Origin of the sequence: Silvimonas amylolytica (assembly GCF_014645555.1) — a bacterium.
In the GTDB taxonomy this organism is placed as follows: domain Bacteria; phylum Pseudomonadota; class Gammaproteobacteria; order Burkholderiales; family Chitinibacteraceae; genus Silvimonas; species Silvimonas amylolytica.
In genome coordinates this window covers 114572-339089 of sequence record NZ_BMLY01000002.1, presented here as the reverse complement: position 1 = coordinate 339089, position 224518 = coordinate 114572, and the positions used below count along the sequence as shown (strand labels likewise).

Here is a 224518-nt window from a genome sequence, read left to right as displayed (position 1 = left end):
TCATGCCAAACAGAAGTGTGCGGGAAAGTCCCGAGGGGCATAAAACAACACCGCACCTGGCCAAAACGGCGACAGGTGCGGTGTAAACGGCGCGCCGGAGCGCGTCGTCGGCCAGCCGTAGCAACGGGCTGGCATCGCTAACGGGCGGATCAGTCTGCGAACTGCTTCTTCAGACGCTCGCGGCGTTCTTGCGCCTCAAGCGACAGCGATGCAGTCGGACGGGCTACCAGACGAGCAAGGCCGATCGGCTCGCCCGTGTCTTCGCAGTAACCATAAGAGCCGTCATCGAGCTTGCGCAACGTGGAGTCGATCTTCAGCAAAAGCTTGCGTTCGCGATCACGGGTGCGCAGTTCGAGTGCGTATTCTTCTTCCAGCGTGGCGCGATCAGCCGGATCAGGCGTGGCTTCCTGCTCTTGCAGGTGCTGGCTGGTCTGGTTCGCGTTGGCGAGCAGTTCTTGCTTCATCTTCAGCAACAGCTCACGGAAGAACTGCAGATGATCTGCGTTCATGTACTCGTCTTCCGGACCATTCCAGCTGAGGATGTCTTGTTCGGTGAGTTTGGCCATTGTGATACTCGCTTTTCAGAACCGGGCGGGGCCGGCAGTTTTAATAATGGCAGCTTACAAAACCCGGTCCGCCAAATGGGCATGGAGCTTAATCAACTCGTGCGCCCAATGCAATATCAGCCGGATGACATCTTCCGTTGCCTTGCGGCCACGCGCGACAAACGGCATACAACTGGCTGAGTCCGCTCAACAAATTACGGTTTGATGGCAACACTGACCATCAAGCGTAATCCTATTTCTGTGACAGAACCCACTTGATGATGACTTTCAGATCGTCATCACCGATCTGTTGCGCAGGCATGGCAATGGTGCCCCATGTGCCGCCGCCCCCTTCTTTCACTTTCTTCATCAGCCTGGCTTCAACGCCGGGCTGGCCACGATATTTGTTTGCCACGTCGTGGTAAGAGGGCCCCACGATTTTGTGATCGACCGCATGGCAAGCCAGGCAGTTGTATTTAGCGGCAACCTTGGCACCGTCATCGGCATGGGCCGAGGCTGCAGCCAGCAAGACACAGGAAACCAGTAGCGTACTCAAGCGCATTTTCTGATCACATCCATATAAGGGCGAGTGGGCATATTAACAATGCCGGTCAGGCTTGCAAACGATGCGCCGGGCGGCTCGGGTTGGCGGCCTTGACTGCTATGCTACACTCGCGCGATGACTTCAATCACAGGCGATTTTGCAATGTTGCGCAACGGCCGTTCCATGACGACCGGGTTCGCGGTGTCCGCACTGGCACACGCAGCGGTTATCCTCGGGATCGGCATCACACATCCGGAGATCCTGCCCGCTTCCGCACAGGAATTCATGCAGGTAGAGCTGGTCAACAAAGCCACAGATACCGCGCCTTCCAAGGCCAAGGTGCGGGCGCAGGTGAACCAGGATGCCGGGGGCAATACGGATGCCGACAAGCAGGTGTCCAGCCCCTTGCCGGCCCAGACCGACAAATTCAATACCGAACTGCAACAAGTGTTGCGTCAGGAACAACAACTCGAGCAAGACTCGGCCAGGTTGATGACGCAGCTGAAGGCGCAGGTTCCGGCCACGATCAAACAATTGCAGGATAACCAGGGCAAAAACCAGCAAAGCCAGTCCAATGGTTCTGACGACCAGAAGCGTGAGCAGCAGGTCAAGGAATTGTCTGGTGCCATGGGCAAGATCGATCAAAATTACAACGAATACCAACAGCGTCCACGCAAGGTGCGCATTGGTCTGGCAGCCAACAAGAGCCTGACGGCATTGTGGGAGTCAGACTGGAAAGAAAAAATCGAGCGCATGGGGGCCAATATTTACCCCAAGGACGCCACCGGCAAGCAACTGTACGGGCAATTGACGCTGACGGCCGAGATCAACCAGGACGGCTCATTGCGTTCTGCGGTGGTGGATCGCAGTTCGGGCGACGCCCGTCTGGATAAAGCCGCGCTGGGCATTTTGCAGCGCTCGGCCCCGTTCAGCCGCCTGCCCAAGGGCCTGGTGGATGACAATGGTAATCACGCCTCCGTGCTGGTGGTGACCCGGCGCTGGTCGTTCACGCAAGAACATCTGCAAACCCTGGGTACCCAGTAATGCGCGTACTGGGCATCGACCCCGGTTCCCGTGTCACCGGGTTTGGTGTGCTGGATATCTCGGGGCAACAACGCGTATATGTGGCGTCTGGGTGTATCCGCACACCGCAGGGCGCTACGTTGCCGGCGCGGGTGGCCAGTTTGCTGGAGGGTATTGCTGAAGTCTGCAAGCACTACCAGCCTGATGTGGCCGCGGTCGAACTGGTGTTTGTGAACGTCAATCCACAATCGACCTTGATGCTGGGCCAGGCACGTGGCGCGGTGCTGGCCGGGCTTGTGATTGCTGGTCTGCCTATTTCTGAATACACCGCGCTCCAGGTCAAACAGGCCGTGGTGGGTAATGGCCATGCCGACAAAACCCAGGTGCAGCATATGGTGCAACGCCTGTTGCGGCTTGATGGCCTGCCACAGGCCGATGCGGCCGACGCCCTGGCCGTGGCCCTCACTCACGCTCAGAACGCGGGCAGTGTGCTCAAGCAATTGGGCAGCGGCCTGAAAATGCGGCGTGGCCGGCTGACCTGAACCACGCTTGCCTTCTTTTTCGCGGTTTTAACGCCCTCGCCCGATATACTGGCGCATCTTTCGTTCAAATCCCCCGCATTCAGGAAACCAGCATGATAGGAAGGCTGAGCGGTACGCTCATTGAAAAACAACCGCCGCAATTGATCATCGACGTGGGTGGCGTGGGTTATGAAGTTGATGTGCCCATGAGCACCATCTACGTGCTGCCGCATCTGGGTGAGAAAGTCTCGCTGTTCACCCACATGGTGGTGCGGGAAGACGCACAGCTTTTATACGCATTTGCCACGCGTGATGAGCGCGACCTCTTCCGCGCGCTGATCAAGATCACCGGTATCGGGGCGAAAATCGCGCTGGCTATCTTGTCAGGCTTGTCGGCTGATGAACTGGCGCTGGCGATTGCGACCGAGAATACGGTCCGGCTTTCCAAAGTGCCTGGCATCGGCAAGAAAACAGCCGAGCGACTGGTGCTGGAACTCAAAGGCAAACTGGGCAGCGTGGCGGCCTCGACCGTCATGCCAGGCAGCGCCGCGGCAGCCCCGCAAGAACAAGGCGGCCGCGCCGACATTCTGCATGCCTTGCTGGCGCTGGGTTACAACGATCGCGAAGCAACCCAGGCCATGAAGGAACTGCCAGCAGATGTCGATGTTGCTCAGGGCATCAAGCTGGCTCTGCGACAGCTGGTACGCGGTTAAGCGGCATCTGCACTGCCAGGTAGCGTGCCAGCGCGGCAATGGTCAGCACTGGCATGCTGTGCTTGCGCGCGAATCCGGTGATCTGTTGGCCAACCGCCATGGTGCCATCCGGGTTCATCAACTCACATAACACTGCCGCTGGTTTGAACCCTGCGAGACGCGCCAGATCAACCGATCCTTCGGTATGGCCGCGCCGCGCCAGTACGCCACCATTGCGGGCACGTAGCGGGAAAACATGGCCAGGCCGGGTCAGATGTTCTGGCCTGGCGCCATCGCTCACCGCGGCCAGAATAGTGGTGACCCGATCTGCCGCAGATACACCGGTGGTGGTACCTGCCGCCGCTTCAATCGTTACCGTGAACGCGGTCTGATAGCGGCTCTGGTTGGCCGGTACCATGGGCGGTAAATCCAGCGCATCGGCCATCTCCTCTGACAGGCACAGGCAGACGATGCCGCTGCACTCGCGAATCATCAATGCCATATCGGGGATGGTAACGGTCTCGGCCGCCATGACGATATCAGCCTCGTTTTCACGATCATCATCGTCCAGCAGCAAAACGGGTTTGCCGGCGGCAATGGCAGTGACGGCGGCCTCAACGGCGGAGGTATCGGCGGGGCTGAGGGAAACTGGGGAAAACTGCATGGGAAACGTCCTCGCAAAAGCTGGTACAACCGCGAAAAACGTTTCAGGGCGAACAACATAAAGTTTGACGGATACACACCCATAACCCGTCGGACATGCGAAAAAGCGCAAGCCGCGTGCGGGTTACGGGTGAGCACGTGCTTCTTTCATCCGGACTGTGACCGTCGGCTCCGGCATTGGACCGGATCTGCTGACCTTCCCCATCACCGTTGATCTGGCTGCTGAAGAAGCGCTCGCGGGCTTGACGAATGGTGAGCCGCTGACACACGGTCCTTCCATCGCCCTACCGCCGGTGGGGAATTTCGCCCCGCCCTGAAGACGTACCTATCCGGCTACAATAGCCGGATTACCAGTCTAGCATGGGGCTCAAGGTGCCTCCTTGGTGCTTTCCCCATGCCGGCTGTTTGCCTTGCCTGTGGAAAAACACACCGATGATCGAAACCGATTCGCTCTCTGCCGCACCCCCAGAACGGCTGATTACCGCCAAAACCATATCCCAGCAGGAGGAACAGCTGGAACGTGCCCTGCGCCCGAAAATGCTGGACGAATATGTCGGGCAGAAAAAGGCACGCGGTCAGCTGGAGATCTTTATCGAAGCCGCCAAAAAGCGCGGCGAAGCGCTCGATCATGTTTTGTTGTTTGGTCCGCCAGGACTGGGCAAAACCACGCTCGCGCACATTATCTCGCGCGAACTGGGTGTGAACCTGCGCCAGACCAGCGGCCCGGTGCTGGAGCGCGCGGGCGATCTGGCGGCGCTCTTGACCAACCTTGAACCGCACGACGTGCTGTTCATTGATGAAATTCACCGGCTCAGCCCGGTAGTGGAGGAAATCCTCTATCCGGCGCTGGAAGACTTCCAGCTGGACATCATGATTGGTGAGGGGCCCGCTGCGCGCTCGGTCAAACTTGATCTACCGCCATTCACGCTTGTCGGCGCCACGACCCGCGCCGGCATGCTGACTAACCCGTTGCGTGATCGTTTCGGCATTGTGGCGCGGCTGGAGTTTTACAGCGCAGAAGAACTGACGCGGATTGTCGAACGCTCGGCTAGCCTGATGGATGTCAACATGGAAGACGGTGGCGCGTTTGAAGTAGCGCGCCGCTCTCGGGGCACGCCGCGGATTGCCAACCGGCTGCTACGCCGTGTGCGTGATTACGCCGAGGTCAAAGCCGATGGCGTGGTCACGCGTGAAGTCGCCGACGCTGCGCTCTTGATGCTGGATGTCGATCATGCCGGGCTGGATGTGATGGACCGCAAGCTGCTTGACGCAGTCATCAACAAGTTCGGTGGCGGCCCGGTAGGCCTGGATAATGTGGCGGCGGCTATAGGAGAAGCCTCAGACACCATCGAAGATGTGCTGGAACCTTATCTGATTCAGCAAGGTCTGTTGCAGCGCACGCCGCGTGGCCGAGTGGCGACTTTACTGGCTTACCAGCATTTTGGTGTGAACCCGCCCAATGCAGATGCGGGGTTTTGACTAGAGAAACGTGAATATTCACGCGGCATAATTTCATACGAAGAAAGGTGCTTCGGCGCCTAAAATGTTGCATTCAGGCCGCACTACGGCCACCAAGGGAGATAAAAAAACGTGGAAGTCGGTACCCAGGACATGTCGATTCTGTCGCTGATCACAGAGGCCAGCACGGTCGTTCAGGTGGTTATGGCGATTTTGGTACTGGTGTCGCTGCTGAGTTGGTGGCGCATTTTCAGCAAGCACTTCACGATCTCCAAAGCCAAAAAGCGCACGGAAGAGTTTGAAGACCGCTTCTGGAGTGGCTCTGATCTGAATGCGCTGTACGAACAGGTACGTCGGGGTACGCCCAACGGTATTGAGCGCATTTTTATTGCCGGGTTCTCAGAATTCCTGAAATTGCGCCAGAAAGGCGGTATGGAATTGTCTGACACCATGGAAGGCACTCGCCGCGCCATGCGTGCTGCTTACCAGCGTGAACTGGATTACCTGGACAAACACACCTCTTTCCTTGCCTCTGCCGGTTCGGTCAGCCCGTACGTAGGTTTGTTCGGCACCGTGTGGGGCATCATGCACGCCTTCCGTGGTCTGGCGAATGTGGGCCAGGCGACACTGGCTAACGTCGCACCGGGTATTGCCGAAGCGCTGGTAGCAACCGCAATTGGTTTGTTCGCCGCGATTCCGGCCGTGGTGGCATACAACAGCTTTGCGCATGACGTGGACCAGCTGGCCAGCCGTTTTGACAGCTTTATCGAAGAATTCTCCAACATCCTGCAACGTCAGGCTGCACGTTAAGGGGCCGGCGCAATGGCACGTACCCGACGCCCTCGCCGCGCGATGAACCAGATCAACGTCGTGCCTTATATCGACGTGATGCTGGTGCTGCTGGTGATCTTTATGGTGACCACGCCGATGATGCAAAGTGGTGTGGTCAATCTGCCCTCCGTGGGCAAGGCCGACAAACAGATGGATGTCGCCCCGGTGTTTGTCGAAATCAACGCCGATGGCAGCATCAAGGTTAATGACAAGGGCAATACCGAGACCACGCCGGACGTCAAAGGTCTGGCCGATATGGTCAAGGCACATCTTGGCGCCAATGCGGATCGTCCGGTGGTGATCGCCGCGGACAAATCGGTGCGCTATGAAGCAGTGATGAATGCCATGGATGCGCTCAAGCAAGCCGGCATTGCCCGTGTTGGCCTGAAGGTGAACACCCGCTGATGAACGCAGTGATGGAACAACGTCCTGAACGGCATCCGGAAGAAAAAAACACGCTCTCGCTGATCCTCGCGATTGTCGTGCACGCCTTGCTCGTGCTGTTTCTGGTGTTCTCGGTGCATTGGCAAACCCACAAGGCCCAGACGGTAGAAGTCGAGTTGTGGGGTGGTCCACCACCGGCACCTGAAAAAATTGTTGAACCTGTCCAGGAAAAACCGGTCAAGCAACAGATTGTGACCCCGGAGCCCGTGGTTACGCCTGAGCCCAAGCCGGATATTCAGGAAGAAAAGGTCAAGGTTGCGCCGACGCCCAAGCCCACGCCAAAGCCGACGCCTACCCCGACTCCGAAGCCAACGCCGACGCCGACGCCTAAACCGACTCCTGCGCCTACGCCGGAGCCGACCAAAGCGCCCAAGCCAACGCCGGCTCCGAAGAAAAAGCCTGATCCGAATTCCATGGATGCGTTGCTGTCAGCCAATACGCTGACCAACACTGCTGAGGCCAAGCCCAATGGCAAGGCAGGCGGTAAGGGCAACAACCCGGATGCGACCAGCAATACGGGTCCGGCAGGAGGTAAAGGCACCGGTGCGGGGGGCAGCGGGGGTTACCTCGCAGGTCTAAGCAGCTTGCTTAAGTCGCGGATTCATTACTCGCCGAACGGGGATGAAAACCCGTCGGTGAATATGCGGATCAACGTGCTGCCGGACGGTACGGTGCAAGACGTACAAGTCATCAAATCGAGCGGAAATGGTGCCTATGATGATGCGGTCAAGCGCGCCATTCTTGATCTGGGCCGGCTGCCGCCACGACCCGGAAGTACGCCGTTTACCGGCGAGTGGCGCTCATTGACGCCGAGCTTCCGGCTCAAGGATTAACCCGGAAACAGACGTATCTGCTGCGTGAACTGAACAAGGAGAACAAACCCGTGCTGTTACGCTTTGCCCGTTTTGTTGTAGCCATGAGCCTTCTGGCTAGCGCTGCTGCCCACGCCGACATCTCGTTTGATGTGGTGGGCGTGGGTGCCAACCAGTACCCGATTGCCATCGCGCCATTCCAGAACGAAGTTCAGCAGCAACAGCCGGTGACGCCGGTGGTGAGTGATGACCTCACCCGCAGCGGCCTGTTCAAAGTGATCGGCGCGGGTGACCTCTCGCCCGTGCCTTATGAACAGCCGCAGATCAATTTCCCGGCAGTGACCGCCAAGGGCGCACAGACCATCCTGATCGGTAGTGTCACGCCGCAGGGCGCGCAGGTTTCCATCAAGTTCCGCCTGGTCGATGTGGCGAGCAAACAGCAACTGGTCGGTTATGAGCTGATCGTACCGCCGGCCAAGATGCGCTACGCCGCGCACAAGATCGCCGACATGGTGTACGAGAAGGTCACCGGCTTTGGGCCGATGTTCAACTCGCGGATTGCCTACGTGGTCAAGCAAGGCAAGCGCTTTGAATTGCAAGTGGCCGATGCGGATGGTTTCGCCTCGCAAGCCATTCTGGCCTCCAACCAGCCCATCATGTCGCCCAAGTGGTCGCCTGATGGCACGCGTCTGGCCTATGTCTCGTTTGAAGACCAGAAGCCTATTGTTTACGTTCAGGATTTGATGACTGGCAAGCGCTGGAAAGCGGCCAATTTCTGGGGCAGCAACTCAGCCCCGGCCTGGTCGCCGGATGGCAGCAAACTGGCGGTTGTGCTGACCAAGCAAGGTGGCTCGCAGATTTATGTGATCGACGCCAACGGCACCAACAGCAATCCGCGCCGCCTGACCAATACGGGGGATATCAACACTGAACCCTCCTTCACGCCAGATGGCCAGATTGTGTTCACGTCTGACCGGGGTGGCGCACCACAGATTTATCGCATGTCCGCCAGTGGCGGCAATGCCGAACGCCTGACCTTCCAGGGTGGGTATAACGCATCGGGCAAAGTCAGCCCCGATGGTAAAACACTGGTATTCGTCACCCAGCAAGGGGGCGGGTACAAGACGGCTGTCATGGATATGTCCACCCGCCAGGTGCAGGTGTTGACCGAGACCAGCCGTGACGATTCACCCACGTTTGCGCCTAATGGCCGCATGGTCTTGTACGAAACACAGCTTGGCGGCAAAGGCGTGCTGGCTGCGGTATCCAGCGATGGCCGCGTCAAGGCGCGTTTGCGGGCGCAAGCGGGTGATGTAAGGCAGCCGGCATGGGGGCCCATGCTGAAATAAAACCAGTTAATCAGTCGGGACGCATACGCAGCTGTGCCATGTTGAGCGGGCTGCGGTAACCCATCGCTGCCGATGGGCTGCAAATGCACACTTTTGGAGATTCTTTGAAATGAAAAAAATCCTGATGAGCGCTCTGCTCACTGCCCTGCTTGCCGCATGCGCTTCTTCGCCCAAGCCGGCCCCTGTGGCCACACCGACCCCTGCACCGGTTGCTGAGAACAAGCCAGCCACTGTGGATCTGACTCAAGGTCAGAACCTGCCGGCCAACAATCCGCTGACCGACCCGAACAACATTCTGTCGCAGCGTAATGTTTACTTTGGCTTTGACTCTTACGCTGTCGATGCCAAGTACAACGACCTGATCCAGGCCCACGCCAAGTATTTGCTGGAACACAAGGACGCCAAGGTGATTCTGCAAGGCAATACCGATAACCGCGGTACTGCCGAGTACAACATGGCCCTGGGCCAAAAGCGTGCTGATGCAGTGAAGAAACAACTGCAAGCGCTGGGCGTGGCGGATAGCCAGATCGAAAGCGTTTCCTTTGGTAAGGAAAAGCCAATCGAACAAGGCGACACCGAAGAAGCCTGGGCACGTAACCGTCGTACGCAGATCGTTTATCAAGGCGAATCCGCCCAGTAAGGCTTGATTGCTGAACTGAATCTGCTTATCGTGCAGCGTTGGGCTGGCAGGGGCTGGTTCAACGCTGTTTTCACATGGTGATCTGGAAACGATGAAACGAATTGCAGCTATCGTGGTGCTGGCGTTCGCCGCCGCGCATGCCAACGCCGGTCTGTTCAGTGATGATGATGCCCGCAAGCAGATTCAGGATCTGCAAACCCAGGTGAGCGCGCAGGAACAGCGCATCCAGCTTCTGGAAGCGGGTAACAAACGCATGCTGGATCTGGTTAACCAGATTGAGCAACTCAAGCAGGACCTGGCCACCTTGCGCGGCCAGAACGAAACCCTGCAATACAATCTGGATGAAGCCACCAAGCGCCAGAAAGACTTGTACGTTGATCTGGACACCCGTGTGCGTAACATCGAGCAAGCCAAAGCGCAGGCTGCCCAGCAGCAGCAAGCCAGCGTGCAGCAAACGCTCGATGCCGCGGTCTCGCTGGCTAAAAACGGCAAGAACAAGGAAGCGGTCAGTGCGCTGACGCAGTTTATCCAGGCTAATCCGGATAGCGACCAGACCCCCGTTGCCAATTACTGGCTGGGTGTCAGTCAAACCAATCTGAAGAATTACAAGGCGGCACAAAGCGCGTACGCCGCTGTGCTTGAAGATGCGCCGGACAGCCAGATTGCGCCTGATGCACTCTATGGCCGCGCAGTGGCTGCCAATGCATCGGGTGACAAGAAAAGTGCCCGCGCATACCTGTTACAATTGCTGGAGAAATACCCCAGTTCGGACAAAGCAGCCATTGCCAAGAAGGCACTGCTGACCACCAACTAAGGGTTGTATCTGTACACATGGCGGCGTCGGTCTCGGCCGACGCCGTTTTGTTTTCCGCCGGACTTTTATCCGGTTGGAAAATTCCCGGTTTGTCGCAACTGCTGCATACCATTTGATTGTCCGCTGGACTGTGTTTCCAGCATGGAGTAACTGTTTTATGGCTGAACAAGCACCCTCTTTACGCATTACCGAAATCTTCTTCTCGCTGCAGGGCGAGACCAGCCGCATGGGCGTGCCCACCGTCTTTGTGCGGCTTACCGGCTGTCCCTTGCGCTGTGGCTATTGCGACAGCGCGTACGCATTTCACGGCGGCGAGACCCAGAGCTTTGATGCCATTGTCGAGAAAGTGCGCTCTTTTGGCGCCAAAACGGTCTGTGTGACCGGTGGTGAGCCGCTGGCGCAAAAACATAGCCTCGCATTCCTCAAGCGTATGTGCGACGAAGGCTTTGATGTCAGCCTGGAAACCAGCGGGGCGCTGCAGATTGAGAACGTCGACGCGCGCGTATCGCGTATTGTCGACATCAAAACCCCCGGCTCGGGCGAGCTTGCCAAAATGCGCTGGGAAAACCTGGATGCGGTAAACAAGGGTGACGAGATCAAATTCGTACTTTGCGATCGCGCAGACTACGAATGGGCGCGGGATTTGCTGCGTGACAAACAGCTCGCCGATCGCGCGCCAGTGTTGTTCTCACCGGTTTGGGAAACCCTCAAACCCGCCGATCTGGCCGCCTGGGTGCTGGAAGACCATCTGCCGGTACGCATGCAGGTGCAGTTGCACAAGATCCTGTGGGGCGATCGCCCGGGGGTTTGAACCGGCGCCCGCCAATGGCCGATAGCGACACCGTGTTTTTGCTGGACATCCCGCACTGGGCTTTGTCCGGCGCGGTAAGCCATACTGCAAAGACTTTTTCCATTTCACCTGGTTGAGTGATGAAGCTGCCCATCCTGGCGTCACGTATCCTCGTTCACCTGAAAGAACTCCCCTATCGCAGCCGGGCGACGCTGGTATTCTGGTTTGGCGCCGCGCTGGTTGGTCTGGTCGCAGTCCTGCTGGCCAAAGCCGCGGAATGGGCGTTTCTGGGCTTCCAGCACCTCTTTTCAATGTGGCACTGGTGGCCGTTGGTGGTGCTGCCACTGGGCGGGATGGCGATCCGCTGGTTGATGAGCAAACTGGGCGAAGGCGCAGAAGGAAGTGGTATTCCGCAAGCCATGGCGGCGATTGATCTGGCGGAAAACCCGCCTGAGGCCGAAAGACTGCTTTCATTGCGCATTGCCGGTATCAAGTTTCTTGGCATCGTGCTGGGCGCGGGCAGTGGTTTTGTGCTGGGGCGGGAAGGCCCGACCGTGCAGATCGGGGCCAGTATCATGTATGCCTGTCGCCGCTTTTTGCCGCTGGCCGATCCGGTTTTCCAGCGCCAGTTGATCCTGGCGGGGGGCGCTGCCGGTATTTCTGCCGCGTTCAATACACCGCTGGCGGGGATTGTCTTTGCATTTGAAGAACTGGCTCGCTCCGTAGAGACCGAAACCAGCGGCAAGTTAATCGGATCAGTGATCCTGGCCGGTATCGTGTCACTCGCGCTCATTGGCGATTACACCTACTTTGGCCGCATCCGCGTGCCGGATTTCGAATACACCATCTTGCCGCCGCTATTTCTGGTTGCAATCACCGCCGGGTTGATTGGTGGCCTCTTTTCATGGCTGTGCGTACATCAGGCGCGCTGGCTGCCACCGGGGGTATTGCGCTGGCGCAGTGCGCATCCGTACTGGTTCATCGCCCTGTGCGGCCTGGCAATCGCCCTGTGTGGTTTGATCTTGCCTATTTACGGCAGCGGGGCGGATGAAACCAGCCGCGCGATCGGTGGTCAGGGCCCGCTGGTGTGGTACTACCTGCCACTGAAGTTTGTGAGTCTGCTGGCCACATTCCTGACGGGTTTGCCTGGCGGGATTTTTGCGCCCTCGCTCGCACTGGGCGCGGGCGTGGGGAGCTGGTTTACCCCGTTATTTTCTCAAGCGATTGAGATCAAACTCATGGCGATTGGCATGGTGGCGATGCTGGCCGCAGTCACGCGTGCACCGATTACCTCAGCCATTATCATGATCGAAATGACCGATGGCCATGCCATGGTGATCTCTACCCTGGCTGCAGCCATGGTGGCTTCCAGCGTGGCCCGTATTTATAGAACCAATCTTTATCATGATCTGGCTGCCGGCATTCTCAAGCAAATGGCGGTCAGCTCCGGGAGCAAACATTAATGAGTACCTCCAACCCGCGTCCTGCCGTCATTCTGCTGTCTGGCGGGCTTGATTCTGCGACTTGCCTTGCGATTGCCAAAAGCCAGGGTTTCGCGCCGTATTGTTTATCGTTTGATTATGGCCAGCGTCATAACGCAGAACTGCAAGCCGCCGCGCGCGTAGCGAAGAGCCTTGGCGCGGTCGAACACCGTGTGATCAAGATTGATCTGGCGGTATTTGGTGGTTCTGCACTGACCGATGCCAGTATTGAGGTCCCGACTGACGGTGCAACCGGTGAGAACGTTATTCCGGTCACCTACGTGCCTGCGCGCAACACCATTTTGTTGTCGTATGCACTGGCCTGGGCTGAGGTCTTGAAGGGCGACGACATCTTCATTGGCGTCAATGCCGTGGACTACTCGGGCTATCCGGATTGCCGCCCGGATTACATTGCGGCTTATCAGCACATGGCACGTCTTGCTACGCGTACCGGCGTTGAAGGGTCACCGCTGACCATTCACACGCCGCTGATCTCGCTGTCCAAGGCACAGATTGTGGAAACCGGCCTGAAGCTCGGTGTGGATTACAGCCAGACCGTGACCTGCTACAAGGCTGATGATGACGGCCGTGCTTGCGGCGTGTGTGATGCTTGCCGTTTGCGTGCTGCCGGTTTTGCTGATGCTGGCGTGGCAGACCCGACGCGTTATCAGACGCGGTAAGCGCGCCCGAGCGACGCGCATGAAAAAACCGGACCCTTGAGTCCGGTTTTTTGTTGTGCGGGTATGTGCCCCGATTGATCGATCAGGCCTTGCCCGAAATGATCAGATACTTTTGCATCAGTTCTTCCTTGGACTCTTTGACGTCCGGATTGAACGGAATGCAATCGACCGGACAGACTTGCTGACATTGTGGCTCGTCGTAATGACCAACGCACTCAGTACACAAGTTAGGGTCGATTTCATAGATTTCAGCGCCTTGCGAAATGGCGCTATTGGGGCATTCGGGTTCGCAGACATCACAATTGATGCACTCATCAGTGATCATCAGCGCCATGGCAATATTCCTTCAAAAACAGCTACGTTTGAAACGGCGGCGATTGTCCCACGTTCCTTACAGAGCGACAACCGCATAACAGTTGGACGGCAGTGCACTTCTATGGTTTTGTCATTATTGACACTATAAAAGGTCGCAAATGCCGTAACCGGCATCGCCGGACAACATGATTGTGTTGCGTCCATATTGCCGATTTGTGATAAGTCGCTGACTAGACCGTTCGCTGCAACAAACCGCAATGCACCGCACCAGCCTTCAGCTCACGCGTCAGTTCCCAACCCGCCAGATCCGGCCATGCCGCGCATTCGGCATAAACCATCGCGTCGGCTGGCAGTGCATCGGCCAGAATGGCCAATACCCTGGGCAGCAGATCAGAGGCATAGGGCGGGTCCAGAAAGACCACATCAAAATCGAGCGCCTTGCCAGAGAGCCAGGTCAGCGCATCGGCCCAGACAATATCGACATTCGTCATACCCAGTGTCTTGCGGTTATCAGACAGCGCGGCGTAAACGGGTTTGGACTTTTCAACCATGACCACCTGTCTGGCGTTGCGTGAGGCGGCCTCAAAACCCAAGGCGCCGCTGCCGGCGAAAAGGTCGAGACAACGCAGTCCGGTGAGGTCTTGTCCCAGCCAGTTAAAGAGCGTTTCGCGCACGCGATCAGGCGTCGGCCGCAGGCCATCACCATCCGGAAAATGCACCAGCCGGCGCTTGTAGTCGCCGCCGATAATGCGAACCTGGTTTTTATGCTGTGCTGCCATGCCTCACCCGCGCTAAAATCGCGCCAAATCAGATATTTTCCGCCATTGGCGACGTGACGCAAACCCTATGTTCGATTTTTTCCGCAAGAAACCCAAAACTGAAACCACCGAGACTGAATCAGCACCGGTGACAGAGACGCCTGTCGCGCAAGAACCCGCGCCGCAGCCGGAACCTGAGCCTGCCATTGCAACACCTGCGCCGGTACCCATGCCGATGCAGGAGGTCGCTCAGCCGCAAGAGAAGCCCAAATTGTCCTGGACGGATCGTCTGAAAGCCGGTCTGGCCAAAACCCGAGACTCGCTGGGCAAGAATCTGGCTGGCCTGTTTGGCGGCGGCCAGATTGACGAAGACTTGTACGATGAACTGGAAACCGTCCTGCTGACCGCAGATATGGGCGTGGAAGCCACAACCACGTTGCTCAAGAACGTGCGTGATCGTGTCTCGTTGCGCGGTCTCAAGGATGCATCCGAACTCAAACTGGCGCTCAAGGAAGCCTTGCTGGAATTGATCCAGCCGCTGGAACAACCACTGGTGGTAACCCCGCAAAAGCCTTTTATCCTGATGGTGGCTGGCGTGAACGGCGCAGGCAAAACCACCAGCATTGGCAAGCTGGCCAAGTATTTTCAGGAGCAAGGCCACAATGTATTGCTGGCCGCGGGTGATACGTTCCGTGCCGCCGCGCGTGAGCAACTGGTGGTCTGGGGTCAGCGCAACGGTGTGCAAGTGATCGCGCAAGAATCGGGCGATGCCGCTGCAGTGGCGTTCGACGCGGTGAACGCCGCCAAAGCGCGTGGTTGCGATGTCATCATTGTCGATACTGCTGGTCGGCTGCCGACGCAATTGCACCTGATGGAAGAAATCAAAAAGGTCAAACGCGTGGTGCAAAAGGCTGATCCGACTGGCCCGCATGAGGTGATGTTGGTGATCGATGCCAATACCGGCCAGAATGCGGTGAGCCAGGTCAAGGCCTTTGATGATGCGCTGGGTCTGACGGGCCTTGTGCTGACCAAGCTCGATGGCACGGCCAAGGGTGGCGTGATCGCCGCCATCGCCAAGCAGCGGCCAGTGCCGGTACGCTTCATTGGCGTGGGCGAGACCATTGATGATCTGCGCCCCTTTGTGGCAAAAGACTATATTGACGCGTTATTTGATTGATTTTCTTGATTGATTTTCTGACAACGGACGGCGAATGATCCAGTTCCAGCAAGTCACCAAGCGTTATCCGGGCGGCTTTGATGCCGTCAAGCAACTCAGTTTTGATATTGAAGACGGCGAGCTGGTCTTTCTGGCCGGCCATTCCGGGGCAGGCAAGTCCACGCTGCTCAAGCTTATTGCCGGCATCGAACGCCCCACGGCAGGGGCGGTTCTGGTCAACGGGCAAAACCTGGCACGCATGCGCCGGGCGTCCATGCCGTATACACGTCGCCACATCGGGCTGATTTTCCAGGATCACAAAATCCTGTACGACCGCAGCGTTTACGACAACGTGCGCTTGCCGCTGGATATCATCGGCTTTGATCACCGCGAAGCACGCCGCCGCGTGCAGGCTGCGCTGGACAAAGTAGGCCTTGCAGGCAAGGAGAAGCTCAATCCGGTCAGTTTGTCTGGTGGCGAGCAACAGCGCCTGTGTATTGCCCGCGCGGTAGTACATCGGCCATCCATCCTGTTGGCGGATGAACCGACAGCCAACCTGGATCGTGATTACGCCAACGACATCCTGGAACTGTTCAAGTCATTCCATCAGGTCGGCGTGACCCTGGTGATCTCCGCACACGATGAAACCCTGATGGCCGACTATGGTCGTCGTATCCTGCGCCTGAAAAACGGCCAGTTCTCCGCATAAGGGCGCCATGAAACACTGGATACGTCTGAACTGGATAGCTTTTACCCGTACCTTGGGCAGCATGCTGCGTGCGCCACTTTCTTCGGTGCTTAACCTGTTGGTCATCGGCATTGCGGCGGCGTTCCCGCTGGGCTTTTATCTGCTGATTGCCAGTGCACAAGGCGTGATTGGCCAGTTACCGGTCGAGCCGCAGCTGTCGGTGTATATGCGCACGACGGCCGGGGCGGATGCCATCAACCAGCTCAAGCAACATCTGGCTGGCGACAAGCGTCTGACCAAGGTGCAATTCGTGGGTAAAGACGATGCGCTCAAGCAGATGCAGGCGAGCGTGGGCGGTGGCGATCTGCTGGCCGGCCTGACGGATAACCCCCTGCCAGATACCTTCATCCTGACTGCCAGTACGGATGCGTCGGCGGATTCTCTCGAAGCCTTGCAAAAAGAGCTGATAGCGTCCAATGGCGTAGAACAGGTACAACTGGATTCAGCGTGGGCACGGCGTCTGCAACAGTTGATCATCGTTGGCAAAGCACTGCTGGAAATCGTCCTTGTGTTGTTGGCCGTTGCGCTGGTGTTGATCACCGGCAATGCCATTCGCCTGCAGATTCTGACCCGCAAGGATGAGATTGAGGTCGCCAAGCTGATTGGTGCCACGGATGCCTTCATCCGTCGCCCGTTTGTTTACTTTGCGGCGGTGCAGGGCGTGTTGGGTGGCTTGCTGGCATGTGCCATCGTCTGGACGGCACGCACCTGGCTCAACCCTGCGGTAGAGGCGCTGGCCAAAAGTTATGGGCAACAATTCAGTCTGGCGCTGGCCGATTGGCGCGTTGTCCTGGTGACGCTGGCAGTCACCACGCTCTTGTGCTTGCTGGGGGCGTCGCTGGCTGTCGGACGTCATTTGCGCCAGTTCCGCTAGGTTTTGGGCTGAGGTTTTGTGCCGTTCGTCGGAAATAGACCGATTGGTCTATTCTATCGGAAGCATTGAAAATATTGCCGTGCAACAACATCGCGTCTGTGCTTGAATTCATAAGAACTTTTTGTTCGGTTAGCACTCTGAGGTATGGAGTGCTAATATCTAGCGTCGTCGTTTGAAACGACGCAGAGCAACACAGGAGAACATTCATGGTAGACAGCGTTGCATTGCCGGTGATCACGGGTGGCGACAGCATTGAGAGCTATATCCAGCGAGTCAATGCCATGCCCATGCTCACGCACGAGCAAGAGATCGATCTGGCAAATCGCTACCGCCATGACAACGACTTGGAAGCCGCTGGCCAGCTGGTGATGTCCCATCTGCGCGTTGTGGTGTCCATTGCGCGTGGTTATGCCGGTTACGGTTTGCCGCAAGCAGACCTGATTCAGGAAGGCAATATCGGCCTCATGAAGGCCGTGAAGCGGTTCGAACCGACCCGCGGTGTGCGCCTGTTCTCGTTTGCTGTGCACTGGATCAAGGCAGAAATTCACGAGTACATCCTGCGCAACTGGCGTCTGGTCCGTATTGCGACTACCAAGGCCCAGCGCAAGCTGTTCTTCAACCTGCGTTCCAAGAAAACGGGTTTCTCTGCACTGACCCAGGCGCAAGCCGAAGTCATTGCGCGTGATCTGGGTGTCAAACCGGAAGAAGTCTTCGAAATGGAGACTCGCATGACCGGTCAGGACATTGCGCTGATGGCTGAAGATGGCGATGACGACGGCTATGCGCCGATCGACTGGCTGGCTGACAGCGAAAACGAGCCAGTGCGCCAGATGGAGCGTCAGTCTTATGACCGTCTGCAGTCCGAAGGCCTGCAGCAAGCCCTGGGTACGCTGGACCCGCGCAGCCGTCGCATTATTGAAGCGCGCTGGCTGGGTGACGAAGGGAGCACTACGCTGCACGAACTGGCTGCTGAGTTCAGCGTGTCGGCTGAGCGTATTCGCCAGATCGAGGCCAAGGCCCTGCAAAAAATGAAAGATGCGCTGGAACCGGCTCTGGCTTGATGCGGGCGCAGTTCCTGCGAAAAAAAGGCACGCTCTGGCGTGCCTTTTTTTATGGCCAGGCGCTCACCGGGCGTTGGCTAGCGCGTGATCAAAATACCTGAACTTGCGCATAAACCAGTCTTCATCAAACCAATTGGTATGTTCGACATGCTTGAGGTCATCGAACAGGCTGAACAGCCAGCGACGTGCCGTAAAGCCCGGCGCAACGGCGTGTTTGTCCAGATAGGTTTCCAGCAACCGGAGTTCCGGCCGGGCATCGTTCAAGTGAAAGAGGTCGAATTCCCGGTGCGCAAAACGCGCGTGATTGGGGTCAATCACGGCGGTCAATGACTGTGTCACCGGATCTGCCAGGAAGTTACTGGCGTGACAGTCATCGTGGATCAGCGATGAGGCATCCTCTGCCAGGGGCGCTACCAATGCATCTGCGTTGCGCCAAATGCGCTCAAACCCCCGGCGCATGGGTAGAGTGGTGCGTGCTTCCCCGGACGCGCTAAATAACCATGCCAGGCGATCCTGCCCGAAACGTTGCCAGCTCTCTTTGAAATTGGGCCGGTAGCTGCCATCCAGGTCCTGGAAACCCCGCGCCGAACTGATGCTGTGCCAATGCAGCAGGATATCCGTAACTTGATCTGCAAAGCGGGCGATCGCGGAGGGTGATTGAATAGCCGCGCAGGCGTCAATGCCCTCAAGATACTCCAGTACCAGAATCTCGCGTCGCACCTCGTCCAGTTCTTGCCCAAGTACGCGGGGCAAGACGGCATGACCCGCAGCGCGCAGCGTATTGAGCGCGGATGTTTCACGTGAAGCATTATCGGGTTGGCGGAAGTGCTTCAACACCAGACGTTGACCATTGTCGCCCGCGACTAACCAGACTTCCGCGTAGAAACCGTCAATTTTTTTTGCCTGGACGGGTGCACCGCCCAGATAGCGCAGGGCCACTGGCAACAACGCATCGGGCAGGTTCATGATGTCTCCGGGTGGCGCCATCAGTGCAGGCAAGGGCCGGCATGGGGCGCGCCACGCATGTCGGGGCGTGGTGTTGTAAAAGGCACCCCCGGCAAAAAACAACCCGGCACGGGGCCGGGTTGCGGGAACTGTGAGCGTGGATCAGCGTAGCCGGTCAATGACGCCATTGAGCGCTGTCAGCATGGATGCGCCCAATTGCAATGAACGTTCGCCATTCCAGCCCACATCGGGTTCCGGATGGTTGGCAGTGTCCTTGAACGGCATTTCCAGCGTGAACGCAAGGCAGCCAAAGCGGTCGCCTACCCAGTTGGTGGCCAGCGTCAGTGTTTCGGGTCCGAACTGGCTGGGGCCGTAGCCGTATTCGGTCTGGAAATCAGGCGAAACGGCCACCCAGAGCCGCTTGAAAGCCTCTTCCAGTTCACGCTGATGTTCAGAGAACGAGGGGTTGTCATCGCAACCAGCCACAAAATTGTGCGGGATACTCTCGTCCCCGTGCATATCAAAGAACGCGTCAACGCCGGTTTCTTCCATGGCCTGACGCACCAGGAATACCTCCGGGCTGGTTTCCATGCTGGGTGTCTGCCATGCGCGGTTCAGGTTGGTGCCGGCAGCGTTGGTGCGCAGGTTGCCACGCACGGCGCCATCGGGGTTCATATTGGGCACGACGTAGAACACTGCTTTGTTGAGCAACGCGCGGCCGACTGCGTGTTGGGGGTCCAGCAGGCTACCGATCACGCCTTCTGCGCACCATTCGGCCATGGTTTCGCCCGGGTGTTGACGCGCAATGATCCAGACTTTGCGCTTGCCGGTTTCAGGCGTGCCAATGCGCAACATGTCCAGGGGGCGGCCATCAACGGTCTGGCCTAGTTCGCGGACCACACAATCCGGCGAATACTGGGCGTGGCCCAGCATTTGCAAGTGACGCTCCCACGAATAAGGCTCGAAGTAGGCGTAGTAGATCACATCCCGTTGCGGCTGGTGGCGGATGGTCAGCACGCCGTTTTCATATTCTGTCGGAACGCAGAACCACTCCACACCGTCGTAAGATGCCCGCGCGCTGTAGCCATCCCAGCCGCCCGGGTAGGCAGACTGCCCGGCGTTTTCAATGTGGACCACGCATTCACGAAATGCCGTGCCCGCCAGGCGAAAGTGAAACCATTGCTTGAAGGCAGAGGCGTTGTCTGCTCGCAGGTTGAGGCGAATGTTGGCGTGATCGGACAGATCAATCACCTCGATTGCACCGGAATCAAAAGCAGTAGAAAGGGTCAGCATTGCGGGCACCAAAGGGTCAATGGAGGGCGCTATTGGCCGGTATGATCCGGATGGGATCAATCAGCCAGTAGCTTGCCTGGATTCATCAGGTTATCGGGGTCGAGCGTTTGCTTGATCTGATGCATGAGCGACATTTCTACGTCGCTGCGGTAATGCGGCAACAGATTGCGCTTGAGCTGGCCGATGCCATGTTCGGCTGAAATTGTACCGCTGTGGCGCTGCACAATCTCGTAAACGATGTCATTGATACGCGCCTCGTGCGCGTATACGCCGTTGCTCACATCAGATAAAAACACGTTGTAGTGCAGGTTGCCATCGCCCAAGTGGCCGAAGGCGATAATATCTGCCTCGCCAAAACCGGCTCTGAGCGCGGCCTGGGCTTCGGTAAGGAACTGCGGAAACGCCGACGTCGGCACGCCGATGTCTTGTTTGATGCTCACCCCTTTGCGCTTTTGCGCCTCCGGGATGGCTTCACGGAGCGCCCAGAAATCCGCTGCATCGGACCGGCTTTGGGCCACCAGTGCGTTGTCGGCATAGCTCAAGGCGACGAGCGCTTCGGCAAATTTGTCGAGCAACAACTCGTCTGAACCACCGTCAGAGACTTCTGCCAGCACAGTCCAGGCCGGTAATTCAGCAAACGGTTTAGGTAGCTCCGGACAATATTGGGCCAGCAATTCCCAGCAACGGCGGGAAATCAGCTCGAAGGAGGTGACCCGATCGCCCAGTTCATGCTGCAAACCGCGTAACAGATTAACCGCGCCTTGCGGATCAGCGACAGGGATCAGTGCGGTCGACTGCGCTGTCGGCAACGGGAACAGCTTGAACGTGGCGCGGGTAATGATGCCCAGCGTGCCTTCAGAGGCAATGAACAGCTGTTTGAGATCGTAGCCGGTATTGTCCTTGCGCAGACCTCTCAGGCCGTTCCAGACACGACCGTCAGCCAGTACCACCTCCAGACCCAGCGTCAGTTCACGCATGTTGCCGTAGCGCAGTACATTCAGGCCGCCGGCATTGGTGCCCAGTGCGCCGCCCACGCGGGCCGAACCTTTGGCCCCCCAATCAGCCGGAAACAGGCGTTTGGCGTTCAACGCGGCGGCTTGCAGGTCGGCAATGATGGCGCCCGCTTCGGCGGTGATGGTGTTGTTGCCCTCGTCTACACTCAGCACGCGGTTCATGCGTTCCATGCTGATCACCACGCTATGGCCGCTCTCGTCGGGCGTAGCGGCACCGCACAGGCTGGTATTCCCACCCTGCGGCACCATCGACACCTTGTGCCGGGCGCAGGCTTTGACTACTGCGGCGGTCTCTTCAGTGCTGCGCGGTCGGATCACTGCCAGGTTGTGGCCGTGGTAACGGCGACGGCCGTCGATCATATAGCCTTCAGTGGCCTGGCCGGTGAGGATGCCGGCGGGGTCAAGCATGGCAGCAAGCTCGGCCAGCAATGGATGAGAATCAGACATGGGAGCCTCGGGTAGAACGGTCAGACGGTCAGGCGCAATACAGGGCAACCTGTCAGGAATCAGATTGGGCCTGTTTCTCGCCCTGTCGGGCAAAGTGGCGTAACTGGTCCAGTTGCCGGGAAAACTCGCGGCATTTGTCGCACAGCGCCAGGTGATAGCGCAGCTTCAGGCGCTCACCAAAGGTCAGTGGCATATCTTGAGACTTGGACAGCAAGCGGCTGGCTTGCCGACAGGCGCCAAACATTATGGGTATTCCTTCTGGATAGCACGGTTCACCCGGCTACCTCGTCATCAAACCAGTTTTTTTGCAGACACAAGCGTAAAGCCATGCGCGCGCGATACAAGAGTACTGAACAGTTAGTCGTGGTGATCTCCAATTGCTGACAGATCGCCTCGATTTCCAGCCCGGTGATCTCTCTCAGGCAGAACACCAGTGCGGTGCGCGCAGGCATGGTCTTGCGGCAGACTTCAAAGGTATGCCAGAACTGTTTGTCTTGCAGGCTGGCATCCGGGTGGTTCCAGTGGCGCGGACCTTCGCTGCCCCAGTGACCGGTTTTGTCGAATAACGTGTCGAAATCCGAGAGGTCGTTTTCTTCGTCCAGTTCAGGGTGGATATGCAGCGGGTCTTTGTACCGCCGACGCTGCGCGTCAATAACCTTGAACTTGAGAATGGCCGTGACCCACGTACGCAGGCTGGACTGCCCGCTGAACGATTCGGGTTTTTCCAGCGCAGCCAGCAGGGTTTCCTGCACCACATCTTCCGCGCTGGTTTCATCGCCCAATTGATAGCGCGCGTACCGTATGAGGTCCGGGCGCAGCGCATGGAGCGAATCAGCAAAGGACATGGTGTTCAGCTCAGCCAGAAATCCTGGCGGCGGGTGTGGTGCTCAATCACGCGCTGGAAGTGGGTGGGGTCTTTGGCAAAGGTCATTTCGCCGCTGGCAGGTTTGTAGTAGTCGAGCAAACGCGACGTCCAGAAGCGCAATGCCGCGCCACGCAACATGGTCGGCCAGGCCGCTATTTCTGCGGAGTCCAGTTCTCGCACGCCGGTATAACCGCTGAGTAAAGCACGGGCGCGTTCGTCGTCAATGTTGCCGTCTTCGGTGGAGCACCAGTCATTCAAGGCAATGGCGACGTCGTAAAGCCAGGCGTCGTTACATGCGTAGTAGAAATCGATAAAACCACCCACCCGATCGCCATCCATCAACACGTTATCGCGGAAGAGGTCGGCGTGCACCATGCCAGAGGGCAGCGCGCGATAATCGGTAGATTGCTGGAGGGTGACTTCCGCCAGCAACATCTGCGCATCTGCCGGGGACATCAACGGTGCAACCTCGGCAGCGGTATCTGCCCACCATTGCACGCCCCGCGGGTTTTTCATGTAGCCGCCGTAGCTGCGCGATGCCAGGTGCATTTGCGCCAGCATCTCGCCCACTTCGGCACATTGCGTCGTGTTGGGGTGTTCTGCCACTTTGCCGGGCAGGCAGGTGACTAACAGCGTGGGTTTGCCGTTGAGCGTATCGACGTATTGGTCATCCAGATTGGCAATGGGTGCTGCCGAAGCAATGCCATGGTGTGCCAGATGAGCCAGCAGGTTCACGTAGTACGGCAGTTCTTCGGCCTGCAAGGTCTCGAACAGCGTCAGCACGTAACGACCATGCGTCGTGGTCACAAAGAAATTGGTGTTGGTCACGCCCGCAGCAATGCCTTTGAGCTCGACCAACTGGCCAATACAGTAGCGCTTCAGAAAAGGCGCCAGATCATCCGGCGTGACGGTGGTGAATACAGACATGGTTCGTATATCAACGAGTACGCCGGGGTCGGCCAACGCCGGGCATTGTTTCAAAGGCGCGATCAGAATTCAAGCAAGACCCAGCGTGGTGGTGCCAGATTGTCACCACCGATGTCGGACATCTGGTTAAAACGGCCGTTGCCTTCCTTGTCGACGAGGTAATACGGCTTGCCCACTTTAGGCACGACTCGCATCATGTACAGTTTGCCTTTCATGCGGTATTCGGTGACCGTGGCGTCCTGTTTTTGCACCACGGTGACTTCGGGCTCTGGCGCTGCAGGGCTGTCTGCTGCCGGCATCGGAGGGGGGGGCGGCGCTTCGGGTTCTTTCTTGCCGGTATCTGTGGCGGCTTGCGCCATGCCAGCCAGCAACACGAGGCAGGCAATCAGGGATGTTGTACGCAAGAGCAGGTCTCCTTTATAGCTTTGCTTGTATGTTTTCTTGATTGGACGCCCGCCTGGCACGGCGGGTTCATCCTGGTTACAAACTGAACTGCATTTCGCGTTCAGCCGGCGACATTTCGAAGCCGCGTGTTTCGTAATACTTGAAGATCGCGTTGACGATCTCCTGGGGATCGTCAATCAACTGTACAAGGTCCATATCGGCCGGGCCGATCATTTTTTCGGTCACCAGCACGTTGCGGAACCAATCCACCATACCGCCCCAGAACGCACTGCCCACCAGAATGATGGGAATGCGACGCGACTTGCCAGTCTGAATGAGTGTGAGTGCTTCGGTGAGTTCGTCCAGCGTGCCAAACCCACCGGGCATCACCACGTAGGCAGTCGCGTGTTTGACGAACATGACCTTGCGCGCAAAAAAGTGGCGAAAACTCTGGCTGACGTCCTGATAGGGATTGCCACTTTGTTCATGCGGCAACTGGATATTGAGGCCTACCGACGGGCTCTGGCCAAAAAAGGCGCCCTTGTTGGCGGCCTCCATAATGCCAGGACCACCACCGGAGATCACCGAAAAACCCGCATCAGACAACAGTCTGGCAACCTGTTCGGTGAGCTTATAATACGGGTGCTCCTGGGGTGTGCGCGCTGAGCCAAAGATCGACACCGCAGGCTGAATCGGTTGCAGCCGCTCTGCCGCTTCGACAAACTCTGCCATGATCTCGAACACGCGCCAGGATTCGCGCGCGCGCCAGGCGTGAATGTCCGCCTGCGCGGCGGTATCAACCAGTGTGGGCACTTTGTCTTTGAGGCTCATGGTGGTATCCCCGTTGATTTTATTGATGTGCGCCTGTGCCGCGCGCCGCCGCATTTTTCCAGTATAGAGGGTTTCCCCTGATGCCTAAGCTTTTGCTCATTGATGGTTCGTCTTACCTGTACCGCGCGTTTCACGCCATTCGTGAACTGTCCGCGCCGGATGGCACGCCCACCAATGCGCTCTACGGCTTTGTGAACATGCTGCGCAAATTGCGCCAGACCACACCTGCCGATTACATCGCCTGTGTATTCGACGCCAAAGGCAAGACATTCCGCGACGATATCTACGGCGACTACAAAGCCAACCGCCCGCCCATGCCGGATGAACTGCGTGTGCAGATCGAACCAATCCACGCTGCCGTACGCGCTTTTGGCGTACCTATCTTGTGCGTCGAAGGCGTTGAGGCCGATGACGTCATCGGCACGCTGGCCATGATGGCTTGCGAGCATGGCATTGAGACCATCATGTCTACGGGCGATAAAGACATGGCGCAACTGGTGAACGAGTGCGTGCGCATTGAAAACTCGATGACCGAAGAAGTGCTGGACATTGAAGGCGTCTTTGCCAAGTTCAATGTGCGTCCTGACCAGATCGTCGATTACCTCTCGCTGATTGGTGACACGGTCGACAATGTGCCCGGCGTACCCAAGGTGGGCCCGAAAACGGCCGCCAAATGGCTGGCGGAGTACGACAGCCTGGATAATATCGTCGCCAATGCCGACAAGATTGGTGGCGTGGTCGGCGAGAACCTGCGCAATTCGCTGGGCTGGCTGCCCACAGCCAAGGCACTGGTGACCATCAAGTGCGATGTAGATCTTTCCAAAGAACTGCCCGGCGCGCTGCCCGACCTGGCGCCGCGTGCGTCGAACTGGGTGGAACTGGAAGCGCTGTTCCGCCGTTACAACTTCCGCACCTGGCTACGAGAGGCCGAAGAAAAACTGGCTTCTGGCGTCGTGGGCGAAGTCGACCCCGCAGTCGTGAGCGACAAACCCGCAGGCAAGCTGGAACGCCATTACGAGGCCATTCAGACCCCGGAACAACTGCAGGCCTGGATAGAGAAACTCAAAGGCGCTGCGGTGACGGCGGTCGATACCGAAACGACCAGCCTTGATCCGCTGCAGGCGCGTATTGTCGGGATGTCGTTCTCCGTCAAAGGCGGCGAAGCGGCCTACCTGCCGCTGGCACATCGTGGCCCGGATAGCCCGGTGCAACTGCCGTTTGATGAAACGCTGGCAGCCCTCAAGTCGTGGCTGGAATCTGAAGAACACAAAAAGCTGGGCCAGAACCTCAAGTATGACCAGCACGTATTCGCTAACCATGGCATTACGCTGCGTGGCATTAGTGATGACACATTGTTGATGTCCTACGTGCTGGCCAGTCATGAACGCCACAACATGGACGATCAGGCCGAGCGCGAGCTGGGCGAAACCACGATCAAATATGAAGACGTTTGCGGCAAGGGCGCCAAGCAGATCGGCTTTGATGAAGTGGGCTTAGAAGCCGCCACTGCCTACGCCGCCGAAGATGCGGATATCACGTTGCGTCTGGCGGGTGCGTTGCATGAGCGACTGGCGCAAGTGCCATCGCTGGACAAACTCTACAAAACCATCGAACTGCCGGTGCGGGAAGTCTTGTTCAAGATGGAACGCAACGGCATCTTGCTGGATGCACAAAAGCTCACCAAACAAAGCCACGAGATCGGCCTCAGGCTGCTTGAACTGGAACAAGAAGCCTACAAGCTGGCCGGCCAGCCTTTCAATCTGGGTAGCCCCAAGCAGATTGGCGAGATCTTCTTCGAGCAACTCAAGTTGCCCGTGATCAAGAAAACCCCCAAGGGCGCACCATCTACCGATGAAGACGTGTTGCAGGAGCTGGCCAAGGATTTCCCGCTGCCCAAAGTGCTGCTGGAACATCGCAGCCTGTCCAAACTCAAGTCTACCTACACCGACAAACTGCCGCTGATGGTGAATCAGGCCACCGGCCGTGTGCATACCAGCTTCAACCAGACCGTGGCCGTGACCGGGCGTTTGAGCTCCACCGATCCCAACTTGCAGAATATCCCGGTGCGCACCGCCGAAGGCCGCAAGATTCGTGAGGCGTTTGTGGCGCCGCCCGGGCACAAGATTGTGTCGGCTGATTACTCGCAGATTGAATTGCGGATCATGGCGCATTTGTCGAGTGATGCCGCTTTGCTCAAGGCATTTGCCGAAGGCGAAGATATTCACCGTGCCACAGCCGCTGAGGTGTTTGGTGTCACACCGCTGGAAGTGACCAGCGAGCAACGCCGCTACGCCAAGACCATCAATTTTGGCCTGATCTACGGCATGAGCGCGTTTGGTCTGGCGCAATCGCTGGAAATTGAACGCAGCGCAGCGCAAAACTATATCGATCGTTATTTTGGTCGTTTCCCGGGCGTCGCTGCTTATATGGAACGCACGCGTGCCGAGGCACGTCGCGTGGGGTTTGTGGAAACGGTATTTGGCCGACGTCTCTGGTTGCCTGAGATCAAAGCCGCTAACCCGATGCGCCGCGCTGGCGCCGAGCGTGCCGCCATTAATGCGCCCATGCAGGGTACGGCGGCAGATCTGATCAAACTGGCCATGCTCGCCGTGCAAGGCTGGATTGAGCGTGATCAACTTGCCAGCAAGCTGGTGCTGCAAGTGCACGATGAACTACTGCTGGAAGTGCCCGACGCTGAACTGGAACTTGTCCGCACCCAACTGCCACGCATCATGGCAGAGGTGGCAAAGCTCAAGGTGCCGCTGGTGGCGGATACAGGTGTAGGCATCAGTTGGGAGGAGGCACACTGACGCGGTACTGCGGCACGCATGAGCAATAAATCGGGCCGATCTGATAGCCGCGTTATTTTCGCAAAAATAAGCTCTTGTTTTTGCAGATGGCATTGAATGTGATCTGCTGGAGCAAGTGATATGTCATCCTCTCTTGATGGCCGCCTCGCGCGGCCATTTTTGCTGGCAATAACCATTTGGCTGGTGTTGCTGGCGCATCCTGCGCAGGCTGATTGCGCTAGCAGCACCACTGCACAGTCCCACTGCGAGGGCCTCGGCGACGTGGCCGTACCGCTGGCGCTGGACGGCAGGTTGTCTGACCTTGCTGCGTTACCACCGCCAGTTTCCTCCCCCGTACTGGATGCCACGCTGGCGCAATTGCGCAGTGAGCAAACAGCGATCGCCATGCGTATGCGTTTGCTGGAGCTGCAAGCGCTCCCGCCGGCCAGCGCTTATGCGCGCCCACACGGGGTGCCACGAGGGCAAACCGCAGCGCAGCGCCTGATGCCTCGTTCTCCTGATGCGCCGGCCCCGCTGTCTCTGCCGGATCGCGCGCGGGGGTGGATAGCAGCCTTGCTGAGCATGGTGGTGGCCTGCGGGTTTGGGTTGTTTTTGAAAAAGTGCCGGCGTGGTACCGCGGTCCGCGAACCTTCAGAATCTGAAAAAAAACCGGTCAGACCGATGCCAAGCCCAGCCTTGCCAGAACCCACGCGACGCTCAACCTCCACCAGCGCGCCGATTCCGATCAGGGTAACTGGGTGGCGCTAAAATGAGCAGATTCGCGATTGCCGCAGTGGTGAACACGTCATCCCGCGCTAGAATGGCGGTTTGATCCAGAACGCAGAACTACCCATGACTACTGCCGCGCCCCATCGCCTTGTCATCGCCACCCGGGAAAGCCCGCTGGCTCTGTGGCAGGCCAATCACGTTCGTGACCGTCTGCTGGCGCTGTATCCGGGTATGACCGTGGAACTGCTCGGCATGACGACCAAGGGCGACCAGATTCTGGATCGCACGCTCAACAAAATTGGTGGCAAGGGCCTGTTTGTCAAAGAACTGGAAACCGCGCTCAGCGAAGGTCGCGCCGATCTGGCCGTTCACTCCATGAAAGACGTGCCGATGGTGCTGCCAGAAGGCTTTGCCATTGGCGCGATCAGCGAACGTGAAGATCCGTTTGATGCCTTTGTTTCGAACCGCTATGCACGTCTGGCTGACCTGCCAGAGGGTGCGGTAGTTGGCACTTCCAGCTTGCGCCGTGAAAGCCAGTTGCGCGCGCGCTTTCCTCATCTGACCGTCAAGCCCCTGCGCGGCAATCTGGGCACGCGCCTTGGCAAGCTTGATGCAGGTGAGTTTGATGCCATCATCCTGGCTGCGGCAGGCCTCAAGCGGCTTGGCTTTGCCGACCGCATCCGTGAAACGCTGAGCGCCGAAGACAGTCTGCCCGCACCGGGCCAGGGCGCTTTGGGGATTGAAATCCTGGCCTCGCGTGATGACCTCAAAACGTTGCTGGCACCGTTGAACGATGCTGCTACCGCCGCTTGTGTCATCGCGGAGCGTTCGCTGTCGCGCCGCCTGGGCGGTTCGTGTCAGGTACCACTGGGTGCGTTCGCACAAGATGATGAAGGTTTCCTGCGTCTGCGCGGGTTTGTGGCAAATCCGGATGGCACAGACATTGTTTACGCCGAAGCCAATGGTTCGCGCGCGGCGGCCCATGGGCTGGGTTTGCAAGTGGCTGATTTGTTGCTGACCGAAGGCGCGGCAGAAGTCCTCAAGCGTCTTGCGGAAAACGCGGCAGACTGAGGCAAGTCATGCTCAGCGGCCAGCGCGTGTGGGTTACCCGTCCGACTGCTCAGGCCGAGGGCTTGATGGCCTGCCTGCGTGAAGCGGGTGCGCAACCTGTGGCCTTGCCGTTACTGGAAATCGCGCCAACCGCTGATCCTGCTGCGCTGGATATCGCACTGGCGGAACTGGATCACGCTGATCTGGTCATCTTTGTCAGCCCGTCTGCCATGGATGCCGTGATGATGCGCCGGGGCAACGCGTGGCCCGCGCGGGTTCCGGTTGCCGTCGTCGGGCCGGGCAGCGTGCGTCGGGCCCAAGCGTTGGGCATGGTTGATATCATCAGCCCGGCCGCCCGGTTTGATAGTGAAGGATTGCTGGCTGAGCCGCGCATGCAGGCATTGGCCGGGCGCAAGGTGCTGTTGTTTCGGGGCGATGGTGGCCGTGACGTGTTGCCAAAGGCGCTATCTGATCGGGGCGCTCGTCTGCATGTGGTGAGCGCTTATCGCCGCTTGCCACCGGCTTTTGACAGCGCGCGATTGGGCGCAGAACTGGACGCTGGCTGTGATGGCGTGATCGTTTCCAGTTCGGAAGCGGCGCATTACCTTTTTACTCAATTTGAAGCCAGCTACTGCAAGCGGCTACAATCGGTTTTATATTTCACGCCGCACCCGCGGATTGCTGCCGCACTGGCAGAACACGGCGCGACCCGTATCGTCGCTACAGACGCGGGTGATGCTGGCATCGTGACTTCGCTGTGCCGCTATTTCAACAGGACGCCATGACCCAGGACCAGAACTCTCTGTCGGCCGCGCTGACAACCCATCCCAAACCGCCGCGCCGCTTTGGCTTGAACCAGCCAGGTGTATGGCTCGCCGTGGTGGCTATCGTCGCCGCAGGCGCGGTCTGGGTGCACCAGCAGCATGAAGTGGATCAGCTGCGCACCCGTCTTGCCGAGCAATCTGCCCAGGCCGCCAAGCGTGAGCAAGACGCCAATGTGGCCAATGCCGCTGCACAACTGCAACTGCGCACCGTGCAGCAGCAGATTGCGCTGGTATCGGCCAAAGAGGCTGAAGCACAGAGCCAGCAATCCTCGCTGGCCAGCATGTACGACACCCTCACCCGGAGCGATACGCAGCGCTCGCTGGCCGAGATCGAACAAAACCTGACCTATGCCAGCCAGCAATTACAACTGACCGGCAACGTCACGGCTGCGCTCACCGTGCTTGATGCTGCGGATCGCAAGCTGCAAGAGCTGAACAAGCCGGAGTTGATCTCGCTGCGTCAGGCGGTTGCGCATGACATGGATAAACTCAAGTCGCTGCCGGTGCTTGATACCGTGGGCATCACCTCGCGCCTCAACAGCCTGATTGATGAGCTGGATCAATTGCCGCTGGCCGTGGATGTAAACCGCTTGCCGGCGACTGTAAACGCCAACGCGACTGAACGTTCCTGGGCCAGCAACTTTGGTGCGGAGTTGTGGACCGACATCAAAGGCTTGATCCAGATTCGCCGCATGGACAAACCCGATGCTGCGCTACTGACACCTGACCAGGCGCTGTTCTTGCGTGAAAACATGAAGCTACGCCTGTTGAACGCCCGTACCGAGTTGTACTCGCACGATGAAAAGGGCTTCAAGGCTGATCTGGCAGCGGTTATCCGTTATCTGGGCCTGTATTTTGACGGGAGTGCCAAACCGGTGCTGACCACCCAGGCTGCGCTGAATGATCTGTCGCACATTTCTTTTGCCCAGAACCTGCCATCCCTCGATAGCAGCCTGGCCGCAGTCCGCTCCGCCCGTACCACGGCGGAAAGGGCCAAACCGTGAGAATTCTGGTCTGGTTGATTGCCCTGTTTGCGCTGGCGGTCGGCGTTACCCTGTTTGCGCAGGTCAACACCGGTTATGCCTTGTTGTTTGTGCCGCCCTGGCGTGTCGAAATTTCGCTGAATGTCTTCATCTTGCTGGTGCTGATCACGGTGGCTGTGCTGTACGCCTTGACGCGGCTGGTGCGTGAGCTGGGCGGCCTGCCAACGCGGGTGAAGCGTTATCGTGAACGGCAGGCGCAAGAAGCATCGATGAAACTGGAGCGGGAATCGCGCATTGCGTTTCACGAGGGCCGCTATCAGCGCGCTGAGCGTCTGGCGAGCGAAGCCTACGCCGCGAGCCGTACTGCTGAAGCCATTGCCGTGAACGGTCTTCTGGCGGCGCGTTCTGCCCATGCCATGCGCGACTACGCCAAGCGTGATCGTTATTTCAATGAGCTCAAGCAAAAACTGACGCCGCAGCACCTGGCGCTGGCCATGACCATGGCCGAGCTGTATCTGGATGAGCGTCGTTATGCCGATGCCGATGTGGCCATTGCTGAGGCCCGTGCGGTATCGCCCAAGCTGACCGCTGCCATGCGTCTGGAACTGCGTCTACGCCAGCGCGAAGACAATCCGCAAGCCGTTCTGCGCCTGTGCGAGCAACTGGCGCGGACTGATGCGCTGGATGCCGCTCAGGCTGCACGTATACGCGCGCAGGCGTTGTTGTCTCTGCTGGCCAGCCATGCGCTGGCCGGGCGTGAACTGAAAAACTGGTGGACCAAACTCCCGGCCGACGACAAAGCGCTGCCGCAAGTCACAGTCGCCGTGGTCGATCAGTTCAGTGAGCAAGGTGCAACGCAAGATGCCCGTGCGATCATTGAAGATACGCTCGCCAAACAATGGTCCAGCGATCTGGTGGAACGGTATGGCCGGCTTGATCTGCCGGCAGAAGAACGTGTTGGCCAATTGCAGCAGGCTGAAACCTGGCTGGTTTCACATCCGGAAGACAGCCAGCTGCTATTGACGTTGGGTCGCCTGTGCTGCGCTCGCAGTTTGTGGGGTAAAGCGCTCAATTATCTGGAAGCATGCCTGGCGGTAGAGAAAACCGCGGTCGCCCATGCTGAACTGGCTGAACTGCTGGAGCGGCTGGATCGGCATGACGATGCGGCCAAGCACTACCGCGCCGCGCTGAATCTGGCGCTGTCGCGTTAAGCTCTCTTGCAGCAGGCAACAAAAAACCGCCTTTCGGGGCGGTTTTTTTATGCTTGAAATCACTACGTGAACGTTCAGCTGTTCTGCAGCAAATCTGGCGAGATCGACGCACGCAGGCAGTACTGCACAGCGCCGCCGCGCAAGCGGCGCTGAATCCACCAGATCGCCCCTTTTTTGGTGGACAGATCCTGATCCAGACCTGTCAGCAGCAAACCGGCCAGCCGGCCAATGGTGGGCTGGTGGGCAACCAGAATGGTGATGTCACCATCATTGCCAGCAGGCCAACCGGTCACATCCAGATAATCTGCCGGACCGCGTACGTCCGGATTCAGACGCTCATCAATCAGAAACTCGGTGGACAACGCGCTGGCGGTTTGCTGCGCGCGCAAGGCTTCGCTTGCCACAATCCTGACGGTGTTCTGAGCCAGGCGGGGCGCTAGCCATTGCGCCATCAGCCGCGCCTGGGCGTGGCCGTGACGAGTCAGCGCCCGTTTCAGGTCGGGCGAGCCGTCTTCTGCTTCGGCGTGACGCCACAGAATCAGATCCATGGACGCCCTTAGTTACGCTGCTTGGCGGCCAGATCGCTCAACAGGCCGATCTGCGCATTACGTTTCTTGGCCGTGCGGGCCGTCTTGCGACGGTAGCGGCCATCGGACTGCATTTCCCAGGCCTGGGCGTTGTCGACCAGATACGGACGCAGACCTTCACGGATCACGCGACGTTTCACGCGCGGGTCGAGGATCGGGAAAGCGATCTCGATGCGGCGGAACAGGTTGCGGCCCATCCAGTCGGCCGAAGACAGATACAGATCTTCGGTTCCATCGTTGTAGAAGTAGAACACGCGGTGGTGTTCCAGGAAGCGGCCGACGATGGAACGCACGCGGATGTTCTCAGAGATACCCTGAATACCCGGCCGCAGCGCGCAGACACCGCGCACGATCAGATGGATCGTCACGCCCGCTTGCGAGGCTTCGTACAGCTTTTCAATAATGGTCGGTTCCAGCAGCGCGTTCATCTTGGCGATGATGACCGCCTTGCGGCCCAGGCGCGCATGGGCGATTTCGCGGTCGATGGCCTTGACCATATTCGGCTGCAAGGTGAACGGCGATTGCCACAATTGGTAGTGATCGCCAGCCAGCCCCAGGCCAGTGAGCTGCATGAACACATCGTTCACATCGCTGGTGATTTCATCGTTGGCCGTCATCAGGCCAAAGTCGGTGTACAGCTTGGCCGTGCGCGGGTGATAGTTGCCCGTACCCACATGGGCGTAACGGCGCAGCTTGCCTTCTTCCCGGCGCACAATCAGCAACATCTTGGCATGCGTTTTGTAGCCATAAACCCCATACACCACGTGGGCGCCCGCGCGTTCCAGCTTGGCGGCCCAGTTGATGTTGGCTTCTTCGTCAAAGCGCGCCATCAGTTCCACCACGGCCGTTACTTCCTTGCCACGGCGGGCCGCTTCCAGCAGTGCTTCCATCAGCGCGGAATCAGAGCCCGTGCGGTATACGGTCATCTTGATGGCCACGACCGAAGGGTCCAGCGCAGCTTGTTGCAGCAGGTCGATTACCGGGGTAAAGCTTTGATACGGATGATGCAGCAGCACATCGCCATGGCGGATGGCGGCAAACAGGTCAGACTGTTTGCGCAGTTCTACCGGCGTGCCCGGCATGAATGGTTCAAATTTCAGATCCGGGCGATCAACCTGGTCAGGCACCTGCATCAGGCGCACCAGATTCACCGGGCCATTGACGCGGTACACATCCACATCTTCCAGGCGGAATTGTTCTTTGAGGAAATCCTGCAGATGCAGCGGGCAGTTGTCGGCGACTTCCAGGCGAACGGCACTGCCGAACGGACGTTGCGACAACTCGCCTTCCAGCGCGGCGCGCAAATCTTTTACGTCTTCGTCGTTGTCGACCGAGACATCAGAGTCACGTGTCACGCGGAACTGGTAGCAACCCTTGGCGCGCATGCCGGCAAACAACTCATCCACGTGAGCGTGCAGGATGGACGACAGGAAAACGAAGCCATGTTCAACGCCACTGACCTCAGCCGGCAGTTTCACAAAACGCGGCAGGATACGCGGGGCTTGCACGATGGCGATGCCAGAATTGCGGCCAAACGCATCGCGGCCTTCCAGCTCAACAATGAAGTTGAGCGACTTGTTCAGTACCCGCGGAAACGGATGGGACGGATCCAGCCCGATCGGGGTGAGCACCGGCATCAGTTCGCGAAAGAAGTAGTCGCGCACCCATTCACGCTGCGTGTCGGTCCACAACGTGCGGCGGAAAAAATGGATGCCTTCAGCGGCCAGCGCCGGCAGCATCACTTCGCCAAACACGCGGTACTGACGCTCGACCAGATCATGACACTCACGCGTAATCCACTCGAAGGCCTGCAGTGGCGTGACGCCTTCAGGCAGCAGGCGCGTCGCAGAGAGCTTGATGTTCTCTTTGAGCCACGCCATGCGCACTTCGAAGAATTCATCTAGGTTCGATGAGACGATACACAGGAACTTGAGTCGTTCCAGCAGTGGATTGGCCTGGTCTTCCGCCTGGGCCAGCACGCGGCGGTTGAATTCCAGGAGACCCAGTTCGCGGTTCAGCATCAACTGGTTTTCTGCGGGCTTGTAGATCATGTTCATGGTGTCGGCATATGCGTGGCGGTTGATCGGTCTTGAAACCCGGCGTGGGCCGGGCGCGCAAACAAGGTAGTGCCGGTTGCTGCAGCAGCGGTCGCCAACGGGCGACCGCAATGCCGATACTTAATTTGCGGGCGGTACGTAACCCTGAACAGCGTCTGCGCCACCGCCAAAGAAATAGTTTTCCATCTGCTGTTGCAGATACTTGCGGGCGCTCGGGTCAGCCAGGTTCAGCCGGTTTTCGTTGATCAGCATGGTCTGGTGACGTACCCATGCCTGCCATGCCTCTTTGGAAACGTTTTCCCACAGACGCTTGCCCAGATCACCCGGGACTGGCGGAAAATCCAGACCTTCAGCCTCGCGGCCCAGTTTGACGCAGTTGACGGTTCTGCTCATGTTGCTCTCGCTCATACTCTGTATTGAATGACACCGATATTGCCGCAGCGTGACAAAACCTTGCTATCAGGCAAAAACAATAGCCTGTATGCCACGATGTAGAAGTTTCGGGTAAGCCTGCCAGTATACACCGCATGCCGGCTGGCTTCGCCTCTTAGTCTGACCAGCCGGCCCGCGTGGCCTGACATGCCGCTGGAACAATCGGTGCTGCATAATCGTCTGAGGACTTGTCTCCCCGTTTTTTCATGCAGGTATGTAACCATGAGCGACTGGCCCTATCCCTTTTTGTTTGCCCACCGCGGCGGCGGCCGGCTGGCACCGGAAAACACCCTGGCCGGCATGATGAAAGCCACGGAATGCGGGTACCAGGCCGTGGAGTTTGACGTCAAACTCACCGCCGACAACGTCTGCGTGCTGTTGCATGACGACACACTGGACCGGACCAGCGACGGTCACGGCCCTATGGCGCAAAAGCGCTTTGCCGACTTGCTGGATGTGGATGCCGGCAGCTGGAAAGGCGAAGAATTTGCCGGCGAACCCATTCCCGCGTTCAGTGATGTGGGCCTGTATTGCGTACGCAGTCGCCTGATGGCGAATGTGGAAATCAAACCTTGCCCTGGCCGCGACGTAGAAACCGGCCAACTCGTTGCACGCGATGCGGCCCTGTTCTGGCAGGGCGAAAGCGTGCCGCCGCTGTTGTCCTCGTTTTCTTATGAGGCGCTTCAGGCTGCGGTGGCTGCGGCACCCTGGTTGCCGGTGGGTTGGTTGATCGATCACTGGCAGGAAGACTGGCAATCCCGGTTGCAGGCGCTGGAAGCGGTGTCACTACACTGTAATCACAAGATACTCACGGCGGAGCGTGTGAAGGCAGTACGTGAGGCGGGGTATCACGTGCTGGCGTATACGGTGAATGATATTGCCCGGGCACGGGCGCTCAAGGCGTGGGGGGTGAGCGGGGTGTTTACGGATGAGCTTGATCTGATGCGGCAAGATGAAACGTTGGTCGTTGCGGGGTGAGATCGAACCAACCCCAAACCCGTTGACAGCGCCTGATGGTGGCACGTTGTTTACAACCGGCGGCCACCGAGGTGTAAACAACGCGCCGAACGCACGCTCAGGGGCGAGGTTTTCCGGCAAGAACCACTAACGGCAAACGCCTCATCAATATACAAACCGATAGCGCATCTCACCCAGATTCAGTTCATCCAGAATCGCCTCGGCCCGTTCACGCGCATTACGGGGCCGCTGACCGGATTTGCTGGCGATAATCAACTCGTTTTTCATCGAGTGCTCCCAGCCTACCAGCTCGGTCACCGTCACTTGATAGCCGTGTGCCTCCAGCAAGAGGCAACGCAGCACGTTGGTGATCTGGCTACCGAACTCGCGGGTGTGGATGGGGTGGCGCCAGATTTCAGACAGCGGCGTTTTGCCGAAGGACTGGTTTTTCAGCTTGCGCAGGTGGCCGGCAACTTCGGCCTGGCAACACGGCACCAGTACGATGTGGTTGGCGTCTTTTTCCAGCGCGAACTTGATCGCATCATCCGTTGCGGTATCACAAGCGTGTAACGCGGTAACTACGTCGATCTGTTCTGGCAAGGCGCTCGAGGTAATGGACTGTTCTACGGTCTCATGCAGGAATGACATGCGCCCGAAACCCAACCGGTCTGCCAGTTCGCGTGAGCCGTCGACCAATGCCTGGCGGGTTTCAATACCGTAGATATGCCCCTCGCTGCGTTCCTTGAAAAACAGATCGTACAGAATGAACCCAAGGTAAGACTTGCCCGCACCGTGGTCGACCAGGGATACCGCCGGGTGTTTTTCCAGGACGTCTTTGAGTAGCGGCTCAATGAAGTTATACAGGTGGTAAATCTGCTTGAGCTTGCGGCGGCTGTCCTGATTCAGCTTGCCGTCCCGAGTCAGGATGTGCAGTTGCTTGAGTAATTCGACCGACTGGCCGGGGCGGATTTCTGGGGCGTTATTCACGGGCAATCTCTTCAAACAGAAAAACCGGCACCTGGCCGGTTTGTCCGGGTTGACCGGCCTTGAGGCCGCTGGACAAGGCTGAATTATAAAGGAATTTTGCTTGATCCCGCAGTCAGGAAAGCGCGTCTGATAACCGCCCGTCGATTCGTAAGTAAATTAGCGTTTTTTGATATCAATCAACAAATTGTGGGTGTATAAACTTACAAACTGAATGGCGATGTCATGCCATCCGGTTTCGGAGCCCCACCCATGAATGCACAATCCACCTTGTTTATGTCTGCCGCCGCTGCGGTCAATCCAGGGTCCAGACTCAAACTGGCTGACCTGATGGCCTCGTTAAGCTACGCGCTGGACATTACCGAAGGCCAGCCGGAAGGTCATTGTGTGCGTTGCTGCTGGATTGGCCTCAACATTGCACGTGAGTTGGGTGTCAGCGAACGCGATCAGTGGGACCTCTACTACACCTTGCTGCTCAAGGATCTAGGCTGCAGCAGCAACGCCGCGCGCATTTGCGAGCTTTATCTCACCGACGATCTCGGGTTCAAACAAAGCTTCAAGCTGGTCGGCACAGGCCTGCCGCAGATTCTGGGTTTTGTGTTCAGCCATACCGGCCGCAACGCGCGCTGGAGTTCTCGCCTGCAAGCCATCATGAATGTGCTCAAGAATGGTGGCGATATGGCGCAAGAACTGATCCAGACACGCTGTGATCGCGGTGCCGAGATCGCCCGCCGGCTGCGCTTTAACGAGGCTGTGGCCGGTGGTATTCGCGCGCTGGATGAACATTGGGATGGCTCTGGTCGGCCAGATCGTCTGGCAGGTAAGGAAATTCCGCTGGCGTCGCGGATTGCATTGCTGGCGCAAGTGATCGACGTGTTTCATTTTTCCGCTGGCCGCGGTGCAGCGCTCAATGAAGTGCGGGCCCGTGCCGGCAAGTGGTTTGATCCAGAACTGTGCCGTGCTTTCGAGGCGGTCGCCAAAGATTCGCTCTTTTGGCAAATGCTTGAATCTGACCAGATTGCCAAGGCCGTGATGGCGCTTGAACCCGCACAATTTGCGGTGCCGGTCGATGAAGACTACCTGGACGATATCGCCGAAGCATTTGGCGAAGTCGTGGACTCCAAAAGCCCGTTTACGGCCGGTCATAGCCAGCGCGTCGGACTGTACACCGACGCGATTGCTGCGGCGCTGGAGATCCCGGAAGCACGTCGTCGCTGGTTACGGCGTGCGGCCTTGTTGCATGATGTTGGTAAGTTAGGAGTCAGCAATTCCATCCTGGATAAACCAGGCAAGCTTGATGAGGAGGAGTGGGAAGCCATCAAGCTGCACGCCAGCTACACCGAGGCCATCCTCTCGCGCATCGGGTCTTTCCGTGAACTGGCCAGAATGGCGGCAGCACATCATGAACGCCTTGATGGCACCGGTTACCCGCGTGGTCTGAAGGCGGATGCGATCAGTCTGGAAACGCGTATTGTCACGACGGCCGATATTTTTGATGCCATCAGTGCCGAGCGCCCCTATCACCCGGCCACGTCGATCGATGAAACCTTGGCCATCATGAAAAAGAGCGTCGGGACAGCCATCGACCCACGCTGTTTTGAGGCACTCTGCCGCGTGGCAGAAGTCTCCGTCCCGGCTTGATCGATCATTCTGGCTTTGTAACCAGTTGCGCCAGCAACGCCGGATCAGGCAGGTGTGCGGCACAGAGCGTTCGCTTGGCCTTGGGTGTCATTTGCTTGATGGCGTACTCCTGGCGTGAAGCCTCGGCGCGATCTGCGCATACCAGCACAGCCATCAGCCGTACCGGCGGGTTGGCACGGGTATAGCGCGCACCTTTGCCGCTGGCATGGGCCAGGTACCGCGCCGCCACATCATTGCTGATGCCGGTGTACAGACTGCCGTTGCGGCACTCAATCAGATAAACAAACCAGGGTGCGGTAGCGCCATCGGTAAGAGGCTGCATAAAAAGGGTTTGCGTGCGGGCGCAAACGGGCCAATATTCGGGACTCTGATCATCACACAAAGCTGGGATTGCCGCATGTCCAGATCCCGTATGAACCTCACCACCGGCCCGGTCGGGCGCACGCTGTTTATGTTCTCGCTGCCGGTGTTGGGCAGCAATGTGCTGCAATCGCTCAATGCGTCGATCAATTCGATGTGGGTGGGGCATTACCTGGGCGAGGCGGCGCTGACGGCGACATCCAACGCCAACATTGTGTTGTTCTTCTTGCTGGGCGTGGTGTTTGGCTTGTCGATGGCCAATACCATCCTGGTCGGCCAGGCGGTGGGCGCTCGCAATATGGATCAGGCCCGGCGTGTGGTTGGCACAAGTGCCACATTTTTCATCATTGTCTCTGTACTGCTGGCGCTGGCCGGCGTGATCCTCACCCCGCATATCCTGGATGCCATGGGCACGCCGGCTGATGCGCGCCCCTATGCCGTGGCTTACTTGCGCGTGATCTTTATCGCGGTGCCGTTCATGTATCTGTACAACGTCATGATGATGACGCTGCGGGGCACGGGGGATTCGCGTACGCCATTCTGGTTCATGCTGTTCTCGGTGATCACCGATATCGTGCTTAATCCGGTGCTGATTTTTGGCTGGGGTCCGTTCCCAAAGCTGGGGATTGCGGGTTCGGCGGCGGCCACGCTGATCGCCCAAAGCACCAGCCTGATCGCCATGATGTGGTTTCTGAAACGGCGCAAATACTTCCTGCTGCTAGGGCGGCATGAACTGCATTACCTCAAACCTGATCCAGTCATACTGCGTTCGCTCATCTTCAAAGGTTTGCCGATGGGTCTGCAGATGCTGGTGATTTCATCGTCTGCCATTGTCATGATCAGTCTGGTGAATGCGCATGGTTCGACCGTCACGGCGGCATACGGTGTGGCCTCGCAACTGTGGAACTACATCCAGATGCCCGCGCTGGCCCTGGGGGCTGGTGTGTCATCCATGGTGGCGCAGAACGTGGGTGCAGGGTTGTGGGATCGGGTCTCACGCATTACCCGCGTCGGCGTACTGTTCAATTTTCTCATGACAGGTACGCTGGTGGCGGTATTGCTGGTGCTTGATCGACTGGTCCTGGGCTTGTTCTTGCCGGATGACGCCAATGCCATCAGCATTGCCCGGCATATCGACTGGACCGTGGCCTGGTCGTTCATTCTTTTCGGCGTCACCATTGTGCTGTTTGCGACAGTGCGCGCGACCGGTGCGGTGATGCCCCCGCTGGTCATCCTCGTGATCTCGATGTGGCTGACACGGTTGCCGTTTGCCTCGCACATGGAGCGCTACATGGGTCAGGAAGCCATCTGGTGGAGTTTTCCGGTTGGATCCGTGGTATCGATCACGCTGGCCTTGCTGTACTACCGTTTTGGCGGCTGGCGTAAGGCCCGCATGGTGACGCCGACGGCGCAGGTCGTGGCGGCCAAATGAGCAAGATGCGGTTTCTGACGGGCTATCCGCCCGAACTGGTTGAACGCGTTGAACGTTTGCTGGATAACGGCGAACTGGCGCCCTGGCTGGCCAAACGGTACCCGGAGCGCAATGACATCCAGACGGACAAAGCGTTGTACGACTATGTCATTGAGATCAAACAGCGCTACCTGAAAAACGCACCGCAACCGGCTCGCGTACAGTATGACAACCAGCTTGATCTGATTGGCGGCACACTGGGCACCAACACCTTCGCCTCACGCGTGCAAGGGAGCAAACTCAAGCGCAAGAATGAAATCCGCATTGCTACGCTGTTCCGTGAGACGCCGCCGGAATTTTTGAACATGATCGTCGTACATGAACTGGCGCATCTGAAAGAGAAGGATCACAACAAGTCGTTCTATCAGATGTGCTGCCATATGCAGCCCGATTACCACCAGCTCGAGTTCGACTTGAGGGTCTGGCTGACGCTGCGTGAATACAGTTGATGTGGCATGGCGACATGCAAGCAAAAAGCCCGGTTAATCACCGGGCTTTTTGCTGCAACAACCACCGTCGGACGAATTAGTCTTTCGGGTTGATGTTGTTGATAACGTACTTCACGCCCGGCACCTTTTCGGCGATCTGGCCGGCTTGGGCCATTTGTTCGCCATGATCAACGGTACCGTCGATGGTCACTTCAGCTTTCTTGGAGGTCACAGCCAGGTTGAACGCCTTCAGAGTTGCGTCGGCATCCAGTGCAGCCTTGACGGAAGCAGCCAGTTGCTCGTCGGTCGGCGCAGCGGCAGCAGCAGCGTCAGCGGCCATGGCGGCGGTAGCGGTGAAGGAGGTGCCAACAACCAGGGCGGCGGCGATCAGCGTACGTGCGAGCAGTTTGTTCATTTCTTTTCCCTTGTCACAAGACCGGATAATGAGAGCAGTTGAAAACGGATCGGCGTGCGCGAGACCCGCGCAGGGATTTCCGACTCAGGCGGAAATGTATGAATCAATCATTGCGGTTTCATGACAACTGCCCGAAATGCGAGAATAAATTGATAAACGCCATCAGACGAGGGAGGCTGGAAAACAGGCTGCAAGCCTTGCCAGGCAAGCGTTTGAGGCTGACGGACATAAAAAAACAGCGGCCAGGGCCGCTGTTTTTTGTCTACCACGCTGATGCGTGTGATTAATGTGGGTGAGCCACATTGATCAGGTTCTTCACCGAGGTCACGCCGCTGACACCCTTGGCGATAGTTTCGGCTTTTTCAGAGTCTTCCTGTTCTTGCACAGAGCCGAACAAGGTCACTTCGCCATTGTTTTCTTTCACGCCCAGATTAAAGGCGTGCAAGGTGGCGTCCTTGTTCAGGGCTGCCTTGACCTGGCCAGTCAGCGAGTCAGCGGTGATGATGTGGTTCACAACGCTCTTCACACCATCAACTTTGCCGACGGCATCAGCAATCGCAGCAGACTGATCCTTGGTGGCGGCAGAACCGGTCAGGGTGATCACACCCTTCTTGTTCTTGACCTTGACCTTGGAGGCGCCCAGGGACGGGTCTTTCAGCGCCTTTTTGACCTGAGTGGTCACAGACGGCTTGGCGGTACTCGCTGCAGTAGCTGCCTCGCCATTCTCGCCGTTCGCGCCATCAGCCCATGCCGAAGAAGCGGTCATGCCAAAACCCAGACCAATTGCCAGTGCCAGTGTGGTGCGCAAAAGAAGCTGCTTCATTCTTATTCCCTCTCATTGGATCAATTCATTGTGGTGGTAACCGGGCGTGACTTTTCAGTTTGGCGGGGCAAACGTTTCATCAAGCCCAGACTTATGCATAGGACATGTTACTGACACGTCAATCTCAATTATTGCGCCAGAGGGGAGGGGCGGCAGTCATCCTTTTGACAGCCTGGGAAAAGATAACAAAAAAGGCTGCCCGGATCGGGACAGCCTTTTTCTCCATATCAACCGCGGTTAGCGGCTTAGCTTCGCGTGGTTTTCAGCTTGTAGCGATAACCCAGCCACATCACGAACAACCACGCTGGCACCAGATACGCTGAGACATCCAGCCCCGGTGTGAACAGCAAAATCCCCAGGATCATGACCATGAAAGCCAGGCAGATCCAGTTGCTGAGCGGAAACCAGAACGAGCGAAACACAATGTGCTCACCCTTGGCATCCATGGCTTTGCGAAATTTCAGATGGGTCAGGCTGATCAGCGCCCAGTTGATCACCAGTGCAGCGACCACCAGTGCCATCAACACATCCAGCGCGCGGGCCGGGATCACGTAATTGATGATGACGCAGGTAAATGTTGCTAGCGCGGACAGCAAAATCGCTGCCACCGGCACACCACGACGGTTCACCTTCAGAAGCGCGCGCGGCGCATTGCCTTGTTCTGCCAGGCCGTACAGCATGCGGCTATTGGCATAGACACTGCTGTTGTACACAGACAGCGCCGCCGTCAGCACCACGACGTTGAGAATATTGGCGGTCAGCCCTTCACCAATCTGCGAGAAGATCATCACGAACGGACTACCCCCTGCCGCCACCTTGCTCCATGGGTAGAGCGACAACAGCACAGTCAGCGCGCCAATGTAGAAGATCAGAATCCGGTAGATGACCTGGTTGACCGCCTTGGGGATGCTTTTGCGTGGATCGTCAGCTTCTGCAGCGGTGATCCCGATCAGCTCCAGTCCGCCAAACGAGAACATGATCACAGCCAGCATCATGAACAACCCGCTGAACCCATGCGGGAAGAAACCGCCGTCGTTCCACAGATTGGCAATGGAGGCTTGCGGGCCGCCGTGACCACTGACCAGCAGGTAACCACCGAACACGATCATGGCGATCACCGCCACCACCTTGATGATGGCAAACCAGAATTCCATCTCGCCAAAGAGTTTGACGTTTGCCAGGTTCACCGCATTGATGGCCACAAAGAACACCAGCGCCGAGACCCAGGTGGGAATATCCGGGCGCCAGAACTCCACATACTTACCCACGGCCGTGAGCTCTGCCATGCTGACCAGCACATACAGAACCCAATAGTTCCAGCCCGACAAAAAGCCGGCGAAATCGCCCCAGTATTTGTAGGCAAAATGGCTGAAGGTGCCAGCCACCGGTTCCTGCGCGACCATTTCGCCCAACTGGCGCATGATCAGAAAGGCAATAAAGCCGCCAATGGCGTAACCCAGAATCATGGAAGGGCCGGCGGCTTTGAGCACGCCAGCGGAACCCAGAAACAGGCCGGTACCAATAGCGCCACCCAGCGCAATCAACTGGATATGTCGGTTTTTCAAGCCACGCTTGAGACCGTCTTGTGAGGTGGAAGTATCCAAAACAGGTTTCCTGCAAATCCGGTGAGCACACCGGGGTCTATCAAATCAGAACTAAGGTCAATCTGGCTAAAGCGACAAATAAACACGGCCAGGCGAAAACCTGGCCGGTTTTGACTTTGGCACGCGTCAGGACATGCCTCAAGTCGGGATTTCGACTACCTGTGGGCCAGCTTGAGCTTATTCAGCTGCCGCCGTGACCTTGATCAATACCTGACCATCGACATCCACGGCCATGCCCGGACGAATCTTGTTGGTCTTGCGCAGTTCCTGCACGCCATCGACCGAGACCACGCCACTGGCCACCAGCGCTTTACCCGCGCCGCCGCTATCCACCACACCGGCAATCTTCAGCAAATCATTCAGCGGGATATATTCAGTGTTGATTTCAACTTCAAGCGTTTGCATGGATGCGGGCCGAAAAAAGGGTTGATGGTAACAGCATAGTGCTGGACGCACGGAGCCATGGCAGCCGTGTGTCCGGGGGATAAATCACGACTGGCCGACGATCGACAAGGCCACGGCTTCTGCCACCTTGATGCCATCCACACCGGCCGACATGATCCCACCCGCATAACCCGCCCCTTCACCCGCCGGATACAGGCCGCGTGTGTTCAGGCTTTGCAGCGATTCATTGTCGCGCTTGATCCGCACCGGGGACGAGGTGCGCGTTTCTACGCCAGTCAGCACGGCATCGTGCATATCAAAACCACGGATCTGACGGCCAAAAGCCGGCAGTGCTTCACGGATCGCCTCAATGGCGAAGTGTGGCAGGGCGGTATCAAGGTTGGTGAGATGCACACCCGGCGTGTAAGACGGCTGCACGCTGCCAAAGTCTTTGGAAGCCTTGTTGGCAATGAAGTCGCCTACCAGTTGCCCCGGTGCGCTGTAGTTGCTGCCACCCAGTACATACGCGGCAGATTCGAGCTTGCGCTGGAATTCCACACCAGCCAGCACATGGCCTGGGTAGTCGCGTTCCGGGCTGATGTCGACCACGATCCCGGCGTTGGCGTTGCGCTCGTTACGGGAGTACTGACTCATGCCATTGGTGACCACACGGCCTGGCTCAGACGTTGCCGCCACCACCGTGCCGCCCGGACACATACAGAAGCTGTACACCGCCCGGCCATTGCTGGCGTGGTGCACCAGTTTGTAATCGGCGGCACCCAGGATCGGGTGTCCGGCATTGGGGCCAAAGCGGGCGTTGTCGATGAGTGACTGTGGGTGTTCGATGCGGAAGCCCACGCTGAACGGTTTGGCTTCCATATACACATTGCGATCAAACAGCACCTGGAAGGTGTCGCGGGCAGAGTGGCCCAGGGCCAGCACCACGTGGTCGGTCTCGATGATCTCGCCGGTCTGGGTTTTCACGCCACGTACTTGCTGGTTGCCATCGGCGGTTTTTTCAACGATCAGATCATCCATCCGCGTCTGAAACCGGATTTCACCACCCAGTTCAATGATCTTCTCGCGCATGGTCTCGACCATGCCCACCAGCCGGAACGTACCAATATGCGGCTTGGAGACGTAGAGGATTTCTTCCGGCGCGCCGGCCACTACAAACTCATGCAGCACCTTGTCGCCATGATGGCGGTGATCCTTGATGCGGCTGTAGAGCTTGCCGTCAGAGAACGTCCCCGCGCCGCCTTCGCCAAACTGCACGTTGGATTCCGGGTTCAGCTCGCGCTTGCGCCACAGGCCCCAGGTGTCTTTGGTGCGCTCACGCACGGCCTTGCCGCGCTCGAGCACAATGGGCTTGAAGCCGGTCTGCGCCAGGATTAGCGCAGCAAACAAGCCACAGGGGCCAAGGCCGACTACGACCGGACGCTTTTGCAGATTGTCTGGCGCAAAGGCCACGGGCTTGTAGCTGGTATCGGGGGTGACGCTGACCTTGGTATCGGTCTTGAAGCGCTTGAGTAACGCTGCTTCGTTGCGTACTTCCACGTCAACCGTATAGATCAGCAGGATGTTGGCTTTTTTGCGCGCGTCGTAGCTGCGCAGATAAATGCTGTGGCTGATCAAGTCTTCTGCCTTGATCCCCAGTTTGGCCACAATCGCGGCAGGCAGTTCTTCCGGGGTGTGGTCCAGCGGAAGTTTGATTTCGTTCAGTCGCAGCATTGGGTTCTATCCAGACAAAGTGGCGGCCAGCGCAGCCGCAAACCGCGCATTGTACCGGATGCCGCATCCGCGCCGGGTTTGGGGCGACATGCGCGACTCGCCTGGTATTTGTCACGCTCGTCACACTGACGCACAACTGAACTTTGACCCAACCGCGTGGCCCATTATGATCTTTTGTGTCAGCGGCGCTGACGCCGGCATTTCTTCTAAAAAAGGAAAAAACAATGCTGCGGTTCATCGGCAATATTCTGTGGTTTGTACTGGGCGGTGTGTGGATGGCCATTGGCTGGTGGCTGGCGGGTTTGGTCATGTTGATCACCATTGTCGGTATTCCCTGGGCCAAAGCCTGCTTTGTCATTGGCGGTTTCGCCCTGTGGCCATTCGGGCGGGAAGCCGTGAACCGGCGTAATCTGAACGGCAAACATGATATTGGTACCGGCGCGCTGGGCTTTCTGGGCAACGTGATCTGGTTTGTGTTTGGCGGCTGGTGGTTGGCCATTGGCCACGTGTTGTGCGCGGCGGCCAACTTCATCACCATCATTGGCATTCCGTTCGGCATACAACATCTGAAACTGGCGCTGATTGCGCTGGCACCTATCGGCCAGACCATCGTAGAGAAAGACCGCATGTTCTCCTTGCGCGGCTAGCACTGCCTCTGCCGCCAGGCGGTGTCAGAAACGGGCGCGTTGCGCGACTCTAACGGTATCGACGACCCCAAGAGATTTGCCATGCGCCCGTTGCCATTTCCGCTCACCCACCTGCTCGCCAGCCTTGCGCTGGCGCTGCTGCCTGCTACCCAATCTTTAGCGGCGGCCTGTCAGGCGCAAAGCGGTACCCACCGCGCCGCGCTGGTGCAGTTGTTTACCTCTGAAGGCTGTTCGGATTGCCCACCCGCCGACACGCGCCTGAACGCACTGAACACGACCACCGATGCCCGCATGGGCCCCATCGTGCCGCTGGCTTTTCATGTGAACTACTGGGATGACCAGGGCTGGCGCGATCTGTTTGCGGATCCGGCCTACGGCGAAATGCAGGAGTGGATGGTCCACGCCACCGGCGGCCGCGTGGTCTACACCCCGCACTTCTTCATCAATGGCACGCCCCTGCTGGACTGGCGCAGCCGGCTGGACGCGCTGATGAGCCAGAACACCAGCCAGAACGCGCCAGCCGGTTTGTACGTGAGCGCCACGCCGCAGCCGGGCAACCTGCTGGCCGTGTCGGTCAAAGCCGCTGGCCTGAAACCGGATGCCGGCCTGCAGCTGCGCGTGGCGGTGGCCGAAAGCGGCCTTGTGTCCCACGTGATCGCCGGGGAAAACAGCGGCGCCACGCTGACCCACGCCCACGTCGTCCGCGCCATGAGCCCCGCGCTACCGATTCATGTCGATGGCGCAGTGCAAACCACGCTGGCCGTGCCGGCATCCACCGGCAAGCAGGTGCGCGTGGTGGCATGGTTGCAGAACCCGCAAACGGCAGAGGTGATCCAGGCGGTCAGTACGGCAGACTGCCCACGCTGAATGCCAACCGGGTCAGGCCGTGGGCTGCTGCTTGCTGAGTTTTTCCAGCAGCAAGGCATATTCCACCGCCTTGCCCCGGAACAATGACTCATGCACGTTGCCAGCCAGGTTCATCCGGGTGAGCGGCTGCAGGGCGGATATTTGCACTGCTGGCACCGTGCCTGTCACCAGTTGCTCATGCAGGGCCGCCATCTGCAACATCACCTCACGGAGCGCGGCCGTGAATTCGGGCGACGCACCGGCGTACTCTGCGGCGAAGGTCTTCATCAACTTGCCAAAATCCACCAGAAAATCCAGCACCTGTTGATGGGTTTTCAAGATGGCCAGATCAGGCCGGTAACGCTCCAGATGCCATGGCATGAGCGAGTTCAGATCCACCGTCAGCATCTGCACCGAGCCCCGATAGGCATTCGCGGATTTTTCCAGCTGCGGCAACGCTTCCTGATGGCCAGCCAGACTGGCCCGCACGCACGCCGTGGCGGCGTCTGTGGCTTGCACCAGCAACTTGCGCGCTTCATGCCCGTGATCTGGCGGCAAGATCAACTTGTGGATGGCAAAGCCCAGAAACATACCCACAATCACACTGAACAACCGCTGTTCAATCAATTCCATATACGTGCCGGAATACAGAATCAGCGTCATCGCCACCGTCAGGCTGGTGAGTCGGAAAAACTGCGGCCGCAGCTTTACCAGACCCAGAATCACAATCGGCACCAACACCACGCCCAGCACGAAATGCGGATGCGTCAGCCACAGCACCAGACACCCCACCGGCACCGCAATCACATTGGTCAGCACGCGCTGATAAAAATAACTCTGCGCTGCATTCACAGAATTACCGAGCGCGAGCGTCAGCATGGCTGACGTCGCCATGCCAATCGCCACCTCGTTATTGCCGTACCAGTACGCCGGGAAATACCCCAACCACATCGCCAGCGCGAACTTGAGATAACGCGCGTTATCAGTCAGGGAAAAGTCTGCCAGCCGGGATTTGAACGTGCGGGGTGCGGAGGCAATAGAACGGGTCATGATCAGGCCGGATGTGTGGGGCGGTGATCATGAAATATACAACGGGCGCTGAGAAGGCGATGCGGGTGGAAAGAGAATCCACCCCGCACGATCATTACTTGTCCTTGGGCTTGTTCAACGCGGCCGCGGCCTGAAACAAGGCCTTCAACCCCGCCTCATCCATCACTGCATCTTTCTTGAAATCAATCGCCCGCCGCGCGTTGCCTTCCAGGCTGGAGTTAAACAACTGCTTGGGGTCATCCACCGTCGCGCCTTTGGGGAAAGTCAGCTTTATCGCCGCCTTGTACGACTCACCCGTGCAGATGATGCCGTTGTGCTCCCACACTGGCACGCCCCACTTCCAGGTCTCCACCACATCTGGAATGGCTTCATGCATCAACGCGCGCAGCCTGGCCAAAGTTTCGCCGCGCCAGTCATTCAGTTCCGCAATGCGTTCGTCGATGAGGATGGGGGCCGGGCGGTTCGGGTCGCCGCTGGTTTTGTGCATGGGGTTTGCCTCTGAAGAGTGATGTAGGGTGGATTCGCGAAGCAATCCACCATTGCACAGGTGGATTGTCGCTGCGCTCCGAATCCACTCTACGGTTATTCACCAAACATACCATCGATCTCCCCGCCTTCGCCTGCCCAATCCTCTGGCAACAGCCCGGATGCCACATACCGGTGAAACGTCGAATACGGCCAATTTACCACCCGCCGCACATACCCATGCTTGACCGGGTTGAAATGGATATAGGCCACATGCCGGGCAAAGTCTTCTTCATCCCTGATCGTATGTTCCCAATACCGACGCTGCCAGATACCCTGCTCCCCACGTGCCTGTGCGGTTGAGGTGACAAACTCGGTATACGGCAACGCGCGCGAAAACAGCAGCTTGATCAAGCGCCAGCGGAACGGGTAATCCGCATTGCCTTCAGGCAACGTCCAGATGCAATGCATGTGCTCAGGCAAAACCACCCATGCATCAATCAGGAATGGATGCGTGCGCCTCACGGTTTGAATGGCTGAGCGCAGCTGGTCAATATGCCAAATCAGTAAGTTTTCCTTGCGATTTGTCAAAGCGACCGTGAAGAAATAACTGCCTCCATCAACGAAACTGCGGCGATAGCGCGACATTGATTAGCGTCTGCTTACGTAGAAGCAAGCACCGTAGTATGTTTGGAGAGTTGGTGCCTTGTTTTGGTGCGAAGATAGGGGGCTGATGTGGCTTGCGTAGGAGGCGTCGAAGCGGAGCAATATTTCATCTTTACGTGTGGATTAGCAGACCCAGAAAGCTGGATTGGCTCTATCGAATCCGTCTTGAGCTTGCTTGGGTAGAGGAGATAAGAGCTGAAAGAAAGTTCATCTCTTATTCATTAACAATTAAGAAAACGAGGATAAGTGTTAGATGGATTTAATCATATATCTAGATAATTACAGAGGGTTTTCTAATGCCTTTATTCCCCTTTCTGATGTTAATTTTCTTGTTGGAGAAAACAGTACTGGGAAAAGTTCTTTTTTAGAAATAATTAATCACTTTTTTGATAGTAATACGTGGTTCTATAATCTTGGTTTTGGTAGAAAATCTGATAAAAGAAGAAGCTTTTATGATTTAGTAAGCGCTGAATCAAAAGACAAGAAAAATTTTTCTTTAGGTATGATTTTTCGAAGCGGAAAATCATGGAACGCGAAAATAACAACATATGTGGAGAATGAGGGAGGAGCAGTAGTAAAGAAAGTTTCTGTGGGTGACTCAGAATATCTCCGATCCATAGAAAGGAGGTTGATAAAGGAAAAGGGGAATTCCACAGACTACTTTAAGAACAAAAAAATTTCCTTCGCCGATGAATTTGACCCCATGGATATAGCTAAGAGCTATGTAGAATCACATAAAGAAACAATAGGCTATAAAAAAATTATTGTTGATGAAGATCAACGAAACATTCCAAAAATTTTTCGGCTTCAATCGCTGCTTTATTCAGCAGAAAAGGAAGATGGAGATGGGATTTCTTTTAATGCGGTTGTGCCAACGTTTTTTGCAAAGCCTTACGTTGAATTGGCACCAATACGTGCGATTCCAAGACGTACATACGACGAACATAGCACTGCGTATAGTCCAGAAGGAGCACACACTCCTTATGTGATTCGGAAGACGCTTGGGAATAAAGCCAATGCAGAGAAATTCAAATCTTTTCTGGAAAAATTAGGTGCAGCTAGTGGGTTGTTTAAAACAATTGAGATCAAGTCATACGGCCGGGCGATAAATGCACCATTTGAACTTGACTTTATTTTAAATAAAAAGCCGTTGAGTGCGGGAAACGTCGGGTATGGAGTTTCACAGGCATTGCCAGTAATAGTGGAAATGTTTGTTAGAGATAGAGAAACTGTATTTTCTATTCAGCAGCCGGAAGTGCATTTACACCCTAGAGCGCAGGCTGCTGTGGGCGATTTTATTGCGGAAGAAGCGCGCAACGAAAGTAAGAGTTTTTTAGTAGAAACTCATAGTGACTTTACCATTGATAGATTCAGAATAAATTTGAAGAGAAATCCGGTGGAATTTTCTAGTCAAATATTATTTTTTGAGCGGGAAGGCGGAATAAATAAGGTTAGCAAGATTAACATCTCAGAGAACGGAGAGATGTCAGATGAGCAACCAGAAAATTATAGAAATTTCTTTTTCAATGAACAATTAGAGTTGATTTCGTGAGGTTACTATGTCCGTCGTAATAGATCCTCCCTTGTTTGTTCCTGTTTTCAAGGTTACTGACCAAGCGCACGCAAATTTGTCCGATTTACTCTCATGGCTTAAATCAAAAAATGGAAAAATCGTTTTTGGTGGAAAGCTCTATGCGCAACAACTGCAGGCAGTTAAGTCCGTGCTGCCACATCTGGCAGAGTTAGGGCGAGCCGGGAAAATAACTAGACTTAACGATGATCAAGTAGATGCCGCCCAATTATATGCGGAGCAAAATGCTAATTGCGCAGATTTTGACGATGCCCATTTGGTGGCAATTGCTGCCATTTCTAGAGCCAAAGTTGTATGCGTAAATGATCCCCGTTGCCATAGATTTTTGAAGCGTCGAGATCTCTATTACGGAGACGTTGTACCCCCCAAAATATTTACAGGCAATCGGAATCGTAGATTACTTAGAAACGTCTAGTGACGCATAAATCGAACCAAGATCGCAACCGCGACCTTGGTTCGATTTCAATAGATTAACCGCCGTACCCCAAATTCGGCGCCAAATCCCGCTCAGCCTGCTCCACAGAAACCCCACGCCGTGCCGCATAGTCCTCAACCTGGTCCTTCGCAATCTTCCCCACCGCAAAGTACTGCGCTTGCGGGTGGCTGAAGTAGAAGCCGCTGACGGCGGCCGTCGGTAGCATGGCGTAGCCTTCGGTCAGGGTCATGCCGATGCTGTTGGCGTCCAGAACGCGGAACAGGTCGGTTTTGGTGGTGTGGTCCGGGCAGGCGGGGTAGCCGGGGGCGGGGCGGATGCCGGTGTATTTCTCGTCCGTCAGTTCGTCCACGCTCAGGGTTTCGTCCGGTACGTAGCCCCAGATTTCCTTGCGCACCTTGCGGTGCATGTATTCGGCAAAGCCTTCGGCAAAGCGGTCGGCCAGGGCTTTTACCATGATGGCGCTGTAATCGTCGTTGGCGTCTTCAAAGCGCTTCACGTGCGGGTCGATGTTCAGGCCGCCGGTGACGGCAAAGGCGCCAATGTAGTCGGTCTTGCCACTGTCTTTGGGGGCGATGAAGTCGGCCAGCGCCCAGTTGGGTTTGCCTTCGGCTTTGGCGTTTTGCTGGCGCAGGGTGTGCCAGGCCATGATCTTCTCGCCGGTTTGCGGGTCGTAGACTTCAATGTCGTCGCCAACGCGGTTGGCGGGCCACAGGCCGATCACACCGGATGCGGTCACCCATTCTTCCGCAATCATCTTTTGCAGCATGGCTTGCGCGTCGGCAAAGAGCGCGCGGGCGGATTCGCCGACGACTTCGTCTTCCAGAATGCGCGGGTATTTGCCAAACAATTCCCAGGCGTTGAAGAACGGGCTCCAGTCGATGATCGGGGCGATCTCGGACAGCGGCACGTTTTCAAACTTCATCACGCCCAGTTGTTTGGGTTTGGGCGGGTTGTAGTGTTGCCAGTCGATGATGGGTTTGAAGGCGTTGGCGCGCGCGGTGGCCAGCGGCAGCAGTTTGCTGGCGCCCTTGTTGGCGTGAATGGTGCGGATATTCAGATACTCATCGCGCACCTTGCCGACGTAATCGGGCTTGAGCACGTCACTCAACAAGCTGGAACACACGCCCACGGCGCGTGAGGCATCCGGCACGTAGATCACGTTGCCGCTGGGGTAGTTGGGTTCGATCTTGACTGCTGTGTGTACTTTGGAGGTCGTCGCGCCGCCGATCAGCAACGGTACGTTGAATTCCTGGCGCTCCATTTCTTTGGCCACGTGCGCCATTTCTTCCAGGCTAGGCGTGATCAGGCCAGACAGGCCAATGATGTCCGCGCCAATCTCTTTGGCGGTATCCAGGATTTTCTGGGCTGGCACCATCACGCCCAGGTCGGTCACCTGATAGTTGTTACAACGCAGCACCACGCCGACGATGTTCTTGCCAATGTCGTGCACGTCGCCCTTGACGGTCGCCATCACAATCTTGCCCTTGGCCGGCGCGTCGGCCAGGCCCATGGCGATCTTTTCTTCTTCGATAAACGGTTCCAGGTGGGCCACGGCGGCTTTCATCACACGGGCGGATTTCACCACCTGCGGCAGGAACATTTTACCGGCGCCAAACAAGTCGCCGACGTGGTTCATGCCGTTCATGAGCGGGCCTTCGATCACGTGGATCGGGCGCTCGGCGGCCTGGCGGGCTTCTTCGGTGTCTTCCACAATGAATGTGGTAATGCCTTTCACCAGCGCGTGGGTAATGCGCTCTTGCAGTGGCAACTGGCGCCAGGCCAGGTCTTCGCCCTTGGCGGCGTTGGCATCGCCCTTGAACGATTCGGCCAGTGCAATCAGCGCTTCAGTAGCAGCCAGCGGGTCCGGGTTGCCGGTATCGCGCATCAACACCACGTCTTCAATGCGGTCACGCAGGTCTTTGGGCACTTCTTCGTACACTTCCAGCGCGCCGGCGTTAACGATACCCATCGTCATGCCCTGGCTGATGGCGTGGTACAGGAACACAGCGTGAATGGCCTCGCGCACCTTGTTGTTGCCGCGGAAGCTGAAGCTCACATTTGAGACGCCGCCAGAAATCTTGGCGTATGGCAGGTTTTGCTTGATCCAGCCAGTGGCCTCGATGAAGTCCAGACCGTAACGGGCGTGTTCTTCAATGCCGGTGGCGATGGCGAAAATGTTGGGGTCGAAGATGATGTCTTCGGCCGGGTAGCCCACTTCATCGACCAGAATGCGGTAGCTCTTTTCGCAAATTTCAATCTTGCGGGCAAAGGTGTCGGCCTGGCCGACTTCGTCAAACGCCATGACGATCACCGCTGCGCCATAACGACGCAGCAGGCGGGCTTGTTCGACAAACTTCTCGCGGCCTTCCTTCATGCTGATCGAGTTGACGATCGGCTTGCCCTGAATGCATTTGAGGCCGGCTTCGATCACGTCCCACTTGGAGCTATCCACCATGATGGGCACGCGGCTGATGTCGGGCTCGGCGGCGACCAGGTTCAGGAACGTGACCATGGCTTTGTGGGCGTCCAGCATGCCCTCGTCCATGTTGATGTCGATGACTTGCGCGCCGGCTTCCACCTGCTGGCGGGCCACTTCCAGCGCGGCGGGGTAGTCGCCGTTCAGGATCAAGCGGGCAAAGGCTTTGGAGCCGGTGACGTTGGTGCGCTCGCCCACGTTCACAAACAGGTCTTTGTCGCCAATGTTGAAGGGCTCAAGGCCGGAGAGGCGGCATTTCTTTTCGATGTCTGGCAGCGCGCGCGGAGGCAGGTCTTTCACCGCCTGATAGATCGCGGCAATGTGGTCTGGCGTGGTGCCGCAGCAACCGCCAATGACGTTCACGAGGCCATGTTCAGCCCATTCCTTGACCTGATCGGCCATGGTGTCCGGGTCCAGATCGTAGCCGCCAAAGGCATTGGGCAGACCGGCGTTGGGGTGGACCGAGACAAAGGTCTCAGAGATCCGTGCCATTTCTTCCACATACTGGCGCAGCAAATCCGGGCCCAGTGCGCAATTCAGGCCGAAGGTCAGCGGCTCGGCATGGCGCAAGCTGTTGTAGAAGGCCTCAGTCGTCTGGCCGGTCAGTGTGCGGCCAGACTGATCGGTAATCGTGCCGGAGATCATCACCGGCAGGCGTTCGGCTTCGGGGTGTTCGTCAAAGTATTTGTGAATGGCGAAGACGGCCGCCTTGGCGTTCAAGGTGTCGAATACGGTTTCGACCAGCAACAGGTCTGCGCCACCCTTCACGAGGCCATCAATGGCTTCGGTGTAGCTTTCGACCAGCGCATCAAAGGTGACGTTGCGATAGCCTGGGTCGTTCACATCCGGGCTGATGGTGGCGGTGCGGTTGGTGGGGCCGAGAACACCAGCGCAATAACGCGGTTTGTTCGGCGTTTTGGCGGTTTGCGCCACACACAGTTCTTTAACCAGCTTCGCGGCGGCGTGGTTCATTTCCCACACCAGTTCTTCCATGTCGTAGTCCGCCATGGCAATGCGCGTGCCGTTAAAGCTGTTGGTCTCGATGATGTCGGCACCGGCATCCAGGTACGCCTGGTGGATTTCACGGATGACCTGTGGCTTGCTGAGCACCAGCAAGTCGTTATTGCCTTTGAGATCGCTCGGCCAGTCTGCAAAGCGCTCGCCGCGGTAATCAGCCTCTTGCAACTCGTAGCGCTGAATCATCGTGCCCATACCGCCATCCAGGATCAGGATGCGTTGATTGAGCTGGTGTTGCAGGTCGGCGCGACGAGTCATTGGCTTGATTCTCAAGGATTTAGCAGGGCGAATCTGCAATTTTAACATGAGGGCGTCAGGGAAAACCCAAAGCCTGGTGGCCGCTCATTCCATTTGAGGATCGCTTCGGCAAAAGATTTTGGCTTGCGGCAAGCGCCAGCGCGGCGCATAACAGAAAATTACCCATGCAATTGTCGTTTGGCGGGGTGTGGTTTGCCGGGTTTGCCAGATTTGGGGCGCCACGGGGTTCAGCGCTTGTAAAACAGGGATGAAAAACCCACTTTGACAGCAGCCTTGCATTGATCGGGAACGGGTGTCACCGCTGGAACATAATCAGCCGATACGGGGTCTTGCACACAGAAGCCCGGGCGTCTTGTCCGGGCGTAGCCGTACAAAAAGAATATGCGAAACATCGCACAGGAGAAGCGGAACCATGAAAGTACAAGCCATTCGTTTTGATCAGACCGGCGATGCGTCGGTGTTGCGTTACGTGGAAGCCCAGATTCCGGATCAACCTGGCCCGGGTGAAGTGCGCTTGCGCCATGTTGCAGTGGGTGTCAATTTCATTGATACCTATCACCGCAGCGGCTTGTACGCGGTGCCCTTGCCCTCTGGTATTGGCCAGGAAGCCGCCGGTGTCGTGGAAGCACTGGGCGAGGGGGTCACCGAATTCAAAGTGGGCGATCGCGTGGCGTATGCCGGCGGCCCCATCGGCTCGTACTCGTCTCACCGCAATATCCCGGCTGCCCGCCTTGTGCCGGTGCCGGATGCGGTCCCGGATGAAATTGCGGCCGGTACGTTATTGCGTGGCATGACGGCGCAATACCTGCTCAAGCGAACCTTCAAGGTAGAGCAGGGCATGACTGTGCTGATCCACGCGGCCGCTGGAGGCGTGGGCCAGATCGCCACGCAGTGGGCGCGCGCACTGGGCGCAACCGTGATCGGCACGGTGGGTTCGGCGGCCAAAGCCAGACTGGTGGCGCCGTTCTGCGATCATGTCATCGACTACACCCAAGGCAATTTTGCCGAACAAGTCCGGGCACTGACTGACGGTAAAGGTGTGCCGGTGGTCTATGACGGCGTCGGCAAGGCGACGTTTGAGGGCTCGCTCGATAGCCTTGCACCGCGTGGCATGCTGGTCAGCTTTGGCAATGCCTCTGGCGCGGTCCCTCCGTTTTCTCCGGGCGTTTTGTCGCAAAAGGGTTCGCTGTTTCTCACCCGCCCAACGTTGGGGTATTACACCGCAACGCGTGAGGAATTACTGGCAACCGCAGCGGATTATTTCTCGGTTGTTGCCAATGGCACGGTGAAAGCGGAAGTCCACCAGCGTTACGCCCTGGCCGATGCAGCCAAGGCTCACCGGGATCTGGAAGGCCGTCAGACGACGGGCTCCATTGTACTGCTGCCGTAAATCCCTATAACCCGTACTGCGAGCGCCGCCATGGTCCATCTCATGTATTTGCACGGGTTTTTATCGAGTCCGTTTTCACATAAAGCCAACGAGACTGCGGTCTGGATGGCTGAACACGGTTATTCGGATTTTTTCCACTGCCCACAGTTGCCGATGGAGCCTTATGAGGCGGCTACGGAAATCCGCCTGGCGATCGACAAACTGCACGGCGAGCCAGTGTGCTTCATTGGCAGCTCGCTGGGTGGCTACTTTGCCACCTGGGCGGTTGAGGAGTCCGGTGGCAAGGCGGTGCTGGTGAATCCGGCCGTTCACCCTTATGTGCTGATCAACCAGTACGTGGGTGCGCAACGAAATTACCAGACCGGTGAGATTCATCAAATTGACGCAGTGTTCGGCGAGCACCTGAAACACTTCGAGCGTAACATCAGCGACCCTGCGCGCTACTGGCTCATGGTGCAAACCGGCGATGAAACGCTGGATTACCGTGAGGCCGTCACCAAATACGCAGGCAGCGCGCAAACCGTCATTGAAGGCGGTGATCATTCGTTCCAGCGGTATGGCGATTACCTGCCGCAAATCTGGAACTTCGCTCAAGGAGAAAGCTAGTCATGCCTACGCCACAGCGCGGCATTTTGCCTGTTGCGTCTACCCACGCAATTTTCCTGACCTTGCGGCGTCGTCTGGGGCGCCGGGGCGATCCAGCCTTGCGCAGCTTGTTGGGGCAAATCCCGGAGCGGGCTGAGGCGCTGGCCGCAGGCCATAAAGAAGCCGCCATCAGCGCCGTGCTGGCCATTGGCAGTGATTGCTGGACTGAAATTTTTGAAACTGGCCGTCCTGCTTTGCTACGGCCGTTCCCGCGGATTGCGGGCGCCATTCACCCGGCGCCGGCTACCGACGGCGATTTGTTGTTGCATATCCGTGGTGAGCGCTACGACCTGATTTTTGAATTTGCCGATCATCTGGCCGTGCAACTGGGGGACTGGTTTGAGGTGGTCGAGTCTGTGAACGGGTTCCGGTACCGCGACAAACGCGATCTGACCGGTTTTGTGGATGGCACAGAAAACCCCGAGGGCGATGAAGCGCGCACCGAGGCCGCTGTGGTCGGAGACGAAGACGCTGATTGGGCGGGCGGTAGCTATCTTCATGTGCAGCGTTATGTGCACCGGCTGGAGCAATGGACCAAGCTACCGGTCAAGCAACAAGAGGCCATCATGGGCCGCACCAAAGCGCACAACGAGGAAATGGACGACGAGCATAAACCGCGCACATCCCACATCGCCCGTGTGGTGATTGAGGAAAACGGTGAAGAGCTGGAAATGCTGCGCCATTCGCTGCCGTATGGTTCGCCAGCGGGGGATCGTGGCCTGTACTTTGCCTCTTATGCGCGCACGCCAGATGTCTTTGAGAAGATGCTGACCCGTATGGTGGCCCCGACATTTGATGGTCGGGTCGACCACATGCTGAACTACACCCGTGCGGTGACCGGTGCGGCATTCTTTGCGCCCAGCCGGGAGAAGCTGGCAAGTTTGACTGCCAAGTGACCAGATGGCGGCGGGGTGGGTCGGTATGTTGTGCCGATCGCCACGTTGCTTGCTGCGCAACGCGTGGCGAGCTGGCAAACCCAACAAAAAAGCCCGGCATCGCCCGGGCTTTTTTACATCAGCGCTAAAGCACAATCAGCTACGCAGCATTTGCAACAGCACGTTGTACTGGTGCGAGAGCTCGTTATCGCTGCTGCGCTGGGTCTCAATCGTGCGGCAGGCGTGCAGCACGGTGGTGTGATCGCGCCCGCCGAAGGCATCACCAATCGCTGGCAGGGACATTGGCGTCAGCTCCTTGGTCAGCGACATGGCAATCTGGCGTGGACGGGCGATGTCGCGGGTGCGCTTTTTGGAGTGCATGTCCGCGACTTTGATCTTGTAGAAGTCCGCCACGGTCTTCTGGATGTTCTCAACCGTGATCTGGCGGTTGCCGGAAGCCAGAATGTCGCGCAGCGCTTCTTTGGCAGCCTCTAGCGTCAGCGCCTGATTGGTAAAGCGCGCATAGGCCAGTACGCGCTTGAGGGCGCCTTCGAGTTCACGCACGTTGGAGCGAATGTGCTTGGCAATGAAGAACGCCACAGTCGAGTCGAGTTTGAAGTTCTCCCGCTCGGCTTTCATCATCAGAATCGCCACACGCATTTCCAGTTCAGGTGGCTCGATGGCCACCGTCAGGCCCCAGGAGAAACGCGACACCAGCCGGTCTTGCAGGCCGTCGATCTCTTTGGGATAGCGGTCAGAGGTGATGATGATCTGCTTGTGGCCTTCTACCAGCGCATTGAAGGCGTAGAAGAACTCTTCCTGGGTTTTGTCTTTACCGACAAAAAACTGGATGTCGTCGATCAGCAAGAGATCAAGCGAGTGGTAATAGCGTTTGAACTCATCAAACGACTTGTGCTGGTACGCACGCACCACGTCCGCCACATATTTCTCGGCGTGGATATAACGAATCTTGGCCGCCGGGTTGCGCTGATGCACGGCGTTACCAATGGCCTGGATCAAGTGAGTTTTACCCAGGCCGACGCCCCCATACACGAACAAGGGGTTGTAGCTCACGCCCGGGTTTTCTGCCACCTGCTGGGCTGCGGCCCGTGCCAGCTGGTTGGCCTTACCGGTGACCAGTGTTTCAAAGGTAAATGCGGGGTTCAGGCGTGTGGTTTCGTGGTGGGTAGACCCACCCTGGATGGGCGGTACTGGCCGCACGCTGGGCGCCGGAGCCGGAATCGTCGCGAAACTGGCGGGCTGGTTGCTTGCCACAGGCGAGGCCGCCGGGCGCGGTGGTGTCGCAGAAGGCGCAGGTATCTTGCGTGCGGCAGAACCCACCTTGAGCGAGATCGCGGGCACGCCACCCTCAAAGAAAGAACTGGCGGATTCTTCAATCACACCCAGATAACGGTCACGAATGAACTGCAGGAAAATCTGGTTGGGGACAATCAGGTTGATGCTGTCGCCGTCGACCTCGGCCACCAGCGGCTTGATCCAGATACGGAACTGGTCTGCCCCAAGGCGGGACTCCAGTTCGGTAAGACAGTGGGACCAGCAGTTTTCCAGTGCAGACATGACGACCTGTTTTGATATGCCCTAATGTCTGGTTTACCCGATCCGGCGAGCGCGCAGGGCACGGCCGGCAGGACCGGCGGATAAGCCGGTCCGGGTAAAGCCTGGTTCGGACTGATTTTTGTGGATCGACCGGATTCTACGCTCAACAAGCGGACTTATCCACAGGCGCAGTGGATAGCGTTTGTCTATTTGTGTTGACAATTTAAGAGCTTAACTGTGTAATTGATGGTTTACTCCAGTTTTTTTGCAGAGACACCATCATGAAGCGTACTTTCCAGCCTTCCGTTATCAAGCGCAAACGCAACCACGGCTTTCGCGCACGCATGGCAACCCGCGGTGGCCGCGCAGTTCTGCGCGCTCGTCGCGCTCAAGGCCGCGCCAAGCTGTCCGCCTGATTTTAAGCGGGTGCGTCCGGCATGTCGGGCGCTGCACGATACCGCTTTACGCGGGCACAGCGTTTACTAAAAACGGATGAATTTTCATCCGTTTTTAGTTTGCGTAACGCGGTCAGCAATGTCCATTTCCAGGTTCTAGCCCGTCCTAACGCGCTGCCAATGGCCAGACTCGGCCTCGTGGTAGGCAAACGGACCGACAACCGGGCCGTGGTGCGCAATTACATCAAGCGCACAATTCGGGAAACTTTCCGCCTCAACGCCCAGTCTCTGGCAGGGCTTGATCTGGTGGTGCGTTCGCGCCAGGCTTTTGGCCGCAAGGAACGCGTTGCCGTGCGGGAAGAATTGCAAGATCTGTTCGCACGGATCCGCCGCAGATGTCCCGTCTGATCATTCTATTGCTGCAAATCTACCGCTACACGCTCAGCCCCTTGCTAGGCGCGCGCTGTCGTTTCACCCCCAGTTGCTCACAATATGCGATCGAAGCCGTGACCAGATATGGCGCGGTGAAAGGTGGGTGGCTTACAATGCGCCGTCTTGTCCGCTGCCATCCGTGGGGTGGGCATGGGCACGACCCCGTTCCCTGAACGGGTTTGCAGCAAAAACGCAGTCATTCCAGACATTTAGCCATGGCTGGCCTGACTACACCGAAACAGGCACCAGGTGCCGGATCAGCAAGCAAAAAAGCTGCGCCGGACCGTGATTCGAGTAAACGATGGATACCCGCAGACTGATTCTGTTCATCGCGATTTCGTTTGGCATTCTCTTCTTCTGGCAGAAGTGGATGGACAAACGTTATCCGCACGCCCAGACCGCCGAGCAAACCGCGACTGCCTCCGGCACCGCTGCGGCCCCTGCAACTGCTGGCGCTGCACCGCAAGATGGCGCCGCACTGGCCAAGGGTCAGCGCATCAAGGTCACCACAGACCTGTTTGCTGCCGAAATCGACACCGATGGTGCCGATCTGCGTCAGCTGCAACTGCTCAAGCATGGTGCCCAGGGCGATGCCACCCAGCCGTTCACACTGCTGCAAGACAGTGGTGCGCACACCTATGTGGCGCAAACTGGCCTGATTGGCACCGGCATGCCGAACCACAAGAGCATCTTTACCGCCGGCCAGAATGCCTACGCCCTGGCCGATGGCCAGAACAAGGTCGATGTGCGACTGGAAAGCACCGGTCCGGATGGCGTGAAGGTTGCCAAGATCTACACGTTCACGCGCGGCAGCTACATCATCAACGTCAGCTACGAGATCACCAATGGCGGTGCCAGGCCCGTGACCACGTCGGCGTACTTCCGCCTGCTGCGTGACGGCAAGCCTGCCGACCAGAGCACCGGTCCGAGCATGTTTGGTGGTGCACATACCTTCACTGGCCCGGCCGTGTACACGGAAGAAGGCAAGTTCCAGAAGGTGGATTTCTCCAAGATCGACAAGGGCGAAGCCAACTACGTGCAAAGTGCCAAGGAAGGCTGGATTGCCATGATCCAGCATTACTTCGCCAGTGCCTGGATTCTGTCGCCGTTTGATCAGCCGTCGGCATGTGGTGCAACCGCCTGCCGTTATGAACTGAAGAAGCTGCCGGACGGTTTGTATTCCGCGGGTGCCATTGTTGATCTGCCGGCGATTCCGGCGGGTGGCAAGAAAGACCTGACCGTGCAGCTTTACGCAGGTCCGCAAGAAACCGCCATTATTGATCATGTGGCTCCGGGTTTTGACCTGATCAAGGACTACGGCATTTTCACCGTGTTCTCCAAGCCCATCTTCTGGCTGCTGGATCATATCCACAAAATCGTCGGCAACTGGGGCTGGTCCATCATCATCCTGACCATGCTGATCAAGGCGCTGTTCTACCCCCTGGCTTCCAAGAGCTATCGCTCGATGGCCAAGATGCGCAAGCTGGCACCGCGCCTGGAGAAGTTGAAAGCGCAGCATGGCGATGACCGCATGAAGTTCCAGCAAGCCACCATGGAGCTGTACAAGAACGAGAAGGTCAACCCGTTGGGTGGTTGTCTGCCGATGCTGGTGCAGATCCCGATCTTCATCTCGTTGTACTGGGCGCTGCTGGCTGCGGTTGAATTGCGTCAGGCCCCGTGGATTCTGTGGATTCACGATCTGTCGGTGAAAGACCCGTACTATGTGCTGCCAGTGCTGATGACGGTCTCGATGTACGTGCAGACGCTGTTGTCGCCGCCGCCGCCGGACCCGATGCAGGCCAAAATGATGAAGATCATGCCGCTGATTTTCAGTGTGTTCTTCTTCTTCTTCCCGGCCGGTCTGGTGATTTACTGGGTTGTGAACAACTGCCTGTCGATTGCCCAGCAGTGGTACATCACCCGGTCGATCAACAAGCAAGACACCGTTCAGACTGCCTGATTGCTAGCCTGAAACAAAAAACAGCCACCCTTTGCGGTGGCTGTTTTGTTTTGTGCGCCCGATACGTGCAGCGGCGGGATTACTCGCGTACAGCGGCGCGGTAAGTGGTGATCTGCTGATAAGTCTGGCCCGGGCGCAGGATGACTTCTTCGGCTGATGGCATGTTGACTTGATCGGGGAAGGCCTGGGTTTCCAGGCAAACCCCATCGTGCGCATGATAGGTGCGGCGGCCAACGGTGCCTTCCAGAAAATTGCCGGTGTAGATCTGGATACCACGCTCGGTCGTGGCCGTAATCAGTTCACGCCCACTGGCTGGATCAAACAAGGTAGCGACCTCTCGCAGCTTGCCGGGCTCACCATCTGGCACATAGCAATGATCCAGCCCGCGTGCGATGGCCAGTTGCGGGTGCGTCTGGGCAAGTACCTCGCCCAGACTGGCCGGCCGGCGCAGATCAAACGGCGTGCCTTCAACGGCCGCCACGCCGACCGGGATGGATTCCTGATCAATGGCCAGATAGTTGCTGGCGTTCACTTGCAGTTGTTGATCGCGAATATCGGCGCTTTCACCGGCCAGATTGAAGTACACGTGATTGGTCAGATTAACCGGCGTGGCTGCATCGGTGCGGGCCGCGTAGGTCAGGATCAGCGTGCCGTCGTCGCTCAGTTCGTAATCTATCCACACCTGCAGCGTGCCCGGAAAACCCGCTGCGCCATCAGGCGAGGTCAAGGTCAGCTGCAGCTTGTTACCCAGGATACGTCCTTGCCAGCGCTGGGTATGAAACCCGGCATCGCCGCCATGCAGGAGGTTGGCTCCTTCATTGGCAGTGAAGGTGTGTTGCTGGCCATCAATATGGCAACGCGCCCCTTTGATCCGGTTGGCCCAGCGCCCGGCAATAGAACCGAAGAAACCCGCTCCGGACAGATACCCTGCTGCGTCTTTGTGGCCCAGCACGATGTCCGCGACGTTGCCATCGCGGTCTGGTGCAAACCAGGACACCAGCGACGCGCCAATATCGGTAATCAGCACGCGCATGCCGTGCGCGTTTTCCAGGGTGTACAGCGTTGCGTCGTGATCCCACGGCGCAGATTGAATCGACATGAAGGCTCCAGCCAGAAACGGTAGCAAAAGTCCGGCGGATAGCCGGAAAAGCGCAAATTATGCTGGAACCATTTAGCCGGGCAAAGGCGTCGATATGGAGCCGCTTGCCCGATTGCTGGATAGATCGGCCAATCTGGCCGCTTTATGCCCGTGCACCAGAGGTTGCCGCTGCCACAGCGCGTTGCCGCCGTACCACGCGCCAGGCCAGCAAGATGCCCAATAGCACGGCAAAGATCAGCGGCTGGGTGATGTCACGTTTGACCAGCCACCAGTAATGCAACACGCCTAGCGGGGCGATCACGTAGATCAGTTTGTGCAAGCGGCCCCAGTTGCGCTTGAGGCGCCGCATCATTTTGTCGGTAGAGGTCACGGCCAGCGGGATCAGCAACACAAAGGCCAGGAAGCCCACGGTGATGAACGGGCGTTTGATGATGTCCTTGATGATGGCGTGAAAATCAAAAAAGTGATCCAGCACCAGCCAGGTCAGAAAGTGCAGGCACACATAAAAAAACGCATACAGGCCCAACATGCGACGAAAACGAATCAACTCGTTGCGGCCGGTGAGTTGTCGCAGCGGCGTGATGGTGAGGGTCAGTAGCAAAAAAATCAGCGTCCAGGTACCGGTCTGGTGGGTGATGAATTCGATCGGGTTGACCGCGCTGAGCGCCAGCCAGGCTGTGCGGGCGAGCGGAATCAGGCAAACCAGAAACAAAACGATTTTCAGACGTTTGATAGCAAGGGCAGACATGGTTGATTCCGTAAAAAATCCGGCTAATAAGTGTTGGTCGTGCAACCGCTTCGTCTATGACAGGGCCAGACCGGTATAATTACGCGTTTTCAAATCTTCCGGATGAACAACATGCCTGTCAGTGCCCTCTTGCCTGCACACCGCATCGTGGTGAAGGTGGGTTCGAGCCTTGTCACCAATGAAGGTCGCGGCCTTGATCACACTGCGTTAGCCCGTTGGGCGGCAGAGATCGCTCAACTTGCAGCCATGGGCAAACAGGTCGTGCTGGTGTCATCCGGTGCGGTGGCCGAAGGTGTGGCGCGTTTGGGCTGGAAAGAAAAACCCACGGCCATCCACGAAAAACAGGCTGCCGCAGCCGTCGGCCAGATGGGACTGTGCCAGGCCTATGAAAGTGCCTTTCGCGCGCATGGCCTCAAAACCGCACAAGTCTTGCTCACGCACGAAGACATGGCAGACCGCACGCGCTACCTCAATGCCCGCACCACGTTGCTGACCTTGTTGTCGTTGGGTGTGATTCCCATCATCAATGAGAACGACACTGTGGTCACCGCTGAAATCAAATTCGGCGACAACGATACGCTGGGCGCACTGGTGACCAATCTGGTGGAAGGCGAAGCCCTGGTTATTCTGACCGACCAGCAAGGCTTGTACACTGCCGATCCGCGTAAAGATCCCTCCGCCAAGCTGATTCAGGAAGCACGTGCGGGCGATGTGGCGCTGGAAGCCATGGCCGGCGGTGCCGGTTCCAGCGTAGGGACTGGAGGCATGTACACCAAGGTGATCGCGGCCAAACGCGCCGCGCGCAGCGGCGCTGCGACCATCATTGCCAGCGGTCGCGAGCCGGATGTGCTGACCCGGCTTGCGGGGGGTGAGGCGATCGGTACACAACTGATCGCAGAAACGTCGCCGCTGGCAGCGCGCAAGCAATGGATTGCCGCTCACTTGCAGGTCAAAGGCCGGTTGGTACTGGATGAAGGGGCCCGGCGTGCGCTGGCGGAAAAGGGTTCCAGCCTGTTGCCGATTGGCGTGGTCGCGGTGGAAGGCGAGTTCTCGCGCGGCGACATGGTGAGCTGCGTGAATGCCGAAGGCGTGGAGCTGGCGCGGGGCCTCGTCAATTACCCGGCAGGTGATGCGCGCCGTATCATGCGCCAGCCGACCAGCCAGATCGAATCCTTGCTGGGTTATCTGGAAGAACCCGAACTGATCCACCGCGATAACCTGGTGCTACTGTAATCATCACGTTGGGCCGGGCATGAAAAAAGGGGCTGTTTGACAGCCCCTTTTTTTCATCAGGTCATCCGGCCGGATTACTTGCCGGAAGACGCGCCTTCACCGCCAGTGTGGCAGGCCGGGCATTTGGCGGAGTTTTGCGAGGTAGAGCTCGAACCCAGCGCAGACTTCATGTCCTTGATCGACATCGGATCCCGCATGCTGCACAACGCATCGTAGAGCGGTGCCTGGTAGGTGTTGTAACCTTTTTCCTGGATGCGTTCCCAAGGACGGTTCAACGGTGCCCAGACCGGGTTGTCACTATTGCCGTAGTAATACGCACGGGACTGTCCGGTATCGCAATCCATGCCTTCATACACGTAGTTGTACTTGCCGTTGCGCAGCGGAATACCTACAGCGTAGCGAACCAGTTTGTCTTTATCGCCGACGGAAAGGCTGTCTTTGGAAACGATGAAATGAACATTGCCCCAAGCATAATTATTGCGGATCGGCGCCCAGTCACCCAAAGTGGCCAGGTCAGGCGCGGTGAAGCTTTGTTCGGCTGGTGCGGGCAGCTTGTCTTTGAAGAAGTTGGTGATGCTGTACTCGTGCTTTGCATCGCCATCATCCAGTGACTTGTTGGCAGCGTTGCGTGCATCGGTGTTTTCCCCGCTTTCAGCGGCGTACACATGGCTAGCCACGCACAACAACAGGCACGCGGCAGGGATCAGGCATTTCAAGTTCTTGCTCCTCAAGCGGGGTGGCGCAACGCTCGGGCTGGCCGGCCACAACCTTCTAATGATACGCCGTTCCAGCCGCATTCGCGGCGCGCTTGTGTAAATTCTCTGAAGCGAGCGGGATACATCTTGATCGGCAAAGCGTGCATTTGAAGCGTAAAATCCGGGGTTTGCCTTGTATCAAGCATTTCAACAAGAGAACCGCTGCCCATGGATGCCGATCTCGTTATCGACTTGTCTGGCCTGAATTGCCCTTTGCCGATCCTGCGTACCAAAAAAGCGCTGGCCAACCTGCAAAGCGGACAAACCGTCCACGTGACCTGCACTGATCCGGCAACGCCGAAAGACTTTGAAGCCTTCTGCAAGCAGACCGGCAACCCGCTGCTCGATAGCGCCGCGACGGAAGGCAAGTTTGTTTTTGTGATCCAGAAGCGCTGAACCCGCGCGAGAGACCGACCCCAACATGACCCAGACCATTACCCTGACCCGCCCGGACGACTGGCACCTGCACCTGCGCGATGGCGCATTGATGGCTGCGGTGTTGCCTCATACTGCGCGTGAATTCGCCCGCGCCATCGTCATGCCCAACCTCAAGCCCCCCGTCACGACTACGGAGCTGGCTGCCGCGTACCGCGACCGCATTCTGGCGGCACTGCCGGCCGGTATGGCGTTTGAGCCCTTGATGACGCTGTATCTGACTGACCGCACCGATCCGGCTGAAGTCGTGCGCGCCAAGGCTTCCGGCTTTGTGCATGGCATCAAGCTTTATCCGGCGGGTGCCACCACCAACTCTGACAGTGGTGTGACTAGCCTGGACAAGGTCATGCCTGCGCTGGAGAAAATGGCAGAGATTGGCTTGCCGCTGCTGGTGCACGGCGAAGTCACTGATCATGAGATCGATGTGTTCGATCGCGAAGCCACGTTCATTGATACCATTCTGGCGCCGCTGCTGCAGCGCCTGCCAACCTTGCGTGTCGTGCTGGAACACATCACCACGCGCCAGGCCGCTGCGTTTGTGGCTGCTGCGCCGGATAACGTCGCCGCGACCGTTACCGCGCATCACCTGCTGATGAACCGCAATGCCATGTTCACGGGTGGTATCCGCCCGCATCACTATTGCCTGCCTGTGCTCAAGCGCGAGCAACATCGTCAGGCGCTGGTGCAAGCGGTGACGAGTGGCTCTGCCAAGTTCTTCCTTGGCACCGACAGCGCACCTCATGCCCGCCATACCAAAGAAGCCTCGTGTGGCTGTGCAGGCATGTATACCGCTCATGCCGCCTTGCCGCTGTATGCAGAGGTGTTCGACCGTGCGGGCGCGCTGGACAAACTGGAAGCCTTCGCCAGCTTCAATGGCCCTGACTTCTACCGTCTGCCGCGTAATACCGCCAGGGTCACACTGAATCGTACGGCCTGGACTGTACCGGCTGAATATCCGTTTGGCGAACACACCGTGGTGCCACTGCGCGCCGGTGAAGAAGTGCAATGGACGCTGGCAGACTGATGCTGACACATCGCAACGCCAGCAAGCCGGCGTGGCTGGTATTCGGCGTGGTGTTGATCGCAGCAGCCGGCTGGGGTTGGCCGCTGATTGATTCGCCGCGCTTTGAAAACCACTTCTTCGGCCTGTTCTGGTACTCCATGCTGCTGCTGGCTGCCGGGTTTTGGGCTTTTCCGGCCGAGCAACGCGTCTATGGTGGCGTGCTGGAACGGCGCATCTGCTTTCTGGGCCTCATTCCGGTGCGTACGCGGCACATCGCCCTGACGGCGTTTACCCGCGTGGTACTGGATCAGGAACCCAATATCATCGGTCCGGACAGTGTCTGGGTGTGCCTGGCTGACAACGGAGAGGCGCGGTTTGTGTTTTCGCACTACCGGGCAACCCGTAGTGGCGTGGCCAAAGCGGTGCAAGAAGCGCACCGCCTGGCCGCACTGGCCGGGCTGCCATTTACGGAGCAAGCCCCAGAGACCATGCCAGCGGCAGAGGGTTGACCAGCGCGCGCCGGCCCAGCAAACCGACCCATGGAAAAGGGCCTGCGATGAATGTGTGTATAATCGGGGCCGCGAAGCAAGCCAGACAGTCGCTGCCCGTTGCAAAACGGGGGGAGGAAAGTCCGGGCTCCGCAGGGCAGGATGCCGGCTAACGGCCGGGCGCCGTGAGGCGACGGAAAGTGCAACAGAGAGTAGACCGCCGATGGCCAGGTCAAACTGGCACAGGTAAGGGTGAAACGGTGCGGTAAGAGCGCACCAGCGTCCCGGGCAACCGGGCGGCTCGGTAAACCCCATCCGGAGCAAGACCAAGCAGCAGGCGTTGAAACGGCCCGTCGAGCCTGCGGGTAGGTTGCATGAGTCCATCAGTAATGATGGGCCTAGAGGAATGGCTGTCAGGATGCGCGAGCATCTGTACAAAACCCGGCTTACCGGCTGGCTTCGCAACCCATTCAGACAAAAAGCCCCATGGCATGCCATGGGGCTTTTTTCTTTTATCCGGCGGTTAGCAGGACGTTAAATGCTGTCTTGCGGATTGGCACCGTGCAGACGTTGTTCCAGGTCCAGTACGCGTGCTTCCAGTTCGGCCAGCTTTTCACGGCTGCGCGCCAGCACTTCTTGCTGGATCTCGAATTCTTCACGGGTAACCAGATCAAGCTTGGTAAACGCGGTGCTCATCATCGCGCGCACGTTCTTTTCCATATCCTTGGCCGGGCTGTTGGCAATGGCGTCGGAAATCTTGTTGGCGATTTCGTCGAACAGCTTTTCCTTGATCATGATGCTTCTCCTGATTTTGTTGCGTACCCGGTCAGTTTAGCAGAGCAAGCATAAAAGCCTACTCCTGCAGGTGGTTGCTTACGCGAATATTTCCTGAAAATCCATGCACTTGCACGGTGCATGCACTATTTTCAACTTGGGTCATGCGCTCGCAAATGGTGCGATACCAGGTGCAAAGCGGCGCATTTACCGTTTGTCCGTCACGGTCTGACGTCATTTTCAGACCTGGCACGGTTTCTGCTGAGAGGGAAACGTCGTTACCGGGACATGAGGAGCAAACCCATGAAATTTGTTACCGCCATCATCAAGCCGTTCAAGCTCGATGAGGTTCGTGAAGCTTTGTCGGCCATTGGCGTGGCTGGCTTGACCGTGACCGAAGTCAAAGGCTTTGGCCGTCAGAAGGGCCACACCGAACTCTATCGCGGCGCCGAATACGTTGTTGATTTTCTGCCCAAGGTCAAACTGGAAGTCGCCATTGCGGACGACCTGCTGGATCAAACCCTTGAAGCCATCGAGAAAGCCGCGAACACCGGCAAGATCGGCGACGGCAAGATTTTTGTCTTCCAGCTCGAGCACGTTGTTCGCATCCGCACCGGCGAAACCGGTGAATCTGCGATTTAAGCAATCCAAGAACAATACGGGAAGGAGATGACCCGATGAAGAAATTACTTGCGATGTTCGCAATGCTGGGCGCGATGTGTATGGCCGCCCCCAGCTTTGCAGACGATGCTTCCGCTGCGGCGCCAGCATCTGACGCCGCCGCTGTAGTGGCATCTGACGCTTCTGCTGCCGCACCGGCCCCGGCTGCTGCAGTGAGTTCTGATGCTTCTGCTGCAGGTGCCGCTTCTGCACCGGCTGCAGCCCCGGCACCGACTGCGCCGTTCAGCGTTGACTCTTCCAAGATCAGCAGTGGCGACACCGCCTGGATGCTGACTTCCACCGCGCTGGTGCTGTTCATGACCATCCCGGGCCTGGCACTGTTCTACGCCGGCATGGTACGCAAGAAGAACGTGTTGGCGACCGTGATGCAAAGCTTTGCCATCACTTGCCTGGTCACGATTATCTGGGTGGTGATTGGTTACTCGCTGGCCTTCACGCCGGGTAACAGTTTCATCGGCGGTTTCTCTCGTGTTCTGTTGTCTGGCATGAACTACATCAAGGGTGCCAATGCAACGACCCTGACCGTCAGCCACCTGGCATCGACGATCCCGGAATCGGTGTACATGGTCTACCAAATGACCTTCGCCATTATCACTCCGGCCCTGATCACTGGTGCGTTTGCTGATCGCATGAAGTTCTCTGCCATGCTGGTGTTCATGGCGCTGTGGTCCATCATTGTCTACGCCCCGATCGCTCACATGGTGTGGGAACCGACCGGCTGGCTGGCTGGCGCAGGCATCCTGGACTTTGCTGGCGGTACCGTTGTGCACATCAACGCCGGTGTGGCCGGTCTGGTTTGCGCTCTGGTCCTGGGCAAGCGCGTAGGTTACGGCAAAGAAGCCATGGCCCCGCACAACCTGGTGCTGTCGTTGATCGGTGCTTCGATGCTGTGGGTGGGCTGGTTCGGCTTCAACGCCGGTTCCGCTGTGGCTGCTGATGGCCGTGCCGGTTTCGCCATGATGACCACACAAGTTGCTACCGCCATGGCTGCGCTGGGCTGGTTGTTTGCTGAGTGGGTTGCCAAGGGCAAGCCGTCCGTACTGGGCATCATCTCTGGTGCAGTGGCAGGTCTGGTTGCCATTACCCCGGCCTCTGGCTTCGTGGGTGTAGGCGGCGCGCTGATCATTGGTCTGCTGGCGGGCGTGGTTTGCTTCTGGTCCGCTACATGGCTCAAGCACAAGCTCGGTTACGACGACTCTCTGGATGCCTTTGGCGTGCACGGTGTGGGCGGTATCCTGGGTGCGGTGCTGACGGGTGTGTTCGCAGTGAAGGATATCGGTGGTGCTGACGGTAACGTGGTTCTGCAGATCAAGGGCGTGTTGACCACGCTGATCTACAGCGGCGTACTGACCTTCGTTCTGCTGAAGATTATTGATGTTGTGATCGGCCTGCGCGTGACGGAAGAAGAAGAACGCGAAGGTCTGGATGTGGTACTGCACGGCGAACGTGTGGAGTAAAACCAGAACAAGACAAAACCCATCCTCTTGATCGTAAAGAGCAGAGTCGTACCTTCAACCCGCCGCAAGGCGGGTTCTTTTTTTGTGGGGTGGGTTTTACCAGTTGAGTGCATAAAAAACCGGGCTGCAGGGCCCGGTTTTGTTGTATGACCTGCGCCGCGGTTTGCTAGAGCAGATGTCGGGCTGCCTCGATCACAATCGCGACGGAATCATTCTCGGTTTTCTTCATGGTCTCTGCGTTGGGGGTTTCCTGCTGCGTGCGGTTGACGATCACGCCTGCGATCATGCCTGCCCGCAAACCCATTGCAGCACACATGGTTAACAACGTGGCAGATTCCATCTCGTAGTTCATCACGTGCAATGCCTGCCATTGCTTCATGCTGCCTTCCCATTCTTTGTTCACGCGGCCGGAATACGTGTCATAGCGTTCCTGGCCTGGGTAGAAGGTGTCAGACGATGCCGTAATGCCCACGTGAGCCGTTGCACGTTTGGACTTGGCGGCGGCGACCAGCGCAGTGGTGCAGTCGAAGTCCGCAACGGCCGGGTATGGCGCAGGTGCAAAGTGATAGCTGGCACCGTCCAGCCGCACAGAGCCGGTGGTGATCAGTACGTCGCCCACGTTGATATGTGGCTGGATCGCCCCCGTTGTGCCCACGCGCAAAAACGTCCGCACGCCGAGTTGCGCCAGTTCTTCCACGGCAATGGAGGTCGATGGCCCGCCAATCCCGGTGGAGCACACCACCACCGCCTTGCCGTCCAGTTCGCCAAGCCAGGAATTGAACTCGCGGTGACTGGCGAGGGGTTGCGGGTTGTGCATCAGCTCGGCAATACGCTGGCTGCGGCCGGGGTCGCCAGGCACAATGGCTACAGTGGCGCCCTTGAGCATGGCTTTGGTTAATCCCAGGTGAAAGACCTCGGATTTGATATCGGTTTGCGACATGAGCTTGTCCTTGTCAGAACGGTAGATCAGGCGTTGGGATCCAGGTAAAACGCACCGGGCAAGAGGGCGCTGGCGCTGGTGACTTCAACGTCACCCTTGAGGTTGGTCAGTATCACCTCGAGCGTAGGTGAACCCAGTTCGATGATGACCTGACGGCAGGCGCCGCACGGGGCAATCGGGCCATCGGTGTCTCCCACTACCGCCAGGGTAGCAAAGTCACCCGGTTTATACCCGGCCGCAACGGCAGCGAACAACGCAGTACGTTCCGCACAGTTGCACAAGCCGTAAGAGGCATTCTCTACATTGCAGCCGTGAAATACCTTGCCATCGCGGGTTAACAGCGCGGCACCCACCTGAAATCGCGAATAGGGTGCGTACGCTTTCTGGCGTGCGGCTTTTGCTTCCTGCATGAGTTGTTGTTGGTCCATGGCGATTCCTTCTCAAAACCGGTATCAATGAATTTGCTCGTGAATCACGGCGGGCAGGCGCGGGGGCGCGTCCGTAATGGCATAGGCAGCGGTGATTTCGGCCATGGCATTACGGGCGCTGTTTTCGTTGTGGGCATGCACCATAGCCAGGGTTTGGCCGGGTTCAACGGGCGTGCCCAGCTCTGCCAGTTCGGTCAAACCCACTGCAAAGTCGATCCGGTCTGCCGGCAAACGTCGCCCGCCCCCAAGGTTGACGACCGCCAGCCCCAGTGCGCGACAATCAATGGCACTGACATAACCCGACTGCGTGGCGATGACCGGCACCTGAGTGCGTGATTGCACCAGATAGTTATCGGGTGCCTCCAGCAAATCAACGGGGCCGCCCTGCGCGGCGACCATTTTCGCAAAGCGCTCCGCCGCCGCGCCGGTCTGCAGGCTTCGTTCAAGCTTCACACGGGCCTCGGTATCGTTGCTGGCCAGGCCGCCTAACACCAGCATTTGTACAGCGAGCGCCATGGTGACCTCGTGCAGGCGCTTTGGTCTGCTTTTGCCGGTCAGATAATCAATGGCACAGCGGATTTCAACCGCGTTACCGGCTGCAGGCGCCAGCGACTGGCTCATGTCAGTGATCAGTGCAGAAGTCTTAAGCCCGGCTCCGTTGCCAACATCAACAATGCTGCGCGCCAACGTCCGGGCTTTTTCCTGCGTCGCCATGAATGCCCCGCTTCCGGTTTTGACATCCATCACCAGCGCCTGCAAGCCGGCGCACAGCTTTTTGGAAAGAATGGACGCAGTGATCATGGCCACGGATTCGACAGTCGCAGTGACATCGCGCACTGCATAAATGCGCTTGTCGGCGGGGGCAAGGTCAGAGGTCTGACCGACAATAGCCAGCCCGGTCTCACTGACAATGCGCTGCAAGCGTGGCAAATCGGGAGAGACATCGTAACCAGGGATGGCTTCCAGCTTGTCCAGGGTGCCACCGGTATGGCCAAGACCACGCCCGGAAATCATGGGCACAAAACCGCCGCAGGCCGCCACCATGGGTGCCAGCAGCAGGGAGGTCACATCGCCCACGCCACCGGTGGAATGCTTGTCCAGCACCGGCCCAGGCAGGTGCCAGTTGCCCCATTCCATAATGCGGCCTGAGTCACGCATGGCCAGCGTGAGCGCTACGCGCTCATCGGTGCTCATGCCGTTGAAGTAGATCGCCATGGCCAGTGCGGCCACCTGGCTATCAGACACGGAGCGATCAACTACGCCCCGGACAAAAAAGCTGATTTCCTCGGTGCTTAGAGTGAGTTGGTCGCGTTTTTTTCGAATGATTTCCTGGGGAAGAAACATGATCGGCCTCGGCAAACAGAACGGGCGCATTCAGCGCCCGTCTTTAAGATCAATACGCAGTATTGCGCGTGGCGCCAGCGTCTTGCCCCAGCGTGGTCAACAAGTTGCCCAGAAGGCTGGACGCACCAAAACGGAATGTCTCTGGTCTGGCCCAGTCAGGCCCCATGATCCGGTCGGCCAGGGCCAGATATGCTGCGGCTTCCGTGGCTGTACGCACACCGCCTGCCGCCTTGAAGCCAACCGGCTTGCCAGATTTACGGATGACTTCCAGCATGATTTCCGCAGCTTGCAAGGTGGCGTTGACGGGCACTTTGCCGGTGGAGGTCTTGATGAAATGTGCACCAGCCTGGATGGAGATCTCGCTGGCGCGCTTGATCAATTGCGGTGCGGTCAGTTCACCAGACTCGATAATCACCTTCAGGATCTTGTCGCCGACGGCGGTACGACACATCGAGACCAGCTTGTGACCCACTTCCTCATCTCCCGCCATCAGTGCCCGATAGGGGAAGACCACATCGACTTCGTCGGCTCCAAGTAGTACCGCTTCTGCTGTTTCGCCTGCAGCGGCTTGTGGATTGGCTTCGCCAGCCGGGAAGTTGGTGACGGTCGCCACCGGGATATTCAGTCCTTGCCCGGCGAGGGCTTCTTTGGCAGTGCGTACAAACTGCGCATAGACACACAATGCTGCGGGCGTCCCCAACGGGGTGTTGGCGGTGATGGCCAACTCGCGGATGGTGTCGTGCGTATCGGTATCGTTGAGCGCGGTCAGATCCATCAAATGCAGCGCACGCAGTGCTGCTTCGGTCAGATGATTGCGGTTCAGGTCGGTCATGATTGCCTCCGGCTGAAATAAGAAATCCGGACAAAGCCGTGATTACAAAGACAAGAAAATACCGGCAATGGTTGCACTCATCAGATTGGAGAGTGTCCCGGCGACCACGACGCGCAAACCATAGCGCGCCACTTCAGAGCGGCGTTCCGGCGCGACCGCCGAAAACCCGCCAGCCAGAATGGCAATCGATGAGAAGTTGGCAAAGCCACACAAGGCAAACGACACAATCGCCAGGGTTTTCGGGTCGAGCACCGTCAAGCCCGCAGCGGCCACGCTGGCGGCGTCTTTCAAATAGGGTGCAAGGCCCACATAGGCCACGAACTCATTCAGGATCATCTTCTGACCCAGGAAGTTGCCGGCAATCTGCGCATGGTTCCAGGGGACACCAATCAGCCAGGCCAGCGGTGAGAAGACGTAGCCCAGAATGGCTTCCAGGGTGAGTTCCGGGTGGCCAAACCAGCCGAAGAACCCGCCGACGATGCCATCCAGTAGCGCGATCAAACCAATAAAAGCAATCAGCATGGCGCCGACGTTGAAGGCAATCTGTAACCCCACTTGCACGCCAGAGGCAGCGGCTTCGATCACGTTGGCAGGACGGTGTTCGTCAAAACCCACGTTGTCGAACTCAACCGTACTGGGGCCGGTTGAAGGGCAGATAATCTTGGCAAACAGCAAGCCGCCCGGGATGGCCATGAAGGAGGCGGCCAGCAGGTATTCCATTTTCACGCCCAGCCCGGCATAACCAGCCAGCACCGAGCCCGCCACGGCGGCCATGCCGCTGGACATCACCGCAAATAATTCGGGACCATTCATTTGTTTGACGAAGGGTTTGACCACCGCCGGCATCTCGCTCTGGCCCAGGAAGATGGTGGTTGCCGCAGAGAATGATTCGATCTTCGAGACGCCAATGAGCTTTTGGAACACCGTCCCCAACCCGAGCACAATCCAGCGCATGACGCCGATGTAATACAGCACAGAGATCAGCGCGGTGACAAAGATGATCGCAGGCAGTACGCGGAAGGCAAACACAAAGCCGCCATCACCAAAAAGCTCAAACATCTTTTTGTCGACCAGGCCGCCAAACATGAAGGCGATGCCGTGATTGCCAAATTCAAGCACGTGGTTCACGGCGTTAGCCGCACCGGCAAGAATGTCTTTGCCCACGGGCACAAAGAGGATGAACGCGCCAATTGCAATCTGGGTCAACAAGGCGGCGATGACGACGCGCGGCTTGATCAGCCGGCGGTTGTTGGAAACGGCAAAAGCGATCAACAGCAAGACGAGCATGCCAATAAGGCTGCGGATGATATCCATCGTGAAAGGTACCCCCGAAACGGCGTATCGAGATTGTTCTTTTGCACCCGGCCTGTCTGCTTGTGGCATTGGGCCGGGTTATCCAGGAAACAGCAGACCGATCAATTTGAGTGCGCGGGCGCGTGCCAGCATTGATGCGTATCCTGTTTTTGGCAGATAAAAGCAAAATAAGCGAATTGGTTTGGGGCACGACAGAAAGGCCAAAACAAACAACCGCGCATAAGCGCGGTTGCCGGGTGCGACAGGGATGTGCCAAAAAATGGCCACAAGCCCTTGTAATGGCTCAGTAATACTTTTTGAGATCCATACCTTTGTACAGACCGGCGACGTAATCGCCGTAGCCATTGAACATCAGCGTCTTGCGACGAAAGAACTCGCCAATACGACGCTCGGTGGCCTGGCTCCAGCGTGGGTGATCCACCTCCGGGTTCACATTGGAATAAAACCCGTATTCGCTGGGCACCGACTTGTTCCAGGCTGTGCCCGGCTGGCTGCTGACAAGGCGGATCTTCACGATCGACTTGGCGCTCTTGAAGCCGTATTTCCACGGCACCACCACACGCACCGGCGCGCCATTCTGGTTGGGCAGCGCTTTGCCATACAGGCCAAACGTCAAGAGCGTGAGTGGATTCATCGCTTCATCCATCCGCAAACCTTCGGAATACGGCCAATCGAGCACGCGTTCAGCCAGCCCGGGCATCTGGTGTGGATCGGCCAGCGAGGTGAACTCGACATATTTGGCGTTGGCAGTGGGCTGAACATGCTTGATCAACTCTGAAAGTGGGAAACCTTCCCACGGAATGACCATGGACCACGCTTCCACGCAACGCAGGCGGTAGATCCGTTCTTCCATGGGGGCCAGTTTGATCAGACTATCTATATCAAATGTCTGCGGCTTCAGGCATTCGCCTTCCACACGCACTGACCACGGCCGCGTTTTTAGTGAGCCGGCGTTTTCACCCGGGTCGGTCTTGTCCGTGCCAAATTCATAGTAATTGTTGTAATGCGTGATCTGATCGAAGGTGTTTTCGGTTTCTGTCGTGTTGTATCTGGATGCTTTACCGGCAAACACATTGGCGGGTGCGGCGGCAGCCAGCGCCAGATCAGGAATCAGGCTGGCGCCCATCAGCGTTCCGGCCGCGGCCATAAAGCGGCGGCGATCGCGATAAATATCTTCCGGCGTGATCTCGCTAGGCGTAATGCCTGCGTCAAACGTGAAACGAGACATGAAGGTTCTCCCACAGTGGCACAAGCTATGAGTCGTGTTATGTCCGGATTTCTTACGCGGTTGAATTCTTTTCGGATGCACGGCGCCCGGTTCGCCGTGATGTGAGGCGTGTGACCGTCAGTGTGGCAAAAAGTGCGCAGCGAACACCACAAAAGCAGCCACGACGAGCACGCAGGCCGCGACATTCATGGTGCGATCAACTTCTTTGCGGGCTTTGGGGAAGAGCCGGCTCCACAGCCACCATGCGGCCAACAGGAGCGCCAGAACACGGATGGCCTGTACGAATGCTGAGAGCATGATTTTTTGTCTGGGCCAGTAAGGGACGATTATCGCCGCCGAAAGTGTAGGCCTTATCCGACCACACTTAATGTTCTACTTTAAGTACCGTGTTTTATATGCTGATACTTAATGGATTTATTTGACGGGAATTTTTGTGTGATCTCCATTATAAGTGATTGTATAGAAACGGAAAAATCGCTCAGCGCCCCTTGTGGCGCGTTTTTTTTTGCTCTATAGTGGGGCGAAGTGGGAGAAAGTGGGTGAAAGTGTCCTTTTTACCCAGAATTCACCAGGAAAAACCAGGCAATGTTCGGCGGCGTAGCAACTCTTAATCTCGACAGCAAAGGGCGTTTGGCGATTCCAGCCAGGCATCGCGAACTGCTGTCCGCCCATTGCGCCGGCAAACTGGTCATCACCGTTGAACCGGCAGGCTGTTTGCTGGTTTATCCCGAACCCGACTGGATTCCCGTGCGTGACAAGCTCAACCAGCTGTCTGGCGCGCAGGTGGCGATTCGCCGCGTGATTGTCGGGCACGCTGAAGAAATCGAAATGGATGGCGCCGGTCGCGTGCTGATCCCTCCACGCCTGCGTCAGATCGCTGGCCTGGACAAGGAAGTCGCACTGGTGGGCATGGGCAACAAGTTCGAACTGTGGGATGACGTCAAGTGGGCCGCACAAACTGCGTCCGTACTGGCCATCGACCCGACCGAACTGGCCCAGCAAATGCAGGGTATCGTGCTGTGAGTTTTATCCATCGCACGGTTCTGCTCGACGAAGCGGTCCACGGTCTCAACCTCCAGCCCGACGGTGTCTACGTCGATGGGACCTTTGGCCGCGGCGGCCACAGCCGCCACATTCTGGCACAACTGGGTCCCCAGGGTCGCTTGATCGCATTTGACAAGGATCCGCAAGCAATCGCCGAGGCCGGCACCATCACCGATCCCCGTTTCACCATTGTTCACGACGGTTTTGCGCAACTGGCGCAGGCGCTGGACAAGCTGGGTGTTTCGACGGTCGATGGCGTACTGCTGGATCTGGGTGTTTCTTCCCCCCAACTGGACGATGGCAGTCGCGGCTTCAGTTTCCGCTTCGACGCGCCATTGGATATGCGCATGGACACCACGCGCGGCATGACTGCTGCCGAGTGGTTGAACACTGCTGATGTAAAAGACATTGCCGAGGTGATACGTGACTATGGCGAAGAGCGGTTTGCTAAACAGGTTGCAGCAGCGATTGTTGCGGGTCGGGGCGACCAACCCCTCACGAGTACACGGCAACTTGCCGCGCTCGTGGCAAAAGCCGTCCGTACCCGTGAGCCGGGCCAGGACCCGGCGACGCGTACCTTCCAGGCTGTACGGATTTTCATTAATCGGGAGCTTGAAGAGCTCTCGCTGATATTGCCGCAGGCGCTCGCCCGCCTGAAACCTGGTGGGCGTTTGTCGATCATTGCCTTTCATTCGCTGGAAGACCGGATCGTCAAACAATTCATGCAGCATGCGTCAAAATCACACATGCCGGACAGACTGCCGCTCAGGGCGTCAGAGATGCCGGTGCCACCACTCAGAATCATTGGCAAACCGGTCCGCGCCAGTGAGACAGAGGTGGCGGAGAACCCCAGGGCCAGAAGTGCGATCCTGCGGGTGGCGGAAAGAACGGAGGCGGCGCTGTGATCCGCCTCAATCTGTTTTTATTGGCCCTCGCCATTGTGTGTGCTTTGTCCGTCGTCACCAGCCAGCACCGCGCGCGTAAAGCGTACGGAGAACTGCAGAAAGAACAAGAGGTTGCGCGTCAGCTCGACGTGGAGTGGGGCCAATTGCAGCTGGAAGAAAGCACTTGGGCCATGCACTCGCGGATTGAGTCTGAGGCGACTCAGCGTCTTGGCATGCAGATGCCAGGCGCGACCCGCACGCAGGTCATTGGCCCGGATGGCACCGCCGTCGGCCGCGTGGCCACCAAAGCGGATCTGAAAGAATGAACGCGCGCATTTCTTCAGTGCGTCCGCACCAGCGCTACGTCCACGTGCTCAAGCTTGAGCGGTGGCGGGTCTGGGCTATTGTCACCGTTTTGATGTTGTTGTTCGTCGTGTTGCTGGCGCGTGGCCTGTGGCTGCAGGCGTTCAATGAGTCCTTCCTGCAAAGCCAGGGTGACGCGCGCTATACCCGCACACTCAAGCTGGAAGCCAATCGCGGCATGATCACCGATCGCAACGGTGATCCACTGGCTATCTCGACCCCGGTGCAATCAATCTGGTGCAGCCCGCGCGGCATGACGCTTCTGCCGCCAGGCCAGAAGCGCGATGACGACTGGGAGCCAGCCAACGAAAAAGATCCGGTGCCGGTATCGCGTGATGAAGTGGCATCGCTTGGCAAAGTGCTGGGTATGAGCCCCGCCGACATCATCAGCAAGATTACCGCCGCCAGCAAAAAAGGCCCGAACGGCGAAGATATTCGCCCTGACTTTGTCTGGCTCAAGCGTGGCATGGCGCCCGCTGACGCTAAAACCGTGCTGGCACTGAATGTCCCGGGCGTTTACGCCCAAACCGAATACCGCCGTTACTACCCCGCCGGGGAAGTCATGGCGCACATCATTGGTTTTACCAATATCGACGGGAAAGGTCAGGAAGGCTTTGAGCTGACCCGCGACGGCATGCTGGCTGGCAAGCCAGGGAGTCGCACCGTGATTCGCGATCGCCGTGGTTATATTGTGGAAGACATCTCCACCATCGTGCCGCCGCGTGATGGCGAAACGCTGACCCTGTCCATCGACAAACGCATCCAGTATCTGGCCTACCGCGAATTGAAAGCTGCGGTGGAATCCAACAAGGCGGTCGGCGGCGGCATTGTGGTGCTTGATGCCCACACCGGCGAAGTGCTGGCGCTGGCCAATGCCCCGTCATACAACCCCAATAGCCGGGCTCGCATTGACCCGGCTGCCCGTCGTAACCGCGCGCTGACTGATATTTATGAACCCGGTTCGGTGATGAAGCCCATCACCATCTCCGCTGTGATGGACTCGGGCAAGATCACTCCGAATAGCCGTGTGGATACGTTTAACGGGACCATGGCCATTGGGCCTGCCACCATTCACGACACCCACCACGGTGGCGTGCTATCGATTGCGCAGGTGATCCAGCAATCGTCCAACGTTGGCGCAGCGCGCATTTCGTTGATGATGCCACGTGAATATATGTGGAACGCCTATCACAACGCCGGTTTCGGCGAAGTGCCCCACAGCGGTTTCCCGGGTGAGGCGGGCGGTATTCTGCGCAACTGGAAGAACTGGCGTCCCATCGAACAAGCCACCATGGCGTTTGGTAACGGCATCTCGGTCAGCCTGATGCAGATGGCGCGTGCGTACCAGATGTTTGCTGACAATGGCCAGATTCACCCGATCACCTTTACCAAGCTGGTAGCTCCCATGCCAGGCAAGCAGGTGATCAGCCCGCAAAGCGCCCAGCAAATGCGCGACATGATGGAAAGCGTGGTTCAGCCAGGCGGTACCGGTGTCGCCGCGCGTGTCGTGGGTTATCGCGTGGCGGGCAAGACCGGGACATCTCACAAACTGGAAAACGGCCAGTATGTGAACAAGTACGTTGCGTCATTTATTGGTATGGCCCCAGCATCTGACCCCCGTTTGATTATTGCCGTGATGATTGATGATCCGCAGGGCGGCAAACACTTTGGTGGCTCCGTTGCGGGCCCGGTGTTCAGCAATGTCATGGCTGGCAGTCTGCGCTTGCTGGGCGTTCCACCCGATGCGCCGACCGACAACATCCTTCTGCCCGCGCCCGATGAGTCGGACGCAAGGGAATAACATGAAGCCACAAACCTGGACTCTTGAGCCGCTCGACCTGACTGCCATTGATGCAATCGCTGCCGGCCGTCCCGTGCGCGCAGACAGCCGCCTTGTCGGCGCGGGTGACGTGTTCCTGGCATTCCAGGGCGAATACGCCGATGGTCGCACTTATATAGATAAGGCCATTGCTGCCGGTGCTGGCGCAGTCTTGTGGGAAAGCGACAACTTTACCTGGCAGCCAGAATGGACTGTCCCGAATCTGGCCGTCCCGCAATTGCGTGCGCAGGCCGGTATTGTGGCTTCCCACTTGCTGGGTGACCCATCGCAAACGCTGTTTGTTGCAGGCGTGACCGGCACCAACGGCAAGACTTCGATCGCACACTGGCTTGGTCAGGCATTCAGCCTCCTGGGCAACAAGACCGGCGTACTGGGTACGATGGGCAATGGTGTGTGGGGCGCACTGGAACCGTCCACCCACACCACACTGGACCCGATCGCCGTGCAGCAGTGGCTTCACCAATTCCGTGAACAGGGTGTTAGTCACGTTGCGATGGAAGTCTCCTCTCACGGTCTGGCACAAGCACGTGTACATGGTGTGGCATTCGATACCGCTGTCTTCACCAACCTGACCCGTGACCATCTGGATTACCACGGTTCCATGGAAGCGTATGGCGCCGAAAAGGCTCGGCTCTTCGCGTGGGAAGGCCTCAAGAATGCTGTCATCAACGTGGATGACGAATTCGGCCGCAAACTGGCTGAAGAAACAACAGCGAAAAACGTCATCACCTACGGGATCGATCAGGGTGACATTCGGGCGGTGGCGGTACATGCCTCACTGGCCGGTCTGGCGCTGGAGATCGACACCCCGCAAGGCCGCTGCAGCGTCGTTAGCGAATTGATTGGCCGTTTTAACGTGTACAACCTGTTGGCGACCCTGGGCGTGCTGTTGTCCGCCGGGGTTTCACTGACGGATGCGGCCCGCGCGCTGGGTCAGATCAAAGCCGCCGGTGGCCGTATGCAACGCCTGGGTGGTGGTAAACAGCCGCTGGTGGTGGTCGATTACGCCCATACGCCGGATGCGCTCGAAAAAGCGCTTTCCACCCTGCGCGATGCCATGCCGGAAGGCAAGCGCCTGTACTGCGTATTTGGCTGTGGCGGCGACCGGGATCCGGGCAAACGTCCCATCATGGGCAAGATTGCGTGTGATCTGGCGGACAACGTTATCGTCACCAGCGACAACCCGCGCTCCGAAAGCCCGCAAAAAATCATTGAAGACATCGTCAAAGGCGTGGAAGGCGTCTATGGCCTGGGCGATCACAACTACGCCATCAGCGTGGACCGTCGCCACGCCATTGAAGACACCATTGATCTGGCCGGTCCAGACGACGTGGTGTTGATTGCCGGTAAAGGCCACGAGACGTATCAGGAAATCAACGGCGTGCGCCATCACTTCGACGATGTCGAAGAGGCGCGCGCTGCACTGGAAAGGAAGTCGCAATAATGCTCACCCTGCGCGAAACTGCGCTGGCCCTGAACGGCGCGCTCACTGGCGATGCAGACCTGGTCTTTGGCCGGGTCAGCACGGATAGCCGTGACATCAAGCCGGGCGATTTGTATGTGGCGCTCAAGGGCGAACGGTTCGACGGTCACGACTACGCCGCTGCCGCCCTGGCGCAAGGCGCAGTCGCGGTGCTGGTTGAGCGTGAAGTGCCAGGCACCAGCATTGTCGTACCGGATGCGCTGGCCGCACTGGGGCAGTTGGGGGCGTTCTGGCGCAACCGCATGACCGATCTGAAAGTGATCGCCGTGACCGGTAGCAATGGCAAAACCACAGTCAAAGAAATGATCGCCACCGTACTGGCGCATTACGCCGGTGCCGATGCTGTGCTGGCCACACGCGGCAATCTGAACAACCACATTGGCGTGCCGCTGACACTCTTGAGTTTGAAGCCGGAGCATCGTTATGCCGTGGTCGAAATGGGCATGAACCATTTTGGCGAGATCGACTACCTGACCCATCTGGCCAGCCCGGATGTGGCCTTGGTGAACAACGCCCTGCGCGCTCACCTGGAAGCACTGGGTTCGGTAGAAGGTGTGGCGCGGGCCAAGGGTGAGATTTTTGGCGGTTTGAAGGATCGCGGCACCGCCGTGATCAACGCGGATGACCCGCACGCAGAGCTGTGGAGCCAGCTTGCCATGGGCAAGCGCCAGATCAGCTTTGGTCTGAAATCGGCTGAAGTCCACGCCCGTGAAGTGCATGAAACCGATGAAGGCAGCCAGTTTATTCTGGGCGCCGGCATTGACGAGACTCACATGGTGTTGCCGGTGCCAGGTCTGCACAACGTGCGTAATGCGCTGGCCGCCGCCGCTGCCACTTCTGCGATTGGTCTGACGGTGGAAGAGATCGCCGCAGGCCTGGCCAGTTACAAGGGCGTCAAGGGCCGGCTGGAACGCAAAACCGCAGCCAATGGCGCGGTGCTGATCGACGACACCTACAACGCCAACCCCGATTCCATGCGCGCCGCCATCGACGTCCTGACCGGCATGTCCGCAGCCAGCGGCAAACCGTCGATCCTGGTCCTGGGCGATATGGGCGAACTGGGTGGCGACAATATTGTTGATCGTCATACCGAAGTGGGCCAGTACGCCAAAGACAAGGGCGTGCAACAGCTGTTCACGCTCGGCACGGCCATGGTTAACGCTGCCAACACGTTTGGCAGCGCGCATTACGCCAGCCTGGAAGACTTGCTGGCGGCGCTGAACAAAGCCGTGACACCAGAGCGCATTGTGCTGGTGAAGGGCTCGCGCTTCATGCAGATGGAGCGCGTGGTCAAAGCGCTGCAAGGCGAAAACAACAATAAAAAGGATGCCTGACCCATGTTGCTGCTGCTGACTCAATGGCTGGGCGAATCGATCCGCGCGTTCAACGTGTTTAACTACATCACGTTGCGCGCAGTGCTGGCCATGATTACCTCGCTGGGCATTTCCTGGATGCTGGGCCCATGGGTGATCCGCAAGCTGACCGAGATGAAGGTCGGTCAGGCTGTGCGTAACGATGGTCCGCAGACCCACCTGGTCAAAGCCGGGACGCCGACCATGGGCGGCACGCTGATTTTGCTGTCGATTGGCATCACTACCTTGCTATGGGGCGAACTCAACAACAAATACGTGTGGCTGACGCTGATCGTGACGCTAGCCACCGGCGTCATCGGTTTCATTGATGACTACAAGAAAGTGGCGTTGAAGAACCCCAAAGGTTTGTCGGCGCGCGCCAAGATGATTGGCCAGTCGGTCATCGCCATTGGTGCCGGTCTGTTCCTTGTGAACGCCGGGCAGTTGCCGTCGCATACCGGTTTCATCATTCCGTTCTACAAGGAAATCCTCTACCCGTTCGGGGCAGTGGGTTTCTGCATTCTCACGTACTTCGTGATCGTGGGTACGTCCAACGCCGTGAACCTGACTGATGGCCTGGATGGCCTGGCAATCATGCCGACGGTGTTTGTCTCTGGCGCGTTCTGCATTTTTGCCTACGTGGCCGGCAACGCCGTGTTCTCTAAATATCTGGGCATTCCGCATGTACCGGGCGCGGGCGAACTGGTGATTTTCTGTGCTGCCATGGCGGGCGCGGGTCTGGGTTTCCTGTGGTTTAACGCCTACCCGGCAGAAGTGTTTATGGGCGATGTGGGCGCGCTGGCACTGGGTGCGGGTCTCGGTACCGTGGCCGTGATCGTGCGCCAGGAAATCGTCCTGCTGATCATGGGCGGTGTGTTCGTGGTCGAGGCGCTCTCGGTGATGATCCAGGTCGCCAGCTTCAAACTCACCGGCAAGCGTGTGTTCCGTATGGCACCACTGCATCACCACTATGAACTCAAGGGCTGGAAAGAAACGCAGGTGGTTGTGCGCTTCTGGATCATCACCATGCTGTTGGTGATGGCGGGCCTGGCCACACTGAAATTGCGGTAAGAGGACAGGACAAGATCATGGCCTGGCAAGGAAAACACTGCATCGTCACAGGGCTCGGAGACTCCGGGCTGGCGGCCGCGAAATGGTTGAAAGACCAGGGCGCGCGCGTCAGCGTGGCCGATACCAGCGACGCCCCACGCAATCTGGCCGCGCTCAAAGCCGCGCTGCCGGATGCAGACGTGCGCCTTGGCAAGTTCACCGATGCCACCTTTGCCGATGCCGATGCACTGATCATGAGCCCGGGCGTTGCCCTGGCCACGCCTGCGGTGGCCGCTGCGGTCGCCCGTGGCGTGCCGGCCTTGGGTGATGTCGAACTGTTTGCGCAAGCCGTGGCGGGCAGCAAGTCCAAAGTCATTGCCATTACCGGCTCTAATGGCAAGTCCACCGTGACGACCATGGTCGGCAAAATGTGTGAAGCCGCCGGGCTCTCTACCGTCGTGGCTGGCAATATCGGCCTGCCGGTGCTTGATGCCCTGTCTGAGTGGCAAGCCAAGGGCGCGCTGCCGGACGTATTTGTACTGGAACTCTCCAGCTTTCAGCTTGAAACGACGTACTCGCTGCAAGCCGATGCCGCCACCGTGCTCAACGTGACCGAAGATCACCTTGATCGCTACACCGGCATGAGCGACTACGCGGCCACCAAAGCGCGCGTGTTCAATGGTATGGGCGTCATGGTGCTCAACCGCGAAGATGGTTGGTGCCGTGGTATGACCCAGGCCGGGCGAGATCTGGTGTGGTTCGGCGCAGATGCCCCGCGTAATGGCGCCGAGTATGGTCTGGTCGAACAAGACGAAGACTTCGGTTTGCGCTTGGGCGACTTTGAATTCATGAAGGCCAGCGAACTGCCACTGGCGGGTTTGCACAATGCAGTGAATGCCTTGGCAGCAATCGCCTTGTGTAAAGCCATCGGCATTGCTACCGGACCGCTGATCACCGCGCTCAAAGCCTTCAAAGGCCTGGCGCATCGGGTCGAGTTTGTCGCTGAAATTGATGGCGTGCGCTACTACGACGACTCCAAAGGCACTAACGTTGGTGCCACCGAAGCTGCCCTTAAAGGAATGACCCAGCCGGTGGTTTTGATTGCCGGTGGCGATGGCAAGGGCCAGGACTTCCGTCCGCTGGTGCCTGCGTGCGAACGCATCTGCCGTGCGGTGATCCTGATTGGTCGCGACGGCCCACAGATTGCAGAAGTACTGAACGACGCGACCTCCAACTTCATTGCCGCGGGTGATGATGAGGATGACGACGACGAATCGTTCCTGCCGGTGCTGCAAGTGCCGACACTGGAAATGGCCGTGAACATTGCTGCCAACATGGCACAACCTGGCGATGCCGTGCTGTTGTCGCCGGCGTGTGCCAGCCTGGATATGTTCCGCAACTACCACCATCGCGCCGACGTGTTTATCGCGGCGGTGAACGCGCTGGCCGGAGGTGCGGCGTGAAACAGTTGTTCTACCAGGCCCTCAAACGCGTCCGGCCCACGATGGCCGCCTACGATCAGATCCTCCTCTGGACGATCCTGATCCTGCTCGCGTTCGGCCTGGTGATGGTGTACTCGGCCTCGATCGCCCAGGCTGAAGTCGACAAAGATGTCGGTTTCCGCGCCAATTACTACCTGATCCGGCATTCAATTTTCCTGGTGGTCGGGCTGGTGGCGGGATTTGTGGCATTTAACATCTCGACCAAAACCTGGCAGCAGTACGCGCCGATCCTGTTCATTCTGGGTACCTTGCTGTTGCTGGTCGTGCTGGTACCGGGGATTGGTCGCGAAGTGAACGGTAGCCGTCGCTGGCTCTCGCTGGTCGTGATTAACCTGCAGCCCTCTGAAATCATGAAGTTTGTCGTGCCGCTCTACGCCGCCGACTACACCGTGCGCAAAGCGGCATTCATGGGCGGCAACCTGGTTGAAAGCATCACCAAGGGTCTCTTGCCCATGATGATCGTGATGCTGGTGGTCGGCGGTCTGTTGCTGCTGGAGCCGGACTTCGGTGCCTTTGCCGTGATTACCGCCATTGCCATGGGACTGTTGTTCCTGGGTGGTTTTAACTGGCGCCTGTTTGCCGGGCTGATTGTGATGCTGGCCGTAGGTTTTGTCGGCCTGGTGGTTAGCTCACCGTACCGGATGCAGCGGGTACTGGGTTTTCTTGATCCCTGGAAAGATCCGTTCGGCAAAGGTTATCAGTTGAGCCACTCGCTGATCGCCTTTGGCCGGGGCGAATGGACCGGCGTGGGTTTGGGTGCCAGCGTCGAGAAACTCTCTTACTTGCCAGAAGCACATACCGACTTCTTGATGGCGATCATCGCGGAAGAACTGGGTTTTGTGGGCGTCGCTTTTGTGGTGGCGCTGTTTGCGTTCCTGGTCTTGCGTGCCTTCCTGATCGGGGTACAAGCCGCCAAGCTGGATCGCGCCTATCAAGCGCTGGTCGCTCAGGGCATTGGTATCTGGTTTGGTGTGCAATCCGTGATCAATATCGGCGTAAATATGGGCTTGATGCCGACCAAGGGCCTGACCCTGCCGCTGCTGTCGTTTGGCGGTTCCGGCATTGTGGCCAACTTGCTGGCGCTGGGCGTGTTGATGCGCATCGACTTTGAAAACCGCCAGATGATTCGCGGGGTGCGTCATGAGTAAGCGCACCTTGATGGTCATGGCAGGCGGTACCGGCGGGCATATTTTCCCGGCGCTGGCGGTGGCCGACGCCGTACGCCAGAAGGGCTGGGAGGTGGTGTGGCTGGGTGCAGCTGGCGCCATGGAAACCCGCATCGTGCCGCAGTACGACATTCAACTGGAAACGCTGCCGATTACCGGCGTGCGCGGCAAGGGCCTTGTCAAGAAGCTGGTACAGCCATGGGTACAACTGCGGGCGCTGGCCAAGTCGGTAAGCGTGATTTTCCGCTACCGACCGGACGTGGCCATTGGCTTTGGCGGCTTTACCGGCTTTCCGGGTGGTCTGGCCACGCGTTTGCTGTGGCTGCCACTGGTGATTCACGAACAGAACTCGGTTGCAGGTCTGACCAACAAAACCCTGGCGCATATCGCCAATCGCGTTCTGTTTGCGTTCCCCGGGGCATTCAAGGCGGGTCATAACCGCGCGTGCATTGGCAACCCGGTGCGCGGCGCGATTCTGGACGCCGCGATCCCGGCGGAGCGCTTCGCTGGCCGTGCCGGTCCGCTCAAGCTGCTGGTCGTCGGCGGTAGCCTGGGCGCCAGGGTGTTTAACGAAGAAGTACCCAAAGCGCTGGCACAGCTGCCGGTGGACCAACGGCCACAGGTGATTCACCAGGCCGGCGAAAAGAATATTGAGGCCCTTCGCGCCAACTACGACACCGCAGGAGTCACGGCCGATTGTGTCGCCTTTATCAGCGATATGGCCAACGCCTATGCCGAGGCCGACCTGGTCCTGTGCCGCGCCGGTGCGCTGACGGTATCTGAACTGGCGTGTGTAGGCGCGGCCAGTGTGCTGGTGCCCTATCCGCACGCGGTAGACGATCACCAGACTGGCAATGCGCGCTACTTGTCTGAGGCAGGTGCGGGTGTGCTGGTGCAGCAAACCGAATTCACTGCAGCGTGGTTGCTCACGCTGCTGCAACAAACACATCGCGAGCAGTGTCTGGCCATGGCGACCAAGGCCAGAGCGCTCGCCCACCCTGAGGCCACGGCAGAAGTGGTCAAGGTGCTGGAGGAACTGGCAGCATGAAACACAAAGTCAAACGCATTCATTTTGTAGGGATCGGCGGTGTCGGCATGAGCGGCATCGCAGAGGTACTGGTCAACCTGGGCTTTGAGGTCAGCGGTTCCGACCTGGGCAGCAATGCCACCACGCAACGGCTGATCAAAGCGGGTGCTACCGTGCACCAGGGGCATTCGGCTGAATACGCCAAAGGGGTGGACGTGGTGGTCACGTCGACGGCCGTTGGTAATGAGAATCCGGAAGTGCAAGCCGCGCGGGAGGCCAAGACGCCGGTGATTCCGCGCGCCATGATGCTGGCCGAATTGATGCGCCTCAAGCAAGGCATTGCCATTGCCGGTACCCACGGCAAGACCACCACCACCAGTCTGACTGCCAGCGTGCTCGAAGCCGCAGGTCTGGATCCGACATTTGTGATTGGCGGCAAACTGCAGGCCGCAGGTACCAATGCCCGCCTGGGGCGGGGTGACTTTCTGGTGGCTGAGGCCGACGAGTCTGACGCCTCGTTCCTGTACCTGAACCCGGTGATCTCGGTCGTGACCAACATCGACCAGGACCACATGGATACCTACGACCACGATTTCAACAAGGTCAAGGGCGCGTTTGTGGACTTCCTGCGCCATCTGCCGTTCTACGGGCGTGCGGTCTTGTGCATTGATGATCCGCATGTGCGCTCCATCTTGCCGCAAGTCGCCAGCCCGGTAACCACGTATGGCTTCAGCGAAGATGCCCTCTTGCGCGCTGAGAATGTCGAGGCTGTCGGCGGCCAGATGAAGTTCGACGCCGTGTGGGAAAACGGTGAAACCCGCCGTATCCCCATCACGGTAAACATGCCCGGCAACCACAACGTGCTCAATGCGCTGGCCGCGATCGCGATCGGTCTGGAAGTCGGTGCGAGCGAAGCGGCGATCCAGAAAGCCCTGGCCGAATTCACCGGTGTGGGCCGACGTTTCCAGCGCTATGGCGAAGTGACTCTGCCGGCGGCTGCAGATGGCAGTGCGCGGGGCAGCTTTACCCTCGTGGATGATTACGGTCACCACCCGGTAGAAATGGCCGCCACGCTGGCGGCTGCCCGTGGTGCTTTCCCGGGGCGTCGTTTGTTGCTGGCTTTCCAGCCGCATCGCTACACCCGCACGCGTGACTGTTTTGAAGATTTCGTCAAGGTGCTGTCCACCGTGGATGGCCTGTTGCTGGCTGATGTATACGCCGCTGGCGAAGCCCCGATTGTCGCCGCCGATGGCCGTAGCCTGGCGCGCGCGATTCGCGTCTCCGGCAAGGTGGAGCCCGTTTTTGTTGAGCAGATTGGCGACATGCCCGAAGCCATTCTGGCTGCTGCGCAAGATGGCGATGTCGTCATCACCATGGGCGCTGGCACGGTCGGTGCCGTGCCTGGCAAGCTCACACAGATTTGAGAACGACGAACATGAAGCGATACGGAAAAGTGGCGGTGTTGATGGGCGGTACCTCCAGCGAGCGTGAAGTCTCGTTGATGAGTGGTGCCGGCGTGCTGGCGGCCCTGCAAAGCCGCGGCATCGACGCGCACAAGTTTGATCCGGCCGAAAAACCGCTGATGACCCTCAAGGATGAAGGTTTTGATCGCGTTTTTATCATCCTGCATGGCCCGTTTGGTGAAGACGGCACGGTGCAGGGTGCGCTGGAAGTATTGGGTATTCCGTACACCGGTTGTGGCGTGATGGCCTCGGCCATCGGCATGGACAAGCTGCGTACGAAGTTGGTGTGGCAAGCACTGGGTTTGCCGATCCCGGCCTTTGAACTGGTGAATGCCAACAGCGACTTTGACGCAATCGAGAAAAAACTGGGGCTGCCGCTCTTTGTGAAACCAGCGACCGAGGGCTCCAGTGTGGGTGTGGTCAAGGTCAAGGAAGCCGGCGGCCTGAAGGCTGCATTTGAAGAGGCAGTGAAGTACGACCCGCTGGTGCTGGCTGAAACATTTATGGGCGGCGGCGAATACACCACGGCCGTGCTGGATGGTGAAACGCTGCCCGCTGTGAAGATTGAACCGGCCACCGAGTTCTACGACTACGACGCCAAGTATTTCCGCGATGACACCAAATACCTGTGTCCGTGCGGTTTGTCGGCCGAGAAAGAAGCGCAGATTGCCGCTGATGTGAAAAAGGCGTTCTGGAGTATTGGTGGCAAAAGCTGGGCACGGGTGGATTTTTTGATGGATGACGCTGGAAATCACTACCTGCTGGAAGTGAATACAGCACCGGGCATGACCAGTCATAGCCTCTTCCCCATGGCTGCACGTGCCAGGGGCATGAGCTACGAGGATCTGGTTGTGCGGATTCTGGATACCACAATGACGGGCCAGGAATAACACGGCGATGTGGGACAAGCCCCAACTTTTGATGTGGTTTGCCAATTTGCTCACGGCAATGGCCGTGCTGCTGCTGTTTTATTCATTGTTGTTTCTGGCCGTGCATTCGCCCCTGTTCCCCGTACGCAAGATTTCGGTGGACGGGGATCTGGCCCACGTGACGCGTGAACAGTTGCAGTACGTGATCAAGAACGACCTGAAAGGCACGTTCTTCACGCTGGATCTGGACCGTACCCGCTCGGCGTTCGAGAAACTGCCGTGGGTGCGCCAGGTCAGTGTGCGGCGCCGCTGGCCGGATCGGCTGGAAGTGACCATTGAAGAACACCACGCCATTGCGCGCTGGGGTTCGATTGCTTTGCTCAATAACTATGGCGAGCGTTTCGATGCCGCCTCAAATGATCCGTTGCCGATCCTGGAAGGTCCGGACGGCACGGAAAAACTACTGGTAGATGGTCTGACTGATCTCAAAACGGCTTTGGGGCCGATGGGCAAGCAGCCAACACACATCTGGTTGTCGGATCGTCGGGCCTGGCGCTTTGAGCTGGACCGGCAAGTGATTGTGGAAGCGGGACGCAATGATGTCCTGGAACGGGTGCGGCGTTTTGCCGCAGCCTGGGGCGGTTCCCTGGCGAAGCTTTCGGGCGACAGCCAGGCGTTTTCGTACGTGGATTTGCGTTATCCAAACGGTTTTGCCGTGCGCTTGCCGGGCTTTAAGCCTGCGGTGCCGGCCAAGGGTGCCAAAGCAGCCCCGGCCTGATGGCAGAACCGTTGGCAAAACAGGCCCGGCCTCGATCCCCGCAGGGGTGATCGGCCGGAAACGATTAAAAGTAATCAGGAAATTGAGTAGAGGTTGTCTGTGACACGGGATACCAAAAACCTCATCGTGGGTCTGGATATCGGCACCAGCAAGGTGGTAGCGGTTGTGGCCGAAGTACAGGAAGACGGGTCGCTCAACGTGGTGGGCCTGGGCTCTGCGGCATCGCGCGGGCTCAAGCGCGGCGTGGTGGTGGACATCGAGAAAACCGTCAGCGCTATCCAGTCTGCGCTGGGCGAGGCCGAGTTGATGGCGGACTGCAAAATCCGCGAGGTCTACACCGGCATCGCTGGCAGCCATATCCGTGGGCTGAACTCCCACGGCATGGTCGCCATCAAGGATAAGGAAGTCACGCAGGCTGATATGGATCGTGTGATTGAAACCGCCAGCGCGGTGAACATCCCGACCGATCACCAGGTGCTGCACATCCTGGCCCAGGAATACATCATCGACGGCCAGGAAGACGTGAAAGAGCCCCTGGGCATGAGTGGCGTGCGCATGGAAGTGCGCGTGCACATCGTGTCGGGTGCGGTCTCTGCCGTCCAGAACATCACCAAGTGTGTGCGCCGCTGCGGTCTGGAGATCGCCGAAGTCATCCTGCAGCCGCTGGCTTCGGCCCACGCGGTGCTGACTGAAGACGAGAAAGAACTGGGTGTGTGTCTGGTCGATATCGGCGGCGGCACCACAGACCTCTCGGTGTTTGTAAATGGTGCGATTCGCCACACGGCGGTGATTCCGATTGCCGGGGATCAGGTTACCAACGACATCGCCATGGCTCTGCGTACCCCAACGGGTGAAGCCGAGACCATCAAGCTGCAATACGGCGTGGCCCTGCGTCACATGACCGATCCGCAACAGATGATCGAAGTCCCGGGTGTGGGCGAACGTGGTTTGCGCCAGATGAGCCGCCATACCCTGGCCGAAGTCATTGAGCCGCGCGTGGAAGAACTTTACAGCCTCGTGCAGGCAGAACTGCGCCGTGCCGGGTTTGAAGACCGTCTTTCCAGCGGCATCGTGATCACCGGCGGCGCCGCGTTGATGCCGGGCATGGTGGAACTGGGTGAAGAAATCTTCCATATGCCGGTGCGTCTGGGCACTCCGAAGTATGTCGGTGGCCTCGCTGAAGTGGTCAAGAACCCGCGTTTCTCTACCGCCGTGGGTTTGTTGTTGATCGCCCGCGAGCAATACATGCGTAACCCGGTGAGCCGTGTGAAAGACGGCTCGTTTGGCGATATCCTGGGCCGGATGAAGTCCTGGTTCCAGAACAATTTCTAACGTTTTTACGAAAACTGGCGCCGGGCGGTGATCCTGGCTGGTGCCATGCAGTACAAGCAGTTAATCAAGCAAGAACAAGTCAGCAGCAGTCGGTTTTTTAGCGAAACAACGGGCGTTTCATTTATCAATTTTTCGGGTCAAGCAGTTAGTTAGGGTCAGAGGAGATACACATGGCACTTACTTTTGAGTTTCAGGAAGTAGCGCACCTTGTGAATATCAAGGTGATCGGTGTGGGTGGCGCAGGTTGCAACGCCATCAACAACATGATTGAAAACGCCATGCAAGGCGTTGAGTTCATTGCCGCCAATACGGATGCGCAAGTCCTCAAGCTGGCACGCGCCAGCAATGTGGTGCAACTGGGCGCCAACCTCACCCGTGGTTTCGGTGCAGGTTGCAATCCGGACATCGGCCGCGAAGCTGCGGAAGAAGACCGCGAGCACCTGGCGGATCTGATTTCCGGTTCGGACCTCTTGTTTATTACCGCCGGTATGGGTGGTGGTACTGGCACGGGTGCTGCACCGGTGATCGCGCAAGTGGCACGCGAGCAAGGCATTTTGACCGTAGGCGTGGTAACCAAGCCGGGTATCGATGAAGGCAGCCGCCAGAAAGTGGCCCAGGCCGGTATCGATGAACTGGCCAAGTACGTGGACTCGTTGATTGTTGTCTCCAACCAGAAGCTGGAAGAAGTGCTGGGTGAAGACGTGACCATCGATGAGGCCTTCCGTGCCGCCGATGACGTACTGCGTAACGCGGTCGGTTCGATTGTTGAAATCATCAACTACCCGGGCCTGATCAACGTCGACTTTGCCGACGTGAAAACCGTGATGCGTGAAATGGGCATGGCCATGATGGGTACGGCCGTTGCCGAAGGCGCAGACCGTGCCGTGCTGGCGACTGAAGAGGCGATCCGTTGCCCGTTGCTGGACAACATCAGCTTCAAGGGTGCCCGCGGCGTGCTGGTGAACTTCTCGGCCAGCCGTTCGACCCTCAAGAAGAGCGAAATCCGCCAGTCGCTGGAAATCATCAACGCGCACGTGTCGGAAGATGCTCAAGTCAAGCATGGTGTGGTGTACGACGAATCGCTGGGCGACCAGATCCGCATTACGCTGATCGCTACTGGCCTGGGTGCCAAGGAAACGTCGAAGCCGCAGCTGTCCGTTGTACAAGGCCAGGCACAACAGGCTCGTACCGGTACCGATAATCTGGGCTTTAATGCCGAAGATTACGAAAAACCAGCGATCTGGCGTACCCGTCGCGGCGGCAGCTCGGGTGTGGGTGAAGCTTCGCAATCGGCGTCGCGTCCAACGATGAACAACATCGACATGGACATCCCTGCATTTTTGCGTCGCCAGGCTGACTAAGCAGTCCGTGCAGCCTTGACAGGCTGTATTGACTGTTTGTGCTGCGCCTCTCTGACCCGATCGCGTAGCGTGCGGCATGCCTTGTGGTATGCCGCACCGCCTGCCTGTCGGTGATTGATCCGTGTCTGCGTTGATGCCATGACGCAGCGGATGCTTGTCGGCGCTGCACTGGATTCGGTATCAGATTGATTCCGGCTATCATTTTTATTGTGACGATCAATCCAGCCCATGACCCGGGGCTGGTAAAATGGCGTCTTGTGTTGATAGGCCGGGATAACCGGAACAGGCGGAGTAACCATTCATGTTTCAGCAACGCACCTTGAAATCCACGGTTCGTGCCGTTGGCGTCGGTCTGCATTCTGGTGAGCGTGTCACGCTCGTCATGAAGCCCGCGCCGGTGGATCACGGCATCGTGTTCAAGCGTTCCGATATGCCCGATTCGGACGCTTTCAAGGTGGGGCCGGACCTCGTCAACGATACGCGACTCTCCTCCACGCTGATTAAAGATGGCGTGCGCGTAGGTACGATCGAGCATCTGATGTCGGCATTTGCCGGCTTTGGTATCGATAACGTGCTGGTTGAAGTGGACGCACCGGAAATGCCGATCATGGATGGCTCCTCCGCCCCGTTCATTTACCTGCTGCAGTCTGCAGGTGTTGTCATGCAAAGCGCGCCCAAACGCTTTGTGCGCGTCAGAAAGCCGGTTGAAGTGGTGGAAGGCGACAAGTGGGTGAAGCTGGAGCCATACGACGGCTACAAGACCACGTTGACCATCGACTTCAAACATCCGGCATTCAAGAAGTCCCAGCAGTCCATCTCGATTGATTTTGCCAACACCAACTACATCAGCGAGATCGCGCGCGCGCGTACCTTTGGCTTCATTCACGAAGTCGAATACATGCGCATGAACGGTCTGGCCCGTGGCGGCAGCATGGATAACGCCGTGGTGATCGACGAATACCGCGTGCTCAACGACGGCGGTTTGCGCTTCGATGATGAGTTTGTGCGCCATAAATTGCTGGATGCCATTGGCGACCTGTATATCCTTGGTCACCCGCTGATCGCGGCGTTCTCTGGCTACAAGTCTGGCCATGCCATGAACAACAAGCTGTTGCGTGCGCTGCTGGGTGATCCGGAAAACTTCGAGATCGTCACCTTTGAGAACGACACAGACGTTCCGTCGTCGTTCCATGCATTGCCGCCACTCACGATCTGATCTGGTCACCCATGTTCGGCATCTTGCGCATCTTGTTTGTGCTGGCCGTGCTGTTGACTGGCTTTGGCGCGTTCAAGTACCTGCGCACGCGTGATCGTTTCTGGCTGCGCATGATCACCTGGGTGCTGTTTGCTGTCCTCGGTTTACTGCTGGTCTTCTTCTTTGGCCTGGCGTTTGAGCGCCTCTCGGTCGGCTAACTTTCTGATCTAGCGACATCCGTCGCCGAGGCCATTGCCCTGGAACCAGGCTCGGCTTATCTTGCCCGTGTCATGCGCCTGAACGGGGAAATATCGTGTTGAAATGGCTGAGTTTGCTGTGCTTGTTTTGTGCATCGCGCCTCATGGCCGCGCCATGTACCAATGAAGATTATCTGCATGCGGTGACGGGCAACGACCAATGCGTGGTGATTGCCAGTTTCGGCGCCACGGATGCCCCGCAAGTCATGCTGGTGTGGCTGCATGGTGATGTCTCCAGCGGCGGCCCGGCGGTCTATCATTTTGCGCAGGCTGAAGCGGCCGCGACCCGGTTTGCACCGCAGAAAGTGCTCAGCGTGGCGATGATCCGGCCTGGCTATGCCGATGACAAAGGCAACCAATCGGGTGGTAGCAACAATGGCCGTATGGATCACTACACCAAGGTGAACATGCAGATCGTGGGTGGCGCGATTGACCGGCTCAAGCAGCATTATCACCCGCAGCGTGTGATTCTCATCGGTCACTCTGGCGGTGCTGCCACTGCGGCCAACCTGGCGGGCATGATGCCAGGCCTGGCTGACGCGGATGTGCTGGTGTCTTGCCCCTGTGATCTCGTTGCCTGGCGTCTTGGTCGTCATCAATGGAGCGCCAGTGAGAACCCCATCCGCTGGGCGGACCAGGTCAAGCCATCTGTAAAGATTGTGGCGTTGACGGGCTCGGCTGACGACAACACGGGGCAAGGGCTGGCGCGCGATTACGTCGCAACGCTCAAACAGCACGGCGTCGACGCGCAATTTCTGAGCGTGGATAACGCCAACCATAACGGCGCGTTTCGCTCGCCCATGGTGCTCGATACGGTCGCAACATTATTGGGTACACCCTGATACTGGCCTGGCGCACGGGTGGCCTTTATGATGATGCATCCTTTCTGATCGAGATGAACCATGTCCAACGCCGATATCCAGCGCCTGCGCCCCACTGTCCAATGGTCTGACGCCACTGCCTTCAACGGCATCGTTCACTTTGTGGAAGTCCCGGAAAGCGGCAAGACCTTTGCCGAGCAGACCGAGGCCCTGCTGGCGCAGGCGGAACGGACACTGGCTGCGATGAACTCGGACAAAAGCCGCTTGCTGATGGCCATGATTTATTTGCCGGATTTAACCAACCGCGCTGAGTTCAACAAGATCTGGCAAGCCTGGTTGCCAGAAGGTAGCGCACCTTCACGCGCATGTGTGAAGGCTGAGCTGGCTTCGCCGGATGATTTGCTGGAGATCGTGTTTACGGCGGCGGCACGGCCCGCAAAGTAAGGGCGAAGCAGTGCGGGATGAGGGGCCCACGTGTCAGGCGTTCGCCAGCGATTGACTCTTCCCGTCGCCAGGCCGGCTTCCGGCCTGCATCACCCCTTCACCCGCGCATGTAGTTCGCCAATCGCGTAGCGGTGCGCCATCTTTTCCAGGCTCAGGGGTTTGATCTTTTGGGCTTGCCCGGCAGCGCCAAACGCTTCATAGCGCGCGATGCATACATTGCGCATGGCATCGACAGACTGTTTGAGGTACTTGCGCGGGTCGATCTCAGCGGGGTTCTGGCCGAAGGCGCGGCGGATGGCCCCGGTCGCAGCGAGGCGCAGGTCGGTGTCGATGTTGACCTTGCGTACCCCATGGCGGATGCCCTCGACAATCTCGGCCACCGGTACACCCCAGGTTTCGGGGAGTTCGCCGCCATACTCGTTGATCAGCTTGAGCCATTCTTGCGGCACCGATGAACTGCCGTGCATCACGAGGTGGGTATTGGGTAGCCGGGCGTGGATTTGCCGGATACGCTCGATCGCCAGCGTGTCACCTGTGGGCGGGTGAGAAAACTTGTATGCCCCATGACTGGTCCCAATGGCAATCGCCAGGGCATCGACTTCCGTGGCTTGCACAAAAGCGGCGGCTTCTTCCGGGTCGGTCAGCATCTGGCTGTGATCCAGTTTACCTACCGCGCCGATACCGTCTTCTTCGCCGGCCATACCGGTTTCCAGGCTGCCCAGAACGCCGAGTTCACCTTCGACCGACACGCCGCACGAGTGCGCGAAGGCGACGACGTTGCGGGTGATGCCGACGTTGTATTCGTACGTTGCCGGGGTCTTGCCGTCTTCAGCCAGCGAGCCATCCATCATGACTGATGAAAACCCCAGCTGGATGGCACGTAAACACACGCCGGAACTGGTGCCGTGATCCTGATGCATGACCAGCGGCAAATGGGGAAACTCTTCCAGCGCGGCCAACATCAGGTGACGCAGAAATGGCGCTCCAGCATACGCCCGCGCACCAGCAGAGGCCTGCACAATGACGGGGCTGCCGGTACGATCAGCGGCTTCCATGATCGCGCGTATCTGTTCCATGTTGTTGATGTTGAACGCGGGCACGCCGTAACCCTGTTCAGCGGCGTGATCCAGTAGCTGGCGTAACGAAACCAGAGCCATGTGACCTCCACGTCAAGGTGCGGGTGCGGCAGGTGTTTCCAGGTGGTACTGCACCAGCCGGGCCACTTCGTTGCGTGACCCGAGGATGACTGCCACGCGTTGATGCAGTGCTTGCGGTTGCACTTGCAGGATGGGTTCACGCCCGGTACTGGCTGCGCCACCGGCTTGTTCGACAATGAACGACATCGGATTGGCTTCATACATCAGCCGCAACTTGCCTGGGCGCGTCGGGTCCCGGTTGTCTTTAGGGTAAAGGAACACGCCGCCCCGGATCAGGATGCGGTGAATCTCGGCCACCATCGAGGCCACCCAGCGCATATTGAAGGCCTCTCCGCGCGGGCCAGTTACGCCAGCCAGGCATTCGTCGATATACCGGATGACCGGCGCCTCCCACATGCGGGCATTGGATGCATTGATGGCAAATTCACGGGTGTCAGGGCTGATCGTCAGACCGGGGTGCGTCAAAATGAACTCGCCGGTTTCTTCATCCAGCGTAAAACCGTTGACCCCATGACCGGTGGTGACCACCAGCATGGTGGCCGGTCCATAGAGTGCGTAACCGGCGGCCACTTGCATGACGCCAGGCTGGAGGAAATCCGCATCCTCGACCTCACCCTCGGTCTGCGGGCGTTCGAGAATCGAGAAAATACTGCCGACCGAGACATTCACATCCAGATTGGATGACCCATCAAGCGGATCGAACACCAGCAAATAGCGCCCCTGGCGGTACTGAGTGGGAATCCTGTAGATATCCGCCATTTCCTCCGAAGCCATGGCGGCCACCTGACCACCCCATTCAGTCCAGCGAATCATTAGTTCATTGGCGATCAGATCAAGTTTTTGCTGGTTTTCGCCCTGGATATTGTCGGTGCCGGTATAGCCCAGCGTGTCCGACAAAGGACCACGGGCCACCGCCGCGCTGATGACCTTGCAGGCGGTTGCCACCTGGCCGAGCAAGACGCCCAGGTCTGTTTGAGGGGAGTCCGCGAACTCGCCGGTGTTGAACTCGGAAAAACTGGTGCCCATATGCGCTTTACCGGGCGGGTTACCGGTGCTGGAGCCGGTGGGGGCAGGGGCTTGTTCGGCTAGTACGGTACGGTGTGCCATGCGTTTACTCCGTTGCCTGATCGCCGCGCGCACGATGTGCCGCGCCCGGGGTTGCCGCAGATGCGCCATGGCGCAGGGCGGCGGTGTAAATCTGCATTAGCGCATCACTTTGCAGCGAAGCACTGCCAACCAGCGCGCCATCCACATCTGGTAGCGCAAACAACTGCATGGCGTTCTCAGCGTTGACGCTGCCGCCATACAACACGGTCATGCTGTTGCCTGCTATTGGGTCCCGGGTGGCAAAACGCCCCCGGATATACCGGTGGGCCGCTTCGACGGTATCCGGCTGCGCCGCGACACCGGTGCCGATTGCCCAGACGGGCTCATACGCAATGATCAACCGGCGCCAGTCCGGCAACGCCAGGAGTGTGCCCAACTGGTGTTGCAAAACAACTTCGGTCTGCCCGGTTTGATGTTGTACCCAGCTTTCGCCCACACACACGATCGGCGTTATACCCGCTTCCAGGCAAGCTTGTGCTTTGGCGGCGATCATGTGATCGGTTTCATGATAGTGCCGCCGCCGCTCAGAGTGCCCCACAATGGCGTAACGGCAACCCAGATCTGCCAGCATGCCGGCCGACCACTCACCTGTCAGTGCGCCGCTGTGGGCATCGGCCACGTTCTGCGCGCAGCATTGCACATCGGTGTTGGCGGCCAGGCGGGCTACTTCTCCCAGATAGGGCGCCGGCGGGCACAGTACCAGCGCGGTGTCTGGCTGGGCGATGCTGGCCATGGCGGGTACCATCTCGCGACACAGTGCCAGGCTGCCGTGCATTTTCCAGTTGCCTACGACCATCCTGACCCGCGTGGGCACACGCGCCTGGTCAGGCGCGGTCAGCGGGGTGGTGTGCACGGCGCGGGCAAACAGGCTCATGGCGCGGGCTCTTGTACCGCCCGCCGCGTGGCGGGCGTTTGTTTTGCTTTGGCGTGGTACGCGGTTAACCAGCGCTCCAGTGCGGTTTCTTCGCCGGGTTTGAGATGCAGCCGGAGCTTGCTGCGCCGCCAGACGATATCCTCTGCGGTCTGTGCCCACTCGACTTCAACCAGATAGCGGGCTTCACGTTCATACAAGCCCGGCACGATGCATTCCCCCAGATCGCCCAGCGAACGCGCTTGATCCAGTAAAACATGAATGCGCGTGCCATAGGCACGGGCATAACGCTGCAATAACGGCGCTGGCAACCAGGGGTATTGCCGCGCCAGCCCGCTGGCAAATGCATGAAAATCTGCCTTCGGGATATCACCACCGGGTAAAGGTGCGCTGGCGGTCCAGGTTGGACGATGATTGTCCAGTCGAGGACCAATCAGATCGACCACTTGTTCAGAGAGCTTGCGGTAGGTGGTGATCTTGCCGCCGAAGATGGATACCAGCGGAGGGCCTTTTTCATCCAGTTCCAGCGTGTAATCGCGGGTGACGGCGGAGGCATTGGTGGCCTGGTCTTTGACCAGTGGGCGCACGCCAGACATGGTTGCGACGACATCCGCCGGGGTGATTTCTTTGGCGAAGTACCGGTTCACCATGCGACACAGGTAATCCGTCTCTGCAGTATCGATCTTCACCTTGCCAGGGTCGCCCCGGAAATCCACATCGGTGGTGCCAATCAATGTGAAATCATCCTCAAACGGAATGGCAAAGATGATGCGGTTGTCCGGGTTCTGGAAAAGATACGCATAAGGGTGATTGAACAGCCTGGGCACGATGATGTGACTGCCCTTGACCAACCGCACTGAATGACGCGGTGTCACTTCCAGCACATCGCCCAACAATCGGTTCACCCACGGTCCGGCCGCGTTGATCACGCCACGCGCAAACACCAGCTGATGCTGGTTGTCCGGAGTACGCAGGGTCACCCGCCAGGAACAGTTTTCCCGCGCGGCGGCGACTACGGCGGTGCGCGTCAGGATCGTGGCGCCACGTTCGGCGGCATCCAGTGCATTGAGCACCACGAGGCGCGCATCCTGAACCCAGCCATCCGAATACACAAACCCACGCTGAAAACCAGGCCGTAACACGGCACCACAGATATGTGTAGTCAGGTCTATGGCTTCTGCGCTTTGCAAGACCTGGCGACGGGCCAGATGGTCATACAGAAAGAGTCCGAGGCGGATCATCCACACCGGGCGCAGTTCTGGCGCATGTGGCATCACAAAACGCAGCGGGGAAATGATGTGTGGCGCAGAGCGCAGTAGCACTTCGCGCTCTTGCAAGGCTTTGCGCACAAGGCCGAACTGGTGGTGCTCCAGATAGCGCAGCCCGCCATGAATGAGTTTGGTGCTGGCCGACGAGGTATGCGCAGCCAGATCGTCCTGCTCACACAAAAGCACGGACAGGCCACGCCCGGCGGCATCTCGCGCTATACCGGCGCCATTAATGCCGCCGCCAATCACCAGCAAGTCATAAATCAGCTTGTCCAAGGTCGCACCTTGTTTGCGGGTTCATGAAACCTGGGCGGCTGCGCGTCAGATGCCTTGCCGGTGCTACTGTGCGCGATCTGGCCAGCCGCTCACGTTCTTTGTTCTATGAATTCAGGCTAGGCGTAAAAGCGGCCTTGAACAATATTTGATGGTGCGAGTGGCGGAGCAGGTGTGGGGTAGCTGCAACGGGTTGAATACACAGGGCTTTGCGCTGGGGGTCCTGACAGGTTTTGCAATTGGTTCTGGACCGGACGGCGCTTTGGGATTGCACGCTTGACCCTGTCATACTTGAGCCCGGCGGCCCGCCTGGGCGGGATTCCCGCAGCACCGCCCGGTACCTTCACCCATGCTTATCGATCATTGGCCCATGCAATGCTCGCCCGCACGGCCCGCTGCCACCCTGCGACACGGCTCGCCACGTCATTGCCCGCCATGGCTGGCGTAAAGCGGTGGTCCAGTTGCCATTGACCAGCCACGTCGGCGAGGTCGTGCCAATATCCCACTGCCAGACCGGCCAGGTAGGCCGCACCCAGGGCGGTGGTCTCGGTGATGCGTGGCCGAACAACGTCGATGCCCAGGATATCTGATTGGAATTGCAGCAACAGGTTGTTCACCGTGGCGCCACCGTCGACGCGCAGCTCGGGCATGGGCACGCCGGCATCGGCTTCCATGGCGCGAACGACATCCATGGTTTGCCAGGCAATGCTTTCCAGTGCGGCGCGGGCAATATGGCCAGCGCTGGTGCCCAGGGTGGCACCAAAGAGGGCGCCGCGGGCATCCTGATTCCAGTGTGGCGCGCCCAGTCCGGCAAAGGCGGGCACCAGATACAGGCCATCGGTATCGGGCACGCTGCGCGCCAGGGTGTCTATTTCAGCAGAATTGCGGATCAACTGCAGGCCATCGCGCAGCCACTTCACGACGGCACCGCCGCTGAAAATGCTGCCTTCCAGGGCGTATTGCACCTTGCCATTGACCTGCCATGCCACGGTGCTGAGCAGATTGTTGCGGGAGGCGATGGGGGCGTCGCCGGTATTCATCATCAGAAAACAGCCGGTGCCATAGGTATTCTTGACCATGCCCGGTTGCGTGCATTGCTGGCCAAACAGCGCAGATTGCTGATCCCCGGCAATGCCGGCCACGGGGATTGCGCCACCCAACAGGTTGTCGACCGTGTGGCCGTAGATTTCGCTGGATGAACCCACGCGCGGCAGCATGCTGGCCGGGATATCAAACAACCGCAGCAGGTCGTCATCCCATGCCAGGGTATTGATGTTGAACAGCATGGTGCGCGAGGCATTGGAGACATCGGTGACATGCACGGCACCCTGGGTGAAATGCCACACCAGCCAGCTATCAACGGTGCCAAAGGCCAGCTTGCCGGCCTGGGCTTTCTCTCGGGTACCCGGGACGTTTTGCAGAATCCAGCGGATTTTGCTGGCAGAAAAATACGCATCAATGGGCAAGCCGGTTTTTTCCCGGATCAACGCCTCATGACCGCTGTGCTTGAGTTCATCGCAAAAGCCGGCAGTGCGCCGGTCTTGCCAGACAATGGCGTGGTACACCGGCTGACCGGTTTCACGATCCCACACAATGGTGGTTTCGCGTTGATTGGTGATGCCAATGGCGGCGATATCTTTGCCACTCAGACCAGCAGAGGCCACCGCCTCGGCGGCCACACCCGCTTGCGTGCCCCAGATTTCACGCGGGTCGTGCTCCACCCAGCCCGGTTGTGGGTAGAACTGGCGGAATTCTTTCTGCGCCAGCGAGACGATATTGCCGGTGCGATCAAACACAATCGCGCGCGAACTCGTCGTACCTTGATCCAGCGCGAGGATATATCGGGATGACATGAAACTCTCCATGGACCGCGTTACCGGGTGGCGCGCGGGTTTGGAGCACTATAGAGGCTTGTGGGCGCCTCCTGCCAGTCGCAGCGCTTTTAGCGCCGGAATCCCTTTTTGCCAGCGGGCTGTCGGCGACCTGCCGGCTTTTGACCTTTACGGCCCCCGTGCCCGTGGCGATGCTTCATGTTCTGGCTTTGCAGCATCTGGTCAATCTTCTCAGAGGTCGATTGCATCAGCGACTGGGCCATGTCTTCATGCGGGAAGGTATCGGGCATGCGATAACCCAACCAGGCGTAGGCGGCGTAGAGCTTGCAGGTGTCTTCCAGGTATTGCAGTTCGTTGCGGCCCATCATGCCTTCCATACGCAGCAGGGGCGCGGGTTTCTTCTGGCTGCGCAGGCCGGCCCAGTCTTTCAGCGCACGTTCCAGCATGGGAATCCGCGTGGAGATCGGGCACAGACTGAACATGTAGCGGTCTTCCAGCGACAAGGGCAAGACGTCCAGCCATTTGGCTTTTTCCATCTGGTCAGTCAGGTTGGCGGGCAGGAAGAATTCATCATGCACATTGATGTGCTGGGTGAAGAGTTCCAGCAGGGTAAACAGTTTGAGTTGCCCGCTGGCGGCAGAGATTTGCTGCAGATAGTCCAGGTTGGGGGCGACAAAGAAGCCGGTGGCCGGCAGGGGTTCGACCTTCTGGCGCAGCAAGGTGGCAATAATCTTGTGGGTGGCGGCATCCAGCCCGGCGACAAAACCGGTTTCGTGCGCGCCAAAGCGTCCTGCCCGACCGGCGATTTGCTTGGCGAGTGCGGCGCTGATGGTGCCTTCGGAGACTCCGTCGAACTTGTTGGCGGTGGTGAAGATGACCCGACGCGCCGGGGTATTCAGACCCATGCCGATCGCATCAGTGCCCACGACGATTTTGGTTTCACCCTCAACAAAACGCTCGGCCTGCGCCGCACGTACTTCCGGAGAGAGGTTGCCGTAAATGGCAGAAACGGGGAAACCCCGTTCAATGACCTGATCGCGCCAGCTCAAGACATCGCGCCGTGAAAATGCGATCAACACATCGCCTGCTTGCAGGTTATGCAATGAACCCAGTGGCTGGCGTTCCATTTCCAGTGGTGATTTGCGTTCGAGCTTGCGTACTTCCAGCGTACCGCCAACCCGCGTGACCAGTGCCTCAATGGCCTCTTCAGCTTCCAGCGCGCCGAGCAGATAAACCGTCATGGCGGGTACGCCACAGACAGCGGCCGTCCAGGCTGCGCCGCGATCCGGGTCTTCCAGTAACTGGATTTCATCGATCACTGCGACATCGACGGCGCGATTCGGGTTGAGCATTTCTACCGTACTGGCGACGTGGGTCGCATCCGGATGCAGCTTGCGTTGCTCGCCGGTGACAAGGCTGACCGCCACGCCCGCCTCCAGCAGGCGGTTGTAGTTTTCCAGCGCCAACAAACGCAGTGGCGCCAGATACACGCCGCTGTGCGCACGGGTCAGGTGTTCCATGGCGGTGTGGGTTTTGCCAGAGTTGGTCGGGCCCAGAATGGCAATGAAATGGCGCGGCATTTTCTGCGCCAGAGTGAAGGATTCCGGGTAGAGCGAGAGGTTGACCGCATCGCGCGTCTTGCTGGCTTGATGTTCTTGCGTGCGGTTGTCACGCAGCGCTTCAATCCGTTCCAGCGCCACTTTGCAGCGCAGGCGTGCGAGCTCGTAGCGGGCCTGGAAGGCGTTGAAGGCGCTACCTGGATCAAGTTCGTGTTCGGTGGCAATACGCGCAATTTTCAGCGCACATTGCCGCAATTCGCTTTCCAGCTCAGCGCGGCTGGCAGCGTTCCAGCGTTCTTGCAGCAGCGAAAGACGCGCTTCGGGGCTTAACTTGCGCCATTTGGCGACCTTTCCGAGAAAACCGGCGTCAGGTACCAGGTGATAGGGCACCACGCGCTTGTTGATGACGATCTCGCCGTGGACCGATACCGCATAGCTGCCTTCCACTGTAATCAGGCTGGCCTGGCTGGCGCTCAGATAATCATCAAGGGCGGATGTGTCATTGGTATCAAGCAAGGTGTCGGTCATGTGTGGCGCGCAAGAAGAGTATGGACATGATTGTAAAGCCTTGCTGCTGCGGTGCGGCAACCATGACTAGCCCTGGGCGATACGCGTGTCGTCTGGCGACGTGGTACGGGCAGGGCTCATAGCATGCCGATGGCAAATTTACCCTCGCATTCAGAAGTTTCCGATATTTATGTCTCTGATGCATATAGAGAATGTGGCGCTTATCGATTCTTCTGCATGATTGTGAGAACGGCCATGAGCAACAACTGCTTCCATTGTTTGAACAAACCCGGCGTCAACGTAATGGACTGTGACCAAACCCGGACACTGACTCCGGTAGGTGATGGACGCTGGGTGATTGCCGGTAGCTGCAACGGGGGCGTCGAGTTGTATCGGGAAGAAGTGATGGGTGAAGACGTCGCGGTAATCGGTTACGCCGTCGAATAAAGCCGGCTGGAGCCGCGGGCGCCCGCCATTGCCGACGCTGGCTAGTGATGGACTAGCCAATTGACCCGGTCCGCCGACAACAGATAGTGCACCAGTACCGCTGCAGCAAGCAGCAGTGCCAGTACCGGCATGTCCGCCAGCGCCAGTGCGATCACCGCTGCCGCGAATATCGCTAGCTCCAGGATCAATCGGATGGCTCCAGGCACTGGCACGGGTGCGTCGCCATGCCGGCTGCGATCTCCCGGCACTGCAAACATGCCCCAAATGGTGGCAACGAGGGCGGGGGTCAGTACGCAGAACGCCAGTCGGTCCATGCCGGTATGCGTTTGCCATCCCCACCACGCCAGTCCGGCCAGTGCGGCCACTTCCAGTATAAAGCGCACAAACAGGTTGATTGGATGAAAGCCCATATGCCTCCCGCGATGACAGGCCTTGTGAGGTGGACCTGGCGACTGACGCGCCGCCCCTTGCTCTTATATTGGCTCTGCCTTTGCCTCAGGGCAAACTGGCCGTGGGCTCTGACTTCTGGCCGAGGCCCGGTCTACCCGGCGGGGTAAAAACAGTACGGCGTGATTGCGGCCGATAGTCGCAACGGTTATACATTTTGCATAAAACCCGCCAGGATCAAATCACACCGTGACACGCGATCATTTGCCCGGACTACTCAGCGCCCTTGGGGGCTATGTCGATACAGCCGGTTTCCTGGCTTTGCAGGGGTTGTTTACTGCTCATGTCACCGGCAACTTTGTGACACTGGGTGCCGCGTTGGCATTTGGATCATCGGGCGTGATCACCAAATTGCTGGCGCTGCCGGTGTTTTGCATTGTGGTGGCGCTGGTGCGGTTGGCTGCAGCGGCCTTGAACACCAGACCCGACGGCGGCGTGACTGTGCTGTTATTTACCCAGACCCTGCTGCTGGCGCTAGGTGGGCTGTTTGCCATGGTGCTGGGGCCATTCACCAACGGGGATCACTGGACCGCCATGCTGACCGGGTTGACGCTGGTCGCCGCGATGGCCATCCAGAATGGCGTGCATCGCATTCATTTGCCCACCGCCCCACCGACCACGCTGATGACGGGCAGTACCACGCAGATTGTCATTGATGCGGTCGATTTGTGGCGTGGCCTGCCAGAAGATCTGGCCAACCAGGCGCGTACCCGTTTGAAGAAAATGGGCACGGCGGTGCTGGCTTTTGCCCTGGGTTGCGCTGCCGCCGCGCTGTTGTTTCATTGGTGGGGGCGCGTCTGCCTGTTGCTGCCGCCCTTCTTGTCGCTGGCGGGTGTCTGGCTGGCACGCCGGCCGGCTGACGGCTAGCGGATGAATTGTTTGTGACAGGCCTCACAGCGCCGTCAACGCCGACGGCGCGGCTGGCGTTCTGGCAGGTAGGAATACTTGCCGGTATGTCCGGCCTACCTATCAGCGGAGCGCAATCATGCGGTCGGTTGTTGCAGGGCTTACTGTCTGGGGATTATCCGTGCTGCTGTACGCTGCCAGCGATGGTTCTGGCCTGGTACAGGCATGCAGTGCTGACTATCAGTCATTTTGCCAGGACGTCAAACCGGGTGGTGGTCGCGTCGTGGCTTGTTTGCGCAAGCATCTGGCGGAGTTGACCAACAGTTGCCGCGATACCTTGCGCGATATAGGGCCGATCACGGGCGACACGCCGCGCCAGTCACTCCCTGCACCCGTGTCGGCCGCGCCTGGTTCGGTTTTGCGTGACGTGAGCTACGGTGCAGATCCAGCCCAGAAACTTGATGTTTATATTCCGGATCACCCCGACCATGCCGCCATTATGTTCATGGCGCACGGTGGCGGGTGGGAGTTCGGGGACAAGGGTGCGCAAAACGTAGTAGAGCCCAAAGCCAGCTATTGGCGCGCCCGCCAGGTCATCTTTATCTCTGCCAATTACCGGATGTTGCCCCAGGCTGCACCGGTGGATCAGGCTGCAGATCTTGCTCGGGCCATTGCTTATGTACAGGCCCATGCCCAAGCCTGGGGCGGTGATCCGGCGCGCGTGGTGCTGATGGGGCATTCGGCAGGTGCCCATCTTGTATCGCTGATTACAGTGGATGAGGGCATTGCCAGGTCCGCCGGTGTCCAGCCATGGCTGGGTACGGTTGCGCTGGATAGCGCCGCCATGGATGTCCCCGCGCTGATGCAGTCACGCCACTTGCCCTTGTACGACCGCGCTTTTGGCAAAGACCCGGCTGGCTGGGCTGCGGTGTCGCCCTATCAGCAACTCAAAGCCAGACCGGTACCCATGTTGTTGATTTGCTCCACAGAGCGCGCGACATCCTGCGACAGCGCTGAACGCATGGCGGCGAAAATTGCCCAGTTGGGCGGCAAGGTGACGATCAAACCGCTGGCACGCTCGCATATGCAGATCAATGCTGAAGTCGGGGCCGACAACGAGGAAACCACGACGATTGACACCTTTCTGCACACGCTGGGCGTAGGGTGAAAGCCCTTACACGGGGTAATCCAGGACCAGGATATCGGCCAGTGCCGGCTTCAGTTTGGCAACAAATGCCTGATGCACCGGGTGCGGGAGATAGGCATCGCGGGCCGCAGCGTCTACAAACGTAAAATTGAAAATGTGGGTCAATCCTTTGGCCAGAGGCTCCGGACTTTCATCCAGCCCCCACTCAAATGCACTGATACCGCCAATTTTTGTGGCCAGCGCCGCAAATTCCTGCTCAAGCGCGTTGCGCGCGTCAGCGGTGATTTCGTCTTTGAAGCGCAATAAAACCAGGTGACGCAGTGCCATGGAGTCCTTCCTTGATCGGGGAGTAATGTGATCGGCAATTGCCGGGCGTGATTGTCAAATCGGCCCGCATTGGCACAAATCAACCCGCAGGCTGCCGGGATGAGCAAGGTGCTGTTTATTTGTAGTTGTGATCAATAGCGCCGTCCCGTCGCAGAACAAATCTGGCACAAGACCCCCGGCATGGACCCACCTTCTGCCAGGACACCGCCCAGGTGTCCCGCTGCGCGTAAGCGTTGAATACATTCGCTGGGCCGACCTGATTTTTGTGATGAAAGCCAGACACCAGGTCCGTCTCCAGGCTGACTACGCTGCGGTACTCGCGCGCTAACGTCCTGGCGATCATCGGCCCGGTTGCCGTCAACAACAAAGCCACCATTGCGGCGGCTTTGTTGTTGTGTGGCACAACTTAACTGCACGCGCCCAGGTCTTGCCAAGGCCCGTATTGGCCGCTTTGGCCAGGGTTGTCCCCCTGAGTCCACCATTTGTTTTGATAGTTGTGGCCCTGATAGCTCACCGTCTGGCCTGCATTGGCGTAGACGGTGCTGCTATTCCACGGCGTGCCGCAGGCGCTGGCTGCTGCTGGCGCCGTGGCGGGTGTCGCCGCAGGCGCGGGCGTGGCCACCGGGGACGGTGCTGGCGTCGGGGCAGGGGTTGGTGACGGCGCAGGCGTAGGGGTGGCCACGATGGCGGTGAACGGCTGCTCGGTGGTACCGACCGCGCCTTCGATGTGCCCTGCAAATTCCCGTGCAAACAAAGTATCGCCGCTCAATGTCACCAGGTAGTCGTACCAGTCGGCGTGGGTGGGGAAACTCTGACCCGTGCTCTGACCTGCTGGCACGGTCACCGTCCACACCTGGCCACCCGCGCCACCGGCCGGGGCATTGCGACGGGTCACGGTGAAGGTCGCGGAAATATTGGCGGTATTGCTGAAGGTCAGTGCAATCGGGGTACCGGCAGTGCTGATCGTGATGGTGACTTCCGGCTCGGGCTGATTCTGCCAGGCCGTGGCAGAGATATTGCCAGCGAAGCGGCGGTAGAAACGGTTAGGGCCATACACGCTGAGATCGTACTTGCCGCCGCCGTAGGTGTTGACGCTGAAATAGTCAGACGATTGCACGCCCGTACCCGTAACCTGATAACGCCATGGCCCGTCGGTGCGGTAAGCGTTGACGTAGGCCGACATCATCACGTCCTGCGGGCCTTGATTGGTCATGTAGATCCAGTAGCGGCCGGCGCTGCGGTCTGCGCCACCCCAGGCATTCAGCTGATACGGTTGGACTCGCGCCAGGCGTGGGCCAGTTTCCTGGGTGGGCGGTGTGGTCGTTGCGATCGGGGTCGCTGCTGGCAAATTCTTGCATTCATTGGCGGCATTCGCGGCCTGCGCGGCGGTGTCTGGGAGCGTCGGGAAGGCGTAATCGCTTGCAGTGAAGTTGAACGTGCTGGTCAGATCACCGCAGATTTTGCGGCGCCAGGCACTGATATTGGGCTCCTGCACGCCCGTCCAGGCTTCAAGGAAACGCAGGGTGGAGGTGTGATCGAACACTTCACTGGCCACATAACCGCCTTTTGACCAGGGCGAAATCACCAACGCCGGAATCCGTCCGCCAAGGCCAATCGGCACACCGGAGACAAATTCGTCGGTTGTGCCGGTGGGGGCGACCGGCGCAATGGCATGGTCAAAGAATCCGCCGTTTTCGTCGTACACCAGAAAAAACACGGTCTTTTGCCATACCGCCGGGTTGCTCACGAGGGCGGTGAGGTACTGGTTCACATAGTTGGCGCCGGGGTTGGGGCCGTAATCCGGGTGTTCAGACAGAGAGGCTGGGGCGATGACCCAAGAGACTGCTGGCAACTGGTCGTTCGCGACATCCGCCGCAAACTGGGCGGGTGTGCGGCGCTGCATGCCGTTGGTATAGAGCGGCGAGGAGGTGCCGGCATTCTTGAAGTTATTGAACCAGGCCAGCGCGTTATCGTCGAAATTGTCTTGTTCCTGATAGACGCGCCAGCTGATGCCCGCGGCTTGCAAGCGCTCTGCGTAGGTCGTCCAGGTGTAGCCTTTCTCGCTATTGTCAGTGACCGGGCCGCCATTCTTGCCTTGTGGGTCGATCGTGCCCGACATCAAATACAGCCGGTTGGGGTTGGTTGGGCCCATCACCGAGTGAAAATAGTGATCGCACACGGTGAAATTATCGGCCAGCGCGTAATGCCACGGGATGTCCTGGCGGTTGAAGTAGCCCATGGAAAGGCCGCCTTTGGCTGCGTACCACTTATCCAGTTTGCCGTTATCCCAACCTGTATGGCCGGTGGACCAGTCGTGTGCTACATCAGCCGCGCATTCGGCCGCAGTGGTTTTCAGATTGTGGTGAAACGGACATTGGATGACGCTGCCGTTTTTCTGATAGAACACATTGGCAACGCCATTGGCGGCGTTTTGCAATAACGGGTGGTTATCGCCAAAACCGGAGACCCCGTTGAGCGACCCAAAGTAATGGTCAAACGAGCGGTTTTCCTGGGAGAAAATCACCACGTGGGCGATGGAGCCCAGTGTCCCCGTGGCCGCAGGCGCCGCCAGTACCCGCTGCAGACCGCCAGGTAACACTGTGCCGGCCAGCGCAGCGGCTGCGCCTTTCATGAAACGCCGGCGATTAAAACCATCAAACTGCTGATCCATTGTCTCGTCTCCATGCTGTTATTTGAGCTGCCGGTATGCGGCGTGCCGCAACGGTAGGGAGACAGATTTGCAGTTTTGTGACCGAAAAAACCCTTAAAAACCGACACATAGAGGGTATTTCGGGTATGGATCACTTATCGCGGGCAAGCGTGATAGCGCTGTTTTTTGCTAGACGTATAGATGAATGACACGCAAATTGATTGCGCCGATTGTCGTCGACCGGTGGCGGCGAGGAGCGCTGAAAGGCAAGGACACGGAGCACGCACGCCACACGCAGAAACGGTGGGCACCCCACCGTTTCCAGTCGATGTGGGGCATGATCAAACTGTCAGTACATCCAGGGCAGGCTCACATACTGGCTACCCATATTGGTCAGTTGCCCTGGCCCGGCTAGCAGATTGATATAAACCGGATTGCCAGTGACGCGATCGGTATACCAGGCGTAGCGGAACACGTCGCTGCGCGTTTCCAGCGTCTTGACCATGTCGGCCTGCTGCGTCAGCGCCTTGGCTTCGGTATCGATCTGCAACCCGTCATTGGCTGTGTGGAAGTTGTCGAACTCAGTCACCCAGATTTGCTTGCCGTATTTATCCAGTCGGTCGAGCGCGTCGGCCAGGCCGTAGTCGTACCAGTGGAAAGCCAGGAAATCCATTTGCGGGTTGCGGTGATATAGCGCGTAGTAGTCGGCGATGAAACTATCCAGCCAATCCACCGGATCGCTGTAATGCAGCATATTACCCATGGTCATGGCCGGCCCGACCAGCTTGACGCCAGTCTGCCTGGCAATGGCCTCAAACCGCGGCCAGACCACCACCGCTTGCCACGGGCTCATATTGGCTTGCTTGGTTTTATTGGGTTCGTTGATCACCAGTAGATATTTCACGGTGGGGTTGGCCAGCAGCCAGTTGATGACATCCTGATCGACGAAATCTCCCGTCTTGATCATCGGGATGAATTCCATGTTGTACGCCGCGATGTAATCGGCGGGCACATTGGCGTTGGGTTTCAGGCTCCAGTTGTACCACCAGCTAATGCCGTTGGAGACCACGGGCAGATCGGCCGGGTAGGCGCCCAGATCGCCTGCAATACCGCGTTTGGTGCTTTTGCTGGTGCCAGAGGGAACCGGGGTGACGCTGGAAGGGGTCAGGCTGTTGGTGCTGCGGGCCATGCTGGAGGAGTCGGAGCTGCTGTCATCGCCACCACCGCACGCATAGAGTCCGGCTGTAGCGACAAAAAGAATGAGCCAGCGTAATCGGTGGGGGTCTTCGTGCTGAGAGAGGCCGTGCATGATGTGTTCTCCTGTATTGCACTGACCCGGCGGACAGGGTGCGGCGGAACACGGGGCAAACCTGGCGGACCAGTACAGAGTGGGCGGCGCCTTGACGAAGGCTCCACTAAAATAGACCAAGGCGCAGGAACTCGCGTTCGGCGGGTTCCTGCCGCAGGTCCATTCTTGCGGACAGACGTCAGCCTTGTGCCGGGGTGCTGCCAGACCGGCTTTTTGCGCCTGTCAGAGCTACCAGGGCTGGATCAGGTATTTGCTCCCCAGATCGGAGAGCACGCCCGTGCCGGTCAGCAGGCTGTCAAAGTGCGGGTCCGGACTGATGCGCCCGGTGAACCAGGCATAGCGAAATACGTCCGGGCGCGTTTCGCAGGTGTTGACCATATCGGCCATCTGGGCTTCTTGCTTGGCCAGGGTGTCAATCTGGGCACCATCGGTTTGCGAATGCCAATTGGCAAACTCGGTCACCCAGAACGGTTTGCCGTACTTGGTCAACCGGTCCAGCTGACCAGACAAACCATAGTCATACCAATGGAAGGCCAGGTAGTCGATCTGCGGATCACGGTTGTTGTTGGCAGCGTGATACGCGGCATAGAAGGCATCCAGCCAGACTACCGGGTCGCTGTAACCCGAGAGCGTGCCCCAGTTCATGGCCGGCCCGACCAGTTTCACGCCAGTTGCCGCAGAGATGGCTTCATACCGCGGCCATAACGTGGCCGCCGCTGCAGGCGTCATATTGGCCTGATCGACGAGGTTGGGTTCGTTGAGTACCAGCAGATATTTGATGGCGGGGTTGGCTTTCAGATAGGTAATGACGTCGGCGTCGACGAAATTATCGTTCCAGAGCATGGGGACGAAATCCATACCCGCCGACGTCTGCGCATTCGCTGGCAGCCCGCTGTTGGGCTTCAGCCCCCAGTTGTACCACCAACTGACGCCGGGCGAGAGCGCGGCCAGGTCCTGACTGTTGGCCACATCGTAGGCGATGCCGCGTTTGAAGCTTTTGGTTGCAGCGGCCGGCGTTGGCGTCGGCGTGGCCGTGGCGGGCGCGCTGACCTGGCTACTACTGTCACCGCCGCCGCCGCCGCAGGCAGCTAGCGTGAGCGCGGCGCAAAGTACTGCAAGCCCCAGGAGAGATCGGGTCGGGTGGTCAGGCACCAGCTTCATGAATAAATCCCCGCGCATTCAAGCGTTTCCGCCGTATCTGGCGTTGTTGAAAACGATTGCAAATTCGCGGCGATGCTAAAGCTGCCGTGGGTCTGTAGCAATCATTAGCCAATGTGTTGTCGGTGTGGCATGACAGGCGGTTGATCGCGGCGGGATAGACACAAAAACATACAAACCGGTATGTCTTACCGATAGCAGGTAATCGTGACCATAGCGTGTTCAAGGTTATTGGCAATGACCGTTTGCTCGACCGGCTGGTTCGCTTCGGCGATCAGCGGTTCGACGCTGTTTGCCTTCAGAAACTGGGTGATCTCTGAACCCTTGATGGCCGGGCTGCTCTGCGCATTGGGCGTCACCTCGATCACATGCGAGGCGGTATCCGTATTGGTATTGAACGAAACCAGCCCGATCAGGTGACCGGCCTGATCCAGAATGGGCCCGCCTTTGGCACCAGCCATTATGTTTCCGGTGACGCCAAATACATGCGGATCCGCACCGCTGCTTTTTACTTGTACTTTCGCCGTGTGGAGTACCGCGCGGTCACCTGTTTCTGCGGGCGAAAGAAACCCGCCGACAAAGACGCTCTCGCCGGCATGTGCTTCATCTTTGCGAAATTTGACCATGGAACCACTGCTGCCATAGTCCCGAATCAATGCCAGATCGCTTTCTCCGCTCAACGCCACCTGCATGGCCATGCGGTTGTTGTCGATCATGACCCGGCTGCAGTCGTGAACCAGATGCTTGCTGGTGACAATCATGTTTGTGGCAACCCGGAAACCACTGCCAGCGGCAGAGGCCGGCGCACGAGTCTGAACCGTCACCGTGCTGGTCTGTAAAGTTCGCCAGCTGCCATAGCGGCTGAATGTCGTAACCTGGCGTGTAGACCTTACTGTGGAACTTTGCGCGCCTTTGTTTTCAGATACCTGATTGGGTGCGTTCGGGTCTACGTCGGTAAACGTGATATTTCCGTTGGCGTCCCTGGTTTTATAGATCTCAGCCTGCGCGGGAAGCGCAAGACAGAGCAGCAAGGCAAAGCTGGAAGCGCGCAGAATCATTTCTTTGAGTTTGGCAATTAAAGGCTGCGCCATCCTCGCAAATGGTAAGTTTTGCGTCAATTTCAGAGATACACGGCGTTGTTTTCCATACACGCGGATACATTAACTCTGCAGGCCTCTTGCCGCTCTGATCGTAGCGACCAGCGCCTGAGGTTGCGCAGGTGTGATGACGAGCGTGCGCTGCGGCAGTTCGAGGATCACAGCGCATTGCAGATCGGTGGCGTAAAGCCGGTATTGACCCAGCATCTTGTTGCGATACAGACCCGAAAACGAATACAGCCCGCTATTCCCGCGCAGCCGTATTGAGCCCTCGCAAGCCGCTGGGTCCAGCCGGGCCGATCGCAAACCGGAAAGGCGGATGCGGGTGGAAAAGCAGGGTCGCTCTATCACCAGGGCGTCGCCTTCGATGCGGTAGGCACGAATGATGTATGCCGCGCTGGTCAGCAAGACCAGCAGTGGCAGTCCAGCCAGCCCGGCGAGTGCCGGATTGATGCGAGGTGTATTGCCGAGCACGTGATACAACACGCAGGCGCCAGCGCCGAGCGCGATGGTACAAGCTGCGGACGTGAGCTTGAGCGTGGTTGGCCACGGTGCAGCAGCAAAGCGCATTGCGGGCTCCGGTGGGATGACATGGTCAGCATACGCTGCTGACTTGCACGGTTCTCAGGGTGGATTGGCCGAATGTCTCGTTTAACAAACGTCCAGCGGGCAAAGGCTACCCACGCCAGGGAGCAGCAAGTACGCTTGAATGTGTCATGACAACATCGCCCAAGCGCTTGAAGCGACGGGTAAAACCGGCAATGACCGGACAAGGAGGATGGATGGATACTCAGAATCAGGCCGCAGCGACGGTCGTCGTCGACAATGAATGGCGGCGCTGGATAGCCGAGAACTTGCTGTTGGGCAGCAACCCGAATGATCTTTTGCAAGTCATGGTCGCGGGCGGTATTGCGCCGGACATGGCGGTCACGGAGCTTCAGGCGGCTCAGCAGAGCCCCTATCTGGCCGGTGCACAGCGTTTAAAGAACCGCCTGGCCAAGCGCGACTGGGTACTGGACAACCTGCGCCGCCTGGAGCACCTGCGTGCGGCGGAAATCCCGCGGCGGCATCGGTTGGGTACGCGCGAATTCTTTGATGAGTTCTATACCGCCGGGCGGCCGGTCATTATCACCGGCATGATGGATCGCTGGCCGGCCATGAATAAATGGAGCCTTGATTACTTTGCCAGCCGTTGTGGCAATGCCGAGGTCCAGGTGCAGTTTGGCCGGAATAGTAACCAGCACTATGAGCTCGATAAAAAGCGCCATGAAAAAACCATGCGCTTCGCCGAGTACGTGAACCTGGTGCGCGCCCAAAGCCCGACCAACGATTTCTACATGACGGCCTACAACGACTCGCGCAATCGCGCTGCGCTGGCTGAACTGTGGAACGACGTCCTGCCGCTACCCGAATACCTGGACCCGTCCTCCCAGGATAGCGGATTTTTGTGGTTTGGCCCGGCGGGTACCATCACGCCGTTCCATCATGATCTGACCAACAATTTCATGGCGCAGATCATTGGCCGTAAACGCATTGTGCTGGTTCCAGCGACGGAAATCGCCAGCATGTACAACCACGAGCACTGCTTTACCTATGTCGATGCGCGCAATATTGATCTGCAGCGGTTCCCGGAAATGCGCCGTGTCCGCCCACTGGAATGCACGCTCAACCCGGGTGAAATCCTGTTCCTGCCGGTGGGGTGCTGGCACTTCGTAGAAGGGCTGGAAGTCTCCGTCACGATGTCGTTTATCAATTTCCGCTGGCAAAACGACTTCACGAGTTCATACCCGGCCGATCGCGCGTTCTGACGTGTTGCTTTGGGTGGCCGTTACGCCGTGATGGTGACGGCTACCCGCGCATAAAATCTGCATCATGATTGATACGGATCGCCGATACTGATGACAACGGCTTGAATTTTCGGTGGATCGTCGCCACCGTTAGCAGACCCATCCAGGAGTGACGCTGTCATGGCTGTATCGATGTATCGCCTTTCCATCCCGGTGTTCCAGCGTGGTCTGCAGGTCCTGGCAGGTTATCTGGACAAAGCCGATGCCCATGCCAAAGCCGCCGGAGTGCCCCCTGAAGTGCTCGTCCATGCACGCATCGCAACAGACATGTTGCCGTTGGCCGGGCAGATTCAGCGCGCCTCTGACACGTCCAAAAATGCCATTGGCCGTCTGGTTGGCATTGAAGTGCCCCGTTTCCCGGATTGCGAGACCACGTTTGGCGAGTTGAAAAACCGCATCCTGAAAACGCAGGCATTTTTTGACACCATCACGCCGCAACAGCTTGATGGCACGCATACGCGGGAAGTAACGCTGGATTTTTCAACCATCAAAACCACGTTTACCGGCGACGAATACCTGATGACGTTTGTGCTCCCGAATTTCTATTTCCACATCGCCACTGCACACGCAATCTTGCGGCAGCATGGGCTGGATGTCGGGAAGCTGGATTATCTGGGGCCTTACGGGGAGTAATCCCCACAGTGGGGCGTCATTTGCCAGCCTTCTCGGTCGCAAAATAAACCAGTGCCAGCACCGGCAAGGCAAGCCCCAGCGCACTGGCCCAAACCCAACCTCCGTGTGCATAGGCCCAGCCTCCCAATGCGGAGGTAACCGCACCCGCTGCGAAAAACGTCGCCATGTATAAACCATTGAGACGGCTGCGCGCGTGCGCGCCCAGAGCGAAGATGGCACGTTGGCCGAGCACGACATTCGCTTGCACGCCAAAGTCGATCATGATTGCCGCGACGACCAGCAAACCCAGTGCCAGCAAGGAGCCTTCCGGCGCCAGGTGAGTGAGCAGCCACGCCACAACGGCAACGATCATGGCGATGGCCGTGGCGGGGCGGCTCCAGCCTTTGTCGGCGACGCGGCCCGCGATCGGGGCAGCGATGGCACCAGCGACACCGGCCAGCGCAAACAAGGCAATGCCGCGCTGGGTCAGGTGATAGGTGCCTGCCAACAGCAGTGGCGAGGTGGTCCAGAACACGCTAAAAGTGCCAAACATGCAGGCTTGATACAAAGCACGGCGGCGCAGAATGGGTGTATTCAGGGCCAGATGCGCCATGGAAGACAATAACTCGCGGTACGAGAGGGCGTGAGTTGGCTGGCGTTGCGGCAGTTTGCTGCGCAATACAAACCCCAACGCCACCATGGCAACGGCCGAGAGGATAAACACCACATGCCAGGAACTCAGCGCTGTAATAAAGCTGGAGACCGGCCTGGCTAACATCACGCCCAGCATCAAGCCGCTCATGACATTCCCGACCACACGCCCCCGGCGGGCTTCTGGCGCCAGATGGGCCGCGTAAGGCACCAGAATCTGCACCGCCACCGAGCCAAGCCCGATGAATAATGCGGCGGTCAGAAAAGGGAGCGGGGCGGGCGCAAAGGCAGCCGCCAGCAAAGACACCGCCGCCAGCCCCACCATCATCAGCACCAGCCGCTGGTTTTCAAAGAGATCACCCAGTGGCACGACCAGAATCAACCCTGCACCGTAGCCAATCTGCGTCATGGTCACGATCAAACCGGCCGCGCTGACAGGCAGACCCAGCGCTGCGCTGATCGGGCCAATCAGGGGTTGCGCGTAATAGATGTTGGCCACGATCAAGCCGCAGGATACGGCCAGCAAGGTGATCAGCCCGCCGGAGATGCCGGCATGGTCAGAGACTTGTGCGACCGGGTTTTGGGGTTGGTTCATGGATTATCCGGAGAACAGGCGCAGTTGGAGATCAATGGCGTGATAATAGGGAATGATCATTTCCTATTCCAATGTCATTGGATGAATGGCCGCATCAATCCAGCGAAAGCGCATGAAAAAACCACCCGTCGTGAATCGCTCGGGTGGTTTGATGAAGTGGTGAGACTCAGAGGTGATTCAGCACCATCGTCCAGATCCGGTCCAGTATCAGTGCCCCAAATACCCAGGCCAGATAGCGGATGGAATACAGAAACAATCCGCGTGCCACTGCCTCATCGGCCGTGCGGTAGAGCTTGATTGATCGCCACAGAAACCCGCTGTTGAACCACACGGCAATGGCCAGATACACCCAGCCACTCATGCCGATCACAAAGGGCAGAAGTGCCACGGCGTAGAGCATCACGGCATAGAGGACGATGGTCTGGCGGGTGTACGCCGGGCCGTGGGTGACAGGCAGCATGGGCAGCCCGGCTTTTTGGTAGTCCAGTTGCCGGTATAGGGCCAGGGCCCAGAAATGGGGCGGTGTCCAGGTGTAGATCAGCAGGAATAACACGGTGGCTTCGGCCGGAACACTGCCGGTGACGGCCGCCCAGCCCAGCACGGGCGGCATGGCGCCCGCTGCACCGCCAATCACAATGTTTTGCGGTGTCGCGGGTTTCAGCCAGCGCGTGTAGATGACCGCATAGCCAAAGAAGGTGCCCAGGGTCAGCCACATGGCCAGCGCGTTGGCAAAAGTTTGCAGCAGCGCCAGACCACCCAGCGTCATGATCGTGGCGTAAAGGCCAGCTTCCAGGGGCGTGAGCGTGCCTTTGACCAGCGGCCTGCGTTCGGTCCGGCGCATGACGGCATCACGATCCCGTTCCACAAGGCAATTGACCGCCGCTGCGCCCATGGCGACCAATGCAATCCCCAGCAAAGAGAAGATGACATTGGGTAACGCCGACCACTGCGGTGTCGCCATCAAGGCGCCCGCCGCTGCGCAGAAAACAATCAGGCTGACGACCTTGGGCTTGCCCAGCCGCCAGAGCTCAACGGCCCGTGAAGACGTGGTGAGTGTTTGTGTAGACATGGAAGATTCTCGGTGCGCGGCTACGGGCTAGCACGGACGTCAGACAAAACAGCAGGAAAGCCGCGCCACCGTTGTGCAACACGGCCAGCGGCAGGGGCAAAGAGAGCAACACATTGGCGATGCCCAGGCCCACCTGCACGACCAGCGCAGCCAGTAACAACAGCGCGGTATTGCGGTTGGTCAGCCACAAACGCAGGGCCAGCCAGATCGTCGTGAGGGTCACTACCAGCGCACCTGCGCGATGCAGCCAGTGAATGGCGGCCAGATGACTGATCGGCAGAGGCATGCCATCGCTGGTCAGGCCCAGCTGGCGGTCAACCCGCAACATGTCCATCAGGCCATCAGGTGGCGCAAAGCTGCCGCGGCAGGCCGGGAAGCCTGCACAGGCCAGACCTGCGTAATTGCTGGAAACCAGCCCGCCCAGGATCAACTGGCATAACACCGCTACCAGCGCTATCCATGCCAAAGTACGGTTGGCATGATCGATATGCAGTTTGGGCAAGGTGCCGCGCAGGGCAATCGCCGAGAGCAGTGCCAGCATGGTCATGCCGCCCAGCAAATGCGCGGTGACCACGGCGGGCATGAGCTTGAGGGTGACGGTCCACATGCCCAGCAGCGCCTGCAGCACAATGACCAGCAACGGGGCGAAAACCAGCGGCGTGGGCAGATCAAACCGCTGGCGCTGGCGGTAGAGCGCGGTGGTAAGCGCCACCACAATCAGTACCAGGCCCCCAGCCGCATAACGGTGGATCATCTCCTTCCAGCCTTTGTCGGGCTCGACGGTGGTACCAAAGGTGGCAGCCGCATGGGCGATCTCATGCGCGGCCTGGGGTACGGTCAGGTGGCCATAACAACCGGGCCAGTCCGGGCAGCCCAGCCCGGCATCAGACAAACGAACAAACGAACCCAGCATGACCAGACCAAAGGTCCAGATCACGGCCAGCCAGGCAAGGTAACGCAAACGGGATTGCCGCACTCTATTTCTCCCCTCGCATCAGATCCGCGGACTGAACCAGTTCTGTCCGTGGCACGTCGTCAAACGTCCTGCACAGCCACCTCTCACCCGCGCCGGATCACCCCAGCGCTTCGTTGTTCTTCAGAATCTTGCCGATCTCCGCCATGGCTTTCTTGCGGCCTTCGTTGTCGCCAATCTGTTCTGGCCGATAGCGCATCACCAGGTTGCCGTGCGGATCGATCAAATACAGCCCGCCGGCAGAAAGACCGTTGGCGTTGCCAAGCACTGCGACGTCGTGATCCAGCGCCGGGCAGACAACGGTAGAACCACGCTGGATACGGTGGCTTTCCTGGCCTTGCGCGAGCCGCATCTGGCGGGTCGCGAATAGCAGCGCTTTCTGGTTATCGGTGCAACCTTGTGGATCAGCGGCCACCAGACGCCAATACCCGTTGGCCGGTGCGGCATCAGGTGTGGCGATTAGCTCGCCATAGCTTTTGACCATCGCTGGGCGCCAGAAATGAAAAAACGCCTGGGCAGCCAGGATGGGGGCGAGCGTGATACCAAACATCAACAGCAAGGTTTTTTGCCCGCGATTCAGACTCATGCGTTGTCTCCTTCAGGTGCGGTGGTTTCTTGTTTTGGGGTGATACGGGCTTCGGTGACCAGGCCGGCTTGTGGCGCACGCGTGCTGCGCCGGAAATGCCGCCACAAAAACAGCCCGGCAATGCTCATGCCCCACCAGGTCAACATGTAGCCGATATGGCGGGAGGGGTTGAAATCCGGCACGGCGCTGTCATGCTGCAGGCCATCGTTGGTGTCTGAACGCAGTCGTCCGTACCACAAGGGCTGCGGCAGATGAGACCACTCGGCGAACCGTGCGGCGGTGATGTTCTGGAACAGTTTGCCTTGCGGCGGGGTATGGGCCAGTTCAAAAAAACGGGGCCAGTTAAGCACTTCCACCTGTGGCATCGCGGGGATGGCGGCGCTTTCTACAGTTTGCGTAGCACGCCAGCCACGGTTGATCAGCACGATGCTCCCATCGGCAAGCCGAAATGGCGTAATCACCTCGACACCCACTTCGCCGTTGTAATCACGATGATCCAGGTAGAGTGTCTGGCCAGATAACCAGTAGCCCTGCAACGACAAACGCCGGAACAGGGGCGGTATGTCACCGTTGCGCCACGTCAGTGGTGGCAGGGCAATGCTGGCGGCGTAATGATCGGCCAGCCGTTGTTTGTACACAGCACGCGCCGCTTGCCAGATACCCAGCGCCACAGTCAGCAATACCAGCGCGGCCAGGCCCACCAGCGCACCACGGCGCTGGTGCGCTGCCGGCAGCTTCATGACAGTTGTGCTACCGTTTCCGGTATCTGGAGGAGACGCCATGAGAGTTGTCATCGTACTGTTCTTGCTGGTCATTCTGTTTGCCCTGGGGCGCGCCTTGCTGCAACTGGTGCGCGGGCCATCCCGCTCTGAAAAACTGGCCCGTTCACTCACGCTGCGCATTGCGGTATCAGTCGCGTTGTTTATCTTGTTGCTACTGGCCTGGTATTTTGGCTTGCTGCAACCCCATGGGCCGACGCCCTGAACCTGTTGTTTTCAATCCCTGACCCGGGCGTATCGGGGAAAGGCGTAACCGCCTTTCCCCTGCCCTTGCCGGTGGCCCCTGCACTTCCCGCCTTTCGACAACTATCCAGCGCCGGTTAAAACCGCTTGATGCCATGCCTGCGGCGGTTTTAACAGGCGCTACGTCCATGCATGCACTGAAGGAGTGGATTCGCCTGGCAATCCACCTTTGGCCCTGTGCTTACAGGCAGTACACAAACACAAACAGTCCCAGCCAGACCACGTCTACAAAGTGCCAGTACCAGGCGGCGGCTTCAAAGCCGAAGTGGTGTTCCGGCGTGAAATGGCCCTTGAGCACGCGTCCCAGCATCACCGAGAGCATGATCGCGCCGACCAGCACATGCATGCCGTGAAAGCCGGTCAGCATGAAAAAGGTCATCCCATACGCGCCAGAGGCCAGCGTCAGGTGCATGGCGGTATAGGCATGGTGGTATTCGAGGGCTTGCAGCACCAGGAAGATCGCACCCAGCCCGATCGTGAGTGCCAGGCCCAGCGCCATTTGTGTCCGGTTGTTCTTCACAAAGCCCCAATGCGCCCAGGTGACGGTGATGCCGGAACTCAGCAACAAGGCGGTATTGATGGCCGGAATACCAAAGGCTTCCATGGGCGCGTAGGGCGCAACCTTGGGGCCGCTCACACCCGGCCAGGTTGCTTTGAACGTCGGCCAGAGCACGTCGTGGGTGTCAGAGAACCAACCCAGTTCCGGGACCGAGATCGTGCGCGTATAAAACAGCGCGCCGAAAAACGCCGCAAAGAACATGACTTCTGAAAAGATGAACCAGCTCATGCCCCAGCGGAACGAATGATCCACTTGCTGCCCGTAATCACCGTGCTGGGATTCAGTGATGACGTCCCCGAACCAGCCAATCAGCATATGGATCAGGATGACAAACCCCACCAGCAGCAGCCATTTGCCCGCCTGCATGTTGTTGATCCACAGCGCGGTGCCGCAGGTCATGCAAAACAGGGCGATCGAGCCAGTGATCGGCCAGCGCGAGGGCTGCGGCACAAAGTAGTGCGCGTCGTGAATGCCGTTCTCTACGTTCATGCTTCTCTCCAGTCGGCCACCGTGTGGCCTGCAGGTCGTTCATGTGGCGGTGGTTCCGCCCTTGTCCTTGTTGGCTTGAGATATTCCTTTGGTATTTCCTCGTTACCGCACCAGCATTTAGTGTTCCGCCACCAGCAAACGCACTAGACCAAATACCAGGAGCGCCAGAATCAGCGCCAGCACAACGGCCGTGATGACAATTTGCTGGGGTTTAATCTTTTGCGAGGCCTCTGCCCCCTTGCGTCCGCGTACCCCAAAAAACGCCGCCAGCACGGTTTTGATGGCGTCGATCATGTGCCACCCTTCGAGTCTGTTGCGTTGAACAGCGTGTACGAAAGCGTGATCGGGCCCAGGTCTTGCGGCAGTTCTTTCTTGAGTACGATCACCACGGTGGCATCGCGTGTTTCATGCGGGGCCAGGGTGATCTCGTTAAAACAAAAGCACTGCAATTTCTCGACAAACCGTACGGCGTTGCCGGGCGCATAACTGGGGATCGCCCGCAGTTGCAGCGCGTGATCGGTCGGGTTGGCAAGGCGGAACCTCGCTTTCACCAGTTGCCCTGCCTTGCCGCTCACGGTGTGATCAAGCGCCGTCAGCGTGCCCGCTACGCCTGGCGCGGTGTTGGCATCCAGATCCAGCCTTTGCGACCAGGCCGGCACCACGTCGCTTTCATTCACGACACGATCCTGCTGGATACCCACTGCGCGGCAAAACACGCCGTACATGGGCACCATGGCAAAGCAAAAGCCAAACATCACCAGCACGGCCAGCAAAAGCTTGCGGGCCGTGTTGCGGTTTTGATGATGGATGACACTGCTGTTCACAAAGCTTCCTTTTCCACCGCCCAGTTCGCAAGGTGGATTCGCGTAGCAATCTACCCTGCCGTTATCTCAACTCCCGAACAGCCAGTGCCGCGCCATGATGCCCACAAAGAACACGAGGGCGACTGCGGCCAGTATCAAGGCGGTACGCAGATTGCGGCGACGGTCGCGTTGATCACCAGGCATGATGTTTTCCATTTCAGTGCTCCAGCCCTTGTGCAACCAGACCACGACGTACCAGTGCTTCATCCGGTGGCGTTTCCCAGGTGTGGTGCGGGGCGGGTGAGTCGACTTCCCATTCCAGCGTATGCGCGCCATCCCATGGTTTGGCGGGCGCCGGGCCGACGCCACCACGGATGGTGTGGATCACGTTGTAGAGGAAGAAAATCTGCGCAAAGCCAAACAGGAAAGCACCGACCGAAGCGATTTCGTTAAAGGTCGTGAACTGCAGCGCGTAATCCGGAATACGCCGGGGCATACCGGCCAGACCCAGGAAATGCATCGGAAAGAAGGTGATGTTGAAAGAGATCATCGACCACCAGAAATGGATCTTGCCCATGCGCTCGTTGTACATGTAGCCAGTCCACTTGGGCAGCCAGTAATACGCCGCACCAAACAGACTGAACAGGGCACCCGCTACCAGCACGTAGTGAAAGTGCGCGACCACGTAATACGTCCCATGCAGGGCGATATCAACCGGGGCGAGCGACAGGACGAGGCCAGAGAAACCACCGATGGTGAACAGACACAAAAAGCCGATCGCAAACAGCATCGGGGTCTCAAACGTCATCGAGCCTTGCCACATCGTGGCGATCCAGTTGAACACTTTCACGCCCGTCGGCACGGCAATCAGCATGGTCATGAACATGTAGAACAACTGCGCCGTGGCCGGGAAGCCCACCGCAAACATGTGGTGACCCCACACCATGAAGCTCAGAATGGCAATCGCACACACGGCGTAGACCATCGACACGTAACCAAACAGCGGTTTGCGGCTGAAGGTCGGCAGAATCTGGCTGACCACGCCAAACGCCGGCAGCGCCATGATGTAGACCTCGGGGTGGCCGAAGAACCAGAACACGTGCTGGAACAGGATCGGGTCGCCGCCACCTGCGGCGTTGAAGAAGTGCGTGCCGAAGTGGCGATCGGTCAGCAACATGGTCACGGCACCAGCCAGCACCGGGGCGACGGCAATCAACAGGTAAGCGGTCACCAGGCTAGTCCAGGCAAACAGCGGCATTTTCAAGAGCGTCATGCCGGGCGCGCGCATGTTCAGGATGGTCGTCACGATGTTGATTGAACCCATGATGGAAGACAGACCCATCAAGTGGATGGCGAAAATCCCGAAGTCCATGCCCGGTCCAAGCTGCACAGACAGCGGCGGGTAGAACGTCCAGCCCGCCCCAGGGCCACCACCTGGCATGAACAGGCTGATGATCAGTAACAGCGCGGCGGGCGGCAGCAGCCAGAAGCTCCAGTTGTTCATGCGCGCAAAGGCCATATCCGGCGCACCGATCATGAGCGGTAGTTGCCAGTTCATCAGCCCGGTAAACGCCGGCATGATCGCGCCGAACACCATGATCACGCCGTGCAGTGTGGTCAGCTGGTTGAAGAACTCCGGTTGCCAGAATTGCAGGCCCGGCTGAAACAATTCGGCGCGAATGCACAGTGCAAACGTACCCCCCAGCAAGAACATGGAGAACGCGAACCACAGATACATCGTGCCGATGTCTTTGTGATTGGTGGCATACACCCAGCGCCGCCAGCCCGAGTGCGTGGCGCCGTGGTGGCCGCCGCCGTGGCTGGCGTGTTCGTCATGAGCCGCGTCATGCGGATGCAGTGTTTCTGTGGCAGTGGTCATGGTGTCTATATGTCCCTGATATGCCGTTTACTTGCGGGCCGCTTTGACTTCAGCCGGCAGGACAAAGTCGCCGTCATGATTGCCAAAGCTGTTGCGTTCGTAGCTGATGACAGCGGCGATCTCGGTGTCGGACAAGCCCGCCCACGAAGGCATCGCATTCTTGCCAGTCAGCACGATGTGGATGTGGCCATCCTTGGGACCGGTGGCGATCTTGCTGCCTGCCAGTGCCGGGAATGGTCCACCGCCCTTGCCGTCGCTCTTGTGGCATGCCGCGCAGTTGGCTTCAAACACCGTCTTGCCGCGGGCGATCAATTCGTCTTTGGTCCACTTTTTGTTCGGGTCGTCCTGCGCGGCCTTGGCCTTCTTCTGCTGCTCGGCCACCCAGGTCTTGAAGTCGGCATCGGACACGACCTTCACCACAATGGGCATATACCCATGATCGCGCCCGCACAGCTCCGTGCACTGGCCGCGATAGGTTCCGATATGATCAGCGGTAAACCAGGTGTCCCGGATAAAACCAGGAATGGCGTCTTGCTTGACGCCAAGGGCGGGGATGTACCAACTGTGAATGACGTCGTTGGCTGTCGTCATGACCCGCACGCGCTTGCCCATGGGCACCACCACGGGCTCATCGACTTCCAGCAAATACTCGGCGTTCTTGGCGACATCGCCCTTGTAGTTCTCGATCTGGGCACGCGGCGTCGCCAGATGGCTGCGGTAACCAAAGCCATAATCCAGATATTCGTAGCCCCATTGCCACTGGTAACCGGTGGCCTTGATGGTGACGTCCGGCTCACGCGTGTCTTTTTGATCGAGGACGAGCCGTGCCGCAGGCCAGGCCATGACGGCCAGGATGAGCGCGGGAATGATGGTCCAGGCGACTTCCACGACCGTGTTTTCGTGGAAATTCCGGGAGACGTGACCCTGGGATTTTCTGTGCTTGAAGATCGAGTAGAACATCAAGCCGAACACCACCACAAAGATCACCACGATGATCAGCATGATCCACGTATGCAGATCGTTGATTCGGTTGGCGATGGAAGATTGCGGGGTCTGGAACGTATACAAACTATCGGCAAAAGCAAACGCTGGCATACAGGACAGCGCGGCGCAAAGTCGCCTGAGCAGCATCGATAACCTCCAGTGGCGTGTTACTCACCTGATAGACAGATGAATGGCAAAGCACTTGGAGATGGCGAGTGTCTCAGTACAGCAACAGCCCAAATTGCGCTGTTACCAGACTGTAAAACGAGCACTACTACCAGTTTCGTGCTTGCTTTTCACTGCGGACAGGCTCTTGTAGGTACTGGCTTTGTTTTCAGCCAGCTTTCCCGGGTTTTGTTTACAAAAGGTAGCAAACTTTTAATGTGACGCAAACCATTGATGCAAAACGCACCTTTTTGCTGCACCGCTCATCAGGCCGGTGTCTCTTTTTGTGCGGGGTTGACGTATTGATTGCAATAAGGGTGGGATGAACTGCCCGCAAAGAGGAGACATAAAATCATGGACTTGCACCTGCACGGCCTCGATGACCACTTCTCCATGCCAGAAACCGGCAAGGTGAGTGCGCTGCGGCCGTTTTACTGGCTGAAAATGGGTTGGGCCGACTTCACACGGCACCCGTTGCCCAGTCTTTGCTATGGCGTCATTACTGCTTTGTTGGGTTTTGCGGTGCTGAAGATTGCCTCCAGCTACACGTATCTCTCATCGACGGCCATCACTGGATTCCTGTTGCTGGCGCCGCTTGGGGCGTCCGGTATCTACGAATTGACCCATGAGCGCGAAGAAGGGAGGGAGACCTCGTTCATGCAGTCATTGCGTGATGTGGTGCATAACCTGGGACAAATCGCCTTCATGGGCGTCATCCTTGGTTTCATCGCCATGAGCTGGGAGCGTATCTCGGCCATCCTGTTTGCGCTGTTCTATGGCGGCGAAGCAGTGGGCATGCAGTTCTTCACCCACGCGCTGACCTCTGAATATATTGGCTTTACCATTGCCTGGTCGCTGGCTGGGCTGGTGCTCGCCTGTGTAGTGTTCGCAATCTCGGCGGTGTCGATTCCCATGCTGGCGCATCGGGATGTGGACACCATCACGGCACTCGTGACCAGTGTGCGTGTGGTGGCAGAGAACATTCCTGCCATGCTGGTCTGGGCGACCATCATCGTGGTGCTCACCGCCGTGGGCTTTGCAACTTATCTTGTCGGTCTCGTCATCATTTTCCCGCTTTTGGGGCACGCCACCTGGTGTGCTTACCGCGATCTGGTGCACTGATCTGGTGCAATAAATGCTGCTGGCGACGGCCCTCGGGCTGCTCGCCTCAGGGGCATCACAACCAAACCGTGACATGCTTGCGCAGCTGTCACGGTTTTTGCTTTTTATCGGCTATTTTGAATTGGTTTTGTCCGGCATCAATCCATGGCCATCATGTACGGGTTATTCCGAATGGTCTGAACAAGCAGCGCCCTTAGCATTCGCAGCAATGATCTCGCCTGGGCGAGGCTTTCTTTTTATAAAAGGAAACGGAGCAACCATGAAGCAGATGAAGGCAGGACTTGCACTTGCATCAGTTCTCGCACTGGCCACTGGCGCCAGCCTGGCTGCGGGAAAAACCCTGATTTATTGTTCTGAAGGCAGTCCGGCCGGTTTCGATCCGGCACGTTATACCGCCGGCACCGATTTTGATGCCTCTGCTGAAACGGTCTACAACCGCCTGGTTGAGTTTGTTCCCGGTTCTACCCAGATCCGCCCGGGGCTGGCAGACAAGTGGGAGGTCAGCGCGGATGGCCGCACTTATACCTTCTCTTTGCACAAGGGCGTGAAGTTTCATACCACGCCGTATTTCAAACCCACGCGCGACTTCAATGCTGACGACGTGGTGTTTACCTTTGCGCGTCTCACCGACAAGAACCTGCCGTTCAACAAGGCCAGCAACGCGACCTATCCCTATGCTTCTGACATGGGCATGGACAGCAATATCGCCAAGGTAGAAAAGGTTGATCCGTATACCGTCAAGGTCACCCTGAACAAGGTTGATGCGGCATTCCTGCAGAACATTGCCATGTCGTTTGCGTCGGTGATGTCGGCTGAATATGCCGACCAATTGCTGAAAGCCGGCAAGGCTGAACAGATCAACACGCAACCGATCGGCACCGGCCCGTTCATTTTCCAGGCTTACCAGAAAGACAGCGTCATCCGTTACAACGGCAACCCGGACTACTGGCGCAAGGGCGAAGTGAAGCTGGATAAACTGATCTTTGCGATCACGACGGACCCCTCTGTGCGCTACCAGAAGCTGCAAAAGGGCGAGTGCCAGATCATGTCCTACCCGCGCCCGGCTGACCTGAAAGCCATGCAATCCAACCCGGCGCTCAAGGTGCCGAGCCAGGCGGGTTTCAACCTGGGTTATGTCAGCTACAACGTGACCCACAAGCCGCTGGACAAGGTAGAAGTACGCCAGGCGCTGGATATGGCGATCAACAAGAAAGCGATTATCGACGCCGTTTACCAGGGCGCTGGTCAACTGGCCACCAACCCGATGCCGCCGACGCAATGGTCTTACAACAAGACGCTGAAAGACGCACCGCTGGACGTTGCCAAAGCCAAGGCGCTGCTGGCCAAGGCCGGTCTGCCCAATGGCTTTGAAATCACGCTGTGGGCCATGCCGGTACAGCGCCCGTACAACCCCAATGCCAAACTGATGGCCGAAATGATCCAGAACGACTGGGCCAAGATCGGCGTGAAGGCCAAGATCGTCACCTATGAGTGGGGCGAGTACCTCAAGCGCGCCCGCGCCGGTGAGGACGACGCCATGCTGATTGGCTGGAATGGCGACAATGGGGATCCGGACAACTGGCTGGGTACACTACTGGGCTGCGAAGCTGTAGACGGTAACAACTACGCCAAGTGGTGCCAGAAAGACTTCAACGATCTGATCGTGAAGGCGCGCAGCCTGCCCAACCAGGCCGAACGTACCAAGCTGTATGAACAAGCTCAGGTGATCTTCAAGCGTGAGGTGCCGTTCACGCCGGTGGCGCACTCCACCGTCTATCAGCCGATGCGCAAAGAAGTCGATGGCTTCAAGATCAGCCCGTTTGGTCTGAATTCGTTCTACGGCGTCGGCCTGAAATAAACCCGTGTGAGAACATCACAACAAGCCGGCCGCACTGCGGGCCGGCTTTGTTGTCCCTGGGTGTAACGAAAAAGCACCAGCTATAACCGGGAATAGGCCGGTGTTACATCACCGCCAGCCACTTCTGGCACGATGCACCTGCCGCAAGATCCGGCCCAGCGCGCCATTGCCGGCGTGTTCTTTACCCTGACGCGAGTACGCATACATGATCCGTTTTTTGCTGCGTCGCATCGGCGTGGTGATTCCGACTTTTCTGGGCATCACGCTGCTGGCGTTTTCGCTGATTCATCTGATCCCGGGCGACCCGATCCTGGTGATGATGGGCGAGCGCCATATCGACCCCGAATTCTACAAGCTCTCCATGCAGAAACTGGGGCTGGACCAGCCGCTTTACCTGCAGTACTGGCACTACCTCACGCACGCATTGCACGGTGATCTGGGCGTGTCGGTCCGTTCGCAAGTGCCGGTCATGCAAGAGTTTCTGACCCTGTTCCCGGCGACTGTCGAACTCTCGATCTGCGCCATGATTTTTGCCACGATCGTGGGCCTGGGTGCTGGCATCATTGCTGCCGTTAAGCGTGGCTCGGTGGCCGATCACGGTGTCATGGGGGTGGCGCTGGCCGGTTACTCCATGCCGATTTTCTGGTGGGGGCTGATCCTCATCATGGTGTTCTCGGTGCAGTTGGGCCTCACGCCGGTTTCTGGCCGCATTGATCTCTTGTATGACGTCACGCCGGTCACAGGTCTCATGCTGGTGGATACGTTGCTGGCGCATGACATGGATGCGTTCAAGTCTGCGCTGGAACACCTGATTTTGCCGTCCATTGTGCTGGGTACGATCCCCATGGCCGTGATCGCCCGGATGACGCGTTCATCCATGCTGGAAGTGCTGCGCGAAGATTACATCCGCACGGCGCGCGCCAAGGGCTTGTCGACCACCCGCATCGTGCTGGTTCACGGTCTGCGCAATGCCTTGATGCCCGTGGTGACGGTGATTGGTCTGCAAGTGGGCACGTTGCTGGCTGGGGCAGTGCTCACCGAAACCATCTTCTCCTGGCCCGGAGTGGGTTCCTGGCTGATCAACGCCATTGGCGCGCGAGATTACCCGGTCGTGCAGGGCGGCATTCTGTTGATCGCGACGCTGATCATTTTCGTTAATCTGCTGGTTGATGTGCTCTACGGCATCATCAACCCGCGTATCCGCCACGCGAGGTAAGCCGGCATGGCACAAACCGTACAAACTACTGCGCCAGTCTCGACCGAGGTGTTATCGCATCCGACACCACTGCACGAGTTCTGGCTGGCTTACCGCGCCAACAAGGGTGCGCTGATTGCGCTGGCGTATCTGGTGATTCTGGTGTTGGCTGCACTGCTGGCGCCGCTGATCGCGCCACACAGCCCATCCGAACAATTCCGCGACTTCATGCTGACGCCGCCGTCCTGGATGCATGAGGGGCACGCCCGTTTCTTGCTGGGTACCGATGAACTGGGCCGTGACATCCTCAGCCGCCTGATGCATGGCGCACGCCTCTCGTTGATGATTGGTCTGGTATCGGTGATTGTCTCGCTGATCCCCGGCATTGCGCTGGGCTTGCTGGCGGCGTTTTATCCCGGCTGGCTGGGCACCGCCATCATGCGGCTAATGGATATCATGCTGGCGCTGCCTTCCCTGCTGCTGGCGATTGCCATCGTGGCCGTGCTGGGCCCCGGCCTTGTGAATACCATGCTGGCGCTGTCGATCGTCACGTTGCCCTCCTACGTGCGCCTGACCCGTGCGTCAGCCATGGCAGAGCTTTCCAAAGACTACGTGATCGCAGCCAAACTCTCCGGCGCAGGCAAGGTTCGGTTGATGTTCAACACGGTGCTACCAAACTGCATGGCACCGCTGATTGTGCAGGCCACGCTGGGTTTTTCCTCGGCCATTCTGGATACCGCCGCACTGGGCTTTCTGGGTTTGGGCGTACAACCGCCGCTGCCGGAGTGGGGCACCATGCTGGCTGCCGCGCGTGACTATATCGAGCGTGCCTGGTGGGTGGTGACCATGCCGGGGGTCACTATCCTGATCACTGTGCTGGCGCTCAATCTGATGGGCGATGGCCTGCGCGACGCGCTGGACCCGAAACTGAAGAGGCTCGCGTAATGGCCCTTTTGGATATCAAGAACCTCTCCGTCGAGTTTGGCAGCAGCGCGCATCCATTCCGGGCGGTCTCCGATGTGAGTCTGAGCGTAGATGCCGGCGAGATCGTCGGCATCGTGGGGGAATCTGGCTCGGGCAAAAGCGTGACCATGCTGGCACTGATGGGCCTGATCGACGCCCCGGGGCGCGTCACGGCTGATGCGCTGACCTTTGATGGCAAAGATCTGCTGGGCATGAAAGCGCGCGACAAGCGCAAGATTGTGGGCCGTGACATCAGCATGATCTTCCAGGACGCGCTGACCAGCCTGAACCCTGCCTATACCGTTGGTTTTCAGCTTGCAGAAACACTCCGGCAACATACTGGCCTGCGCGGCGATGCGCTGAAAAAACGGGCGCTTGAACTGCTGGAACTGGTCGAGATTCCGGATGCGAAATCCCGGCTCTCCGCCTACCCGCACCAACTGTCTGGCGGGATGAGTCAGCGGGTCATGATCGCCATGGCCATCGCCTGTAACCCGCGTTTTTTGATTGCCGACGAACCGACGACCGCGCTGGATGTCACCGTCCAGGCGCAAATCATGGAATTGCTGGTCAGCCTGCAAAAAAGCCAGGGCATGGGCCTCATTCTGATCACGCACGATCTGGCCGTGGTTTCTGAGGTCGCGCAGCGTGTGGTCGTGATGTACGCCGGTGAAGTCGTCGAGCAAAGCCCGATCCCGACCATCTTTGACACGCCACGTCACCCGTACACCCAGGCGCTTTTGTCGTCCATTCCCGAACACAGCAAAGGCGCGGCGCGGCTCAATACCTTGCCTGGCGTGGTGCCCGGCCAGTTTGATCGCCCGACGGGTTGCCTGTTATCGCCCCGTTGCCCCTACGTGCAGGACCGCTGCCGCGCGGAACATCCGCCTCTTGCACCGGCGCACAACGCGCTGGCCCGTTGTTTCTTTGCGCTCGATGACGCAGGAAAACCCGTTTATGGTTAATCAGAATGCTAACCCTCACCAGACGGCAGAAACGACTGCACCTGTGTTGATCGCCCGTGAGTTGTCTCGCCACTATCATGTCTCGCGCGGTTTCTTGCGTGGCCAGGCCACCGTGAAGGCCCTGAATAGCGTGAGTTTCGAACTCGCGCCGCACCGCACCCTGGCTGTGGTGGGTGAGTCTGGCTGTGGCAAATCCACATTGGCTCGCCAACTCACTATGGTTGAAACACCGACATCTGGCTCGCTCAACATTGCCGGTATCGAAGTCGCCACTGCCAGCAAGGCTGCGCTGCGTGAACTGCGCCCGCGCGTGCAGATGGTGTTCCAGAACCCGTATGCCTCGCTCAACCCACGCAAGAAAGTCGGTACCCAACTGGCTGAACCGTTGCTGCTGAATACGCATCTGAGCCCGGCCGAGCGTGAAGCCAAAGTGCGGGACATGATGCAACGCGTCGGCCTGCGGCCCGAGCACTACCACCGTTACCCGCACATGTTCTCTGGCGGCCAGCGTCAGCGCATCGCCGTCGCCCGTGCCATGATGTTGAACCCGCAGATTCTGGTCGCCGATGAACCGACCTCAGCGCTGGATGTTTCGATCCAGGCGCAGATTCTCAATCTGTTCATGGATCTGCAAGCCGAGTTCGGCACCGCGTATGTGTTCGTCAGCCACAACCTCTCGGTGGTGGAGCACATGGCCGACGATGTGATGGTGATGTACTTTGGCTCGACCGTGGAATACGGCCCCAACGATGCCATCATGAACAACCCGCTACACCCATATACCCGCGCGTTGATGCAAGCCACGCCGGTGATTCGGGCTGCAGACCGCAAGGCGCGGGTTAAATTGCAGGGCGAGTTGCCTTCGCCCATGAATCCACCTTCCGGGTGCAGTTTTCATACCCGCTGCCCCTATGCTCAGGCGCAGTGCAAGGCCGAAGTACCCGCATTGCGGCCCTTTGCCGGACGCATGATTGCTTGCCACCGGGTGGAGGAAGTGGCGGCCGGAACCGCCGTGCCCAACGCATAAACGCAGATTGTTTCAAGAAAATGGCAAAAGGGTTTGACAGGACCTGCAGTGCATGGCATACTCTTCTTCTCTGTCGCGGGATGGAGCAGTTGGCAGCTCGTCGGGCTCATAACCCGAAGGTCACAGGTTCGAGTCCTGTTCCCGCAACCAGTATTTCAAAGGGTCTAGCTTCGGCTAGGCCCTTTTCGTTTTTGCCCGGGGTAATGCAGCCGTGACCCCGGCGCCTCCCGTCCGTCTGATCAAAACTCACGTGCGACACCATGACCCAACCAGTCCATGAGCTGGACCGGCCATGACTAAAGCGTCACCGATATGACCCGATCTGCTTGCCTGATCTTGATGGCATTCTCAATGAAGTCTGGACGCGAAATCTGGCCGGTTGTATCGCCAGGACATCAGCATTTACGTTCATTTCAAGACTGTGAGATCATGGTTGGCAGTCCTGCCAACTGGTTGGCTCTTTCGTGTGTTTACCTGGATATATTCGGGAGCGGACGTGAACTTGTATATTAATCAGCTGCAAACCAAAGCTGACTTCAGACGCGCTATTTATTCTGGCGATATTTTTCTCAACACTCAGCTGCAAACCGCTAGGGACTTGTGCACCTTCGCGCAAGAAAGTATTACCGCAGCATTTGATGGTGAGAAAAATCATCAGGCATTGCACAGCATGATGCCGGTGGAAGTCTTTGTTGCCAAAGTAGAAAAACTGAAACGCCAATTCACCAATAGCCTGCGTTCCAAAGAGCTGATTCGTAGCTTTACCGAAGAAATTGGTGCAGATCCCCGCGAATATATTTTTGATGTACCGCGAATCCGGGTTGTGCCGCATTACGACTATCTTCACGCGGGCGTGAGTTACGCTTATCGGCCTCATCGTGATACCTGGTATGGCGGGGTCGATTGTCAGATTAATACCTGGATGCCGGTTTATACCATTGAACCTGGCCAGACCATGATGATTAATCCGGGGTATTTCGACAAGCCTGTGCAAAACACGTCCAGGGACTGGAGCCTGTCTAACTGGATGAGCGTCCAGCGTGACAAGGCCAGAGAGAACATCAGGGAAGAAGTACGGGTGCACCCGGTGCCGCTTGAAGAAATCGATACCTCATCGGAAATCCGAATGGCTGGCAACACCGGGGAGATGATTATCTTCTCTGGGTCGCATCTGCACGGTACTGTCCCCAATTACTCGGATCAAACCCGCTTCAGCATTGATTTCCGGCTGATACATCTTGATGATTTGAAGAACAAACGCGGTGCAACCAATGTGGATGGCCATTGCGCAGACGTAACCGCTGGCTATAAAGATTATTTTCACGTTCACGACTTTTCTGGTTTTCTTGGAGTCCAGCAATGACCAAGCGTCGTCTCACACCGGCAGAGATTGAGTACAATGAAACACGTACAAATGTCTTGAAGCGCGTCGACTCCTCATACGTGGCAGATGCGCCTTTTGTGTTCTCCAACCGGATTGCCGTCACCGCTGCATTGTCGCGGATGGAGTTATTCAAGAAGGTGCTTGATGTCCCGGGCGCAATTGTGGAATGTGGTGTGTATAAAGGTAATTCGCTGATGCTGTATATGCATTTGTCGATGATCCTGGAGCCCTACGCAATTAATCGCTCAATTATCGGTTTTGATACCTTTGAGGGATTTACCAGTATCGACAAGAATGAAGATCCTTCTGATATCAATGAGAACATGTTCTCGGATACAGATGAATCCTTGATTCAGGACATGATTAATGCCAATGATCTGGTCCGTCCGGTTAACCGGATTCCACGGTGTGAACTCGTGAAGGGTGATATCGTCAAAACCGTCCCGGAGTTTGTCAAAACCCGGCCGGACCTCGTTGTAGCAATGCTGATTCTCGACACCGACTTGTACGCTCCGACCAAGGTCGCGCTGGAGACTTTCCTGCCTTATATGCCTAAAGGGGCCATTGTGGTGCTCGATGAAGTGGCTTACCGCAATTTCCCCGGTGAAACCAGCGCGTTGCGTGAAGTGTTTGACTTGAACAAGATCGAATTGAAGCGCTTGCCGTTTGATTCTTCAGTCGGCTATTTTCATATTTGAGGGCATGTTCGTTGCCAGTAAACAAAAAAGCCGGCTTATGCCGGCTTTTTTGTTTATCCACCGCGACAACCTCACCAGGCCATCAGCGCCGCGCCCGTGCTTTGATCAAGCGGGCTTTTTCTTCCAGTAGCTCATCGAGCCGTTCGTACATACCCAAGGGCACATAATCAACCGGCTTTCCGCTCTGGAAGGCTTGCTGGTTCTTGTCCAGCATCACATGCAGTTTTTCGACGTGGAAATTCCTGGTTTCAGGACTGTATTGCAAGACGTACAGACTCTCGTTCATGACCGACCATTAGCATCCTCAATGCGCCGCAAAGCGCCATAAACACAGGCCGGGAACAAGACACAGAACAAACAGGACGCGTCTACCCGGCAACCATATGGATCTGGAGAAAGTCCTGGCATGGTTTACCAAGGAGACGGCAGGGAGGGGCGATAACCCGTGGGCATATGCTCTGCTGCAGAGCAAAATTTGTCAATAGTCAAACCACAGGCGGATGAGTGGTATATCAGCCGCGCCAGGCGGCGCTTTTATGGTGCACCACGCCGAATGCTCTGACTGACCACGCGCGTTGGACGCAAACTGTGTTGCAGTGCGGCAAGGGCGCGCTTGGGCTGGGCGTGGCCACACATGAAGATATCAATCACCGCCAGACCGGTTTCAGGCCAGGTATGAATGCTCATGTGGGACTCACGCAACAGCAGTACGCCGGTTACGCCCATCTGCGGGCCAAAGTGGTGGAAGTGCGAGGCAATCACAAAAGCATCGGCTGCGGTGGCTGCGTCTTTCAGCGCAGTTTGCAGGGGAATGGCATCGCTGAGCAATGCCGGGTCAACCCCATGAAAATCAGCAAGCACGTGCATGCCGGGTGTATAGGCGTCATTCATTTATGGTGTCCCCCTGAAACCCAGCCGCCAGCGCCCGGAGAGCCGCCGTAATAACCTCCACCGCTGCGGCTGCTGGCGCGGCCGACGTTGTAGTCCAGCAGAGTGCCACCGCCGACAATGGCGATGGCGTAGAGAAAGTAGAAAAGGTGTTTGGGCATTGTGGCGTGTTTGATCGGTCAGGTTTCGCGCGCGGCCCAGATGGGGACCCAGAGGAATAACAGGGCAAAAGCGCAAATCACGATGGGCATGATGGAGTCGTCATCGCTGAACAGCAGGGGCAGATTAATGATCACCATCAGCCAGGAGAAGATTTTGGCGATGGTCTCCAGATCTTTGGTTGCGGTACGGGCTGCCGCTGTACCGCTTTTTGCTGCCACTTTGTTATTGGGAAACCATTTGGCCAACTGGTCCGCAGTGACGGTCTGGCTGCGCGACCAGGTCATTTCCTGCGATGTGGCTTCGCTGGTCAGGGTGACACTGGCTCGGCGGTAGTCGTTGATGACCGTGCGATCACCGACCTTCACACGCCAGTTGAAAGAGCCCGCTGCCCAGACGACTTCTCCGGTGTACTGGTAAAGATGATCAAAACTGGCTGATTCAAAGCTGATTTTATCGCCTGCGGGGACCGGCCAGATGTCCATGACATTCACGCGCTGCCAGCCATCACTGGTTTCCACCAGCCACAAAAAACCCTTCATGACATTAAAGAGCAGATATTCCGTCCACTTGTCGTTCTCACCCACTTCACGGCGCACCATGACCCCGAGCACGTCCCACAACAGACCATCAATGTTGCCGCTGTCGCCTGGTTTGAGTGTGGTCTGCACGGATTCCGCCCGCTGCTGGGTGGCGAGCACCTCCTGGCGTTCCGGCGTATTGGCGCTCTCGGTGTGACAGGCAGGGCAGATCATGAAGCCCGTCAGTCCGGGCGCATAGCTGATCGGCGAACCGCAGTGTGGGCAGTTGATCGTGCTGATCTTGCCGCGTAGACGGCCTGCGGTATCAGCAATGGCGCTACCTTCGCGCAACAATTGGCATTTCATGCCATCCAGCGTGACAGCCTTGCCCGCGTAACAACGTAACTGTGGTTCGGACCAATCCAGCGTCAGGAAGCGATCACGGCTTCTGAAGTCGGCGGCTTTAACTTCGTAACCGGCACCGACTGCAAATGGCAATTCGCCCTGGCCGGCCACACAGCGCGCAATGCGGGCGTCGGCCATGTTCCACAACGCATCAAGATGGGCCAGACCGGTGCCCGGGCGCAGGCTCTCGAACTGGGGGGCGTTGACGGGTGGGGGTGCGTCCATGGTGAAGACATACTGGCCAGAGGCATCGGCCAGCCAGCCTGCATGCTGGTCATCAAAGGCGCAGTACCACTCATTCCAGTAACCATCTTCGTACTGCAGCTGGATACGGCCGACCACGGTGAAGGTCTTGCCCTCATACAGACCGGACGTCCCGATCTGGATGGGGGAGTAGTCGGCCAGTACGTCTGACATCTTGCCGATATTGCGCACGCTGTCGGCATCGCGCAGCAGCGTGCTCTGGCAATAGCTGCACACGGCCATGACCGATGCGCTTGACCGGAAACTGACCGGTGCGCCGCATGCCGGGCAGGCTGTTTTGTAGATGGGTTCCGCCATGAGCCTGTCGAGCGCCTTAGCCGATCAGCTTTTTGAGGATTTCCGCCTTGGCCGTGTCATAGTCCGCGGCCGAGATCAGCCCTTTATCCAGCAAGCCCTTGAGTTGGCCCAGGCGGGCTTCCGGGCTGTCGGGCGCAGGCGCTGCCACGGCGGCCGCTACTGCAGGTGCCGCCACGCCAGGCTGGCCAGTGCCGGTTACTGCCGCGCCCATGCTGTTCGCCATGACCTGACCAAATGCCACGCCCGCAGCCAGGCTCGCTCCCGTGCCCGCCAGGCCACCTTCGTTTTGTGCCGCCAGCGGGATGGCCTGCGCGGTCTGATACTGCGTATAGCGGTTCATGTCGCCAACCATGCCCATGCTGATCCGCGTGTCGATGGCTTTTTGCAGGTCTTCCGGCAACGAGATGCTTTCCACCGCGAAGGTATCAAGCGACAGACCGTATCGTTCAAACAGTGGCGTCAGGCCTTCGCGCAGCTTGTCACCCATCAGGCTCTGATTGGCCGCCATATCCAGGAACGGTACGCCGGCATTACCCAGTGCCGGTGCCATCCCCGCGACGATCAGGTTTCTGAGCTGCTGCTCCATGTCCTCAACGGTGTAGCGTTCACGCGTGCCACTGATTTCGGTGAAGAAGGTTTTCGGGTCGGCCACCTTGTACGCGTACACGCCAAAGGCCCGCAGCCGCACCATGTCAAAGTCTTTGTCGCGCAGCGTTACGGGCTGCGGGGTGCCCCATTTGCGACCCAGCTGCAGGCGGGTACTGAAGAAGTACACATCAGACTTGAAAGGGGACTCAAACAGTTTGTCCCAGTTCTTCAGGTAGGTCAGTACCGGCAGTGTTTGCGTGGTGAGCTTGTGCATGCCGGGGCCGAATACATCGGCAATCTTGCCTTCGTTCACAAACACGGCCATTTGCGACTCGCGTACGGTCAGGCTGCCACCGTACTGGATTTCAAAATCCTGCATGGGATAGCGCCACGCCAGCGTGCCGTCGCCTTCCTCGTTCCATTGCAGGATGTCGATGAACTGTTTCTTGATAAAAGAACCGAGGCTCATGGTCTGTACTCCGGTAAAGATTCCTGGATGCGGAATGTGCCCGGTCGGGGCACTGGCACGTAAAGCCGTATAAACGATCCGGCCTAACTCAGGCAGGCGGCGTTGAGGATCCCCACGGTCAGCGAGGTCGACCCCATCAGCGCGCCCATGGCGACGTTGTTGTTTTGCAACGCTTCATTCATTTGCGGCAGCAAGCGGGTCACCACCGCGTAAGTCAGCAACTGGATCACCATGGCACTGATCGCCCAGGCAAACACCACGGTGTACTGATCGTAGCGTGTAATCGCCGATGCCAGCGTCAGCCCGAAGCCGACCAGCGCCCCACCCAGCGATAACGCCGCCGCCACGACACCGCGGCGAATCAGCGCAAATTCATCAATCGGCGTGATCTTCACGTACACAAACGTGAACACCAGCAACAGCACAAAAGCGGTCAACAGATGAAGCAGGTAGGCGTAAAGCTGTACCATTGCGCGGCGCTCCTTTCACGAGAGTGCAATTGTAGCCACTCTTTGTCGGTATGTAGCGACAATCAGTCTTAAGGAATCACTGTTAATGCGTTCAGCTTCGGCTGCAGTTTTGCCCGATCGCGCGCTGGTCCTGTCGGTTTTTGTGGTGGCCTCCTGCGGCCTGGCGTACGAATTGATCGCTGGTGCGCTGTCCAGCTACCTGCTGGGAGACTCCATCCTCCAGTTCTCTTCCATTATTGGCTGCTATCTGTTCGCCATGGGGATCGGCTCGCATTTGTCACGCTATGTACGTGATGAAGACACCCTGACGCGCTTTGTCGATATCGAAATGCTGGTGGGCGTGATTGGCGGTATTTCCGCTGCCGGGCTGTTTCTGGTGTTTGCCTGGCTCTCTGCGCCCTTCAGAACAGTTCTTTATGCCCTGGTGTTGGTGCTGGGCATCCTTGTGGGCATGGAAATTCCGCTGGTCATGCGCATCTTCAACGCGCGCCAGACCGAGTTCAAAGAACTGGTCAGCCGCGTGTTGACGTTTGACTACCTGGGCGCGCTGGTGGTGTCGCTGCTGTTCCCGCTGGTGCTGGCGCCCAAACTGGGCCTCTCCCGGACTGGCTTTCTGTTTGGGATGTCCAATCTGGCGGTGGCGATCTGGACCACCTGGATTTTCCGCCATGAAGTCAAAAATGCCCGCCAGCGTGTGCTGGGCGCGGCCATGCTGCTGTGCCTGTTGGCGGGTGGTTTTGCGGTGGGTGAAAAACTGACCTACATCGCCGAAAAAGGCCTGTATGGCGATGAGATCATCTACGCCAAAACCACACCGTATCAGCGCCTTGTGGTCACGCGCTGGAAGGATGATCTGCGGCTGTACATCAACGGCAATCTGCAGTTTTCTTCGCGCGACGAATACCGTTATCACGAAGGGCTGGTGCACCCGCTGATGGCGTCCTCGCCGTGGGCACAATCCATCTTGATCCTGGGCGGTGGCGACGGTCTGGCGCTGCGCGAGGTGCTGCGTTACCCCAACATCAAACGTGTCACGCTGGTCGACCTGGATCACGCGATGACAGACCTGTTCTCGACCTCCGACACGCTGCGCACGCTCAATCACAACGCATTCCATGACCCGCGCGTGACCATCATCAACGTGGATGCTGGCCGCTGGCTGGAACAATCGACCGGCGTATTCGATGCCGTGATCGTCGATTTTCCTGACCCCTCCAGTTTTGGTCTGGGCAAGCTCTACAGCGTGCCGGTGTACCGTCTGCTGGCGCATCACCTGAGTGACAACGGCTATGCGGTGATCCAGTCGACCTCACCGTATTTCGCGCCCCATGCGTACTGGTGTATCGATGCCACCCTGCGTGAGGCAGGCTTCAATACCTGGCCTTATCACCTTTACGTGCCGTCTTTTGGTGAGTGGGGTTTTGTGCTGGCCAGCAAGCGTAAAGACTTCACCCCGCCCACCAGTTACCAGCTACCTATGCGGTATCTGAACGCGGCGACCACGCAAGAAATGTTCACCTTCCCGCCTGACATGAAGCGTATTCCGGTTGAGTCCAATCATCTGAACAACCAGTCGCTCGTCCGCTATTTTGAACAAGATTGGGATCAGGTGATCCGGTGAGTGGATTATCCCGCCGCCAGTTCTTGCTGGGCAGCGCCGCATTGGGCCTGGCGGGCTGTTCACGCCTTGGCTGGCGCGAAGTCACACCCGTCGTCAACACGCCAGGCATGAGCATGGGGCACGCCTTGCGTGACCACCGTAATCTGCCTGCGCCCTCTGCCAGCTATAAAACCGGCACGATCATTCTGGGGAGCGGTGTGGCGGGTTTGTCGGCCGGTTGGCGGCTGGCCCGTGGTGGTTACAAAGACTTCATGCTGCTGGCCGGGCCAGAGCACTACGGCAACGCCGCCGGTGGCGCGTTTGGCGAGCTGGCCTATCCCAAGGGCGCGCATTATCTGCCCCTGCCATCCATGGAGTCGCGCCATGTGCGCGATATGTTGTTCGACGCGGGTGTGATCGAAGCCGAGCCATACGCCCCCAAGCCCCGATTTGATGAAAGGGTCCTGGTGCATGCACCGGATGAACGCCTGTTTGTAAACGGCCACTGGGAAGACGGCCTGTTGCCACAGCAAGGCCAAAGCCAGGCAGAGCGGGAACAGCAAGCCCGCTTTTTCAAATACACGGATCAGCTTAAGCAAGCCGTGGGCGCAGATGGCAAGCGCGTGTTTTGTATTCCTGTGGAAATGTCCTCAGCCGATCCGCACTGGCTGGCGCTAGACCAGCAAACTTTTGCGCACTGGCTCGACCAGGCCGGCTATACCGCGCCTGGTTTGCGCACCTACCTGGATTACTGCTGCCGTGATGACTTCGGCGCGTTGGCCAATCAGATCTCCGCCTGGGCCGGCTTGCATTACTTTGCCGCGCGCGCGGGGCAGGCCGCCAATGCCAGCGAGGGCGCGGTACTCACCTGGCCGGGCGGCTTGAACCCCCTGGCGCGGCATCTGGCGCAATCGAGCCAGGCGCAATGGCACGAAGGTATGGCGGTACGGGTTGATGAGACACCCGCCGGAGTGCGCGTCTTGTGCGCAGAACAGTCAGGTCACGGTTTCCGCACATTTACCGTGGATGCAGACCGGGTGATTTGCGCCATGCCACTACACGTCGCGCAGTATGTTGTCCCGCAGATCGCGCACTATGGTTTTGACGCTACCCGCCATATGCCGCCCCACGCTGCGTGGGTGATTTCCAGTTTCTTGCTGGATGGTTTCCCGGCCGAAGAACCTGGCGCCGTACTGGCGTGGGACAACGTCATCCATGGTGGGCGCGGGCTGGGTTATGTCGTCTCAACCCATCAGAACATCACTTGGGCACCGCCATCCAAAACCGTATTCACCGCCTATCAGGTGTATAGCGATCGCACCCCGCAGCAAGCCAGACAATGGCTGGAACACGCTACGCCGGCCGCCCTGTACGACGAAGCCGCATGTGATCTCAAAGTGGTTTACGGCCGCCGTTTGCAGCAATGCGCGATCGGGCTTGATATCACGGTACGCGGCCACGCCATGGCCAGCCCCGCGCCGGGTTTTTTACACAATGCCGGTCTGCAAGCATTGCGTGAACACGACGGCAAGATCCTGTTCGCACATAGCGACCTGTCCGGGTTCTCCGTTTTCGAAGAAGCCTCCTGGTGGGGTGTACGGGCGGCGGAAAAGATTCTCGGTTGATCGGTTTACCGGTTGGTTCGCCTGCAGAAAAACAGCAACGTTTGCGTATCAAGCACCATCGTTTCCGTGGTCAGTGTGTTCACACCGCCTCATGCCACGTCAGTCCGAGGGGTAGCGTGGGTGGCCCGTACACAAAGTGCAGCACGCGCCGGCGGCTGGTGCCGGTATTGCGGGATGACGAGTGCAATGCCAGCGGCCGCATGATGAGTACATCTCCGGCATGGGCTACGCAGACGGTTTCCCCCAGTGATCTGCGTAATTCAACCGCAGTAGCCTGATCAATGCGCCCGCGCTGGTGCGTCCCGGGTACCAACCGCAGTGGCCCGTCGGCCTCCAGGCAGTCATCCAGATGCAGCCGCACCGCGACCATTTGTGCCAGTACTCTGGATGGTGGCTGCACAAAGATCGTGCCTTCCTTTTCAGACCAGCCGCCAAGCCAGGGGTGATCTATCCGGCGGGCGACGGGAATACTCAGGTCTTGATGCACGGCAACGAGCCAGTTTTTCTGTGCAGTTTTTTCAAACAACGTGCACTGCACGGCAACGTGATCAGCGGGAATGAAGTCGGGTAAGTGTTCCCGCAGCAAACGGGCTACGTCGGCACACCAGGGGGCTTTGAGCAGGCTGCGCTCGCCCGCCCCGGATAGCGGCCCGGCAAGCTCGGCCAGCCCGTCGCATTGCGCGGGAGTCAGTACGTTTTTAATGCAGGCAAAGCCATCTGCATTGAATTGCGCAGCCTGGATGGCAGCGAGCAAGAGGTGGTCGGTCAAGCAGTACAGTCCCTGGAGCGATAAAACCGACCACATCCTGCTGTAATGCAGCATAACTGGCAATGCCGCTGACCAACCTACCTGCCTACGTGCATCACCAGCCATAGCCCCGCGCCCAGCAGCAGCACGCCAATCCCGCGCACTGACCAGGCATGCACGCTCCAGCGCTCCATCAGGATTGCCCCTGTCACGCCTGACATTACCGTCCAGTCCATCATGCCGCAGACCAGTAGTACCAGCGTCAGGTTGGCACAGCACAGATTGCAAGACCACCCATGCCGGATGCCCTGCCACCAGGCAATGCGCGTGTTTCTTGCGCACGGTGTGTGACATGAACTGTGGTGGCAACGCACTAACAGCTTCATTTTGTGGGGGCTGAACTGGGCCAGACCAGCAACCAGGATCATGCTGCCTGCCAGCAGCGGTACGTGGCGTGCCAGCGGCGGGTGTTGCATGGCCAGATCAGCCAGTTCCCGCCCGATTATCCAGATCAGCAACCCGGCGATTGCCCAGACCAGAAAATACCCGCTGCCCGTCACCAGATTTAGCCACACCTTGCGCAGGCCGTTGCTGCCGGCCAGTGTGCGGTGTTGTTGCCACAGTGCCGGTGCCAGTACCGGCAGCATCATGCCTGCCATCATTGCCAGCCACATGGCCATGAAGGCTGTGACGGCACCAGCCCACGTCTGGCCGGGCATGCGCATCCACATCATCGACATGCTCCAGCCACCGGCCATGGGCATGCCGCTCATGGCCGCCATGGGCGTTTCGAGCCGGGCCGTGATGCCCCAGGCGAGCGCGCAGAGCAGGGCGATCGTGCCAAAGAAGGCGATGCGTGTTGTCAGGCTGGCGGAGGGCCGGGTGTGGTGCTCTCCGTCAGCCTGCATCACGGTGCGCTCAGGCTGCAGCGTACTCGTCATGACGGCGCCACCACACACTGTTTTCGTTGCGGCCCAGCGGTGCGCGATCCAGCCACTGGTACATGCCCCACAGGCCATCCAGACCACGGGCGTAGGCAGAATAGGTGTGATAGATCACGCCGTTTTCCTTGATGAACGTACTCACCCCAGGGCGCTCACGCGTGAAGGTGGGGACATCCGTACCCACGCCTGCGGCAATCTGTGCAACCGGGCTCATGCCGTCGGGCTGATCCCACGCCGGCATGGATTTTGACAGCCGCGGCTGGCCGGTGGGTTCTTCACGCTGGTAGTTGTACTCAATGCCCTTTTGTTGCTGCTGTTCTTCGGTGAACGCGGCGTTGTAGTCATAGTTGAATTCGCCGCCATGGGCAGAGGCCCAGGGGAAAGTCCAACCCATGCGCTTGCGATACGCCAGCAGCTTGAGCAACGGCGCGCGGGAGATCGCTGTCAGGGTGATGTCGTGATTGGCCAGGTGCACGGCAATACCGTTAAAGCCATCGGCAATCGAAGAGCACGACGGACAACCGGCCGTGTAGTCCGGCCCGTACATAAAGTGGTACACCATCAGTTGCGTGCGGCCGTCGAACAGGTCAGACAAGGTGGCTTCGCCTTTTTCTGTGGCAAAGCGGTAGTCTTTGTCGACGCGCACCCAGGGCAGCGCCCGGCGTTGTTGCGCCAGTTCGTCGCTGCGGTGGGTGTGTTCTTTCTCTGCCGCTAGCAGCTTCAAGCGTGCTGCCAGCCATTCTTCCCGGGTACCGGTTTGATGCGTGGTCATGATCGTTTCTCCGTGGATGTACGTTGCGGCGGGCTTGCCGCAATCGCTGTCTTGCTGTTTGCTAGACTAGGCGTCAGGGCTTGGGAGGCGAGAGTGACAAGTGTGGCGGGATTCGGATTGAGCGCATGGATTCGCTGATCACAGCGGCGGCGCGTGCGCTGGCCACGGGCGATGCACTGGGCGCACTCAACCGCGTTGCGCTCCGTGAAGATCCGCCCGCACTGGCATTGCGCGGCATTGCCATGGCCCAATTGGGCGATCTGCCGCGTGCCCGCCAGTTATTGCGCCGCGCCGCGCAGGGTTTCGGCCCGAAAGAGGCGGTTTCCCGTGCGCGTTGCGTTGTGGCAGAGGCCGAGATCGCTCTGGCCGTGCGTGATCTGACCTGGCCGACCAAAGCGCTGGAGTCGGCGCAGCTTGCGCTGGGCGCGCAGGGTGATCGCTTCAATGCGGCCCACGCTCAGTTTGTGATGTTGCGCCGATTACTATTGCTGGGCCGATTGCCGGAAGCCGAGCGCATCCTGATGACCGTGGATGCCAACACGTTGCCACCCTCGCTACGTGCGGTGCATGGACTGATTGAATCCGGCATTGCCATGCGCCGCCTGCAAAGCAGCGCGGCACGGATAGCGCTGGCCAACGCCGCCCAGGCAGCAGCCCAGGCGCGCATTGGTGCGCTGATGACAGAAATCGCCGCGGCTGCCCGTTTGCTGGATGCACCGGCTGCACGGCTGATTACGCAGGGCCAGTCGCAAACCCTCAGGCTGGACGAGATTGAAACGTTGCAAAAAACACCAGTTCTTATCGTGGATGCCTGCCGCAACACGGTGCGGGATGCCACCCACGCCATCAGTCTGGCCACGCGCCCCATCTTGTTTGTACTGATGCGTACGCTGGGTGAAGCCTGGCCGGCGGATGCCGCGCGGGATGAACTGATTGCCCGCGCATTCCGCATTCGCCACCCAGACGACACCCATCGCGCACGGCTAAGGGTGGAAATGGGCCGGCTGCGCAAATTGCTGCATCCGGCAGCGGACATCCAGGCCACCCGTCGTGGTTTTGTGCTGGTGCCGCGCTATACCCAGGAGGTGGCGGTGCTGGCACCGATCGTGGAAGACGCCAATGCCGCAGTGCTGGCGCTGCTGGCGGATGGCGAGTCGTGGTCCAGTTCAGCCCTGGCGCTGGCGCTGGGCACTAGTCAGCGTACCGTTCAACGGGCGCTGGATACACTGAATGAAACGGGCAAAGTGCAGTATTTCGGGCAGGGCAGGGCGCGCCGCTGGCTCAATCCGCCCATGCCCGGATTCGCGACGACCTTGTTACTCCCGGCCCCGTTTGCCGATGGCTAACATAAAGGCGTCAATCCATGACACGGAGCAGCGCGGATGAAACACGCCAAAGCAGAAATCATTCAGGAATACGGCCCCTTTGAGGGCAATCCCGCCATTCACGGTGTCACTTGGGATGGCCAGCAAGTCTGGTTTGCCAGCGGTAATCAGGTGAACGCACTGGATATCTCAACGGGCAAAACCATACGCGCGGTGCCAACTCCGGCCGATGCTGGCACGGCGTTTGATGGGCATCATCTTTACCAGATTGCCGAAAAACACATCAAGAAGATCGACCCGCAAACGGGCCAGGTGATCAAAAGTATTCCGGCACCGGGCGATGGCGGGGACTCGGGCATGGCCTGGGCCGAGGGCTCCCTGTGGGTGGGCGTGTACCGCGATCGCAAAATCCATCAGATTGATCCTGAGACCGGCAAGGTACTAAAGACGCTGGAAACCAATCGCTTTGTTACGGGCGTGACCTGGGTCGATGGCGAGTTGTGGCATGGTACCTGGGAAGGCGAGGAAAGCGGCCTGAATCACATTGATGCGCAAACCGGCAAAGTACTGGAAACCCTGGAAATGCCCATGGGCACGGGGGTATCCGGGTTGGAATCCAACGGGTCCGATCGCTTTTTTTGCGGTGGCGGTACCAGTGGCAAGATCCGTGTGGTGAAGCGGCCGGGCGGCAAGGCAAATGCCTGATCCGGGCAGCGTGAACAAAAAAAGGGCACCTCCAAAGGTGCCCTTTTCATTGCTTCATGACTGATCCAGACGGTGATCAGAACCCGCCAAAGATGTTGGAGAAACTCCACAGGCTTTGCGAGATACCGCTGCATTGCCAGTTGGCGGTCGTACTGCCCGCGCAATTACCGTTGTCACGACCTAGCGACCAGAATGCCAGTCGGCCCATGCCATTTTGTCTGGCAAAGTTCAGCATGGTTTGTGCATCAGCCAGCGTGAACACTTCGGTCGAATCATCGTTCTGCCCGATCATCGCCGTGCCGCCGATCATGGCCCAGTACTGTGCCGTGGTCTTGCCGGGCAACAGGGCCTTGATCTGGTTGAACGCCAGTTGCAGCGCCGCGTTGGATCGCGCGCCCATCTGACCGGACGATGCACCGCCATCGTAGTAATCCATGGTCATCAGGTTGACCAGATCGATGCGTGCACCCGCATTCACCGCCGATTGCAGCGCGTAGAAGCTGTCGGACGGAATGCCATTGACCGGGTTCACCGCCAGGGTGAACGACACGGTCAGCGTCTGGCCGCGCGCGGCGTAGGTGTCTTGCAGAATCTTCACCGCAGCGCTGCGACGATCCACCACGGTCGGGTCCAGGTTGTTCTGTTGGTCGCCGGCTTCTGAATCCAGATCCAGGTGCGTGGTGCCAAGGCGATCCAGTTCGGCCTGATACACCGCTGCCACAGCCGCCGGCGTGGAACACTGACGGGCGATATCCAGCGCATTCCAGCCACCGGAAGACAGGATCACATTGCCGCCCAAAGCTTGCAGGCCCTGCGTTTTGGAGAGGATCGTGGCGCTGTCGATCGGCCACTGGCCAGCACAACCGCCACTACTGTTGAAGAATGCCAGCGTGAGGTATTTCTGGCCGGTGGCTTGTGACCAACCAATCGGATCAAAGCTGCCACTGACATCGACATACGGCGCAAAGCGATAACCGCCCGATGACGGGGTAGGTGCCGGCGTTGGCGTTGGCGTGGGTGTTGGAGTCGGGGTGGGCGTTGGCGTTGGTGTGCTGCCGCCGCAGTTGCCAATCACTGTCCATGGTTGACCACTACCTGCCGCACCACTAGAAGTAGAAGGATTATTACCCTGCGTCCAGTAGGCGGCCTGATAGTTGACACCGTTGTAGCTAACCTGCGCACCAGTCGTGTAGGCCGTGCTGCTGTTCCATGCTGCATAGCAGCCTGAAGAGGGCGTCGGCGCTGGTGTTGGTGCCGGAGTGGGTACCGGCGTCGGCGCGGGCGTTGGTGCCGGGGTGGGAGTTGGAGTGGGAACTGGCGTGGGTGCAGGCGTTGGCGTACCGCCCGTATCTGCGCCCAGATCAGTCCACAACGCGGCCACGGTCGGGTTCCAGCCGGTACCGCTGTAGTCGGTCTGGCTGACCACCGCTTTGTAATCGTGGCCGTTGTAGACCACGATCGTGCCCGCGGCATAGTACGTATCGGCTTGCCAGGCCGGGTAGGCGGCAAAGGCCGCAACAGGCAAAAGCGCTAGCGCCGCGCTGACGGCAAGCCGGCGCGGGAACAGGGTGTTTCTCATGACAAGTCTCCATCCTTGGAAGAATATTTAACCCGTCTGCGCAACAACCCCCCCGCGCGAAACCCGCTCTGCCCGTGACCCGTTACGGACCGCGTTGTCCCGCATTTGCCTGGCTCTGTTTTGTTTAATACCAGGCAAAAATCAGTGGGTATTGCTGCTGATCCAGGCCTGCTCAAACAGACGCAGGGCCTTGATCATGCAAACGTTTTCATATCCTGAGGGTGGACTATGCCGATGTCAACGCGTGGCTGGCGGGTCATCCGGCCCGCTCGCGCGTTGGTGTTGCGCTGGTTACAGCTGGGCGGCTTCGATCCGGTTGCGGCCATTTTGCTTGGCGGTGTACAGCAATTTGTCTACCGCCTGCACAAAATCGGTCGCTGTCTGGCCATCAGCCGGGGTGATGGTGCCTACACCCATGCTGACGGTCACAAAGCCGCTGCCGCCAGATTTCTCATGCGTGATCTTCAGTTTTTCAATCAAGCGCTCGCAACGCTCGGCCACTTCACGCGCACCGTTGGCGTCGGTTTCTGGCAGCAGGATTACAAACTCCTCGCCCCCAAACCGGGCGGCGATGTCACGCGGGCCCGCAATGGCCAGAGCCAGTGTCTGCGCCACATTGGTCAGACATTTATCGCCAACAATGTGACCGTACACATCGTTGAACTGCTTGAAGAAGTCTATATCGAGCACGATCAGGCTCAGTGGCTGGCCGCTGCGTTGGGCATTACCCCATTCCACTTCCAGGCTGGCATCAAAACGTCGACGGTTGGCAATGCCGGTCAGGCCATCTTTGAAGGAGAGCGCTTCAAGTTCACGTTGCAGGCTGATCAGCTTTTCTTCGGTTTTTTTGCGTTCGCTAATGTCGAACATAAAACCAATCAGTGACTCAGCTTCCCCGTTCTCGCCCCGTACCACGTGTACCACGTCGCGAATCCACACATAACCATTGTCTTTGGTCAGCGCGCGATAGTCGGCTTCATGGTCCACACCCAGTTTGGATTGCGAAATACAAAAGTTGACCACGTAGTCGCGGTCATCCGGGTGGATACGCATAGCCCAGTCTTCGGCGGATACCCAGCTTTCCTGGCTCCAGCCCAGCAAAGGCTCAATCTGCGGGCCGATGTAGGCAAACTTCATGCTCGCCCAGTCGATTTTCCAGGGGATGGCCTGGGTGGATTCCAGCAAGGTCTTGTAAACCGCGCTGTCGCTTTGAAGATCCTGAAGGTCTGACATAGTGTGTTTTCCCTGAGCAATAAGCGGCTTGGGCCGTTCTATTGATGAGTTATCGATGGCAAGTAGCGCGATTAACGATGAACCAGGTGGCTATGGACCGTCGGTTTGGCGTTCCAGTACCAGTAGAAAAAGCCATTCTGGTTTTGCAACAGCGTGTGGGTGCTGACGGTGCTTTGATGAATATCGCCCCAGCAAGCACGGGCGGAGTTGCGGTTGTTGTGCAGATCAATGCACTCGGCGCCCAATAGCGCTGGCATGGGAGGGATATACAGCGCACTACCCTGTGGCACCCACAAGTCGGCCACGCGGATTTTGTTCTGTTTGGGCCAGTATCGGCCCACGGAAATGACCAAAGGGAACTGCGGGTCTGTGCTGGCAAACACATGCGGGAAGTCATGGTGTTCCAGATCAGTACACACCACGCTCAAGAGGTTCATGCCGGTGTTCTGATAGGGCGACCAGTGCCCGGCAAACACGCCATAGTCGTATTGGATCTGCTGCAGGATTTTTACCGGGCTGGTAATTTCTACCGCCTCGCCAGGTTCGACCAGCGTAATGCCAAACGCCGCTGCCGCCTCCCGCGTGGCCCACATCGGCGGGTACACAATTTCCTGCCCCGTTAACCCCAGTTGCGTCTCTACGCCCCACGGTGGCGTCTGCTTCACCCCGATCACTTCTGGTACCGCGTATTCATTCCCCAATGCCAGCGCGGGGTTCGACCTGGCCGCAGTCAGGATTTGAGCGTCCGCCGGCAATTGGTCTTGCCGCATATAAGCCGGTTGCCCACCATCGTTATAAAAGAACGGCGCATCCACAATATCCACACTGATTTCATTGATCTCTTGAATGAACACGGGCGTATTGAAGACAGGCTCGGACATGGCTTGTGCAGACCGTAAGTATTTGATAATGGACTGATATTCTAGCCGCAGCGTATGCCGTGATCATTACGAATGCAGCAAAAGCGGGCGGCCTGTGGGTAGAAAGCGACAGGGTGTGTCATGCGGGATGCCACAAACGTTAAAGCCCTCGTTGTCTACCGACAATGAGGGCTTTAGCAGGCCTTGCCCGGGACGGCGGGGCCAAGGCCGCGCAGTGGCCAGCGCCGCGCGGCGACCGAAATCAGTTTTCGTTCGGTTCCAGCGGCGTGGCCAGTATCTTCTGGTAAAACGCCAGATCAAGCCAGCGCCCGAACTTGTAACCGGCTTGCTTGATCACGCCGGATGCTTCAAATCCCAGTTTTTCATGCAGGGCAATGCTGCCGGTGTTGCTCAGGTCGATGCCTCCTACCAGGATATGCACATCGCGCGCCGTGGCTTCCTCAATCAGCTTTGTCAGCAGTAACTCGCCCAGACCTTTGCCACGATGTTCATGGTGGATATAGATGGAATGCTCCACGCTGTACTTGAAAGCAGCCCAGGCGCGGAAAGTGCCATAGCTGGCAAAACCCAGCAGCGTGCCCTCGTCATCCTCAACACCAATCACCGGAAACCCATTGCTGCGCTTGGTTTCAAACCAGCTCACCATCGACGATAACGCGCGCGGCTTATAGTCATACAGCGCGGTTGAATGGATGATGGCGTGGTTAAAAATATCCAGAATCGCGCCCGAATGCCGCTCTTCCGTGCAATGTACTATCCGCATGACTTTCCCCGTTCGTTCAATATGGGATACGATAAGTCTAATATAGTGGATATTGCAAGAGCGACCTGTCATGAGCATTGATCGCCTTATCGCCGAACGCATCGCTTTTCTACGCAACGCCCAGCAACTCAGCCTGGCCCAACTGGCAGAGCGCTCTGACGTCAGCAAGGCCATGATTTCCAAAATAGAGCGTATGGAAAGCAGCCCCACGGCGGCTGTGCTGGGCCGGCTTGCCGCAGGCTTGGGTGTGCCGCTGACCCGCCTGCTGGCAGAGGACGAGCCAGACAACCGCTCGCCACTACGGCGCTTTGGCATTCAGGAAACCTGGCAGGACCCTTCCACTGGCTACCTGCGCCGACAGGTGGCTGCGCTGGATGAACCCAGCGGCACCGAACTCGTAGAAATCGAACTGCCCGCCGGCGCCCGGATTGACTACCCGCCCTGGCATACCAGACCACACCGGCAACGCCTGTGGGTGTTGGAAGGCAGCCTCGAAGTACATTACGGTGAAGAATGCTATCAATTGGCTGCCGGTGACCAACTCGACTTCGCGCTGGATAAACCGGTCAGCTATGTCGCCAACTCAACGACCCAATGCCGCTACCTGCTTAACGTGCTGCACACGCAAAAGCCCTGATGCGATTCGCCCTGCAAGCCCATTTGTCGGCGGCGGGGCTGCAAGGCGCTGGCTTGGGCATGAGTGTGGGGTTTCTTCCAAATGCATCGGCTCTGGTGCTTTTGACAGCGGCAGGAGCACAATCGGGCACCAGAAAAAAGGGCACCCTTCCTTAGCGGAGTGGTGCCCTTTTTCTGGTAAGCGGCTAAGCAACTCGTGTCACAAATTGCTTTTCGCTTCAAACATCAAATATCAATATTCCGTGCTACCAGCGCGTTCTGCTCAATGAAGTGGCGGCGTGGTTCTACCTGGTCGCCCATCAATGTAGTGAACACTTCATCGGCCGCAATGGCGTCTTCCACGCTGACTTTCAGCAGGCGGCGGACAGTGATGTCCATGGTGGTTTCCCACAGCTGTTCCGGGTTCATTTCGCCCAGGCCTTTGTAGCGCTGGATGGTGACGTTGCGGCGTACGTCGTTCAGCATCCAGTCCAGGCCTTCCTTGAAGTTGCTGATGGCCATTTCGTTATCGCCACGGCGCACTTTGGCACCCGTTGTGATCAGCCCGGAGAGCATATCGCCGGTCTTCTTCAGTTGGGCGTAATCACCAGACAGGACGAAGTCTTCGTCGATGTACTGGATGGTCACAACGCCGTGCATATGCCGTTCGATCTTCAGGACACTGCCCGCGTCTTCCATCGGCGTTGCTTTGATGGTGAACGCTGCGCTGTTCAGTTGCTGGATCAGGCGCGTGGCCGAGTCTTCTGCAGCAGCGTGGCTAGAGAGGTCCATCGGGCCACAGTACAGCAGCGCGTTCAGGATCATCGGGTCGACGAAGCGGCTGCAACGCTGCATGACGGCAGACGTCACCAGGTACTGGCGGGCCAGGCTTTCCAGTTGTTCCTGGGCAATGGCTGGCAGGTCGGTGCCTGGTATGACTTCGGCGCCATTCACGGCCAGTTTCAAGAGGTACTGATCCAGTTCCTGATCGTCCTTCAGGTACGCTTCGCTCTTGCCACGCGCGGCACGGTACAGCGGCGGCTGGGCAATGTAGATGTAGCCGCGCTCGACCAGTTCTGGCAGTTGACGGTAGAAGAAGGTCAGCAGCAGGGTGCGGATGTGCGAGCCGTCCACGTCGGCATCGGTCATGATGATGATGCGGTGGTAGCGCAGTTTCTCGATGTTGAAATCGTCTTTACCAATACCGCAACCCAGTGCGGTGATCAGTGTGCCGACTTCCTGGCTGGAGAGCATTTTGTCAAAGCGTGCACGTTCCACGTTCAGGATCTTGCCCTTCAGCGGCAAGATGGCCTGGAATTTGCGGTCACGGCCTTGCTTGGCAGAGCCGCCGGCGGAATCACCCTCGACGAGGTAGATTTCAGACAGCGCCGGGTCACGTTCCTGGCAGTCGGCCAGTTTTCCGGGCAGGCCAATGCCATCAAGCACGCCTTTGCGGCGGGTCAGGTCGCGTGCTTTGCGGGCGGCTTCACGGGCGCGGGCCGCTTCAACGATCTTGCCCGAGATGATCTTGGCATCGTTCGGGTTTTCCAGCAAAAAGTCAGCCAGCATCTGGCCGATGACTTCTTGCACAACCGGGCTGATTTCGCTGGAAACCAGCTTGTCTTTGGTCTGGCTGCTGAACTTCGGGTCTGGCAGCTTCACGCTCAGCACGCAGGTCAGACCTTCACGCATATCGTCGCCACTGGTTTCAATCTTGGCTTTCTTGGCGATCTCGTTCTGGTCAATGTAGCTGTTCAGCGTACGGGTCAGCGCGGCACGCAGGGCCGACAAGTGCGTACCACCATCCCGCTGTGGGATGTTGTTGGTAAAGCACTGAACAGTCTCTTGATAGGAGTCGTTCCACTGCATGGAAACTTCCACCGACATGCCATCACGCTCGCCCGAGGCATGGAAAATATGCGGGTGCAGAACTGTCTTGTTGCGGTTCATGAACTCCACAAAGCCGCGCACGCCACCGGCGTAGGCAAAGTTTTCTTCTTTGCCGGTGCGGCGGTCGATCAGCGTAATGCCGACGCCGTTGTTCAGGAACGAGAGTTCACGAATCCGCTTGGCGAGGATTTCGTAATGAAATTCGATCAGGCCAAAGGTTTCAACCGACGCAAAGAAGTGCACTTCCGTGCCACGTTTGTCGGTATCGCCAACAACCTTGAGCGGTTCTACAGCAACGCCTTGCCGGAACTCCATGCTGTGCACATGGCCGTCACGGCGAATAGTCAGACGCAGCCAGTCAGACAGCGCGTTGACCACAGAAACACCCACGCCGTGCAGACCGCCAGAAACCTTGTAGCTGTTCTGGTCAAACTTGCCGCCAGCGTGCAGTTCGGTCATGACGATTTCAGCGGCGGAGCGCTTGAATTCGTCATCTTCCTTGATGGCGGTGGGGATGCCACGACCGTTGTCTTCAATGCTGATGGAGTTATCAGCATGGATGATGACGCGAATGGTGTCGCAATGGCCGGCCAGCGCCTCGTCAATTGCGTTGTCCAGAACTTCAAACACCATGTGGTGCAGGCCGGTACCGTCGCCGGTGTCGCCGATATACATGCCCGGACGTTTGCGTACCGCTTCCAGACCCTTGAGGATCTTGATGCTGTCGGCGCCATATTCCTGGCTGCCGGCGGGGTTTTGCGGGTGTTGCGGGTCGATGTTTTCACTCATGAGAATGCTTGTTCCTGGACTGCAAGAAAAGACGAAAGGCCGGGAAGCCCCAGCCTGACGGTGATTTCAATGGACTGAACTTAAATGCGCATTGGCATCACGATGTACTTGAAGTGTTCGTTGTCAGGGATGTTCACCAGCACGCTGGAGGTCACATCGCCAAACACGAAGTCGAGGGTTTCTACCTGGAGGTTGGTCAGGACATCCAGCAGATACTGGATGTTAAAACCGATATCCAGCGGCGCGCCGGTATAGTCGATTTCGACTTCTTCCTGCGCTTCTTCCTGTTCGTTGTTGTTGCACAGGATGCGGATGGTGTTATCGGTCAGCACCAGACGCACGCCACGGAATTTCTCGTTAGAGAGAATGGCCGCGCGTTGCAGGGCAGACAGCAGGGTCTGGCGTTCAATTTTCAGGAATTTGTCGTTATTTTGCGGGATAACGCGCTGATAGTCCGGGAACTTGCCGTCAACTACCTTGGTGTGGATCACGATGTTGCCAAAGGCAAAACGGACCTGATTACTGGCGATGTCGATGGTGACTTCGTCATCCGATTCAGCCAGCAGTTTGTACAGTTCAAGGATGGTCTTGCGCGGCAGAATCACTTCGTTCTTGTCGAAGCTGGCATCCAGTTCCGCAGAAGCAAATGACAGGCGATGACCATCGGTGGCGACCAGCTTGAGGAGGTTGCCATCCGTTACAAAGAACAAACCGTTGAGATAGTAACGGATGTCTTGATGCGCCATTGCAAACTGCACGCGGCCCAGCAAGGCCTTCAACTGGCCTTGCGGCATGCGGATGGTGGCACGCAGGTTGTTGTCTACCGCCAGGGTCGGGAAATCGCCCGCCGGCAGGGTTTGCAACTGAAAACGGCTCTTGCCGGCTTTCAGCGTCAGGCGGCCTTCGTTGTCTTCAAATGTGACCACGGCGCGGTCCGGAATGGCGCGCAGGATGTCAGAGAGTTTTTTGGCCGACACAGTAATGGCGAAGTCTTCGCCGGAGAACCCTTCGCTTTGCTCACTGGAGATCTGGATTTCCAGATCCGTGCCGGTAAATGCCAGGGAATCGCCCTGTTTGCGGATCAACACATTAGAGAGGATCGGCAGCGTATGGCGGCGCTCGACGATACCGGTCACGGTGGCGAGCGGCTTCAGCAGGGCATCACGTTCGGCTTGCAACAAGGGCATGGCTACAGGTCCGCAAAAGTGGGTTCAAATAGAGAAAGATTTTACCCGAAAACGGGCCTCAAGACACGCATTAGCTACCTTTGCCGGGCTGGCATCTTTGCCAGCGGCCAAGGAGAGGGCGCAAGCGGCGGGTTAGCGTGCTGAAAGTGGCTGCAAGCGCTGGCCAGACAGTTGCCGGCCGGCGCTTCAAACACGCCATTGCGGGTTTGCCCCCATCGTCTGACGCAGTGCAGCACGTTAATTTCGATTCTGACCGGTTGCCGCTCTACACTGGATTGAACGCTGCGTTGGAGGATGTATGGGACATCAGGAACAAGCTGTCAGCACGGCCTATGGCAACGGTGAAGCCTTGAGCCTGGCGCGCGCCATTCTGGATGGTTTTGATTGCCATTACCGCTTGTTCCGGGAATGTAGCCAAAGCGCCAAAGGCTATTTTGAGGCGGGCGACACCCACGCGCAGCGCGAAACCGTAAAACGGCGAATTGCTTTTTACGATATGCGCGTAGATGAAGCGGTCGAGCGCATCCTCAAGGAATTCAATCCAGATAGTCTGCCCGACGAAGTCTGGGCGCGGGCCAAGACGCAATACATCAGCTTGCTGGTGAATCATAAACAGCCGGAACTGGCCGAGACGTTTTTCAACTCGGTGTGCTGTCGCATCTTGCATCGCACGTATTTTCACAACGATTTCATTTTCTATCGACCGGCTGTTTCTACCGAATACATCGAGGCGTGGGAACCGCAGGTTTATCGCACCTATTACCCCACGCGCACCTGGCTGGAAGACACCGTCGAGCGCATTTTGACGGACTTTGATTTCACCCTGCCGTTTGAAGATCTCAAGCGCGATGTGCGCTACATCCTGCGTGCTGCCCATGCGCACATGGGGCAGTGGCCAAAACTGTCTTTCAATGCGCAGATTCAAGTCATGGCATCCCCGTTTTACCGTGGCAAGACGGCCTACATCATCGGCCGGGTCATCAACGGTGACCTGGATCTGCCTTTTGCACTGCCGCTGTTTCGTAACGAGTCTGGCGAGTTGTACGTGGATGCCGCGCTGTTCAACCACTATCACATCCGCCACCTGTTCAGTCTGTCCCGTGCGTATTTCCTCGTGGATATGGAAGTGCCCTCGGCGACGGTCCACTTCTTGCATCAGGTTCTGCCGGATTGTTCGCGCGCCGAGTTGTACACCATGCTGGGTCTGGGCAAGCAAGGTAAAACCATGTTTTACCGCGAGTTGTTCCACCATCTTCGCCATTCCAGCGACCGTTTTACCATCGCGCCGGGTATCAAAGGCATGGTGATGATCGTGTTTACGCTGCCCTCGTTCCCATTTGTGTTCAAGGTGATCAAGGACATCATCCCGCCGCCCAAAGAGGTAGACCGCAAACTGGTGCGCGCCAAGTACCAGATGGTGAAACAGCATGACCGTGTGGGCCGTATGGCTGACTCCTGGGAGTTCTCCAACGTCGCCCTGCCGCGGGACCGCTGTGATCCGGAATTATTGAGTGAACTGGCGACGCTGGCGCCATCCATGTATGAGGAAGACGGTGATACGGTGGTCATCCGCCATTTGTACATTGAGCGCCGCATGATGCCGCTGAACATCTTGCTGGACCAAAGCCAGGGCCAGATCGTGGAAGACGTGATCCGCGATTACGGCAATGCGCTGCGCGAACTGGCCATTGCCAACATCTTCCCCGGTGACATGCTGTTCAAGAACTTCGGCATCACCCGCGCCGGCCGCGTGGTGTTCTACGACTACGACGAAATCGAATACATGACCGACTGCGATTTCCGTCGTATTCCGCCACCGCTGGCGCCGGAATACGAACTCTCGGGCGAGGCCTGGTACACCGGCCACAAGAACGAGGTCTACCCGGAAGAGTTCGGCACGTTCCTGCTCACCCGCCCGGACATGCGCGCGGCGTTCATGAAATACCACGCTGACTTGTTAAGCCCGGAATTCTGGCAGCAAACCAAAGCGCGGATCGGGCGCGGGATTGTGGAGGACTTCTTCCCGTATCCGCAGGACACGCGGTTCAAAGTGCGGTTTGGCGGCGCCTAGTCTGGCGCAGAGGCCATGCGCAACAGGGTATCCGTGGTGCCATAGCGGTTGGTCACACGCTGGACCTCGATTGCGGCCGCCCCTGGCCTGTAAATACCTTCCTGGAGGCTGCAAGCGTCAACGGTCTGCCCGGTGACCGGGTCGTTGACGGTCAGCAAAACTGGACAATGTTTGGCCGAACTGATCGATGGGTGAGCCAGCCAGACTGTGGTCACGCCAGGTGTTTCCAGGGCCGCCTGACGCTGACCAAAATAAGTCAGCACAAAAGTGGCTACGAAGGCCAGAAACACGAATGTAACGCTGATCCAGACAACCGTACCGGGCTCTGCTAACAGGTCTGCGTCTTTGCCTGGAACAACCAGCATCCACCAGGCCAGTACAAGGCCGCTCCACGCCAGTAACAAGAACCGGGTCGTTAGCGGTGCAAGTGGTCCATGTACATCCGGCAGGGTATCGCGGATGCCGGGACTCACCCATAGCACGACCCCGAAGCAACCAACAGCCACAGCGGCGGTCAGCACGCCGGCAAGTAAACCGCGCTCCAGTCGCGGCGGGCTTTGATATGGCTGGGTTGCCGGGAAATGTGCTTGCAGCCACTGCTTGAGTCTCCCCTGATGTTCATCACGCCATCCTCTGTTTGGGAAGGCTGGCAGATGCAGGGTGAAGTGACGAAAACACAGCTTCAAGCTGAAAAACGGGCCGCTTTTGGTTTCTCCGTTGACCGCCAGCACCGAAGGGGCGAGACGAAAACGCCATGTGCACAAACCTAGCACCAGGGTTCCGTCGGAACATATGCGCAGGTGACGCGCTGAAGCGCCGCGCCAGATCCAGTAGCTGAGGGACGCGCCTGTCACTGCAAACATGATGGCTGGCATGATGTATTGCGTCCATTGGGAGGTGCCGTGAGCGAAAAGCAGCTCGCGTAGCATCAGGCCTGGGCCGAACAGGGTAAGACACGCCAGTATGACGCCGATCACCCAGGGTTGGTCACTGGATGACTGCCAGCTTAGTGTGAGGGAATCACTGGTCGTGATGAGTTTGGGATAGGCACTGCCAGATTCAGGGGTACTGTCTGCTTGCAAAGACGTGGACATGTCTATGACAGGGGCACGCGCACAACGCGGAGAGAAGACAATGTCATGCTGCGCTTCTCTCGATCGCATTGCAGCAAATCAGCCAGCGTTGTTGCTTTTGTGGCATGGCCGATCGCCTCTTCGGCCCATCAACAAAAAAGGGATGCATCAAGCATCCCTTTTTTCGCCACGGGTATATCACCGGGGGCAGGCCCCTCAAAACAACCGCTCTGCATACAGCGCCGTGGGGAAGGTCGCGTCCCAGCCATGTTCGCCGTAGGGATAACCCTTCATGTCATCGCAAACGCGTGCCAGGGTGCCGAAGAACCGCCCCTGGTTGTCGGTGGTTTGCGCCAGTTGGGCTGACATGCACAGGAGCGGTTTGCCGGCCATGTTGCTGGCGACATCAGATGCCAGCGTTTTTTGCTTGCCGGTGTATTTGACCAGAACCGGAATGCTGCCGCGTTCGCCCATTTGTTCCGGGCTCATGCGCGGTACGAAGCGGAAGTCTTCGTTGCGGGCACCGACGGTGGAGAACTGGTGGTTATCCAGTACGCCATCGTGGTTGAACACGGCGGTCAGGCCGGGTTTGTGGTCACCAAAGACCACGACCATCACCGGGCGTTTACGCTTGGCGGCGGCTTTTTGCAGGGCGACGACGAAGCGCTGCATGTCGGCGATGGATTTATCCAGGCGCGCGCGGTAATCGGCTTCGCCGTTGTCATCATTGGCGCCGACGTACTTGCCATGGGTCATGACGGTGGCCATGAACATCATGGTTTTTTGTTTTTTCGGGCTCTGGTTGTAGAGCGTCAGTACCTTGTCGAACAACAGGGTGTCGTCTGGCCAGCCTTCTTCGTCCCAGTTCATTTCATCGACAAAGTGCGTCTCGTCAAAACCGAACTTCGGGTAAATGATGTTGCGCTTCCAGAAGGTCGAGTAGTAATCGTGCAGCCCGTAAGTGTGATAACCCTCTTTGCGGAAGTGGCTGACGATGGTGTGGGCGTCGTTGCGATACTGGTTGGCGAAGGTCTGGTAATCGACACCCGGAAAGACCTTGCTCGACAAGCCCGTCAGCACTTCAAATTCGGCTTCGGCCGTGCCGCCACCGTACACGGGGCTGACCATGTGGGTGAGCGCAAATCCGTTATCGTCCCTGAGGCGCAATACCGCAGTGGGGAAACGGTTGTCTTCGGTAGTGAAGCAGGACTCACACAAGATGACAAAGACGTCCGGATCGGTCGCGTCAAACTGGCGCAGCGGTGCGGTGGCATAGAAATTGTGCGGGCCATGTTTCGGTGGCGGCACTGTTTCGCCGTTCAGGTACAAGTGACCCAGTACGCCATTGGTGCGGGCGTTTTCGCGGAAATTGTATGAGAGATATTCGGTATGCAGTGCGTTGGTCAGCGGCAGCGTCAAGTAATCATCCAGCCGCGCGGGGTTATCCATGCGCACATAGAACATGCCCGGCAGGATCAGCGCAGGCAACAAGCGCCAGGACAGTAAGCGTGGATGACGATAAAGGCCATAACCGATCGCCAGGACGGTCATGGTGATATACGCGACCAGGTGCCAGTCGGCATAACCGGTGAGCGCAGCACCTTGTGAGACTTCAAACAGATCACGCGTCAGTAGCGGCTCGCCCGTCGCGTCTTCTTTGATCCAGCTGCCGTTCAGCAACGCCCCTTCCAGGCCGATGGTGGCGGCGACAGCAGACCAGCGCTCCAGAAAGGCGAAGAAAAACAAGAACAACAAGACCTGAAACAGCACGCGTGGCGCGTCCCACACGGTGTCGACCAGCAAGCGCCCGACGATTAGCAGCACAAACGGCGCGACGGGGCTGAATTTCTTCCAGGCAGGCGCAACCCACGCCGGCAAAGACGGCTGCAGTTTGCGGAATCCAATGTCCGCAAGGGCGGCGGGGGTAAGCAATTTCATGATTCAGTCGTTCAGCACGGCAGGATGAACGGCAAGGTAAAACGAGCGACCATAGCCGTGATCCCGATGTAAGCAAACGTGAATTTTGACAATTTTATGACCGGCTTGCCGAAAGACTGACCAGTGGCAATACAGGTTCCCCGCCTTGCAGGTTTTTTTTACGGTCCTTATCATCGGTTGCAGCTTATCCAGCCGCAAACGCAATCCGGTTCGAGACCGGGCCCGTTGCCCATCCGCAGCCCGCCTGAGTCATCTGCGCTCATCGCCGCCATGTCGTCCGCCCGTTTGCCCTTCATACATACCGCCAGGCATGGGGAAGGAATGCGGCCGTCACAAGCATCGGGCATTTCCTCGTCATGGTTCTGGTTAAAAAATACAGAGAGCAATCCATGACGACTCATGCAGCCCAGCCGCCGGCCAATTCGACGGCGCGCGTTGCGGTAGCCAGTTTTATTGGCACCGCCATCGAATTTTTTGATTTCTATATCTTTGCCACGGCCGCCGCGCTGATCATTGGCCCGACGTTTTTCCCCAAAGAATCTGCCACAGCACAATCGCTCAATGCATTTGTCACCTTCGGCATCGCGTTTCTGGCGCGTCCGGTGGGCTCGGCCTTGTTTGGTCACTTTGGCGACCGCATCGGGCGTAAATCCACGTTGGTGGCGTCGTTGCTAGTGATGGGGGTCTCGACCACGCTGATTGGTTTCTTGCCCAGTTATGACAGCATTGGCGTTGCCGCGCCGATCATCCTGTGCGTGCTGCGTTTTGGTCAGGGGATCGGCCTTGGGGGCGAATGGGGCGGTGCGGCGTTGCTGGCGACTGAAAACGCGCCGGCGGGCAAACGCGCCTGGTTTGGCATGTTTCCGCAAATGGGGCCGTCGATTGGCTTTTTGTTTGCCAACGGTTTGTTCTTTGGCCTGGCTGTCTTGTTAACAGACGACCAGTTCAAAAGCTGGGGCTGGCGCGTCCCGTTCATTTTCAGCGCTGCGCTGGTGATGGTGGGCTTGTATGTGCGCCTGAAACTGCACGAGACACCCATCTTTGCCCAGGCGCTGCAACGCAACGAGCGTGCGCGCGTGCCGTTGTTCGAGACCCTCTCCAATCACCTTGTTCCCGTACTGCAAGGCGCGTTCTCGATGGTGGTGTGTTATGCGCTGTTTTATATCTCGACCGTGTTTTCGCTCTCGTACGGTGTGAGCAAGCTGCATTTCACCAAGCCCGAATTCCTGGCCATGCTGTGTTTTGCCGTGTTGTTCATGGCGCTGGGGACACCGCTATCGGCTTGGGCGAGCGATAAATGGGGGCGCCGCCCGGTACTGCTGCTGGGTACCGCGCTGGCCATGCTGTCCGGCTTCACCATGGCACCGTTGCTGGGTGGTGGCACGACAGTCAGCGTGGGGTTGTTCCTCGTGATCGAACTGTTCCTGATGGGTTTCACCTTCGGGCCCATGGGGGCGCTGCTGCCAGAGATCTTCCCCACCCGCGTACGCTATACCGGCGCCTCGATCGCTTATAACGTGGGTGGCATTATTGGTGCCTCGATTGCGCCGTTCATTGCGCAGATTCTGGTCGAAAAGGGCGGTCTGGCCTGGGTGGGCGGTTATGTCTCGGTGGCCGCGCTGTTGAGCTTTCTGGCTGTCTTGTCGATGCGTGAAACGCGGTCTGCGGATCTGGTCAGCGCCGGTCAAAGTGCCGCGAATGATGACTCGGCTGCGCCGGTGGCCCAACGCATCTGATCTCAGAGGCTAAGGCAAAAAAAGCGGCATGGTGATCCATGCCGCTTTTTGTCTGGAGACGGGCCGACTAACCTGCCAGCTCCGTCTTGATGTCGAATTGCCCGCTCAGGGTTTTGTGGACCGGGCATTTCTCCGCTACACGCAACAAATCGGCGCGGGCGGCGTCATCTAGCGCGCCACCCAGTGTGATATGGCGCTTCATGTGATACACGCCGCCTTCCTCTTCGTGAGTGATTTCCACCCGGATGCTGTCCAGCGGGTAATTGCGGCGCTTGGCATACAACTGCAAGGTCAGCGAGGTGCATGCGCCCAGCGCGGAATCCAGCAACTCATGTGGATCTGGTGCGCCCGGTGCGCCGCCGCTGGCTGCGCCCATATCCGCAGTCCATTGCGCAGTGCCGTTGCTGAGTTGGGTGATGGTGGCCTGGCTGGCCGCTTGCCATGTCACGTGGATGGTCATGTTGGCTCCTTGAACCGGTCAAAAGGGCAATGTGCTCAGTGTAGAACAGCCGGAGAGACCACTGGCCCGGTCTGCGGCCAGAATCAGCGCTACCTCGATCACGGAAGCACGCATGCTTGAACGGCAAGTCTGGCGCAACTTTGTGGCGGTGACATTTAGCGTCGCGGTGGTTGGCATTGGGGCCACTTTGCCGCTGACAGCCCTGCGCTGACAGGCATGGCCATGCAGCATTGGGGGGATCAGGCCATGGTGGGGGTGTTGTTGCTGGTCGCCCTGGGTTTTGTGATGGTCGCGCTGATCGGGCGCTCGCCCCGGCAGCCTTTTGCGAGGATGAGCGCACGGGAACACTGAACGCTTGAAGCAAAACAGCCGGAGCGCGTCGCCCCGGCTGCATGGTTTGCTGGCGGCGTATCAACCCGCCGTAGCCAGCACACCTTCCAGCTTGGTGAGGAAAGACTGCCAGCCCCAGTTGGCACCTTGCAGGTTGCGGTCTTCGTGTGGCTTGAAGCCGCTTTGTTCCATGCGCAGCAGGACACCCCCCTCTGTGGGCGTCAGGGTGAAGGTCACGATGGTGCTGATGCCGGTAGCCGCTTCTTCGCCAGAGGCACACCACGTGTAGGCCAGTTTCCTGGGCGCTTCTACCGTCAGTACTTCGCAATCGGTTACGCCGTTCCAGCCCGGCATCGCGGGCATACGGAACGTAAAGCGGTGGCCGACCACGGGTTCAAAGTCGTTGCTCATCAACCATTCTTCGATCAGCGGGCCTTGAGTGAGCGCGCGCCAGACTTTATCAGGCGAATGCGCGAAGGCGCGCTCCACCACCACAGAACGCAAGGCCAGATCGGTATTGGGCATGTTCATTGGTCCATCCTCTTCAAAAGGTCATCAAGACGATCAAAACGGTCTGGCCAGAAGGCGTTGTAAAAGCGCATCCAGTCGACCAAAGGGTTGAGCGCCGCAGGCTGGGCGCTGTAATGCGTCTGGCGACCGTCGCGCCGCTCACTGACCAGCCCGGCTTCCTTGAGAATGGCCAGATGTTTGGAAACCGCCGGTTGTGAAACGCCCGCCTGATCAGTCAGTGTGCGGACGTTTTGCTCGCCATCGCGGCACAGGCGTTCGTACACGGCGCGCCGGGTCGGGTCGGCCAAAGCGCGAAAGAGGGTGTCGGTGGTGGTATCCATACGCAAATCATAACCATTTGGTTATCAATTGCAAGGTGTGTGTGTGGTGACTTCATATATCCAACCGAATAACGGCATTTTACCCGGATGATATTGACTAGATAATTTTATCCGGGTAAATTTGTTTCATTCCATCCGATCAGATTGAGAACCACCATGACTCATCCCATTCATTGCACGGCCTTTGTCGGGCATCGGCGGATTGCTTCTGGTTTATTGCGTGACGTTGCGATCGCGATCAAAGAAAGCGGCGCTGAAGCAGCGACAGAGCCTTTGCTGGTATTTGACGACATCACCGCGCGTCCGGTTGAACTGGATTTGCGTGGTACGGCTGCAGAGATCGCCGCCCGTATCGTTGAAGGCACCGCCATGCCGGAAAGCACCGAAGAGACAGATGCGCCGCGTGGCCGTGGCCGTCCCAAACTCGGTGTGGTTGCGCGTGAGGTCACCTTGTTGCCGCGACATTGGGAGTGGCTGAACAGCCAGCCAGGCGGTGCCTCGGTTGTGCTGCGCAAACTGGTAGATGCCGCACGTCACGCCAGTGCCGCACCAGATCGCCGTCGTCATGCGCAAGAAGTGTGCTACCGGTTTATCTCTGCCCTGGCGGGTAACCTGGCGGGGTTTGAAGAAGTGTCTCGCGCTTTGTTCGCACCAGATCAGGCCCGCTTTGAAACGTTGATCGCCGCCTGGCCGCAAGATGTGCGTGAATACGCCACAAAACTGGCTGAGGGCGTCTGGGCCTGAAACGGTCTACGCTGATGAGGTCAGCCTTTGAGAATCGCCGTGCCCCGCCATGCTGCAGATCGACCGTGAGAACCTGCATCACCATGTAGACCGCGCCAATTTTGTCGTCCGCTGTGCCGCGTCGGCAACGCTGGCGTGGTATGCGGCTGTATTGTTGCAGTCGCCGCATCCGGTTTGGGCTTCCATGTCGGCGCTGATTGTCTCGCAGGAAAACATCCGCGCGACGCGGACCTCTATCCAGGGCCGCATTCTGGGCACCGTGCTGGGGGCGCTGGTCGCCCTGGCTGCCAACCTGGCTGGCAGTACATGGCAGATCGCCGTACCGGTACAACTGGCCGTGGCGGTGGGTATTTGCGCTGTGATTGCCATGGGCAGACCGGCGATCCGTGTCTGCTTGTGGACTTGTCCGCTCGTGTTGCTGACCACAACCAGCGCCGAGTCACCGTTCCTCACGGCGGTTTACCGGACGGCTGAAGTGCTGATTGGCGTGATCATCGGCGGCGTATTGCACCTGGCCGAAGCCAGTGTAATGACCTGGCTACGTTTAGGCCGATATCGGCAGGTGGAGGAGCAGCCAGAGTTTCCTGGCCGCTTGCTGCACGCCCATCAGCAGGGCGTGCAACAGCATCGGCAAGATGTGGCGCGCATGCTCAGCCAGTCTGACGACTAGCCGGGCGCCTGTTGATCAAGCATGTCCGCGTTTTTCGCTGTCCATGTGCGCCATTTGTGCTGGCTGATAGCGTTCGCCTGCCGCAGCATCGGGTGGAATGGCTTGCTCGATCCGGGCCAGATCAGCCGCACTCAACGTGACATTCAGCGCGCCCAGCGCCTCCGTCAGCCGGGTACGGGAACGAGCGCCGATCAGCGGCACAACGTCGTCGCCGCGTGACATCACCCAGGCAATGGCCAGTTGTGCCACCGTTACGCCCTGAGTGTCGGCGATGCTGCGCAGCGTGTCGACCAGGGCCAGATTGTGGGTGAGGTTGTCTCCACTGAAGCGCGGCGCTGTGCTGCGAAAATCCCCTTTGCCCAATGCGCGTTCTTGCGTCCAGTGACCGCTGATCAAACCACGAGACAGCACACCATATGCCGTGATGCCGATGCCCAGTTCGCGGCAAGTGGGCAAAATGTCGGCTTCCAGCGAGCGCGAGATCAGCGAGTACTCAATCTGCAAGTCACTGATGGGGGCAATGGCGGCAGCCCGGCGAATGGTATCGGCACCGACCTCAGACAAACCGACGTGGCGCACATACCCTTCTTCGATCAGCCGGCTGATGGCGCCGACCGTGTCTTCGATCGGTACGTTCGGGTCCAGTCGGGCCGGACGATAGATGTCGATGTAATCCACGCCAAGTCGCTTGAGGGTGTATGCCACAAAGTTGCGGACGGCGGCGGGTCGGGCGTCGTAGCCGCTCCAGCCATTTGCTGGATCACGCAGCGCACCGAATTTCACGCTGATCTGCACTTGATCCCGGTTTTTTCCCTTGAGCGCTCGGCCGATCAGCATCTCGTTATGGCCCATGCCGTAAAAGTCGCCGGTATCAAGCAGCACCATGCCGGCATCCATTGCCGCATGAATGGTGGCGATACCTTCCTCTTCATCTGCCGGGCCATACATTCCCGACATGCCCATGCAGCCCAGACCCAGGGCAGACGTGGCGGGGCCGGTTTTTCCAAGTTGTCGCTGTTGCATCTTCAGACTCCAGTAGTGAGATGAATGGCCATGCCTGGTATGGCTGGTGGATGCACAGCATTGTGATTGACCGTATGCCCCGGATAAAGCTGGCCCATATGGATTTATTATACGAAGCAGACTAACAATCAAATCGTGATACCCGGAGCCGGAAATGGATCGCATCGAAGCCATGCAAGTCTTTCTCAAAGTGGCCGAGTTCAGCAGTTTCAGCAAGGCCGCAGACGTACTGCACCTGCCGCGCGCGACGGTCAGTAACGCCATCCAGCAACTGGAAAAACGTCTCGGTGCGCAGTTATTCCAGCGCACCACACGGCGGGTCAGCCTGACCCAGGAGGGGCTGCTGTACCAGGAGCGCTGTACCCGCCTTGTGGCCGAACTGGAAGAAACCGATAACCTGTTTACCGGGGCCGCGCGCAGCCCGAGTGGCGTCGTGCAAGTCGACTTGCCCGAACGGATGGCCCGGCTGGAGATCATTCCACGGTTACCCGCGTTTTTTGCGCGTTATCCAGACATTCAACTGCGCTTTGGTGCGAATGACCGCTTTGTTGACCTGGTGGGTGAGGGCGTGGATTGCGCCGTGCGGGTGGGTGCGTTGCCTGATTCAACACTGATGGCGCGGCGGGTGGGCGCCATGGAACAAATCAACTGCGCCTCGCCGGATTACCTGGCGCGGTACGGCGTGCCGCAGACGCTGGGGGATCTGGAACATCATCTGGCGGTGAACTTTCATTCCAGCCGGTTGGGACGTGATCTGGACTGGGAGTACACCCACAAAGATGAAACCCGGCTGATCCGCATGAAAAGCCAGATCTCCGTGACCAGTTCAGAGGCGTATATGGCTTGCTGCCTTGCCGGGCTGGGCCTCGTGCAGGTGCCACGTAATGGCGCGGAAGCACTGCTGGCCAGTGGCCAGTTGCAAGAGGTGTTACCGCAATACCGCGCCGCGCCGCTACCGGTTTCTGTGGTCTATGCTCAAAACCGGAGGCTTTCAGCAAGGGTGCGCGTGTTTGTCGACTGGGTGGTTGAAGTGCTTCAGGGCAACCCCGGTCCAAGTTCACCGTTGGTCGGAGTGATGAATGGTGCTGACACGTAATCAGCATTCATTTGGCATAATTCGGCCCGAACAGAATATGCTGATATAACAAGGAAAATTGTCATGCTGCACACCTTGCAGGGGCGCGTTGCGGCGGCGATCGCCGTCATCCTGCTGCCCGTCATTCTTGGCGGAGCCATGTTGTTTGCCCTCAACGAGAGCAATCGCGTCCACGACGAGACAGATCAACTGGCTCAACAAGCGCTGGATAACTCGGTAGATCAGCTCAAGCTGACCAACGACCAGATGAAAGCGCGGGTTGATGCCGCCATGAAACTCTTGAAGGCGCGCGGTCTGGCGCTGGGCCAGCCGGCCAGCGGTGCAGCTGTGGCGGTCAAAGACAAAAACCCGCCCGACTTGCTGCTGGGCAGCGCGTCACAAGCCAATCACTTCGAACTGGTCGATGGCGTGCTCGACATCATGGGTGGGACCGCCACCTTGTTCTCGCGCGCGGGTGATGACTTTGTACGTGTCTCTACCAACGTCAAGAAAGAGGGCAACCGTGCCATTGGCACAGTGCTTGATCCCAAGGGCCGCGCCATTGCGGCCATTCGCCAGGGGCAGCCGTTCTACGGTCAGGTGGATATTCTGGGCAACCCCTATATCACCGGTTATGAACCCATCCGCGATGCTGCCAACAATGTGATCGGCATCTGGTACGTCGGCTACAAAGTGGACCTCTCGCCGCTGCAGGCCACGGTGGGCCGTATTCATCTGCTGCAAAGTGGTTTTGTCGCGGTTGTGGATGACAAGGGCAAGGTACGCTTTCATTCCGGTAGTGTGGATGACAGTACTGCACAAAGCCTGATCGACAATGCGCCTGCGGGTTGGGCGCATGTTGAGCAACCCTTTGAAGACTGGAAGTTCAAAGCGGTCGCCATGTGGCCGGAATCTGAAGTCAACCAGATTGCCCGTCAGCGCGCGCTGGTGATCGGTATCAGTGCGGTGGTGGTGGCCGTATTGCTGCTGATTGTGCTGCTGGCGCTGTTGCGACATCTGGTGCTCAAGCCACTGGGGGGCGAGCCCGCGGACGCTGTACGCGCGGCACAAGCCATTGCCGATGGGGATCTGGCGTTTCCGCTGCATCTGGGTGGTGCCTCCCGGGACAGCATGATGGTGGCGATCGGCCGTATGCGTGATGCCCTGCGAGCCATGATCGAGGAAATCCAGGCGGAAGCGCGCGGCGTGAATGAAATCGCCGGGCGTTTTAACGTCACTTCAAAGCAGATTGCCGAAGGCTCTGCCCGCCAGTCTGATGCCACAACGACCATGGCCGCTGCGCTGGAAGAATTGACCGTCAGCGTGAGCCATATTTCATCCAGCGCGCAGACTTCGCTGGATCACACGGCCGAAAGCGCCAACCTGAGCCGTCAGGGCGAGCAAGTGATTGCCCGTACCGTCACGGAAATCCAGGGGATTGCGGAACAGGTCGATGAAACCGCGCGCGTGATCGCGGCGACCGTGGAGAAAACCGTGGCAATCGCCAGTGTGGTGCAGGTGATTCGTGAAGTGGCGGACCAGACCAACCTGCTGGCACTGAATGCGGCCATTGAAGCCGCGCGCGCGGGTGAGCAAGGACGCGGTTTTGCTGTCGTGGCTGATGAAGTACGCAAGTTGGCAGAACGTACCGCCCAATCGACGACTGAAATCAGCCAGACCATTTCTGCCGTGCAGGAAAGTGCGGCAGAGACCACGCGGAATATCGGGGCGACGCAAACGCGTGTGGCCCAGGGTGTAGAGCTGGCAAATCAGGCGGGTGATGCGATTCGCCGCATTGAAGAAGCATCAGGTGAAGTCCTGCGGGTGAGTCAGGAAATCACCGTGGCCCTGCGCGAGCAAAGCCAGGCCAGCAACGATATTGCGGCCAATGTGGAGCGTGTGACGCAGATGATCGTGCAGAACGAGTCGGCCTCTCGCGATGCGGCCGCTGAGGCGCAAGAAATGCACCAGGTGGCCAGCAATCTTAACAGCACGTTATCGCGCTTCAGGCTTTGATTTAAAGGCTGCAACAGAACAAGGGGCTGCCAGAACGGCGCCCCCGAAAGTCAAAAGACCGGCACAGGCCGGTCTTTTGTTTTGCTCATCTCACACCGCGGACCAGCTTTTGCCCAGCGGGTTGAAGGTCGGCTTCTGGCCGCCCCACAGTTGTTCGAGATCGTAATAGTCACGCACGGCCGGCAGCATCACATGCACGACCAGCGAGCCGGCGTCGACCAACACCCATTCGCCGGAGTCTTCGCCTTCGGTGCTGACAATCTCAAAACCTTTGGCCTTGAGTTCAACACTGACGTTGTTAGCCAGAGCGCGAACCTGGCGGTTGGATTCGCCGGTAGCGACGATCATGCAATCAAAAAGATCGGTGAGCTGCGTGGTATCAAGAACCAGAATTTCCTTGCCCTTGATGTCTTCCAGTGCCGCTACGGCGACATCGCGCATCTGCTGTATGTGTTCGTTCATGCATCCATATCCTGCGGTGGCCGACGGTGCGTTGGAGCTGGCATTTCCAGCATCGCGTGCGGCGGCACGAGCCGCTTCAAGTTAGGTAAAGCCCGGATCGCCCAATGGCTTGTGCGACCGGAGTCAGGCCGCTAACGTCTTCCCCGTGCGCGAGTTTGTCGCGCAGTTCAGTTGACGAGAACGGCATGAGCGGAGTGGGCAGGATGCTGATCCTGCCCTTGCCCAGCGCAGCAGGCTGCGCCGGGACTGCGCGGTGGTTGAGTTCCCGCGCGAGTTCTTCAGAAAGTGTAGTCCAATCGTAGCCGGGTCGCGCCGCGATCACCATGTGACCGCACTCCAGCAAATCGCGCCAGCGCTGCCAGGTGGCCAGGTGATGGAACGAATCGCCACCCACCAGCCACACCAGCAACGCATCAGGCTGTTCCTGCTGTAACTCGGCCAATGTATCTACCGTATAACAGTAGCCGTCGCGGCGCACCTCCCGGTCGTCGGCTGTCAGGCCGGGCTCGCCTGCAATGGCCGCGCGTACCCAGTCAAACCGCTGCTGCGGTGATACCGGTGGCACGGCTCGGTGCGGTGGCAGACCGGTGGGAATCAGCCGGACTTCAGGCAGCGCAAACGTATCGCGCAGCGCCCGGGCCAGAATCAGGTGCCCGTTGTGGACTGGATCAAAGGTGCCGCCGAAAACGCCGAGCGTTTGCGACGGCACAGCTAGATCTGCATTGCTCAAGCCCGGACTTCCCCGTTGCCGAGCACAATCCACTTTTCACTGGTCAGACCTTCCAGGCCAACCGGACCACGCGCGTGGATCTTGTCGGTGGAAATACCGATTTCGGCGCCCAGCCCATACTCGAAACCATCCGCAAAGCGGGTCGAGGCGTTGACCATGACTGAACTTGAATCTACTTCGCGCAAAAAGCGGCGCGCTTTGGTGTAGTTCTCGGTCACGATGGCATCGGTATGGTGCGAGCCCCATGTGTTGATGTGATCGATGGCCATGTCCAGATCCGCAACGATACGGATCGAGAGGATCGGGGCCAGGTATTCGGTACGCCAGTCTTCTTCGGTCGCCGGTATGGCATCAGGCAGGAGGTCGCGCGTGGCCGCACAGCCGCGTAACTCGACACCTTTGCTGCGATAAATGTCGGCCAGCGGCAACAGCGTACGTTGGGCGGCATTGGCGTGCACCAGCAGCGTTTCCATGGTGTTGCAGGGCGCGTAACGATGCGTTTTGGCGTTATCGGCAATGCGGATTGCTTTGTCGGTATCGGCTTCATCATCGATATAGACGTGACAGATGCCATCCAGATGCTTGATGACCGGCACACGCGCATCTTTGGAAATACGCTCGATCAGACCCTTGCCACCGCGCGGCACAATGACGTCGACAAACTCGGTCATGGTGATGAGTTCGCCCACGGCGGCGCGGTCGGGGGTTTCGATAATCTGTACAGCGGCTTCGGGCAAACCGGCTTCGGCCAGACCGGCTTTCACCAGTTGGGCAATCGCCTGGTTGCAGTGGAATGCCTCGCGGCCGCCACGCAAAATGGTGGCATTGCCAGACTTGATGCACAGGCCCGCGGCATCGGCCGTCACGTTGGGACGGGCTTCATAAATAATGCCAACGACGCCCAGGGGCACACGCATTTTGCCAACCTGAATGCCGCTGGGGCGGAACTTGAAATCGCCCATCTCGCCAATCGGATCACGCAATGAAGCGATCTGACGCAGGCCTTCGGCCATGCTGGCAATGGTTTTCTCAGTCAGTTGCAGACGATCCAGCAGCGCTGGTTCAAGGCCGTCGGCACGGGCTTGTTCCATATCGCGCGCATTGGCGGCCAGCAGGTCTTTCGCGTTGAGTTCGATCCCTGCGGCAATGGCCAGTAATGCGGCATCTTTGGCGCGAGTCTCGGCTTTGGCCATCGCCCGACTGGCGAGGCGTGCCTTGCGACCCACTTCCTGCATATATGCCTGAATGTCCATCTTCTGCCTGAAAATCAAAGAAATAGCATGTCATTGTAGCGAATTGGCATGCGGCTGTCGTGTTCCGGCGTCTTAACGCGCGGGCAACTCCGGCAGCTGCAATGTGGTTACGCCAATATTGTCGACGTCGTCACGTGCCTCATAAGGCGGAGCTGAGCTTTGTACGGCAATCAGCAACGGACCTTGTGGGGTGTCGACCCAAAGCGGAGAGCCAGAGTCGCCTTCCAGCGTGTCGCAGCGGTGGAAAACAGTATTGTCGGCGCTCAGCGCAGTGATTTTGCAGCGTAAATGGGCGGCCATGATGTCATCCTGGTCTTCCGGATAACCGGCCTGACTAACCACGTTGCGTGCTTTGGCCAGAATCTGCTGCAACTGGCTGCGGTTACCGGTAAACATATTCATGGGCTTGGGCGCATCGCCTTCGACCAGCTTCACGCGGATGATAGCGATGTCGTACTGACGCGCTTTTTTGGTGATGTACACACCGTCTTTGCGGCGATCCAGCCCGGCTTTGAATTGCGGATTGAAGATCTGGCTCAGTACGCGATATTTGGCGGTGTATTGGCCGTTGTCGTAGGCCGTCATGAACCACTCACCCTGGTCCATGCTTTTGCCTGCCATCCAGAAGCAATGGGCTGCGGTGACTGCGGTATCGGGGCTGATGAGCGTGGCCGTGCAGTCATACTGATGTTGCGTACGCATCACGCCAATCGCCGAGAAAGTGGGTGCAAATGGCGTATGAATCATGACGCGATCGTCATGACCGAAGAACATGATCTTGTGTTGTGCGGCTTCGCTGGGTTCAGCGTGAGCTACTTGCAAACAGGCCAGCAGCAATGCCAGCGCGGAGAAAAACCGTTTCATGTGCGGTATCAGCAAAGTCGGGAAGAGACGTGGACGCAGCCGTCGGGAGGTTGGTTCCCGTTTGCCTGCAAGATTGACACGATAAAACAAAAACGGGGACCGAAGTCCCCGTTTTTGTTGGCAGTGCTTTGCTGTTGATTAGGCAGCGGAAGCAGCGGATGCCTTCTTGTGCTTCTTGGACTGAGCCTTTTGAGCAGCAGAGGCAGCGGATGCCTTGTGCTTCTTGGCTTGAGCCTTTTGAGCAGCGGAAGCAGCAGAAGCCTTAGCCTTCTTGGCTTGAGCCTTCTGAGCAGCAGAAGCAGCGGAAGCCTTGTGCTTCTTGGCTTGAGCCTTTTGAGCAGCGGAAGCAGCAGAAGCCTTAGCCTTCTTGGTTTGAGCCTTCTGAGCAGCAGAAGCAGCGGAAGCCTTGTGCTTCTTGGCTTGAGCCTTTTGAGCAGCGGAAGCAGCAGAAGCCTTAGCCTTCTTGGCTTGAGCCTTCTGTGCAGCGGAAGCAGCGGAAGCCTTCACTTTCTTGGCTTGGGCCTTTTGAGCTGCGGAAGCGGCGGATGCCTTGTGCTTCTTGGCTTGAGCCTTTTGTGCAGCGGAAGCAGCGGAAGCCTTAGCCTTCTTGGCTTGAGCCTTCTGAGCAGCGGAAGCAGCGGAAGCCTTCACTTTCTTGGCTTGGGCCTTTTGAGCGGCGGAAGCGGCGGATGCCTTGTGCTTCTTGGCTTGGGCCTTTTGAGCTGCGGAAGCGGCGGATGCCTTGTGCTTCTTGGCTTGAGCTTTTTGTGCGGTGGAAGCAGCGGAAGCCTTGTGCTTCTTCGCTTGAGCCTTCTGCGCTGCGGAAGCGGCAGAAGCCTTCTTGTGAGCGTGCTTCTCAACCTTCACCGACTTCACGGTGGAAGCCGGGGCGTCAGCAGCAACGCCGAAAGCGGCGGCGCCGGCGAACATCGCTGCAACGAGCGTAGCGACCAACTTGTTCATGGTAATTCTCCAACGTTTTTAAGAGATGCGGGACACGTTCTTGTCGTGTTGGAGTGGATTATTAGGAATTGCCTGAGGCGGGTCAGTGCGGGGATGGTTGCGTGTTGTAACTGAATGTACTTCGGTGGTGCGTTAACCGCTCTTTTTGTTATTTACCGCACCGCATCAGGGCATGCTGATGCACTGTAAGCCCTTGGAATTAAAGGGTTAGCGGGCCGTCTGCCATGAGTGATGGCTGGCCCGCTGTTTTACAGCCTGTTGGCATCCTTCAAGGTGGTCGGCCAGTACAACAATGCGCGTGCGCCGCCCATCGGTGAGGTTTCAATCCGCAAATTGCCGCCATGGCCATGCATCACCATGGCCACAATGGCCAACCCAAGGCCATAACCACCGGTGCTACGGTTGCGGCTGCTTTCCAGTCGTTCGAACGGTTGCATCAGCCGTTCGCGCTCGGATTCCGGAATCCCCGGGCCGTTGTCGTCGACCATCAACCGTGCCACACCATCGGACCAGGACAACACGACCTGGATCTTGCCACCGCCATAACGTTTGGCGTTGCTGATCAAATTGGAAAGCACGCGCGAAAGATAATAGCTGTCTGCGTTCATGAGCGGCGCCTTGAGGCCGGTTGTGTTTTCCAGCGGAATGACTGTGCCGCCCACGGACAACTCGGACAGTTGTCGCTCCAGCCACGGCATGATTTCCAGTGGCTGGATTTCCAACTGCATTTGGGAGCGTTCCAGCTTGCGCAAAGTGAGCCATTCTTCAACCAGCTGGTCGATCTGTTCCAGATCACGCTCCATCCCACTGGTCTGGGCGTCGGCTGGTGCACCTGCTTTGAGCGCTTCCAGCCGATATCTGAGCCGCGCCAGCGGCGTGCGCAAGTCGTGAGAGATGGCGTCAATCATTTGCTGGCGGCTGGCAGTCAGTTCCTGCACGTCGTGCGCCATCCGGTTGAAGGTGGAACCCAAAGAAGATAGTGGCGAGTTTTCTGATAACTCGGCGCGGACCTGGAAATCCCCGCTTCCCATTTTGCGACTCTGGCGAACCATGGTGCGCAAGTCCCGGTAGAACGGGCGCATCCAGAGCCAGGTGGGAATACCCAGCGCCGCGCACATTAACAACAAACCCAGGATATCTGGCCAGGAGATGTTGTCCAGCCGGTTCAGATACGGCACCGGCCCCAGTACCACAATCAGCTGCGTATCCGGAATACGGTGCAGATAGATGTCTTCATCTTCCAGCAAGATGATGTCGCCATCAGCCAGTGCCTTGCGGTTTGGGGGGCTGAGCGTGTAGGCATCCAGTTGCTCGATCTCTACCGGGACGGGCAGTTTGCCGCGCATGCGGCTGATTTCGCTGTGCCAGATTGACTGTGGCAGATCACCCAGTTCGTCTTCCACAATGCTGATGGTGGTCTGGAAAATGTCAGTCAGGTAATGCTGGTTGATGCGTTCGATCATGTGCTTGTACAAGCTGCCAATGATGAGCGCGGATGCCAGGAAACACAGCACAACCGTCAGGTAGAACCGCAGGAACAGTTGCCGCATGGCAAAGCCATCGGGCAGGGCCCGCCGGGAGCGGCGCACCACCACCACAGCACGGCGGTAAAGGGTGCGGAAAATTCGTGATGGCTTGCGCATCCCTTGTTCCAGTTCCTGTTGCGGTCAGATTCCCACCCTGATTGGGCAGGCGTTAAAGCTGCGGGTTATTTATTCCTGCCACCAGATATCGGTCGCGAACAGATAGCCCTTGTGGCGGATGGTTTTGATCTTGCGCGGTTCGATCGGGTCGTCGGCCAGTTTTTTGCGCAAGCGGCTGATCGCCACATCGACACTGCGATCCAGCCCGTCGTATTCAATACCGCGCAAACGCTTGAGCAAGTGATCGCGGGAGAGGATTTCGCCGGCGTGGCTGGCCAGTTCCCACAGCAAATCAAAGTCACCGGTCGACAAATGCAGCGGCTCATTGCGATAGGTGGCCGTGCGATTGCGGCTGTCGATGACCAGATGCCCAAAGTTGGTCGTGGTCCGTTGATCCTTGGCGGCACTGATCGTGGGGGTGACCGCGCCGGTTGATTGGCGCAGATGAGCTTTGATCCGGGCAACGAGTACGGACGGGGGCGTGGTTTTGACCACGTAGTCAGACGCGCCGATCTCAAAGCCCAGAATCTGGTTCATGTCGCTATTGAGCGAGGTCAGAATCACGATCGGACCGGTATAGAACTCGCGTAGTTCACGGCACAGGGTCATGCCGTCTTTGCCGGGCAGCATCAAGTCAAGCAGGATCAACGCGGGCGGGTTGGCGCGCACGTTCTCGATGACGTTGTTGCCATCAGCCAGGTGTTCGACTTCAAATTCGAAGCTTCTCAGGAAACCGCCGATCAGATCGGCCAGTTCCAGATCATCCTCAACGAACAGAATGCGTTGGGTCATTGATTACTCCGCAGCTACTTTCCGGTTTGTTTGTGTGTTCGGTCTATATGGTGCTGATATACCGGCCCTGACGGTCTGTCAGGCTTGCCCGGGTGATAACGCGCTCAGCGCCCGGGTCACCGCTGCACGCAGGGCATCGGTGCCCAAAGGTTGTGTATCGAAGCCATAACGGATGAGCTTGCCATTCCGGAGGACATCCACGCCATCAAAATCAATTCCGATGAGGCGGATATCACTGGGCGCGTTGATCTGATCCAGCCATTGGGCTTCTTGTTCCAGGGACAGTTGGGCAGTGTCGGCCCATTGTCGGGCATCGCTCCAGCCCATCCGGCCAAAGCCCGCAATGTAACGCAAGGCGCTCACTTCGAGCCGCCATACTGCAAAATCACCAAGCGCCAGAAACTGCACTGCCTGAGGCTGATACCGTTTGATCCGGGCTGCAAGCAAGGGCGAAGGGGTGATCGGCTCAGCCGTGCCGATCAACGTAACGCGCTCTGCCGCGTTAGCCGGATCGCTACTGTCGAAGACGACAAAACTGCATTGTCGGTCAACCTGCAGGTTTTGGGTGTGCTCGGCCAGTGTGCTGATAACGAACAACGGGCTGCCGGTCTCATCGCAAACGCAGGGCAGGTAAGACGCATAGGGAAAGCCCGCCCATTGCTGTGACTGTGTGGCCAGCACCCCTTCACGGCAGCGCCGTACCAGCATGTGAGCAGGTGGCACCCATTGTTCTGCGTAATGGACGGACTGGGGCATGACAGTGAGCTATTGTTTTGGGAATATGTTGATTGTAGCGGGCGCGCACTTTTGCATACACCCTCAGCCTTTATTCAATGATTGATACGGCCGCCAGGCCAGGACCAACTTATGACTGTACGCACGGTATTGAAAATGGGAACCCCGAGCCTGCTGGAAAGATCGGCCCTTGTCACCGCATTTGATACGCCTGAACTCAAGACGCTGATCGAAGACCTGTTCGATACCATGCACGCATATAACGGCGTGGGCATCGCCGCGCCCCAAATTGGCGTGAACCTGCAAGTCGTCATTTTCGGGTTTGAATCCAGCCCGCGCTACCCGGATGCCCAGCCTGTTCCCCAGACCATTCTGATCAATCCGGTGATTACGCCGCTGGGCGATGAGGAGGTGGCAGGTTGGGAAGGGTGTCTGTCCGTCCCCGGCCTGCGTGGAGAAGTGCCCCGCTATACCCGGATTCGCTATCAGGGTTTTGATCAGCATGGCAAAGAGATTGATCGTGTGGCAGAGGGCTTTCATGCCCGCGTTGTGCAACACGAATGCGATCACCTGTGGGGCATCCTCTACCCGCAACGGATCCGCGATATGACAAAATTTGGCTTTCTGGAAGTCTTGTTCCCTGATCTGACCGATGCGCCAGATGATTGATCAGTCTGTCAGGCTGACTGGATCACGGCCAAAGAAAAAGCCCCGCAATGCGGGGCTTTTTATATTCTGGGTTGCCTTGTTGGCTTATTCAACGATCAGGGTCAGGTCGCGAACCGATTCAACAGTCTGGTTGCCCGGGCCCCAGCACACCTTGGCCTTGCCGCCCTTCTGGAACATCACGATGCCGTCGACGGCTTCGGGCTTGCTTACGGTAGCGGCGCGGTTAACGCGTGCGTTGCGTTGCAGTTCAACGGTCTTGCCAAAGAAAGGAATGCTGATAGCCATGATGTGTACTCCGTGTTCGATTGAATTTTGATGACGTCAGTATACACGGTTCGTAGTTATACTACGTAGGAAATATTTACGGAATGTACACGGCTAAACTACATGTTTTTATCGCAAGTACCCTTGTTTTATCACGTAAAAACTGGGTTTAAAGGGGGTGAAAGGTGAAATATACCCGATGAGTGTTACACGTGTTGAGACGTATTTTAATAAATTTGTAGTTTTACTTCTTGTTTTTGGCGCGATGACTACGCCCGGCGGGCGCAAAATGTGGTCACTGCCTCGTGCTCTGTCACAAAATGAAGTGCTGATCCGTCTGGGCTATATACAGTGACCAACTCGTTGCCCCATCCATGAATGCTCCTGCTACCTCTTTCACTGCGCTGCGGCCGCGCCTGTTTGCCGTTGCTTACCGCATGACCGGCATGCGCGCCGACGCCGAAGATATCCTGCAAGATGCCTGGTTGCGCTGGCATGAGGCGGACCGCAGCCAGATCCAGATTCCGGAGGCATGGCTAACCACGGTGGTGACGCGCCTTGCCATTGATCGCCTGCGTGAGGCACGGCGAGAGCGAATGGATTACATCGGGCAATGGTTGCCTGAACCGCTGGTGGAGGCCGCGCCAGATCCATTACAGCAGCTTGAACAGGTGGGAGAGTTGTCGCTGGCGTTTCTGGCTTTGCTGGAAAAACTCACGCCGTGGGAGCGAGCGGCCTTCTTGCTGCGTGAAAGTTTCGATCTGGATTACGCCGATATCGCTGGCATGCTGGGTAAAACACAGGCTGCCGTGCGACAACTGGTGCATCGGGCCAAGGCGCGTTTACAAGATCAATCGCCCCGGTTTGAGGTCACGCCGCAAGCGCATCTGGATTTGCTGCAGCGATTTGCACACGCATCAGCCAAAGGGGACGAAGCCGCCTTGATGGCCTTACTGGATGAAAACGCTATCTATAGCAGTGACGGGGGCGGCAAGGTCATGGCTACACTGAGGCCGTTGCAGGGCTCGGGGCGTCTGGGGCTGTTCTATAAATGCCTGGCCCGTTTGTATGACGGCCAGTCCGTGCATTACGCGCTGGCCTGGGTCAACGGGCAGTTGGGGCTGCTGCGTTACAACGAAGGCAAACTCGATTGCGTGATGGAAATTACACACGACGGTGAACGCATACGTACTATCCACGTGATCCGCAATCCAGACAAACTGGCCTTGATTGATCCAGCCGTGTCACAGATGAGCCCGGATACGCGTCTTGTATTGTGAAGCCGTCGAGCGGTGTGCTGGCGGCATCCCTTTACTGACAAGGAGCACATGATGACCTCGCCACGCCTGCCCTCGCGCGATCTTGCCCCCAAGGCCTACGCTGCCCTGGCCCAGGTCAACGCAGTTCTGGAGAACTCGTCGCTGGATCGCGCATTCATCGAGCTGATGTTTTTACGCGTGTCGCAAATCAATGGCTGCGCTTATTGCGTTGATCTGCACTGGAAAAGCCTGATTGAAAGTGGTGAAGACCCGCGTCGCTTGAATAGTCTGATTACCTGGCGCGAAAACACCTTTTACACCCCGCAGGAGCGAGTTGCGCTGGCATGGGCGGAGTCGCTGACGCGGTTGGAGCAAACGGGCGCGCCGGATGCGGACTTTGAACCGTTGAGTGCGCACTTTGCCGAGCAGCAGATTGTTGAACTGACGTTTGTAGTGGCGCTGATGAATGCATGGAACCGTTTGGGGGTTGGCATGCGCTTGCCGGTGGGGATGCCCAAACTGAAACGTTGATTGGCCGCAGATGTCGAGCATAAAAAAACCGCAGCCTCAGCTGCGGTTTTTTTTATCTGACTCAGTGCGCGTTAAGCGCAGCGTGAATTAGATAGCGCGGATGGCGCTGGCTTGCAGACCCTTCGGGCCTTGCTTTACTTCAAACTCAACGCGCTGATTTTCCTTCAGGGTCTTGAAGCCTTGACCGGTGATTTCGGAAAAGTGAGCGAACAGATCGGCGCCGCCGTTGTCCGGAGTGATGAAGCCGAAGCCCTTGGTGTCGTTAAACCATTTTACGGTACCGGTAGTAGTAGACATGCTACGTTCCTTTGAAACAGATTTTGAAAGTGGAGCGATCCGCTCCGGTGGTGCATACGATCAGGAAACGTACCGGGAAACTCTGGCAAAACGCCTACGAGGGCACAGCAGGGTAAACCGTGGTCATGCTGAATCGAAAACTGCAGAGCGCACCATACACATGTTTTAACACACTGTCGATAGTAAAAAAGGGTTTTCGACCAAAGGTAAAAGCCTTGTTTGATGCGGTTTGCAGCCTGCTTTTTAAAAAAGCCATGCCGGATTACCTGTCTGGATTGGCGTTTTCCGGCAGCACGTTCTGCCCCTGGAAGTCGGCAAAAGCCTGATTGAGCAATGCCGCAATATGCACGCCACCTACAGCCAGTTGCTGGCGCAGAATCGGCGCGGTCTCATCGGCATAAGCCAATGGAATGTCGATCTGAATCCCTGCCGTCGTGGCTGGACACACCAGCCCGCCAGGCAGATCGCCATAAGTCATTGCGCGCGCGATGGCGTTGGCTTCATGTGCCCATTGGTCCGGCGTACCCTGGTGCCATTCATCAAAATGCGGGGCGAAATCTGTCAGCAGTCGTTCGGCAAATGTAGCTTCACTTTGGCCCCGCACAGCCCGTTTGACGAGCGTGGTATCCCATAGAGCGTGCAGAGTGGTTTGCTGGCCGGCAAACGTCACGTGGATGTCATTGCCGCCTTTGTCGTGGTTGTCAGCTGCGTGCAGGGGTTGCGAGAGGTCGCCGGCAACATGGATGACCACGCGAACCGCCAGGCGTTTGTCTTCCTGGCTGGCGTCGGGGTCGTGCAGTACCGCCATGAATCGTTCGAGCGCCGATGTGGCGCAGCGCCCATCCGGACAATAGCCGTCATGCGTAGCGGCGGTGCACAGCGGAATATTGTCGTAATGCCACTGGGGTGAGCCAGGCATGCGGGAGGCCAGCAGGGCCCGGTTTTGGTCCAGCCAGTTGGCTTCATCCGCCACGTTATCTGTGCCCAGGAGCTGTCTTAATGCGGCGCGGCTCTGTGGCGTGAGCAGTGCATTGGCCACCAGGCCGGTGATCCGGTGCCCTTGCGCGCCCCAGGCGAGCGCGGGCGCGCTATATACACTGAAGACACTGAAGGTCAGCGCGAGGCCCAACAGACTGATTTTGAGCGTGCAAGGCATGGCGGTGGCTCCTCTATACGGGTTTGGCGACGAGTGCAAACTTGTAATTAGACGACTGTTCACTACGTGATTATTTTGTTTTCAAACAAGGTGTTTGGCAGGCATTCTGCGGTTATCCGGGTCGAGTTGCGTCCAGTCATGGCACTGCGATGTATTCGCACCAAAACAGATTCAGGCGATTGATAAAACAAAACATTTGATATCCACGGGGTAACCATGAAGAACAGCACTGCACCACAAGGGGTGCATCAAATCGTTATTGTCGGCGGGGGTGCCGGCGGGTTGGAGTTGGCCGCGCGACTGGGGCATAACCTTGGACGTACTGGTCAGGCGCGGGTGATTCTGGTTGATGGCTCGCCGACGCATATCTGGAAACCGCTGCTGCATGAAGTGGCCACTGGCGCACTCAATACGGGTGAGGACGAGGTGAATTACTTTGCGCATGCCCACCGCCATGGTTACGAATTTGAATTCGGCTTCATGAATGGTCTGGATCGTGAGGCCCGAACGATCAGCCTGGATGCCGTATTTGACGAAGACGGCAGCGAACTGTGCGGCCCGCGTGCCATTCATTACGACACGCTGGTCCTGGCTGTCGGTGCCGTCTGTAATGATTTCGGCACGCCTGGCGTGCAGGAAAACGCCATGCAATTGAACACACCGGTTGAGGCTGATCGCCTGCGCAAGCGTTTGCTGGCTCAGTCGTTCATTGTAGGAACTACCAACGACCCGCTGCGTGAATTGCGTATTTCAATCATTGGCGCGGGCCCGACTGGCGTTGAACTGGCGGCGGAAATCCATCACGCGATCACCGAAGCCCACAACTACGGCTCTCGCTTGTCGCCGGACCAATTGCGTATCAGCATTATTGAAGCCGCACCCCGCATTTTGTCTGGTGCGCCAGAATCGCTCTCTGTCTACGCCACCGAAGAACTGAAAGCCCGCAATATTGCTGTGTTGACCAGTAGCAAGGTCCAGGAAGTCCAGCCAACGCAAGTGGTTCTGGCTGATGGCCGCAATATTGAATCGGACATCATTGTCTGGGCTGCCGGCGTAAAAGCTGCGCCGTGGTTGTCCACGCTGGGCCTGCAAACCAACCGTAACGGCCAGATCGAAGTCACTTCTGTGCTGCAGACCGTCAGCGACAAACATATCTTTGCCATGGGTGATTGCGCCTTCTCGACTGATGGTGAAGGTGGTCCGCCGTTGGCGGCCACCGCACAGGTAGCGCACCAACAGGCACGCTGGCTGGCAGAAATGCTGGAAAACTACTTTGCCGGCCGCGAAGTGGCCTCGTTCCGTTTCAAGCCGCAAGGGATCATGGTTTCTCTGGGCAAGCACACGGCCGTGGGTTCACTGGCAGCGGTGGTCGGCCCCAAGCGCGATTATTACGTAGAAGGGATGAGCGCGAAGCTGATCTATTCCTCTCTCTACCGGATGCATCAGGCGGCGTTGCACGGTTGGGTGATGGCGGGGCTTTTGTATGTCGGCGATAAGCTGCGACGCATCGCGCAGCCACCGCTCAAACTGCACTGAAGGCCGCACTACAGAGGGCTTTGGCGCGATGATATTTGCGCGGCAGGCCGGGGCAGGATAGAAACCGCAGGCAAAAAAAACGCCGACCTCATTGGGCGGCGTTATAAACAGAGGATGGAAACGAAACCGCGCGACGTGGTAACACGCCGCGCAACTCGAATCCTCGGCTACACCCCACCGCCGGTCAATTATCATGATCTAATTATTGACAGGCACAACAAAATCGGCATGAGCCCATTTTGTCTTTTTTTCTGCTTTTTTCGGTATCACTGAATCGCACACTGACCAATGGCAATTGGCAGTGTCCCCCCTTTCTTCGGTAAGATTTGGTGTTTTTCCCGAGAGTGAATCCGCATGGCGCAAGTAGGAGTAGTCATGGGCAGTAACAGCGACTGGGACGTAATGCGCCTGGCCGTTGAACAGCTCAAAGCATTTGGCGTTGATTTTGAATGCAAAGTGGTCTCGGCGCACCGCACGCCGGATCTCATGTTCGAATATGCCCAGACCGCCCGTGAACGCGGCCTGCAATGCATCATTGCCGGGGCAGGCGGTGCCGCACACCTGCCAGGCATGATTGCTGCCAAGACCACCGTGCCCGTGTTGGGTGTGCCTGTGCCATCCAAGTATTTGCGCGGTGAAGACTCGCTCTTGTCGATTGTGCAAATGCCCAAGGGTGTGCCGGTCGCGACCTTCGCCATTGGTGAAGCGGGCGCTGCCAACGCAGGTCTGTTTGCCGTGGCCATGCTGGCTGCGCAAAGCCCGGAACTGGCCGAAAAACTGGCAGCCTTCCGTGCAAAGCAAGAGCAAACCGTACTGGATATGACGCTGCCTGAGGTATGAGCCAGAACGGCAACCAGGACGAGCTAGACCGCTACCAGCACATCATCGATGGTGGCTGGTGGTGGTGCGTGCTTTGGCGCGGCGTGGTCTGCCTGGGTGTGCCGGGTAGTTTGCTGTTGTATTTGGTGCGTGCGCTAAATGGTATTAGCGGCGACCCTGTTTCAGGGTTATTACACACGTTTCCATTGGGTTTGACGGCCGGTTTTATCTACGGACTGGCCTTATGGGGGTTTGCGCAGTTGCAAATTCTCAAAGCAAAACGAGAAAAGGACTGAAAAAGATGGCCAACAAGCCGATTCTTCCACCCGCCATGTTGGGCATTCTGGGTGGTGGCCAGCTTGGTCGTATGTTTGCCACGGCCGCCAAAACCATGGGTTACCGCGTGACGGTGCTCGACCCCGATCCGCAATCGCCTGCGGCTGACTTTGCCGACGTCCACATTGCCAAACCGTATACCGACCCGCAAGCGCTGGCGCAACTGGCCGCCACTTGCGCGGCGGTCACGACTGAATTCGAAAACGTGAATGCTGACAGTATGCGCTGGCTGGCCCAGCAAGGGCTAACAGTCAGCCCGTCTGGCGATGCCGTGGCCATTGCCCAGGATCGTATTGCCGAAAAAACCTTTATCCGTAACGCAGGCCTTGATACTGCGCCATTTCTTGCCGTGCGTAACTCCGGCGATCTGGCTGGTGACCTCAGCCCATACCTGCCGGGCATTTTGAAAACGGCCCGTATGGGTTACGACGGTAAAGGTCAGGTCCGGGTGAGTACGGCCGAAGAAGCGCGTCTGGCACTCTCCAACATGAAGCATCAGGCCTGTGTGCTGGAAAAAATGTTGCCGCTGGTCGCTGAGGTCTCCGCCATCGTGACACGGACCCGCGCTGGTGAGGCCGTGTGCTTCCCGGTGGCAGAAAACCAGCATGTGAACGGTATTCTGGATGTCTCCATCATCCCGGCCCGCATCAGTGAAACGCTGCTGGAGCGCGCGCGCAGTATGGCGCTGCAACTGGTTGAAAAGCTCGATTACGTGGGTGTACTCGCGGTTGAATTTTTTGTGCTGGAAGGTGATCAACTGGTCATCAACGAAATGGCGCCGCGCCCGCATAACTCTGGTCACTACACGCTCGATGCCACGCTCACCAGCCAGTTCGAACAGCAAGTGCGTGCCATGTGTGGCTTGTATCCGGGTCGCCCGGATCTGCTGCGTCCGGCCGTCATGGTGAACCTGTTGGGTGATAGCTGGGGCGAGAACAACGCCGAGCCGCAATGGGAAGTCTTGATGACCGCACCCAACACCAAACTGCATCTGTACGGGAAGAAAGAAGCCCGCATTGGCCGCAAGATGGGTCACTTCAACGTGCTGGCTGACAACGCCGACTCCGCGCTGGAGCAGGCCATGGCCATCAAGGACACGCTGTGAATGATCCTGCGGGGTGGCTGGCGCAATATGAAGCTGCGCTGACCCCGGCTGCGGACCCTGTCCGCGCTGACAAAATGGCCGCCTATATGCGCGGCCATTTTGTTTATCTGGGCATTGCTACGCCGCAGCGCCGCTTGCTGACCCGGCCGCTGGAAAAAGCAGCCAGGGACAAACTGACCGAGCCCGAACTACTGACCCTGGCCGATGCCCTGTGGCAGAAAACCGAACGTGAATACCAGTACGCCGCTTGTGACTTGCTTGAGCGCGTTGAGCGCCTGCTCACACCCACCGCGTTACCCGTTTTGCTGGCGTTGGTCACACAAAAATCCTGGTGGGATAGTGTGGACACATTGGCCAGCCACGGTGTTGGCCGGCTGGTAGCACGCCATCCGCACCTTGTGCCGCAGATTGATGCACTGGTCGAAGAGGACAATCTCTGGCTGCGCCGCACGGCCATCATCTACCAGTTGGGCTGGAAAGAACGGACCGATGTACCCCGTCTGTTCGATGCCTGCCTGCGTAATGCCAGTCATCCGGACTTCTTCATCCGCAAAGGCATCGGCTGGGCGCTGCGCGAATACGCCTGGACTGCGCCGGACATCGTCCGTGATTTTCTGGCGGAACACGGTCACCGGTTTTCGCCGCTGTCAGTGCGTGAAGCCAGCAAACATCTGATGAACTGACCTGCCTCCCTTTAGTGGGGACTGTTCCTGTGCGCCAATGCCGGCTGCATGCCAGGATAACGTTTTGCTGAACATCAGGCCGCGTTATGTACACCCCGGATCATTTTGGCGTCACCGATACACCAACGCTGCATGAGTTTGTGCGCGCCAACAGTTTTGCCACGCTGATCAGCATGATCGATGGAGCGCCTTTTGCCAGCCACGTTCCACTCATCCTCAAATCGGATGAAACCGGTGATCATCTCTGTGGCCACGTCGCTCGTGCCAATCCGCATTGGCAGCACTGGGCAAACGGGGCGCCCGTACTGGCGGTTTTTCATGGCGCGCATGGCTATATCTCACCGACCTGGTATGCCAAAGGCCCGGCGGTGCCGACCTGGAACTATCAAGCCGTGCACGCCACAGGCACGATCAGATTGGTCGATGATCCCGCGACAACACTGGCGGCGCTGGTGGGCTTTTACGAGCCAGCCGGCATTGCCGAACCAGTGATGCCGGCCGAGTATGTGAGCAAACTGTCCGACTACATCGTGGCCTTTGAGCTGGATGTAGCGCAGTGGGAAGGCAAGTTCAAGCTTTCTCAAAACCGGCCGCAGGCGGATCAGCGTGGCGTAGTACAAGCCTTGCACGCACGGGGTGAGTCCGCGCTGGCCGATGCCATGCAACCGCCCGCCGGGCTACAGGTCAACGGCTTCAATCACCTCACGCTGGCCGTGACTGACGTGGCGCGCGCAGTGCGCTTTTATGTAGATGGCCTGGGCGCACGCCTGCATGCGCAATGGGATGGGGGGGCTTACCTCACGGTGGGCGGACAGTGGTTATGCCTGTCGCTCGATACAAGTCGGGATGCAACGCAAAACAGGGATTACACCCATATTGCGTTCAGTGTGGCGGTGGAAGACCTTGGCTTGATCCGCGAACGGTTAGTACAGCAAGGGGCAGTGAGCTGGAAGGACAATCGCAGCGAGGGCGACTCATTCTACTTTCTTGATCCGGATGGCCACCGACTTGAGCTGCACGTGGGCGATCTGGCCAGCAGGCTAGCGGCCTGTCGCACCCAACCTTATGCAGGCATGCAGTTTTACTGAGCGTCGCCCAAAAAAAACCGGCCTCCAACAAGGAGACCGGAAGATGGGCGCGTACAGCGGTTGCTACTGCAGGAACACTTGCGGGGGCGTGCAAGATCCTGCGGTGTGAGCCAGGAAACGTGTCTCAACAGGCATCATATTAGCGTTTAACCTTATCTCTGCTGACGCCGCTGACCCGTTGGCTGAAGCCGATCAGCGGAAAATCTGACTTTATGCTGACTTTGCAGGTGTGTCGCGCACGGTTGGCCAGGGCAAATCCCATGGGGCGAGCAGGTCTGGCATGGCTTGATCTGGCCAGGGCGAAGGCCATTGCGCACCACCTTGCGGTAGCAACCGGAATACCCAGTCATGGCCATCCCAGGAAAATCGCAATGCATACGCATGCAAATAGCCACGATCAGCCGTTTCACCGCCATAGCGGGTGTCACCCAGGATCGGTGCGCCGACGCTCTTGAGTGCCACCCGCAATTGATGCGTGCGCCCGGTACGCGGACGCAGCAGAAAACCGCGCAACCCGTTGCCAAGGCCGTAACTGAAAAACTGGGTGACGGCGTAGTTTTCTGCCTCACGCGTGAGCAACCAGTTACCGCCGCGGCCACTTTGCATGCCGCCGGCAATTGTCCCCTGCTTTTTTGCCGGTTTGCGGGCAGACAACGCCAGATAGAATTTCTCCAGTGCCCGCGTCGCAAACATCTCGCCAAAGTCTCTTGCCGCTTCGCTGCTACGTGCGACCAGCAACAAGCCAGAAGTAATGCGGTCTAACCGGTGCAGCGGGAAAAGCGTGCCGTCATGCTGCTCGCGCAGAACATCCAGGACGCCTGCTTCATCGCCCTCGCGGTGAAACCCCAACCCTGCCGGTTTGTAAACCAACAGAAAATCAGCGTGTGTGTACAGGACAGACAGCGCGTTGAAGTCAGCACAGAGGAGGGTGGGGGCGACAGCGGGCATTTCGGGTTTCGATGCATGCGGGTAAAGTTCGACCCAACGTTTATACCTTGAAACACCATGAAACTCATCATCATTGCTGTCGGGCACAAAATGCCCGGCTGGATCGAAGACGGCTTTGGCGAATACGTTAAACGCATGCCGCGTGAATTCGCCATCAGTCTGGTCGAACTCAAACCAGACAAACGCTCAGGCGGGCGCACGCCACAACAAGTGATGGCGGAGGAAGCTGAGCGTATCCTGGCCGCCATTCCACAAGGCGCACGCGTGTTTGCGCTGGATGAACGCGGTGCCAACTGGACCACCATGAAGCTGGCCGAGAACATGAAGAACTGGCACACCGACGGGCGCGATGCGGTCTTCATCATCGGCGGAACAGATGGACTGGATCCCTCCGTCAAACAGCGCGCAGACCAGCTATTGCAGTTATCTGCCATGACCCTGCCGCACGGGATGGTGCGCGTGTTGCTGGCTGAGCAGCTCTATCGTGCGTATTCCATCCTGCACAATCACCCCTATCACCGTGAATGAGTTTGTCCCGATGACTAACACCCAGATTGACCTTTACCTGGCCTCCGGCAGTCCGCGCCGCAAAGAATTGCTGGCCCAAACCGGTGTCACTTTCGAGCGCATAGCCGCGCCAGTCGATGAAACCCCGTTGCCGGGCGAGAAGGCGCGCGATTACGTGCTGCGTCTGGCGCACGCCAAGGCGGAAAGCGGCTGGCAGGCGATGATTGCGCAAGGCATGCCCGTGCGACCGGTGCTGGCGGCGGATACGACGGTCGTGCTGGGCGATGCCATCCTTGGCAAACCAGATAACGCGGTTGATGCCACACGCATGCTCAAAATGCTGTCTGGTTCCAGTCATGAAGTGCTGACCAGTCTGGGACTACGCCATGCCGGTGGTGTTGAAGTGGTGCTCTCGACCAGTGTGGTGCACTTTGCAGCGCTGAGCGATGCGCAGATTGCCGACTATGTGGCCAGCGGTGAGCCGATGGATAAAGCCGGCTCTTACGGCATTCAAGGCCGGGGCGGGTTGTTTGTTGCGCGGCTAGAGGGCAGTTTTACAGGGGTGATGGGGTTGCCCCTGCACGAGACGGCTGCCTTGCTGGCTAGATACGGGATGGGGTTTCTGGCCTGAAACCAGTTTTTCCGGGGCCAGTGCCGGGTGGGATGAACCGCTGTCTCTTAGCGGGAAACCCGCAAAAAAAGCCGCCCAATCAGGCGGCTTTTTCTTGTCTGGGCGTGAACAATCCTCACCCGACATATCCAAAAATACTGATGAACTGGCACAGACTCCCCGCCAGTACAAACAAATGCCAGATGCCGTGGAAGTGTTTCACCTTCTCATCAAACAAAAAGAAGATGATCCCCACGGTGTAGATGATCCCACCCGCGGCCAGCCAGTAGAAACCTACCGTCGGCAGCGCCGCCATCAGCGGTTTGAGCGCGAAAACGACCATCCAGCCCATCGCCACGTAGATCAGCATGGAAAACAAACGGGTTCGCTTGCCGATCAGCATTTCCTGGATGATGCCAATGATCGCCAGCGCCCAGTTCGCGCCAAATAGCGTCCAGCCCCACGGGCCGCGCAAAGTGACGAGCGCAAAGGGCGTGTAGCTACCGGCGATCAACAGGTAAATCGCGCAGTAATCCAGTTTCTGGAACACCGCCTTGGCCTTGCCGCGCAGGCTGTGATACAGCGTGGAAATGGTGTACAGCAACACCAGCGTGCTGCCGTAAATGGCAGTGCTGACCACCTTCCAGGCATCGCTGTGCATGCTGGAGTACACAATGAGCAGCACCAGGCCGATGGTGGACAAAATAGCGCCAGCGAGGTGGCTGTATCCGTTGAACCGTTCTCCGCGATACATGGCTAAACCTTGTCTTCTCGTTTCTTGTTGGCGCTAAGTTACCCCTTCCCTTTCCGGGCGGGTTGGTATTTATGCGGAGCGCATGCCGCAGTACAGCATTGTGGTAAAAGTTACCCTGGAACTGGCATCTTTTTACAGTGATTTATCTGGATTAAATATAAGCGAACACTGCATTTGATCTAGCGCATTTTCATCCAACCGGGCGATTGCGCAAAAACAAAGGGCCCATCTGGGCCCTTTGTTCGTTAGCTGTCGCGGTTTATTCGCCGGTCAATTTGTCGAGTGCTTCGCGGTACTTGGCGGCGGTGCGATCTGCCACGTCTTGCGGCAGCGTCGGGGCCGGCGGGGTCTTGTTCCAGCCCACGGATTCAAGCCAGTCGCGCACAAACTGCTTGTCATAGCTGGGCGGGTTGCTGCCTGGCGCGTACTGATCGGCCGGCCAGAAACGGCTGGAATCCGGGGTCAGCGCTTCATCCATCAGGGTCAGCGTGCCGTGTTCGTCCAGGCCGAACTCGAACTTGGTATCTGCAATGATGATGCCGCGCGTCGCAGCAAATTCGGAAGCCGCCTTGTAAAGCTTGATCGCCGTGTCACGCACTTGCGCAGCCAGATCGGCACCGATCAGCTTTTCTACTTCTTCGAACGAGATCGGCTCGTCATGATCACCCACCGCAGCCTTGGTGGATGGGGTAAAGATGGGTTCCGGCAGCTGGTCGGCCTCGACCAGACCCGCGGGCAGGGCAATGCCGCTGACCTTGCCGGTGGCTTTGTAGTCTTTCCAGCCACCACCAACAATATAACCACGCACCACGGCTTCTACTGGCACGGGTTTCAGACGCTTGCACACCACGGCGCGGCCTTCTACCTGGGGAAGGTCTGCCGCGCTGACCACGTCTTCCGGTTGATCGCCGGTGAAGTGGTTGGGCACCAGACCATCAAATTTGGCGAACCAGAAGTTGGAGATCGCGGTCAGGATCTTGCCTTTCTCAGGGATTGGCTCGTTCAGGATCACATCAAACGCAGAGAGACGGTCTGTGGCGATCATCAACATGCGTTGGTCATCAATCTCATACAGATCACGCACTTTGCCCGAGTAAATCTTCTTCAGGCTGGTAAGGTTGGTGCTCGTCAGTCCGGTCATGAAAGGCATCCCTGCGCTGGCAAAAATGCGAATTATGCCTGTATCTGTGGGCTACGGGCAGCGCAGATGCATATCCCGCCTGACAAGAGGGTGTGCGTGCGCAAGGTTTGGCGTTGGCAAAACAGCCACGTAAAATGCAGCGCAGATTTCCCACCCGACACTGAGGCCCGCCATGTGGCTTGAACCGCAACAATTTCTCGGCTTTCTGGCCGCCGCCATGCTCATTACGGTTTCGCCGGGGCCAGACAACCTGATGGTGCTGGGGATTGGCATTTCTCGCGGCCGCAAGAACGGCATGGCGTTTGGATTGGGGTGCGCACTGGGCTGCATCAGTCATACCATTCTGGCGACCTTGGGCATCAGCGCGCTGATTGCGGCCAGCCCGATCGCGTTTACCGCACTTAAAGTGGCCGGCGGTTTGTATCTGATCTGGCTGGGGATTCAGGCGTTGAGAAGCCGGGGCGGGGCGAAAGTTGCGCAAGAGAACGCCCTCAAGGACTCTGCCTGGCGCTTGTTCGGCAAAGGCTTGTTTGCCAATGCTATCAACCCGAAAGTAGTGCTGTTTTTCCTGGCGTTCCTGCCGCAGTTTGTGATGGCCAGTCATGGCGGTGTGGCGCTCCAGACGTTGCAACTGGGGTTGGTCTTTACCGCGCAAGCAGCGATATTGTTTGGTTTTCTGGGATATTTTTCTGGCGCCGTGGGGCAGTGGTTGAACCGCCGCCCGCGCGCAGGGTTGTGGCTGGATCGCATCGCCGGGACCATTTTTGTTGCCCTTGGCCTGAAGCTGCTGGTGTCTCGCTAATCAAAAAGGCGCCATAAAGGCGCCTTTTTGATGGCAGGTGAGCGACCAGTCAGAGCATGTAGCGCGACAGGTTCTCGTCTCCCACCAGCTTGCCCAGCTTGGTGTTCACCGCTTCGGCATCAATCTGCACCGCGCCGGATTTCGCCTCAAACGAGAGATCCTCCAGCAGTTTTTCCATGACTGTCGACAAGCGTCTTGCGCCGATATTCTCGGTGCGCTCGTTCACGCTCCAGGCAATCTCCGCAATGCGGTGCAATGCTTCGTCATTGAATGACAGCTGCACGTCTTCCGTCGCCAACAACGCTTCGTACTGCTTCATCAGACACGCATCGGTCTCGGTCAGGATGCGTTTGAAGTCGTCGACCGAGAGCGACGACAGTTCGACCCGAATCGGAAAACGTCCTTGCAGTTCCGGAATCAGGTCAGACGGCTTGGCCAGATGGAACGCACCAGATGCAATAAACAGGATGTGATCGGTCTTGATCATGCCGTACTTGGTGGTCACTGTCGTGCCTTCCACCAGCGGCAGCAAATCACGCTGCACCCCCTGGCGGCTGACTTCACCGGCAGCGCCTTCGGCCCGGCTGGTCACTTTGTCGATCTCATCGATAAACACAATGCCGTTTTGTTCTACGGCCTTGAGCGCTTCCGCGCGGGCTTCTTCTTCGTTCACAAGCTTGGCGGATTCTTCTTCCACCAGGAACTTCATGGCCTCGGTGATCTTCAGCTTCTTGGTACTGGTCTTGCCGGCCATGGCGCCTTTGAACATGTCCTGCAACTGGCTGGTGAAGTCTTCCATCCCCGGCGGGCCCATGACATCCATGGTTGGCGCGGCGGTGGCGATCTCGATCTCGATTTCCTTATCGTTCAACTGACCTTCACGCAGCATCTTGCGGAATTTCTGGCGGGTTTCCTTGCCGGCATCGTCCAGTTCCGGATTCGGTGCAAACGGGCCTTTGGGCGGGCGTGGCACCAGAACATCCAGAATGCGGTCTTCGGCGGCGTCTTCAGCACGCACGCGGTTGCGGGCCATGGCGCGGTCACGCGCACCCTTGACGGCGATCTCGGTCAGATCACGAATGATGCTGTCGACATCCTTGCCCACGTAGCCGACTTCGGTGAACTTGGTGGCTTCTACCTTGATAAATGGCGCATCGGCCAGTTTGGCCAGGCGACGTGCAATTTCGGTCTTGCCCACGCCTGTCGGGCCAATCATGAGAATATTTTTGGGGGTGATTTCATGGCGCAGCGGCTCGGCCACCTGCTGGCGGCGCCAGCGGTTACGCAGCGCAATGGCGACAGCCTTCTTGGCCTCTTTCTGGCCGACGATGTGTTTGTCCAGCTCATGCACGATTTCGTGCGGGGTCATGGTCGTCATAATGAGTATCCGTATCCTTGATGCTTCTAACAGGTCTGGATTCAAGGTTCAGGCTGTAGTGGCGTTTTTCAAGGCCGGCTGTACCCTGCGGGAAATGGCAATAAAGCGCATGATGGCGGGCCCGCTGTGGCGATCCAGCCGCCGGGTTCTCCGGTTTATCCTCATGTCGCAAGCTCGCTCCTCCGCTCTGATCTTCTGTCTCTTTATCGTTTACGTGGTCTGGGGCTCGACCTATCTGGCCATTCGTATTGGCCTGACTGGTTTTCCACCACTGATTCTGGCCGCCATTCGCATGACCACTGCCGGGGTACTGTTGCTGAGCTGGTTCCGGCTGCGTGGTGTAGCGTGGCCGGGCCTGCGGCAGTGGCGCAATGGCGTAATCATTGGCGCGATGATGATGAGCGTCGGCAATGGCTTTGTGTGTCTGGCGGAACAAAGCGTGCCCTCCGGTCTGGCCGCGCTGCTTGTTGCCAGCGGGCCAGTGTTTGCGATCCTGTTCGGCTGGTTGTTTGGCACGCGTCCCAAAGTGCTCGAATGGCTTGGCGTGGGTCTGGGGCTGACCGGGGTGGCACTGCTGAACCTGGACGCGACAGCTGCCGCCAGCCCCGGTGGCGTGATCCTGGTGATCATCGCCGCCGCGACCTGGTCGTTCGCTACCATTTTGCAACGCCGGCTGGACATGCCCAAAGGCGGGATGTCTGCAGCCGTACAAATGCTGGGTGGCGGTGTGGTGTTGTCCATCATGAGTCATGCGTTGGGCGAACACCTGCCCGCGCATGTGCCGGCGGCCAGCCTTGGCGCATTGCTGTACTTGATCACCTTTGGCTCCATCGTGGCGTACAGCGCGTTTGTGTACGTCATCAACAACTCTCGCCCCGCGCTGGCGACCAGCTACGCCTACGTCAACCCGGTGGTTGCTGTGTTGCTGGGCGCAGCGTTTGCCGGTGAATCCATCAGCTTGCCGCTGCTGGGCGGGATGGCGGTGATTCTGGGTGGGGTGGCGTTGATTGTGTGGGCACATGCCCGCAAGTAATGTTCATACAGGGTGCACCACCGACATACGGAGACCATCCTGAAACGACTCAACCCAGTACTGGCGCGCCCTGCAGCGGCATTTCCATATCGTTATAACGATTGAATCTTTCTTGATGCCAGTCGTTCCGGTACATTCAGCCGCTTCACTAGCACGATCGTGGGCTTCATGCGCCCGCTTCGTGCCCAGAACAGCGCCCCGGTGCGCATCCACTCAGGTATAGCAAAGCAGCAATGACAGGCATTAGCGAAGCGAGGCTGACTCACCTCAAGCAACTGGAAGCCGAGTCGATCCACATCATCCGTGAAGTGGCCGCCGAATTCGAAAACCCGGTGATGCTTTATTCCATCGGTAAAGACTCCGCCGTCATGCTGCATCTGGCCCGGAAGGCGTTTTTCCCCGGCAAGCCGCCGTTCCCGCTGATGCACGTGGACACCACCTGGAAATTCCAGGAAATGTACAAACTGCGTGAAAAACAGCGTGAAGAAGGCTGGAACCTGATTACCTACGTGAACGAGGAAGGCGTCAAAGCCGGCATCAACCCGTTCACCGCCGGTAGCGCCAAGCACACGGACGTGATGAAAACCCAGGGCCTGAAGCAGGCGCTGGATAAATACGGTTTCGATGCCGCCTTTGGCGGCGCTCGCCGCGATGAAGAAAAGTCCCGCGCCAAAGAACGCGTGTACTCCTTCCGTGACAAAAACCACCGCTGGGATCCGAAGAACCAGCGTCCGGAACTGTGGAACATCTATAACTCGCGCATCGACAAAGGCGAGTCGATTCGGGTGTTTCCGCTCTCCAACTGGACTGAGCTGGACATCTGGCAATACATTTTCCTGGAAAACATCGAGATCGTGCCGCTGTACTTTGCGGCCGAGCGTCCGGTGGTGGACCTGAATGGCACGCTGGTGATGATCGATGACGATCGCATCCTGCGGTACCTGACACCGGAACAGAAAGCCAGCATCGAAACCAAGTGGGTACGGTTCAGAACGCTGGGCTGCTACCCGCTGACCGGTGCAGTGGAATCGCACGCGCAGAACCTGACCGAGATCATCCAGGAAATGCTGCTGACGAAGACCAGCGAGCGCCAGGGCCGGGTGATTGACCATGATTCGTCAGGGTCGATGGAAAAAAAGAAGATGGAAGGCTACTTCTGAGCGAGCGCTCAACAGAATTTAACGGGACCATTCATGGCTACCTTCGTCTTGCTGCTCGAATACGTGGGCTCGATGGAAGAAATCGATGCATTGATTCCGGCCCACATTGCCTTTCTGGAAAAGCACTACGCCAGCGGCGTATTTCTGCTTTCCGGGCGGCAAGAGCCGCGAACCGGCGGTGTGATCCTGGCGCGGGCCAGTTCACGCGATGCCATCGAAGCCATTGCCATGGATGATCCCTTTGCCATTGCCGGCGCGGCCCGTTACCGCGTGGTGGAATTTTTGCCGACGCGCGCCGCGCAGTCGCTCTCGTTTTTGACCGCCTGACGCGCAGGCGCAGCGTAAATACTGGATAACGTATCGTATGTCTCACCAATCTGACCTGATCGCCAGCGACATCCTCGGCTACCTGAAACAGCACGAGAACAAGGATCTGCTGCGCTTTATCACCTGTGGCAACGTCGATGACGGCAAGTCCACGCTGATCGGCCGTCTGTTGCATGACTCCAAGCTGATCTTTGAAGACCAGTTGGCCGCTATCGCCAAAGACAGCAAGAAGTACAACACTACCGATGAAGAAATCGATCTGGCCCTGCTGGTCGATGGCCTGCAAGCCGAGCGAGAGCAAGGCATTACCATCGACGTGGCCTACCGCTACTTCAGTACTGACAAGCGCAAATTCATCATTGCCGACTGCCCGGGCCACGAGCAATACACTCGCAATATGGCGACGGGCGCATCGACTTGCGACCTTGCGATCATCCTGATTGATGCCCGCTACGGCGTGCAGACCCAGACTCGCCGCCACAGCTACATTGTGTCGCTGCTGGGCATCAAGCACGTGCTGGTCGCGGTCAACAAGATGGACCTCGTGGACTTCTCTGAAGCGCGCTTCAATGAAATCCGCAACGAATACCTGGCCTTTGCCAACCAGCTGGACATCGCCGACATCCGCTTCGTGCCGATCTCTGCCCTGCGTGGCGATAACGTGGTCAGCGCCAGCGAGCGCACGCCGTGGTACGAAGGCGGCACGCTGATGAGCTTGCTGGAATCGGTCGAGATTACTCGTGACGCGCGGCTGGATGCGTTCCGCCTGCCAGTGCAGTACGTCAATCGCCCTAACCTGGATTTCCGCGGCTTCTGCGGCACCATCGCCGCTGGCCAGATCAAGCCGGGTGAGGAAGTGCTGGCGCTGCCGTCCGGCAAGCGCAGCAAAGTCAAAGCCATCGTGACCTTTGAGGGCGACCAGCCCGTTGCCTATGCCGGTCAGGCCATTACGCTGACGCTGGAAGACGAAATCGACGTCAGTCGTGGCGACATGCTGATCCGCTCGGGCGATGTGCAGCCGCAAGTCAGCCAGTCGTTCGACGCCCACGTGGTGTGGATGAATGAATCCCCACTGCAAGCCGGCAAGGAATACCAGTTCAAGCTGGCTGGCAAGAGTGTCTACGGCCGCGTGCGTGATATCCGCCATCGTATTGATGTGAACACGCTGGCACACAGCCCGGCAGAAAAACTGGCCCTGAACGAAATCGCCCTCGTCACCATCGACACGACCGCACCGGTGGCGTTTGATGCTTACACCCTGTGTCGCGGCACCGGTAGCTTCATCATTATTGACCGCCTGACCAACGCCACTGCAGCGGCGGGGATGGTGGTGGGCGTGGCGACATCAACACTGGCGCTGACTGATGAAGAACGCGTTGCTGCTTTGACTGTGGAGATCCAGGCTGCTGCTGAGCGTTATTTCCCCGGAGAGTCCTTGCAAAGCGTGTTGGCCCGGATCACCTCCTGACCGGCAAGCCAGACCTGTCTTCCGCTGTGCATTGTGAACAAGCCCGTTTCAAGCGATGATGCGGGCTTGTTTTTTTATATCCACCGGTTGTATATCGCGGAGAAAGCATGCTCGGGCGTTCGGTTTCGATCCAGTTTTTGTCGAACGTGCTGGCCGGCGGCATTTCTTTTCTGTTTACGATGTGGGTTGCCCGCGTTAGTGGTCCTGGCGCGTTTGCTGACTACAGCTTCTACTTCTCCATTGGGTCTATTGCTGCAGTCTTGATGGATGGCGGCTATCACAAGGTTCTGCTGCGCGACAGCGGACAGCCCCGGCAAGCCATCCTCTCTGCTCAACAACTGGCGGCCGCCGCATCGGGTCATGCCTCTCTGGTCTTGGTGATTGCGCTGGGTTTGGCCGCGCTGCTGGGCAAACAGAGCGCCGCAGGTATTGGCATCGCGCTGGTTTATTTCTTTCTGTTTATTCAGGGACAGTTTGTTTCGTCCATGTTGCGCGGGCAAAGCCGGTTTAGCCTGGAGTCGGGCTGGAGCGCGTTATTACGTGTTTCGGCTGTGGTTGTTCCGGTGCTGGCATGGTACAAGCTGCGCATTGGCACCCCGGAATTTTTGCTGGGCTGGTCTGCCGCAGGCTTTCTATTTGCCTTATTGCTGATGGTAAGACCGCTGGATGCCACAGGTTTGCTGCGCCCGCGTTTGATGCTGGGTCTGGCACTCACTGCCTTGCCTTACTTGCTGATGGATCTGGCCGCGATGGCCAATTTCCGTACAGACGTGATGGTATTGAAGTTGCTGCATGCAGATCCCCAGCAGGCCGGACATTACCTTGCCGCTGCCAGAGTGTACGAAGCGCTGGTTTATCTACCCGCCGGGCCGCTGTTTGTGCTGACCGTCCGGCTACGTGAACGCTCAGATCTGGAAAGCACCGCTTTTCTCAAGGTGATTACGATCGGTGTCGCGTTGGCTGCGATCATCGCCTGTGTCATCGGGTTGATCGCGCCCGTATTAGTCCCGTTATTGTCGGGGGCGGAGTATCAGGCCAGTAGCGATTACCTGCGAGTTTTGCTTTTAGGGCTGTTGTTCCAGTACCCGGCGTTGTTAATGCTGGCGATTGGCGTCGCCGGGGAGCGTACCTGGCGCTACGTGTTGATACTGTATGCATCAGTGTTGATCAACGGACTGGCGGGCGTGGCGCTGGTAGGCCATATCGGGGTGATGGGTGTTGCCTGGGCAAACGTGATTGCCCAGGCCGTGCTGGCTATCGGTTTTTTTGCCGCTTTCCTCATCCAGGCCAGGTCTGGCCAGCACGCGTAATTAGTCCCTCATGAACGCGCGATGATCTGATGGTTTTCATCCGTTTTTTATCAATTCTGGATTTTTTATTGTGCGTGTGTTTATCAACGGCCGCTTTCTGACTCAGACCATCACTGGCGTGCAGCGTTATGCCTGGGAGTTGACGCGTGCTTTGGCGCCGCTGGCCAAAGAACGGGGCATCGAGCTAACCATCTTGATGCCCGATACCGGGCGACCGATATCCGTTGATCTGCCCGTTGAAGTTATTCAGAAGGGTCGCTGGGGTGGGTATTTCTGGGAACAACTGATCCTGCCATGGATCTCCCGGAAGGGGTTGCTGGTCAATCTGGGCAACGTCGCGCCGGCCGCGCGCACTAACCAGATCGTGCTGGTATACGACGCTGCGGTCTGGTGTATTCCGCGCACCTACAAATGGCATTTCCGGACTTTGTACAAACTGCTTATTCCATTTGTGGGCAAGCGTGCACGTGGCGTGGCTTCCATTTCGCACAGCGCAGCAGCGGATATCAGCCGGTATGCCGGGGTGCCGCTGGACCGCATTACCGTATTGCACGCAGGTGCTGAGCATATCCGGCGGACGCAAGCCTCGACCACGTATGTCCGGGAACAGGGGCTGACGAGACCTTTTGTACTGGCCGTTGGCAGTATGAGTCCGAACAAGAATTTTGATGCAATCATCCGGGCTTTCAGCCTGATTGATGCCTCGGGATTTGACCTGGTGATTGCGGGTGGGGTTGATCCATTGGTGTTTGCCGGCAAGCTGGGATCATTTCCTGACCATGTCCGGTTTGTTGGTCGCGTAACCGACGCCGAACTCAAAGCGCTTTATGAACATGCAGCGCTTTTTGTGTTCCCATCATTCTATGAGGGGCTGGGCTTTCCGCCGATGGAAGCCATGCACTGCGGTTGTCCGGTACTGTTATCCAATATCCCTGTTCTGCTTGAAGTCTATGAAGGCGCAGCAGCGTTCTGTGATCCCTCGAATGATGAGGATATTGCCCGTCAGATTGCCCGATTGATGGATGAGCCGGAAACCCGCGCCGTGCTTGCGCAAAAAGGCGCGGCGCTCGCACAGACCCGCAGTTGGGAGACGGCGGCCCGCGAGCTATTGACTCTGATAGAGCGCATCACGCCGCAGCGCTGAAACCGTGCGGCGCGCTGGTTTCAGTCTGGCTGGCGTTGAAATAACGGGATCGAAAGGTAAAACAGGCGCTTGGTATCGTGTCGGGCCTTGCGGGTCAGGTCGAGAATCAGACCGCAGGTGAGCGAGAAAATCGAGATCACGCCAATCAGCCCTGCCAGAATCGCGGACGGAAAGCGCGGGACCAGACCCGTTTCAAGGAAGTTGACGATGATGGGGACGCCGATCGCCATGCTCAACATCACCAGCAAGCCGGTGATGATGCCAAAGAAAAACAGAGGTCGTTCATCCTTGAATAGCTTGAGGATGGTCCAGAGGATGCGCCAGCCATCGCGGTAAGTATTGAGTTTGCTGGTTGAGCCGGAGGGCCGTTCTTTGTAGTGGGTTTTCACCTCGCCAATGGGCATGGCCAGTTCCAGCGCATGCACCATCAGTTCGGTTTCCAGCTCGAACCCCACGGAGAGTAAAGGAAAGCTTTTGACAAAGCGGCGCGAAAGCACCTTGTAGCCAGACAACATGTCGGTGGTCTGGCGGCCGAACAAAATACCAACGGTGTTTGTCAGTACTTTGTTACCCAGCGTATGACCGGGCCGATACGCTTCTTTATTCTGATGAACCCGGGCGCCATTGACGTAATCCAGGCGCTCATCGACCAGTTTGTCCACCATGGTCCGCGCCGCCATTGCATCGTACGTATCGTCGCCGTCGACGAGCAGATAGATATCGGCTTCAATATCGGCAAAGGCACGTCGCACTGCATGTCCTTTGCCCTGGCGGGTTTCCGTGCGTACCAGAGCACCGGCTTCCTGCGCATATTGGGCGGTGAGATCCCTCGAATTATTGTCGTAAACGTAAATCTGCGCGCCGGGCAGCGTATTGGCAAAACCACGAACGACATTGCGGATCGTTAATTCTTCGTTATATGCGGGAATAATGACCGCGATCCTGGGGTGATTCACCGACTGCTCCAGAGTTGATCTTGCCGGGCTATCAAATCGCCGGACTTTTGTTTGCGGGTTTGCCAGCAACGCGCCAAATGCCTGACCCATTATCGAAAGCCAGGCGGGCAGCGGGGCTAAGATATAACGCGCAAAATACCTGGCGCAATAAAAAAACGCATGTACGGATGTGGATGGATTCCGGATGGCTCATCAAGTGGTTTTTGGCACCGCTTTGCGCCTGGTCACTGATTACCGGTGGCACGGCAATAAAACAGACCACGTATACTTGCGGTTCAATTTGAAAGCTGGTTCTCGGGGGTAGGGTTTTGGTGGAACAAAACAAAGCGGCCAATATTTCTGAGTGGCAAAACAAGAAAATTGCCGTCGTATGTGATTGGCTTTTTGAATACGGTGGCTCGGAGCGCGTGGTCGAGCAGATTCTCTTGTGCTGCCCTGATGCCGACCTGTTCGCGTTGACCGATTTTGTGCCTGAAGACCAGCGAGGTTTTTTGCAGGGGCGCAAGGTCCACACTTCCTTTTTGCAAAAGCTGCCGGGTGCACGAACTCGTTTCTGGTATTACCTGTGGTTGATGCCATTGGCAATCGAACAAATTGATCTCTCGCACTACGATATTGTGATTTCGATATCGCATGCCGTCGCCAAAGGCGTGTTGGTCGGGCCTGATCAATTACATATCAGTTATGTACAGTCTCCGTTGCGTTACGCATGGGACATGCAACATACCTACCTGGCGCAGTCGGGGATGGAGCGCGGTATATTGAGCATGGCTGCGCGCTGGATGTTGCACAAATTGCGTAATTGGGATGTCCGTTCAGCCAATGGCGTGGATTACCTGATCGCCAATTCGGGGTTTATTCGTCGCCGGATGGCCAAAACTTATCGGCGAGAATCGACCGTGATGTACCCCCCGGTAGACATTGCCCGATTTGTGCCCGCCGAACGCAAGCAGGATTACTACGTCACGGTATCCCGACTGGTGTATTACAAGCACATGCAAACGATTGTCAAAGCGTTTGCCCTCATGCCTGACAAGAAGCTGATCGTCATTGGCGACGGTCCTGAACGGGCACAAATTGAAGCCCTGTTGACGCCAAATATCGAGATGAAGGGGTTTCTACCTACCGATGAAGTTGTAGCCAGCATCCAGGGGGCCAGCGCATTTTTGTTTGCCGCACTGGAAGACTTTGGCATTGCACCGATCGAAGCTCAGGCTTGCGGCACGCCCGTGATCGCTTATGGCAAGGGGGGCGCGACAGAAACTGTGCGGGGTCTGGACATGACAGAGCCGACTGGGGTTTTCTTTACGGAGCAGACCCCTGAGTCGATTTGCGCTGCTGTCAGACAATTTGAAGCGTTGTCGCAGAAGATCGAACCAATTGACTGTCGCAAGAATGCAGAACGCTTCTCCAACGCACGATTTTGCGATGAGTTCACGGCATTTGTCTCAGATTGCTGGCGCAATTTCCGTTTGGGCTTTACTGACCGTAGTGGTCCATTGCGCTAACGACCGACCCGTAATGAGCCGGGTATCCAGATGGATACCCGGGTTGATTCAAGGGACTTGCCAGAGCGTCGCGCCAGGGGTCTTGCCGATAAGATGGCTGCCAGGGAAGAGTGACTGGATCAATCGTGCATCCTGGTCATCACCATACGAAAGCATGATTACGTGGTTGTTGAGCACGAATGGGTCGTTCTGAATCAAGTCCTGCGGGTAAAAGCCCCGGTCAGTGCGCAAAAACGTGATCGACTTCTGCACTTGCTGCGGTATGGCCGGCAACTGGGCGGTATCGTAGGCGATTACGCCGTGCACCTGCCACAAGCGTAGTGGCAGCATCATCAGCACCGAACCGAGTACCAGCGCACCTGCCAGACGCTGGAGCTGCCGTCGGGCTTCAGTCTCACCCGGCCCATGCAGCGCAATCGCAGCCAGCATGGGCAGGGCTACAAACGCATAGTGAACGTAGCGGTAGCCCCAGCCATGGCCCTGGTCATATGGAACCAGCAGATAGCCAAGGAAAGTGACCCCAAATGCCCACGCCATCAGCCGATAGCCTTGGTTGCCCTGGCGATATCCCCAGACAGCGAGCACCATTAAACCGGGTACGCCCCAGCCCCATAACTTGATGGTTGCAGCCAGGCGTGACTGCAACGAGATAACGCTTGGCAAAGACAAAATACTGCTCAGGCTCTGCAGATAATGGCTAAAGCTTGAGTTTGAGGCTGCAGATTGCCCAGCGCTTACCTCGTGAAACATCGACAACCGGTATAGCGGCCAGCCCAGGCACAACAGCAAGGAGAGTGGCAAATAGGCCAGAATGACGGCGCCAATCAATTTGGGCGAGCGTGTGCTTGCGGCAAACCAGGCTAGCCAGCAGATCGCGAACAGAATGTGGGGTACCGGATTGGCCATGCTGAGCGCAATGGACCCTGCCACTCCTGCTAGCAGGGCACCACGCAATGTGCGGGTCCACAAACCCCAGGCAAACAGCATATTGAACAAGAGTATCGCTGGCATCGCATACAGCGAAATATTATCTGCCCAGAAAACCGGGGACGCGAGTAACAGCAAGACCGCGGTCCCGGCCACTTGCTCGGAACTACCTAATGCCTGGGCAAAGCGGGCGCAGGTCCAGACTGTGAAGGACCCGATCACCGCATTGATCAGCCAGGGCATACCTACAAACGTGAACGGTGTCATCAGCAACGCCAATCCAGGCCAATACGCCGATGCAACGGCGCCGGTCTGGTGGTTGGTCATGATGAAGTAGTTCTGCAGTTGAGGATGGATCAGCCGGTCAATCAGCGTGGGTGGAAAAGATCCGCTGAGATGGCCTTTCGCAAAAATCTGCGACTGGAACAACACCGCGTACTCATCCATTGAAAACGGATGCTGCTGATAAACCGTATGCGAGCCAATGGCCAGCAACATGCCGGTCAATACTGAAACCGCGATCAGGTTCCGCATCAGCCAGAGCGGGACCTCAGTGATGACTTTATCGAGTGGATATCGGATGCCGACAATCGCTAGCACGGACACGGCAGCCATGAGTTGCAGTGCCTGCCAGTCTTCGACAAAAAACAAGCGGGCAAAGATCGGGACTACAAACGGCCGCGCAGTGTAAATCTGGAACAGCAAAATGGTCAGGACCAGTCCCAACGCGGTGAAGAGGCACGTCAACAACCACAAGCTGATACCGGGCCGTCGCCAGATGGACGTGCGAGACGACGCGGCAATGACCGGTTCTTGCGCAGCATTAGATAGCTCAGTCTGGCTCATTTCTCTTCGTGATACTCATCATCGACATTCACGGCCCAGATGGCGGCTTTGTCGTTATTCGCAGTCAGAATGCCTTCTACCGCCAACTTGGCGGTCAGCATGGAGTGATCCTGATTGTTATAGCGGTGCATACCATTGCGACCGACCAGAAACAGATTACCAATGCGGTCGATCTGTTCGCGCAGGGTGTCGAACTCGTCGTAGCTGCCAAAGTACGCCGGGTAGGCTTTCTCGACCTTCACCACGGTGCCATCCAGGACTTCAGACTTGTCGATCAGGCCGATTTTCACCAGTTCATCCTGGGCGAATGCAAAGAACTGTTCTTTGGGCATTTCCCACAGTTCGTCACCTTCCGAGCAGAAATACTCCAGACCCAGCCAGACCGTATTGGGTTCGTCCTTGACCAGGTACGGGCTCCAGTTATTGAAGATCTGCAGGCGGCCCAGTTTGACGTCGCGTTCCTGAATGTAAATCCAGTTATCCGGCAGCAGGTTGTTGGCGGTGTCCGGCAGCGAGTGCTTGCTCTGGCGCAGTTTGCGGACCAACACACCCACGGTAATGAAATCGCGATACTGCAGGCCAGCGGCGACACGTTGCGCCTCCCCACCCAATGCCGGCGAAATACCGGCAACCAGTTCACGCACCGGCATGGTTGAAATCACATGATCAGCAAGGAACTGTGCGGTTTCGCCGGTCTGGGTATTGAGTGCGCTGACGCTGACGATGCGGTCGCCCTCTCGCTGCAAACCTACTGCTTTGTGGTGGAAGTGAATCTCACCACCCAACTCCTGCACTTTTTCGGCAACGACTTCCCACATCTGGCCGGGGCCCAGACGCGGGTAGAGGAATTGCTCAATCAGGCTGGTTTTGACTTCTGTTTGCTCACCGCCAGCCACATTCTTGTAGATCTGACGGGCAGCGTGCTTGAGCGCTTCGGTAATCGACAAACCCTTGATGCGTTGTGCACCCCATTCCGGGCTGATTTCCTGGCAGGGCACGCCCCAGACTTTCTCGGTGTAATCCTTGAAGAAAGTCAGATAAAGCTCGCGTCCAAACCGGTTGACGATGAAGTCTTCCAGGCTTTTCTCAGGGGTGATCGGGTTCAGGCGTGCTTTGGTGTAGCTGGCCATGATGCGCGCGATGCGCACCGGTCCTAGATTGCGCACCGTGTTCAGGTTCATTTTGACCGGGTAGTCAAAGAAGCTGCGCAGGAAGTAGATACGTGACAAACGCGGCCGCAACAGCATATGGCGGTCATCGTCAGTGGCGTCTTGCGTATCAATGTTGCGCTGTTTGTTCTGGTACGAGATCACGGCATCGCCGCCATCGCCGCGTGCGGGCAGAATGTTCTGCCACCAGTTCATGACCCAGTCAGATTTGGAGAAGAAACGGTGACCGCCAATGTCCATGCGGTTGCCGTTGTAATTGATGGTTTTCGAGATGCCACCAATATCACCGGAGGCTTCAAGAATAATGGGTTTGAAGCCCTGGTTGGCGCGGAGCAACTCCAGCGCAGCAGTCAGGCCGGCAGGACCGGCACCGATAATGAGTACGGGTTTCATGGTCATCTGTAAAAGGTCAGAACTCAGGGAAGCTGTTGCAACGGTGCCGCGACTTCAACCTGGACCGCGCTGTCGGAACGACGATTGTTGAACAGGATGAGCTTGCGGAAGGTGAAATTGAAGATCAGCACGACAGCCGCTGCAATAAACTTGCCTGCGCGGTAGTCCAGCGCTGGCAGCCAGCTGTGGCAGGCATAAATGATCGTGTCGTTGATGCCAAGGCCGATCACGCCAATCAGGACGAAAATCCAGAATTCGACCATGCGATGCTGTCTGAGCGTCCGGGCGGAAAATACAAAATACAGACACAACAGGTAATTGACCGTTGCACCAACCAGGAAGCCTGCCGTTGCGCCAGTCAGTACGGACGCATGCAGGTGGCTGACCACCAGGGTGAGCGTCGCAAAATCCAGCACGAATGACACCCCGCCAATTCCGACGTAACGGATGAACTGCTGTAGCGTGGATTGAGGTTTGTCGGTCATTTCTTTTCCTGGCCGGTTTGCGGTTGTTGCTCAGGTGAGAGCTTGCGCAACGCCACACAGTCATACAAGTACATATGACCCGGCACGTTCTCCACAGTGAAGTTCCAGGTCGCCGTGACCGGTACAGCCGGGTTTTTGAATTCGGACACAATCCAGCGCAGACGGTCATCGAACGCACACAAATCAGGTGTGAGGTTGGTCGGGCCGTCCTCACACTGCCCCGTACCAAACAAGTAAGGGGTACATTTCTTGTCGAGATATTTACTTTCGACCAGGTTAAAGCGCATCGCGTATTCGTGTGCAAAGTTTTCGTTGAACAGGATCGCCGATGCTTGCATGCCATTTACGTAAGAGGAGCGGTTGAACACCATCCATGGCATGGGACGGAAGGTGTTCCAATAGATAGACTCATCCGGGCGGACGATCTTCTCAAACGGGTTCTGGCCCTGGGTATTTTCAAAGAAGGTCTCAGAGTCTGAGCGACGATCCCACGTCACCACAGCGCACAGCAGGCACACCAGCGCCATGACGATGACCGAATTGGCCGACCGCAGGCGCAGACCAACGGCGACGACCAAGGTGGCAATGCCCACTGAAACCAGGTGTGGGTACAGCAAGTGATAGGAGGTGCTGTAGAAGTGGTTCAGCACAAAACTGGACATCTTGAGGGCTTCATTGAGCAGTGCCAGCAGGATAGCCAGGCACAGCCCGACGGCCAGATAGGGCTGCAGCGCCGGACGGATTTTCAGTGGTTTGCTGAAAATCAGCAGCGTGCCACTGATCAGCAATAGCACGCTGTACATATGGTCTTGCATCAGCAATGCCAGCAGGGCTAGCACAATGGCCGCCTGCAAGTTGCCCGCAATGTGCTCGCGGCGGCTGATCAGCAAGCCAACCAGCAACCCAGGCATCAAGGCTTGAACCGGGGACAAAATCCGCCAGATCTGTATCGACAGAATGAAAATGTTATGTAGCCAGTCACCGAGAATCAGCGACACAGCCAAAGACAAAACGGTGACGCCCATCAGGCAGGCCAATAACCGACGAGCACCTTGATCGGTCACGATTCTCGTCGATGCAAGGTACAGGGCCATCAAGCTGCCGAGCCGGACGAGGTCACCCTGGGTCCAGAGTGAAATCAAGACCTGGCCGTTGAAGTTGCTGACGAAAAGCCACCACGTGGGGTTATAGGTCAGTAACAGCGAGTCAAACGGTTTGACATGGGCAAAGGCCAGCCCCAAGGCTGCAGCGAGCCCGATAACAGCCAGTGCCAGCACAATCCAGCGGATCCGGCGAGTCTGGGGGAATGCGACAACATGTGCAAACCACACGGTGAGACCGGAGAAAGCAACCAGTGGATGCAAAGGAAGCGCGGCAACCAATGCAACGAGTGCTGGTAGCTGGCGGCCTTGCACCAGCAGCGCCAGTGCGAGCAGCACCAAAGGTTCAGCGGCACTTCGGGCGGTCAGGAAGGGTTCGGCGTAGCTGAAGATCCCGATGCCGCCGTAAAACGGCGGCAAAGCCACGGCAGTCAGGCAAGCAGCCATGGTGGCGAGGTAGCTGCGGGTAGCAACCCGGCAAAACATATAAAACGCGCTGAACCAGGCGACGTGGGCCAGTAGCATCAGGTAACGGCCTGCCGATGCAAGGCCAATGACCTTGATCAACTGCGCATAAAAACCGGTAAAGAGCGTGTAGTTATCTTGTGATCCATACATGAAAAACGGATCGCCGGCGAAGTGCGAGGGGTTCGCCCGGTGCAGTGCTTGCCCAAGATAAAGCATGCCGTCGTGCCAGAAACCAAACCAGGGATGGCAACACAACCAGACTGCCAGCAACAACACAAAAACCGCTTTGGCGTTGGACTGGAGAAAGTGCTCGGGATCCTGTGGCAGGCTCGCGTGAGTACCGGAAAGAGTCGGTACTTCAACGGTCATATTCATGGGGGGCGCTAAACTAAAATGAGAGGATCGACAGAGGGCGCGTACTATCGCCCCCGCGAATGGAGCAGATTATCGGCACTGCGCCGGGACGTACTTCGAAGCCAGTGTCGTTCCGGCGGAGCTGTCACACTTCCAGGTCAGTACGCCAGAGGGGACGACACCAGAGGTCAGGCCGGAACCAGTACCACTGTCGATGGGCTTGAACGCTACCAGACTACCGCCACCGTTCAAACCGGCGCCAGCGACAGGGCGATAAGACAGGAAAATGGTGCCGTTGGTGTTGTCGATCCAGGCACTGGATACGTTCTGCGTGCCAGAGCCATAGGCAAAACCCAGGCTGAAAGAGGCACCGTTGGCGGCGTTTTCACCGACCAGAGTCTTGGCATAGTCTGCGGTCAGCAGACCTTCGCTGACGCGAGCGCGGACGGTGTAGTCCTGATAAGCAGGAATAGCGACTGCGGCAAGAATACCGATGATCGCAACCACGATCATCAATTCAATAAGGGTAAAGCCTGTTTGAGACTGGCGCATGGCATGACCTTCAGAGCAGATGAATGAGAGCCATAACACGCCCATTAAGATAACAAGCGTATCGGGAGGGAGTTGGCCGGCCACCGACTGGGTGACCGACCATCGCTTTTTGCTAGCTAATTAAAGCCAGGCAATTAGCTGCGGCATTGAGCCGGACGATACTTGACTGCCAGGGTGCTGCTTGTGGTGCAATCCCAGGTGATCACGCCTGCCGGAACAGTACCGGAAGAAATGTTGCCGTTGTTGCTGGAATCTTTCGGGATGAACACCAGGTTGGAACCGCCGCCGCTCAGGCCGCCACCAGCCTTAGGCTGGTAGATCACAGTGATCTGACCGTTTGTGGAGTTGATGCCAACGGACGATACGTTGGTGGTCGAAGCAGACCAGCTATAGCCAGCGGCCAAGTCCGAAGCGCCGTTAGCGGCGTTTTCAGCAACAGTGATCTTGGCAGCGTCAGCCATGCCCAGACCTTCAGAAACGCGGGCGCGGACGGTGTAGTCCTGGTAAGCCGGGATGGCCACAGCGGCCAGAATACCGATGATCGCGACAACGATCATCAGTTCGATCAGGGTGAAACCCTTTTGCATGCGTTGCATGTTCAGTCTCCGAAAATTGTTTGTTGGTGTGCGGGGTCCCCGCGCCAGCAAAGTTAGAGCAAAAGCTATGCCAGCGGGATTAACCCTGCCGGCGCATTGTGCCCGGCTTGGTATCTATTGCAAAGTTGCTTATAATGCTGGCTCCGCCGTTGTAGCTCAGTCGGTAGAGCAACTGATTCGTAATCAGTAGGTCGAGTGTTCGATTCACTTCAACGGCACCAAAGACAGTAAGGGTCAGGCTTTCAGCCTGGCCCTTCTTCGTTTCCGGGGCCGTTTTGGGATGGCTGCACGTGGCTGAATCGTTGCAGCAGCATGTCGGGCCGTCCACGCCAGGCGGCGACGAATGGCGGCGGGTGTCGCACAAAAACAAAGGCCGACGTGGACACCCACACCGGCCTTTGTACTTAAAAGTGACGAATTTCGTCACTGCTAATTTCTGTAATTCGTCAGATTTCTCTTATATTCGAGGTGAGCCCCTTCACATCAGGCCTGGCCGCTCGCAAGGCCCGCCGGGCGCTGACCCGTGAGCAGGTAATCAATCAGCTCGCGCACCGGGCGGATCGCGCTGCCAAATGGCAGGCTGTCCGCGCCACGGAAGAAGAGACCGCGGTTCACTTCGCCACGCATGGCCGCCGCCAGTTTCAGATCAATGCAGAACTGACCAACCTTGGCGAGACCATCTCGCAGGCCGCATACCGACAGGCAATTCAGCCCCTGGGTGCAACGCGCCGGATCTGCCTTGGCATTGGATTGCAGACGTGCCTCGCGGTTAATGTAATTCTTCAGCCACGGGGTCAATACGGCACGGGCGGGCAAGCCGGCGACGCTCATGAATTCGACAATATCTTCGTCGCGCGCGTTGGCCAGGACTTCTTTGAAGTTGGGATGCGCATCGCCTTCTTCCGACACTGCGAATGCAGTCCCCAGTTGTACGCCGCTGGCACCATTTTGCAGATAGTGGCTTACCTTTTCATGGCTGTTGATGCCGCCGGCGACAATCAATGGAATACGCAGACTTTCCAGCTGCAAGTCTTTGAAGAGTTGCAGGGTTTCGGCCAGGACCCGATCAAAACCAAATTTCTCGTTGTGAACGTCATCCAGACGGGTTGCACCCAAATGGCCACCCGCATGGCCAGGGTGTTCGATGACGATGGCGTCGGGGAGGCGGTTTTTCTTGAGCCATTTTTTCAGCACGACACCAATGCCACGGCTGTCTGACAAAATGGGTACCAGGGCAACGTTCGGGTGGTCTGCCGTGACGTCGGGCAGATCCAGTGGCAGGCCGGCGCCCATCACGATGGCGTCTGTGCCGGCTTCGCAGGCGTAGCGTACATAGTCGGTATTGGCGGACACGGCCTTCATGACATTGACGGCGATCAGGCCATTGCCGCCAGCCGTAGCTTTAGCCAGGTGGACTTCGCGGGTGAGCGCTTCGTAGTTGAGCGCATCCAGCCCGGCTTGATCTTTGATGGTTTTACTTTGTTCCATCAAGTCAGCATGGTGATGGCGCAAATCTACGCTGGCGATGGTGCCCACAGCGCCTTCATGCGCAACGGCGCCAGCCAGTTTGTGCGCGGAGATGCCCACGCCCATGCCGCCCTGCACGACAGGGAGCAAGGCTTTGCCTTTAATCAGCAGTGGTTTGAAAGCATGTTGCAACATGGGTACGTCTCCCGCCTCAATGGCGATTCCTGGTTAAGAGCGGGGAGTCTGCGGGTTTGGCACTGGTTTGATTTTGATCCAAATCAAAGCGTCATTGCAGAGATGATGCCGTGTATACAAATCACTAAAACTGATGTGACTAATGCGTACGTATAGAGGTGTGCGGCAGGACACTTCGCAAGCGGGTCAGCGTTACAGCGTCTGGCCAGTCAGGCGGAATCGCCTTTTGTAGCAACATCGGACTGGCGCAGCCAGAGGCCCGAAAGGGTTGCAAAACGAAGTTCTCTACGCCCTGCACAGCCAGGGTGCCCGCCAGTTGTAGCAGGGAGGCCGTGTCATGCAAGGCGGGATGGACGGTGGTGCGGCACTCAAACGGGACGCCGCTCTCAATCAGCAGATGAAGTGACTCGCGTGCTGCCCGACCACTGTTGCGAACCTGGGTGACAGATTCATAACTCGCAAACGGTGCTTTCACATCGAACCCGACCCAGTCGAGCAAAGGTAGACATTGCCTGAGCCGCGCTGGATACGCGCCGCCGGTATGCAATGCCACCTGGAAACCCAGTTGGCGAACTTGCGTCATCATGTGTGGTAGCCAGTGCTCTGCCAAGGGCTCTCCACCGCAGAATACCACTGCATCCAGTAGCCCGCGCCGGCTATGCAACCAAGCCAGAGTGTCATTCCAGGTCGGGCTGGTGGGTTGTTTGTGCCGCTCTTGCAGGTGTGGGTTGTGGCAGTAGTGACAGCGCCATGGGCAGCCAGAAATAAACACGACGCAAGCCAGATGCCCTGGATAGTCGCAACTGGAAAACGGCACCACGCCCCCCAGTTTGGGCGGCGTACGCAAATCTGTCTGATCAGTCATGGCCGTTCCTGGAAGAACTGACGTTCTTTGAATTCACCTTGCTTGCCAATGTTGAAGGCCGATACCGGGCGGTGATAGCCCATAACCCGGGTCCAGACTTCGCAGCGTGTGCGCTCCTCTTGCCTGAGCGTCGGTGGGGTGTCCTGGGTGGTGTGGATGACGGTTTGGGGGGCGCGATCGTTCATGTGTGTTCTCCGGGCGGTTGCGAGGCAAGAGGTAGAAAAAGAACGCGGCCGGCATTCCGTGGCAATCACCGGCCGCGCCGCTGCTAGTTGCAGCAAACCGGCTTGGCGGCCAGCAATTCCTGGTCGCACTTGGGGCAGAATTCGTGATGGCCGCTCAGATAACCGTGTTTGGGGCAAATTGAGAACGTCGGGGACACGGTGATATAAGGCAGCCTGAAGCGTGTGAGTGCGCGGCGGACCAGGGTACGGCAGGCATCTGCGGAAGAGATGGCCTCGTTCATATATAAATGCAGCACCGTACCGCCGGTGTATTTGCGCTGAAGAGCATCCTGGCGTTCGAGTGCTTCGAACGGGTCATCAGTAAAGCCGACAGGCAGTTGGGTGGAGTTGGTGTAATACGGCTGTTCCGGCGAGCCGGCTTGCAGGATATCGGGATAGTGCCGCTTGTCTTCCTTGGCAAAGCGGTAGGTGGTGCCTTCGGCGGGGGTGGCCTCAAGGTTGTACAGATGGCCGGTTTCTTCCTGGAAACGCGTCATGGTGTCACGGATGTGATCCATCAAGCGTGTGGCAAGGTCATAACCATAAGCCGTGGTGATGTCATCGGTGTCATGGGTGAAATTGCGGATCATCTCGTTGACGCCATTCACGCCCAGCGTACTGAAGTGATTGCGCAGCGTACCCAGATACCGTTTGGTGTACGGGTATAAACCGCCATCAATCAATCGCTGGATCAGCTTGCGTTTGATTTCCAGGCTTTGCTTGCCCAGTTCCATCAGTTCATCAACACGGGCGAACAGACCGGGTTCATCACCACGGAACTCATAGCCGATCCGTGCGCAGTTGAGCGTGACTACGCCCAGACTGCCGGTTTGCTCGGCGGAGCCAAACAAGCCATTGCCGCGCTTGAGCAGTTCACGCAGATCGAGCTGCAGGCGGCAGCACATGGAGCGCACCATGTGCGGTTCCAGATCGCTATTGAGGAAGTTCTGGAAATACGGCAGACCGTATTTTGCGGTCATTTCAAACAAGAGCGCTGTATTGGCGTGGTCCCAGTCAAAATCGGGCGTGATGTTGTAGGTTGGAATGGGGAACGTGAACACCCGACCCAACGCATCGCCTTCCATCATGACCTCGATGTAGGCGCGGTTGATCATGTCCATCTCGACTTGTAGATCGCCATAGGTGAACGGCATTTCCACACCGCCGACATACGGAATCTGTTCGCGCAGATCAGCCGGGCAGGTCCAGTCGAAAGTCAGATTGGTGAACGGTGTCTGGGTACCCCAACGGCTGGGAACATTGAGGTTGTAGATCAGTTCCTGGATGTACTGTTTGACTTGTTTGTAACTCAGTTCATCCACGCGCACGAACGGCGCCATATAGGTATCGAACGAGGAAAACGCCTGTGCGCCGGCCCATTCGTTTTGCAAGGTGCCCAGAAAATTGACGATCTGGCCAATGGCCGACGACATGTGTTTGGGTGCCCTGGCTTCTACCTTGCCGGGCACACCGTTAAACCCTTCATGCAGCAAACGGCGCAGTGACCAGCCTGCGCAATAGCCCGATAGCATGTCCAGATCATGAATATGTATTGCGCCAGAACGATGCGCGGCACCGATTTCTGGCGGGTAAACATGATTGAGCCAGTAGTTGGCAATGACTTTGCCGCTGGTATTGAGGATCAACCCGCCCAGGCTCCAGCCCTGATTGGCATTGGCGTTGATGCGCCAGTCAGACTGATTGAGGTATTCATTGATGCTGGCCTCAACATCCACCACCGTGCGCGTGTCAGAGCGTAAGCGCGCATGCTGGCTGCGCCAGGTGATATAGGCCCGCGCGGTTTTGAGATAGCGCTGTTCGAGCAAGGCCTCTTCAACATGATCCTGAATGACCTCAATGCCCGGGCTGCTCAAGCCGGTTTGCGCCAGGCGCCGAGAGACCCGTTCACTCAAGGTCTGCGCTGTGGTGATATCGAACTCGCCGCTGTACTGGGCTGCGGCCAGCAGCGCGCGGGTGATGCGTTCAGCATCGAAAGGGACAATCCGGCCGTCGCGCTTGCGGACGTGGGTGGGCTGGCTATGCACGGCTTACCTCAATATCTTGTTGTCTGATCGATTGTTCAGTACTAGATATTGGGGTTTTTTGCTTTGATGGGTGTTGACCGGGGTCAATTCTCAGAATGGTGAGGATTGCCCCGAGGTGGACTTAAGGGTGTGGGGCCGACAGGCGATTGATCAGCCAGTACTCCAGCATGTCGCGCATCTCATCAAGTGCTGGACGCCGCGTAGGCAAGTCTTCCTCGCCATTGAGCGCTACGGCTGCTTTCATGATCTGCAAAACCACCACGGCTACCGGCATCAAGGCTTCATCGGAAAACCCGGGCGCTTTCAGGCGCAGAATGTGAAGCACGTGCTCACGCATTTTCTGGCGCACGCCCATGGCTTTGACAGGTGGGGCGCCACGGGCTTCAACCAATACCGCAAATGCCGGGTGTGCGGCGCGAAACTGGATGAGTGCGGAGAACAGATTGTGTGCGGTTTCTGCCACGGACCAATGTATGGCCTGCTGGGTCAGCGCGGTCATACGTTGGTACAAGTCGGCCGCATGGTCAGTTAGCACGGCATCTGCTACATGTTCTTTGGTCGGGAAAAACTGGTACAACGAACCGATGGACGAGCCCGCTTGTGCGGCAATTTCAGTCATCGTTGTCGCTTCGTACCCTTTGCTGGCAAACAGTTGATCTGCCGCTTCCAGCAATGCGGCGACGCGTAGACGGCCGCGTTCGCGTTGCGGCTTTCGGGCGGTGATGCTTGCGTTTTGTGAGTCCATCCTCATATACTCTTTTTTTGTGAGGCGTTCCTCACATATTGACGGAGCGAAACAATATGGTAAAGCTTGATCCAAAAACGACCGCACTGGTACTGATCGACCTGCAACAGGGTATTTTGCCCTTCGCCGGTGGCCCACACACCGCGCAGACCGTGGTCGACCACGGTGCGCAACTGGCCAAGCGCTTTCGCCAATTGAACGCCCCGGTGGTGCTGGTGCGCGTTGGTTGGTCGGATGACTTTGGCGATGCGCTGAAGCAACCGGTTGATCAGGCAGCTCCAGCCAAAGCCTTGCCAGAAAACTGGATGACCTTTGCACCTGAACTGGATGTAACCGAACAGGATATCAAGATCGTCAAGCGCCAGTGGGGCGCGTTTTACGGTACGGAACTGGACCTGCAACTGCGCCGCCGCGGTATCAAGAACATTGTACTGGCTGGTATCTCGACCAACATTGGCGTGGAATCAACGCTGCGCGCGGCCTGGGAGCATGGATACGCAGCCGTTGTGGCCGAAGACGCATGTAGCGGTGCCAACGCGGAGCATCACAACTTTGCCATGCAGGTGATCTTTCCGCGATTGTCGCATGTTCGCAGCACTGCAGACGTACTGGCTGCATTGTCAGACTGAACTGGCTGCAAGAGTAAATGACAAAACGGGCGCTGAGGCGCCCGTTTTTTGGCGGGTCAGACGCGTTCCAGCTTGCGATGCGGCAGTGGTGGCAGAACGACATGGATGGCATCGCCCGGCCTGATGCCCCCTCCGCAGATGACAATGCCCATCACCCCGGCTTTGCGCATCAGGTTACCTTCTTTATCACGGCCCAGCACCGCCGCGGTCAGGCCTTGTTTGTGGTGATCAAGCTGACCGCAGGGGTTGCGTAAACCGGTGACTTCAATCATGACCTCTGGGCCAATCCGCAAACGGGTGCCTTGCGGCAGCGATAACAGATCAATGCCGCGCGTGGTGATGTTTTCACCCATCTCGCCCGGTTGCAAGTTAAACCCGGCGCTGGCCAGTTCATCATGCAACTCGCCATGGATCAGGTGAACCTGGCGCAGATTTGGCTGCGTCGGGTCTGCCGCCACGCGGGAACGATGTTTCACGGTCACACCCATGTGCGCGTCACCTTCCACGCCCAGGCCAGTCAGCAGGTGAATGCTTGCAACATTCGGTTTGCTGAAAGTATGGGCCGGGCTCAGGCTGACGTGGCTGACCGTGGCGCTCGTCATTCTGCCAGACCCGCAGCCCTGCAGATTGCGACGTATTGGCGCACGACGCTGGCATAACCCTGCTCCAGCGCTTCTACCGTCAAAGCATGGCCAATCGAGACTTCTTCCACGCCGCGCACTGCAGCCAGGAAATCTGCGAGATTCAGCAAGTTCAGATCATGTCCGGCATTCAGGCCCAAGCCTGCATTGATCGCGGCTTCTGCTGCTTTGACATACTGGTCGATCACGCTGACGTGCTTGCCTTCACTGTGTTTGAGCGCGTAATCCTCGGTGTATAACTCAACACGATCCGCGCCGGTTTGCGGGGCCAGAGCGACTTGTTCCGGATCCGGGTCGACAAACAGGCTGACGCGGACACCCGCTGCTTGCAGTTCAGCCACCACGCCTTTCAGAAGGTCCATCCGCTCGCGAATGTTCCAGCCATGGTCAGAGGTGATCTGGCCTGGTTCATCCGGCACCAGCGTGCACTGCGCCGGGCGCGACTGCAGCACCACATCCAGAAACTCACGCGATGGATAACCCTCAATATTCAACTCGGCACCGGGGTATTGCTTGACCAGTGCAGACAGGGCTAGCGCATCGGCATTGCGGGCATGGCGTTGATCCGGGCGCGGATGGATGGTGACACCACGAGCGCCGTTATCCAGAGCCACGCGGGCGAAATGTTCGACTGAGGGGTAGTCCCGCCCGCGTGAGTTGCGGATCAGGGCGATCTTGTTCAAGTTGACGCTAAGCAGGGTGGGCATGTCGGAACGCAGGTTTCGCCAAAGCTCCATTTTTGCCTGATTGACGTAGCCTGTCCATGGCTGGCGCGGCGTTCAGCGCGATCTAGTCGAATTCGACCTGCCCGTTTCTGTGCAGCGCAAACAACCGGGCAATTTGTTCGGGCAAGATGCGTCCCACCGACAGCGGCGGCAAGGCGTCTTCTGCAAAGAACGCTACGCCGTCGGTTTCGATGCCGTCCGGTGTGGCCTCGGCGGTGATTTCGCCTTCGAAAATCAGCTTCCAGATGTGAAAAGGCATCACGGGATGCGGGTGCAGATTCATGTCGACGAGCTTGAGGAAACGCGTAATGCGAACCACATAGCCGGCTTCTTCCAACACTTCGCGCGCGGCACATTGGGCTGGCGAGGCGCCAATATCTGCCCAGCCACCTGGCAAAGTCCAAAGGCCATCGCTCATTTCGCGCACAAGCAATATCTTGTCGTCACGGAATACGGCGGTGCGCACATCCAGTTTGGGATTGGCGTAACCCGCTTCTGGCATGAAGATGCGGGCCACTTCTTCAGCGGTAGTGTTGCCGATCAACTCGGCCATTTGCGCCTGGGCAATGGCGGCGACTTCTTCAAAACGCTGGACGTCGAACTTGTCTTTGCCATAGGCGAGGCCGGTCTGGGCAATGGCAAGCAGGCGGCGGGCATGTTCAAGGCGGGTGGCAGTCATGGAGGAACAATCGGTTCGGTAACTATTTCATGGTCGAGCCCGAACCACTGCCTGTCAAGAGATGCTGCACGATGCGATAACCCCGGGCCGGAGAGATATGCATCGAAATCCATATGCTCAGACCAGACAGGAGGCGCACAAACCTCATGCATTTGCATGACGCCAGGCCTTTTCATAAAACCAATAATTACAGCGGCTGGCTGCGATCAAACCAGATCAGCATGGTTTTATTCTGGATTAAATCACCGGACCTGCTTTCATGAAAAATGTGATTCAGCGCGTTACTTTTCTTTTTTTCATGGTGCTTCCTGTTTACTGCCGGGCATCTTCTTTTCAGGATATCAATGAGGGAATGGTATACGAAAAGGAAATGACCATTGAAGCAATTGGAATTCCGCTTCCGGCTGGGAAATGGATTTTGGCGAAAAAAGATAGTGGAGAGTCAAAAATACAGCTTCGTGGCGAACTGAAAGATAATGGTCCCTGGTATAACTTTTATCTGGTCAGGACAGAAGGGGAAAAACTCACCGGGGTTGTCTTGCTATACGCCATACCCGCCCTGCGTGGACAGATCGAGCGATGGTCTTACAACGGCTGCGTAGATGAACAGGGAAACTATACAGTCATAAAGAAAGACGATTTTTCCTCTGCCCAACCCAAATGCGCGTTTGTCAGGGTGTGGAATAATCCTGCAGCGAGTACCCAGAAAAACGAGATTGCGTTGATTAATTTTGTCAAACAGGCTGGGGCAGAAATACCGTCATCTTTGGTGATGATGGGTTATGTTTTTTACCAGAGAACGGGATGCCTTGTTGCCAGGTATTACGTCAATCCGGAATTGTCAGGTTTTGCCAGAGGTGAAACCTGGAATGTGGCCAATCCAACAGAAAAACAAAAGCATTATCTTGATGGTGCTGCGGCCTGGGCAAAAAACACCAAGTCTTATCTTGATGACTATATGGTCAAAGGCGCTGCAGAGGGCAATTTTGAGTTGCCGACCGGATTTTGATGCCTGGTACGAGCCTCATGCGTGAAGGTCAAGGCTCGTGACCCATGTCCGGGTTTGCAAGTACAACCCGTTAACCCCGCCAGAGCATGTCCACGTGCGGAATGCCGTCTTCGTCGTATTCCGGGCTGACGGTTTCAAAGCCCAGCGCACTGTACATCTTTTGTAAATGAGCTTGTGCGCCAATGCGGTTGCCTTGGCCGGGCCAGCGTTGCGCCGACTGACGCAAACCCTCTGCCACCAGCAATTTGCCCATGCCACCCTGGCGCGCCTGGGCGGCGATTACAACCCGGCCAATGGAGGGCTCGTCGTATTTCAGGCCGGGCGGGACGATGCGCAATGCGGCTACAACCTGACCGTCGCGTTTGCCGACAAGGTGCAATGAGGCGCGATCCAGGCCATCCAGATCCGGGTAAATGCAGGTTTGCTCGATGATGAATACATCCTGCCGCAGCTTCAGATAATCAAACAAGGTGGCCGCATCGAACTCGGCAAACTGGAACCAGAACCACTGGATATTGGCATTGGCAGGGGCAGTCATGGTCATCACTTCATCAGCTTGAAAAGAAACAGGCCGCAAGAGCGGCCTGTGATACGAGCGTGCAATCAGGCCGGGGTCAAACGCCCAGGCGCTGACGCCACTTGCCAATCTGCAAGCGCACCTGGTTGGGCGCGGTGCCACCAACGTGATCACGTGCGGCAATGCTGCCATCGGCGGTCAGTACTTCGGCGATGTCGGCTTCAATCAGCGACGAGAAGCTTTGCAGCTCCACCAGTTGCAGTTCAGACAGATCTTTGCGCTTTTCCTCGGCGTAACGCACGGCCAAAGCTACGGCTTCATGCGCGTCGCGGAACGGCAGGCCCTTCTTCACCAGGTAGTCGGCCAGATCGGTCGCGGTGGCGTAGCCTTGCTTGACGGCGGCGGCCATACAGTCCGGACGCACTGTAATGCCGCGCATCATGTCGGCGTAGATACGCAGGGTGTCAGAGAGCGTGTCGACGGTGTCGAACAGCGGCTCTTTGTCTTCCTGATTATCTTTGTTGTACGCCAGCGGCTGGCCCTTCATCAGCGTGAGCAGCGACACCAGATTGCCGTTCACGCGGCCGGTCTTGCCCCGCACGAGTTCTGGCACATCCGGGTTCTTCTTTTGCGGCATGATCGACGAGCCGGTACAGAAACGGTCGGCAATATCAATAAAGCCAAAGCGCGGGCTCATCCACAGGATCAGTTCTTCAGACAGACGCGAGAGGTGCGTCATGGTCAGCGCGGCTGCGGCAGAGAACTCGATAGCGAAGTCGCGATCAGACACGGCGTCGAGAGAGTTCTCACAGACGGCTTCAAAGTTGAGCAACTCTGCGGTGTAGTGACGGTCCACCGGGAAAGTGGTGCCAGCCAGCGCGGCGGCGCCCAGCGGCAGGCGGTTCACGCGACGACGAGTGTCGGCAAAGCGTTCAGCATCACGGCCCAGCATTTCTACATAGGCCAGCATGTGGTGACCAAACGTCACCGGCTGAGCTACTTGTAAATGGGTAAAGCCAGGCATGACCGTGGCGGCGTGTTTCTCGGCCAGATCCAGCAGCGACAGTTGCAGATCGTGCACCAGGCCAATCAGCATATCGATCGCGCCGCGCAGGTAAAGGCGGATGTCGGTGGCAACCTGGTCATTACGGCTGCGGCCCGTGTGCAAACGCTTGCCGGCATCGCCGATTTTCTCGGTCAGGCGACGTTCGATATTCATATGCACGTCTTCCAGGTCAAGAGACCATTCGAACGTGCCGCGACGGATCTCATCCAGAATGTCTGCCATGCCGGACTGAATGGCGCGCAAATCATCAGCAGAGAGCACACCGGCGCGTTGCAGCATGGTGGCGTGGGCCAGCGAGCCCTGAATGTCCACCTCGGCCATGCGCTTGTCGAAATCGACCGACGCGGTGTAGCGCTTGACCAGATCGGACACCGGTTCGGTGAAGCGGCCAGACCAGGCTTTCTTGGAATCCTGCATGGGACAAACCCTGGAAACACGAAAAGAGGGGAGTGATTATATGACGGTCGGGCTTCTGTTGCACTGCACCGTCCCTTCCAGGGAAGCAAAATTCCCCTTTATTATCTGCGGCAAGCTCGAAACAGGGTGCTAGAATTCGGCCATTTGCCGCTACTGGCGCCACTTTGGGCGGCATTAACCGTCTGGCGACTGAAAAACGCCTTTCGGTACTGGATGCAAATCGGTACGCTGCGGATTACGGTAAAAACCCGGCCAGGCTGGCGGAATTGTCAGCATGGCTGGCGGGACAGGCGTTGAAGACAAACGCCGGAGAAGGAATACATGAGTAGAGACATGAAACGCACCCGTTCAAGTGGGAACGCCTCACGCGGGGGCGGTGGGGGAGGCGGCGGTTCTTTGTTGACGGGCCTTGTGCTGGGTGCACTGGTCGGCGTCGCAGTGGCCGTCGGCGTTGCTTTTTACATCAATCGCGGCACTAACCCGTTTGCCAACAAGGTTTCGGCACCGCCGCCTGATGCCGTGTCGAGTGCGCCTGTCACGGTGGCTAATCAGCCCGAAGTCTTACGCCCGCAAGGTGAAGGTAAGGATGTGGCGCAACCGCTGCCGCAAACGGTCACCCCTGTCGCCTCAGCGCCTGCAGCCAAAAACGCCAGCGATGGCGAACGTTTTGATTTTTACAAAATGTTGCCGGCGATGTCAGATAAAAGCGACAACAAAGCTGCGCCTGGCAAGAAGCCAGCCCAGCCGGATGCCACGCCGCCTGCCACTGTCGAAGCCCCCAAGGGTGCCTATCTGCAAGTTGGCGCATTCCAGGATGAACAGGAAGCGGACAACCTGAAGGCCAAACTGGCGCTGATCGGTATCGAGGCGCGCATCCAGACGGTAGAAACCCAGGATAAAGGGGTGTGGCACCGTGTACGCGTGGGCCCGTTTACCAGTGTGTCTGATATGGATAAAGCCCGGGCTGACCTGAAAGCCAATGGCATTGTCAGTGCCCAGGTGAAGGCCCAGTAAACGCCTGGCGCGGGCTCACCGTTGAAGTCAGGTCGAAAATATTTTTGCCGGTATTGAATCTGAACGGGTGACGGTGGTCAGAGCCGTCGTTGCCACCTCAAATACAAAGGAATGTTAGCAATGACTCGCTGGATCAAATCCCTGTTGCTGGCCGTGGGCCTGGTTGCCGCTACCGTTGCGCAGGCCGATATCAAAGAAGGCACGGAATACAAACTGATGGCCCAGCCGGTGCCGGTACAAGTGCCTGGCAAGATCGAAGTGATCGAGTTTTTCTGGTACGGCTGCCCGCATTGCTTCCATGTTGAGCCCTATGTTGAGCAATGGGCTGCCAAATTGCCGTCTGATGTGAATTTCATTCGTTACCACGTGGTATGGCAAGGCCGTAGCGATATTGAAGCGCATGCCAAGATTTTCATTGCACTGAACCAGATGGGTATTGCCGGCAAATACCAGCAAGCCGTGTTTAACGCCATTCAGCGTGACGGCGTCGAGCTGCGTCGCGAAGATACCCTGTACGACTGGGTGAAGAAGCAAGGCATTGACGTGAACAAGTTCAAGGCTGCTTATACCTCGTTCTCTGCTTCGGCCGAAGTGGGCAAGCTGGGGCAGCTGGTTGATACCTACCATATTGATGGCGTGCCGACCTTCATCGTTGATGGCAAGTTTGTGACCGCGCCTTCTATGGTGGGCAAGGAAGACGGTACCGTGCTGACCGTGATTGACCAGTTGATTGCCAAAGAGCGTGCTGCCAAGAAGCCGGCTGCGGCAGCGGCCACGGGTGAGACCAAAAAGAAGAAGTAAGTCTGGCTGCATCTCACATGCGGGGTTGTCTGGCATGTGATTGCAAACAAAAACGCCTGGTCAATGCCAGGCGTTTTTGTTTTTGGCGTGCCCGGGCTCAGGCCGGCCCCAGCCATTGGGCCAACGGGCCGGGCAAGACTGCGCGT

At 57.9% G+C, this 224518-nt stretch carries 229 protein-coding genes, 2 tRNA genes, 1 other RNA gene, 1 pseudogene and 1 riboswitch (1 of these 234 only partly in view); of the genes and pseudogenes, 116 read left to right on the top strand and 117 right to left on the bottom strand.

The genetic code is table 11. The features are described 5' to 3' along the window. Positions 1–149: 149 nt before the first annotated feature. The gene (dksA, locus tag IEX44_RS07835; RefSeq protein WP_184101482.1) at positions 150–566 is read right to left on the bottom strand and encodes an RNA polymerase-binding protein DksA; all 417 of its coding nucleotides are present in this window, start codon (positions 564–566) and stop codon (positions 150–152) included. A gap of 232 nt (positions 567–798) precedes the next feature. Then, a complete protein-coding gene (locus IEX44_RS07830; RefSeq protein WP_188691432.1) occupies positions 799–1107 on the bottom strand; it encodes a c-type cytochrome in 309 nt (102 codons plus the stop codon). A gap of 117 nt (positions 1108–1224) precedes the next feature. On the opposite strand from IEX44_RS07830, the gene IEX44_RS07825 reads away from it, so the two are divergent. The 3 genes from IEX44_RS07825 (at position 1225) to ruvA (ending at position 3346) form a co-directional block, all read left to right on the top strand. Further along, positions 1225–2133 carry an energy transducer TonB gene (locus IEX44_RS07825; protein ID WP_229678819.1) on the top strand — a complete coding sequence of 303 codons (909 nt, stop codon included), beginning with the start codon at positions 1225–1227 and terminating at the stop codon, positions 2131–2133. Further along, a complete protein-coding gene (gene ruvC, locus IEX44_RS07820) occupies positions 2133–2654 on the top strand; it encodes a crossover junction endodeoxyribonuclease RuvC (protein WP_188691427.1) in 522 nt (173 codons plus the stop codon). Before IEX44_RS07825 ends, ruvC begins: the two co-directional genes overlap by 1 nt. 92 nt (positions 2655–2746) lie before the next feature. Continuing rightward, positions 2747–3346, top strand: coding sequence for a Holliday junction branch migration protein RuvA (gene ruvA, locus IEX44_RS07815; protein ID WP_188691424.1), 600 nt, complete (start codon positions 2747–2749; stop codon positions 3344–3346). Here ruvA and ribB read toward each other — a convergent pair. Then, positions 3312–3989: a 3,4-dihydroxy-2-butanone-4-phosphate synthase gene (ribB, locus tag IEX44_RS07810; RefSeq protein WP_188691419.1), complete on the bottom strand. Its 678-nt coding sequence runs from the start codon at positions 3987–3989 to the stop codon at positions 3312–3314. The two genes, ruvA and ribB, sit on opposite strands and share 35 nt — an antisense overlap. 133 nt (positions 3990–4122) lie before the next feature. Further along, positions 4123–4313, bottom strand: a riboswitch (FMN riboswitch). Positions 4314–4420: 107 nt separating this feature from the next. On the opposite strand from ribB, the gene ruvB reads away from it, so the two are divergent. From ruvB to queC, 10 genes are all read left to right on the top strand, one after another. Continuing rightward, a complete protein-coding gene (ruvB, locus tag IEX44_RS07805; RefSeq protein WP_188691414.1) occupies positions 4421–5467 on the top strand; it encodes a Holliday junction branch migration DNA helicase RuvB in 1047 nt (348 codons plus the stop codon). A 111-nt stretch (positions 5468–5578) separates the two neighbouring features. After that, on the top strand, positions 5579–6256 hold the full coding sequence (gene tolQ, locus IEX44_RS07800; protein ID WP_444544657.1) for a protein TolQ: 678 nt from the start codon (positions 5579–5581) through the stop codon (positions 6254–6256). A gap of 12 nt (positions 6257–6268) precedes the next feature. Continuing rightward, positions 6269–6682, top strand: coding sequence for a protein TolR (gene tolR, locus IEX44_RS07795; RefSeq protein WP_188691411.1), 414 nt, complete (start codon positions 6269–6271; stop codon positions 6680–6682). Beyond that, positions 6682–7554, top strand: a complete 873-nt coding sequence (tolA, locus tag IEX44_RS07790; RefSeq protein ID WP_188691409.1) for a cell envelope integrity protein TolA — start codon at positions 6682–6684, stop codon at positions 7552–7554. The genes tolR and tolA overlap by 1 nt, the downstream gene beginning before the upstream one ends. Continuing rightward, positions 7515–8882, top strand: coding sequence for a Tol-Pal system beta propeller repeat protein TolB (gene tolB / locus IEX44_RS07785; RefSeq protein ID WP_229678818.1), 1368 nt, complete (start codon positions 7515–7517; stop codon positions 8880–8882). The genes tolA and tolB overlap by 40 nt, the downstream gene beginning before the upstream one ends. Positions 8883–8991: 109 nt before the next feature. Continuing rightward, on the top strand, positions 8992–9522 hold the full coding sequence (pal, locus tag IEX44_RS07780) for a peptidoglycan-associated lipoprotein Pal (protein WP_188691405.1): 531 nt from the start codon (positions 8992–8994) through the stop codon (positions 9520–9522). A 91-nt stretch (positions 9523–9613) separates the two neighbouring features. Then, positions 9614–10336, top strand: a complete 723-nt coding sequence (gene ybgF / locus IEX44_RS07775; RefSeq protein ID WP_188691404.1) for a tol-pal system protein YbgF — start codon at positions 9614–9616, stop codon at positions 10334–10336. Between the two features lie 157 nt (positions 10337–10493). Continuing rightward, positions 10494–11147, top strand: a complete 654-nt coding sequence (gene queE / locus IEX44_RS07770) for a 7-carboxy-7-deazaguanine synthase QueE (protein WP_188691402.1) — start codon at positions 10494–10496, stop codon at positions 11145–11147. Positions 11148–11266: 119 nt separating this feature from the next. Next, positions 11267–12589: a chloride channel protein gene (locus IEX44_RS07765; protein ID WP_188691399.1), complete on the top strand. Its 1323-nt coding sequence runs from the start codon at positions 11267–11269 to the stop codon at positions 12587–12589. Then, entirely contained in the window at positions 12589–13287 is a 699-nt protein-coding gene (gene queC / locus IEX44_RS07760; protein ID WP_188691396.1) for a 7-cyano-7-deazaguanine synthase QueC, read from the top strand. The genes IEX44_RS07765 and queC overlap by 1 nt, the downstream gene beginning before the upstream one ends. Before the next feature lie 82 nt (positions 13288–13369). On the opposite strand, the gene IEX44_RS07755 is transcribed toward queC, so the two are convergent. Together IEX44_RS07755 and rsmD are read right to left on the bottom strand one after the other, a co-directional pair. Then, the gene (locus tag IEX44_RS07755) at positions 13370–13621 is read right to left on the bottom strand and encodes a YfhL family 4Fe-4S dicluster ferredoxin (RefSeq protein WP_188691394.1); all 252 of its coding nucleotides are present in this window, start codon (positions 13619–13621) and stop codon (positions 13370–13372) included. Between the two features lie 211 nt (positions 13622–13832). Continuing rightward, the gene (gene rsmD, locus IEX44_RS07750; protein WP_188691392.1) at positions 13833–14381 is read right to left on the bottom strand and encodes a 16S rRNA (guanine(966)-N(2))-methyltransferase RsmD; all 549 of its coding nucleotides are present in this window, start codon (positions 14379–14381) and stop codon (positions 13833–13835) included. Positions 14382–14448: 67 nt separating this feature from the next. On the opposite strand from rsmD, the gene ftsY reads away from it, so the two are divergent. From ftsY to rpoH, 4 genes are all read left to right on the top strand, one after another. After that, positions 14449–15537 (top strand): signal recognition particle-docking protein FtsY, encoded by a 1089-nt coding sequence (ftsY, locus tag IEX44_RS07745; protein WP_188691389.1) that lies wholly within the window; start codon positions 14449–14451, stop codon positions 15535–15537. A 34-nt stretch (positions 15538–15571) separates the two neighbouring features. After that, positions 15572–16225: a cell division ATP-binding protein FtsE gene (ftsE, locus tag IEX44_RS07740; RefSeq protein ID WP_188691386.1), complete on the top strand. Its 654-nt coding sequence runs from the start codon at positions 15572–15574 to the stop codon at positions 16223–16225. Between the two features lie 7 nt (positions 16226–16232). Continuing rightward, positions 16233–17138 carry a permease-like cell division protein FtsX gene (gene ftsX, locus IEX44_RS07735; RefSeq protein ID WP_188691381.1) on the top strand — a complete coding sequence of 302 codons (906 nt, stop codon included), beginning with the start codon at positions 16233–16235 and terminating at the stop codon, positions 17136–17138. 206 nt (positions 17139–17344) lie between these two features. Then, positions 17345–18199, top strand: a complete 855-nt coding sequence (gene rpoH, locus IEX44_RS07730) for an RNA polymerase sigma factor RpoH (RefSeq protein WP_188691379.1) — start codon at positions 17345–17347, stop codon at positions 18197–18199. Between the two features lie 63 nt (positions 18200–18262). On the opposite strand, the gene IEX44_RS07725 is transcribed toward rpoH, so the two are convergent. From IEX44_RS07725 to IEX44_RS07690, 8 genes are all read right to left on the bottom strand, one after another. Continuing rightward, positions 18263–19165, bottom strand: a complete 903-nt coding sequence (locus tag IEX44_RS07725; protein WP_188691376.1) for a phosphotransferase — start codon at positions 19163–19165, stop codon at positions 18263–18265. Between the two features lie 141 nt (positions 19166–19306). Next, positions 19307–20437: a M14 family metallopeptidase gene (locus IEX44_RS07720; protein ID WP_188691373.1), complete on the bottom strand. Its 1131-nt coding sequence runs from the start codon at positions 20435–20437 to the stop codon at positions 19307–19309. Between the two features lie 56 nt (positions 20438–20493). Then, entirely contained in the window at positions 20494–21897 is a 1404-nt protein-coding gene (locus IEX44_RS07715) for an FAD-binding oxidoreductase (RefSeq protein ID WP_188691370.1), read from the bottom strand. A 52-nt stretch (positions 21898–21949) separates the two neighbouring features. Then, positions 21950–22141: a zf-HC2 domain-containing protein gene (locus IEX44_RS07710; protein WP_188691367.1), complete on the bottom strand. Its 192-nt coding sequence runs from the start codon at positions 22139–22141 to the stop codon at positions 21950–21952. 28 nt (positions 22142–22169) lie between these two features. Continuing rightward, on the bottom strand, positions 22170–22742 hold the full coding sequence (locus IEX44_RS07705; protein WP_188691363.1) for a sigma-70 family RNA polymerase sigma factor: 573 nt from the start codon (positions 22740–22742) through the stop codon (positions 22170–22172). Positions 22743–22747: 5 nt separating this feature from the next. Continuing rightward, complete coding sequence (locus IEX44_RS07700) at positions 22748–23689, bottom strand: homoserine kinase (RefSeq protein WP_188691361.1); 942 nt, start codon at positions 23687–23689, stop codon at positions 22748–22750. A gap of 62 nt (positions 23690–23751) precedes the next feature. Then, positions 23752–24093: a DUF2782 domain-containing protein gene (locus IEX44_RS07695; RefSeq protein WP_229678817.1), complete on the bottom strand. Its 342-nt coding sequence runs from the start codon at positions 24091–24093 to the stop codon at positions 23752–23754. A 76-nt stretch (positions 24094–24169) separates the two neighbouring features. Further along, complete coding sequence (locus IEX44_RS07690) at positions 24170–24904, bottom strand: LOG family protein (protein ID WP_188691359.1); 735 nt, start codon at positions 24902–24904, stop codon at positions 24170–24172. Positions 24905–24984: 80 nt separating this feature from the next. Here IEX44_RS07690 and polA point away from each other — a divergent pair, with 80 nt between their 5' ends. From polA to IEX44_RS07660, 6 genes are all read left to right on the top strand, one after another. Beyond that, on the top strand, positions 24985–27714 hold the full coding sequence (gene polA, locus IEX44_RS07685; RefSeq protein ID WP_188691357.1) for a DNA polymerase I: 2730 nt from the start codon (positions 24985–24987) through the stop codon (positions 27712–27714). A gap of 120 nt (positions 27715–27834) precedes the next feature. Next, positions 27835–28461 (top strand): hypothetical protein, encoded by a 627-nt coding sequence (locus IEX44_RS07680; RefSeq protein ID WP_188691355.1) that lies wholly within the window; start codon positions 27835–27837, stop codon positions 28459–28461. A gap of 84 nt (positions 28462–28545) precedes the next feature. Beyond that, complete coding sequence (gene hemC / locus IEX44_RS07675) at positions 28546–29493, top strand: hydroxymethylbilane synthase (protein ID WP_188691353.1); 948 nt, start codon at positions 28546–28548, stop codon at positions 29491–29493. A gap of 8 nt (positions 29494–29501) precedes the next feature. Further along, complete coding sequence (locus tag IEX44_RS07670; RefSeq protein WP_188691351.1) at positions 29502–30257, top strand: uroporphyrinogen-III synthase; 756 nt, start codon at positions 29502–29504, stop codon at positions 30255–30257. Further along, on the top strand, positions 30254–31300 hold the full coding sequence (locus tag IEX44_RS07665; RefSeq protein ID WP_188691348.1) for a uroporphyrinogen-III C-methyltransferase: 1047 nt from the start codon (positions 30254–30256) through the stop codon (positions 31298–31300). The genes IEX44_RS07670 and IEX44_RS07665 overlap by 4 nt, the downstream gene beginning before the upstream one ends. After that, the gene (locus tag IEX44_RS07660; RefSeq protein WP_188691345.1) at positions 31297–32490 is read left to right on the top strand and encodes a heme biosynthesis HemY N-terminal domain-containing protein; all 1194 of its coding nucleotides are present in this window, start codon (positions 31297–31299) and stop codon (positions 32488–32490) included. Before IEX44_RS07665 ends, IEX44_RS07660 begins: the two co-directional genes overlap by 4 nt. Positions 32491–32564: 74 nt before the next feature. Here IEX44_RS07660 and IEX44_RS07655 read toward each other — a convergent pair whose 3' ends face one another. The 3 genes from IEX44_RS07655 to IEX44_RS07645 form a co-directional block, all read right to left on the bottom strand. After that, the gene (locus IEX44_RS07655) at positions 32565–33038 is read right to left on the bottom strand and encodes a SixA phosphatase family protein (protein ID WP_188691341.1); all 474 of its coding nucleotides are present in this window, start codon (positions 33036–33038) and stop codon (positions 32565–32567) included. 8 nt (positions 33039–33046) lie between these two features. After that, entirely contained in the window at positions 33047–35128 is a 2082-nt protein-coding gene (gene ppk1, locus IEX44_RS07650; RefSeq protein WP_188692473.1) for a polyphosphate kinase 1, read from the bottom strand. A gap of 126 nt (positions 35129–35254) precedes the next feature. Continuing rightward, a complete protein-coding gene (locus IEX44_RS07645) occupies positions 35255–35527 on the bottom strand; it encodes an oxidative damage protection protein (protein ID WP_188691338.1) in 273 nt (90 codons plus the stop codon). 261 nt (positions 35528–35788) lie between these two features. Between IEX44_RS07645 and ugpQ the strand changes: the two genes are divergently transcribed. Continuing rightward, on the top strand, positions 35789–36544 hold the full coding sequence (gene ugpQ, locus IEX44_RS07640; protein ID WP_188691335.1) for a glycerophosphodiester phosphodiesterase: 756 nt from the start codon (positions 35789–35791) through the stop codon (positions 36542–36544). 144 nt (positions 36545–36688) lie between these two features. Here ugpQ and IEX44_RS07635 read toward each other — a convergent pair whose 3' ends face one another. After that, the gene (locus IEX44_RS07635) at positions 36689–37510 is read right to left on the bottom strand and encodes a class I SAM-dependent methyltransferase (RefSeq protein ID WP_188691332.1); all 822 of its coding nucleotides are present in this window, start codon (positions 37508–37510) and stop codon (positions 36689–36691) included. Positions 37511–37759: 249 nt separating this feature from the next. Between IEX44_RS07635 and IEX44_RS07630 the strand changes: the two genes are divergently transcribed. After that, positions 37760–39148: an HD-GYP domain-containing protein gene (locus tag IEX44_RS07630; RefSeq protein WP_308423792.1), complete on the top strand. Its 1389-nt coding sequence runs from the start codon at positions 37760–37762 to the stop codon at positions 39146–39148. 4 nt (positions 39149–39152) lie between these two features. On the opposite strand, the gene IEX44_RS07625 is transcribed toward IEX44_RS07630, so the two are convergent. Continuing rightward, a complete protein-coding gene (locus tag IEX44_RS07625; RefSeq protein ID WP_188691329.1) occupies positions 39153–39470 on the bottom strand; it encodes a GIY-YIG nuclease family protein in 318 nt (105 codons plus the stop codon). 75 nt (positions 39471–39545) lie between these two features. On the opposite strand from IEX44_RS07625, the gene IEX44_RS07620 reads away from it, so the two are divergent. Together IEX44_RS07620 and IEX44_RS07615 are read left to right on the top strand one after the other, a co-directional pair. Next, complete coding sequence (locus IEX44_RS07620) at positions 39546–40940, top strand: MATE family efflux transporter (protein ID WP_188691327.1); 1395 nt, start codon at positions 39546–39548, stop codon at positions 40938–40940. Continuing rightward, positions 40937–41428, top strand: a complete 492-nt coding sequence (locus tag IEX44_RS07615) for a M48 metallopeptidase family protein (protein ID WP_188691324.1) — start codon at positions 40937–40939, stop codon at positions 41426–41428. Before IEX44_RS07620 ends, IEX44_RS07615 begins: the two co-directional genes overlap by 4 nt. A 76-nt stretch (positions 41429–41504) precedes the next feature. Here IEX44_RS07615 and IEX44_RS07610 read toward each other — a convergent pair whose 3' ends face one another. The 5 genes from IEX44_RS07610 to IEX44_RS07590 all read right to left on the bottom strand — a co-directional run bounded on the left by IEX44_RS07610 (position 41505) and on the right by IEX44_RS07590 (position 46364). Continuing rightward, entirely contained in the window at positions 41505–41822 is a 318-nt protein-coding gene (locus tag IEX44_RS07610) for a BON domain-containing protein (protein WP_188691323.1), read from the bottom strand. A gap of 283 nt (positions 41823–42105) precedes the next feature. Then, entirely contained in the window at positions 42106–42645 is a 540-nt protein-coding gene (locus tag IEX44_RS07605; RefSeq protein ID WP_188691321.1) for a BON domain-containing protein, read from the bottom strand. Between the two features lie 245 nt (positions 42646–42890). Beyond that, positions 42891–44249, bottom strand: coding sequence for an amino acid permease (locus tag IEX44_RS07600; RefSeq protein ID WP_188691316.1), 1359 nt, complete (start codon positions 44247–44249; stop codon positions 42891–42893). Positions 44250–44426: 177 nt separating this feature from the next. Then, on the bottom strand, positions 44427–44654 hold the full coding sequence (locus IEX44_RS07595) for an RNA-binding S4 domain-containing protein (protein WP_188691314.1): 228 nt from the start codon (positions 44652–44654) through the stop codon (positions 44427–44429). Between the two features lie 84 nt (positions 44655–44738). Next, the gene (locus IEX44_RS07590; RefSeq protein ID WP_188691310.1) at positions 44739–46364 is read right to left on the bottom strand and encodes an NAD(P)/FAD-dependent oxidoreductase; all 1626 of its coding nucleotides are present in this window, start codon (positions 46362–46364) and stop codon (positions 44739–44741) included. A gap of 224 nt (positions 46365–46588) precedes the next feature. Between IEX44_RS07590 and IEX44_RS07585 the strand changes: the two genes are divergently transcribed. Together IEX44_RS07585 and IEX44_RS07580 are read left to right on the top strand one after the other, a co-directional pair. Continuing rightward, a complete protein-coding gene (locus IEX44_RS07585; RefSeq protein ID WP_188691307.1) occupies positions 46589–47011 on the top strand; it encodes a YccF domain-containing protein in 423 nt (140 codons plus the stop codon). Between the two features lie 81 nt (positions 47012–47092). Further along, a complete protein-coding gene (locus tag IEX44_RS07580) occupies positions 47093–47878 on the top strand; it encodes a DUF1223 domain-containing protein (RefSeq protein WP_188691304.1) in 786 nt (261 codons plus the stop codon). 12 nt (positions 47879–47890) lie between these two features. Here the strand turns inward: IEX44_RS07580 and IEX44_RS07575 are convergent, their stop codons facing one another. The 3 genes from IEX44_RS07575 to IEX44_RS07565 form a co-directional block, all read right to left on the bottom strand. Continuing rightward, positions 47891–48907 carry an FUSC family protein gene (locus IEX44_RS07575; protein WP_188691301.1) on the bottom strand — a complete coding sequence of 339 codons (1017 nt, stop codon included), beginning with the start codon at positions 48905–48907 and terminating at the stop codon, positions 47891–47893. Positions 48908–49001: 94 nt separating this feature from the next. Next, positions 49002–49394 (bottom strand): DUF1801 domain-containing protein, encoded by a 393-nt coding sequence (locus IEX44_RS07570; protein WP_188691298.1) that lies wholly within the window; start codon positions 49392–49394, stop codon positions 49002–49004. A gap of 95 nt (positions 49395–49489) precedes the next feature. After that, a complete protein-coding gene (locus IEX44_RS07565; RefSeq protein ID WP_188691296.1) occupies positions 49490–50020 on the bottom strand; it encodes an REP-associated tyrosine transposase in 531 nt (176 codons plus the stop codon). Between the two features lie 271 nt (positions 50021–50291). Here IEX44_RS07565 and IEX44_RS07560 point away from each other — a divergent pair, with 271 nt between their 5' ends. Further along, positions 50292–51590 carry an AAA family ATPase gene (locus IEX44_RS07560; RefSeq protein WP_188691291.1) on the top strand — a complete coding sequence of 433 codons (1299 nt, stop codon included), beginning with the start codon at positions 50292–50294 and terminating at the stop codon, positions 51588–51590. Positions 51591–51597: 7 nt separating this feature from the next. Further along, complete coding sequence (locus IEX44_RS07555) at positions 51598–52044, top strand: hypothetical protein (RefSeq protein ID WP_188691287.1); 447 nt, start codon at positions 51598–51600, stop codon at positions 52042–52044. 55 nt (positions 52045–52099) lie between these two features. Here the strand turns inward: IEX44_RS07555 and metH are convergent, their stop codons facing one another. Then, entirely contained in the window at positions 52100–55816 is a 3717-nt protein-coding gene (gene metH, locus IEX44_RS07550; RefSeq protein ID WP_188691283.1) for a methionine synthase, read from the bottom strand. Positions 55817–56228: 412 nt separating this feature from the next. On the opposite strand from metH, the gene IEX44_RS07545 reads away from it, so the two are divergent. The 3 genes from IEX44_RS07545 to IEX44_RS07535 are packed head-to-tail and all read left to right on the top strand — an operon-like array spanning position 56229 to position 58747. After that, complete coding sequence (locus tag IEX44_RS07545; protein ID WP_188691280.1) at positions 56229–57206, top strand: quinone oxidoreductase family protein; 978 nt, start codon at positions 56229–56231, stop codon at positions 57204–57206. A gap of 30 nt (positions 57207–57236) precedes the next feature. Beyond that, positions 57237–57812 (top strand): YqiA/YcfP family alpha/beta fold hydrolase, encoded by a 576-nt coding sequence (locus IEX44_RS07540; RefSeq protein WP_188691276.1) that lies wholly within the window; start codon positions 57237–57239, stop codon positions 57810–57812. A 2-nt stretch (positions 57813–57814) separates the two neighbouring features. Next, positions 57815–58747, top strand: a complete 933-nt coding sequence (locus tag IEX44_RS07535; protein WP_188691272.1) for a Dyp-type peroxidase — start codon at positions 57815–57817, stop codon at positions 58745–58747. Between the two features lie 135 nt (positions 58748–58882). Here IEX44_RS07535 and dnaA read toward each other — a convergent pair whose 3' ends face one another. Continuing rightward, positions 58883–60304 (bottom strand): chromosomal replication initiator protein DnaA, encoded by a 1422-nt coding sequence (gene dnaA, locus IEX44_RS07530; protein ID WP_188691267.1) that lies wholly within the window; start codon positions 60302–60304, stop codon positions 58883–58885. A gap of 260 nt (positions 60305–60564) precedes the next feature. Between dnaA and rpmH the strand changes: the two genes are divergently transcribed. The 4 genes from rpmH (at position 60565) to yidC (ending at position 63070) form a co-directional block, all read left to right on the top strand. Then, positions 60565–60699 carry a 50S ribosomal protein L34 gene (gene rpmH, locus IEX44_RS07525; RefSeq protein WP_184101372.1) on the top strand — a complete coding sequence of 45 codons (135 nt, stop codon included), beginning with the start codon at positions 60565–60567 and terminating at the stop codon, positions 60697–60699. Between the two features lie 21 nt (positions 60700–60720). Continuing rightward, positions 60721–61086, top strand: coding sequence for a ribonuclease P protein component (rnpA, locus tag IEX44_RS07520; protein ID WP_188691264.1), 366 nt, complete (start codon positions 60721–60723; stop codon positions 61084–61086). Continuing rightward, positions 61074–61283: a membrane protein insertion efficiency factor YidD gene (yidD, locus tag IEX44_RS07515; protein WP_188691261.1), complete on the top strand. Its 210-nt coding sequence runs from the start codon at positions 61074–61076 to the stop codon at positions 61281–61283. Before rnpA ends, yidD begins: the two co-directional genes overlap by 13 nt. 128 nt (positions 61284–61411) lie before the next feature. Further along, entirely contained in the window at positions 61412–63070 is a 1659-nt protein-coding gene (gene yidC / locus IEX44_RS07510; protein ID WP_188691258.1) for a membrane protein insertase YidC, read from the top strand. Positions 63071–63149: 79 nt separating this feature from the next. Here yidC and IEX44_RS07505 read toward each other — a convergent pair whose 3' ends face one another. Together IEX44_RS07505 and msrQ are read right to left on the bottom strand one after the other, a co-directional pair. Continuing rightward, a complete protein-coding gene (locus IEX44_RS07505; protein WP_188691256.1) occupies positions 63150–64169 on the bottom strand; it encodes an aldose epimerase family protein in 1020 nt (339 codons plus the stop codon). A 142-nt stretch (positions 64170–64311) separates the two neighbouring features. After that, positions 64312–64917, bottom strand: coding sequence for a protein-methionine-sulfoxide reductase heme-binding subunit MsrQ (gene msrQ / locus IEX44_RS07500; protein ID WP_188691254.1), 606 nt, complete (start codon positions 64915–64917; stop codon positions 64312–64314). Between the two features lie 111 nt (positions 64918–65028). Here msrQ and proB point away from each other — a divergent pair, with 111 nt between their 5' ends. Next, positions 65029–66150, top strand: a complete 1122-nt coding sequence (gene proB, locus IEX44_RS07495; RefSeq protein ID WP_373287773.1) for a glutamate 5-kinase — start codon at positions 65029–65031, stop codon at positions 66148–66150. A gap of 74 nt (positions 66151–66224) precedes the next feature. On the opposite strand, the gene IEX44_RS07490 is transcribed toward proB, so the two are convergent. Further along, the gene (locus tag IEX44_RS07490) at positions 66225–66866 is read right to left on the bottom strand and encodes a CNP1-like family protein (RefSeq protein WP_188691246.1); all 642 of its coding nucleotides are present in this window, start codon (positions 66864–66866) and stop codon (positions 66225–66227) included. A 207-nt stretch (positions 66867–67073) separates the two neighbouring features. Between IEX44_RS07490 and IEX44_RS07485 the strand changes: the two genes are divergently transcribed. The 4 genes from IEX44_RS07485 (at position 67074) to rnpB (ending at position 69296) form a co-directional block, all read left to right on the top strand. Further along, entirely contained in the window at positions 67074–67301 is a 228-nt protein-coding gene (locus IEX44_RS07485) for a sulfurtransferase TusA family protein (protein ID WP_188691241.1), read from the top strand. 25 nt (positions 67302–67326) lie between these two features. Next, entirely contained in the window at positions 67327–68364 is a 1038-nt protein-coding gene (gene pyrC / locus IEX44_RS07480) for a dihydroorotase (RefSeq protein WP_188691237.1), read from the top strand. Then, entirely contained in the window at positions 68364–68852 is a 489-nt protein-coding gene (locus IEX44_RS07475; protein WP_188691233.1) for a hypothetical protein, read from the top strand. The genes pyrC and IEX44_RS07475 overlap by 1 nt, the downstream gene beginning before the upstream one ends. Positions 68853–68925: 73 nt before the next feature. Next, positions 68926–69296: RNase P RNA component class A (gene rnpB, locus IEX44_RS07470), an RNA gene on the top strand. 69 nt (positions 69297–69365) lie between these two features. On the opposite strand, the gene IEX44_RS07465 is transcribed toward rnpB, so the two are convergent. Continuing rightward, a complete protein-coding gene (locus tag IEX44_RS07465) occupies positions 69366–69626 on the bottom strand; it encodes an accessory factor UbiK family protein (RefSeq protein WP_188691230.1) in 261 nt (86 codons plus the stop codon). A gap of 282 nt (positions 69627–69908) precedes the next feature. Here IEX44_RS07465 and glnK point away from each other — a divergent pair, with 282 nt between their 5' ends. Together glnK and IEX44_RS07455 are read left to right on the top strand one after the other, a co-directional pair. Beyond that, positions 69909–70247: a P-II family nitrogen regulator gene (gene glnK, locus IEX44_RS07460; RefSeq protein WP_188691227.1), complete on the top strand. Its 339-nt coding sequence runs from the start codon at positions 69909–69911 to the stop codon at positions 70245–70247. A 35-nt stretch (positions 70248–70282) separates the two neighbouring features. Beyond that, positions 70283–71743 carry an ammonium transporter gene (locus IEX44_RS07455; RefSeq protein WP_188691224.1) on the top strand — a complete coding sequence of 487 codons (1461 nt, stop codon included), beginning with the start codon at positions 70283–70285 and terminating at the stop codon, positions 71741–71743. 166 nt (positions 71744–71909) lie between these two features. Here the strand turns inward: IEX44_RS07455 and udp are convergent, their stop codons facing one another. The 7 genes from udp to IEX44_RS07420 form a co-directional block, all read right to left on the bottom strand. Next, the gene (udp, locus tag IEX44_RS07450; RefSeq protein WP_188691221.1) at positions 71910–72683 is read right to left on the bottom strand and encodes a uridine phosphorylase; all 774 of its coding nucleotides are present in this window, start codon (positions 72681–72683) and stop codon (positions 71910–71912) included. 26 nt (positions 72684–72709) lie between these two features. Then, the gene (locus IEX44_RS07445; protein ID WP_188691219.1) at positions 72710–73111 is read right to left on the bottom strand and encodes a cytidine deaminase; all 402 of its coding nucleotides are present in this window, start codon (positions 73109–73111) and stop codon (positions 72710–72712) included. Between the two features lie 24 nt (positions 73112–73135). Next, a complete protein-coding gene (gene deoA, locus IEX44_RS07440; RefSeq protein ID WP_188691216.1) occupies positions 73136–74455 on the bottom strand; it encodes a thymidine phosphorylase in 1320 nt (439 codons plus the stop codon). Between the two features lie 49 nt (positions 74456–74504). Continuing rightward, positions 74505–75287 carry a deoxyribose-phosphate aldolase gene (deoC, locus tag IEX44_RS07435; RefSeq protein WP_229678816.1) on the bottom strand — a complete coding sequence of 261 codons (783 nt, stop codon included), beginning with the start codon at positions 75285–75287 and terminating at the stop codon, positions 74505–74507. Between the two features lie 42 nt (positions 75288–75329). After that, the gene (locus tag IEX44_RS07430) at positions 75330–76601 is read right to left on the bottom strand and encodes a NupC/NupG family nucleoside CNT transporter (protein WP_188691214.1); all 1272 of its coding nucleotides are present in this window, start codon (positions 76599–76601) and stop codon (positions 75330–75332) included. A gap of 283 nt (positions 76602–76884) precedes the next feature. Beyond that, complete coding sequence (gene msrP, locus IEX44_RS07425) at positions 76885–77829, bottom strand: protein-methionine-sulfoxide reductase catalytic subunit MsrP (protein WP_188691212.1); 945 nt, start codon at positions 77827–77829, stop codon at positions 76885–76887. Between the two features lie 117 nt (positions 77830–77946). Next, positions 77947–78126: a protein MIGRI gene (locus IEX44_RS07420; RefSeq protein ID WP_188691210.1), complete on the bottom strand. Its 180-nt coding sequence runs from the start codon at positions 78124–78126 to the stop codon at positions 77947–77949. A gap of 288 nt (positions 78127–78414) precedes the next feature. Between IEX44_RS07420 and mraZ the strand changes: the two genes are divergently transcribed. The 19 genes from mraZ (at position 78415) to IEX44_RS07325 (ending at position 98060) form a co-directional block, all read left to right on the top strand. Continuing rightward, positions 78415–78852: a division/cell wall cluster transcriptional repressor MraZ gene (gene mraZ / locus IEX44_RS07415; RefSeq protein ID WP_188691207.1), complete on the top strand. Its 438-nt coding sequence runs from the start codon at positions 78415–78417 to the stop codon at positions 78850–78852. Continuing rightward, positions 78849–79778: a 16S rRNA (cytosine(1402)-N(4))-methyltransferase RsmH gene (gene rsmH / locus IEX44_RS07410; protein WP_188691204.1), complete on the top strand. Its 930-nt coding sequence runs from the start codon at positions 78849–78851 to the stop codon at positions 79776–79778. Before mraZ ends, rsmH begins: the two co-directional genes overlap by 4 nt. Continuing rightward, positions 79775–80083 (top strand): cell division protein FtsL, encoded by a 309-nt coding sequence (gene ftsL / locus IEX44_RS07405; protein WP_188691202.1) that lies wholly within the window; start codon positions 79775–79777, stop codon positions 80081–80083. The genes rsmH and ftsL overlap by 4 nt, the downstream gene beginning before the upstream one ends. After that, the gene (locus IEX44_RS07400) at positions 80080–81921 is read left to right on the top strand and encodes a peptidoglycan D,D-transpeptidase FtsI family protein (RefSeq protein ID WP_188691200.1); all 1842 of its coding nucleotides are present in this window, start codon (positions 80080–80082) and stop codon (positions 81919–81921) included. Before ftsL ends, IEX44_RS07400 begins: the two co-directional genes overlap by 4 nt. A 1-nt stretch (position 81922) precedes the next feature. Beyond that, the gene (locus tag IEX44_RS07395; protein WP_188691197.1) at positions 81923–83404 is read left to right on the top strand and encodes a UDP-N-acetylmuramoyl-L-alanyl-D-glutamate--2,6-diaminopimelate ligase; all 1482 of its coding nucleotides are present in this window, start codon (positions 81923–81925) and stop codon (positions 83402–83404) included. Next, the gene (locus IEX44_RS07390; RefSeq protein ID WP_188691195.1) at positions 83404–84777 is read left to right on the top strand and encodes a UDP-N-acetylmuramoyl-tripeptide--D-alanyl-D-alanine ligase; all 1374 of its coding nucleotides are present in this window, start codon (positions 83404–83406) and stop codon (positions 84775–84777) included. Before IEX44_RS07395 ends, IEX44_RS07390 begins: the two co-directional genes overlap by 1 nt. 3 nt (positions 84778–84780) lie before the next feature. Then, complete coding sequence (mraY, locus tag IEX44_RS07385) at positions 84781–85866, top strand: phospho-N-acetylmuramoyl-pentapeptide-transferase (RefSeq protein WP_188691193.1); 1086 nt, start codon at positions 84781–84783, stop codon at positions 85864–85866. A 17-nt stretch (positions 85867–85883) separates the two neighbouring features. Continuing rightward, positions 85884–87308, top strand: a complete 1425-nt coding sequence (gene murD, locus IEX44_RS07380) for a UDP-N-acetylmuramoyl-L-alanine--D-glutamate ligase (protein ID WP_188691190.1) — start codon at positions 85884–85886, stop codon at positions 87306–87308. Further along, a complete protein-coding gene (gene ftsW, locus IEX44_RS07375) occupies positions 87305–88495 on the top strand; it encodes a putative lipid II flippase FtsW (RefSeq protein WP_229678815.1) in 1191 nt (396 codons plus the stop codon). Before murD ends, ftsW begins: the two co-directional genes overlap by 4 nt. Then, a complete protein-coding gene (gene murG, locus IEX44_RS07370; protein ID WP_188691187.1) occupies positions 88488–89561 on the top strand; it encodes an undecaprenyldiphospho-muramoylpentapeptide beta-N-acetylglucosaminyltransferase in 1074 nt (357 codons plus the stop codon). The genes ftsW and murG overlap by 8 nt, the downstream gene beginning before the upstream one ends. After that, positions 89558–90964, top strand: a complete 1407-nt coding sequence (gene murC / locus IEX44_RS07365; RefSeq protein WP_188691184.1) for a UDP-N-acetylmuramate--L-alanine ligase — start codon at positions 89558–89560, stop codon at positions 90962–90964. Before murG ends, murC begins: the two co-directional genes overlap by 4 nt. Positions 90965–90975: 11 nt before the next feature. Next, entirely contained in the window at positions 90976–91893 is a 918-nt protein-coding gene (locus IEX44_RS07360) for a D-alanine--D-alanine ligase (protein ID WP_188691181.1), read from the top strand. Between the two features lie 7 nt (positions 91894–91900). Next, a complete protein-coding gene (locus IEX44_RS07355) occupies positions 91901–92650 on the top strand; it encodes a cell division protein FtsQ/DivIB (protein ID WP_188691177.1) in 750 nt (249 codons plus the stop codon). Between the two features lie 99 nt (positions 92651–92749). Further along, positions 92750–93982: a cell division protein FtsA gene (gene ftsA, locus IEX44_RS07350; RefSeq protein WP_229678814.1), complete on the top strand. Its 1233-nt coding sequence runs from the start codon at positions 92750–92752 to the stop codon at positions 93980–93982. Between the two features lie 170 nt (positions 93983–94152). Next, on the top strand, positions 94153–95343 hold the full coding sequence (ftsZ, locus tag IEX44_RS07345) for a cell division protein FtsZ (RefSeq protein ID WP_188691170.1): 1191 nt from the start codon (positions 94153–94155) through the stop codon (positions 95341–95343). A 301-nt stretch (positions 95344–95644) separates the two neighbouring features. Continuing rightward, entirely contained in the window at positions 95645–96559 is a 915-nt protein-coding gene (gene lpxC, locus IEX44_RS07340) for a UDP-3-O-acyl-N-acetylglucosamine deacetylase (protein ID WP_188691169.1), read from the top strand. 11 nt (positions 96560–96570) lie between these two features. Then, positions 96571–96756: a hypothetical protein gene (locus IEX44_RS07335; RefSeq protein WP_188691166.1), complete on the top strand. Its 186-nt coding sequence runs from the start codon at positions 96571–96573 to the stop codon at positions 96754–96756. 143 nt (positions 96757–96899) lie between these two features. Then, complete coding sequence (locus tag IEX44_RS07330; RefSeq protein ID WP_188691164.1) at positions 96900–97637, top strand: alpha/beta hydrolase family protein; 738 nt, start codon at positions 96900–96902, stop codon at positions 97635–97637. A gap of 60 nt (positions 97638–97697) precedes the next feature. Beyond that, positions 97698–98060, top strand: coding sequence for a RidA family protein (locus IEX44_RS07325; RefSeq protein ID WP_188691160.1), 363 nt, complete (start codon positions 97698–97700; stop codon positions 98058–98060). 89 nt (positions 98061–98149) lie between these two features. Here the strand turns inward: IEX44_RS07325 and fba are convergent, their stop codons facing one another. From fba to IEX44_RS07295, 6 genes are all read right to left on the bottom strand, one after another. Next, positions 98150–99217 (bottom strand): class II fructose-bisphosphate aldolase, encoded by a 1068-nt coding sequence (gene fba / locus IEX44_RS07320; protein WP_188691139.1) that lies wholly within the window; start codon positions 99215–99217, stop codon positions 98150–98152. A gap of 12 nt (positions 99218–99229) precedes the next feature. Next, on the bottom strand, positions 99230–100243 hold the full coding sequence (locus IEX44_RS07315; RefSeq protein ID WP_188692460.1) for a class 1 fructose-bisphosphatase: 1014 nt from the start codon (positions 100241–100243) through the stop codon (positions 99230–99232). An 85-nt stretch (positions 100244–100328) separates the two neighbouring features. Continuing rightward, positions 100329–101198 (bottom strand): triose-phosphate isomerase, encoded by an 870-nt coding sequence (gene tpiA, locus IEX44_RS07310; RefSeq protein WP_188691135.1) that lies wholly within the window; start codon positions 101196–101198, stop codon positions 100329–100331. After that, the gene (glpD, locus tag IEX44_RS07305) at positions 101195–102739 is read right to left on the bottom strand and encodes a glycerol-3-phosphate dehydrogenase (RefSeq protein ID WP_188691132.1); all 1545 of its coding nucleotides are present in this window, start codon (positions 102737–102739) and stop codon (positions 101195–101197) included. Before glpD ends, tpiA begins: the two co-directional genes overlap by 4 nt. 350 nt (positions 102740–103089) lie before the next feature. Continuing rightward, on the bottom strand, positions 103090–104589 hold the full coding sequence (gene glpK, locus IEX44_RS07300; protein WP_188691128.1) for a glycerol kinase GlpK: 1500 nt from the start codon (positions 104587–104589) through the stop codon (positions 103090–103092). A gap of 89 nt (positions 104590–104678) precedes the next feature. Further along, a complete protein-coding gene (locus IEX44_RS07295; RefSeq protein WP_188691125.1) occupies positions 104679–106655 on the bottom strand; it encodes a helicase-related protein in 1977 nt (658 codons plus the stop codon). A 282-nt stretch (positions 106656–106937) separates the two neighbouring features. Between IEX44_RS07295 and IEX44_RS07290 the strand changes: the two genes are divergently transcribed. Beyond that, on the top strand, positions 106938–107081 hold the full coding sequence (locus IEX44_RS07290; protein ID WP_188691121.1) for a hypothetical protein: 144 nt from the start codon (positions 106938–106940) through the stop codon (positions 107079–107081). 41 nt (positions 107082–107122) lie between these two features. Here the strand turns inward: IEX44_RS07290 and IEX44_RS07285 are convergent, their stop codons facing one another. Beyond that, positions 107123–107491: a YrdB family protein gene (locus IEX44_RS07285; RefSeq protein WP_188691117.1), complete on the bottom strand. Its 369-nt coding sequence runs from the start codon at positions 107489–107491 to the stop codon at positions 107123–107125. A gap of 226 nt (positions 107492–107717) precedes the next feature. On the opposite strand from IEX44_RS07285, the gene IEX44_RS07280 reads away from it, so the two are divergent. After that, positions 107718–108395, top strand: coding sequence for a YoaK family protein (locus IEX44_RS07280; protein ID WP_188691114.1), 678 nt, complete (start codon positions 107718–107720; stop codon positions 108393–108395). Positions 108396–108513: 118 nt separating this feature from the next. Continuing rightward, positions 108514–109542 carry an alpha/beta hydrolase fold domain-containing protein gene (locus IEX44_RS07275; protein WP_188691112.1) on the top strand — a complete coding sequence of 343 codons (1029 nt, stop codon included), beginning with the start codon at positions 108514–108516 and terminating at the stop codon, positions 109540–109542. Between the two features lie 6 nt (positions 109543–109548). Here the strand turns inward: IEX44_RS07275 and IEX44_RS07270 are convergent, their stop codons facing one another. From IEX44_RS07270 to IEX44_RS07245, 6 genes are all read right to left on the bottom strand, one after another. Continuing rightward, complete coding sequence (locus IEX44_RS07270) at positions 109549–109848, bottom strand: Dabb family protein (protein ID WP_188691108.1); 300 nt, start codon at positions 109846–109848, stop codon at positions 109549–109551. Positions 109849–110254: 406 nt separating this feature from the next. Then, positions 110255–112519 carry a phosphocholine-specific phospholipase C gene (locus IEX44_RS07265; RefSeq protein ID WP_188691105.1) on the bottom strand — a complete coding sequence of 755 codons (2265 nt, stop codon included), beginning with the start codon at positions 112517–112519 and terminating at the stop codon, positions 110255–110257. Between the two features lie 328 nt (positions 112520–112847). Next, complete coding sequence (locus IEX44_RS07260) at positions 112848–113807, bottom strand: glycosyl hydrolase (RefSeq protein WP_188691102.1); 960 nt, start codon at positions 113805–113807, stop codon at positions 112848–112850. A gap of 228 nt (positions 113808–114035) precedes the next feature. Further along, positions 114036–114968 carry a glycoside hydrolase family protein gene (locus IEX44_RS07255; RefSeq protein ID WP_188691099.1) on the bottom strand — a complete coding sequence of 311 codons (933 nt, stop codon included), beginning with the start codon at positions 114966–114968 and terminating at the stop codon, positions 114036–114038. 185 nt (positions 114969–115153) lie between these two features. After that, positions 115154–116056, bottom strand: coding sequence for a trypsin-like peptidase domain-containing protein (locus IEX44_RS07250; RefSeq protein ID WP_188691094.1), 903 nt, complete (start codon positions 116054–116056; stop codon positions 115154–115156). A 69-nt stretch (positions 116057–116125) separates the two neighbouring features. Continuing rightward, positions 116126–116632, bottom strand: a complete 507-nt coding sequence (locus IEX44_RS07245; protein WP_188691090.1) for a PH domain-containing protein — start codon at positions 116630–116632, stop codon at positions 116126–116128. A gap of 212 nt (positions 116633–116844) precedes the next feature. On the opposite strand from IEX44_RS07245, the gene IEX44_RS07240 reads away from it, so the two are divergent. After that, positions 116845–117870 (top strand): cupin-like domain-containing protein, encoded by a 1026-nt coding sequence (locus tag IEX44_RS07240; protein ID WP_188691087.1) that lies wholly within the window; start codon positions 116845–116847, stop codon positions 117868–117870. Positions 117871–118029: 159 nt separating this feature from the next. Continuing rightward, positions 118030–118542 carry a DUF1993 domain-containing protein gene (locus IEX44_RS07235; RefSeq protein WP_188691084.1) on the top strand — a complete coding sequence of 171 codons (513 nt, stop codon included), beginning with the start codon at positions 118030–118032 and terminating at the stop codon, positions 118540–118542. A gap of 16 nt (positions 118543–118558) precedes the next feature. Here the strand turns inward: IEX44_RS07235 and IEX44_RS07230 are convergent, their stop codons facing one another. From IEX44_RS07230 to IEX44_RS07210, 5 genes are all read right to left on the bottom strand, one after another. Further along, entirely contained in the window at positions 118559–119767 is a 1209-nt protein-coding gene (locus IEX44_RS07230; protein ID WP_188691081.1) for an MFS transporter, read from the bottom strand. Between the two features lie 166 nt (positions 119768–119933). Then, complete coding sequence (gene cyoE, locus IEX44_RS07225; RefSeq protein ID WP_188691077.1) at positions 119934–120836, bottom strand: heme o synthase; 903 nt, start codon at positions 120834–120836, stop codon at positions 119934–119936. Further along, positions 120796–121812 (bottom strand): COX15/CtaA family protein, encoded by a 1017-nt coding sequence (locus IEX44_RS07220; protein ID WP_188691075.1) that lies wholly within the window; start codon positions 121810–121812, stop codon positions 120796–120798. Before IEX44_RS07220 ends, cyoE begins: the two co-directional genes overlap by 41 nt. Before the next feature lie 97 nt (positions 121813–121909). Continuing rightward, the gene (locus tag IEX44_RS07215) at positions 121910–122395 is read right to left on the bottom strand and encodes a hypothetical protein (RefSeq protein WP_188691071.1); all 486 of its coding nucleotides are present in this window, start codon (positions 122393–122395) and stop codon (positions 121910–121912) included. Then, complete coding sequence (locus IEX44_RS07210) at positions 122392–123135, bottom strand: SURF1 family protein (RefSeq protein WP_188691069.1); 744 nt, start codon at positions 123133–123135, stop codon at positions 122392–122394. Before IEX44_RS07210 ends, IEX44_RS07215 begins: the two co-directional genes overlap by 4 nt. 40 nt (positions 123136–123175) lie before the next feature. Between IEX44_RS07210 and IEX44_RS07205 the strand changes: the two genes are divergently transcribed. Further along, positions 123176–123379, top strand: coding sequence for a DUF2909 domain-containing protein (locus IEX44_RS07205; RefSeq protein WP_188691066.1), 204 nt, complete (start codon positions 123176–123178; stop codon positions 123377–123379). Between the two features lie 219 nt (positions 123380–123598). Here IEX44_RS07205 and IEX44_RS07200 read toward each other — a convergent pair whose 3' ends face one another. From IEX44_RS07200 to coxB, 6 genes are all read right to left on the bottom strand, one after another. Beyond that, positions 123599–124465: a cytochrome c oxidase subunit 3 gene (locus tag IEX44_RS07200; protein ID WP_188691063.1), complete on the bottom strand. Its 867-nt coding sequence runs from the start codon at positions 124463–124465 to the stop codon at positions 123599–123601. A 117-nt stretch (positions 124466–124582) separates the two neighbouring features. Then, positions 124583–124759, bottom strand: coding sequence for a DUF2970 domain-containing protein (locus IEX44_RS07195; protein ID WP_188691059.1), 177 nt, complete (start codon positions 124757–124759; stop codon positions 124583–124585). Then, entirely contained in the window at positions 124756–125289 is a 534-nt protein-coding gene (locus IEX44_RS07190; protein ID WP_188691054.1) for a cytochrome c oxidase assembly protein, read from the bottom strand. Before IEX44_RS07190 ends, IEX44_RS07195 begins: the two co-directional genes overlap by 4 nt. Positions 125290–125355: 66 nt before the next feature. Continuing rightward, entirely contained in the window at positions 125356–125472 is a 117-nt protein-coding gene (locus tag IEX44_RS20945) for a cytochrome oxidase small assembly protein (RefSeq protein ID WP_229678813.1), read from the bottom strand. Positions 125473–125485: 13 nt separating this feature from the next. Beyond that, positions 125486–127147 (bottom strand): cytochrome c oxidase subunit I, encoded by a 1662-nt coding sequence (gene ctaD / locus IEX44_RS07185; RefSeq protein WP_188691051.1) that lies wholly within the window; start codon positions 127145–127147, stop codon positions 125486–125488. Positions 127148–127174: 27 nt separating this feature from the next. Beyond that, the gene (coxB, locus tag IEX44_RS07180; protein ID WP_188691047.1) at positions 127175–128278 is read right to left on the bottom strand and encodes a cytochrome c oxidase subunit II; all 1104 of its coding nucleotides are present in this window, start codon (positions 128276–128278) and stop codon (positions 127175–127177) included. A 372-nt stretch (positions 128279–128650) separates the two neighbouring features. On the opposite strand from coxB, the gene IEX44_RS07175 reads away from it, so the two are divergent. The 9 genes from IEX44_RS07175 (at position 128651) to IEX44_RS07135 (ending at position 137508) form a co-directional block, all read left to right on the top strand. Further along, a complete protein-coding gene (locus tag IEX44_RS07175) occupies positions 128651–129418 on the top strand; it encodes a DUF2189 domain-containing protein (protein WP_188691043.1) in 768 nt (255 codons plus the stop codon). Positions 129419–129677: 259 nt separating this feature from the next. Further along, the gene (locus tag IEX44_RS07170; RefSeq protein ID WP_229678812.1) at positions 129678–131276 is read left to right on the top strand and encodes an ABC transporter substrate-binding protein; all 1599 of its coding nucleotides are present in this window, start codon (positions 129678–129680) and stop codon (positions 131274–131276) included. Positions 131277–131481: 205 nt separating this feature from the next. Further along, positions 131482–132492 (top strand): ABC transporter permease subunit, encoded by a 1011-nt coding sequence (locus IEX44_RS07165; protein WP_188691039.1) that lies wholly within the window; start codon positions 131482–131484, stop codon positions 132490–132492. 6 nt (positions 132493–132498) lie between these two features. Beyond that, the gene (locus tag IEX44_RS07160; protein WP_188691036.1) at positions 132499–133416 is read left to right on the top strand and encodes an ABC transporter permease subunit; all 918 of its coding nucleotides are present in this window, start codon (positions 132499–132501) and stop codon (positions 133414–133416) included. Further along, positions 133416–134399: an ABC transporter ATP-binding protein gene (locus tag IEX44_RS07155; protein WP_188691032.1), complete on the top strand. Its 984-nt coding sequence runs from the start codon at positions 133416–133418 to the stop codon at positions 134397–134399. Before IEX44_RS07160 ends, IEX44_RS07155 begins: the two co-directional genes overlap by 1 nt. Then, positions 134392–135426, top strand: coding sequence for a peptide ABC transporter ATP-binding protein (locus IEX44_RS07150; RefSeq protein WP_188691029.1), 1035 nt, complete (start codon positions 134392–134394; stop codon positions 135424–135426). The genes IEX44_RS07155 and IEX44_RS07150 overlap by 8 nt, the downstream gene beginning before the upstream one ends. Positions 135427–135500: 74 nt before the next feature. Then, a tRNA-Met gene (locus IEX44_RS07145) sits at positions 135501–135576 on the top strand. Between the two features lie 346 nt (positions 135577–135922). Continuing rightward, entirely contained in the window at positions 135923–136789 is an 867-nt protein-coding gene (locus IEX44_RS07140) for a phytanoyl-CoA dioxygenase family protein (RefSeq protein ID WP_188691027.1), read from the top strand. Next, entirely contained in the window at positions 136786–137508 is a 723-nt protein-coding gene (locus IEX44_RS07135) for a class I SAM-dependent methyltransferase (RefSeq protein WP_188691024.1), read from the top strand. The genes IEX44_RS07140 and IEX44_RS07135 overlap by 4 nt, the downstream gene beginning before the upstream one ends. A gap of 82 nt (positions 137509–137590) precedes the next feature. Here the strand turns inward: IEX44_RS07135 and IEX44_RS07130 are convergent, their stop codons facing one another. From IEX44_RS07130 to IEX44_RS07105, 6 genes are all read right to left on the bottom strand, one after another. After that, positions 137591–137794: a hypothetical protein gene (locus tag IEX44_RS07130; protein WP_184101945.1), complete on the bottom strand. Its 204-nt coding sequence runs from the start codon at positions 137792–137794 to the stop codon at positions 137591–137593. A gap of 248 nt (positions 137795–138042) precedes the next feature. Next, positions 138043–138399: an adenosylmethionine decarboxylase gene (gene speD / locus IEX44_RS07125; RefSeq protein ID WP_188691020.1), complete on the bottom strand. Its 357-nt coding sequence runs from the start codon at positions 138397–138399 to the stop codon at positions 138043–138045. After that, positions 138396–138557, bottom strand: coding sequence for a hypothetical protein (locus IEX44_RS07120; protein WP_188691016.1), 162 nt, complete (start codon positions 138555–138557; stop codon positions 138396–138398). The genes speD and IEX44_RS07120 overlap by 4 nt, the downstream gene beginning before the upstream one ends. Positions 138558–138575: 18 nt before the next feature. After that, complete coding sequence (locus tag IEX44_RS07115) at positions 138576–140042, bottom strand: DUF4178 domain-containing protein (protein WP_188691013.1); 1467 nt, start codon at positions 140040–140042, stop codon at positions 138576–138578. Positions 140043–140058: 16 nt separating this feature from the next. After that, positions 140059–141099, bottom strand: a complete 1041-nt coding sequence (locus IEX44_RS07110; RefSeq protein ID WP_188691010.1) for an SPFH domain-containing protein — start codon at positions 141097–141099, stop codon at positions 140059–140061. Between the two features lie 83 nt (positions 141100–141182). Further along, positions 141183–141569 (bottom strand): DUF350 domain-containing protein, encoded by a 387-nt coding sequence (locus tag IEX44_RS07105; RefSeq protein WP_188691006.1) that lies wholly within the window; start codon positions 141567–141569, stop codon positions 141183–141185. A gap of 85 nt (positions 141570–141654) precedes the next feature. Between IEX44_RS07105 and IEX44_RS07100 the strand changes: the two genes are divergently transcribed. Next, on the top strand, positions 141655–143190 hold the full coding sequence (locus tag IEX44_RS07100) for a polyamine aminopropyltransferase (protein WP_229678811.1): 1536 nt from the start codon (positions 141655–141657) through the stop codon (positions 143188–143190). Continuing rightward, positions 143187–144794, top strand: a complete 1608-nt coding sequence (locus IEX44_RS07095) for an FAD-dependent oxidoreductase (protein ID WP_188691003.1) — start codon at positions 143187–143189, stop codon at positions 144792–144794. The genes IEX44_RS07100 and IEX44_RS07095 overlap by 4 nt, the downstream gene beginning before the upstream one ends. A 79-nt stretch (positions 144795–144873) precedes the next feature. Here the strand turns inward: IEX44_RS07095 and IEX44_RS07090 are convergent, their stop codons facing one another. The 3 genes from IEX44_RS07090 to IEX44_RS07080 form a co-directional block, all read right to left on the bottom strand. After that, on the bottom strand, positions 144874–145563 hold the full coding sequence (locus IEX44_RS07090) for a phytanoyl-CoA dioxygenase family protein (RefSeq protein WP_229678810.1): 690 nt from the start codon (positions 145561–145563) through the stop codon (positions 144874–144876). A 77-nt stretch (positions 145564–145640) separates the two neighbouring features. Beyond that, on the bottom strand, positions 145641–146483 hold the full coding sequence (locus tag IEX44_RS07085; RefSeq protein ID WP_188690997.1) for a DUF2182 domain-containing protein: 843 nt from the start codon (positions 146481–146483) through the stop codon (positions 145641–145643). Beyond that, positions 146461–147258, bottom strand: a complete 798-nt coding sequence (locus IEX44_RS07080; protein ID WP_188690994.1) for a DUF899 domain-containing protein — start codon at positions 147256–147258, stop codon at positions 146461–146463. The genes IEX44_RS07085 and IEX44_RS07080 overlap by 23 nt, the downstream gene beginning before the upstream one ends. A 125-nt stretch (positions 147259–147383) precedes the next feature. Between IEX44_RS07080 and IEX44_RS07075 the strand changes: the two genes are divergently transcribed. Further along, a complete protein-coding gene (locus IEX44_RS07075; protein WP_188690991.1) occupies positions 147384–148604 on the top strand; it encodes an HTH domain-containing protein in 1221 nt (406 codons plus the stop codon). 36 nt (positions 148605–148640) lie between these two features. After that, on the top strand, positions 148641–149288 hold the full coding sequence (locus tag IEX44_RS07070) for a Vgb family protein (protein WP_188690988.1): 648 nt from the start codon (positions 148641–148643) through the stop codon (positions 149286–149288). 76 nt (positions 149289–149364) lie between these two features. Here the strand turns inward: IEX44_RS07070 and IEX44_RS07065 are convergent, their stop codons facing one another. From IEX44_RS07065 to IEX44_RS07050, 4 genes are all read right to left on the bottom strand, one after another. Then, the gene (locus IEX44_RS07065; RefSeq protein WP_188690983.1) at positions 149365–150867 is read right to left on the bottom strand and encodes a carbohydrate-binding protein; all 1503 of its coding nucleotides are present in this window, start codon (positions 150865–150867) and stop codon (positions 149365–149367) included. Positions 150868–151158: 291 nt separating this feature from the next. Then, complete coding sequence (locus tag IEX44_RS07060; protein ID WP_188690980.1) at positions 151159–152100, bottom strand: GGDEF domain-containing protein; 942 nt, start codon at positions 152098–152100, stop codon at positions 151159–151161. 71 nt (positions 152101–152171) lie between these two features. After that, positions 152172–152981 carry a hypothetical protein gene (locus IEX44_RS07055; protein ID WP_188690978.1) on the bottom strand — a complete coding sequence of 270 codons (810 nt, stop codon included), beginning with the start codon at positions 152979–152981 and terminating at the stop codon, positions 152172–152174. A gap of 241 nt (positions 152982–153222) precedes the next feature. Continuing rightward, positions 153223–153744, bottom strand: a complete 522-nt coding sequence (locus IEX44_RS07050) for a GNAT family N-acetyltransferase (protein ID WP_188690975.1) — start codon at positions 153742–153744, stop codon at positions 153223–153225. A 70-nt stretch (positions 153745–153814) separates the two neighbouring features. On the opposite strand from IEX44_RS07050, the gene IEX44_RS07045 reads away from it, so the two are divergent. Continuing rightward, on the top strand, positions 153815–154381 hold the full coding sequence (locus IEX44_RS07045) for a helix-turn-helix domain-containing protein (protein ID WP_188690972.1): 567 nt from the start codon (positions 153815–153817) through the stop codon (positions 154379–154381). 224 nt (positions 154382–154605) lie between these two features. Here the strand turns inward: IEX44_RS07045 and gyrB are convergent, their stop codons facing one another. Beyond that, positions 154606–157038 carry a DNA topoisomerase (ATP-hydrolyzing) subunit B gene (gene gyrB, locus IEX44_RS07040; RefSeq protein WP_188690969.1) on the bottom strand — a complete coding sequence of 811 codons (2433 nt, stop codon included), beginning with the start codon at positions 157036–157038 and terminating at the stop codon, positions 154606–154608. An 80-nt stretch (positions 157039–157118) separates the two neighbouring features. Continuing rightward, positions 157119–158225, bottom strand: a complete 1107-nt coding sequence (gene dnaN / locus IEX44_RS07035) for a DNA polymerase III subunit beta (RefSeq protein ID WP_188690965.1) — start codon at positions 158223–158225, stop codon at positions 157119–157121. Between the two features lie 298 nt (positions 158226–158523). Here dnaN and aceK point away from each other — a divergent pair, with 298 nt between their 5' ends. Beyond that, positions 158524–160296, top strand: coding sequence for a bifunctional isocitrate dehydrogenase kinase/phosphatase (aceK, locus tag IEX44_RS07030; RefSeq protein WP_188690962.1), 1773 nt, complete (start codon positions 158524–158526; stop codon positions 160294–160296). Here aceK and IEX44_RS07025 read toward each other — a convergent pair. Together IEX44_RS07025 and IEX44_RS07020 are read right to left on the bottom strand one after the other, a co-directional pair. After that, positions 160293–161390 carry a hypothetical protein gene (locus IEX44_RS07025; RefSeq protein WP_188690959.1) on the bottom strand — a complete coding sequence of 366 codons (1098 nt, stop codon included), beginning with the start codon at positions 161388–161390 and terminating at the stop codon, positions 160293–160295. The two genes, aceK and IEX44_RS07025, sit on opposite strands and share 4 nt — an antisense overlap. 195 nt (positions 161391–161585) lie before the next feature. After that, the gene (locus IEX44_RS07020; RefSeq protein ID WP_188690956.1) at positions 161586–163307 is read right to left on the bottom strand and encodes an LTA synthase family protein; all 1722 of its coding nucleotides are present in this window, start codon (positions 163305–163307) and stop codon (positions 161586–161588) included. 389 nt (positions 163308–163696) lie between these two features. Between IEX44_RS07020 and IEX44_RS07015 the strand changes: the two genes are divergently transcribed. Next, on the top strand, positions 163697–165043 hold the full coding sequence (locus tag IEX44_RS07015; protein ID WP_188690951.1) for an MFS transporter: 1347 nt from the start codon (positions 163697–163699) through the stop codon (positions 165041–165043). A gap of 67 nt (positions 165044–165110) precedes the next feature. Here IEX44_RS07015 and IEX44_RS07010 read toward each other — a convergent pair whose 3' ends face one another. After that, positions 165111–165503: an OsmC family protein gene (locus tag IEX44_RS07010; RefSeq protein ID WP_188690948.1), complete on the bottom strand. Its 393-nt coding sequence runs from the start codon at positions 165501–165503 to the stop codon at positions 165111–165113. 216 nt (positions 165504–165719) lie between these two features. On the opposite strand from IEX44_RS07010, the gene IEX44_RS21165 reads away from it, so the two are divergent. Beyond that, positions 165720–165854, top strand: a complete 135-nt coding sequence (locus IEX44_RS21165) for a hypothetical protein (protein ID WP_268238882.1) — start codon at positions 165720–165722, stop codon at positions 165852–165854. Between the two features lie 60 nt (positions 165855–165914). Here IEX44_RS21165 and IEX44_RS07005 read toward each other — a convergent pair whose 3' ends face one another. Both IEX44_RS07005 and IEX44_RS07000 read right to left on the bottom strand, forming a co-directional pair. Next, positions 165915–166364: an SRPBCC family protein gene (locus IEX44_RS07005; RefSeq protein WP_229678809.1), complete on the bottom strand. Its 450-nt coding sequence runs from the start codon at positions 166362–166364 to the stop codon at positions 165915–165917. Beyond that, positions 166361–166684: an ArsR/SmtB family transcription factor gene (locus tag IEX44_RS07000; RefSeq protein ID WP_188690945.1), complete on the bottom strand. Its 324-nt coding sequence runs from the start codon at positions 166682–166684 to the stop codon at positions 166361–166363. Before IEX44_RS07000 ends, IEX44_RS07005 begins: the two co-directional genes overlap by 4 nt. Before the next feature lie 156 nt (positions 166685–166840). Here IEX44_RS07000 and IEX44_RS06995 point away from each other — a divergent pair, with 156 nt between their 5' ends. After that, entirely contained in the window at positions 166841–167428 is a 588-nt protein-coding gene (locus tag IEX44_RS06995; RefSeq protein ID WP_188690942.1) for a DUF2239 family protein, read from the top strand. A gap of 49 nt (positions 167429–167477) precedes the next feature. Further along, positions 167478–168098, top strand: coding sequence for an FUSC family protein (locus IEX44_RS06990; protein WP_188690938.1), 621 nt, complete (start codon positions 167478–167480; stop codon positions 168096–168098). Positions 168099–168113: 15 nt separating this feature from the next. On the opposite strand, the gene IEX44_RS06985 is transcribed toward IEX44_RS06990, so the two are convergent. Then, complete coding sequence (locus IEX44_RS06985; RefSeq protein ID WP_188690935.1) at positions 168114–169121, bottom strand: aldo/keto reductase; 1008 nt, start codon at positions 169119–169121, stop codon at positions 168114–168116. 154 nt (positions 169122–169275) lie between these two features. Here IEX44_RS06985 and IEX44_RS06980 point away from each other — a divergent pair, with 154 nt between their 5' ends. Then, a complete protein-coding gene (locus tag IEX44_RS06980) occupies positions 169276–170217 on the top strand; it encodes a LysR family transcriptional regulator (RefSeq protein WP_188690932.1) in 942 nt (313 codons plus the stop codon). A 63-nt stretch (positions 170218–170280) separates the two neighbouring features. Beyond that, positions 170281–172212, top strand: coding sequence for a methyl-accepting chemotaxis protein (locus IEX44_RS06975; protein ID WP_188690930.1), 1932 nt, complete (start codon positions 170281–170283; stop codon positions 172210–172212). A 90-nt stretch (positions 172213–172302) separates the two neighbouring features. Here IEX44_RS06975 and rsfS read toward each other — a convergent pair whose 3' ends face one another. The 8 genes from rsfS to IEX44_RS06935 form a co-directional block, all read right to left on the bottom strand. After that, complete coding sequence (rsfS, locus tag IEX44_RS06970) at positions 172303–172674, bottom strand: ribosome silencing factor (protein ID WP_188690927.1); 372 nt, start codon at positions 172672–172674, stop codon at positions 172303–172305. 76 nt (positions 172675–172750) lie between these two features. Next, positions 172751–173404 (bottom strand): nicotinate-nucleotide adenylyltransferase, encoded by a 654-nt coding sequence (nadD, locus tag IEX44_RS06965; RefSeq protein WP_188690924.1) that lies wholly within the window; start codon positions 173402–173404, stop codon positions 172751–172753. Then, positions 173401–174657, bottom strand: coding sequence for a glutamate-5-semialdehyde dehydrogenase (locus IEX44_RS06960; protein WP_188690921.1), 1257 nt, complete (start codon positions 174655–174657; stop codon positions 173401–173403). Before IEX44_RS06960 ends, nadD begins: the two co-directional genes overlap by 4 nt. Positions 174658–174729: 72 nt before the next feature. Continuing rightward, positions 174730–175521 carry a trypsin-like serine peptidase gene (locus tag IEX44_RS06955; RefSeq protein ID WP_188690918.1) on the bottom strand — a complete coding sequence of 264 codons (792 nt, stop codon included), beginning with the start codon at positions 175519–175521 and terminating at the stop codon, positions 174730–174732. Between the two features lie 138 nt (positions 175522–175659). Then, positions 175660–176484: a hypothetical protein gene (locus tag IEX44_RS06950; RefSeq protein ID WP_188690916.1), complete on the bottom strand. Its 825-nt coding sequence runs from the start codon at positions 176482–176484 to the stop codon at positions 175660–175662. Positions 176485–176732: 248 nt separating this feature from the next. Beyond that, positions 176733–178127 carry an ATP-binding protein gene (locus IEX44_RS06945; protein ID WP_188690914.1) on the bottom strand — a complete coding sequence of 465 codons (1395 nt, stop codon included), beginning with the start codon at positions 178125–178127 and terminating at the stop codon, positions 176733–176735. Between the two features lie 69 nt (positions 178128–178196). Continuing rightward, positions 178197–178919: a two-component system response regulator RstA gene (rstA, locus tag IEX44_RS06940; RefSeq protein WP_188690911.1), complete on the bottom strand. Its 723-nt coding sequence runs from the start codon at positions 178917–178919 to the stop codon at positions 178197–178199. 78 nt (positions 178920–178997) lie between these two features. After that, on the bottom strand, positions 178998–179675 hold the full coding sequence (locus IEX44_RS06935) for a HugZ family pyridoxamine 5'-phosphate oxidase (protein ID WP_188690908.1): 678 nt from the start codon (positions 179673–179675) through the stop codon (positions 178998–179000). 111 nt (positions 179676–179786) lie between these two features. Between IEX44_RS06935 and def the strand changes: the two genes are divergently transcribed. Then, positions 179787–180323 carry a peptide deformylase gene (gene def, locus IEX44_RS06930; RefSeq protein ID WP_188690905.1) on the top strand — a complete coding sequence of 179 codons (537 nt, stop codon included), beginning with the start codon at positions 179787–179789 and terminating at the stop codon, positions 180321–180323. Between the two features lie 84 nt (positions 180324–180407). Here def and IEX44_RS06925 read toward each other — a convergent pair whose 3' ends face one another. Beyond that, on the bottom strand, positions 180408–180608 hold the full coding sequence (locus IEX44_RS06925; RefSeq protein WP_188690903.1) for a hypothetical protein: 201 nt from the start codon (positions 180606–180608) through the stop codon (positions 180408–180410). Positions 180609–180961: 353 nt separating this feature from the next. Here IEX44_RS06925 and sigJ point away from each other — a divergent pair, with 353 nt between their 5' ends. Then, positions 180962–181867 carry an RNA polymerase sigma factor SigJ gene (gene sigJ, locus IEX44_RS06920; protein WP_188690898.1) on the top strand — a complete coding sequence of 302 codons (906 nt, stop codon included), beginning with the start codon at positions 180962–180964 and terminating at the stop codon, positions 181865–181867. Between the two features lie 51 nt (positions 181868–181918). After that, on the top strand, positions 181919–182377 hold the full coding sequence (locus tag IEX44_RS06915; protein WP_229678808.1) for a carboxymuconolactone decarboxylase family protein: 459 nt from the start codon (positions 181919–181921) through the stop codon (positions 182375–182377). Positions 182378–182464: 87 nt separating this feature from the next. On the opposite strand, the gene cspE is transcribed toward IEX44_RS06915, so the two are convergent. Together cspE and IEX44_RS06905 are read right to left on the bottom strand one after the other, a co-directional pair. Then, entirely contained in the window at positions 182465–182674 is a 210-nt protein-coding gene (gene cspE, locus IEX44_RS06910; protein ID WP_188690892.1) for a transcription antiterminator/RNA stability regulator CspE, read from the bottom strand. Positions 182675–182936: 262 nt separating this feature from the next. Beyond that, entirely contained in the window at positions 182937–183830 is an 894-nt protein-coding gene (locus tag IEX44_RS06905) for a S1/P1 nuclease (RefSeq protein ID WP_188690888.1), read from the bottom strand. 216 nt (positions 183831–184046) lie between these two features. Here IEX44_RS06905 and IEX44_RS06900 point away from each other — a divergent pair, with 216 nt between their 5' ends. The 7 genes and pseudogenes from IEX44_RS06900 (at position 184047) to fos (ending at position 189397) form a co-directional block, all read left to right on the top strand. Then, positions 184047–185366 (top strand): NAD(P)/FAD-dependent oxidoreductase, encoded by a 1320-nt coding sequence (locus tag IEX44_RS06900; protein WP_188690886.1) that lies wholly within the window; start codon positions 184047–184049, stop codon positions 185364–185366. Positions 185367–185720: 354 nt separating this feature from the next. Further along, positions 185721–186206, top strand: a complete 486-nt coding sequence (purE, locus tag IEX44_RS06895; protein WP_188690882.1) for a 5-(carboxyamino)imidazole ribonucleotide mutase — start codon at positions 185721–185723, stop codon at positions 186204–186206. Then, entirely contained in the window at positions 186203–186481 is a 279-nt protein-coding gene (locus IEX44_RS06890; protein WP_188690878.1) for a hypothetical protein, read from the top strand. The genes purE and IEX44_RS06890 overlap by 4 nt, the downstream gene beginning before the upstream one ends. Before the next feature lie 5 nt (positions 186482–186486). Further along, entirely contained in the window at positions 186487–187626 is a 1140-nt protein-coding gene (locus IEX44_RS06885) for a 5-(carboxyamino)imidazole ribonucleotide synthase (RefSeq protein ID WP_188690875.1), read from the top strand. Next, complete coding sequence (locus IEX44_RS06880; RefSeq protein WP_229678807.1) at positions 187623–188309, top strand: DNA alkylation repair protein; 687 nt, start codon at positions 187623–187625, stop codon at positions 188307–188309. Before IEX44_RS06885 ends, IEX44_RS06880 begins: the two co-directional genes overlap by 4 nt. 86 nt (positions 188310–188395) lie before the next feature. After that, positions 188396–188851: pseudogene (locus tag IEX44_RS06875) on the top strand (FMN-binding negative transcriptional regulator); the annotation flags it as partial. Between the two features lie 117 nt (positions 188852–188968). Next, the gene (gene fos / locus IEX44_RS06870) at positions 188969–189397 is read left to right on the top strand and encodes a fosfomycin resistance glutathione transferase (RefSeq protein WP_188692445.1); all 429 of its coding nucleotides are present in this window, start codon (positions 188969–188971) and stop codon (positions 189395–189397) included. A gap of 210 nt (positions 189398–189607) precedes the next feature. On the opposite strand, the gene IEX44_RS06865 is transcribed toward fos, so the two are convergent. After that, the gene (locus tag IEX44_RS06865) at positions 189608–190345 is read right to left on the bottom strand and encodes a pseudouridine synthase (RefSeq protein WP_188690872.1); all 738 of its coding nucleotides are present in this window, start codon (positions 190343–190345) and stop codon (positions 189608–189610) included. Positions 190346–190402: 57 nt separating this feature from the next. Here IEX44_RS06865 and rlmH point away from each other — a divergent pair, with 57 nt between their 5' ends. Both rlmH and IEX44_RS06855 read left to right on the top strand, forming a co-directional pair. Further along, complete coding sequence (gene rlmH, locus IEX44_RS06860) at positions 190403–190873, top strand: 23S rRNA (pseudouridine(1915)-N(3))-methyltransferase RlmH (protein ID WP_188690870.1); 471 nt, start codon at positions 190403–190405, stop codon at positions 190871–190873. A 10-nt stretch (positions 190874–190883) separates the two neighbouring features. Beyond that, a complete protein-coding gene (locus IEX44_RS06855; RefSeq protein WP_188690867.1) occupies positions 190884–191483 on the top strand; it encodes a Maf family protein in 600 nt (199 codons plus the stop codon). Between the two features lie 115 nt (positions 191484–191598). Here the strand turns inward: IEX44_RS06855 and trhA are convergent, their stop codons facing one another. Beyond that, positions 191599–192216 carry a PAQR family membrane homeostasis protein TrhA gene (trhA, locus tag IEX44_RS06850; RefSeq protein ID WP_188690864.1) on the bottom strand — a complete coding sequence of 206 codons (618 nt, stop codon included), beginning with the start codon at positions 192214–192216 and terminating at the stop codon, positions 191599–191601. 259 nt (positions 192217–192475) lie between these two features. Next, the gene (locus tag IEX44_RS06845) at positions 192476–193357 is read right to left on the bottom strand and encodes a phosphoribosylaminoimidazolesuccinocarboxamide synthase (protein ID WP_188690861.1); all 882 of its coding nucleotides are present in this window, start codon (positions 193355–193357) and stop codon (positions 192476–192478) included. 172 nt (positions 193358–193529) lie between these two features. On the opposite strand from IEX44_RS06845, the gene IEX44_RS06840 reads away from it, so the two are divergent. Then, positions 193530–194159 carry a LysE family translocator gene (locus tag IEX44_RS06840; RefSeq protein WP_188690858.1) on the top strand — a complete coding sequence of 210 codons (630 nt, stop codon included), beginning with the start codon at positions 193530–193532 and terminating at the stop codon, positions 194157–194159. Between the two features lie 49 nt (positions 194160–194208). On the opposite strand, the gene hslU is transcribed toward IEX44_RS06840, so the two are convergent. Beyond that, positions 194209–195537, bottom strand: coding sequence for an ATP-dependent protease ATPase subunit HslU (gene hslU / locus IEX44_RS06835; RefSeq protein WP_373287772.1), 1329 nt, complete (start codon positions 195535–195537; stop codon positions 194209–194211). Between the two features lie 163 nt (positions 195538–195700). Here hslU and yedA point away from each other — a divergent pair, with 163 nt between their 5' ends. The 6 genes from yedA to IEX44_RS06805 all read left to right on the top strand — a co-directional run bounded on the left by yedA (position 195701) and on the right by IEX44_RS06805 (position 201979). Further along, complete coding sequence (gene yedA / locus IEX44_RS06830; protein WP_188690855.1) at positions 195701–196570, top strand: drug/metabolite exporter YedA; 870 nt, start codon at positions 195701–195703, stop codon at positions 196568–196570. A 233-nt stretch (positions 196571–196803) separates the two neighbouring features. Continuing rightward, positions 196804–197730: a sulfate adenylyltransferase subunit CysD gene (gene cysD / locus IEX44_RS06825; protein WP_188690853.1), complete on the top strand. Its 927-nt coding sequence runs from the start codon at positions 196804–196806 to the stop codon at positions 197728–197730. 33 nt (positions 197731–197763) lie between these two features. Then, entirely contained in the window at positions 197764–198057 is a 294-nt protein-coding gene (locus IEX44_RS06820) for a YciI family protein (protein ID WP_188690850.1), read from the top strand. A gap of 37 nt (positions 198058–198094) precedes the next feature. After that, positions 198095–199525, top strand: a complete 1431-nt coding sequence (gene cysN, locus IEX44_RS06815) for a sulfate adenylyltransferase subunit CysN (protein ID WP_188690846.1) — start codon at positions 198095–198097, stop codon at positions 199523–199525. 107 nt (positions 199526–199632) lie between these two features. Then, positions 199633–200835, top strand: a complete 1203-nt coding sequence (locus IEX44_RS06810) for a lipopolysaccharide biosynthesis protein (protein ID WP_188690843.1) — start codon at positions 199633–199635, stop codon at positions 200833–200835. Positions 200836–200905: 70 nt separating this feature from the next. Then, positions 200906–201979 carry a glycosyltransferase family 4 protein gene (locus IEX44_RS06805; protein WP_188690841.1) on the top strand — a complete coding sequence of 358 codons (1074 nt, stop codon included), beginning with the start codon at positions 200906–200908 and terminating at the stop codon, positions 201977–201979. A 20-nt stretch (positions 201980–201999) separates the two neighbouring features. Here IEX44_RS06805 and IEX44_RS06800 read toward each other — a convergent pair whose 3' ends face one another. Next, the gene (locus IEX44_RS06800; RefSeq protein WP_229678806.1) at positions 202000–202935 is read right to left on the bottom strand and encodes a glycosyltransferase family 2 protein; all 936 of its coding nucleotides are present in this window, start codon (positions 202933–202935) and stop codon (positions 202000–202002) included. A gap of 311 nt (positions 202936–203246) precedes the next feature. Here IEX44_RS06800 and IEX44_RS06795 point away from each other — a divergent pair, with 311 nt between their 5' ends. Next, complete coding sequence (locus IEX44_RS06795) at positions 203247–204443, top strand: glycosyltransferase (RefSeq protein ID WP_229678805.1); 1197 nt, start codon at positions 203247–203249, stop codon at positions 204441–204443. Between the two features lie 48 nt (positions 204444–204491). On the opposite strand, the gene IEX44_RS06790 is transcribed toward IEX44_RS06795, so the two are convergent. The 6 genes from IEX44_RS06790 to IEX44_RS06765 all read right to left on the bottom strand — a co-directional run bounded on the left by IEX44_RS06790 (position 204492) and on the right by IEX44_RS06765 (position 211333). After that, positions 204492–206216: a hypothetical protein gene (locus tag IEX44_RS06790; protein ID WP_188690834.1), complete on the bottom strand. Its 1725-nt coding sequence runs from the start codon at positions 206214–206216 to the stop codon at positions 204492–204494. Next, positions 206213–207778 carry an NAD(P)/FAD-dependent oxidoreductase gene (locus IEX44_RS06785; RefSeq protein ID WP_229678804.1) on the bottom strand — a complete coding sequence of 522 codons (1566 nt, stop codon included), beginning with the start codon at positions 207776–207778 and terminating at the stop codon, positions 206213–206215. Before IEX44_RS06785 ends, IEX44_RS06790 begins: the two co-directional genes overlap by 4 nt. Positions 207779–207801: 23 nt before the next feature. After that, the gene (locus IEX44_RS06780; RefSeq protein ID WP_188690828.1) at positions 207802–208263 is read right to left on the bottom strand and encodes a GtrA family protein; all 462 of its coding nucleotides are present in this window, start codon (positions 208261–208263) and stop codon (positions 207802–207804) included. After that, the gene (locus IEX44_RS06775; protein WP_188690825.1) at positions 208260–210206 is read right to left on the bottom strand and encodes a hypothetical protein; all 1947 of its coding nucleotides are present in this window, start codon (positions 210204–210206) and stop codon (positions 208260–208262) included. Before IEX44_RS06775 ends, IEX44_RS06780 begins: the two co-directional genes overlap by 4 nt. A gap of 69 nt (positions 210207–210275) precedes the next feature. Continuing rightward, complete coding sequence (locus IEX44_RS06770; protein WP_188690822.1) at positions 210276–210737, bottom strand: pilin; 462 nt, start codon at positions 210735–210737, stop codon at positions 210276–210278. Positions 210738–210871: 134 nt separating this feature from the next. Continuing rightward, a complete protein-coding gene (locus IEX44_RS06765) occupies positions 210872–211333 on the bottom strand; it encodes a pilin (protein WP_188690820.1) in 462 nt (153 codons plus the stop codon). A gap of 145 nt (positions 211334–211478) precedes the next feature. On the opposite strand from IEX44_RS06765, the gene IEX44_RS06760 reads away from it, so the two are divergent. Then, positions 211479–211554, top strand: a tRNA-Thr gene (locus IEX44_RS06760). A gap of 262 nt (positions 211555–211816) precedes the next feature. On the opposite strand, the gene IEX44_RS06755 is transcribed toward IEX44_RS06760, so the two are convergent. The 5 genes from IEX44_RS06755 to IEX44_RS06735 form a co-directional block, all read right to left on the bottom strand. Next, positions 211817–212992: an NAD(P)H-dependent flavin oxidoreductase gene (locus tag IEX44_RS06755; RefSeq protein ID WP_229678899.1), complete on the bottom strand. Its 1176-nt coding sequence runs from the start codon at positions 212990–212992 to the stop codon at positions 211817–211819. A 142-nt stretch (positions 212993–213134) separates the two neighbouring features. Continuing rightward, positions 213135–213860: an anaerobic ribonucleoside-triphosphate reductase activating protein gene (locus tag IEX44_RS06750; RefSeq protein ID WP_188690814.1), complete on the bottom strand. Its 726-nt coding sequence runs from the start codon at positions 213858–213860 to the stop codon at positions 213135–213137. Next, a complete protein-coding gene (nrdD, locus tag IEX44_RS06745) occupies positions 213857–214045 on the bottom strand; it encodes an anaerobic ribonucleoside-triphosphate reductase (protein WP_188690811.1) in 189 nt (62 codons plus the stop codon). Before nrdD ends, IEX44_RS06750 begins: the two co-directional genes overlap by 4 nt. An 83-nt stretch (positions 214046–214128) precedes the next feature. Continuing rightward, entirely contained in the window at positions 214129–216129 is a 2001-nt protein-coding gene (locus tag IEX44_RS06740) for a ribonucleoside triphosphate reductase (protein WP_188690808.1), read from the bottom strand. 121 nt (positions 216130–216250) lie between these two features. Then, positions 216251–216874 carry a TetR/AcrR family transcriptional regulator gene (locus IEX44_RS06735; RefSeq protein ID WP_188690805.1) on the bottom strand — a complete coding sequence of 208 codons (624 nt, stop codon included), beginning with the start codon at positions 216872–216874 and terminating at the stop codon, positions 216251–216253. Between the two features lie 56 nt (positions 216875–216930). Between IEX44_RS06735 and IEX44_RS06730 the strand changes: the two genes are divergently transcribed. Continuing rightward, the gene (locus IEX44_RS06730) at positions 216931–217503 is read left to right on the top strand and encodes a hydrolase (protein WP_188690802.1); all 573 of its coding nucleotides are present in this window, start codon (positions 216931–216933) and stop codon (positions 217501–217503) included. A gap of 56 nt (positions 217504–217559) precedes the next feature. On the opposite strand, the gene IEX44_RS06725 is transcribed toward IEX44_RS06730, so the two are convergent. The 3 genes from IEX44_RS06725 to IEX44_RS06715 form a co-directional block, all read right to left on the bottom strand. Further along, positions 217560–218105 carry an MOSC domain-containing protein gene (locus IEX44_RS06725; RefSeq protein ID WP_188690799.1) on the bottom strand — a complete coding sequence of 182 codons (546 nt, stop codon included), beginning with the start codon at positions 218103–218105 and terminating at the stop codon, positions 217560–217562. Further along, a complete protein-coding gene (locus tag IEX44_RS06720) occupies positions 218102–218851 on the bottom strand; it encodes a pyridoxine 5'-phosphate synthase (protein ID WP_188690797.1) in 750 nt (249 codons plus the stop codon). The genes IEX44_RS06725 and IEX44_RS06720 overlap by 4 nt, the downstream gene beginning before the upstream one ends. An 82-nt stretch (positions 218852–218933) precedes the next feature. Continuing rightward, positions 218934–219548, bottom strand: coding sequence for an NUDIX hydrolase (locus IEX44_RS06715; protein ID WP_188690794.1), 615 nt, complete (start codon positions 219546–219548; stop codon positions 218934–218936). Positions 219549–219807: 259 nt separating this feature from the next. On the opposite strand from IEX44_RS06715, the gene IEX44_RS06710 reads away from it, so the two are divergent. After that, complete coding sequence (locus tag IEX44_RS06710; RefSeq protein WP_188690791.1) at positions 219808–220557, top strand: hypothetical protein; 750 nt, start codon at positions 219808–219810, stop codon at positions 220555–220557. Positions 220558–220627: 70 nt separating this feature from the next. On the opposite strand, the gene IEX44_RS06705 is transcribed toward IEX44_RS06710, so the two are convergent. Together IEX44_RS06705 and argH are read right to left on the bottom strand one after the other, a co-directional pair. Next, on the bottom strand, positions 220628–221095 hold the full coding sequence (locus tag IEX44_RS06705; RefSeq protein WP_188690788.1) for a GNAT family N-acetyltransferase: 468 nt from the start codon (positions 221093–221095) through the stop codon (positions 220628–220630). Positions 221096–221171: 76 nt separating this feature from the next. After that, the gene (argH, locus tag IEX44_RS06700; protein ID WP_188690786.1) at positions 221172–222557 is read right to left on the bottom strand and encodes an argininosuccinate lyase; all 1386 of its coding nucleotides are present in this window, start codon (positions 222555–222557) and stop codon (positions 221172–221174) included. Between the two features lie 333 nt (positions 222558–222890). Between argH and IEX44_RS06695 the strand changes: the two genes are divergently transcribed. Both IEX44_RS06695 and IEX44_RS06690 read left to right on the top strand, forming a co-directional pair. Then, positions 222891–223571 (top strand): SPOR domain-containing protein, encoded by a 681-nt coding sequence (locus IEX44_RS06695; protein ID WP_229678803.1) that lies wholly within the window; start codon positions 222891–222893, stop codon positions 223569–223571. Between the two features lie 120 nt (positions 223572–223691). Then, positions 223692–224372, top strand: coding sequence for a thiol:disulfide interchange protein DsbA/DsbL (locus tag IEX44_RS06690; protein ID WP_188690781.1), 681 nt, complete (start codon positions 223692–223694; stop codon positions 224370–224372). A gap of 97 nt (positions 224373–224469) precedes the next feature. On the opposite strand, the gene ubiT is transcribed toward IEX44_RS06690, so the two are convergent. Further along, positions 224470–224518 carry the final stretch of a ubiquinone anaerobic biosynthesis accessory factor UbiT gene (ubiT, locus tag IEX44_RS06685; protein ID WP_188690779.1) on the bottom strand. 392 nt of this gene lie beyond the right edge of the window, so 49 of the gene's 441 nt are visible here — the last part of the coding sequence; its start codon lies beyond the right edge, outside the window — the gene reads right to left on this strand; it ends in the stop codon at positions 224470–224472.

Excerpts from the sequence above, each read along its gene's own strand:
- IEX44_RS07150 (WP_188691029.1), top strand. The coding sequence starts at position 134,392 with ATGGTTAATCAGAATGCTAACCCTCACCAGACGGCAGAAACGACTGCA.
- IEX44_RS06960 (WP_188690921.1), bottom strand. The coding sequence starts at position 174,657 with ATGGACATTCAGGCATATATGCAGGAAGTGGGTCGCAAGGCACGCCTC.
- IEX44_RS07360 (WP_188691181.1), top strand. The coding sequence starts at position 90,976 with ATGAAGCGATACGGAAAAGTGGCGGTGTTGATGGGCGGTACCTCCAGC.
- rpoH (WP_188691379.1), top strand. The coding sequence starts at position 17,345 with ATGGTAGACAGCGTTGCATTGCCGGTGATCACGGGTGGCGACAGCATT.
- IEX44_RS07725 (WP_188691376.1), bottom strand. The coding sequence starts at position 19,165 with ATGAACCTGCCCGATGCGTTGTTGCCAGTGGCCCTGCGCTATCTGGGC.
- IEX44_RS06770 (WP_188690822.1), bottom strand. The coding sequence starts at position 210,737 with ATGCGCCAGTCTCAAACAGGCTTTACCCTTATTGAATTGATGATCGTG.
- IEX44_RS07170 (WP_229678812.1), top strand. The coding sequence starts at position 129,678 with ATGAAGCAGATGAAGGCAGGACTTGCACTTGCATCAGTTCTCGCACTG.
- rstA (WP_188690911.1), bottom strand. The coding sequence starts at position 178,919 with ATGACCCAACGCATTCTGTTCGTTGAGGATGATCTGGAACTGGCCGAT.
- IEX44_RS20945 (WP_229678813.1), bottom strand. The coding sequence starts at position 125,472 with ATGCCTGGTGATCAACGCGACCGTCGCCGCAATCTGCGTACCGCCTTG.
- IEX44_RS06985 (WP_188690935.1), bottom strand. The coding sequence starts at position 169,121 with ATGCAACAGCGACAACTTGGAAAAACCGGCCCCGCCACGTCTGCCCTG.
- IEX44_RS07620 (WP_188691327.1), top strand. The coding sequence starts at position 39,546 with ATGTCCAGATCCCGTATGAACCTCACCACCGGCCCGGTCGGGCGCACG.
- IEX44_RS06865 (WP_188690872.1), bottom strand. The coding sequence starts at position 190,345 with ATGCCCGCTGTCGCCCCCACCCTCCTCTGTGCTGACTTCAACGCGCTG.
- IEX44_RS07165 (WP_188691039.1), top strand. The coding sequence starts at position 131,482 with ATGATCCGTTTTTTGCTGCGTCGCATCGGCGTGGTGATTCCGACTTTT.
- IEX44_RS06980 (WP_188690932.1), top strand. The coding sequence starts at position 169,276 with ATGGATCGCATCGAAGCCATGCAAGTCTTTCTCAAAGTGGCCGAGTTC.
- rlmH (WP_188690870.1), top strand. The coding sequence starts at position 190,403 with ATGAAACTCATCATCATTGCTGTCGGGCACAAAATGCCCGGCTGGATC.
- IEX44_RS06840 (WP_188690858.1), top strand. The coding sequence starts at position 193,530 with ATGTGGCTTGAACCGCAACAATTTCTCGGCTTTCTGGCCGCCGCCATG.
- ftsY (WP_188691389.1), top strand. The coding sequence starts at position 14,449 with ATGTTCGATTTTTTCCGCAAGAAACCCAAAACTGAAACCACCGAGACT.
- IEX44_RS07565 (WP_188691296.1), bottom strand. The coding sequence starts at position 50,020 with ATGTCGCGCTATCGCCGCAGTTTCGTTGATGGAGGCAGTTATTTCTTC.
- ugpQ (WP_188691335.1), top strand. The coding sequence starts at position 35,789 with ATGAGCGACTGGCCCTATCCCTTTTTGTTTGCCCACCGCGGCGGCGGC.
- IEX44_RS07605 (WP_188691321.1), bottom strand. The coding sequence starts at position 42,645 with ATGAAGCAGCTTCTTTTGCGCACCACACTGGCACTGGCAATTGGTCTG.
- IEX44_RS06855 (WP_188690867.1), top strand. The coding sequence starts at position 190,884 with ATGACTAACACCCAGATTGACCTTTACCTGGCCTCCGGCAGTCCGCGC.
- lpxC (WP_188691169.1), top strand. The coding sequence starts at position 95,645 with ATGTTTCAGCAACGCACCTTGAAATCCACGGTTCGTGCCGTTGGCGTC.
- IEX44_RS07610 (WP_188691323.1), bottom strand. The coding sequence starts at position 41,822 with ATGAACAAACTGCTCGCACGTACGCTGATCGCCGCCGCCCTGGTTGTT.
- IEX44_RS07765 (WP_188691399.1), top strand. The coding sequence starts at position 11,267 with ATGAAGCTGCCCATCCTGGCGTCACGTATCCTCGTTCACCTGAAAGAA.
- IEX44_RS07335 (WP_188691166.1), top strand. The coding sequence starts at position 96,571 with ATGTTCGGCATCTTGCGCATCTTGTTTGTGCTGGCCGTGCTGTTGACT.
- msrP (WP_188691212.1), bottom strand. The coding sequence starts at position 77,829 with ATGTCTCGTTTCACGTTTGACGCAGGCATTACGCCTAGCGAGATCACG.
- IEX44_RS06695 (WP_229678803.1), top strand. The coding sequence starts at position 222,891 with ATGAAACGCACCCGTTCAAGTGGGAACGCCTCACGCGGGGGCGGTGGG.
- IEX44_RS07265 (WP_188691105.1), bottom strand. The coding sequence starts at position 112,519 with ATGGATCAGCAGTTTGATGGTTTTAATCGCCGGCGTTTCATGAAAGGC.
- polA (WP_188691357.1), top strand. The coding sequence starts at position 24,985 with ATGCCTAAGCTTTTGCTCATTGATGGTTCGTCTTACCTGTACCGCGCG.
- yidC (WP_188691258.1), top strand. The coding sequence starts at position 61,412 with ATGGATACCCGCAGACTGATTCTGTTCATCGCGATTTCGTTTGGCATT.
- IEX44_RS07545 (WP_188691280.1), top strand. The coding sequence starts at position 56,229 with ATGAAAGTACAAGCCATTCGTTTTGATCAGACCGGCGATGCGTCGGTG.
- queC (WP_188691396.1), top strand. The coding sequence starts at position 12,589 with ATGAGTACCTCCAACCCGCGTCCTGCCGTCATTCTGCTGTCTGGCGGG.
- ctaD (WP_188691051.1), bottom strand. The coding sequence starts at position 127,147 with ATGACCACTGCCACAGAAACACTGCATCCGCATGACGCGGCTCATGAC.
- argH (WP_188690786.1), bottom strand. The coding sequence starts at position 222,557 with ATGCAGGATTCCAAGAAAGCCTGGTCTGGCCGCTTCACCGAACCGGTG.
- pyrC (WP_188691237.1), top strand. The coding sequence starts at position 67,327 with ATGACCCAGACCATTACCCTGACCCGCCCGGACGACTGGCACCTGCAC.
- rnpA (WP_188691264.1), top strand. The coding sequence starts at position 60,721 with ATGTCGGGCGCTGCACGATACCGCTTTACGCGGGCACAGCGTTTACTA.
- IEX44_RS07325 (WP_188691160.1), top strand. The coding sequence starts at position 97,698 with ATGTCCAACGCCGATATCCAGCGCCTGCGCCCCACTGTCCAATGGTCT.
- IEX44_RS07055 (WP_188690978.1), bottom strand. The coding sequence starts at position 152,981 with ATGTCCGAGCCTGTCTTCAATACGCCCGTGTTCATTCAAGAGATCAAT.
- dnaA (WP_188691267.1), bottom strand. The coding sequence starts at position 60,304 with ATGTCTGCACTGGAAAACTGCTGGTCCCACTGTCTTACCGAACTGGAG.
- pal (WP_188691405.1), top strand. The coding sequence starts at position 8,992 with ATGAAAAAAATCCTGATGAGCGCTCTGCTCACTGCCCTGCTTGCCGCA.
- IEX44_RS07830 (WP_188691432.1), bottom strand. The coding sequence starts at position 1,107 with ATGCGCTTGAGTACGCTACTGGTTTCCTGTGTCTTGCTGGCTGCAGCC.
- ppk1 (WP_188692473.1), bottom strand. The coding sequence starts at position 35,128 with ATGATCTACAAGCCCGCAGAAAACCAGTTGATGCTGAACCGCGAACTG.
- IEX44_RS07700 (WP_188691361.1), bottom strand. The coding sequence starts at position 23,689 with ATGTCTGTATTCACCACCGTCACGCCGGATGATCTGGCGCCTTTTCTG.
- ruvA (WP_188691424.1), top strand. The coding sequence starts at position 2,747 with ATGATAGGAAGGCTGAGCGGTACGCTCATTGAAAAACAACCGCCGCAA.
- IEX44_RS07080 (WP_188690994.1), bottom strand. The coding sequence starts at position 147,258 with ATGACCACGCATCAAACCGGTACCCGGGAAGAATGGCTGGCAGCACGC.
- IEX44_RS07665 (WP_188691348.1), top strand. The coding sequence starts at position 30,254 with ATGACCCAGGACCAGAACTCTCTGTCGGCCGCGCTGACAACCCATCCC.
- IEX44_RS07250 (WP_188691094.1), bottom strand. The coding sequence starts at position 116,056 with ATGGCGCAGCCTTTAATTGCCAAACTCAAAGAAATGATTCTGCGCGCT.
- ftsX (WP_188691381.1), top strand. The coding sequence starts at position 16,233 with ATGAAACACTGGATACGTCTGAACTGGATAGCTTTTACCCGTACCTTG.
- IEX44_RS07070 (WP_188690988.1), top strand. The coding sequence starts at position 148,641 with ATGAAACACGCCAAAGCAGAAATCATTCAGGAATACGGCCCCTTTGAG.
- IEX44_RS06790 (WP_188690834.1), bottom strand. The coding sequence starts at position 206,216 with ATGAGCCAGACTGAGCTATCTAATGCTGCGCAAGAACCGGTCATTGCC.
- ruvC (WP_188691427.1), top strand. The coding sequence starts at position 2,133 with ATGCGCGTACTGGGCATCGACCCCGGTTCCCGTGTCACCGGGTTTGGT.
- IEX44_RS06820 (WP_188690850.1), top strand. The coding sequence starts at position 197,764 with ATGGCTACCTTCGTCTTGCTGCTCGAATACGTGGGCTCGATGGAAGAA.
- IEX44_RS06705 (WP_188690788.1), bottom strand. The coding sequence starts at position 221,095 with ATGACTGCCCCTGCCAATGCCAATATCCAGTGGTTCTGGTTCCAGTTT.
- IEX44_RS07630 (WP_308423792.1), top strand. The coding sequence starts at position 37,760 with ATGAATGCACAATCCACCTTGTTTATGTCTGCCGCCGCTGCGGTCAAT.
- IEX44_RS07115 (WP_188691013.1), bottom strand. The coding sequence starts at position 140,042 with ATGGCGGAACCCATCTACAAAACAGCCTGCCCGGCATGCGGCGCACCG.
- IEX44_RS07295 (WP_188691125.1), bottom strand. The coding sequence starts at position 106,655 with ATGACCGACACCTTGCTTGATACCAATGACACATCCGCCCTTGATGAT.
- IEX44_RS07555 (WP_188691287.1), top strand. The coding sequence starts at position 51,598 with ATGTCCGTCGTAATAGATCCTCCCTTGTTTGTTCCTGTTTTCAAGGTT.
- ftsZ (WP_188691170.1), top strand. The coding sequence starts at position 94,153 with ATGGCACTTACTTTTGAGTTTCAGGAAGTAGCGCACCTTGTGAATATC.
- IEX44_RS06935 (WP_188690908.1), bottom strand. The coding sequence starts at position 179,675 with ATGCCCCAGTCCGTCCATTACGCAGAACAATGGGTGCCACCTGCTCAC.
- IEX44_RS07465 (WP_188691230.1), bottom strand. The coding sequence starts at position 69,626 with ATGATCAAGGAAAAGCTGTTCGACGAAATCGCCAACAAGATTTCCGAC.
- IEX44_RS06915 (WP_229678808.1), top strand. The coding sequence starts at position 181,919 with ATGACCTCGCCACGCCTGCCCTCGCGCGATCTTGCCCCCAAGGCCTAC.
- IEX44_RS07615 (WP_188691324.1), top strand. The coding sequence starts at position 40,937 with ATGAGCAAGATGCGGTTTCTGACGGGCTATCCGCCCGAACTGGTTGAA.
- IEX44_RS07580 (WP_188691304.1), top strand. The coding sequence starts at position 47,093 with ATGCGCCCGTTGCCATTTCCGCTCACCCACCTGCTCGCCAGCCTTGCG.
- IEX44_RS07560 (WP_188691291.1), top strand. The coding sequence starts at position 50,292 with ATGGATTTAATCATATATCTAGATAATTACAGAGGGTTTTCTAATGCC.
- IEX44_RS07595 (WP_188691314.1), bottom strand. The coding sequence starts at position 44,654 with ATGCAAACGCTTGAAGTTGAAATCAACACTGAATATATCCCGCTGAAT.
- IEX44_RS07000 (WP_188690945.1), bottom strand. The coding sequence starts at position 166,684 with ATGGATACCACCACCGACACCCTCTTTCGCGCTTTGGCCGACCCGACC.
- IEX44_RS06765 (WP_188690820.1), bottom strand. The coding sequence starts at position 211,333 with ATGCAACGCATGCAAAAGGGTTTCACCCTGATCGAACTGATGATCGTT.
- IEX44_RS07455 (WP_188691224.1), top strand. The coding sequence starts at position 70,283 with ATGAAGAAATTACTTGCGATGTTCGCAATGCTGGGCGCGATGTGTATG.
- IEX44_RS06780 (WP_188690828.1), bottom strand. The coding sequence starts at position 208,263 with ATGACCGACAAACCTCAATCCACGCTACAGCAGTTCATCCGTTACGTC.
- deoC (WP_229678816.1), bottom strand. The coding sequence starts at position 75,287 with ATGACCGACCTGAACCGCAATCATCTGACCGAAGCAGCACTGCGTGCG.
- IEX44_RS06955 (WP_188690918.1), bottom strand. The coding sequence starts at position 175,521 with ATGAAACGGTTTTTCTCCGCGCTGGCATTGCTGCTGGCCTGTTTGCAA.
- tolA (WP_188691409.1), top strand. The coding sequence starts at position 6,682 with ATGAACGCAGTGATGGAACAACGTCCTGAACGGCATCCGGAAGAAAAA.
- cspE (WP_188690892.1), bottom strand. The coding sequence starts at position 182,674 with ATGTCTACTACTACCGGTACCGTAAAATGGTTTAACGACACCAAGGGC.
- IEX44_RS06710 (WP_188690791.1), top strand. The coding sequence starts at position 219,808 with ATGAAAAATGTGATTCAGCGCGTTACTTTTCTTTTTTTCATGGTGCTT.
- IEX44_RS07575 (WP_188691301.1), bottom strand. The coding sequence starts at position 48,907 with ATGACCCGTTCTATTGCCTCCGCACCCCGCACGTTCAAATCCCGGCTG.
- IEX44_RS07205 (WP_188691066.1), top strand. The coding sequence starts at position 123,176 with ATGAGAGTTGTCATCGTACTGTTCTTGCTGGTCATTCTGTTTGCCCTG.
- IEX44_RS07705 (WP_188691363.1), bottom strand. The coding sequence starts at position 22,742 with ATGTCCTTTGCTGATTCGCTCCATGCGCTGCGCCCGGACCTCATACGG.
- msrQ (WP_188691254.1), bottom strand. The coding sequence starts at position 64,917 with ATGTCTGCCCTTGCTATCAAACGTCTGAAAATCGTTTTGTTTCTGGTT.
- IEX44_RS07355 (WP_188691177.1), top strand. The coding sequence starts at position 91,901 with ATGTGGGACAAGCCCCAACTTTTGATGTGGTTTGCCAATTTGCTCACG.
- rsmD (WP_188691392.1), bottom strand. The coding sequence starts at position 14,381 with ATGGCAGCACAGCATAAAAACCAGGTTCGCATTATCGGCGGCGACTAC.
- hslU (WP_373287772.1), bottom strand. The coding sequence starts at position 195,537 with ATGACGACCATGACCCCGCACGAAATCGTGCATGAGCTGGACAAACAC.
- IEX44_RS07690 (WP_188691359.1), bottom strand. The coding sequence starts at position 24,904 with ATGAGCCTCAAAGACAAAGTGCCCACACTGGTTGATACCGCCGCGCAG.
- murG (WP_188691187.1), top strand. The coding sequence starts at position 88,488 with ATGAGTAAGCGCACCTTGATGGTCATGGCAGGCGGTACCGGCGGGCAT.
- IEX44_RS06890 (WP_188690878.1), top strand. The coding sequence starts at position 186,203 with ATGAGCCAGAACGGCAACCAGGACGAGCTAGACCGCTACCAGCACATC.
- IEX44_RS06690 (WP_188690781.1), top strand. The coding sequence starts at position 223,692 with ATGACTCGCTGGATCAAATCCCTGTTGCTGGCCGTGGGCCTGGTTGCC.
- purE (WP_188690882.1), top strand. The coding sequence starts at position 185,721 with ATGGCGCAAGTAGGAGTAGTCATGGGCAGTAACAGCGACTGGGACGTA.
- IEX44_RS07045 (WP_188690972.1), top strand. The coding sequence starts at position 153,815 with ATGAGCATTGATCGCCTTATCGCCGAACGCATCGCTTTTCTACGCAAC.
- glnK (WP_188691227.1), top strand. The coding sequence starts at position 69,909 with ATGAAATTTGTTACCGCCATCATCAAGCCGTTCAAGCTCGATGAGGTT.
- IEX44_RS06995 (WP_188690942.1), top strand. The coding sequence starts at position 166,841 with ATGACTCATCCCATTCATTGCACGGCCTTTGTCGGGCATCGGCGGATT.
- IEX44_RS07255 (WP_188691099.1), bottom strand. The coding sequence starts at position 114,968 with ATGAAGCTGGTGCCTGACCACCCGACCCGATCTCTCCTGGGGCTTGCA.
- IEX44_RS06905 (WP_188690888.1), bottom strand. The coding sequence starts at position 183,830 with ATGCCTTGCACGCTCAAAATCAGTCTGTTGGGCCTCGCGCTGACCTTC.
- IEX44_RS21165 (WP_268238882.1), top strand. The coding sequence starts at position 165,720 with ATGGCCATGCAGCATTGGGGGGATCAGGCCATGGTGGGGGTGTTGTTG.
- aceK (WP_188690962.1), top strand. The coding sequence starts at position 158,524 with ATGGGACATCAGGAACAAGCTGTCAGCACGGCCTATGGCAACGGTGAA.
- IEX44_RS06715 (WP_188690794.1), bottom strand. The coding sequence starts at position 219,548 with ATGACTGCCACCCGCCTTGAACATGCCCGCCGCCTGCTTGCCATTGCC.
- IEX44_RS07485 (WP_188691241.1), top strand. The coding sequence starts at position 67,074 with ATGGATGCCGATCTCGTTATCGACTTGTCTGGCCTGAATTGCCCTTTG.
- IEX44_RS07475 (WP_188691233.1), top strand. The coding sequence starts at position 68,364 with ATGCTGACACATCGCAACGCCAGCAAGCCGGCGTGGCTGGTATTCGGC.
- IEX44_RS07085 (WP_188690997.1), bottom strand. The coding sequence starts at position 146,483 with ATGACGAGTACGCTGCAGCCTGAGCGCACCGTGATGCAGGCTGACGGA.
- IEX44_RS07270 (WP_188691108.1), bottom strand. The coding sequence starts at position 109,848 with ATGGCACTGCGTCACCTGGTTTTATTGCGCTTCAAAGACGAAATCACC.
- IEX44_RS07210 (WP_188691069.1), bottom strand. The coding sequence starts at position 123,135 with ATGAAGCTGCCGGCAGCGCACCAGCGCCGTGGTGCGCTGGTGGGCCTG.
- IEX44_RS07290 (WP_188691121.1), top strand. The coding sequence starts at position 106,938 with ATGGACTGTGACCAAACCCGGACACTGACTCCGGTAGGTGATGGACGC.
- IEX44_RS07245 (WP_188691090.1), bottom strand. The coding sequence starts at position 116,632 with ATGCGCTTTGCTGCTGCACCGTGGCCAACCACGCTCAAGCTCACGTCC.
- IEX44_RS06845 (WP_188690861.1), bottom strand. The coding sequence starts at position 193,357 with ATGACCGGACTGACGAGCACCAACCTTACCAGCCTGAAGAAGATTTAC.
- tpiA (WP_188691135.1), bottom strand. The coding sequence starts at position 101,198 with ATGAGCCTGTTTGCCCGCGCCGTGCACACCACCCCGCTGACCGCGCCT.
- IEX44_RS07755 (WP_188691394.1), bottom strand. The coding sequence starts at position 13,621 with ATGGCGCTGATGATCACTGATGAGTGCATCAATTGTGATGTCTGCGAA.
- IEX44_RS07420 (WP_188691210.1), bottom strand. The coding sequence starts at position 78,126 with ATGCTCTCAGCATTCGTACAGGCCATCCGTGTTCTGGCGCTCCTGTTG.
- IEX44_RS06990 (WP_188690938.1), top strand. The coding sequence starts at position 167,478 with ATGCTGCAGATCGACCGTGAGAACCTGCATCACCATGTAGACCGCGCC.
- IEX44_RS06885 (WP_188690875.1), top strand. The coding sequence starts at position 186,487 with ATGGCCAACAAGCCGATTCTTCCACCCGCCATGTTGGGCATTCTGGGT.
- IEX44_RS07020 (WP_188690956.1), bottom strand. The coding sequence starts at position 163,307 with ATGAAATTGCTTACCCCCGCCGCCCTTGCGGACATTGGATTCCGCAAA.
- IEX44_RS07710 (WP_188691367.1), bottom strand. The coding sequence starts at position 22,141 with ATGTTTGGCGCCTGTCGGCAAGCCAGCCGCTTGCTGTCCAAGTCTCAA.
- IEX44_RS07135 (WP_188691024.1), top strand. The coding sequence starts at position 136,786 with ATGACCAAGCGTCGTCTCACACCGGCAGAGATTGAGTACAATGAAACA.
- IEX44_RS07330 (WP_188691164.1), top strand. The coding sequence starts at position 96,900 with ATGGCCGCGCCATGTACCAATGAAGATTATCTGCATGCGGTGACGGGC.
- IEX44_RS06735 (WP_188690805.1), bottom strand. The coding sequence starts at position 216,874 with ATGGACTCACAAAACGCAAGCATCACCGCCCGAAAGCCGCAACGCGAA.
- murC (WP_188691184.1), top strand. The coding sequence starts at position 89,558 with ATGAAACACAAAGTCAAACGCATTCATTTTGTAGGGATCGGCGGTGTC.
- IEX44_RS07275 (WP_188691112.1), top strand. The coding sequence starts at position 108,514 with ATGCGGTCGGTTGTTGCAGGGCTTACTGTCTGGGGATTATCCGTGCTG.
- IEX44_RS06925 (WP_188690903.1), bottom strand. The coding sequence starts at position 180,608 with ATGGCTATCAGCATTCCTTTCTTTGGCAAGACCGTTGAACTGCAACGC.
- mraZ (WP_188691207.1), top strand. The coding sequence starts at position 78,415 with ATGTTCGGCGGCGTAGCAACTCTTAATCTCGACAGCAAAGGGCGTTTG.
- IEX44_RS07680 (WP_188691355.1), top strand. The coding sequence starts at position 27,835 with ATGTCATCCTCTCTTGATGGCCGCCTCGCGCGGCCATTTTTGCTGGCA.
- IEX44_RS07430 (WP_188691214.1), bottom strand. The coding sequence starts at position 76,601 with ATGGATATCATCCGCAGCCTTATTGGCATGCTCGTCTTGCTGTTGATC.
- IEX44_RS06900 (WP_188690886.1), top strand. The coding sequence starts at position 184,047 with ATGAAGAACAGCACTGCACCACAAGGGGTGCATCAAATCGTTATTGTC.
- IEX44_RS07645 (WP_188691338.1), bottom strand. The coding sequence starts at position 35,527 with ATGAGCAGAACCGTCAACTGCGTCAAACTGGGCCGCGAGGCTGAAGGT.
- murD (WP_188691190.1), top strand. The coding sequence starts at position 85,884 with ATGGCCTGGCAAGGAAAACACTGCATCGTCACAGGGCTCGGAGACTCC.
- tolR (WP_188691411.1), top strand. The coding sequence starts at position 6,269 with ATGGCACGTACCCGACGCCCTCGCCGCGCGATGAACCAGATCAACGTC.
- udp (WP_188691221.1), bottom strand. The coding sequence starts at position 72,683 with ATGTCGCAAACCGATATCAAATCCGAGGTCTTTCACCTGGGATTAACC.
- nrdD (WP_188690811.1), bottom strand. The coding sequence starts at position 214,045 with ATGAACGATCGCGCCCCCCAAACCGTCATCCACACCACCCAGGACACC.
- IEX44_RS07015 (WP_188690951.1), top strand. The coding sequence starts at position 163,697 with ATGACGACTCATGCAGCCCAGCCGCCGGCCAATTCGACGGCGCGCGTT.
- glpK (WP_188691128.1), bottom strand. The coding sequence starts at position 104,589 with ATGTCATCCCGATATATCCTCGCGCTGGATCAAGGTACGACGAGTTCG.
- rsfS (WP_188690927.1), bottom strand. The coding sequence starts at position 172,674 with ATGAACGAACACATACAGCAGATGCGCGATGTCGCCGTAGCGGCACTG.
- IEX44_RS06945 (WP_188690914.1), bottom strand. The coding sequence starts at position 178,127 with ATGCGCAAGCCATCACGAATTTTCCGCACCCTTTACCGCCGTGCTGTG.
- fba (WP_188691139.1), bottom strand. The coding sequence starts at position 99,217 with ATGGCTCTGGTTTCGTTACGCCAGCTACTGGATCACGCCGCTGAACAG.
- IEX44_RS07110 (WP_188691010.1), bottom strand. The coding sequence starts at position 141,099 with ATGAGCCTCGGTTCTTTTATCAAGAAACAGTTCATCGACATCCTGCAA.
- IEX44_RS07010 (WP_188690948.1), bottom strand. The coding sequence starts at position 165,503 with ATGACCATCCACGTGACATGGCAAGCGGCCAGCCAGGCCACCATCACC.
- speD (WP_188691020.1), bottom strand. The coding sequence starts at position 138,399 with ATGAATGACGCCTATACACCCGGCATGCACGTGCTTGCTGATTTTCAT.
- IEX44_RS07240 (WP_188691087.1), top strand. The coding sequence starts at position 116,845 with ATGGATACTCAGAATCAGGCCGCAGCGACGGTCGTCGTCGACAATGAA.
- IEX44_RS07285 (WP_188691117.1), bottom strand. The coding sequence starts at position 107,491 with ATGGGCTTTCATCCAATCAACCTGTTTGTGCGCTTTATACTGGAAGTG.
- IEX44_RS06775 (WP_188690825.1), bottom strand. The coding sequence starts at position 210,206 with ATGAATATGACCGTTGAAGTACCGACTCTTTCCGGTACTCACGCGAGC.
- IEX44_RS06750 (WP_188690814.1), bottom strand. The coding sequence starts at position 213,860 with ATGACTGATCAGACAGATTTGCGTACGCCGCCCAAACTGGGGGGCGTG.
- IEX44_RS06810 (WP_188690843.1), top strand. The coding sequence starts at position 199,633 with ATGCTCGGGCGTTCGGTTTCGATCCAGTTTTTGTCGAACGTGCTGGCC.
- yedA (WP_188690855.1), top strand. The coding sequence starts at position 195,701 with ATGTCGCAAGCTCGCTCCTCCGCTCTGATCTTCTGTCTCTTTATCGTT.
- IEX44_RS07400 (WP_188691200.1), top strand. The coding sequence starts at position 80,080 with ATGAACGCGCGCATTTCTTCAGTGCGTCCGCACCAGCGCTACGTCCAC.
- IEX44_RS07670 (WP_188691351.1), top strand. The coding sequence starts at position 29,502 with ATGCTCAGCGGCCAGCGCGTGTGGGTTACCCGTCCGACTGCTCAGGCC.
- IEX44_RS07155 (WP_188691032.1), top strand. The coding sequence starts at position 133,416 with ATGGCCCTTTTGGATATCAAGAACCTCTCCGTCGAGTTTGGCAGCAGC.
- IEX44_RS06785 (WP_229678804.1), bottom strand. The coding sequence starts at position 207,778 with ATGAAACCCGTACTCATTATCGGTGCCGGTCCTGCCGGCCTGACTGCT.
- def (WP_188690905.1), top strand. The coding sequence starts at position 179,787 with ATGACTGTACGCACGGTATTGAAAATGGGAACCCCGAGCCTGCTGGAA.
- IEX44_RS07720 (WP_188691373.1), bottom strand. The coding sequence starts at position 20,437 with ATGCTGACCCTTTCTACTGCTTTTGATTCCGGTGCAATCGAGGTGATT.
- IEX44_RS07390 (WP_188691195.1), top strand. The coding sequence starts at position 83,404 with ATGCTCACCCTGCGCGAAACTGCGCTGGCCCTGAACGGCGCGCTCACT.
- IEX44_RS06720 (WP_188690797.1), bottom strand. The coding sequence starts at position 218,851 with ATGCCCACCCTGCTTAGCGTCAACTTGAACAAGATCGCCCTGATCCGC.
- IEX44_RS07395 (WP_188691197.1), top strand. The coding sequence starts at position 81,923 with ATGAAGCCACAAACCTGGACTCTTGAGCCGCTCGACCTGACTGCCATT.
- IEX44_RS07050 (WP_188690975.1), bottom strand. The coding sequence starts at position 153,744 with ATGCGGATAGTACATTGCACGGAAGAGCGGCATTCGGGCGCGATTCTG.
- IEX44_RS07315 (WP_188692460.1), bottom strand. The coding sequence starts at position 100,243 with ATGGGCACCAGTTTTTCCGAGTTCAACACCGGCGAGTTCGCGGACTCC.
- IEX44_RS07585 (WP_188691307.1), top strand. The coding sequence starts at position 46,589 with ATGCTGCGGTTCATCGGCAATATTCTGTGGTTTGTACTGGGCGGTGTG.
- sigJ (WP_188690898.1), top strand. The coding sequence starts at position 180,962 with ATGAATGCTCCTGCTACCTCTTTCACTGCGCTGCGGCCGCGCCTGTTT.
- IEX44_RS07200 (WP_188691063.1), bottom strand. The coding sequence starts at position 124,465 with ATGAACGTAGAGAACGGCATTCACGACGCGCACTACTTTGTGCCGCAG.
- IEX44_RS06730 (WP_188690802.1), top strand. The coding sequence starts at position 216,931 with ATGGTAAAGCTTGATCCAAAAACGACCGCACTGGTACTGATCGACCTG.
- IEX44_RS07105 (WP_188691006.1), bottom strand. The coding sequence starts at position 141,569 with ATGGTACAGCTTTACGCCTACCTGCTTCATCTGTTGACCGCTTTTGTG.
- IEX44_RS07075 (WP_188690991.1), top strand. The coding sequence starts at position 147,384 with ATGGATTCGCTGATCACAGCGGCGGCGCGTGCGCTGGCCACGGGCGAT.
- IEX44_RS06950 (WP_188690916.1), bottom strand. The coding sequence starts at position 176,484 with ATGAACAAGTTGGTCGCTACGCTCGTTGCAGCGATGTTCGCCGGCGCC.
- ruvB (WP_188691414.1), top strand. The coding sequence starts at position 4,421 with ATGATCGAAACCGATTCGCTCTCTGCCGCACCCCCAGAACGGCTGATT.
- IEX44_RS07005 (WP_229678809.1), bottom strand. The coding sequence starts at position 166,364 with ATGAACATGCCCAATACCGATCTGGCCTTGCGTTCTGTGGTGGTGGAG.
- deoA (WP_188691216.1), bottom strand. The coding sequence starts at position 74,455 with ATGTTTCTTCCCCAGGAAATCATTCGAAAAAAACGCGACCAACTCACT.
- IEX44_RS07060 (WP_188690980.1), bottom strand. The coding sequence starts at position 152,100 with ATGTCAGACCTTCAGGATCTTCAAAGCGACAGCGCGGTTTACAAGACC.
- IEX44_RS07235 (WP_188691084.1), top strand. The coding sequence starts at position 118,030 with ATGGCTGTATCGATGTATCGCCTTTCCATCCCGGTGTTCCAGCGTGGT.
- IEX44_RS07655 (WP_188691341.1), bottom strand. The coding sequence starts at position 33,038 with ATGGATCTGATTCTGTGGCGTCACGCCGAAGCAGAAGACGGCTCGCCC.
- ftsE (WP_188691386.1), top strand. The coding sequence starts at position 15,572 with ATGATCCAGTTCCAGCAAGTCACCAAGCGTTATCCGGGCGGCTTTGAT.
- IEX44_RS07175 (WP_188691043.1), top strand. The coding sequence starts at position 128,651 with ATGGACTTGCACCTGCACGGCCTCGATGACCACTTCTCCATGCCAGAA.
- IEX44_RS07195 (WP_188691059.1), bottom strand. The coding sequence starts at position 124,759 with ATGATCGACGCCATCAAAACCGTGCTGGCGGCGTTTTTTGGGGTACGC.
- IEX44_RS07120 (WP_188691016.1), bottom strand. The coding sequence starts at position 138,557 with ATGCCCAAACACCTTTTCTACTTTCTCTACGCCATCGCCATTGTCGGC.
- IEX44_RS07590 (WP_188691310.1), bottom strand. The coding sequence starts at position 46,364 with ATGCTGCGACTGAACGAAATCAAACTTCCGCTGGACCACACCCCGGAA.
- IEX44_RS07535 (WP_188691272.1), top strand. The coding sequence starts at position 57,815 with ATGCCTACGCCACAGCGCGGCATTTTGCCTGTTGCGTCTACCCACGCA.
- proB (WP_373287773.1), top strand. The coding sequence starts at position 65,029 with ATGCCTGTCAGTGCCCTCTTGCCTGCACACCGCATCGTGGTGAAGGTG.
- IEX44_RS07570 (WP_188691298.1), bottom strand. The coding sequence starts at position 49,394 with ATGCACAAAACCAGCGGCGACCCGAACCGCCCGGCCCCCATCCTCATC.
- IEX44_RS07445 (WP_188691219.1), bottom strand. The coding sequence starts at position 73,111 with ATGGACCAACAACAACTCATGCAGGAAGCAAAAGCCGCACGCCAGAAA.
- IEX44_RS07100 (WP_229678811.1), top strand. The coding sequence starts at position 141,655 with ATGCGTTCAGCTTCGGCTGCAGTTTTGCCCGATCGCGCGCTGGTCCTG.
- IEX44_RS06975 (WP_188690930.1), top strand. The coding sequence starts at position 170,281 with ATGCTGCACACCTTGCAGGGGCGCGTTGCGGCGGCGATCGCCGTCATC.
- cysN (WP_188690846.1), top strand. The coding sequence starts at position 198,095 with ATGTCTCACCAATCTGACCTGATCGCCAGCGACATCCTCGGCTACCTG.
- IEX44_RS07260 (WP_188691102.1), bottom strand. The coding sequence starts at position 113,807 with ATGCACGGCCTCTCTCAGCACGAAGACCCCCACCGATTACGCTGGCTC.
- IEX44_RS07130 (WP_184101945.1), bottom strand. The coding sequence starts at position 137,794 with ATGAACGAGAGTCTGTACGTCTTGCAATACAGTCCTGAAACCAGGAAT.
- yidD (WP_188691261.1), top strand. The coding sequence starts at position 61,074 with ATGTCCCGTCTGATCATTCTATTGCTGCAAATCTACCGCTACACGCTC.
- IEX44_RS07625 (WP_188691329.1), bottom strand. The coding sequence starts at position 39,470 with ATGCAGCCTCTTACCGATGGCGCTACCGCACCCTGGTTTGTTTATCTG.
- cyoE (WP_188691077.1), bottom strand. The coding sequence starts at position 120,836 with ATGTCTACACAAACACTCACCACGTCTTCACGGGCCGTTGAGCTCTGG.
- IEX44_RS07505 (WP_188691256.1), bottom strand. The coding sequence starts at position 64,169 with ATGTCGATTCAATCTGCGCCGTGGGATCACGACGCAACGCTGTACACC.
- IEX44_RS07215 (WP_188691071.1), bottom strand. The coding sequence starts at position 122,395 with ATGAGTCTGAATCGCGGGCAAAAAACCTTGCTGTTGATGTTTGGTATC.
- gyrB (WP_188690969.1), bottom strand. The coding sequence starts at position 157,038 with ATGAGTGAAAACATCGACCCGCAACACCCGCAAAACCCCGCCGGCAGC.
- IEX44_RS07540 (WP_188691276.1), top strand. The coding sequence starts at position 57,237 with ATGGTCCATCTCATGTATTTGCACGGGTTTTTATCGAGTCCGTTTTCA.
- IEX44_RS07160 (WP_188691036.1), top strand. The coding sequence starts at position 132,499 with ATGGCACAAACCGTACAAACTACTGCGCCAGTCTCGACCGAGGTGTTA.
- rpmH (WP_184101372.1), top strand. The coding sequence starts at position 60,565 with ATGAAGCGTACTTTCCAGCCTTCCGTTATCAAGCGCAAACGCAACCAC.
- trhA (WP_188690864.1), bottom strand. The coding sequence starts at position 192,216 with ATGTATCGCGGAGAACGGTTCAACGGATACAGCCACCTCGCTGGCGCT.
- coxB (WP_188691047.1), bottom strand. The coding sequence starts at position 128,278 with ATGCTGCTCAGGCGACTTTGCGCCGCGCTGTCCTGTATGCCAGCGTTT.
- IEX44_RS07825 (WP_229678819.1), top strand. The coding sequence starts at position 1,225 with ATGACTTCAATCACAGGCGATTTTGCAATGTTGCGCAACGGCCGTTCC.
- mraY (WP_188691193.1), top strand. The coding sequence starts at position 84,781 with ATGTTGCTGCTGCTGACTCAATGGCTGGGCGAATCGATCCGCGCGTTC.
- IEX44_RS07715 (WP_188691370.1), bottom strand. The coding sequence starts at position 21,897 with ATGTCTGATTCTCATCCATTGCTGGCCGAGCTTGCTGCCATGCTTGAC.
- hemC (WP_188691353.1), top strand. The coding sequence starts at position 28,546 with ATGACTACTGCCGCGCCCCATCGCCTTGTCATCGCCACCCGGGAAAGC.
- IEX44_RS07065 (WP_188690983.1), bottom strand. The coding sequence starts at position 150,867 with ATGAGAAACACCCTGTTCCCGCGCCGGCTTGCCGTCAGCGCGGCGCTA.
- metH (WP_188691283.1), bottom strand. The coding sequence starts at position 55,816 with ATGACTCGTCGCGCCGACCTGCAACACCAGCTCAATCAACGCATCCTG.
- fos (WP_188692445.1), top strand. The coding sequence starts at position 188,969 with ATGCAACCGCCCGCCGGGCTACAGGTCAACGGCTTCAATCACCTCACG.
- IEX44_RS07230 (WP_188691081.1), bottom strand. The coding sequence starts at position 119,767 with ATGAACCAACCCCAAAACCCGGTCGCACAAGTCTCTGACCATGCCGGC.
- dnaN (WP_188690965.1), bottom strand. The coding sequence starts at position 158,225 with ATGCCCTTGTTGCAAGCCGAACGTGATGCCCTGCTGAAGCCGCTCGCC.
- ribB (WP_188691419.1), bottom strand. The coding sequence starts at position 3,989 with ATGCAGTTTTCCCCAGTTTCCCTCAGCCCCGCCGATACCTCCGCCGTT.
- ybgF (WP_188691404.1), top strand. The coding sequence starts at position 9,614 with ATGAAACGAATTGCAGCTATCGTGGTGCTGGCGTTCGCCGCCGCGCAT.
- IEX44_RS07025 (WP_188690959.1), bottom strand. The coding sequence starts at position 161,390 with ATGTCCACGTCTTTGCAAGCAGACAGTACCCCTGAATCTGGCAGTGCC.
- queE (WP_188691402.1), top strand. The coding sequence starts at position 10,494 with ATGGCTGAACAAGCACCCTCTTTACGCATTACCGAAATCTTCTTCTCG.
- dksA (WP_184101482.1), bottom strand. The coding sequence starts at position 566 with ATGGCCAAACTCACCGAACAAGACATCCTCAGCTGGAATGGTCCGGAA.
- cysD (WP_188690853.1), top strand. The coding sequence starts at position 196,804 with ATGACAGGCATTAGCGAAGCGAGGCTGACTCACCTCAAGCAACTGGAA.
- IEX44_RS06725 (WP_188690799.1), bottom strand. The coding sequence starts at position 218,105 with ATGACGAGCGCCACGGTCAGCCACGTCAGCCTGAGCCCGGCCCATACT.